The following is a 225,008-nucleotide window of genomic DNA, read 5'->3' as shown; positions in this document are numbered from 1 at the left end:
CCGTTGGCGCTCGCCGAAGCCCGGTTGCTGACCCATCTCGCCGACTGCCACGGCGACGCGGTGGAGCGGCTGACCCGGCTCGTCGACGCCGACAGCCTGCACGGCGCGGTTCGGGTGCGGCCCCTCGCCGTGGACCGGCACGGACTGACGCTGCGCATCGAGCGCGTCCGCGCCCACGGCGACGTGCGGCTGCCCTTCCACGCGCCGGCCGACGACATCGCCCAGCTCACGGAGCGGATGCACGTACTTCTGGCCCAGGCCGGCACGGCCTCCTGCCCCCGGACCCCGCAGCGCCGGCGCACCGACGGCTACGGCTGAGGCGGGCGGGGCCACCCGCCGCGGACGCGCCGGCCACGTGGGGAAACCCGACGCCCCGCGGCACGGCACCGCGAGCCGCGGCCCCCGCTGTTCCGGCGGCGTTACGGTCGTACGGCCGTCGTTCCTCCGGCGTTCTCAGGAAGAACGCCGCGCGGCGGCGCCGCGCTTCCGCTTCCGCAGCCGGGACCGCACCCGGTCGCGCAGTAAGGTCAGCCGCGGCCTGCGTTCGCGCTGCTCGCGCGTGTGCCGGTCCAGTTCCTCCAGGAGCCGGCGCGAACGGTGCTCGGTGTCCATCTCGTCGATGATGCGGTTGACCTCGGTCAGCACCGCGCCCTGCAACTGCCACTGCCGCTGGTCGCGCCGGACCTCCTCGAGAAGCAGCCCGGCCAGCCGGTCCCGGGTGACCGCGGCCTGCCGCAGCTGGGCGGACAGCCTCTCCTCGGCGGACTCGGCGTCATCGCTGACGCTGGTGGTGACCAGGACCGCGAAGCTGACCACGGCGTCGGCGATCTCGGACAGGAGCTGCTCGATGGTGGCGCCCGTCTCGGGCGGGAACAGCGGATCGGGTTCCCGTTCCTTGGCGAGGTCGGTGAAGGTGCGGGCGAGGACCCGCATCACCACGGTGCAGATCTCCAGCGTGTCCAGACCCGAGCGCAGCACCACCCGGTGGAGCAGCCCCTCACGCACACGGGGATTGAGCCGCAGGCTGTCCTCCGCCTGCCGGAGGTCCTCGTCCACCTCGCCGATCTCGTGGTCGAGGCGGCGGGCCTCGTGCAGCCGGGCCGCCGCCTCGAGGAACGCCGTGCTGCCCGAGGCCTCCTCGCCCATCCGCAGCATCAGCTGCCGCATCCGCCGGGCCAGCCCTTCGATCGACTCGCCCGCCTGCTCCACCCACACCGGCGGCGCCAGCACCAGGTTGAAGGCCAGGCCGACGATCGCGCCGATCAGCGTCTCAACCACCCGCGCCCAGGCCAGGGATCCGTGCGAGGTCACGCCCAGCACCAGCATCGCGCTGATCGCCACCTCGGCCACGAACTCGTGCGCCCGCACCAGATGTCCGACGCCCAGCGCCGCCACGATCACCAGGGCCAGACTCCACCAGCTCAGTCCGACCAGCTGACTGAAGGCGATGGCGACCAGGACGCCGGCCACCACGGCGTTCACCCGGCGGAAACTCATCTTGAGCGTGGCGTACAGGGTGACCTGGACGACCAGCAGCGCGGTGAGGGGCGCGGTGAGCGGCGCCGCCGACTTGTCGGGGGTCAGCCGCACGGCGATCACATAGGCGATCGACGCGGCGGTGGCCGAGCGCAGCGCCTGCACGACCATGGGGTCCCTGAGCCACTTCACCCGCCGCAGGGCCGACGCGGCTCTCTCACGTACATCGCGCATCCTCGGGCTGTTCCCTTCCCCAGGCGCCTCGAACGCATCCGGACAGGACGGTAACCGGACGAAGGGGGTGGGGAGGGATCTCACGCGCCGTGCGCCGCCGTGCTTCCGCGATCGTCAGGCGGTCACCTTGGCGAGGAAGGCGGACAGGTTGCCCAAGGTCCGGGCGACCTGTTCCTCCAGGGTCAGGCTCTCCTCGAAGCGGGCGCCGCCCTCCGGGGACTTCTTGCCGCGCAGATACAGGGAACAGGCGAGGTCGGTGCACATGTACAGACCGACCGAGTTGCCCTCCCGGCCAGCCGGGCCCGCCTTGCGCGCCGTCATCAGCGACACGCCGCCCCGCGGGTGCGTCGTCAGGCACAGCGCGCACAGGCTGCGCTGGAAGAAGCCGCTCCGGCCCGGTTGGAAGCGCAGGGCCACACCGGTGAGGCGCCCGTCCCGTTCGACGACCAGATAGCTGCGGTCGGGCGCCCCAGGATCACGCCAGCCCAGGAAATCAAGATCGTCCCAGGGGCGCTCGGCGAGGTCACGGGGGACGGCCATGCGCTTGGCCTCGCCTTTCGAGCAGTTGATGAAGGAGCCTCGGATGTCCTGCTCGGTGAGTGGTCGCATGATCTTCCCATGCCTTCTGCGTCGGGAGGGCGGAAACGGAAACCTAGGATCCCTAGGTTTCCGCCTAGCGTAGATAGCCGTGCGGGAGGTGTGCCAGCGAATTTGCCGGCGGGCGTCACCCCGACGTTTCGCAGGTCGGCGCGGGTGGTACCCGCAGGCGTTCGGACGGCCGGAACGACCGGATGCCGCAGCGACCGCAGAAAGGGAGTGCGCCGTGACCGACCACCGCCTCGAAGGACCGGGAGAGAACGGCGACCCCGTCCCGCGGGACATGCCGGACCAGCAGGCAGGGACCGGTGACGACCCTTGGGAGGCCGCCGCGCCCACACGGGACCAGTTGGAGCAGGGGCAGCGCCCCGAGGGAGCAGAGGAGGCCGACGACGACGCCGGTACCGGCGACGGCACCGACGTACCCGACACGGACGAGGCGGGGACGGGCCGTCAGGGTGCCCCGCACTCCGGCGCCGTGCACCCGGAGCACCCGGTGCCCGACGAGTCCTCCGGCTGAGGACGCTTACCCGGTTCCTCGCGGAGACGGGCGGCGCTCAGCCGACCTTGCGCCCGCGCAGCGGCTCGGTGGCCGCTCCCGCGCCCTCCTGGAAGCCCCGCAGGAACTCCTCCAGCACCTCCGTGGCCGTGAGGACCGGACGCCAGCCCAGTTCCGCCCGGGCGCGCGTGCAGTCCAGCAGCGGCAGCCGCAGCACCGCGTCGAACAGGTGCGGGGAGGCGGGCAGCAGGTGCAGCCCCCACGCGGCGGCGATCGCGGAGCGGGCCGCGGTGCGGGGCAGCCGCACCCGGCGCACGCCGGTCATCTCGCCCAGCAGTGCGGCGTCGACCGGAGGCTCGGCCGCGAGGTTGAAGGGGCCCCGGGCGGCCCCGGAGCGCACCGCGAGGCGGTACGCGTTCGCCGCGTCGTCGGTGTGCAGGGCCTGCATCCGCAGGCCGGGGACGTCCGGCAGGAACGGCAGGAGGTCCGGCCGCGCCAGCGGGCCCGGCAGGAACCTGCCGCCGAAGATCCGGCGCTGTTCGCTGGCCGACTCCCGCTTGAAGAGGAAGGCGGGCCGCATCCGCACCACCCGGATCCCCGGGTGGTCGCGCTCGAAGGTGTCCAGGGCCCGTTCCAGATAGGCCTTCTCCCGGCAGTACGCGGCGTCGGGCCAGCCGTGCGTCGGCCACGACTCGTCCACCGCGCGGTCCTTCGGTCCCGGTGAATAGGCGCCCACCGACGAGGCGTGCACCAGCGCCGGCACTCCGGCCGCGGCCACCGCCTCGAAGACCCGGATGGAGCCGAGTACGTTCGTGCGCCAGGTCGTCGCCGGGTCGTGCGTCGGCTGGAAGGCCCAGGCCAGATGCACCACGGCGTCGGCGCCGGCGAAGTGTCCGGTCAGGTCCGCCCGGTCCGAGGCCAGGTCGACCGCGGCCCATTCCGTCCTGGCGGGCGACCACTCGGGAATCCGCCGGGCCAGGCCCAGCACGGAGGCGACCTCCGGATCCTCCGAGAGCAGCCGTACGACGCTGGTGCCCACGTTGCCGGTGGCGCCCGTGACCACGACCCTCGTGCCCGTTGTGCTGCTCACCTTGCGCTCCTCTCGGCGACTTTGCCCGTGCGGACGTCACCGGGTACCCGCCCCGCGGCCCGGGCACGCAGGACGGCCGAAGGAGGAGCGGGCAAGAAGAAGCCCCGACCGCGACGGGGGAATCACGGTCGGGGCGGTTCGAGGTGGGTACGGATGGCGGTCGCCTCTCGGCGAAGGGCTCCACAGGGCTTCAGCCGAACGATCTTCCCTGTGGGCGATAGGTGAGGCCCGGGGACACTGTCCCATCCGTACCCACGCCCTTTTCAACGGGAGAGGGCCTTCCGGTGTTCCACCGTCTGTCGCGCTTTGGGGTGATGTGTGTCACTGCGATGGTGTGTCGGCACCACGGGGCGGGTCACCGCGACTGGGCTCGGGAACGACCTCGGCCCACAGGTTCTCGGCCTGGAGCAGCAGCGTGCCCAGTACCGCCGTCCGCGCCGCTCCCTGCCCGGCCTCTTCCCGCAGCCCGTCCTGAAGCCGCCGGTGCAGTTCCTCCATGGTCGCGTCCGTCGCCTCCTCGGGCCGGGGGTCGGCGGCCTCGCCCAGCAGGCGGTCGGCCTCCGCACGGCAGGAGTCGCCGATCAGCCGGAGCAGGCGTGCGTACAGGTCCAGCACCGGGCCCTGCGGCGGGGCCGGTGTCCGGTTCTCGTCGGCGGCCACGGCGAGCGTCCGGGTCAGTGCCGAGATGTTCCCGGTGACCCGGCTCCAGCGCTGGTCCTCCTCCTCGGGCGGGACGGCGGCGGTGGGCGCACGGCGCAGCGCACGCAGCGGACCGGAGGTCAGGCGCAGGCTCTCCCGGCTCCAGGACCGCGCCGACTCCAGCGCCTTCAGCCGCCGCTGCAGCCGCGCGGCGTCGTTCGACCAGCCGGCCGCGGTCTGCGCGTCCCACTCGGATTCCGGCAGGTCGGCCGCCACCGTGTGCAGGACGTCGCCCGCCTCCCGGGCCAGCCCCGCGAGGTTCTCCCGTACGTCGCGCAGGTGGATCGGCGGCAGCACGAAGGCGTTGACCGCGACGCCGATCACCGCGCCCAGCGCCGCCTGCCCCACCCGGTGCCCGACCGCCGACGCCGAGACAGCCGTGCCGGAGGCCAGCACGAACACCGCGGTGGTGGCCGTGTAGATGCCCTGTCCGCCGAAGCGGGACCAGTTCGAGATCAGCATCAGCACCGGCAGGGACAGGGCCAGTGCCCCCGTGGTGTCGTCCGTGATGGTTTGCGCCGCCGACGCCATCAGGGCCCCGGCGCAGATCGCGGTGAACTGCTGCCCGGCCTGCCGCACCGAGCTGTAGACCGTGGCCTGTACCAGGACCAGCGCCACCCAGGGCGCCATCAGCGCCATCGGATCGTCCAGCCAGACGCCCGCCACGGCCCAGGCGATCAGCGCGGCGCCGGCGGCCTTCAGGGACTGCACGACGAGGTCGCGTTCCCGGCCGGGCCCCCGCCAGGCGGCCCGGATCGCGCGCCCGACGGCACAGGCCTCCCACCACGCCGCAGCCAGTGGCCGCCGCCCCCGGAACACCTCGCGGACCGTACGTGTCACCGCGGTCATGCGCCGGGCATCCGCTCGACCGGCCTACCCGCCCCGGAGCGGGATACGACACGGTGGCTCATGCGAACGGGCTCTCCTTCAGCGAGGCCAGCAGGTCGGCCGGGTCGGCGTAGACCGCGTCCGCGCCGGCCTCCTCCAGGTCGGCGCGGGGCAGACCGCCGCACAGCACACCCACGCAGCGCACCCCGGCCCGACTGCCCCCGCGCATGTCCCAGACGGTGTCGCCGACGAACACGGCCCGCTCGACCGGTACCCCGGCCAGCTCCAGGGCGTGCTCCACCGGCTCGGGCGCCGGCTTCCCGGCCGCCACGTCGTCGGCGCTCGCGGTCGCGTCGATGGCGTCGTCCGCGTCGATCGCCCGCCGCAGCGCACTCAGCTCCGCGCCGCCCGCCGAAGTGGCGAGGACCACCTTCCAGCCGTCGCCGGCCAGGCGGCGCAGCAGCTCCCCGGCGTCCGGCAGCGCCGGCAGGCGGTCGAAGTACTGCCCGTACAGCGCCTTGTGCGCGGCGCTGAGCTGCGCGTCCTGGTCCGTGTTCCGGTCCTCGCCCAGCAGATGCCCGATGAGGTCGGTCGAGGCCAGTCCCACGGCCCGGTGGACGGCGTGCATCGGCACCCGGTGACCCGCCTGCCGGAACGCCTCCCACCAGGTCGTCACATGCAGGTGATTGGTGTCGACGAGGGTCCCGTCGACGTCGAACACGGCTGCCCGTTCCATGCACCGTTCCTTTCCTGATCGTGGCTCGACCTGCGTGTACCACGTCAGCGGCCCGCCACTCCGGCCGGAATGCGGCCCTGACCGGTCCAGGCGAGCAGGTCGTCCAGCGGCCAGGTGGTGACCACCCGCTCCGGGGGCACCCCGCACTCCTCGGCCCGCGCGCACCCGTGGATCTGCCAGTCCAGCTGGCCGGGGGCGTGGGCGTCGGTGTCGACGGAGAACAGCACTCCGGCGTCCACGGCCCGGCGCAGCAGTCGGCGCGGCGGGTCGAGCCGCTCGGGCCGGCTGTTGATCTCCACGGCCGTGCCGGACTCCGCGCAGGCGGCGAACACCTCGTCGGCGTCGAACTGCGACTCCGGCCGCCCCCGACCGGTCAGCAGCCGCCCGGTGCAGTGCCCCAGGACGTCCGCGTGCGGATCGCGTACGGCCCGCACCATGCGGCGGGTCATCGCGCGGGCGTCCATCCGCAGCTTGGAGTGGACCGACACCACGACGACGTCCAGCCGCTCCAGCAGCTCCGGCTCCTGGTCCAGCGAGCCGTCGTCGAGGATGTCGCACTCGATACCGGTCAGCAGCCGGAACGGCGCCCAGGTCTCGTTGAGCTCCGCCACCACGTCCAGCTGCTCGCGCAGCCGCTCGGGCGACAGGCCGCGCGCGACCGTCAGCCGCGGCGAGTGGTCGGTCAGCGCCGCCCACTCGTGCCCCAGCGCCGCCGCGGCCCGGCCCATCTCCTCGATCGGGCTGCCGCCGTCAGACCAGTCGGAGTGCAGGTGGCAGTCGCCGCGCAGCAGCTCCCGCAGCCGCTCACCGCCCTCGGCGAGCGGTGCGTCCGCCTCGCCCTCCAGCTTCTCCAGGTATTCGGGCACCTGCCCGGCCAGCGCCTCGCGCGCCACCTGCGCCGTCCTGGGTCCCACGCCCTTCAGCGATTCCAGCGAGCCGACGCGCTCGCGCAGCTCGGCGGGCGGCAGTTCACCGAGCACCCGGGCCGCGGTGCGGAAGGCCCGGACGCGGTACGTCGGCGCCTGGGACCGCTCCAGAAGGAACGCGATGCGCTCCAGCGCCTCGACGGGCTCCATCGACACCTCCTCCTCCGGCACGTCCAGGGTTCCCCAGCGCCCCCGGAACCGCACCACGGGCCGGGCGGTTTGTCCGCGCCGTTCCCGGGTACTGCGACGCCCCGCGCCACCGCCGGCCGCCGCCGGGCGTGACGCGGGGCGCGGAGCCGAGCAGCGCCGAAGAGGAGGCCGTCATGTCCAGTCCCAGCCCGTCCGACGCCGAAGTGGCCGTCATCACCGGCGCCGACTCCGGCATCGGCCGCGCCACCGCCGTACGCCTGGCCGAGGCGGGGATGGACATCGGCATCACCTGGCACACCGACGAGGAGGGCGCGGAAGGGACCGCCGAAGAGGTCCGTGCGCTGGGCCGCCGGGCCGAGACCGCCCGGGTGGACCTGACCCGGCTGCCCGAGGCCGCGGACACCGTCGACGGGCTGTGCGAGCGGCTCGGCCGCGTCGACGTGCTGGTCAACAACGCCGGCACGGGCACCGCCACTCCTTTCCTCGACCTGGGCCTGGACGATCTGCGGCGCGTCCTCGACGTGGACCTCGCCGGCCCGTTCCTGTGCGGGCAGAAGGCGGCCCGGCGCATGATCGAACAGGGCGGGGGCGGCCGGATCGTCAACGTGACCTCCGTCCACGAGCACCAGCCCCGGGTGGGCGCGGCCCCGTACTGCGCGGCCAAGGGCGGCCTCGGCCTGCTCACCCAGGTCATGGCGATCGAGCTGGCCGAGCACGGCATCACCGTCAACGCGGTCGCGCCCGGCGAAATCGCCACGCCCATGACCGGTCAGGAGGACACCGACCCGCACACCGAGCGCCGCCCCGGCGTGCCGCTGGGCCGGCCCGGCGACGCCCGCGAGGTGGCCGCGGTGATCGCCTTCCTCGCCGGCCCCGACGCCTCGTACGTCACGGGCGCGTCCTGGAGCGTGGACGGCGGCATGCTCCGGATGGGCCCGATGGCCGGATCCCATCTGAGAGGCGACGACTGGCGTCGTCCCTGAAGGTCCGTCCCGCCCGGTGGTCCGCTCGCCCAGCCACTACCGCGGGTCGCGTCCTACCCTCGATGCATGACCGAAATCGACACCCCGCACATCGGCAGTCCGCGGATTCTCGTGCTCCGGGTGCAGCCGGGCACTCCGCCGTTCCGGATCGTGGAGATCGACGGCCAGGTGGTCGGCGAGGCCAGGGCGGTCACCGACGTACTGGAGGCCGCCGCCGCCTTCGGCATCACGGTCCACGACCTGGACGATCCGGACGTGGTCCGCTGGGTGGGCGGGGACAAGTTCACCTGGACGTTGCACTGACGCCGGTCCAGGGTCTCAGCCGACCGTCCACTTCTGGTTGGCGCCGCCCGTGCAGGTCCAGATCTGCAACCGGGTGCCGTTGGCCGAACTGTTGCCGGTGGCGTCGAGGCACTTGTCGGCCTGCGGATTGACGATGTCGCGCGCCCCGGTGACGACCCACTGCTGCGCCGCGCTGCCGTTGCAGTCCCACAGCTGCACGACCGTGCCGTCCGCCGTGCCGCCGGCGTCGACGTCCAGGCACTTGCCCAGCGCCCGGATCGTGCCGTCGGAACCCACCGTCCACCGCTGGGCCGCGGTGCCGTTGCAGTCGTAGAGCTGTACGGGGGTGCCGTTGGCGGCGTTCGCCGCGGCGACGTCCACGCACTTGCCGGCCAGGCCGCGGATGGGGCCGCCCGTTCCCGAGTCGCCCGTCGTCACCGAGACGTGGTCCACCACCAGCGTCTGCGGGAAGACCGTGGAGGCGTCCGGGTCGCCGGGCCAGTAGCCGCCGACCGCGAGGTTGAGGATCAGGAAGTACGGCTTGTTGAACACCCACTGCTTCCCGCCCAGGTCGGCCGGGGTGCGCCGCTGGTAGACGTTGCCGTCCATCGACCAGGTGATCGAGTCGGGCGCCCAGTCGACGGCGAAGGTGTGGAAGTCGTCCGCGAAGGCCTGGCCGTTCGGCAGGGTGTACCCGGCGCCGATGCCGCCCGAGCCGGAGTAGCCGGGACCGTGGATGGTGCCGTGCACGGTGGAGGGTTCGAAACCGACGTTCTCCATGATGTCGATCTCGCCGGAGTCCGGCCAGTTCACCGGGGTGCCGAGCATCCAGAACGCGGGCCACATGCCCTGCCCGCGCGGCACCTTCATCCGGGCCTCGACGTGCCCGTACTGCGCCGTGAACTTCCCGGAGGTGTTGAGCCGGGCGGAGGTGTACTGGCAGGTGCCGTACCAGCACCGGTAGTTCGCCGGATTCTCCTTGCGCGCGGTGATGACCAGGTGCCCCTGGCCGTCCAGCGCCGCGTTCTTGTTGCCGGAGGTGTAGTACTGCCGCTCGTGGTTGTTGACGTTGTCGCCGGTCTCGATCTGCCACTTCGACGAGTCGACGGCCGCGCCGGCCGGCCCGTCGAAGGTGTCGGAGAACGTCACCGCGGCGGCCGCGGCGTCGGCGGCCCCGGGTTCCGCCCGGGCGGGGCCGGTGACGAGGGAGGCGGCCAGCCCGGCGGAGAGGGCGGCGGCGAGGAGGCATCTGCGGAGCAGGCGTGGACGGGCCACGGCTCTCCCTTCCGTACGGCGTCCCGGGGACGGGAGCGCCGACCGAGGTGGGGGGTAAGGGTGCCGCCTCTTGGTTTAAGGGGTGAGATGAGGGGTGGTCAATACCTTGGTACGGACCACCTCTCGTCCTCTCAGTCGCGGGGTCGGCGCGCGTGCACCGCACGGCTCATCCGCCGGCCCAGGAGCAGGTAACCGGTCAACGCTCCCGTGGTGTTGAGGATGACGTCGTCGATGTCGAATGCCCGCCCGGTGACCAGGGCACCCTGCGCGAACTCCACCATCAGCATCACCACGGCCGTCAGCAGCAGCACCCTCAGCAGCCCCCGCGTGCGCGGGGCCACGAGCGGAACCAGCACGCCGAACGGCACGCCCAGCAGCAGGTTGCCGCCGATCTGCTTCACGGCGTCCCGCAGCGCCGGCTGGTCCAGATAGGCCCGCAGCGAGCTGCCGGGACGCATGTTGGTGTGGGTCAGCGCCTCGGAGGCGGGGGAGGGGTGCAGCGTCAGCCGCGCCAGCACCACCGCGAACGCCACCATGAAGACGAACGCGCACGCCGTCGCCAGCAGGCGCAACCCAAGAACGAGCGGGCGCCGTTCGCGCCGGTCGGCGTCCCCGGCCTCGGCGGCACGGGGGCGCAGCAGGGAACGCGGCCCTGAGGCGGCACGAGCCATTCGGTCCTCCAGTCGTCAACTTCCCCGTGTGGTGCAGCGGTTACCCGCTGACACGGCGAGGATGCGGGGTGGTTCCCGCCCGTCAGGACCCGTAGGTCACCCGTACCTTCTCGAAGCCGAGGGAGTGCAGCAGGCCCTTGAGCATCGCCGTGGTGTTGCTCTCCGCGCGCGCCTTCAGCTCGCTGTCCTTCGCGGCGTCGGCGATGTGCCGGGCCGCGAGCCTCTGCACGGCCTGTTCGCCGTTGGGGTTGTCGGAGAACAGGTCGCCGAAACGGTCGAGGAGCCCGCGCTGCTTGGACACGGCGTAGGAGCGCTCGGGGTCGAGGGCCGGCTCGCCGAGCGCGGCGTGCGGCAGCCGGAGCGTGGCCGCGGTGCGGTCGCCGTCGACCGTCACGTCCTCCTCGCCCACCTTCCCGAGGTCGACGTAGGCGTCGACGGTGCCCGCGCCGACGTACAGGGTGCGGGTGCCCCGGACCGCGTCCGGCAGGAACTTCGCGTCCTTCTCCAGGTCCACGACGACCTGGAAGGTGCCGGAGGCGGCCTCGTAACGGCTGAGGTCCTGGACCGACTCCAGCAGCGCGGGGCCCGAGCGGTCGTGGGTCTCGGTGCCGAACACGTCCTTCAGCCCCGGCACGAGGCTCAGCCGGAATCCCGCGAACAGCACGACGAGGACCAGCGAGAACGCACTCAGCACCTTCGCCCATCCGGGCACGCGCCGGGGGAGCTTCCTGACGGGAGTCGTCATGGCGACGGCCCTCCTTCCTGCCTTCCGGATGCCCCCCGTCTCCACTGACAGACAGGGAGGTTGGAGCCGGGCGAGGGGAATCGGGGGCGCGGGGGCGCGTTCGGCCGTTCAGTGGGACGGCTTCAGTGGCCGGTCCGCCGCCGGACGGGACGACCAGACCGCCTCCCCGCGGGTCAGCCCCGGCAGGCGCAGCTCGGCCTCCCGCACCCGCCGGGCCGGTGGCTCACCGGTGATCAGCCAGCCAGGGGCGCCGCCCGTCGTGCCGCTGAAGTCGGCGCCCAGCGCCGCCAGCTGGGCCGTCACCGGACCCAGCGCGTCCGCCGGGACCTCCGCCTCGAAGGAGTGGTACGGCCCGTAGAGCCGGGTCCCCGCCCGCCGCAGTGCCCGGCGCAGCACGATCGGGGTCAGTCCGCGGAAGTCGGCGGCCGTGCTGACCGGCGAGCTGAAACCGGAACGGGTCAGCGTGACCCGGTAGTCGGTGACCGCGGCGCCGTCCAGGCCGGTCAGCAGGGTGGCGTACACGGTCTCCTCGACCGCCTGGTGGAATGCCCGGGGAAGCGCCACCAGCTCCGTCTCGTAGGTGAACACGCCACCCGAGCCGCGCGGCCCCGGCGCCACGCGCAGCCCGATCGTCGCCCAGTACCGGGTGCGGTCGAGCCACGGCTTCTCCTCCACCGCCTCGCCGACCCCGGCCGGACGTTCCAGGAACCGCACGCGGCCCGGCGCGAACTCCGCCTCGATGCCGAAGTCCTCGGCCAGCGTCGCCGCGAGCACCTCCATCTGGACCTCGCCGTACAGGAGCAGGGCGGTGGCGCCGGACGCCTCCGGGCGGGCGTGCAGCAGCGGGTCCTGGTCGTCCAGCGTGAGCAGGGCGGAGCGCAGTGGGGCCGCCTGCTCGGGGCGCCGGGCCAAGACCAGTGTCTGCAGCGTCGGTGGGGCGAACTGCGGTGCGCGGTCGGTCAGGTCGCCGAGCCGGTCGCCGACGCGCGGACCGCCGGGGACGCCGAGGGCCGCGATGTTCCCGGCTGTGAGTATGCCCGCCCCGCCGACCACGTCCAGGCGCGTCACCCGGCCGGGGAGCTCGGTGGTCCGGCCGTCGGCCTCGCGACGCAGGAAACGTCAGTCGCTGACGCGGGCGCACCTCACCGTCGTACAGCCGCAGGTACGCCGTCCGCTCGCCGCCGGGTCCGGGGCGCACGGCGAACACCGTGCCCCGGGGAGTCGCGGCGCCGTCCGTCGGGGGCGGGGCGACCGGGACCAGCCGGCCCAGGTCCTCGACCAGCTCGGCGACGCCCTGACCGCCGAGCGCGGAGCCGTGGTACAGCGGGTGGAACGATCCGTCGGCGGTGCGGGCGGCGAGCGCGGCGGTCAGGTCCCCGGCGGTCGGCGCGGGACCGTCCACCAGTGATGTCGGGGTCTACCTCGGCGAGCGCCTCGGCGGTCCGCTCGTCCGGCGGACGGCGGGTGACCCGGGCGCGCGCGGTGCCGGCGCCCGTGACCTGGGTGAGCGGCGCGACGTGCGGGGTCAGCAGGCGCCGGATGTCGCCGAGCAGGTCGCCGGTGCGTGCGCCGGCCCGGTCGATCTCGTTGACGAAGACCAGCGTGGGCAGCCGCAGTCGCCTGAGGGTGCGCATCAGCAGCCGGGTGCGCGCCTGTACGCCCTCCACGGCGGACAGCAGCACCGCGCCGTCGAGGACCCCCAGGGCACGTTCGACCTCGGTGACGAAGTCGGAGTGCCCAGGCGTGTCGATCAGGTTGACCTGGGTGTCGCCGACGGTGAAGGCGGCGACGGCGGAGCGGACGCTGATGCCGCGGCGGCGCTCGATCGCGCCGTCGTCCGTACGGGTGTCGCCGGCATCGACGCTCCCGAGCCGGTCGACGGCGCCGTGGTCGAACAGCAGCCGTTCCGGTCTTACCGGCGTCGACATGGGCCAGGATGCCGATGTTCAGGGTGTGCGGGGTGTGCGAGTCGCGCGGGATCTGCATGCGGGGTGGAGTCCTCGAGAACCATGGGCCGGAAGGGGCACTGGGGGTTTCCGAGGAGTCGGCGCATGCGAGGGATCCTGACCTGAGGGAACACGGACGGCGCCATCATGACGCCGTACCCCGGGTTCGCCGCAACCGGATTTCCGTGAGCTGAGGCTCCCGACCGGACACGATCACGCGAGGAGCGGTCCGTGCGAGACATCGCCGTGTTCAGCGGTAGTGCCCACCCCGAGCTGTCCCAGGAGGTCTGCGCGCAGCTGGGCGTGCCGCTCAGCCCCACCCGGGTCAGCCGGTTCGCCAACGACTGCCTGCAGGTGCAGCTGCGGGCCAACTGCCGCGAGCGGGACGTCTTCCTGCTCCAGCCCCTGGTCAAGCCGGTCCAGGAGCACCTGGTGGAGCTGCTGCTGATGTGCGACGCGGCCCGCGGGGCGTCGGCCGGCCGCATCACCGTCGTCATGCCGCACTACTCCTACGCCCGCTCCGACAAGAAGGACGCGCCGCGCATCTCGCTCGGCGGGCGTCTGGTGGCGGACCTGCTGGTGGCGGCGGGCGCGAGCCGGGTCCTCGCCGTGACCCTGCACGCGCCGCAGGTGCACGGCTTCTTCTCGGTCCCGGTCGACCACCTGCACGCGCTGCGGGAGCTGGCCACGCACTTCAGGCAGTACGACCTCTCCCGTACGACGGTCGTCTCGCCGGACCTGGGCAACGCCAAGGAGGCCGCCGCGTTCGCCCGGATGCTCGGTGCACAGGTCGCGGCCGGCGCCAAGCAGCGGTTCGCCGACGACCGGGTGAGCATCAGCGCCGTGATCGGGGACGTCGCCGGCCGGGACGTCATCGTGCTCGACGACGAGATCGCGAAGGGCAGCACGGTGCTGGAGCTGCTCGACCGGCTGCGGGAGGCGGGTCCGCGCACGATCCGCCTGGCCTGCACGCACGGACTGTTCGCGGACGGCGCGCTGGGGCGGCTCAGCGAGCAGCCGGACGTGCTGGAGATCGTGTGCACCAACACCGTCCCGGTGCCGGTGGACGACCACACGGAGAAGCTGCGGATCCTGTCCATCGCCCCGGCGCTGGCCGAGGCCGTGCGCCGCATCCACAACGGGGAGTCGGTCAGTGCCCTGTTCGACGCCCCGTCTGCCGGCTGACGCCGAACACCTCGTCCAGGGTCGGCCGCGGCGGCAGCACCTCCGCCAGGCCGGTGATCCGCAGCATGCGCAGGGTCAGCGGGTGGGCGCACACCAGGTGCACCTCCCCGCCCCCGTCGAGTACCCGGTGCCGGGCCCGGTACAGGAGCCGCAACCCGGAGCAGTCGAAGAACTCGATGCCGCCCAGGTCCAGCACCACCAGGGCGCCGGGGCGGCCCGTCTCCCGGTCCAGGTGCGGGACGATCTCCGCGGCGGACGCGATGTCGATCTCTCCCAGGAACTCCAGCACGGTGTGTCCCCGGTCGTGGAGCACACGCAGGTGCCGGGTGGGCGACGCGGGTTCCTGCCGCACGACGACCTCGCCTCCAGCCTTCCGGGTATCAACCGTCTGTTCCGCTCGGGAAGTTACCCCGATCGAGCGAGTTTGAGCATGTTCGATTGACATATGTCATCGAAATCTCACACCGGGGCGACCGGTCGACCGGTTACCTCCCGGCTCGTCCGGTCGTGCGGTCGCCCCGCGCGCAGATCAATCCACGACGAGCACGAGCTTGCCCGTGGTGCGGCCCGTCTCACCCAGCGCGTGCGCCTGGGCCGCGTCGGCGAGCGGGAACGTCCGCTCCACCGCCGCCCGCAGCTTCCCGGACTCCACCAGGCCGGCGATCTCCCACATGTCGGCCCGGTCGGCGTCGACCAGCATCCGCACCGCGCGCACGCCGAGCCGCTCGGCCTCCTCGTAGAACTCGTCCGAACCGACCGGCAGGATCGACACCACCACTCCGCCCGGGCGCAGCACGCGCAGCGAACGCAGCGACGTGTCACCGCCGATCGTGTCCAGGACCACGTCGACGTCCTTCACGGCCTCGGCGAAGTCGGTCTCCCGGTAGTCCAGCGGCTCGTCCACGCCGAGGGAGCGCAGGAACTCGTGCTTGCCGGCGCTGGCGGTGCCGATCACATGGGCGCCGCGGGCCTTGGCGATCTGCACGGCCACGTGGCCCACGCCCCCGGCCGCCGCGTGGACCAGCACCCGCTGTCCCGGCCGGACGTCGGCGCGCTCCACCAGCGCCTGCCACGCCGTCAGCGAGACCAGCGGGAGGGCGCCGGCCTGGACGTGGTCGATCCCGGCCGGCTTGTGCGTGAAGGTGCGCGCGGGGGCGGCGACGTACTCCGCGTGCGACCCGTGGCCGAACGGATAGGACAGCATGCCGAAGACCTCGTCGCCCGGCCGGAAGGCGGCGACCCCGATCCCGACCGCCTCCACCACGCCCGAGACGTCCCATCCCAGGACGAACGGAGGCTCGCCGAGGAAGCCGCCGTTCGCCCGGTGCTTCCAGTCGGTCGGGTTGACGCCGGCGGCCCGCACCCGCACCAGCACCTCGTTCGGGCGCGGCTCGGGGCGGTCCTGGCGCACCTCCTTCAGGACCTCGGGGCCGCCGAGGGCGTCCTGGCTGATGGCGCGCATGGTGTTCATCAAGAACCTCGCAGATCGAGAGTGGTTCCAACGGCACGGTCTGCAACCTCCGACGCGATCGTGTCATTCCGCGGAGCGTCGGGCATCCGGAGGGAAGGGGCCTTGCCCGTTCGTCGGGGCGAGGGGCCATGCCCGGTCATCGGGCGAGCGGCCTCATCCGGTCGTCGCCATCCGCACACTCCGGCCGCGTCCACGCCCGTGCCCGCCGCCCCGGGCTCTCGTCCGCCAACCGGTCGCCCGCCCTGCTTCTGTCGCCCAACTTGCCTGTGGGGCATAGGATTTGTTGGCCTGACGACCCCTGGCGGAGCGTGACGGAATCCTCACTTCCACCGGACCTGGAATTTGATCTTTTCGGCTACACAACCGATAAGCTCCCGATCGGCGCTGTGAGTTGACGCGATCGCGACGGGTCGGCTCACGGTGCGTACTCATGAGTGCGGTCCCCTTGCACACCCCCCCCGTGTTCGATCGTTTTGTTCGAAGGATGCAGATGGAACTCGCCACTCCGCCACCGGCGGCGCGGGCCCCTGTCGCCTGGTACAGCTGGTGGCTGATGCCGCTGGGCCTGGGAGGCGGGACGGTAGCCGCCACGTTCATGAGCTCGGAGCGAATAACCGCGGCCGTCGCCGGTGTGGCGGCGACGGCGGCCGGCACCCTGTGCGTACGCCTGCTCCTGCGCACCCGGGCGCAGCTGCGCCGGGCCGAGGACGCGCACCGCGCGGCGCAGGCCGAGCACTCCCAGCAGTGGCAGCAGCACGTGGCCGGCCTCGAGCGGAAGTCCTCCGCCGAGCGTGCCGCCCTGGAAGCGCAGCTCACCGAGCAGGCGCAGACGTACGAGGCACAGTTGGCGGAGCACTCCCGGACCGCCGAGGGCCGGCTGGCCGAGCAGGTCACCGCTTACGAGGCCCGCCTCGCCGAGCAGACCGAGGCTTGGCAGGAGCGGCTGGACCACCAGCTCTCCGCGGTGGCCCGGCTCGCCGACGAGCAACTGCCCGAGGCGATGCGCAGGCTGCGGGCCGGCGACGCCATCGACGACATCCTGCCCACCGTCGAGCAGTGCGCGAAGGTCGGCGCCGACCTCCAGGCCGAGCTGCGCAAGGTCCTCAGGGCCGCGCTGATCGGTGTGGAGGCGGAGTTCGACCGGTCCACCTCCGCCGAGCAGGCGGTCATCGGCGTGGGCAACCGCATCCACGTCCTGACCAGCAAACTCCGTGGCCGCCTGCACGAGATGCAGGGCGAGCACGGGCGCCTGCCGGCCGTCGCCCGGGGGCTGATGGAACTCGACCAGGCCATCGGTCCCGCGGACTGCCTCGCCGCCAGCATCGGCGTGCTCGGCGGCTCCGACCGGCCCGGGCGGCAGTGGCAGGAGCCGCAGCGCCTGCTGAGCGTGATGCGCGGCGGCATCGGCCGGATCAAGGACTTCCACCGCGTCCAGCTGCATCATCTGCCCGAGCTCGGGGTCGACGGCGGTCTGGTGGACCACCTCACGCTGATCTTCGCGCACCTGCTGGACAACGCCGCGCGCTACTCGCCGCCCACCGAGCCGGTGGTCGTCTCCGGCAAGGAGGTGCCCAACGGCGTCGGCATCGAGATCCAGGACTCCGGAAAGGGCCTGAGCGAGGAGAAGAAGCGCGAGGCCGAACACGCCCTCGCGGGCACCTCGCCCGGCCCGGGGCTCGGCGGCATCTCGGAGGACGCCAACATCGGCCTCCGCGTCGTCGGTGCCCTCGCCCGGCGCTACGGCATCCGGGTCACCTTCGCCGACTCGCCGTGGCTGGGTACGTCTGTCGTTGTCGTTGTACCCCACAAGTACTTCAGCCCGCTGCCGGCGGCCGCCACCGCCGCACCTCAGGCTCCGCAGGCCACCGACGTCACCGGCGAGGCCTGGCCGGCCGCCCCCGCAGCTCCCGCCGCCGCGGCCCCGGCTCCCGGACCGGTCGGCGCCCCGGCCCCGACCGGAGGCGACACCGTGGAAACCACCCCGGGCGGCCTGCCCCGGCGCCGGAGCAGGCGCGGCGAGCCGACCCACGCCGAGGCGCACCCGCCTGTGCCCTCATCGGCTCCGGGCTCCGTCACGTACGACGCCCGGCCCGGCCCATACGAGCGGTCCGCCGTTCCGCCGGACGCGTCCTTCGCCGGCCTGGCGGCCTTCGCCACCGCCGGGCGCGACGCCGGCCCGGCGACCGAGGCCGCACCGCCGACCGGGGCCGCCGAGGCCCGTGACACGACCGCCGGTGGCGCGTCCACCGAGTACCGCACTGAAGAGAGCGACTAGTCCCCATGACGCACCAGGGAACCGACGTGAGCTGGGCGCTCCGCGACCTTGTGGAGAGCATCCAGGAGATCCGCTTCGCGCTTGTGGCCTCCAGCGACGGCAAGGCCATCACCTCCTACGGCGCCGAAGACCCCGACGACGTGGACCGTTTCGCCGCCGTGGTGGCCGGACTGCAGGCACTGGCCCAGCCGGTCGCCGAGCAGTTCCCGCAGCACGCGGGTCAACTACGCCTCGCGATGATCGAAGTGGACGGCGGGCACCTCTTCGTGGTCCGGGCGGGCCTGGAGACGTACCTCGGCGTCCTCGCGCGCGAAGGCCTCGACCAGGGCCTGCTCGGCCATCAGATGCGCGACCTGGCCCGCCGGATGGGTGAGCTCCTCGGCACCACTCCGCGCCAGGAGGAGCACTCTGGATGAGTGCTCCCCGCCGACCGACCGATCCGTCCGGCCTCGAGCGCTACTACGTCCTCACCGGCGGGCGCAGCGGGCCGGGCGGTTCGGCGTCGACCCTCGACGTGGCGACCCTCGTCGTCTCCCGGGCCGCCCCCTTACCGGGCATGCAGCACGAGCACGAGGAAATTCTCCGGCGCTGCCGCGAACCGCTGTCGGTGGCCGAGCTCGGCGCCCACCTCCACCTGCCGTTCAACATTCTCGCGGTGCTGCTGTCCGACCTGCTCCAGGCGGGCCGCGTCGAAGCCCGTGATCCCATCCCGGCGCACGACGCCGGCCGCGGGCCCGACCTCGCGCTCCTTGAGGAGGTACTCAGTGGACTTGAAAGGCTTTGACCGACCGGGGTCACCGACGCCGGGGGAGGGGGACACCCGCTCGGTGAAGGTGATGATCGCCGGCGGCTTCGGCACGGGCAAGACCACCATGGTCCGCTCCGTCAGCGACATCAAGCCGCTGACCACCGAGGAGACCCTCACCCAGGCCAGCGCCGACGTCGACCACCTCATCGGCGTCGCCGACAAGACGCAGACCACCGTCAGCCTGGACTTCGGCAAGATCAGCCTCAACGACACGCTGATGCTGTACCTGTTCGGCACCCCGGGCCAGGAGCGGTTCTGGTTCCTGTGGAACGGCCTGTTCAAGGGAGCGCTCGGGGCGGTCGTCCTGGTCGACACGCGGCGGCTGGCCTCCAGCTTCCGGGCGATCGAGGAGATGGAGCGGCAGAAGGTCCCCTTCGTCATCGCCCTCAACGTCTTCCCCGACTCCCGGGACTACCCGGTCGAGGAGATCCGCGACGCCCTCGACATCCCTCCGCACACCCCCGTCGTGACCTTCGACGCCCGCGACCGCACCGCCAGCCGCGACGTGCTCGTCACCCTGATACGGCACCTGAAGGACCGCTCGTCCGCAGCCCTGGAGCCCCGATGACCGACGACCAGACCCCGCCCGGCGCCACCGGCGGCGGCTGCCCCGTCGCCCACGGGGAGGGCGTCACCCGGCTCTACGGCCCCGACGCGGCGACCGACCCGCACCGGATATACGCCCGTCTGCGCAGGGAGCACGGCTCCGTCGCACCGGTGCTGCTGGAGGGCGACGTCCCCGCCTGGCTGGTGCTCGGCTACCGGGAGAACCGGCGGGTGCTGGACAACCCCCTCCAGTTCAGCCGGGACTCACGGATCTGGCGGGACTTCCGGGACGGCCGCATCGAGGCGGCGTCCCCGCTGATGCAGATGGTGGGCTGGCGCCCCGACTGCGTCTCCCAGGACGGCGAACCGCACCGCAGGCTGCGCACCGCCGTCACGGACAACCTGTACGCCGTCGCCGGCCGGGGCATCCGCCGCCATGCCACGCACTTCGCCAACAAGCAGATCGACGCGTTCGCCGACGCGGGCCGCGCCGACCTGGTGGCCGACTTCTCCGAGTATCTGCCGATGCTGGTCCTGACCCGCGTCTTCGGACTCGCCGAGCGGGAGGGGCGCAGCCTCGCCGAGTCCAGCAACCAGGTGATCAAGGGCGGCGCGGACGCCCTCACGCACAACGAGCACATCGTGGGCATCCTCGGTGAACTCGCCGAGCGCAAGCGCGCGGAACCCGGGTCCGACTTCACCTCCGGCCTGATCGAGCACCACGCCGGCCTGGACGAGGACGAGATCGTCAACCACTTGCGCCTCGTGCTGATCACCGCCCACACCACGACCAGCAACCTGCTGGCGCGGGTGCTCCAGCTCGTCCTCAGCGACACCACCTGGCTGTCCGGCCTGGTGAGCGGGCAGTTGAACATGTCCTCGGTCGTGGAGGAGGTGATGTGGAACTCCCCGCCGCTCGCCGTGCTGCCCGGCCGGTTCGCCACCGCCGACCTGGAACTCGGCGGCTGCCCGGTCAAGGAGGGCGACCTGCTGATACTGGGCCTCGCCGCGGGCAACCACGACCCCGAGATCCGCCCCGACTCCGCCGTCTCGGTCCAGGGCAACGCCTCGCACCTCGCCTTCAGCGCGGGCCCCCACGAATGTCCGGGGCAGAACATCGGCCAGGCCATCATCGAGACGGCCGTCGACGTCCTGCTGCACCGTCTGCCCGGGCTGCGCCTGGCCGTGCCGCCGGCCGAACTCACCTCCACCGCCTCCACCTGGGAGTCACGGCTGGACAGCCTGCCGGTCGAGTTCGCCGTCTGACCGTGCCACCGTGCGGCGGCCGTGGGACGCCGCCGCCCGGCCGGATCCCTCCGGCCGGGCGGCGCGCCCGCCTCACACCGTCAGCAGGTCGTCCACCGAGCCCCGCCCGGCCAGTTCGGCCGTGGCCACCGGGCCCTCCTTGGCCGCCGCATACCGGCCGGTGGTCAGTGCCCACTCGTAGTTGCCGTTGATCCAGTGCTGGATGGCCTCCACGCCCATCACCACCCGGGCCCGCTCCCGAGCGTCCAGACCCAGTTCGTCGCACATCCCGGGCACCCGGGCCTCCAGGGCCACGTACTCGTCGAGGCAGGCGGTCGTCATGCGGTACGCCTCGTCGGCCGCCTCCTGCCAGGAGCAGCCCCGTTCCCGGTGCAGGACGGCGATGAGGTTGTGGCCGTCCCCGCGGCGCCGCTCGCGCTCGAAGGAGTGGATGTCGTTCATGAAGCCGATGGTGTCCGCGGCCAGGTCCCGCAGCCGTTCCATCAGGGGATGCGCCATCGCCGCGGCCGGCACCTCGAAGCCGCGGCTGCGCTCGCCCGCGTCGATGCTGTGGTGGATGCCGACCGTACGGCGCCGGAAGGCGGTGTAGTCGGCGAGGCCGAGCGTCCCGGCCCGTCCGCCGGCCGCCAGGTCGACCTCCTCGCAGTGCGCCACCAGGAACCGGCCCCAGGAGGCGGCGAACCGGGATTTCCACGTCAGGGACATGCCATCCGAGAGGTGGTCCCAGACTTCCGCCCAGGCCAGGGTGATGGGGCACTCCACGCGTGGCGCGGTACCCGCCGGGCGAAGTGGTGTGGCGATGAGCTCACGCGCCACCTCCGCTATGCGCTCCGCTCGGTCCGGACGGCCGGCGTCGAACTGGTCGTCGAAGAGGAAGGCCAAGGAGAACCAGTTCATCAGGACGACCATGTCGTCCGCCGACGCGTACGGGTACGTCCGGGCCGCTGCCCCGGCGAGGTCCCAGGACTCGTACTCCTCGAAACCGGCCCGGCTGCGCACCAGCCCCCGCTCGCGCACCCAGCGCAGATGAAGGTCGCGGGCAGGGGCCAGGTGCGGGCTGACCGGGGTGTCGAAGGGGAGGTCGAACCGGACGTCCTGAGGCATGTGCTTCCTTTCGGGAGACGGAACGCAGAGTCCCCCCGCCCTGCGAGCGGACGGCCACCGGGTCGCCCGCACACTCGAACTGGACTTCCCGGTCCGAAAGTTGAACCGAGAAGCGATACGAGGCTGCCCCGACCCGGAATGATCTACACGACGCCCCGTCGTGATCTTCGTTACTGCCGGGACGCCCCGCCACGACCGGGGACCAGTCGATCGTGACGTCGCATCAGGAGGCCCCGCAGATGACCCCGCCGCCGGCCCGCAGCGCCGGTCAGCGCCGGCACGACACCCTGCACCGTCTGGAGCACGACGTGGACGCCTGGGTGGCCACGGCCGACGGCGCCTCGGGCAGGCCGTACCTGGTCCCCCTGTCCTTCCTCTGGAACGGCTCCTGCCTGCTGTTCTCCACTCCCGCCGCCAGCCCCACCCGGCCCGGTGCCGACCCGCGCCCGTCCGCTCGCGGCGAGGTTGCGGCCGGCCGCCAAGACCGGCTTCGACCCGAGGACGCTCGCCACGCCGTACCTGTACTTGCGCGTCCGCCCTCAACGCGTCCAGGCCTGGCCCGAGGGTGACGAGTTGGAGGGACGCGACGTGATGCGCGAGGGCCGGTGGCGGCCGGCCGACTGATCCGGCCGGACCGGGATATCCGCAAGGTACGGGACGCGAGGCACGAACGCCTCGCGCCCGCAATCCTCCGGAGGAGACATGGCACTGGTCAACGCGGGCGTCGTGGTGCTCGACTGCGCCGAGCCCGAGAAGCTCGCCGAGTTCTACAAGGGGCTGCTGGGCGCGCAAGAGAGCGAGGCGACCGCGAACCGGATCGAGATACAAGGGCCGGGCGATTTCCGCATGGCGTTCCGCCGGGACGTCAACGCCACCCCGCCGAGCTGGCCCCGCCCCGAGAACTCCCTCCAGGTCCACCTGGACTTCGTGGTCGCCGACCTGGACGAGGCGGAGCGTGTGATCGTGGGGCTCGGTGGGCGCCCCGTGGAGGCGAAGGACCCGGCGGGCCCGCACGAGGAACGCGGCTTCTCGGATCCGGCGGGCCACTCCTTCACCCTGCGCGGCACTCTCGCGCCGACGGCGCCCAAGCAGGGGTAGAACCTGCCGGGCGCCGACGGAAAGGGTCTGCCGCTCGGTTCAGTCCCGGCCGCCCTTGTCGCCGACCGGCCAGACGCCGGTCGAGCGCTCGATGGCCTTGGCGCCCGTGCGGTCCACGGCACTGCGCACCGCGGCGAAGATGGCGCCCTGGATCGCGGCGGCCAGCAGGATCTCCCCCCAGCTGCGGTCCGGGTCCAGCGCGTCTGGCGCGTCGTCCTCGTGCCGGAGCACCTTCCAGGTCTTCTGGAAGGCCATGCCGGCCAGCGCGCCGCCCGCCCAGCCCAGCACGAAACCGACGGGCTTGTAGGCGAAGGGCATCGACTTCTTCTTCCTGCCCACGTGCATCTCCTTGCGTTCGGTGAGTGACATCGGTTGCCTGGTCGGTCCCGCGGTCAGGGCCTGCCCCGCACCGGGACCGTCTCCTCGGCGCGGACCGGCTCCGGCGGAGTCCCGTCGCCGAACGGCCGGCCGCCCAGTTCCTGACGGTGATGGGGCGTGAGCCAACCGGACAGGTCCGGGCCCAGGGGCACGACGGCGGTCGGATTGATGCCGGTGTGCACCTGGTAGTAGTGACGTTTGATGTGGTCGAAGTCGACGGTGTCGCCGAAACCCGGCGTCTGGAACAGGTCGCGCACGTACCCCCACAGCACCGCGTTCTCGGTCAGCTTCCAGCGGTTGCACTTGAAGTGACCGTGGTAGACGGCGTCGAAGCGGACCAGCGTGGTGAACAGCCGGATGTCCGCCTCCGTGATCGTGTCACCGACCAGGTAGCGCTGCCGCTCCAGGCGCGGCGTCAGCTGCTCCAGCCGCCGGAACACGCCCGCACAGGCCTCCTCGTACTCCTCCTGGCCGGTGGCGAAGCCCGCCCGGTACACGCCGTTGTTGACGTCCTCGTAGACGCCCGCCATGACTTCGTCGATCTCGTCGCGCAGCGCCTCGGGATACAGGTCGGGCGCGCCCGGGCGGTGCAGGGACGTCCACTCGGTCGCCAGGTCCAGGGTGATCCGCTGGAAGTCGTTGGTGACCAGCTTCCCGCTGGGTACGTCCACGATCGCCGGCACGCTCACCCCGCCCGGGTAGCCGGTCTCCCGCCGGTCGTAGGCCTCGCTGAGGTAGCGGATGCCGAGGACCGGGTCGCGGCCGTCGGGGTCCAGCGTGAACCGCCAGCTGCGGTCGTCCTGGATCGGATCGGCGACCGCCAGGGACAGGGCGTCCTCCAGGCCGAGCAGCCGCCGTGACACCAGTGCCCGGCTCGCCCACGGACAGGCCCGGCTCACCACCAGCCGGTAGCGGCCGGGCGCCACCGGCCAGCCGTCCCGGCCGTCCGCGGTGATCCGGTCCGCGAAGTGGCTCCTGGACCGCTTGAACGCCTTCCTGCCGTAGCCGCTATTGCCGGGCGTCCCGCCGTCACCGCTCATGGCCCTGCCTTCCGGTCGTCCGTGTGCTCTGGTGGACACGTTCCCCGTTTTCGGCCGTCGGCACGGGCGGGCCACTGGTGGGCCACCCGCAAGGCGGGTGTGAGCCACGCGGGTGGGGGCAGTCGGCCCCTCGTGAGTGGGACAGCATCGAAGGAAACGCCGGAACGGGAGACCGACCGCGCGGGCCGCGGCCAGGACAGCGGTACGGCCGCGGGCCAGGAGCATCGCAAGGCCGACCGCGGGACACGCATCACCGTGCTGGTCGCCCTGGCGGCCAACCTGGTGATCGCCGCCGCCAAGGCGGTGGGCGGTTTCGTCGCGGGTTCACCCGCGCTGCTCTCGGAGGCCGCGCACTCGGTCGCCGACAGCATGAACGAGGTCTTCCTCCTCGCCGCACTGCGCCGCAGCCGTCGGCCCGCCGATCGCAGGCATCCCTTCGGCTACGGCAAGGAACGCTTCTTCTGGTCGCTGCTGGCCGCCGTCGGCATCTTCGTCATGGGCGGCTGCTTCTCCTTCTTCCAGGGCGTGGAGGCCCTGCGCACCGGCGCCCAGGAGGAACTCGGCGGCTACGTCGCCGGACTGATCGTGCTCGGTGTCGCCCTGTTCGCCGAGGGAGCCTCCCTGCTGCGGGCCCTGTACCAGGTGCGGCGCCAGGGCGGGGTGACCGCCGGCCTGCGCGACCCGGCCCTGCGCACGGTCGTCGCCGAGGACGGCACCGCGGTCCTCGGGGTGACTCTCGCCATGACCGGCATGATCCTGCACATGGTCACGGGACAGGTCGTGTGGGAGGCATGCGCCTCGCTCGCCATCGGCACGCTGCTCGTCTACGTGGCCTACCGGCTGGGTCGCGAGGCACGGGACCAGTTGATCGGCGAGGCCGCCGACCCGGAGGCCAGCGGCCGGATCCGCTCGCTGCTGCGGGCCCAGCCGGAGATCGACAGTGTCGAGGCGCTGTTCACGATGAAGACCGGGCTCGACTCCACCCTGGTGGCCGCCCGCGTCGACCTGATGCCGGGCCTGGACAGCGAGCGGGTGGAGGAGGTCGCCGTGCGCATCAAGCGGTCGATCGCGCACGCGGTGCCCGAGGCACAGCAGATCTTCCTGGACGTCACCGACCGACTCGCGCGGGAGGCAGCGGAAAGCCCCGCCGCGACGGGGGAACGCGGCGGGGCCTGATCCACGTGTGCCCGGCCGACGCCGGTCCATGCACACGGAACCGGGAATCACCGGCCGCCCGGCTCAGCTCCCGCCGGCCGGTTCCAGCACGAAGACCGGGATCTCCCGTTCCGTCTTCTCCTGGTAGTCGGCGTACGGCGGATACGCCGCCACCGCGCGCTCCCACCACACGGCCTTCTCCGCGCCGGTGACCTCACGGGCCGTCATGTCCTGCTTCACCGGCCCGTCCTGGAGTTCCACCCGGGGATCGGCCTTGACGTTGTGGTACCAGACCGGGTGCTTGGGCGCCCCGCCCAGGGAAGCGACCACGGCGTACCGGCCCTCGTGCTCGACGCGCATCAGCGGTGTCTTGCGGATCCTGCCGCTCCGCGCTCCGCGGGTCGTCAGCACGATCACGGGCATGCCCGTGTCCTTCAGGGTCGTGCCCTTCGTACCGCCCGAGCTCTCGTAGAGCTCGACCTGTTCGCGAACCCACCGCGTCGGGCTGGGTTCGTACTCGCCCTCCAGAGGCATGGCATCCGTCCCATCGTCACGTCGTACGGCTGACTGGCACCGTGCTTCAACACCGTCCGGTGCCCGATCCATCCGTACCCGCCGCGGCGCCGTCGGTCCACGACCCGTCGGCACGATCACCCTTGGCGGGATCCGGCGCACCTGCCGGCCGACGGGCGGCCCCATCGCGCCACCTCCGTCGTGCGAGGACGGCCCCGCGGTGGGCACAGGTGTTCACCGTCCGGCGGCACTACGGCGATCTTCGGCCAGTCCGTCCCCCCCACCGATCTGGCCGAACTTGACGTCGTCGCATGGATGCCCGGGGCATCTAATGAAGATCGGCACGACGCACTCTTCGTCTGCGAGGTCTTCCATGACGGACACCGACACGACGACGGACGCGAACGCGACACGACCCGTCGCCTTTCCCCAGGACCGGACCTGTCCCTACCACCCTCCCGCCGCCTACGACCCGCTGCGCGCCACCCGGCCGCTGGCCCGGATCACCCTCTTCGACGGCCGCCCGGCCTGGCTGGTGACCGGACACGCCACCGCCCGCCGGCTGCTGGCCGACCCGCGGCTGTCCACCGACCGCACCCGCGACGGCTTCCCGGCCACATCCGCCCGCCTCGCCGCCGTACGCTCGCGCAGGACCGCCCTCCTGGGCGTCGACGACCCCGAGCACCGCGCCCAGCGCAAGCTGGTGCTGCCCGAGTTCACCCTCAAACGCGCCGCCGCCCTGCGCCCGCGCATCCAGCGGATCGTCGACGAACGGCTCGACGCGATGATCGAGCAGGGACCGCCCGCCGAACTCGTGTCGGCCTTCGCCCTGCCCGTGCCCTCGATGGTGATCTGCGCGCTGCTCGGAATCCCCTACGCCGACCACGACTTCTTCGAGGAACAGTCCCGCAGGCTGCTGCGCGGCCCCCGGCCGGCCGACACCCAGGACGCCCGCGACCGACTGGAGGCCTACCTGGGGGAGTTGATCGACCGCAAGCGGCACTCGCCAGGTGAGGGTCTGCTGGACGACCTGGTCCGCAAGCAGGTGGCCGAAGGGGAGTTCGATCGCGACCAGCTCATCGCCTTCGCGGTCATCCTGCTGGTCGCCGGGCACGAGACGACCGCCAACATGATCTCGCTGGGCACCTTCACCCTCCTCGGCCACCCCCGGCGACTGGCCGAACTGCGCGCGGACCCCTCGCTGCTGCCCGACGCGGTCGAGGAACTGATGCGCGTGCTGTCGATCGCGGACGGGCTGCTGCGGCTGGCCACCGAGGACATCGACGTGGACGGCACGACCGTCCGGGCCGGTGAAGGCGTCGTCTTCTCGACCTCCGTCATCAACCGCGACGAGACCGTCTATCCCGACCCGGACGCCCTCGACTGGCACCGTCCGGCCCGCCACCACGTGGCCTTCGGCTTCGGCATCCACCAGTGCCTCGGCCAGAACCTGGCCCGCGCCGAACTGGAGATCGCCCTGCGCACCCTCTTCGACCGGCTGCCCACGCTGCGCCTGGCCGCTCCACCTCAGGAAATCCCCTTCAAGCCCGGTGACACGATCCAGGGGATGCTCGAACTCCCCGTGGCCTGGTAGGAGGTTCCGGACATGCACATCGACATCGACAAGGACAGCTGCATGGGCGCGGGCCAGTGCGCGCTGACCGCCCCGGACGTGTTCGCCCAGGACGACGACGGATACAGCACCGTGCTGCCGGGGCGGGAGGACGGTGGCGGCAGCGCCCTGGTGCGGGAGGCGGCCCGGGCGTGCCCGGTCGGCGCCATCAGTGTGTCGGAGCGGGCGGGCTGACACCGGCCTGCGTCGCCCGCCGCCCGTTCAGTAAGGTTCCCGGGTGAGCGAACAGGGCCGGAACATCCAGGAAGTCGACGATCCGGCAACGAACGAGGTTCTCGGGAAGCCGTTCCTCTACGTCGTCGTCTGCGCCGCCGGCGTGGCTTCCGGCGTCGGCGGACTGATCGCCGCCGCGCGGGAACGCGGTTGGGAGGTCGGCGTCTTCGCGACGCCGGTCGCCCTGAACGGTTTCTTCGACACCGCCGCCGTCGAGGCGCAGACCGGCCGGCCGATCCGGTCGGCCTGGCGCCGTCCCGGCGAGCCGCGCCCCTTCCCGGCGCCGGACGCCGTGGTGGTCGCGCCCGCCACCTTCAACACGGTCAACAAGTGGGCCGCCGGCCTGGCCGACAACCTCGCCCTGGCCACCCTGTGCGAGGTGTGCGGCCTCGATGTCCCCGTCGCCGTCCTGCCGTGCGTCGCCGACGCGCTGGCTTCCCATCCCGCGTACCGGGAGAGCCTGACCCGGCTGCGCGGGATGGGCGTGCGCTTCGCCGACCCCTGCGCGGGCGAGGGGGAGGACGGCGCCCGCGCCGATCTCGCCTGGGAGCGGGCGCTGGACCTGCTCGAACGGCGCTGACCCGCCCCGCTCGGAGCCCGCACGAAGACGTACGCTCCCCTTTGATACTGACGATCCCGAAGACAGGAGCAGCAACGATGCAGTACGTGAAGCTCGGTTCGACGGGCCTGGACGTGTCGCGGATCTGCCTGGGCTGCATGACGTACGGCCTTCCAGGCCGGGGCACCCACGAGTGGACCCTCGACGAGGAGGCCTCGCGTCCGCTGATCCGGCAGGCGCTGGAAGCGGGCATCACCTTCTTCGACACGGCCAACGTCTACTCCGACGGCACCAGCGAGGAGATCGTCGGCAAGGCCCTCGGCGACTTCGCCCGCCGGGACGACATCGTGCTGGCGACCAAGGTTCACGGCCGGATGCGTCCCGGGCCCAACGGCGCGGGACTGTCCCGCAAGGCGATCATGACCGAGATCGACCACAGCCTCAGGCGCCTGGGCACCGATTACGTCGACCTGTACCAGATCCACCGCTTCGACCCGAACACGCCCGTCGAGGAGACGATGGAGGCCCTGCACGACCTGGTCAAGTCGGGCAAGGTCCGTTACATCGGGGCCAGTTCGATGTACGCCTGGCAGTTCTCCAAGCTGCAGTACACCGCCGAGCGGCACGGCTGGACGAAGTTCGTCTCCATGCAGAACCACTACAACCTCCTCTACCGCGAGGAGGAGCGCGAGATGCTGCCCTTCTGCGCCGACCAGGGCGTCGGTGTGCTGCCGTGGAGCCCGCTCGCCCGCGGCCGGCTCACCCGCGACTGGGACACCGCCACCGAACGCAGCGCCACCGACAACTTCGGCAGCACGCTCTACCAGGAGGGCGACCGCGCCGTGGTCGAGGCGGTCACCCGCATCGCCGGCGACCGCGGGGTGCCGCGCGCACGGGTCGCCCTGGCCTGGTTGCTGCACCGGGACACGGTGACCGCGCCGATCGTCGGGGCGTCGAAGCCGGGACACCTCGAGGACGCCGTGGCGGCGGTCGAACTGGCGCTCACCGCGGAGGAGATCGAGGAGCTGGAGCGTCCGTACGCGCCGCACCCGATCGCCGGTCACTGATCACGGCGCGCCCCTGGGCGTCTCCCCGGACGCCTCAGGGGCCCGTTCCGGCCTCCAGGGCGGAGAGCGACACCGACGACTCGTCGCCGCCGACCGGGACCTCGCCGGCCGTCCACTTCACCTCGATCGGGTCGTGCTCGTCCGGCGGCGTCACGAGCAGCGCCGCCGGCGTGGCGGTGCGGGCGCCGCTGATCTGCGGACTGGAGAACGACAGTCCGGCCCACGCGCTCTTGCCCGGCGTCAGTGTGACGGTCTCCGGAGAGGCGGGTGCGCGCTCCGGGTCCGGGCCCAGGTGCTCACCGGACGCGTCGACGAAGGCGGCGCCCGGGTAGCCGTACAGGGTGCACGTGCGGTCGGAGGTGTTGGTCAGCACGATCGGGAAGTTCCGCTGTCCGGCTCCCGGGTCCACACGGCCGACCGCGGCGCGCAGTTCGGAGGTGTGGCAGCGGCCGTCGGTGCGGGCGGAGGCGGAGGCGGAACCGGCGGTGTCACTGGGTGCCGCGGTCGCCGCCGGGGCGGTACCGGACGCGGTACCGGTGCCGGAGTCGGGGGCCGTCGTGCGGGGGGCCCGGCTGGGTTGCGGGGCACTCGACGTACTGCTTTCGTCGCCGCAGGCGCCCACCAGTCCGAGGAGCGCGACCGCGCTCGCGAGCAGGGCGGTGCGGCCTACGGGCCGTGACGTGTTGGCCATCGCTGTTCCACACTCCCGTCGGGTTCTCGCTCAGGGTCGGCGCGCGGGGCGGCACCGTTCGCCCTGTGGGTTCGAGTGTCCCGCCGCACCGGCCGGGAAACGAGGGCGCGCACTCCCCGGGGGGAACCGGCCGACGCCGCTCCCCGGGCGCGCGCATCAGGCCGCTTTCTCCGGGCGCACCCCCTGGATGTGTGCGCGCCCTGGGTCACTCCTCGTCGAGCAGCCCCAACTCCGCCCAGATGGTCTTGCCCTCGGTCGTGTGCCGGCTGCCCCAGCGCTGGGTCAGCTGGGCGACCAGCAGCAGCCCGCGACCGCCTTCGTCCCAGGTCTTGGCCCGGCGCAGATGGGGCGCCGTGTGGCTGGTGTCGGACACTTCGCAGATCAGCGTGGCCGTGTCGTGGATCAGCCGCAGCCGGATGGGCGGGGAGCCGTACCGGATGGCGTTGGTGACCAGCTCGCTCACCACCAGCTCGGCGGTGAAGGACGCCTCCAGCAGGGCCCAGGCGGACAGTTGTTCGATGACCTGCTTGCGTACGGGGGCGACCAGTGACGGGTCGGCCGGGATGTCCCAGGTGGCGACCTGGCCTGGGGGCAGCCCCCGGGTGCGGGCCAGCAGCAGCGCCACGTCGTCCGCGGCGCCGCCCGGCGGCAGCAGGGCGTGCAGGACCCGGTCGCAGGTCCCGTCCAGCGACTCGGCGGGCGCGGTCAGTGCCTCGCGCAGCAGTGTCTGACCGGCGTCGGCGTTCCGGTCCCGGCTCACGATCAGCCCGTCGGTGCAGAACGCCAGCACGCTGCCCTCGCGCAGCTCCAGCTCGGCCGACTCGAACGGCAGTCCGCCTACGCCCAGCGGGGGTCCCGAGGGCAGTGCGATCTGCCGGGGCGGGCCGTCCGGCGGGACCAGGACGGGCGGCGGGTGCCCGGCGCGGGCCAGGGAGCAGCGTCGCGACACCGGGTCGTAGACCGCGTACAGGCAGGTGGCGCCGACCTCGCCGGCGCCGTTGTCACCGGATTCCTCGGACAGCCGGACGACCAGGTCGTCGAGGTGGGTGAGGAGCTCGTCGGGCGGCAGGTCGATGTCGGCGAGGGTGCGCACGGCGGTGCGCAGCCGGCCCATGGTGGCCGAGGCCTGGATGCCGTGGCCGACGACGTCCCCGACGACCATGGCGACCCGCATCCCGGACAGCGGGATCACGTCGAACCAGTCGCCGCCGACCCCGGAGCGCGCTGCCGGGAGGTAGCGGGAGGCGGCCTCCACCGCGGCGGTGGGCGGCAGCCAGCGGGGGAGCAGGCTGCGCTGCAGCGTCAGCGTCGTCTCGCGCTCGCGGGAGTAGCGGCGGGCGTTGTCGATGCAGACGGCGGCGCGGGCGGTGACCTCCTCGGCCAGCAGCCGGTCGTCGTCGGTGAAGGGGTACGGCCGCCGGTACCGGGTGAACACCGCGACGCCGAGGGTAGTGCCGCGGGCCTGCAGCGGCACGGACATCGTGGAGTGAATACCGTACTCCTCGACCCGCCGGACCCGGACGGGGTCCCACTCCCGCCACCGCTCCAGATCCCCGGAGGGCACCGCGGCCACGACCGCGCGTCCCGCGACCAGACACTCGGCCTGGGGCGAGCCGGCCGGGTAGACGTCCAGCCGGCCGGGCTCGGCCACCGCCTCCGGGCAGCCCGGGGTGACGGACTGGTGGGCCGCGCGGCGCAGGCCCACCGGAGGGGCGGGCACGGCGGGGGGATCGTCCCCGTGCTCCTGCGGGTCCAGCAGGTCGACGCTCACGAAGTCGGCCAGCGTGGGCACGCACACGTCGGCCAGTTCCTGTGCCGTGCGGGTGACGTCGAGTGTGCTGCCGATGCGCACGCTGGCCTCGTTGACCAGCTGCAGCCGCTCCCGGGCGAGGTGCTGCTCGGTGAAGTCGTGTGCGCTGACGCAGACGCCGCGCACCTGGCCGCCGGCGTCGGTGAGGGGCGCGATGCGGGCGTGCCACGCGTGGGCGCGGCTCTCGCCGGTGGCCTTGAGGTGGGCGTACATGTCGTGCCCGAGGCCGGTGGCGAGCACCTGCCGCATGTGCCGTTCGAGCTCCGCGTGCCGCGGCTTGCTGCCGATGTCGGTGGGCCGCAGCCCGCGCAGGCGGTCGGCCGGCAGGCCGAGCAGACGCGCCATGATGTCGTTGACACCGCGCAGCCGCAGCCGGTCGTCGAAGATCATCGTGGCGCAGGGCGACTGGGTGAGAGCGGCCCTGACCAGCGGGTCGTCGGCATGATCGGGGTCGTGGCGCAGCGGGGTCACGGCGAGCCAGGTACCGGGACCGCCGCCGTCCGGCAACCTGCGGTGGGCGAGCACCCACACGGACACGGTCCGTCCGTCGCGGTGCCGCAGCGCCAGAGTGCCGCTCCACCGCTCGTCACCGGGGCCGGGCACCGTGCCGTCCGGACGGTCGGCCAGCAGCCCGGCGGCGGGGCGCCCGACGACGTCGGCGGCCGAGTGGCCCAGCAGCAAGCGGGCGCCCTCGTTCCACTCCCGCAGGGTGCCGGAGTCGTCGACGACTGCGCGGGCCGTGGCGGCATCGTCGGACGGGTTGACCGGACTCATCGTCGCCACTCCATTGCGCACACCCACAGTGAACAGCGCGTCACCTGAGCCCAAGCGTAGTGCGTCCGGGGCCGGTACGGACCGGAACCAACGGTCTCGCACATCCCCGGCGGCCCACGGGCCACCGGGCGGGCCGGGCCGCACGGGACAGAAAGTGCTTTCCGTGCCCTTGACGGGCGCGTGTGGCAGGACGTCAGAATCTGTTTGTTCACGATCAGTTGTGAGTACTTCTGAGCCCTGCTGGGCCTGATGAGGGAGATCCGCCATGACGGTCACGCGCAGATCGGTCCTGATCGCCTCCGCCGCCGCACCGGCGGCCGGGGCGCTGCTGGGTGCCCCCTCGGCATGGGCCGCGGACGCGACGGGAAGCGGTGCGGGACGCGCCGCCGTCCCCCTGCGCGACGGCTGGCGCTTCCTGCTGGTCGCCCCCGACGGAGCCGCCGAGGACACCACCGGCGCCGCCGACCCGGCGTACGACGACTCGGCGTGGCGCGAGGTCGCCGTGCCGCACGACTGGAGCATCGAGCAGACGCCCACCACCGAGCACGGAACCACCAGCGGCACCGGCTTCCTGCCGGGCGGACTCGGCTGGTACCGCCTCACCTTCACGCTGCCGCCCGCCCTCGCCGGGAAGCGGATCTCGGTCGAGTTCGACGGCGTGTACATGGACTCCCGCGTCCACTGCAACGGTCGCGAGGTCGGTCGCCACCCCTACGGCTACACGGGCTTCGCCCTCGACCTCACCGACCTGGTGCACACCGACGGCCGCACCGACAACGTCCTCGCGGTCCAGGTGCGCAACCGGCTGCCGAGCAGCCGCTGGTACTCCGGCAGCGGCATCTACCGCGAGGCCCGCCTCGTCGTCACCGAGCCGGTGCACGTACGGCGCTGGGGCACGTACGTCACCACGCCGCGGGTCGACGAGGAGCGCGCCACGGTCCGGGTGAAGACCGACGTCGTCAACGCGTCGGGCACCGCGCGCGAGGTCGAGGTCCGGTCGAGGGTCGAGGACGCCGACGGGCGCACGGTCGCCCGCGCCGCCTCCACGACCGCCGTCACCGGCGAGGTGAGCGAGGTCCACGAACTCACCGTCGCCCGCCCCCGCCGGTGGGACTTCGCGGACCCGCACCGCTACACCCTGCACACCGAACTGCGCGTCGGCGGGCGGACCGTCGACACCTACCGCACCCCGTTCGGCATCCGCACCTTCCACGTCGACCCCGACGAGGGCTTCCACCTCAACGGCGCGTACGCCAAGATCAAGGGCGTCGACCTGCACCACGACCTCGGCGCGCTCGGCGCCGCCGTCAGCATCGACGCGATCCGCCGCCAGATGACCATCATGAAGTCGATGGGCGTCAACGCCTTCCGCACCTCCCACAACCCGCCCGCGCCCGAGATGATCGAGGTCTGCGAGGAACTGGGCATCATCATGCTGGTGGAGGCCTTCGACTGCTGGCGCACCGGCAAGAACCGCTACGACTACGGCCGGTTCTTCGACGAGTGGTGCGAGAAGGACGCCACCGAGATGGTGCTCGCGGCCCGCAACTCGCCCGCCGTCGTCATGTGGTCCATCGGCAACGAGGTTCCCGACTCCACCTCCACCGCCGGGCTCGCCATGGCCGACCGGATCATCGACGCCATCCGCGCCGCCGACGACACCCGCCCGCTGGTCATCGGCTCCGACAAGTACCGCCGGATGCCCGTCAAGGGCTCCGCCGCCGACCTGATGCTGGCCAAACTCGACGGACTCGGCCTCAACTACAACACCGCCAGGTCGGTGGACGACCTGCACGCGGCCTACCCGCACCTGTTCCTCTTCGAGTCCGAGTCGTCGTCCGAGACCTCCACCCGCGGCACCTACCAGGAGCCCGAACACCTCAACACCGGCGAGAACCACACGCCCGGGAAGCGCGCCACCTCCTCCTACGACAACAACCTCGCCTCCTGGACCATGAGCGGCGAGTACGGCCACAAGAAGGACCGGGACCGGAAGTGGTTCGCCGGCCAGTTCCTGTGGTCCGGCATCGACTACATCGGGGAACCGACGCCGTACGACGTCTTCCCGGTCAAGGCGTCCTTCTTCGGCGCGGTCGACACCGCCGGTTTCCCCAAGGACATGTACCACCTGTTTCGCAGCCAGTGGACGGATGAGCCGATGGTCCACCTGCTGCCGACGACCTGGAACCACCGCGAGGGCGAGACCGTCGAGGTCTGGGCGTACGCCAACGTCGACACCGTCGAACTGTTCCTGAACGGCAGGTCCCTGGGCACCCGTACCTTCGACACCAAGAAGACCGTCGACGGCCGCACGTACCTGGAGACCACCGAGGCCACCGGCGACGACAAGACCTTCACCGACGGCCCCTACCCCGGCAGTTACACCAGCCCCAACGGCAGTGCGGGCAAGCTCCACCTGACCTGGAAGGTGCCCTTCGAGCCGGGTGAACTGAAGGCCGTCGCCCGGCGGGACGGGCGCAGGGTCGCCACCGACGTGCTGCGCACCGCCGGTGCCCCGCACGCGGTGCGCCTCACCCCGGACCGCGAGAGCGTCGCCGCGGACGGCCGCTCCCTGGTCTTCGTGACCGCCGAGGTGGTCGACCGGCGCGGCGTGGTGGTGCCCGGCGCCGAGCACCTGATCGCCTTCGACGTCGCGGGCGGGTCTCTCGCCGGACTGGACAACGGGCGCCAGGAGAGCGCCGAGCGCTACCAGGCCAGTACCCGAACCGCCTTCCACGGCAAGGCCCTCGCCATCGTGCGCTCCGGCAGCCGTCCGGGCACGCTGCGGGTGACCGCCCGCGCGGACGGGCTGCGCACCGGCACGGTGAGCGTGCGCGCCCGGCGCTCCGACGACCCGGCGACCACACCGGCCCCTCAGTTCCGGCCGGACCACCCGGCGCCCGTGGACCCCCCGCACGCCGACGCGAGCTACTCCGGCCGGCCCGACACCCTGCCCGCCGCGATGCTGGACGGCGATCCGGCCACCGGCTGGTCCAACGGCTTCCACAAGGCGGCCACCGCCCTGCTGCCCGCGTTCGACGGGGCCCGCGCCGAGGACTGGGTGTCGGTCGACCACGGCCGCGGGCGCACCTACGAACGGGTCGAGGTCTCCTTCACCGTCGACGCCGCGCACAGCCTGCCCGCGACGGTGGAGGTCGCCGTCCGGGACGGCCGTGCCTGGCGCGTGGCCGAGGACGTACGGATCGACTGGGCCACCGCGTCCGACGCGCCGACCGTCATCACCTTCGGCGCGGTACGCGGCTCCGAGATCCGCCTCACGCTGACCAGCCGCCACCCCGGCGAGCCGAGGGGAGCGATCCGCATCAGCCGCCTGGAGGCGCCGGCCGCCTGAGCCGTCGTGCGGGGTCCGGACGGGAACCAGTCCCGTCCGGACCGTTGACGGGGTGTCATGTCTGCCACAAGCATGTCTGCGACCGGGCGTTGGGAGCGCTCCCATTCGGTGCACGCTCCCTCGACGTGAGCACCACTCGTACCTCCCCCGAGGAGCCCAGACGTGAAAAGACGCAGAACCGCGCTCGTCTCCCTGACCGCCCTGCTGGCGGCGGCCGTCACCGCGCTGCCCGCCGCGCCGGCCGGCGCGGAGGAGACCGAGCAGGTCAAGAACGGCACCTTCGACAACGGCACCGAGTCCTGGTGGGCCAGCAGCAACGTCACCGCGGCCGTGACCGACGGCCGGCTGTGCGCCGACGCCCCGGGCGGCACCGCCAACCGCTGGGACGCGGCCGTCGGCCAGAACGACATCACCCTGGTCGCGGGGGAGTCGTACAAGTTCTCCTTCACGGCGACCGGCACGCCCGCCGACCACGTGGTCCGGGCGATCGTGGGCCTGTCGGTGTCCCCGTACGACACGTACCACGAGGTCAGTCCGCAGCTCAGCGTCTCCGGCAACACCTACTCGTACACCTTCACCTCACCCGTCGACACCACCCAGGGCCAGGTCGGCTTCCAGCTCGGCGGGACGCCGGAGGCCTGGCGGTTCTGCGTGGACGACGTGTCCCTGCTGGGCGGGGTGGCGCCCGAGCCGTACGTGCCCGACACCGGGCCGCGCGTGCGGGTCAACCAGGTCGGCTACCTGCCGTCCGGCCCCAAGAACGCCACCGTCGTCACCGACGCGACCTCGCGCCTGCCCTGGCAGCTGAAGAACGACCGCGGACGGGTCGTCGCCCACGGCTGGAGCAAGCCGCGCGGCGTGGACGCCTCCTCCGGGCAGAACGTCCACTCGATCGACTTCGGCCGCTACAAGAAGCGCGGCGAGGGCTACACGCTGGTCGCCGACGGGGAGACCAGCCGCCCCTTCGACATCGGCAGCGCCGCCTACGAGAAGCTGCGCACCGACTCCGCGAAGTACTACTACACGCAGCGCAGCGGCACCCCCATCAGCGACGAGCTGCGCCCGGGTTACGCCCGGCCCGCCGGACACGTGGGCGTGGCACCCAACCAGGGCGACACCGACGTGCCCTGCCAGCCCGGCGTCTGCGACTACACCCTCGACGTCTCCGGCGGCTGGTACGACGCCGGCGACCACGGCAAGTACGTCGTCAACGGCGGCATCTCCACCTGGGAGCTGCTCAGCACCTACGAGCGCTCGCTGCACGCCCGCACCGGTGAACCGTCGAAGCTCGGGGACGGCACCCTCGACATCCCCGAGAGCGGCAACAAGGTGCCGGACATCCTCGACGAGGTGCGCTGGGAGCTGGACTTCCTGCTGAAGATGCAGGTGCCGGACGGTCAGCCGCTGGCCGGCATGGCCCACCACAAGATCCACGACGCGGCGTGGACCGGACTGCCGCTGCTGCCGAGCGACGACCCCCAGAAGCGCGAACTGCACCCGCCGACCACCGCGGCGACCCTGAACCTGGCGGCGACGGCCGCGCAGGCCGCCCGCCTCTACCGCCCCTACGACCGCCGGTTCGCCGCGAAGGCGCTCGACGCGGCCCGCACGGCCTGGGCGGCGGCCCTGGCCCATCCGCACGTGCTCGCCGACGAGACGGACGGCATCGGCGGCGGGGCTTACCCCGACAACAGCGTCGCCGACGAGTTCTACTGGGCGGCGGCCGAGCTGTACCTGACGACGGGGGAGCGGGACTTCGAGGAGTACGTGCTGGACTCCCCGGTCCACACCGCAGACATCTTCGGCCCGCTCGGCTTCGACTGGGCGCGGACCGCGGCGGCGGCCCGCCTGGACCTGGCGACCGTGCCCAATCGGCTCCCCGGCCGCGACCAGGTCCGCCGCTCCGTCGTCCAGGGCGCCGACACGTACCTCGCGACGCTGAAGGCGCACCCGTACGGCATGCCCTACGCCCCCGAGGACAACGTGTACGACTGGGGCTCCAGCCACCAGATCCTGAACAACGCGGTCGTCCTCGCGACCGCCTACGACATCACCGGCGCCTCGAAGTACCGTGACGGCGCGCTCCAGAGCATGGACTACATCCTGGGCCGCAACGCCCTGAACATGTCGTACGTCACCGGCTACGGCGAGGTCAACGCGCACAACCAGCACAGCCGCTGGTACGCCAAGCAGCTCGACCCGTCGCTGCCCGCCCCGCCGGACGGCACCCTGTCCGGCGGACCGAACTCGAACATCCAGGACCCCTACGCGCAGAGCAAACTCCAGGGCTGTGTCGCCCAGTTCTGCTTCATCGACGACATCCAGTCCTGGTCGACCAACGAGCACACCATCAACTGGAACGCCGCACTGGCCCGGATGGCCTCCTTCGTGGCGGACCAGAGCTGACCGCACCACCGCCCCGCCCGCCTCCCGCGGTACCGCCATACCATCGATCTGACCTGCGGTTATTTACTGGTCAGTACCCGCGCGGTACCGTGGGAGGCATGCCAGCTCTGAACGTGGAGTTCAGCGACCGCGAGCTCGAGGACCTGCGGCAGATCGCCAAGGAACGCGGTACGTCGATGAAGGCGCTCGTGCGGGAGGCCGCCGCCGCCGACATAGCCCGGCACCGGGCGCTGCAGGAGGGGGCGGAGGCCTTCCGCCGGTTCTTCTCGGCCCACGCCGACGAGTTCGCGGCCGCCTTTCCCGACGACGAACCACCGCCCGTCACGGGCGAGGGGCGGGCCGCCTGACCCATGGCAGCGGTCCTGCACATAGACGTGCCCTGGCTGCTCCAGCGCCACGAGGAAGTACTGCCGGAGCAGCCCGTCATCAACGACTTCTCCGCGCTGGTCGCCGCCGTCGCCCGGCACCGCGTCGACCCGCCCCGCCTCGGTGTCGACTCCGATGCGGCCTGGCGGGCCGCCGCCCTGCTGCACACCCTCGCCGTGCTCAAGCCGCTGCCCGCGGCCAACGCCCGCTTCGCCTGCGCCACTGCCGTCGCCTACATGTACGCCAGCGATGTCGGGATGGACCCGCCCTACGGCGCCCTCGTCGACCTCGCGCGCGACCTGATGTCCGGCAAGGCCGATGTCTACTCGGCGGCGGACCGGTTGCGCTCCTGGCAGATCTGAAGCCGTCGGCGGCCACGGCAGTCCTCGGAACCGGCCCTCTCGGGGCCACCGGCCGAGGGCGGGAGGAACGGGGGCGGCGGCCCTCCCGCGCAGGAGAGCAGCCGTCCCGCGCGGGGCCTTCCGAGAAGGGCCGCAGCCAATCCACAACGCCGGGCGTGCGCCGGGGAGCGTCCGCGGCGCACAGGTGAGTGCGCGGGTTCCACACGTGGCGCACGGAGAATTCCGAAAGCGGGCGCGAGCCGTAAGAGTCGCCGTGGAATCTGACCTTGTTGCAAAGCGGGCCGATGTGTCCGGTCGCCTTGTTGGCCATCAGTGGTTTGTGCCAGAGTGAAGCACCCGTGCGGGGGGTAAAGGCCGGGTCTCGCACGCGCGTTGATTACCCAGTCGAATTTCGCCGCGGCGAATTCACGCTCCCCACACCGCGCCAAAAGGTATACACCAATCAGGGATCTTTTTCGGCGACCGGAACTTCTGAGTCACACGCGCGTGGGAAGGAACGACCTCAGTGCCCACCCCCCACCCCCCTCGACCCGCCCATCCGCCCTCGGGCGGGGACCCCGGGGAGTCCGACGAACTGCTGGCCGCGCGGCTGCGGGACGGTCCGGAGAATGAGGCCTCCCGGGCCGCCGCACTCCTCATGGCGCGGCACTGGCAGCCCGCCCATGACTACGCGACCATCTGCCTCGCCACCTCGGCCCAGGTCACGGACATGGTCACCGGTGCCGCCTGGCACCGGGTCCTGGACCGGCTTGCCCAGGGCGAGCAGGCCACGGCACTGCGGCCGCGGCTGATGGTGGCCGTGCGGGACACGGTCCGCCAGTGGTCCGCGGACGACGGGATATCCGCCGCTCTCCCGCAGTTGCTCAAACCCGCCGGCGGACGTGGCATGCGGGCGGCGAAGTCCATGACTCCGGAAAACCGCACGCTGGCCGCCCGGGCATTCGCGTCACTTCCCGGACCGGCCCGTTGTTTGCTCTGGCACACGGAGGTCGAAGCCGAACACATAAGTGTCCCGGCCGGTCTACTCGGCATGGATACCGACAGCGCGTCGGTCACTCTCGAACAAGCGCGGGCGAAATTCCGCGAGGGTTGCCTGGAGGCCCACCGGCAACTCGCGCCCTCACAGGACTGCCGCTTCCACGGCCGGCTCCTCGACGTACCGATCCGCCGGGGCGGCGCCCTGCTGCCGGACGTCCGCAAGCATCTGGCCGACTGCCGCCACTGCCGGCACGCGGCCGAACAACTCGGTCACTTCGAGCGCGGGCTGGGCACGCTGATCGCCGAAGCGGTGCTCGGCTGGGGCGCCCGGCGCTATCTGGACTCCCGCCCGGGACGGGCGACGCTGAGCGACCTCGCCAAGGGGAACGCACGGCACCGCGGCGGACGCCCGGGCCTGCTGACCCGCATCCCCGTCCCGGTCCGCCGGCCGCCGGGCCGAACGCGCTCCGGCCGGGCCGTGCTCGGACAGTTAGGTGCCGCGTCGGCGGGAGTGCTGGCCATCGTGCTCGTGGTGAGCGTGTGGTCGTACGACGGCGGCGCCGATCCGGCCGCCTCCACCAGCGCCGTGGGGGAGGACGGCACGGCGTCCGCGACCAGCCGGCCCGAGCCGCCCGGTGCGGCCGGGCTGCCCACGGCGGCGGACCGGACGCGGCTGCGCAACGCCGCCGCGGACCTCTGCCTCGACGTCCGGGGCGAACCGAGGGCCGGCGCGGGCGCCCGTCTGGCGGAGTGCTCCGAGGCGTGGACCCAGCAGTGGACCCACGAGGACGACGGGCTGCTGCGCAGCGTCGCCGACCCGGGGCTGTGTCTGGACTCGCAGGCGGACGCCGGAGTCGTCATTCTCGGTACCTGCGCCGACGAGGGCACCGAGCGGGGCGACCACGTGCGCTACGACCTCACCGGGCAGGGCGAGCTGGTGCCACGCTGGCAGCGGCAGCTCGCCCTCGCCGCCGCCACCACCGCCCCCGGCACCGACGTCGTCGTCAAGGTGCACGACGGCTCCGACGCCCAGCGCTGGCGGACCGCCCCGGTACCGGCGGAGGGCTCCCTGTCCATCGCCCGCACCGACACCCCGGCCGCGCGGGCCGTGGAGTTGCCGGGCGACTGAGGGGGACCGGACGAGGCCCGGTGCGTCGCGGGCACTCCGCCGGGGCGCCGGGCCGCCCCGGGTGCGCGGCTGCCCGCGACGCGGGGGTGACCAGCCACCACGGGACTCAGTGGACGACGGCACCGGGCCTTGCCGGGCGCGGGGCGTGGTGGGCGTGTCCCGCAAGGGCGGCCCGGCCGCCGTTCGAGGGGCCGGGCCGATGTGCGGGGGCGGCGTCGGCCCCGTGAGCGGGCGGGGCGACCGGGGGACCCTCACGGGTCACACAGGGCCCTCGACGAGGTCGGCAGACCTTGGCGTGGCCGGCGAGGCGTGTCCCGACAGGGCCAGGGTGAGGTCGAGTTCGGCGAGCAGGCAGCGGATCACGTGCTCCACGCCGGCCTGTCCGTCGAGGCCCAGACCGTAGACGTAGGGGCGGCCGAGCAGTACCGACCGGGCACCGAGCGCCAGTGCCTTGAAGACGTCGTCGCCGGTGCGCACGCCGCTGTCGAACAGCACGGTGAGCCGGTCGCCGACCGCGTCCACCACCCGTGGCAGGGCGTCCGCCGCAGCGACGGAACCGGCCACCTGACGGCCGCCGTGGTTGGAGACCACCACGCCGTCCATCCCGGCGTCGGCGGCCAGCCGGGCGTCGTCCGGGTGCAGGATGCCCTTGAGGACGATCGGGCCGTCCCAGTTCTCCCGCAGGAACGTCAGATCCGGCCAGGACTTCGCGGGGTCGGAGAACATGCCGACGAAATGCATCACCGCCGCGTTCGGATCCTCGTGGACCGGCTTCGCGAGGCCCGCCCGGAACGCAGGGTCGGAGAAGTAGTTCGCGGTGCCCACCCCGTGCAGGAACGGCAGGTACGCCTGGTCGAGATCGCGGGGGCGCCACGACAGCAGCGGGGTGTCCAGTGTGACGAACAGCGCGCGGTACCCGGCCGCCTTCGCCCGCCCCAGGAAGCTGCGGGCCACCTCGCGGTCCTTGGGCCAGTACAGCTGGAACCAGCGCTCGCCGTCGCCCATCGCCTCGGCCACCTGCTCCATGGGCGTGCTGGAGGCGGAGGAGAGGATGTAGGGCACGCCCTGTGCGGCGGCGGCCCGGGCGGCGGCCGGCTCCGCGTCCGGATGCATGATCGACAGAACGCCGACCGGCGCGAGCGCCAGCGGGGCGGGCAGCGGGCGGCCCAGCACCTCGACCGCGAGATCACGCCGGTGCACGTCCCGCAGCATGCGCGGGACGATCCGACGCCGGTCGAGAGCCGCCCGGTTGGCGCGCGCGGTGCTGCCGTCCCCCGCGCTGCCGGCGACGTACCCGACGGGACCTGGGCCCAGGCGCCGCTCGGTGAGCTCCTCCAAGCGGGTCAGATCCGTCGGCAGGCGCGGAACGGTCCCCGTCATCCCGTTGAGGTAGATCTCGTACTGGAAGTCCGCCCAGTGCTTCGCCATCCCAGGTCCCGCCTCTCGTCGTCGAGTTCGCGCCGCCAGCACCATACCGACGAGTATGTCGGGCCCCGCCGCCAGGGGTGACGGGCATGTTCCGGGGGTGTTTCCGGCCTATTGACGAACGTACGGATCACGCCATCCGGCCAGTTCATGCCTCAAGAACCGATCAAGAACCGGCCCCTTCCGGACTTGGAACGTTCGAATTCCGTGACTTCGCGCCACTGATTCAATACGCAATGTTACCGAAATCCATGGGGTCGAGGTGAGTTTCGGTGCCGGACTCGGCAGACTCGCGCTCGCCGTTCCGGCACCCACCGGGTCGGGCCGGCCACACCCTCATCCCGAGCGGAAGGATGCACACAATGCGGAACACCGCGCGCTGGGCAGCGACTCTGGGCCTGACGGCCACCGCCGTCTGCGGGCCCCTCGCCGGGGCATCCCTCGCCTCCCCGGCCACCGCCCCCGCGTCGCTCTACGCCCCCTCGGTCCTCGTGCTGACCGTGGGGTACGGAGAGAGCGCTGCCATCACCGCACCGGTACGCGCGGTCACCCTGACCTGCGCCCCGAAGGCATCCGGAACCCACCCCGCGGCCGAGGCGGCCTGCGCCGAACTGCGCGGCACGCGCGGCGACTTCGACGCCCTGGGAGGAGACCCCGGCGTCTTCTGCACCCGCGAGTACGCCCCCGTCGTCGTCACCGTCGACGGCGTGTGGCAGGGCCGGCACGTCTCCTACGAGCGCACCTTCGCCAACGAGTGCGTGAAGAACGCGGGCAGCGACAGCGTCTTCACCTTCTAGGACCGGGACCGGCCGCCCGTGCGGCGTGACCGGCGGTTCGCTACTGGGGAGTGCGAGCCGTCACCGCACGGGAGGACGCGGTCCCGCACCGGGGGCGGCGGGCGGAGTGGGGCCGTCCGCCGTTCTCCCCGGAGGGCCGGGAGACCCGGGCTCCTGCTAGGAATCAGGGCTTCGTCGCCGTCGGCCCGTCACCGGATCCGGACGACCTCGCGCGGTGGCTGGTGTCGCACCAGGGGTAGCGCCTGCTGCGCCGGCACGTGCACAGGGCGACCCGGAAGCGGTCGGAGGACACAGTCGTCCCGTCCTCCAACTCCACCTCCACCGGTCCCTCCACCAGCAGCGGCCCCCGGCGCTGGACCTTCACCCGGCGCGGAACGTCAGACGAGGAGTTCGGCACGGACGACCACCAGCTCCTCCTCGTCGTCGGCCAGGGACAGCAGCCCGCGCTGCCGCAGCCAGTGTTCCCGGCCGCGCACCACGGGACCGAAGGCGATCCGCTGCCGCCGGGACACCGCCGCCTTGAGGCCGGCCTCGCGCAGATTCCCGACGGTCCGCTCCGGATCGCTGAGGGCGGACTGCACCAGCAGCAGCACACCGCCGGGACGCAGCAGGCCGGGAACCTCCCGGCAGATCCGGTCCAGGACGAGCCGGCCGTCGTGGCCCGCGTCCCAGGCCCGCGCCGCACCGCGCGGCCGACGGCCGGCGCCGGGCGTCGGCACGTACGGCGGATTGGCCAGCACCAGGTCGAACGTCTCGCCGCGTACGGGCGTGAAGAGGTTGCCGTGCCGGACGCGGACGCGCACCCCGGCCCGCGCGGCGTTCACGCGGGCGGCGCACACCGCGCGCCACGACACGTCCACCGCGGTCACCCGGCCGCCCCGCCGGGCCGCCGCCAGGGCCAGGGCGCCCGTGCCGGTCCCCACGTCGAGTACGGCCGCGCCCGGCGGGAGCGACTCGTCGGACAGGGCCCCGGCCAGCAGGGCGGTGTCCTCCTGAGGGGCGTAGACGCCCGGTAGCACCATGAAATTCACGGAACCCAGGTACCCCGACCGTCACGAAATATGGGACATGCCGGAAGGCGCGCGAGACGGCTCGGGCAGCGGCGTGCGCAGGGACGACCGGCCGGCCCGCCAGTCGGCGAGCAGCCGGGAGCCGAAGCGGTCCTCCAGATACCCGGTGGCGTCGATGCCGAAGGCGACGTCCCCCGCGAGGTGCGGCTCCTGCTCCAGCAGGCCGTCGATCACCTCGTGCCGGACGATCTGCTCGTGCACCGCGTCGGCCTCGACGTGCTCGTCGTAGAAGTGCTCGGCCGCGGGCCCGGCCCCGGTGCGGCGCATCGCCTCGGCCAGTCGCCGCGAGCCGGGCGACGAGGTGATCTCGACCGCCGCGAAATGGCCCACCAGGGCGCCGCGCAGGGACCGGTGCAGCCCGAACAGTGACATCATGTTCACCGTGGCCAGGCACTCGGCCGAGGCCGCGTCGAGATGCCGCCCGTACGTCGTGTCCAGGCCCAGGTCCGTCATCAGGTCCGCGAACAGCCGGGCGTGCACCCGCTCGGCACGGCCGCCGCCGTACTCGTCGAACTCCACCGCCGCCATCGCCGCCTTCGCCCTGCCCCACAGCCGCGGCAGCACCCAGGCGTGCGGATCGGCCTCCTTGAGGTGGTACAGGGACCGCTGGGCCGCGTACTCGCGCAGCTGCCACCACTCGCCCTCGTCCCGCAGGAAGTGGCTGACGCCCTTCCCGTCGACGGGTTCGACGAGCAGCGCCCCGACCGCCTCCTCCACACTGTCGTGCACCGGGGTGTCGGCCCGCAGCGCGGACAGGAAGCGGTCCTCCAGAGCGGCCCGGACACGCAACAGGTCGGGGTCCCACTCCAGGCCGGGGGACACGCCGGCGAAGCCCCGGTAGTGCAGCTCGTAGCACTGGTACAGGGTCAGTTGCAGGTCGTCGCCGTACGGCGACGCGCCGGCCACGGCCTTCGTGGCCGGCAGTGGGCCCGTGCCCAGCAGATACGCGCCGACGGCCGCGGAGAGCGGGCCCCGGGCCGTCGGCGGCAGTGGTCCTTCGCGGTCGATCTCCATGGCGTCGCGAGTACCCGCGGGGCGCCGTGGCACCCCTGCTCGTGCCGGGTGGCGCGTCACTCTCCCTCGGCGTCCTTCTGGGCGCCGGTGTTCGGTGACGTGGCGTCCCCGGCCTCGCCCCGGCGCGGGCCCTCTTCGGCCTCGGCGTCACGGGGCCTGGCCTCCTCGATCTCGCGCAGGACCTCCTCGATGGCGGTCTCGGGCTGCTTGTGGTCGGAATCGCCGTTGCGGGACACGGGTGTCTCCTCTCCTCGTACGGTCGGGTCTCCTCGTACGGTGCGGTCGCTCCGTACGGTGCGGTGCGTGGCCGGCGTGGTCCGCCCGCGCGGTCAGCTCGACGTGCCCGCGATGCGCAGGGGCACCGGGGCGGCCGGGGCGGTCGCCTCGTCGTTGTGGCGGATGACCTCAGCCCACCAGGACGGGCCGTCCTCGATGTGACGGAGCAGGACGCCCTCGCGGATCGCCCAGGGGCAGAGCGTGACCGACTCCAGGCCGGTCAGCTTCATCGCGGTGTGCCCGACCACCGCCCCGGCCAGGCTCTGCGCCGCGCGCGGCGCAGAGATGCCCGGCAGCCGGGTCCGCTCGTCGGCGGTCAGCGCGGCGAGGCGGTCGGCCGCCTCACCCAGGTCCGAGCAGAGCATCCGCCGCTCCACGAACGGACCGTGCCGCCCCGGCGGCGCCCCGCACAGCCGGCCCAACTGCTGGAAGGTCCGCGAGGTCGCCACCGCGGTGCGCGGTCCCTCCCAGCGGATCCGCGCCGCGACGTCCCGCAGCTGATGACGGACCTTGCGGCGCAGCGCCCTGACCTGCTCAGGGGCCGGCGCGTCCGCGCCGCCCGCGAGGAACTCGTGGGTCAGCCGGGCCGCGCCGAGCGGCAACGAGGCGACGAAGTCGGGCAGCCGGCCGCGGCCGAAGGCGATCTCCAGCGAGCCGCCGCCTATGTCGAGCAGCGCGAGGGGCCCGGACCGCCAGCCCATCCAGCGCCGGGCCCCCAGGAACGTCAGCTCCGCCTCCACCTCGCCCGGCAGGGTGCACAAAGCGACGCCCGTACGGTCGCGGACGGTGCACAGCACCTCCCGGCGGTTGGGTGCCGCACGCACCACGGCCGTCGCGAAGGCCAGCGGGCCGGCGGCTCCCCACCGGGCCGCGGTCCTGCTCGCGCCCTCGACCGCCCCGACAAGCCGCTCCACGGCCTCCTCGGGGACCGGATCACCGGGCTTGACCTGCTCGGACAGCCGCAGCCGCCACTTCGCGGTGTGGACCGGCAGCGGCACCCCGCCCTCCGCGTCCGCCACCATGAGCCGGACCGTGTTCGACCCCACATCCACCACGCTGATACGCATGAAGTCGCAGGTACCCATTTCCGGCCGTTCCAAGGGCCGACCCGGCCGGTACGGCCGGAAACTCACGCCCCGGTCAGGCCAGCTGCCGCCGTACCAGCTCGTGCAGCCGGCCGCCCGTGTCGGCGAGCAGCTCGGCCGGCGGGCCCTGCTGGGCGACCTTGCCGTCCTCCATCACGATCACGCGGTCGGCGTCCAGCACCGTGGACAGGCGGTGCGCGATCACCACGCGGGTGGCGTTGAGCGCCTTGGTCGACTCGATCACCCGGCGCTGCGTCTCGTTGTCCAGGGCGCTGGTCGCCTCGTCGAAGAAGAGGACGCGCGGCCGGCGGATCAGCGCCTGCGCGATCATCAGCCGCTGCCGCTGGCCCCCGGAGACCGCGCCGCTGCCCGAGACGATGGTGTGCAGGCCCATCGGCATCCGCTTGATGTCCTCGGCGAGGCCCGCCATCTCCGCCGCCGCCATCGCCTCCTCCGGCGTGTACGGCTCGGTCCCGCAGATGACGTCCAGGATCGAACCGGTGAACGGCTGCGCGTGCTGGAGCACCACCCCGCACTGCCGGCGCACCGCCGACTGGTCGAGCGCGGCCAGGTCCTGGCCGTCGTACAGGACGCTGCCCGACAGCGGCCGGTCGAAGCCGATCAGCAGCCGCAGCAGCGTCGACTTGCCGCAGCCGCTGGGGCCGACGACCGCGACGAACTCGCCCGGCCGCACGTCGAAGGAGACGTCGTCCAGCACCAGCGGACCGTCGTCGGTGTAACGGAACGACAGCCGCCGCGCCTCGATCGCCCCCGACAGCGGCCCCGGCCGGGTGCTGGCCGTGCGCACCTCGGGGGTGGCGTCCAGGACCGGCCTGATCTCCTCGAACAGCGGCAGCGCGGCCACCGCCGACACGAACGCGCCGGTCAGCTGGGTGACCGAGGTCAGCAGCATCGTCACCGACGCGTTGAACGTCAGGAATTCGGCCGCCGACATCGAACCGCGCGCGGGACCGGCCAGCAGCATGAACATCAGCAGGGTGCACAGCGGCAGGTACACCGCGCCCAGCACCGCGTTCAAGTTCTTGACCCGCCCCGCCCGCTGCTGGAGCTCACGGCTGCGCGCGAACTGCTCCGCCCACGCCGCGTACGCGTAGTTCTCGGCCGCGGCCACCCGCAGCTTGGGCAGTCCGCGCAGCGTCTGGAACGCCTGGTTGTTCAGCTTGTTGGTCAGCCGGACCAGCCGCCGCTGCCAGCGCACCTGCCACAGCCCGAGCCCCAGGAACACCGCGGCCACGACCACCAGCATGCCGATCGCGGCGAGCGCCATCGGCACGCTGTACCAGAGCAGCAGCCCCAGGTTCATCGCCCCGACGGTCACCGACTGGGCCACCGTCGGCCCGACACCCGCCAGCAGCCTGCGGATCGCGCTGATGCCCATCGCCGCGCTCGCCAGTTCACCGGTGGAGCGCTCGGTGAAGAACTTCGTCGGCAGCCGCAGCAGCCGGTCCCAGACGGCTGGCTGGAGGGTCGCCTCGATCCGGCCCTCGAGCCGCAGGATGGTGAGGTTCTGCATCAGCATGAAGGCCGCCGCGACGACACTGCTCAGCATCACCGCGAGACACACCTGAACGATCAGTTCCGTCTGGGCCTTCGGCACGAACTCGCCGAGCACCCTGCCCGTCGCGACCGGCACCAGCGCGCCGAGCGCCACCGTCACCAGCCCGGCGAGCAGCAGCCCGGCCAGGTCACGGCGCGTGCCCTGGAGGCAGAACCGCAGCAGCCGCAACGGGCTGAGCCGCCGTTCGGGCAGCGGCCGGTAGAACATCACCGCACGGGGCTCGAACTCCTCGGCGTTCGCCTTCTCCACCGGCGTCTCCCGGCCGGTCGCCGGATGGACGGCCACGTAGCCGCCGCGCCGCCACAGCAGCGCCACCGGCGCCCCCGACAGGGCCCGGTGACCGACCAGCGGTCCGACGTCGTCCCGCCACCAGCGGCCGTCCAGCCGCACGGTCCGGGTGCGCACGCGGGAGGTGACGGCGATCCGTTCCACCGGATCGACCCGGTCGCTCTCGGTGCCGTTCTGGGCGGGCTCGGCGAGCGGGATTCCGGCCGCCCGGGCGACCAGCTTGCAGGCCGCGTACGTGGCGTCGGCGTCGGCGGCCGTACTCCGCCGTCCCGACCGCTTGCCGATGGAGGCCAGCAGCGTCCGGTCGGCCTGGGCGCGCACCGCCTCACCGGCCTTGATGCCGGCCGCCGTGCGGGTCTCGTGCGTCCGCTCCAGCTGCTCGATCCAGCGGTCCAGCGTGGTCAGCAGCCGGTACTGCTGGTCGACCATGCTCTGCCACAGCGCGGGGTCCATCAGCAGGTCGGCGGCCGCCTCGGCGCCGTACGCCGCCCCGTACTGCACGCTGCCCGGCGGCACCTGCATCCAGAACACGTCGTCGTCCGTGGGTGCCGCGGCCCGCTCGGTGGCCATCGGAGCCTGGAACAGGACGGTCAGACTGCGGCCGACCCCCAGGGCGAGGGCGTACTCCAAGGGGCTCGTCTGCGGCGGTACGTACTGCGGGTGGCCGTACTCGTCGTACGACCAGGTCTGGGTGCTCGCGGGCTGGTACAGCTCGCGCAGCCCGATGCGGTGCACCACGCAGTCCCGCAACGGACGGGCGACCAGCGTGTGCTGGGGCCCGGTGACCGGCCCGAGCAGCACCGAGCCCGCCTCCAGCCGGCCCAGGTGGTGCCACTGGCCCTGCTCCTCGGCATCCACCGCGAACAGGTCCACCGCGCCGGACGCCACCAGCCACAGCACCTGCGGCCCCTCCAGGTCCAGGCGGCCGAACCCGGCGCAGTCGAGGCGGGTGCCCAGCGAGCCGAGCGCCCCGAGGACGAGATCGCCCTGGCCTTCGTACACGGTCGTCATCTCAACGCTCCCTGACCAGGGCCGCGTAGGCGCCACCGTGCGCCACCAGCTCCTCGTGCCGGCCCCGCTCCACGACCGTGCCGTGCTGGAGCACGACGATCTCGTCGCTGTCCCGGACGGTGCTGAGCCGGTGCGCGATCACCACACAGGCGCAGCCTCGCCGGCGCAGGTTGTCCATGACCACCAGCTCGGTCTCCGCGTCCAGGGCGCTGGTCACCTCGTCGAGGACGAGGATGCTCGGCCGGCGCACCAGGGCCCGCGCGATCTCCAGGCGCTGGCGCTGCCCGCCGGAGAAGTTGCGGCCGTCCTGCTCGACCCGGCTGTGGATGCCGCCCGGCCGGCGCATCACCACGTCGTGGAGGGCCGCGTCCTTGAGCGCCTCCACCACTGCGTCGTCGGGGACCGACGGGTCCCACAGCGCCACGTTGTCACGCACGGTGCCCTCGAAGAGGAACACGTCCTGGTCGACGAAGGACACGGAGGACGCCAGCGCTCCGCGCGGGATGTCCTCCAGCCGCTGACCGTCGATGCGGATGACGCCGTCCCACGGGGCGTACAGGCCGGAGATCAGCCGGGACACCGTGGACTTGCCGCTGCCCGACCCGCCGACCAGCGCCATCTGCTGCCCGGGTCCGACGGTCAGGTCGAAGCCGGTGAGCAGGGGCTTGTCGAGGGGGTTGTAGCCGAAGGAGACGTTCTGCAGCTCGACGTGGCCGTGCAGCCGCCGGGTGGAGTCGGTGCCGCCCGGCCGGTCGTACAGCGGGTCGGTGCGGAAGTTCTCCACGTCCTTGAGCCGGGCCACGTCGGCCGCGAAGTCCTGGATGCGGCCCGCGACTCCGTTCAGCCGGGTCAGCGGAGCCGTGAAGCGGACCACCAGCGCCTGGAAGGCGACCAGCAGACCGACCGAGATGTGGCCCTCGACGGCCCGCATGCCGCCGATCCACAGGATCAGCCCGCTGTTGAGCGTCGCCAGCGTCGGCGCGACCACGCCCAGCCAGGCGCTCGGCACCCCGAGCCGCTGCTGCTCCTCCAGGGTGGTGGCGTGCTGCCCCGCCCACTTGCGGAAGTAGCCGTCCTCACCGCCGGTCGCCTTCATCGTCTCGATCAGCTGGAGGCCGGTGTACGCGGTGTTGGTCAGCCGCGCGGTGTCCGCCCGCAGCTTCGCCGTACGGGTCGCGCGCAGCCGGATGACGACCCGCATCGCGAGGATGTTCAGCAGCGCCACGCCGATCCCGACGAAGGTGAGCTGGGGGTCGTACGTGTACAGCAGCACGGCGTACAGGACGACCACGATCGCGTCCACGCCCGCCGCCGCGAGGTCGCGGGCCAGGGTCTCGGCGACGGCGTCGTTCGACTGGAGGCGCTGCACCAGGTCGGCCGGGCTGCGCTGGGAGAAGAACGTCACCGGCAGCCGCAGCAGGTGGCGCAGGAAGCGGGCGCTGGAGAGGGTGGAGGAGATGATGCGGCCGTGCAGCAGGTTCGCCTGCTGGAGCCAGGTCAGCACGACGGTGAGCAGTACGCAGGCGCCCATCGACGCGAACAGCACGCCGAGCAGCGAGGTCTGCCCGCCGATGAGGAACATGTCGATGTAGGTGCGGCTCAGCGCGGGCACCGCCGCGCCGACGGCCACCAGCAGCAGGCTCGCCAGCAGGGCGGCGGGGAGCGTGCCCGCGGTGCCGCGCAGCCGGGCCGGCATCGCGCCGAGCACGCCCGGCTTGCGGCCGCCCCGGGTGAAGTCCTCGCCGGGCTCCATGGTCAGTACGACGCCGGTGAAGGAGCCGTCGAACTCCTCCAGGGCCACGAAACGGCGGCCCTTGCCGGGGTCGTTGATGAACACTCCGCGGCGGCCGAAGCGGCGCCCCATGCCGTCGTAGACGACGTAGTGGTTGAACTCCCAGAACAGGATGGCCGGTGCCGTCACCTCGGCGAGCGCGGCCAGGTCCATCTGCATGCCCTTGGCGGTGAAGCCGTAACCGCGGGCCGCCTTCAGCAGATTGCTGGCGCGTGATCCGTCGCGGGAGACGCCGCAGGCGATGCGCAGCTCCTCCAGCGGGACGTGCCGGCCGTAGTGGGCGAGGACCATCGCGAGCGAGGCGGCACCGCACTCCACGGCCTCCATCTGGAGCACGGTCGGCGTGCGCACCGTCTTCGTCCGCGCGCTGGGCGTTGTGCGCTTCGGCGGGGCGGCGCGGCGTCTGCCCCGGGTCTCCTGTGCGGTGCTCACGGCAGCAGCCAATCGACGGGGCGCTCGTCGGCCAGCCGGATCGAACCGGTGGCCATGGTCATGGAGGTGAGTTCGAACGGGGGACCGTCCGCGGACGACCACTCGTAGCCGCTCTTCGTGGACTTCGAGGTGTCCAACCGGACCGTCACGGCCACCGGCCTGCCCTCCTTGGTGAACTGCTCGCCGAGCTGGCTGTCGCCGAGGAACGCGGCGATGGACTGCGCCGACTGCGCCGAGCGGTCCACCGACTTCACCTCTCCGTGCAGCACGCCGTACTGCTGGGCCGGCACCGACTGGACGGTCAGGTCGACGGAGGCGTGCGCGGGGATGGCGGCGGCGTTCTCGGCGGGGACGTAGACGGTGGCGTAAAGGGGGTCGTCGGCGTGGGCGACCTTCTCGACGGCGGCGACGTTCGCGCCGGTCTGGATGATCTGCCCGACCGTGGCGGCGAGCGCGCTGACCCGCCCCGCGTCGATCGTGCGGACCACGGTCTCACCCTCGCTCGTACGCACCTTCAGTACGGGGGCGTCGGCGGGCAGCCGCTGCCCCTGGCGGGCGAGGACCGCGGTGACCTGGCCGGAGACGGGGCTCTGCAGGAGGTAACTGCCCTGGCCGTGGGTGAGGACGGCGGGCGCGCTCACCGTGGAGGCCACCGAGCCGCCCACCGCCCACACGGACGCGGCGGTCATGGCGACCACGGTCACGGAGAGCACCAGCCAGCCCTGCGGGCGGGCGAAACGCACCGGCAGGTCGAGCTCCTCCGGCGACTGGAGTTTGGCGAGGGCCTGTTGGCGGAACTGCACGTCGGACGTATCCCAGTGTGTTGCGAGGAGTCGCTGGCGAACCGCACGAAAAGCCCCGGAGCCTGGATGGCTCCGGGACTCAGCGGCACGGGGGCGCGATCAGAGACCGGCGACCAGGCTGGTGACCGGGGCCGTGTTCAGGCCGGTGACGCCCTCGACGGTGCCGACGGCGGTGTTGACCAGGCCGGAGACCGGGGCGATGCCGTCCACCAGGCCGGTGACGGTACCGACGGCGTTCACGTTCAGGCCGCCGGAGACGTTGTCGAGGTCGGCGTCGGAGATCTCGACGGTCTCAACCTGGGGGGTGGAGTTCATGATGGAACTTCCCTTCATATAGCCATTTTCACAAGGGGGGAGCGGCCCCCTCTGGGGACAGATGACGGCCGCGACCGCGGGCGCCGGGTGCCCGTTTCCGGAGCCTTCCGCGGCCCCCGCGGTGCGTGGATCAAAGCACGCGGCCGGTCCGCCCTTCCAATCAATCACCCCCTCTCACCAGGGAACTTGCAACGCCGGGAGACCCAAGCGTGCAGGCGTGCGCACGCCTTCGCGGCGACTTCTTCACACGGGCCGCGACATCGACCCGTGCGACCCCCTTGCCCGTAGGGAGGCGAATCCGGCACTCCCGCCCCAAAGACGTGCGGTGCGCCGCGGGATTGTGCAGATCCGCCAACGGGGGTGACCGGGTTGGGTATTCGATGTGCAGATTCACTGAAACAGGGATTCCGCTCCGCGATCGGAACAGAGTGTCGCCGACCGAGTGCGGAGGGTGCTGATCCGTGGTGATTGCCCGGCCACGCTGAACGCCTCGTCCGGTCCGTGCGTACCAACAGCCGTCCAGGTGCCCCGGACGGCTGCCGGACCGGCGGTACGGACCCCGTCCCAGGAGGTCGAGAAGGTTGAGTCACAAGCGAATTCCGAAGCGAGGATCGCGATCGCGGCGGGTGGCGCGGTGGCGCTCGGCGCGGCCGCCGTCCTGCTGCCCCACGCCAACGCCTCCCAGGACGGCGAGTCCTCCGGCGACACGGCGGCGGCGCGGAGGACCCTCAAGGCCGCGGACGCGTCGGATCTCGCCTCGCAGCTCGCCGGCCTGCTCGGCGACGCCTTCGCCGGCTCCTACTACGACGCCGACGAGCAGCAGCTCGTCGGCAACGTAGTGCCCGGCGAAGACAACCAGGTCATCGTGCAGGCGAAGAAGGTCGGCGCCGACGTCCGCGAGGTCGACAACAGCATGGGCGAGCTGCGGACCGGCGCGCGGACCCTGAAGTCCGAGGCGACCATCCCGGGCACCTCGTGGGCGATCGACCCGCGTACCAACAAGATCCTGGTCACCGCCGACAGCACGGTTGCCGGCGCGGACTGCGGCTTCTCCCTCGCCGCCCTGCCGGTGCGCGGCGACGGTGGCGGCTGCCTCCTCGCCCTGACCGAGCGCCCGGAGGGCTTCGAAACCGAGGACCGCGCGTGCCTCGAGCTGATCGCGGACGCCGTCGCCTGCCCCGCCCCGGCCGTGGCCGTCGAGGGCGAGGACCTGCGACCGGGGGCCTTCTCCCTGGCCATGGACACTGGCCGGGTCGAGATCGGTGACGACATCCTGCGCCTGTTCGGCCTCGCGCCCGGCGAGTTCGACGGCAAGGTCGAGACGCTGCTCGGCCTCACCGTGCCCGAGGACCTGCCCTCGCTCATGTCGGTGACGGAGGCCGACCACATGTCCATCGGCGACCGCGAACTGGAGTTCCGCGTGCTCCAGCCGACCGGTTCGCCCAAGTGGCTGCGGCTCAGCGGGCGCCTGCTGCCCGGCGGCGAGGGCCGGCCCGCCCGCCTCGTCGGCACCGTCGCCGACGCCTCCACCCTGCGCCCCGACGTGACCGACGTGGCCCGGGTCCAGCGGCTGGCCGCCGCGCTGGCCACCGCCGGCACCGTGCGCGACGTCAGCCAGGCCGTGGTCGCAGCCCTGCGCAGGCCGCTGCGGGCCGACCGGATCGCGCTGGCCGAGCTGGAGAGCGACCGCCTCGTCGTCACCGTCCTCGACCCGCCCGAGCCCGAGTCCTGGCCCGAGCTGTGGCGGACGGAGTGGCGCACCGAATGGCCCGACGCGCCGGTGCGGGCCATGCCCACCCTCGCCGCCGCGCTGCGTGAGGGCCGTGCCCGGATCTGGCCGGCCGGCACCGGCGACCCTGGAACCCGCCCTCGCCGAGGTAGGCCCCGGCGGCCTCGCCGTACTGCCGCTGCCCGCCGGCGGCCGCATGGCCGGCGCGTGCCTCATCGGCTGGGACACCGCGCACGACTTCGGTCCCGACGAGCGCGCCCTGCTCACCGCCTCCGCCGGCCTCGCCGGTCAGGCCCTGATGCGCGCCCACGCCTTCGACGCCGAGCACGAGCTCGTCGGCATGCTCCAGCGCCAGCTGCTCCCGCGCCGCCTGCCGAAGCTGCCCGGCGCGGTCGCCGTCGCCCGCTACCTGCCCAGCACGGCCGGACTGGAGCTGGGCGGCGACTGGTACGACGTGATCCCGCTGCCCGACCACCACGTCGCCCTCGTCATCGGCGACGTCCAGGGGCACAGCGCCGGTGCCGCCACCCTGATGGGACAGATGCGCACCGCCCTGCGCGCCTACGCCGCCGAGGGCCACCCGCCCGACGTGGTGATCTCCCACGCCAACCGGCTGCTGATGGACATGGAGACCGACCTCTTCGCCGCGTCCTCCTGATCGTCTCCGAACTGGTCACCAACGCCCTCGTGCACACCGACGGCCGGGTCCGCCTCGACCTCGCCCTGATCAACGGCCGGCTGCGCGTCGCGGTCGCCGACGTCTCGCCCCGTACGCCCGTCAAGCCGACCAGCATCGGCTGGGAGGCCACGGGCGGGCGCGGCATCCTCCTCGTCGAGGCGATGTCGGCCACCTGGGGGACCCTGCCGGTCAGCGGCGGCAAACAGGTCTGGAGCGAGATTCCGGTGGGCCGCGGCCCGAACTGAGGTGCCGGAACCGCCCGTCCGGGTACCCGCCCCGCACACCCGACCGGCGAGCAGGAGAACGAGGGATCACATCATGACCCAGTACGTCCGCGACATCATGACCGGCCACCCGGTGACCGTGGAGCCGCAGACCTCCGTCACGGCGGTGGCCCGCATCATGCGCGACCGGGACCTCGGCGCCGTCCTGGTCACGGACGGCGACGAACTGCGTGGGCTGGTCACCGACCGTGACCTGGTGATCCGGTCCGTCGCGGAAGGCGGCGACCCGGAGCGGACCACCGTGGCCGGCGCGTGCAGCGACGACCTGGTGACCGTACGGTCCGACGAGGAGCTGAACCACGCCGTCGAGCTCATGCGCGACCACGCCGTGCGCCGGGTGCCGGTCGTCGACGACGGCCGCCCCGTCGGCATCGTCTCCCTCGGCGACCTGGCCATGGAGCGCGACCCGGAGTCGGCGCTGGGCGACATCAGCGTTGCCCGGCCCAACCCGTAGGCCCCGTGCGCCCGGAGTTTCACGACATCGCGCGCGGGGACCCGGTGGGCGATGGTGCCGGAAACAGAAGGAAGATGATGCTCCGTGACCACGGACACCAGTGAGAAACCCGTCGTCCGTCGCCTGGAGACGGGCTGGTCCGAGGCCCGCCGCCTGCGCGGCCGGGGCGTGTTGCGCACCTGGGTACCGGCCGTCGAGGACGGCAGCGTCGCACGCGCACCGCAGACGGGTCGGGAGTCGAACATCGTCCGGGGCGAAGACTGAACCGAACGGTCCCCCGGGACGGTGGAGACGACCCAGCGCGCCGGCCGTGTGCCGGCGCGGTGCACGTCCGGGCCGCGGGCCGCCGACAGCGCGGGACACGCGGGTAACGTCGGCCAAGCCCTCCCCGGCCCGTACCGCCCGCCCCCGTCCGACTCCAGCAAGGCGCACACCGTCCATGAACCTCCTGGTCACCGGCGCAGCCGGATTCATAGGCTCCCGATACGTCCGTGCGCTGCTGGCGTCCGACACGCCCGAGCAGACGCGGATCACGGTCCTGGACAGCCTCACCTACGCCGGCACCCTCGACAATCTCGAACTCGGCCGTCCCGGACTGGAGTTCCTGCACGGCGACATCCGCGACGCCGCGCTGGTCGACCAGCTGATGGCCGACACCGACCAGGTGGTGCACTTCGCCGCCGAGTCCCACGTGGACCGTTCGATCGACGCCGCCGCAGACTTCGTGCTCACCAACGTCGTCGGCACCCAGACCCTTCTGGACGCGGCCCTGCGGTACGGCGTGCAACCCTTCGTGCACGTCTCCACCGACGAGGTCTACGGCCCGGTCGAGTCCGGCTCCGCGACGGAGGAGCACCCGCTGCGGCCCAGTTCCCCGTACGCCGCCTCCAAGGCCTCGGCCGACCTGCTCGCCCTCTCCTGCCACCGCACCCACGGCCTGGACGTCCGGGTGACCCGCAGCTCCAACAACTACGGCCCGCACCAGTTCCCCGAGAAGCTCGTGCCGCTGTTCGTCACCCACCTCCTCGACGGCCGACGGGTCCCGCTGTACGGGGACGGGCGCAACGTCCGGGCCTGGCTGCACGTGGACGACCACTGCCGGGGCGTCGACCTGGTCCGGACCCGGGGCCGGGCCGGGCAGGTCTACAACATCGGCGGCGGCACCGAGCTGACCAACCGAGAGCTCACCGGCCTGCTGCTCGACGTCTGCGGGGCCGGCTGGGACCGGGTCGCGTACGTCGCGGACCGCAAGGGCCACGACCTGCGCTACTCGGTCGACTGGAGCAAGGCCCGTGACGAACTCGGCTACCGCCCCCGCCGCGACTTCCCGGCCGGGCTGGCCGACACCGTCGCCTGGTACCGGGACAACCGGGCCTGGTGGGAGCCGCTCAAGCGCCGAATCGCCGGGGAGTGAAGAACCGAGGGCCCGGCGTCTACGCTGAGTCCGTGCGACTGCTGCTCATGTCCGACACCCACCTGCCGAAGCGGGCGAGGCAACTGCCGGCGCCGCTGCTGGCGGAGATCCCCCGCGCCGATGTCGTCGTCCACGCGGGGGACTGGGTCGACACGGCCACCCTCGACCTGCTGGAGAGCCGCAGCCGCAGGCTCGTCGGCGTGTACGGCAACAACGACGGGCCCGGCCTGCGTGCCCGGCTCCCCGAGGTGGCGTACGCCGACCTCGGCGGCCTGCGCCTCGGCGTCGTCCACGAGACGGGGGCCGCGCAGGGGCGCGAGCGCCGCTGTGCCATCCGTTTCCCGGACCTCGACGTCCTGGTCTTCGGGCACAGCCACATCCCCTGGGACACCACCGCCGACACCGGCCTGCGCCTGCTCAACCCCGGCTCGCCGACCGACCGCCGTCGCCAGCCGTACTGCACCTACATGACGGCCACGGTCGCCGAGGGCCGGCTGCGGGACGTCGAACTGCACCGGCTGCCGCGGCGGTAGGACGCCCTTGAGCGAGCCGGTGGAAGGCGGACCGGGGAAACGGAAGGGGCGGCGCCCACGAGGGCACCGCCCGGTGCGGACCGGGCCGCTCCGTGTCGGGGGGAAGCGGCCCGGGCGCTTCTGGAGTGCGCTGTCACGGACCTCCTTCCGAAGGCGGTGATGCCGAGGACTGCATGCCTCATCCGTTGTCGGCCGACTACCCGTCCCGGGCGTCCCCACACACGTGTGTTCCTGACTTCCCGGCCCTCGGCCGCGCGCCCGCTTCAGCCGGCGGAGGGCCCCGTCCAGCCCGTCGCCACATGCCCGATCCGGACCCGCTGAGGGTGGTCGCCCACCGGGACGGACACCGACTTCTCGCCGGTGGCGAAGTCGATGGCGGTCACCTGGTCGGCGCCGCTCTCGGAGACCACGCAGTGGGTGCCGTCGCCGCTGACCGTGGCCCAGTACGGCTTGGCGGCGGCGACGAGCGGGCCCTCCCGCAGGGACGCGCGGTCGACGACCGTCGCGTAGTCGTCCATGGTGCCCGCCACGCACAGCTTGGTGCCGTCCGGGCTCATGGAGATGCCGTGGTGCCGCGAGTCGTTGACCCAGGTGGTGCGGTCCTCGCTGGTGGCCGGGTTCTTCGGCAGGGTCTTCGTGCGGGCGATCCGGTCGGTGGCGATGTCGTACTCGAAGAAGCCGTTGAAGAACGAGACCTGGAAGTACAGTTTGGACTCGTCGGGCGAGAACGCGGCGGGCCGTACGGCGTCGGAGTGGTCGCCGAGACCGATCGCGTCCAGGCGCTCGCGCATGTCGATCACCTTGACCTGCTCGTACGTCGCCGCGTCCACGACGGTGATGCGCCGGTCGCCCTTCGTCCAGTCCAGCCAGGGGGCGTCGAGCGCGGTGTTCACCTCGCCGATGGACATGTTCCAGATGTACTTGCCGTCGCGGGTGAAGATGTTCTCGTGCGGCTTGTCGCCCGTGCCGAACGAACCGAGCTCCTCACCTGTCTCGATGTCCAGCACGTGCACGGTGTCGGACGTGGAGGCCGACACCGCGACCCGGGTGCCGTCGGGGGAGACCGCCATGTGGTCGGAGCGGTAACCCGACACGGGGAAGCGCCAGTTGATCTCACCGGTGGCGAGATCGACGGAGACGACGTCCGCGAAGCTCGGCCGGGAGACCACCACCGACGCGCCGTCGGGCGTCGAGTACATGTCGTCGACGAGTTGGTCGTGTCCCTCGCCGACGCTGTTGCGGACGGCCTGGAAGTAGATCCACTTGATCGGGTCGGCGTTGATCTCCGCCATCCGCTCCGTCTTGTCCGGGACGACGTCGATCCGGCCGATCCTCGCGAAGTCGCCGGTGGACCGGATGACGTCCGCGGTGCCCTCCCAGTTGTTGCCGACGAACATCACCTCGCGCAGGCCGGCGGGGGTGTCCGGGGAGGACGCGGCGGTGGTCGCCGGGGCGGCGAGGGTGAGTGCGAGGGCGGCGACGGCGTGAAGGTGCCTGGTTCCGAAGGCAGGCATGCTGCTCTCCTCGGGCAGTGGGCGTGGTGGGGGCGATGGCGCGCGAAATCTGGACACAGCAGCTTTCACAGTGAACTTACTGCAAAGTAAGGAAGGGGGGCCTTTCCCACAAGAGCGCGTACACGACAACGCCCGACTGCTTCCCGACGCCGCGCTCCAGCTTTTCGGCGACGTCTCCGGGCACCTTGCCGCGACTGTGGCCGGACCCCTCAGTGAGGCCGCAGGGTCCGGCTACTCGCCACCGGCCCGGGGGCACGCATCACCCGGGCGCGGTGGGCCGCCCCGGCGGGCATCGGTCAGCAGTCGGTATCGCAGCGCGCACCCGCTCCGTACTCGCCGCGCGGCCCCTGCCGACACGCCCCGGCTACTCGTCCCAGGCCTGGATGGTGGTCTGCTCGACGATCTTGCCGTCCCGCAGCGACAGCATCGACTCGGCGAGCACCCGCACGCCGTCGGGATACGTGCACTCCTCGGTGAACGCGACGTTGTCGCCCTGCACGACGCAGCGTTCCAGCCGGTGTGTCATGTCGCGGCTGTACACGTCGTCGAGCATCTCGGCGATCTCCTGCCGGCCGTGCAGGACCTTGGGACGGCTGGGCTGGTCGTACCGGTCGACGACGCGCACCTCCGCGTCCTGTGCGTAGAGCGACACAAGGGGTGCCGCCGTCTCTCCCTCGATGCCCCGGCGCAGCGCTTCGATGTCGAAGCCGGAGCCTGCCGTGGTGCCCATGACGACCTCCTTCGAAGGCCGCGGCCAGGGGGACGGGCGACCGTGGCCCTCACCTTCGAGCTTCCTCCGTCCGGGCGTCCGAGGCAATCGTGGCCGGGCCACCGCTCAGTCGCGGCCGGCCAGGAACTGGGTCGCCGCCAGCTCCGCGTACAGCGGATCCGCGGTCACCAGCTCCCGGTGCGTACCCACCGCGCGGACACGACCCGCGTCCATCACCACGATCCGCTCGGCCGTCGTCACCGTGGACAGCCGGTGCGCGACGACCAGCACCGTGGTCGTGCGGGCCACGTCGGCCACCGTGTCGCGCAGCGCCGCCTCGTTGACCGCGTCCAGCTGCGACGTGGCCTCGTCGAGCAGCAGCAGCCGAGGACGGCGCAGCAGGGCCCGGGCGATGGCCACCCGCTGCCGTTCACCGCCCGACAACTTGGTGCCGCGGTGCCCGACCAGCGTGTCGAGTCCGCTCGGCAGCCGGGCGACCAGACCGTCGAGGCGGGTGGTCTTCACCACCGCCGCGAGGGCGGCGTCGTCCGCCTCCGGATTGCCCAGCAGCAGGTTGTCCCGCAGCGACCCGGACAGCACCGGGGCGTCCTGCTCCACGTAACCGATCGCGGCCCGCAGCGCGGTTAGATCCCAGTCCGCGAGGCTCCGGCCGTCCAGCATGATGTCCCCGGAGACGGGGTCGTAGAACCGCTCGACGAGGGAGAAGACGGTGGTCTTGCCCGCGCCGGACGGGCCGACGAACGCCGTCATCCCCCGGGCCGGCACCTCGAAGGTCACCCCGTGGTGGATGTACGGCAGGTCGTCGGCGTAGCGGAAGCGGACGTCCCGGAAGGCGACCGACGCCGGCTGCGCGGCCGGCGACGGCAGGGACGCGGGCCGGGCCGGCGGCTCGGCGGGCAGGCACAGCGCGTCCTGGATGCGGGCGAGCGCCGCCTTGCCCGTCTGGTACTGCGTGATCGCGCCGACGACCTGCTGTATCGGCGACATCAGATAGAACACGAACAGCAGGAAGGCGACCAGCGTGCCGACGTCGATCGCCCCCGTCGCCACCCGCGCGCCGCCCACCGCGAGCACTGTGATGAACGCGATCTGCATCGCCAGCCCGGCCGTGTTGCCCGCCGCTGCCGACCACTTGGCGGCACGCACGCTCTGCCGCCACGACTCCTCGGCGGCCTCGTGCAGCGCCCGCTCCTCCCGGGGCTCGGCGCCGGACGCCTTCACCGTGCGCAGCGCGCCGAGTATCCGCTCCAGCGCGGCGCCCATCACGCCCACCGCGTCCTGCGCCTGCCGGCTCGCCCGGTTGATGCGCGGCACGATCAGGCCCAGCACCGTCCCCGCCCCCGCGACCACCGCCGCGGTGACGCCTAGGAGCACCGGATCGACCAGGCCCATCATCACCAGGGTCGCCACCAGGGTGAGCCCGCCGGTGCCGAGACCCACCAGGGAGTCGGTGGTGACCTCCCGCAGCAGGGTCGTGTCAGAGGTGATCCGGGCCATCAGGTCACCGGGCTCGATGCGGTCCACGGCCGCGATCCGCAGCCGCAGCAGGTACGAGGACAGGGCGCGCCGCGCACCGAGCACCACGGACTCGGCGGTGCGCCGCAGCACGTACGAACCCAGTGCACCCAGCGCCGCGTTGGCGACCACCAGCCCCGACATGGCCAGCAACGCGCCGGTGATGGCCCGGTCGTGCGTCAGGTCGTCGATCAGCTCCCGCGCCACCAGCGGCAGCAGCAGCCCCGTGGCTCCCGTGACGAGGGAGAGCAGGGCGCCCGCGAACAGTGTTCTGCGGTGCGGCCGTACGTACGTCAGGAGCAGGCGCCAGGCGGGCTTACCGGTCTCCGTCTCAGCGGTGCTCACGGCACTCCTTCGGCAGGTGGGGCGGACGACTCAGGCTACGTGGGCCCGGTACGCCGTCGTGGCGCGCCTTACCGATCAGTTGCGCGTAGGGTCGGGGGGAACGTTGAACGGCCGAAGAAGGAGTCCAGACCATGGCGCAGGAAGTACGCGGCGTGATCGCACCGGGCAAGGACGAACCGGTGCGGATCGAGACGATCGTCGTGCCCGATCCGGGACCGGGGGAGGCCGTGGTCAGTATCCAGGCCTGCGGGGTGTGCCACACCGACCTGCACTACAAGCAGGGCGGCATCAGCGACGACTACCCCTTCCTGCTCGGCCACGAGGCCGCGGGCGTGGTCGAGTCGGTCGGCGCCGGCGTCACCGACGTGGCCCCCGGTGACTTCGTGATCCTCAACTGGCGCGCGGTGTGCGGCAAGTGCCGGGCCTGTCTGCGCGGGCGGCCCTGGTACTGCTTCGACACCCACAACGCCGAGCAGAAGATGACCCTCGCCTCGACCGGTCAGGAGCTCTCCCCGGCCCTCGGTATCGGTGCCTTCGCCGAGAAGACGCTGGTCGCCGCCGGGCAGTGCACCAAGGTCGACCCCGGGGTCTCCGCTCAGGTGGCCGGCCTGCTGGGCTGCGGCGTGATGGCCGGCATCGGCGCCGCCATCAACACCGGCAACGTCGGCCGCGGCGACACCGTCGCCGTCATCGGCTGCGGCGGCGTCGGCGACGCGGCCATCGCCGGCGCCCACCTCGCCGGAGCCGCGAAGGTCATCGCCGTCGACATCGACGACCGCAAGCTGGAGACCGCCCGCTCCATGGGCGCCACCCACACTGTCAACTCCCGCGGCACCGACCCCGTCGAGGCGGTCCGCGAACTGACCGGCGGCTTCGGCGCCGACGTCGTCATCGAGGCCGTCGGCCGCCCGGAGACCTATCGGCAGGCCTTCTACGCCCGCGACCTGGCCGGCACCGTCGTCCTCGTCGGTGTACCGACCCCCGAGATGAAGCTGGAGCTCCCGCTCCTCGACGTCTTCGGCCGCGGCGGCTCCCTGAAGTCCTCCTGGTACGGCGACTGCCTGCCCTCCCGCGACTTCCCGATGCTGGTCGACCTCCACCTCCAGGGCCGCCTGGACCTGGACAAGTTCGTCACGGAGACCATCGGGCTCGACGAGGTCGAGAAGGCCTTCGAGCGGATGCACACCGGTGACGTGCTGCGTTCGGTGGTGGTGCTGTGATGACCGCCCGCATCGAACGCCTGGTCACTTCGGGCCGGTTCAGCCTCGACGGCGGCACCTGGGACGTCGACAACAACGTCTGGCTCGTCGGCGACGACCACGAGGTGGTGGTCATCGACGCCGCCCACGACGCCGACGCCATCGCCGAGGCTGTCGGCGACCGCAGGCTGACCGCCATCGTGTGCACCCACGCCCACAACGACCACGTGAACGCCGCGCCCGCCCTCGCCGAGCGCACCGGAGCCACCATCTGGCTGCACCGTGACGACATGCCCCTGTGGCAGCAGACCCACCCCGACCGCGACCCCGACGCCTGGCTGACCGACGGCCAGGTCATCGAGGCCGCCGGCGCCGACCTGACCGTCCTGCACACCCCCGGGCACGCGCCCGGCGCGGTCTGCCTCTACGACCCGGGCCTCGGCACCGTCTTCACCGGCGACACCCTCTTCCGGGGCGGCCCCGGCGCCACCGGACGCTCCTACTCCCACTTCCCGACCATCATCGACTCGATCCGCGACCGACTGCTGGTGCTCCCGCCCGAGACGGAGGTCCGCACCGGCCACGGCGACCCGACCACCATCGGGGCCGAGGCTCCGCACCTGGAGGAGTGGATCAAGCGCGGACACTGAGCCGGGGCACGGCGACACCCGCGAGGGACACGCGTAAAAGGTGACAGAAGATGTCCGGCTTCCCGGGCACTCTCGATCACGACATCACTCGTGCGTGAGAGGAACGGGAGCCGGACATGGCAGAGTCACCGAAGAAGCCGTTGGCGGGCAGGGTCGCGCTGGTCGCCGGAGCGACCCGCGGCGCCGGACGCGGCATCGCCGTCGAACTGGGCGCGGCCGGCGCCACCGTCTACGTCACCGGCCGCAGCACCCGCGCCCGGCGCTCGGAGTACGACCGCCCCGAGACCGTCGAGGACACCGCCGACCTCGTCACCGAGGCCGGCGGCCACGGCATCGCCGTACCCACCGACCACCTCGACCCGGCGCAGGTGGCCGCGCTCGTCGACCGCGTCGCCCGCGAACAAGGCCGCCTCGACGTCCTGGTCAACGACATCTGGGGCGGCGAGAACCTCTTCGAGTGGGAGAGCCCCGTCTGGGAGCACGACCTCGACAAGGGACTCAGACTGCTGCGGCTCGCCGTGGAGACCCACGCCGTCACCAGCCACCACGCCCTGCCGCTCCTGCTGCGCCGCCCCGGCGGACTGGTCGTCGAGGTCACCGACGGCACCGATGACTACAACCGCGACCACTACCGCAACTCGTTCTTCTACGACCTCGCCAAGTCGTCGGTCCTGCGCATGGCCTTCGCCCTCGGCCACGAACTCGGCCCGCGCGGCGCCACCGCCGTCGCGCTGACCCCGGGCTGGCTGCGCTCGGAGATCATGCTCGACCACTTCGGCGTACGCGAGGAGAACTGGCGCGACGCCCTCGACCGCGTCCCGCACTTCGCCATCTCCGAGACGCCCCGCTACGTCGGCCGCGCCGTCACCGCCCTCGCCGCCGACCCGGACGTGGCGCGCTTCAACGGCCGGTCCCTCTCCAGCGGCGGCCTCGCGCGGGAGTACGGCTTCACGGACCTCGACGGCAGCCGTCCCGACGCCTGGCGCTACCTCGTCGAGGTCCAGGACGCGGGCAAGCCGGCCGAGGTCACCGGTTACCGCTGACGGGCGACAGCGGCCACCGCGCCGCGTGACCCGGCGGCAGGGCCAGGTCCTCCCGCACGGCCGTGTAGTAGCCCTCGCGGCCGGCGCGCTGCCGTTCCAGCAGAGCCTGCCAGGCTTCCGGGTCCCGCGTCTCCTCGCGCAGGAAGCGTTCCATGTCCAGTACCGCCACGACCCAGACCCGCGCCTTCTCCACGACCTCCTTGCTGCCCAGCAGGAGCAGTGCCTCCCCGGCCGGGTCCCGGGCGAGGGTGGCCTCGGTCTGGGCCGCGGCGGCCTCCCGCGGGGTGAGCGGGTGCGGGTGCGGGTCGTTGCCGAGGTGGGCGGCGATCCGGTACGTCAGCGTGACGGAGGTCTTCAGGGTCCGCGCGTAGTCCGCGTACACCGCGAGCCGCCGCTCCTCCCAGCGCGCCGCCGTCTCCCGGCGGAACCGGGCCTGGTCACTGCGGACCACGGCGAGGTACGAACCGAGAGCGCCGATCACGACGCCGATGAGCGCGGGGAGTTGCTGCAAGAACGCGGACATGCGCGCACGCTATCTGCCTTCGTGATCCTTTCGGCGGTACGGTCGGTCCCCATGACGGACTCAGGGCGTTTCACGGACCACGGGGTACTGGTCACGGGCGCGGCCCGCGGCATCGGCGCGGCCACCGCCCGCCGGCTGGCCGAGGAGGGAGCGCGGGTACTGCTGACCGACGTGGACCTTCCGGCCGCGCGGCGCACGGCGGGGGAGCTGACGGAACAGGGCCTCGAAGCCGAGGCGTTTCCCTGCGACGTCACCGACCGGGCGTCCGTCGAGGCGGCCGTCGCCCACGCCGTGGACACCTTCGGCACCCTCGACGTGCTGGTCAACAACGCGTACGCCTGCACGCCCGACGCCGCGCTCTTCGAGGACGAACCCGACGAGGTCTGGGCCCGCGACCTCGACGTCACCCTCACCGGTGCCTACCGCTGCTGCCGGGCCGCCCTGCCCCACCTGGCCGCCTCCGGACGCGGCGCGATCGTGAGCGTCGGCTCGGTCAACGGCTCCCAGGACTTCGGCAACCACGCCTACAGCGCCGCCAAGGCCGGCCTCGCCTCCCTCACCCGTACCCTCGCCGGGCACGCCGCGTCGCGCGGCGTCCGGGTCAACCTGGTGACACCGGGCACCGTGCGCACCACGGCCTGGGAGGGGCGGGACGAGGACCTGGCGGCGGTCCGGGGGCTGTACCCGCTGGGGCGGGTCGGCGAACCCGAGGACATCGCGGCGGCCGTCGCCTTCCTCGCCTCCCGGGACGCCGCCTGGATCACCGGGACGACACTGGTCGTCGACGGCGGCCTGACCGCCGTCGACACCGGCTTCCGGCAGGCTGTGCGGGAGCGGGACGAAGCGGGCTGACGGGATGCCGCCCAGGGGCCGCGACCGTGAGCGGGCTGACGGGCCCACGCCCAGCGTCCGCGACCGCGAGCCGGGCCCGGCGGACGACGCGCGGGAGCCCGGCCCACGGGACGGCGTCACATCTCCGGCGCGTCCCCGAAGTCAGGGATCTCCAGCCTGACCCCGCCCTGCCGGGCGGACTCGTGCGCGACGATGCCCGGCAGGGTGTAACGAGCCGCCACCCACGCGTTGACGGGCGGCAGGGTCCGGGAGTTGACCGCGACGACGAAGTCGTCCGCCAGGAAGTGGTGGCTGCCCTCGTGCCCGTTGCGCATCCGGTCGAACACCCGCGGCAGCCGAGCCCGGTCGTGCACCGGCGCCGACCCCGAGGTGAAGGCGGCCCGCAGCTCCGGCGCGACGTGCTGGAGGGACGGGTCGTCGGGGGACGTGGTGGGCTTGGGCTCCAGCAGCTCGCTGATGTCCTCCACCCCGTTCTTGTCCTGCCACAGCGCCACCGTCGCGAGCTGTTCCATGCTCGCCTCGGTGCCGAAGAAGCGGAAACGGGACTCCCGGATGTGCGAGGGGTAGCCGACCCGTCGGAACTCGTTCGTACGGAACGAGCCGCCGCCTGCCACCTCGAACAGCGCCGTCGCGTTGGAGACGTCGTTGTCGAACCGGCTGACCGACCGGTCGAAGACCCCGTCCCCGCGGTCGTCCACGACCCCGATCGCCGAGACGCTGACCGCGTGCGTCCGCCAGGCACCCAGCACCCCGCCCACCGAGTGCGTCGGGTAGAGCAGCGGTGGATAACTGGCGGTTTCCTTCCACCGCTCGCCCCCGCTGTACCGGTACGCCTCGTAGAAGCCCAGGTCCATGTCGTGGACGTAGTCGCCCTCGGCGTAGAAGAGGCGCCCGAAGGCGCCCTCGGCGATCTTGTCGCGGGCGTGCACGGTCGCCGGGTGGTACTCGCTGGTCTCGCCCATCATGTACGTCAGACCGGTCGCCTTCACCGCGTCGATGATCTCCGCGATCTCCTGTGTGCTGATCGCCATGGGGACCGCCGAGTACACGTGCTTGCCCGCGCCCAGCCCCTGGAGCACCAGCGGGCCGTGGGTCCAGCGCTGGGTGAAGATCGCGACGGCGTCGACGTCCCTGGACTCCAGCATCGCCTCGTAGGTGGGAAAGGTGCCGGCGAGGCCTTCGGCGGCGACGAGCCGTTCGGCCCGGTCCGGCAGCAGGTCGGTGACGTACACGGCGCGCACGCCCGGGTGGGCGTGGAACAGCTTGGCGAACTGGCCGGAGAACTGGCCGGCACCGACGATGCCGATGGAGAACGTCATGGAAGCTGTGCCCTTCACTGGTCGAGGATCAGGTTGATCTGGTCGTTGGTCTCGTCGAGGCTGCTCACCGGTTCTCCACCGCCGTAGATGTCCTGCATGGCGGGGCGCATGAGCGCCTGCACGTCCGCCGCGTAGTTGGTGATCGGGTAGGAGAAGAGCCGGAAGCCCTTCTCCTCGTCGACCGGCCGGGTGAAGGCCGAGACGTCGATGCCCCGCTTCCCGTACGCCGCGACGGCCGCCTCGGTGCCCTCGGGCGTGGCCGGGAAGACGATGCCGAGGCCGCCCACGGTGCGCTGGCACTCCTCGGACGCCAGGTACTTCACCCACTTCAGGGCGCCGGGCTTGTTGCGGGCGTTCTTGGTGACGGAGTCCGCGAGGCCGTTCATCATCGTGGCCCGCTCGCCGGTCGGGCCGGCGGGAGTCACGGCGGTGCCGAAGTCCACGCCCTCGAAGCCGTCGTACGTCGACAGCATCCACGCTCCGTCGAAGGCGGTGGCCGCCGTGCCCGCGCCCACTTGGGCGTTGGCCTGGTTGGACACGGAGTAGTCGGTGAGGGGTGCCATGTAGCCCTTGTCCGCCAGCCCGAAGTACCAATCGATGACCGACTGGAAGGTGTCGTCGTCGTACCGGTACTCGGTGCCCCACCGCTCCTTGTCCGTGTAGGTCCAGCCGGCGGAGGCGGCGAAGTGGCTCCAGGTGGTCTGGCCGTCACCGTCGCCGCCGCCGTTGGTGGCCAGGCCGTAGACCTCGACGTTGTCCTTGTCGAAGCCCGGTTCGTCGCCCCGCCTGCCCTTGTCGTCCACGGTCAGGCGCGCGATCGCCTTCTCGAACGTGCCGCCGTCCTCGGGGTTCCAGGACAGGCCGTTCAGCTCCTCGGCGCTCAGCCCGGCGTCCTTCGTCATCTTCTCGTTGTAGAAGAGGGCGATGGTGTCCCAGTCCTTCGGGACGCCGTAGCGGTGGCCGTCCGCACCCAGCCAGGTCGCGGCGAGCCCGGGCTGGTAGGCGGAGACCTCGATGCCCAGGTCGTCCAGCGGCTCCAGCACCTTCAGGTCGGCGAACTGGCCGAACTTCTGGATGTGGTCGGTGAACACGTCGGGCTGGGTGCCGGCGATGAAGCTCGCGGTGAGTTTGGTCCAGTAGTCGTCCCAGCCCATCTGTGTGATCTTCACGTCGAGCCCGGGGTTCCGCTGCTCGAAGTCCTTCGCGCACGCCTGGTACGCGGGCAGTTGGTTGGTGTCCCAGAGCCAGTAAGTCACCGTGTCCGCGGACGAGCCGGTGCCCTGGGCGCAGCCGGTCACCAGGGACAGGGCCAGCGCCCCGGTCGCGGCGGCGGTGGTACGAAAGCGCATGTCCGTCCCCTCACTTGATGCCGGTGAAGCCGATCGTGCCCACGATGCGGCGCGCGAAGACCACGAAGAGCAACAGCATCGGCAGCGCCGCGATGAGCGTGGCCGCCATCAGGCCGGACCAGTCGGTACCGGTCGTCGGGGTCTGCGCGCGGAAGACGGCCAGTGCCACGGTCAGCACGCGCGAGCTGTCGCTGTAGGACACCATCAGCGGCCAGAAGTAGTCGTTCCAGGCCGTGATGTACGTCAGCACGGCCAGCGTCAGGACGGGTGTGGCGGCCATCGGCAGCAGCATCCGGAAGAAGATCCGCACCTTCCCGGCGCCGTCCAGGAGCGCCGCCTCCTCCACCTCCCGGGGGACGCCCATGAAGAACTGCCGCAGGAAGAACACCGCGAACGGGGTCATGAACATCGTCGGCAGGGCGATGCCCAGCAGGGAGTCGACCAGGCCGAGTTCCTTGATGAGCACGAAGTTCGGCAGCAGGGTGAAGACGGCCGGCACCATCAGCCCGGCCAGGAACATGGCGAACACCGTGTCCCGGCCCCGCCAGCGCAGCCTGGCGAAGGCGTACGCCGCCATGGCGGAGAAGAGGATCTGGCAGACGGTGATCAGCGTCGAGACGAGCACCGAGTTCAGCAGGTACCGCCAGAACCTCAGTCCGCCGCCCGAGCCGCCCTGGGCGATCGCCTCCTCGGCCGACTGCAGGCCGAGCGCCCGCTCGAAGCCGCTGGTGGTCGGATCGACCGGCAAGGGGCCGGCCGGGTGGGCGGCCAGCCCGGTGTTGGTGGACAGTGCGGTGCGCAGGATCCAGTAGAAGGGCAGCAGGGTGACGAGCACGATGGCGGCCATCACCGCCCAGGCCACGATCCGTCCCGGGGAGAGCCCGCGCCGGCCGCCACCGTCACCGCGTGCCGTGACGGGGCCGGCCACGGCGGTCGTGTCGGTCATCTCGTTCTCCTCTCCGTCAGCCGAGGTCGGTCCGGCCGGCCCGGGTGAGCCGGTACTGGACGAAGGTGATGGCGCTCAGCACGACGAGCAGGGCAACCGACATCGCCGAGGCGTACCCGAACTGGAAGCGGCCGAAGGCGGCACCGTAGATGTAGAACTGGAGGACGTTGGTGGCGCCCGCCGGTCCGCCGGCGGTGGTCACGGCGACCGTGTCGAACACCTGGAACGATCCGATCACCGTCATGATCAGGACGACCGCGAGGACCGGCCGCAGCAGCGGCAGCGTGATCCGGCGGAACATCCGCCACTCGCTCGCCCCGTCCACCCTCGCGGCCTCGTACATGTCGCCCGGGATCGCCTGGAGCCCCGCGAACAGCAGGAGCGCGGTGTAGCCGACGTGCCGCCACACGTTGATCAGCGCGATGGTCGGCACGGCCCAGGTCTCGTCGGTGAGGAACGGGACGCGGTCGAGGCCGAGCGCGGCGATGATCTCGTTGCCGATGCCGAGCTGGGTGTCCAGGATCCACAGCCAGACGATGCCGGCCACCACGTTGGACATCAGGTACGGCGTGAGCACGATGCCGCGCAGCCAGGGTGATCGGGTCAGCCGTTGGAGCAGCACCGCGATGGCCAGGGCCGAGACGGTCTGCACGCCGATGTTGAGGACCACGTAGACGACCGTGACCCGCAGTGACTCCCAGAAGATGGGGTCGTTGACCATCCGCACGTAGTTGTCGAGCCCCACCCATCGGGCTGGGGTCAGCAGGTTGAAGCGGGTGAAGCTCAGGTAGACGCCGCGCAGCGTCGGCCACAGGAGGAAGACCGCGAAGCCGAGGAACGCCGGCGCGATGAACACCGCGGCGAGACGTCCGTCACCCCGGTTCCCGGCACGGCTGCTGGAAGCGATGGACATCGGCAGACCCCCTCGCGTGCGACGGCTCGTCCCGCTTTACTTTTGGGGCGGAATAATCATGGCGTCAAGAGGCGTGCTTTGATCCTTTGGGGCGAGGCCGCGGACCTAGACTGGCAGTGTTGTTTTTGTGATGGAAGAAATGCTGGACGAAGAGGGCGGTCGATCGTCATGCGTGGACAGGCCGAAAGCTGGCTTCCGCTGAGCCCCGGCGAACGCTCCGTCGCGATCGAGGTGCTGGTGCACGGTCCGCTGTCCCGGACGGAGATCGCCCGGCGGCTGGACCTCTCGCCGGGCAGCCTGACCCGGCTGACCAAGCCGCTCATCCGGGCGGGGCTGCTGGTCGAGGTTCCGGAGGCGGGCGCCGCGGCGGTGCGGCAGGGGCGTCCGTCGCAGCCGCTCGACGTGGTCGCGGACTCCCGGTACTTCCTCGGCTTCAAGATCACCGGTGACATGGTGTACGGCGTCGTGACCACGCTGCGCAGCGAGATCGTCGCCCGCCTGGACCGAACGCTGACCACCCACGACCCCGGCGAGGTCGCCGACCTGCTGGCGGCTATGGCCCGGGAACTGTCCCGCGGGCGCCCCCGGGTGGCCGGTGTCGGGATCGGCGTGGGCGGCCTCGTCGAGGACCGTTCGGTGGTCGGCGAGTCCCCCTTCCTGGGCTGGCGGGGCGTCCCGCTGGCCGCGCTCGTCGAGGAGCGCACCGGGCTGCCGGTCGTCGTGGAGAACGACACCGCGGCCTTCGTGGAGGCCGAGACATGGTTCGGCGCGGGGCGCGGCGTGGACCGGTTCGTCGTCCTCACCATCGGCGCGGGCGTCGGTTACGGGCTGGTGCTCGGCGGCAAGCGGGTGCCGTACTCCGGGGACGAGGATCGCGGCTTCGGCCGGCACTGGATCCTCGACCGCTACGGTCCGCTCACCCCGGACGGCCGGCGCGGCAGCGCCGTCTCGCTGCTGACCATCCCCAATATCCGTTACCAGGTCCGGGCCGCCCTCGGCCGGGACCTGGACTACGAGGAGATCCTGGCGTCCGCCGCCGAGGGGGAGCCGGTGCCGGCCCGGGTCGTCGAGGAGGCCGGGCGGGCCCTGGGCACCCTGGTGGCGCAGATCGCCAATTTCGTGATGCCGCAGAAGATCCTGCTCGCCGGTGAGGGGGTCGGTCTGATGGACGTGGCCGGCGACGTGGTGGAGAACACCATCCGGGACAACCGGCATCCGCGGGCCGCACCGGTCGGCCTGGAGGTCAGGGTGTCCGACTTCCACGACTGGGCGCGCGGTGCCGCCGTGCTGGCCATCCAGGTACTGGTGTTGGGGGCGGCGCACGTGTGAACGGGCGGGTCATGTGCGGCAGAACACACCGGCGGGGAACGAACTCGCCCGTGGGCCTTGACAGATGAGAAGATCGACGTGACCAGTAACACGGTCCGTTATGTCCGTTTGGCTGGCGAATACTCACATCGCCTTCACGCCCATCGCCGTATGCTTCACAACATGTCCACCACTGTTGAACCCTCCTCCGAGCGATCGGCTGCCGAGGTCAACGAGGAGATCCGGGCCCTGTGGCTCCGGTCGGGCGGGACACTGAGCGTCGAGCAGCGCGAGGAGTACCAGCGGCTTGTCTTGGAGTGGGCCGCCGCGGACCCGGAGCACGCCGCCTGACCGGCGCCCGGGTCCCCTCGGCGCCTCGCGGCAACGGCCCCGGGCACCCCGCGCGGGTGCCCTCCTCGTACTGACCCGGGATCATCCCCATGTCGCGGAGCAGTGCCGTCGATACGCCTTGCGGTCCTGCTCCGCGCGGATCCAGCGGGTGGCCACCAGAGCCACCATGCTGCCCGCGGCGACGAGCATGCCCGGGCCGACGTTTCGGCGGTCGGTGAGGCGGGACAGGAGCGTCGAACCGTCGACACCCGTCACGGGGGCCGTGGCCCCCGGTGCTGCGGCGCCCGGAGCGGTGCCACCGCCGGTGGCGCTCGGCGCGGAAGGCGCGGCTCCGGGCGCCGTCCCCTCCTCCGGTGCGGAGACGAGCAGCCGGACACCGAGCGAGGCCATGGCCTCCGGCAGCGGTTGGAAGAACGTCGTGCCCCCCTTGTCGCAGTCGCCGTTGCCCCCCGAGGTCACGCCGAGCGCTATGCCCTCGGAGAACATCGGGCCCCCGCTGTCGCCGGGTTCCGCGCAGACGTCGGTCTCGATCAGGCCGGTGACCGTGCCCTCCGGGTAGTTGACCGTTGCCTCGAGCGCGGTCACCCGGCCGTCGCGCAACCCGGTGGTGCTGCCGCTGCGGAACACCCGCTGACCCACGGCCGGTTCACCCGCGCCCGTGATCCGCACCCCCTTGCCGGCGCCGACGGCCACCACGTCGGCGCCGTCGCCCGCCTCGCCGTTCGCGTACTCCACCAGGGAGAAGTCGTCCCCGGGGAAGCTCCCGGCCACAGTCTTGCCGACCCTCCGGTCGCCCGATCCGTCACCGAACCACACCGACCCCGTCGGCCCGCAGTGCCCCGCGGTGAGGATGAAGTCGCCGCGCCCGTCGGTCACGTTGTAGCCCGTCGAGCAGCGCCCCGCCGTGGAAACGATCGGCTCGGCACCGTTCAGGCGCGTGGTGAAGGTGCCCTCGGTGCGTTCCATGCGGACGAAGCCGCCGATGTCCTCGGCGACGTCCGTCAGCCGGGACCAGTCGGACCGGGGGACCGTGCTGTCCCCGCGCACGACCACCTCGTTCGACCGGTAGTCGAGGGCCCACGCCGTGCCGGGCACCCGCGGTGCCGAACGCAGCGTCGAGGTCGCCGACTTCAGCTCGGACAAGCTGTGCCGCACGACCTTCGCCCCGGCACCGGCCCGGCGCACCTCCCGCGCCGTGCGCTCGTCGGTGACCGCCACGACCGGCCGCCCGTCGGAGCCGACCCAGTGGCCCGCCGTACGGTCGGCGCCCAGCCGGGACACGAGGCCGGCGCCGGCGTCGGAAGCGCTGCGCGCGAGCGTGTGCGGCACGGCCGGGGCGCCGGGAGGCTCGCTCGCCACGGCCCGGGTGACCATGGTTCCTCCGAGCAGCAGTCCGCCGACGGCGGCCAGCCGTGCCACTCGCCGGACGATGCGTCGTCGTGCGTGCCTCATGCATGAGCTCCCGAACCCGGACTCACGGCGTCACCGCCGCGGGGCCCCGCGGACATCGAGCGCCCTCCTCCCGTACGGGGGCGGGCCGGCCCGCGTTCACCGGGCAACCGGTCCCGTCCGGTCCGCGGTGTCCCTCCCGTTCCGTTTCCGGGGTGCACCGTCGCCGCCTATCTTGTGCCCCATGACCAGCAACGAGCAGCACCCTTCCGACGAGGCGAACCCCCTTCGGTCGCTCACGCTCGACCAGTTGCGCCGCCGTACGAGCATGAAGTGGCGCACGTACCCCGAGGACGTGCTGCCGCTGTGGGTGGCCGAAATGGACGTCCCGCTCGCCGCCCCCGTCGTGCGCGCCGTCACCGAAGCCATGGAACTCGGCGACACCGGCTACCCCGTCGGCACCGCCTACGCCGAGGCCCTGGCCGCCTTCGCGGGCAAGCGCTGGGGCTGGGACGACCTCGCCGTGGAACGCACCGCGATCGTGCCCGACGTGATGCTGGGCGTCGTCGAAATGCTCAAGCTGGTCACCGGGCCCGGCGACCCGGTGATCGTCAACCCGCCTGTGTACCCGCCCTTCTACGAGTTCGTGACGCACCTGGACCGGCGCGTCGTCGAAGCGCCGGTCGGCGCCGACCTGCGGATCGACCTCGGCGTGCTGGAGGAGGCGTTCCGGCGGGCCGCCGCCGGCGGAGGGCGCGCCGCCTACCTGCTGTGCAGCCCGCACAACCCCACCGGCACCGTGCACACCGCCGACGAGCTGGGCGCCGTCGCCGCCCTCGCCGAGCGGTACGGCGTCCGGGTCGTCGCCGACGAGATCCACGCGCCGGTCGTTCCCGTCGGCGCGCGCTTCGTGCCGTACCTGAGCGTGCCCGGCGCCGAGCGCGGCCTCGCCCTGATGTCCGCATCCAAGGGGTGGAACCTGGCCGGGCTCAAGGCGGCGCTCGCCCTCGCCGGGCCCGGTGCCGCCGCCGACCTGGCGCGGATGCCCGAGGAGGTCGGCCACGGACCGAGCCACGTCGGCGTCCTCGCCCACACGGCGGCCCTGCGCGACGGGACCGCCTGGCTGGACTCCGTGCTGGCCGGGATCGACGAGAACCGGCGGTTGCTCACCCGGCTGCTGGCCGAGCACCTGCCCGGCGTGGTCCACCGCCCCGGCGAGGCGACGTACCTGGCCTGGCTCGACTGCCGCCCGCTGGACCTCGGCGACGACCCGGCGGACGTCTTCCTCCGGCGCGGCCGGGTCGCCCTCAGCTCCGGCATCCCCTTCGGTACCGGCGGCGCGGGACACCTGCGGCTCAACCTCGCGACCTCGCCGGAGGTGATCACGCAGGCGGTGCGGAGGATGGCGGCGGCCGTGGGGTGAGGCGGGACGAGAGCCGCGGCCCGTGCCGGGCGCCTAGACTTCCCGACCATGGACGACGCCTCATCGGCCCGGCTCGGCGCCGGCAAGTACCTGCTGGTCACCACGTACAGGAAGAACGGCACCCCGGTCGCCACCCCGGTGTGGGTCGTACGGGACGGGGACGCCCTCGGCGTGTGGACCGTCGCCGACTCGGGGAAGGTCAAGCGCGTCCGCAACCGCGCCGACGTGCTGGTCGGCCCCTGCGACGTGCGCGGCCGGCCGACCGGCGACCAGGTCCCGGCGACGGCGGAGATCTGCGCCCCGGTCACCACCGGACGCTACCGTCGGCTGATCGCCCGCAAGTACGGCGTCGTCGGCCGGCTCACCCTCCTCGGCAGCCGGCTGCGCCGCGGGTCGGCCGGCACCGTGGGCATCCGGATCACGCTCACCTCCTGAGCGGACCGGCCCGCGTCGCCCGCGACGGGAGTGGCACGGCGGCCCGCTCCCCTGACGAGCGGCACGGCGGCGTGATCGATGAAGAGTGACGCCGCAGCCGATTGGAAAGGGCTTTCTGCATGAGTCCGAATCCCTGCCTGCGCGCCGCCGTCGTCGGCACCGGCCACCGCGCCCAGACCTTCACGAGGGGCCTCGCCGAACGCCCCGGTCACCGCGTCGCCGCCCTGTGCGACCCGAGCCCGACCCGGATGGCCTTCCACAACCGGCTGCTCACGGCGGCCGGTGAACCTCCCGCGGCCCAGTGGGACCCCGAGCGCTTCGCCGACCTGCTCGGTGAGGAGGGCATCGACGAGGTGATCGTCACCACCGTCGACGCCGAGCACGACCGGTACGTCGTCCCGGCGCTGCGCGCGGGCTGCCGCGTCGTCACCGAGAAGCCGATGACCGTCGACGCCGACCGTTGCGCCCGCATCCTGGAGACCGTCCGCGAGACCGGCAACTCCCTCACCGTCGCCTTCAACTACCGCTTCAACCCCGTCCACGAGAAGGTGCGGGCGCTGCTGGCCGGGGGCGCGGTCGGGGAGGTGCTGTCCGTCCACTTCGAGTGGCTGCTGGACGTGCGGCACGGTGCGGACTACTTCCGCCGCTGGCACCGGGACAAGCGCCGCAGCGGCGGGCTGATGGTGCACAAGTCCTCGCACCACTTCGACCTCGTCAACTGGTGGCTGGCCGACGAGCCGCAGGAGGTCTTCGGTTACGGACGTCTCGGCTTCTACGGCCGCGAGGCGGGCGAACGCCACGGGCTGCGCCGGGACTACGTCCGAGCCCACGGCGCCGGGCCGGCCGCCGACGACCCCTTCGCCCTCGATCTCGCCGCCAACGACACGCTGCGCGCCCTCTACCTGGACGCCGAGCGGGACGACGGGTACCTGCGCGACCGCAACGTCTTCGACGGGCCGGTCACCATCGAGGACGACATGGCGGTCCTGGTCCGGTACGCCCGTGGTGCCACGATGACGTACCACCTGACGGCCTACTCCCCGTGGGAGGGCTACCGGGTGATGGTCAACGGCAGCGCCGGACGCCTGGAGTTGGAGGTGGAGGAGAGCCGCTGGGCGAGGCCCTCGACCCGGGCGGCCTCGGAACGGGGAGCGGTGCACGGGGACACGGCCGCCGAGCACGCCGGCGGCGCCCGCCTCACCCTGCGCCCGCTGTGGAAGCCCCCGGTCGACATACCGCTCGACGTCGCCCACGAGGCACACGGCGGCGGTGACCCGCGCATGCTGGACGCGCTGTTCGGCCCGGTGGACGCGGCCCTACCGGGCGCGGACCCGAGCGCCGCCGCGCACTCGACGGCCACCGAACGCGACGGCGCGCTCGCGCTGGTCGTCGGTCTCGCCGCCAACCGGAGCTTCGGGACGGGGGCACCGGTGCGCACCGGCACGCTGCTGCCCGGTACGCCGGCCCCGTGCGGGGAGGGTCGGCCGTGAACTGACCGTCACTCAGGTCCAGGCCCGGTACGGTTCGTCGACCAGTTGGAAGACCGGCTCGCCCCGCACCGGGTCCTCGGCCGTGGACAGTCGTACCCGGTCGCCGCTGTGGATGCCGATGAGCGGGCCCATCACCCGGCCGCGCAGCACGAAGCCCTCGGCCATCTCGATCAGGGACACGTTGCGCGCCGCCGGGGTGTTGCGGTGCACCACCGTGGAGTGCCGTACCGTCCCCGTGCCGTCGCTGCGTTCGGTCCGCAGGTCGCTGCCGCGACAGACCGGGCACAGCACCCGGTGGTACATGGCCGTGCCGCACCAGGTGCAGCGCTGGAAGAGGATCGCCTCGGTGTCCGGGGCCTTGGGGTCGAGGACGCCCGTCGCGGAGCCGGCTGTCTGCTGAGCGACGTTTCCTGAGTGGTAGTACACGCTGGTCAACTCCCTGCATTCGAGCCGGAATCGGGGTGCGCGGTCACCCGGGCACGCGTGTGCGGGTGACCGCGCCACCGTGCACGTTCTCAGGTTATGGCACTGCGTGCCACGCGTAAAGGCACTGCGTACCCTTGATTGCTTGCGGTGCGGTCCTCTCGCCGAGGGTCGGTCAGTCGTCGGCGAACGCCGCCTCGACCTCCCGCACGACCTGCCACAGGGGCGCTCCGCGCCGCGCGAGGACCACGACCACGTCCCCCCGCTCCCCGGCCGGGGGCGGTACGGGAACGCTCCCGAAGGCGGACTGCGCGTACTCGAGCGCGTGGTCCACCGCGGCGGCCGCGTCGTCCCGGCCGTCCGAACGCAGCCAGGACCGCAGCGCGTTGTTGTGCGCTGCGACCACCGCGGCCGCGATCAGGTCCGCCCTCAGGGCCCCGTCCGGCCGTCCGCCGAGGCGTCCGCGCAGGTACTCGGCGAGGGCGCGTTCGTAGCGCCACACCACCGACAGCTCGTACGCGCGCAGCCCGGGCACCTTCTTGGTGAGGTGGTAGCGCTGCACCGAGAAGTCCGGGTTCTCGGCGTACATGCGCAGCACCAGCCGGGCCGCGTCGCAGACCCGGGCCACCGGGTCGGTGTCCTCGGGTGAGGCGGCCAGGAAGGCCGTCATGTCCGCCAGGCACCGCTCGTGGTCGGGGAAGACCACGTCCTCCTTGGAGGGGAAGTAGCGGAAGAAGGACCGCCGTCCGACGCCGGCCAGCGTGACGATGTCGTCGACGGTCGTCTGTTCGTAGCCCCGTTCCAGGAACAGCCGGAACGCCGCCGCGACCAGTGCCTCCCGCATCGGCGGCCGGCCGCCCGCCGCATCAGTGGCACCCGCCGCGCCGGTGCCGTCGCCGCGGCCGGGCGCCGCACTGCTGGAGCTCATGAGGGGGAACGTAGCAGTTCACCGGCTATCTGGCACTCAGTGCAGCCCCGAGAGGGAACTGAGTGCACTCGAGCCACCGGTGGGCCGAATCGCATACGATCACACCCGGTCAGACCGGAGGAGTTCCGGCCCCGACCATGGCATCCAGCGCGTGGACGCCTGCCGTGCTCCGGGCGGCGGACTGCTCCCGGTCGAGTTGGAGGACCTCAACCCCTACCTGTCGCTGGACGCCCTCGACGAGGCGCGCAGGGACTCCTTCGTCACCGCCCTGCGGGCGGCCCTTCGGCGTTTTCTCGCGGCCTGAGCCCCTCTACCATGGCCGGCATGGACGCGTTTGTCGGCCGGCTCGACCCGGACATGTGCGTGGTGACGGCCGCGGCGGGCGGGAAGCGGTCGGGGTGTCTGGCCGGGTTCTCCTCGCAGTGCTCGCTCGACCCGGTGCGCTACGCCGTCTGGCTCTCCGAGGTCAACCGGACTTTCCGGGTAGCGCGGTCCGCCGACTTCCTGGCCGTTCATCTCCTCGCCCGCGACCAGCACGCGACGGCCGAACTCTTCGGCGGGCGGACCGGCGACGAGGTGGACAAGTTCGGGCGGGTCCGCTGGCGCGAGGGCCACGGCGGGGCGGTGCTGCTGGAGGATGCCGAGGCGTGGTTCGTCGGGCGCGTCGTGGAGCGCGTCGCCGGGGGCGACCACGTCGGGTTCGTCCTCGATCCCGTCGAGTGGGGCGGGCGGGACCGGGCCGGCGGGCCACTGCTGAGGCTGTCCGACGCCGCGGACATCGTGGCGGGCCATCCGGTGGACTGACGCCCGCTCACGGTGGACGGGCCGGTTCAGCGCCCGGCGCCGCGCTCCACCAGCGCCTCGGTGACCGCCCGCACGCTGCGCGCGATGTGCTGCAACTGCAGGAGCTCCGCCGCGTACAGCTTGATGGTGTGTTCGATGACCGACTCGGGCATTCCGAGCCGGGGCAGATCGGCCCGGGCGGTCTGCAGGGCGGTGCGCGCCACCCGGATCTCGTGCTGCACCTGGATCTGCGCATGGCGGGCGAGCAGCACGGGGTGGCGGATGAGCGCCGGATAGCCGGCGTAGCGGGCCGGCACCAGCTCGCGCAGCCACTTGGCCGCCGAGCGTTCCCAGTCGTAACTACCGGGCGCCTTCACCTGGCAGGGCCAGTCCGGGCTGGTGCGCGTGGTCGTCAGGGGCATGATCATCGCTTCCGGTGTGGCGGCGTCGGCGGGGTGGGCGACGGTGGGAGGCGGTCCCGGTCCAGGGGACGACCGGGACCGCCGCGGGCGCTCGCGCAGGCGGTGCCCGACGGAACATCCGGGCACGCCGGAGCGGGTAGGAGCCGGCGGTCAGGATGTTCACGCAGGTGCGGACGCGTCCCGGGGCGGCCGGGTCGCGATCCGTGAGCAGTATTTATATATGCCATCTGCTTTGCAAGGCGTATGAAAACATTCATGCCTGCTTTTGACTTGATTCCGGATGAACCCCGTGGTCCCCGTCCGCGCCGACCGATCGCCGGGCGTGCTCCCGGCCGGGGTGGACGGATCAGTCCCGGAGGAAGAACTGGTGCTGGTCCGCGACCTGCTCGTACTCCTCCAACCGGGCCTGGGTCCGCTCGGGATCGGCGTCGGTCATGGCCTGGAGCAGGGCCGCGCACATCACCCCGGGCGCCGCGTAGGAGTCGAAGACCAGCCGTGACCCCGTCCCCGTGGCGAAGGTGACGTCGGCCTCGTCGACGACGGGGCCGAGGGCCAGGTCGGTGATCAGCGCCACCTTCAGTCCGGCCCCGCGCGCCACCCGGACCGCGTTCAGGGTCTCCTGGGCGTGCCGGGGCATGGAGAAGGCCAGCACCCAGGTACCGCCCGCCTCGCGCGACTGCAGCAGGGCGTCGTAGGCGACGCTGCCGCCGTGGGTCACCAGACGCACGTCCGGGTGGACCCGGCGGGCCGCGTAGGCGAAGTACTCGGCGAGCGAGACGGAGATGCGCAGTCCGAGAACGGTCAGCGGCGCCGAGGCGGCCAGCTTGCGGCCGACGTCGATCACCCGGTCGGCGTCGGCGAAGTCGCGCCGCAGGTTCTCCAGATTCTCGATCTCGGCGTCGACGGCGGCCTGGAGCTCGTTGCCCCGGTTCTCCTCGGCCGGGACGCCGCCCCGGCCGCCCAGCGCGATCGACTGGAGCCGCTCCCGCAGTGCCGGGTATCCGCTGAAGCCCACCGCCGAGGCGAACCGCGTCACCGAGGGCTGGCTGACGCCCGCCCGGTCGGCGAGGTCGGTGATCGACAGGAACGCCGCCTCGGTGAGGTGCTCGATCAGGTACTGCGCGATGCGCCGCTGCCCCGGGGACAGGCGGGGCCGGTCGAACAGTGTCCTGAGCCGGGACGTGGCGGAGACCTCCGTCTCCTCGGCCGCACGTCCCGAGGTGATCGCCGATGCCTGTGCGCGGGCCTGCTGCGGCGATGGCACGGGTGCGCCTCCTTTGTCTCCCACGGAGGTCAACATAGCTCACCCCTCGTGACCGGCAGGGCGGTGTACAGGGCCGTTCCGCCGCCCCGCGACGCCGGATCCCGCCCCGCGCGACCGGCATCGCACCGGGCGGGGATAGCCCCGCGCCGACCGGGAACCCGCCGTTGCGGAAGCGACCGCAGAGCAGCACGAAAGGCACCGTCATGACCGTCCCGGAAGAGAACCGGCCGAAGACCGACACCACCGACGACGTCCTCGACCGGCGCGAGGACGAGGAGACGCCCCGCCCGCCGGGAGGCACCGGCCGGACCATGCGCGAGGCCCTTGAGGAGGCGCACGTCCAACCCGACGACTACGACGAGCGATGACCGCCCGGTGACCGCGCCACGAACGCACGCCACCCGGGCGACCGGCCACGCCACCCGGGCGGCCGGTCCCGCGCACACCCCCGGCAGGTGAACCGTATGGGCGCCATCAGCGCGCTGGAGAAGACACTCGAGAACCGCATGGGAGCACTGTGGGCGCGCGCCTTCGGCAAGGAACCCGTCGAACTCCTCGACGCCCTGCGCACCGAATGCGACAGCAAAGCCGTGGTCTCCCCGGCGGGACGGGTCATGGTCCCCAACGCCTACGACGTCGTGCTCGCCGACGTCGTCCACGACGAACTGACGCGCCGCGACGGCCGGGTGGGCCAGGTGCTCACCGACAGCCTGGCCCGGCACGCCGAACGGCGCGGCTACGAGTGGGCCGGCCCGCTGGCCGTGCACATCGCCAGGTCGGACGACGTGCCGAACGGGCGCTACCGCGTGGCGAGCGGCGTCCTGCCGCACGTGAGCGCCGACGGCTTCCCGCACGCGGAGCGGCCGCGCCTCCCGGGCGGTGGTTCATGACCGGGTGACCGGCATCGCGCCTTCGGGCACCACGAGGTCGGCGCGGGCCCGGGTGGCCGCGACCAGGTCGGCGTTTCGTTGGTCGCTGCCCAGGACCCAGGCAACCGCGTCCGCGTGGGACTTGCCGAACCGCTCGTGACGGGCCACCAGGCGCCGGATCCGTTCCGGCTCCGGGAGTTCGCAGAACCACACCTCGTCGAGCCCGGAACGCACCCGCTCCCAGGCGCCGCAGCCCAGCAGCAGGTAGTTGCCCTCCGTCACGACCAGCCGCGCCGACGGCGGTACCGGCACGGCCCCGGCGATCGGCTGCTCCAGCACGCGCTCGAAGCCGGGCGCATACACGGTGTCGCCGACGGCCTCCCCGCCGCCCGGCGCCTCCTCGCGCAGGCGGCGCAGCAGCGCCGCGTACCCGGCCGCGTCGAAGGTGTCGGGCGCGCCCTTGCGGTCCCGGCGGCCCAGCCGGTCCAGTTCGGCGTCGGCGAGGTGGAAGCCGTCCATGGGGACGTGCGCGACCCACGGTTCGCCGGTCCCGTTCAACTCCCGCACCAGGCATTCGGCGAGCGTGGTCTTGCCGGCCCCGGGGCTGCCGGCGATACCGAGGATCGCGCGCCGTCCGCCCCGGGGCAGCGAGCGGGCACGGGCGAGGAGGTCGTCGAAAGTCAGCGGCACACCGCAGAGTGTGTCACCTGATCGGACCCGCCCCGGCGGGGAACTGTGTCGGGTATGACGACGCAGCTGGGACTTCCCGACGCCATCCAGGCCTGCCTCTTCGACCTCGACGGGGTCGTCACCAAAACGGCGGTGGTGCACGCCGCCGCGTGGAAGGAGACCTTCGACGCCTTCCTGCGCGAGCGGGACGGCGCGGATTTCCGGCCCTTCACCGACTCCGACTACGACGAGTACGTCGACGGCCGCCCCCGTGCCGACGGGGTGCGCACCTTCCTCGCCTCCCGCGGTATCGACCTGCCCGAGGGCGGCCCGGACGACCCACCGGACGCCCTGACCGTGGGCGGCGTCGGCAACCGCAAGAACGAACTGGTCCTGGAGAAGATCCGCAACGACGGCGTGCAGCCCTACGAGGGCACGCTGCGCTACATCGACGCGGTCCGCGCCGCCGGCCTCGCCACCGCGATCGTCTCCTCCAGCGCCAACACCCTGGACGTCCTGCGCTCCATCGACGCCGAGCGCCTGTTCGACGTACGCGTCGACGGCGTGGTGGCCCGCGAACGGGGGCTGCCGGGCAAACCGCGCCCCGACACCTTCCTCGCCGCCGCCCGCGACCTCGGCGTCGAACCGTCCCGCGCCGCCGTCTTCGAGGACGCGCTGGCAGGCATGGAGGCGGGCCGCTCCGGACACTTCGGGTACGTCGTCGGCGTGGACCGCGTCGGCCAGACCGACGCCCTCTACGCCCACGGCGCGGACCACGTCGTCAAGGACCTCGCCGAACTGGGGGGCGACGCGTGATCACCAACCGGACGTACGCCGTCGAACCCTGGTCCGTGCGCGAGACGGCCCTCAACCTCGACCTCCTGGCCCAGAGCGAATCCGTCTTCGCCCTGTCCAACGGGCACATCGGCTGGCGCGGCAACCTCGACGAGGGCGAACCGCACGGCCTGCCCGGCAGCTACCTCAACGGCGTCTACGAACTCCACCCGCTCCCCTACGCCGAAGCGGGCTACGGCTACCCGGAGTCCGGCCAGACCGTCATCAACGTCACCAACGGCAAGCTGCTGCGCCTGCTGGTCGACGACGAACCCTTCGACCTGCGCTACGGCCGGCTCGTCGAGCACGAACGGACCCTGGACCTCAGGCGCGGCGTCCTCGAGCGGACCTGCGAGTGGACCTCCCCGGCCGGCACCACCGTCCGAGTGCGCTCCACCCGGCTGGTCTCCCTCACCCAGCGGGCCATCGCCGCCGTCTCCTACGAGGTGGAGCCCGTCGACAGCCGGACCAGGGTCGTGATCCAGTCCGAGCTGGTCGCCAACGAGAGCCTGCCCGACCCCGACGGCGACCCCCGTGCGTCCAGAGCCCTGCGGTCACCCCTGGAGCCCGAGGAGGACATGGCCGTCGGCTCCCGGCTGCGCCTGCTCCACCGGACCCGCCGCAGCGGCCTGCGGGTCGCCGTGGCCTCCGACCACGTCGTCGACACCTCGGGCGAGATCACCACCAGCAGCGAGAGCAACGAGGACGTGGCCCGCCTGACCATCACCTCCGTGCTGGAACCGGGACAGCGGCTGCGGGTGCGCAAGACCGTCGCCCACGGCTGGTCGGGCGCCCGCTCCCGGCCCGCCATGAGCGATCAGGTCGAGGCCGCGCTGGCCGCCGCCGCGCACAGCGGCTGGGACGGCCTGGTGGCCGAACAGCGCGCCTACCTCGACGACTTCTGGGCGCGGGCGGACGTCGAGGTGCACGGCGACGAGGAGATCCAGCAGGCCGTGCGGTTCGCCCTGTTCCACGTCCTGCAGGCCGGCGCCCGCGCCGAACAGCGGGCCGTTCCGGCCAAGGGACTGACCGGCTCCGGTTACGACGGGCACGCGTTCTGGGACACCGAGATGTTCGTGTTGCCCGTGCTGACCTACACCGAGCCCAGGGCCGTCGCCGAGGCGCTGCGCTGGCGCCGGGACACCCTGCCCGCCGCCCGGGACCGCGCCACCCAGCTCGGCCTGCGCGGCGCCGCGTTCCCGTGGCGGACCATCGACGGCTCGGAGGGCTCCGCCTACTGGCCGGCCGGCACGGCCGCCTTCCACGTGGCCGCCGACATCGCGCACGCCGCGGTGCGCTACACGGCGGCGACCGGCGACACCGACTTCGAACGCGACACCGCCCTCGAACTCCTGGTGGAGACGGCCCGGCTCTGGCGCTCGCTGGGCCACCACGACCACCACGGCGTCTTCCACATCGACGGCGTCACAGGTCCGGACGAGTACAGCGCCATCGTCGACGACAACACGTACACCAACCTCATGGCGCGCTCGAACCTCCTCGCCGCGGCCGACGCCTGCGAACGCCACCCCGACGACGCGGCCCGGCTCGGCGTGGACGACGAGGAGAGCGCCGCCTGGCGCGACGCCGCCGAGTCCGTGCACATCCCCTACAACGAGGAGATCGGCGTCCACGAGCAGCACGCGGGCTTCACCCGCCACCAGCGCTGGGACTTCGCCCGCACCGCCGCCGACCAGTACCCGCTGATGCTGCACTTCCCCTACTTCGACCTCTACCGCAAACAGGTGATCAAGCAGTCCGACCTCGTGCTGGCGATGTACACCTGCGGCAGCTGGTTCGACGCCCACTGCGACGAGGACCAGATCGCCCGCAACTTCGCCTACTACGAACCGCTCACGGTGCGGGACTCCTCCCTGTCCGCCTGCTGCCAGGCCGTCGTCGCCGCCCAGACCGGACACCTGCGCCTGGCCTACGACTACGCCGCCGAGGCCGCGCTGATGGACCTCGCGGACCTGGAGCACAACACCCGCGACGGACTCCACATCGCCTCGCTCGCCGGTACGTGGTTGGCGCTGGTCGCCGGCTTCGGCGGCACCCGCCGGGAGGGCGACAGCCTCCGGTTCACGCCGCGGCTGCCCGAGAAGTTCAGCCGTCTCGCCTTCCGGCTCCAGTTCCGCGGCCGGTGCCTGCGCGTGGAGGTCCGCGCCGACAGGGCGACGTACATCCTGCTGGCGGGCGAGCCCCTCACCATCCACCACCACGGGACGCCGCTGGCCGTGAGCGGGGACGGGCCCGTCACCCGCACGATCCCCGCGCCCGAACGGCGTCCCACCCCCGAACAACCCCCGCACCGACGCCCCAACGCCCGTTGACGGGACCCGCGGACCGGAACCGACCCAATCGCGCGACTGGCCGAGTTCCACCCTGCGCGGCCGTACCCCGCGCACTAGTTTGACCATGTGATCCGACTTCCGGGTTCCCGCTCAGCGGCGGCAGGAGGTGAGGACCGGACGACCCCGCGACGAGCGGGCGTGAGGGGTGCACGATGACCGACGGCGCGAACGCCATGCTCGCCGGCAGACGACGGGGCGAGCCGGCCGCGCCGCCCGGCACCCCGCGACGCCTGCGCGGCGACGCCCTGCTCGCCGCGGTGGCCGCCGTGTTCACCCTCGCCCAGCTGGCCTTCGTCCACCCGTGGATGGGCCTCGGCTGGGACGAGATCGTGTACACCAGCCAGGTCACCACCCACCACCCCGCCGCCTTCTTCAGCGCACCGCGCGCCCGCGGCGTCTCCCTGCTGGTGGCGCCCGTAGCGTCCTGGTCGTCCTCCACCGAACTGCTGCGCGTCTACCTCGCCCTGCTCTCCGGCGCCGGTCTGTACCTCGCCCTGCGCGCCTGGAAAGGACTGTTCCCGGCCCGCGTCCTGGCCACCGCCGGCGCGTTCTTCGCCACCCTGTGGGTGACGCTGTTCTACGGCCCCCAGGCCATGCCCAATTACTGGGTCGCGATCGGCGCCCTGATCTGCGTGGGGTGCTTCCTGCGGTCCTGGCAGGGGCACTCCGGCCGGACCGCGCTGTGGGGTGTGGTGGCCGGCGCCGCGCTGATGGCGTGGATGCGGCCCACCGACGCCGTCTGGGTGGCTCTGCCGCTGCTGGTCCTGGTCCTCGTACGCCGCCGCCGGCTCCTGCTGCTCGCCCTCGTGGGCGGTCTGGCGGCCGGGGGAGTGGAGTGGGTGATCGAGGCGTACGGCTGGTACGGCGGCCTCGGGGAGCGGCTGTCGAGGGCCTCGGAGATCCAGGGCGGCCTCGGCTGGAACATCGCCGTCGACGACCAGATGCGCAGCCTGGGCGGCCGGGGTTTGTGCCGGCCCTGCACCGGGTCGATGCCGCACCCGGTGGTCACCGCTTGGTGGATCGTCCTGCCGTTCGTCGCCGTCCTGGGCGTCGTCGTCGCGGCCCGGGTGCGGCGCACCGCCCGCACGCTGATCCCGTTCGTCTGCGCCGTCACGGCCGCGGCACCCTACCTGTTCATGATCGGCTACGCGGCGCCGCGCTTCCTCCAGCCCGCCTACGCCCTGCTGGCGATCCCGGTGGCCGACGGGCTGTGGCACTTGGTCCGGACGCGGCAGGGGCGGTGGCGGCCGGTGGCCGCGCCCATGGTCGCGCTCGCGCTGGCCGGTCACCTCGCGGTGCAGTTCGCCGTCCTCGAGGGCACCGTGGACCGCAACGTCGCCAGCCGCGAGGACTGGGCCCGCGTCGCGGACGAACTGCACCGGCTCGGGGTCCGCCCGCCCTGCCTGATCACCGGGCACGAGTCCATCCCGATCGGCTACTACACCGGCTGCTCCTCCGGCTCGACCACCGGGAACAACGAGAACACCACCGCCGCCGAGATCGTGGACACCGCCCGGCGTCTCCCGGTCGCCGCCGTCACCGGCCCGGGCGGCGGCGCGCCCGGCTACGCCCGCGACTGGACCCCGCACCGCATCACCGATCTGACCGTTCGCGTCGCGCCCCGTGGGTGAAGATCATCCCGCCGGAACGGGTTAGAGATCGCTTATCGGGAAACGCGAACCGCACACCGAGACCACCGAGCCGACGCAGCGCGAGAGGGAGGCAGCGATGGGCACGGACCCGATGGCCGACGACGTCTACCAGCCCACCGGGAACAACGAGGAGCAGGAGGACGCCACGCCCCTCGACCTCCAGGACGCCGTCGACGAGCGGACCTACGACGACACGCTGGACGAGGGCTACTCCCCGCCGGAGAAGCCCCTCGGCGTGACCAAGCACGGCACCACGGCCGCGGAGCAGCACGACGGCGAGACCTTGGACGAACGGCTCTCCCAGGAGGTGCCGGACGTGACCGGGCCCACCGGGGACGGCGTGGGCGACCAGCCCGACGGCGAGGGCGAGCCGGTCGACCCCGAGGCGGGCAGCGATCGTGCCGGCCGGCTGGTCGCCCCGGACGAGGGCGCACGGACCGACACGACCAAGGAGACGGTCGCCGAGGACGTGGGGATCGACGGCGGGGCCGCGGGCGCCGAGGAGGCAGCAGTGCACGTCGTGGAGGACGAGACGGCGCTTCCGGACCGCGAGGACGACCGCGGCCGGACCGCCTGACCGATCGCTCGGACATCCCGGGCAGCCGGGACAGCCCTGTCAGCCCGTCCAGCCCGGGCCGGTGCGTCGCGCACCGGCCCGGGCCGCGTGCGGCCGGGGAACGAGGGCGGCCGCCCGGTCAGGGCAGAAGCTTGTCGAGAGCGGCGGGGCCCTCCTCGGCCAGCTTGCGCCGGGCCCATTCGAGGTTCTTCGGAGTGATGTCCCGGCCGGCCGCGAGGACCACGTCCTCCGGGGACACGTCGGTGCCGGTGCGGGCGTGGAGCAGGTCGTCCGGTGTGGCGCGGTCGTCCCCCGCGCGAGCTTCGGACGGCTGGGAGGCGTCGGGCTGTGACGTCGACATGATCAGTGCTCCTCGGATCCGGATCGCTGCTTCGGTGCCGTGCTGTTGTCGGTCCCGAATATCCCGATAACACCATTCAATGCGGAAGCGGCCCGCGCATCCGGAAGGCGGGACGCGTCTCGGGCCGTCACGGGGGCGCGGGAGTCAGGACGAGCATCGTGACGTCGTCCTCCACGTCCGGGCAGAAGCGCACGAGGTCGGCCCAGACGCGCTCCGGGAGTGTGGCGGGGTCCCCGCCGCCCCCACCGTCCCCGGTGCCTTCGGCGTCCTGGGCGGCGAGGGCGGTCAGCCGGTCGGCCAGCGGGTAGAAGGCTCCGCTGTCGTCCCTGGCCTCGACCACCCCGTCGGAGGCGAGGAAGAGCCGGTCGCCGGGGCGCAGCGCCACCGTGCACGCCTCGATCGCGCCGGCATCCGCCAGCCCGAGCCCCAGCGGCGTCCACGGGGAGACGTCCAGCTCCGTGGCGAGCGCACCGCGCAGCAGGAACGGCGGCGGGTTGCCGCAGACCACGACCCGTACCCGCAGGGCGTCGGCGGAGAACTCCAGCAGCGCGGCCGTCGCGAACAGCTCGCCGTGCCGCGCGCCCGCGGAGTCCACGAGCAGTCTGCGGTCCAGCCGTCCCGCCACCGACGTGAGGTCCGGCTGGTCGAGCACCGCCTCCCGGAACGCCCCCAGCAGCGACGCGACCGTCGACACCGCCGACAGGCCGTGTCCCTGGACGTCACCCGTAACGGCCCGGACACCGTAGGGCCCGTCCCGCACGTCGAAGAAGTCGCCCCCGACCAGGGTGCCGCGCTGGGCCGCCCGGTAGAGCCCCGCGCAGCGCACCGCCCCGACCCGCTCGGGCAGCGGCGGAGCCAGGGCCCGCTGAGCCGCCTCGGCGACCGTGCGCTCCAGATCCAGCTGGGCGTCGCGGCGGCTGCGCACGAAGGACACGAAGACGCTCAGGGCCGCGACGAACACGACGGTCAGCAGGTCGGCGTCGCCCGGGCGGTCGAGCTGGAAGGCGGGGACGGTCAGCAGCGCTATCACGGCACCGCACAGCAGGGCCGTCGCCAGCGGCCCGTACGAAAGGACGGCCAGCGGCGGGATGGCGCCGAGCAGGAAGCCGATGTCGATCCGGTCGTCGCTGACCAGCGTCGCCACGCAGATCGCCCCGGTCAGGACCGGCGGCAGCACCCGCACCCAGCGGGGCGGCGGAGCACCGCTCAGCCAGCTCCGCCGGTCCTCGCCCCGGCGCGGTGGCGCGGCCGACACCTTTCGCACACCCACCACGCTCCTACGCCGCCCCGCCTCCCGCACGCCGAGCCGGGGCGGCCGTGGGGGAGGGGCTAGAACGACGGCGCCGCCGAGGGCGACGAGAAGCTCGCGGAGGCCGAGCGGACGCTGGTGACGGGAGTCATGTGAGGGCTTCCAACATGTTCGGGACATGACAGAGTGTGGGCGGAATCCAGGGCCTGGTTCAGGTGGAGCGACGAACCGTTCCGGGAAGAAGGGGCAGGCGGCTGACCCCCGGTCACCTGCGTTCGGCCAGCAGGGACTCCGCCTCGGCGAGGATCTCGGTGACGCGCAGGCCGAACGAGGCGTCGCACGGGTGCGGGCCCGCGTCCCCGGCGGAGGCGAGGAGCGCGTCCACGGCCCGCAGCAGCGCAGACACCGGGCCCTCCGTCGCCTCGGGAAGCAGCGTCACCCCCCTCGGCCCACGCAGCTCCACCGTCGCGCCCGCCGCCGCGGGCGGTGCCGACAGGCTGAGGGTGAGCGTGCTGGACGCACCGCCGGTGTGGTCGAGGACCAGATGGACCGTGTCCCCGGACCCGGGCGCCGCGGCCGACACGCGTCGCGCGTCGCCCAGGACCGGCAGCAGCACGGACAGCGCATGCGGTCCGACGTCCCACAGGGCGCCCTTCTCCCGCCGCCACGGCGACGCGGCGAACGGGCTGTCCCCGCTGAACACCGCGCCGAGCCACTGCGCCCGCGCCGTGAACCAGTCGCCCCCGGAGCCCTGTTCGGTGATCCACGCCTCGGTCTCGGGCTGGAACCGGGCGGTGAGGAAGACCACCGAGGCGACGCCCGCCCCACCGGCCGCCTCGACCACCGCCCGCCCCTGCGCCACCGTCGCCGCGAGCGGCTTGTCGAGCAGCAGATGGCAACCGGCCCGCGCCGCACGCACCGCCATGTCGGCCTGCACCGCCGGGGGCATCGCGAACGCGACGGCCTCCACGTCCGCGAGCAGGGCGTCGGGATCGTCGTAGGCGCGCGTGCCGTGCCGTTTCGCCAGCTCCTCGGCGGCGTCGGGACGGCGCCCCCACACCCCGACGAAGTCCAGGCCGTCGTGCAGACGCAGGGCGGGGGCGTGCGCCATGTCCGCCCAGGGGCCGGTGCCGAGCAGTCCGATCCGCATACCGTCGCCTCTCCTCCGTGCCGGACCCGGCGCCGGGCCGGCCGACGTTCCGCGCGCCGACCGGCGCGCAACCGCCCGGCCGACGTCGAGCGTGCCACACCGACCGGGTGCCCGGGCAAGACCACGGACGTCCGTAGACGGCGCAACCGTGGTTCGATCCCGCTCTCGGCTCCCGACGCCGGCCTCCGGACCTCCGTGCTCGGCCCTCGGCGCGGTCTCCCGGCACCCCGGCCACCGTCCCTTCCCGTCCCGCCCCACGATCGCGTCGCACGAGACCGGTGATATTGCCGATCCCCCCGGCCGTACCGCGCCCCGACAGTGGCACGACCAGCTCATCGGTGACGCCGGCCGGTGGATGGTCCGGGACGCGACCCCACGCTCCCGGGCCGTGTGCGATCACCGGCCGACCACTCGCCACGACAGAGAGGACGACTCCCCGTGCCCCAGCACCCCCACACCCACGCCGCGCGTCCGGCGTTCCGCGGAGCGCGTCGCCGGCTCGCCGGTGTCACCGCGGCCGTGGCCGCCGCCGTGGCGCTCACCACCCTCACCGGCCCCGGCGCCCAGGCCGCCGACAACCCGTACGAGCGCGGCCCGGCGCCCACCGAGTCCAGCATCGAGGCACTGCGCGGCCCGTACTCCGTGGCGGACACCACCGTCTCCTCGCTCGCGGTCACCGGCTTCGGCGGCGGCACCGTCTACTACCCGACCAGCACCAGCGACGGCACCTTCGGCGCCGTCGTCATCTCGCCCGGCTTCTCGGCGTACCAGTCGTCCGTCGCCTGGCTTGGCCCGCGGCTGGCCTCCCAGGGCTTCGTGGTCTTCACCATCGACACCAACACCACGGTGGACCAGCCAGGCTCCCGCGGCCGGCAGCTGCTGGCCGCCCTCGACTACCTCACCGAGCGCAGTTCCGTGCGCGGGCGGATCGACAGCAGCCGGCTCGGCGTCATGGGCCACTCCATGGGCGGCGGCGGCTCACTGGAGGCCGCCAAATCCCGTCCCTCGCTCCAGGCGGCGATCCCGCTCACCCCCTGGAACCTGGACAAGAGCTGGCCGGAGGTCAGCACCCCGACCCTGATCGTGGGGGCCGACGGCGACTCGATCGCGCCCGTGTCCTCGCACTCCGAACCGTTCTACTCCAGCCTGCCGTCCCGAACGGACCGCGCGTACCTGGAGCTGAACAACGCGAGCCACTTCTCGCCGAACACGTCCAACACGACGATCGCGAAGTACAGCATTTCCTGGCTCAAGCGGTTCATCGACAACGACACCCGCTACGAGCAGTTCCTGTGCCCGCTGCCCCGGCCGAGCCTGACCATCGAGGAGTACCGGGGCAACTGCCCGCACGGCTCCTGACGGGCTTTCGGCACCGACCGGCGGCGGTCGCGGGGATCTCGCGGCCGCCGCCGGCCCGCTGTGCGGTCGCACGGCCCCCGGCCCGGGCGGCTGGGCGGCGGCACAACGTGCGTTGCCTCCGTGAGGCGCACATGCGCAGGTGACACGGCCGACACCCGGCGGGCGGCGGCGGAGCGACGGCTTCCACGTCAGGTTACGCACGCGTAACCTGACGTGGATGACCGGAGAGACGACCGTTCGTACGGCCGTGCGGATCCACGGCCGAAGCGCACAACGAGAGACGGTGCGGGCCCTGCTGGACGGGCTGCGCGCCCACAGCGGCCACCTCGTCGTGACCGGCGAACCCGGGTTCGGCCGGACCGCCCTCCTCCAGTGGGCCGCCCGCTCCTTCCGGGCCGGCTCCGTACTGCACCTCGGGCCCGCTCCGGACCGGCGCGTCCGCGCCACCGCCGAGGAACTGCTCGGCACCCTGCGGGCGGCGGCCGGCGAGGCTCCCCTCCTCGTGTGCGTCGACGACGCGCATCTGTGGGACGCCCCGGCCCGGGCCGCCCTGGGCCGCGCGGCCGAAAGCCTGCACACCGGCGGCCGCATCGGACTGCTCCTCTCCGTCGCCGGGCACCGCGCCGTCGACCCGGAGTACGCCCGCCTCCCCGTCGTCCGCCTCGACCCGCTCGCAGCGTCGCACGCCGACGCCCTGCTCGACGACGTGACCGACGGCGCCACCGCCCCGGCCGTCCGTGAGCAGTTGCTGGCCGAGGCGGAGGGAAATCCGGCGCTGCTCCTCGCCCTCGTCCGTCGGCTCTCGCCCGCCGAACTGCGCGGCCTGCGGCCCCTGCCCACGCCGCTGGCCGACGCCGGGACCCTGGCGGCGGTGGCCGGCCGGGCGCTGTCCGGTCCGTCCCCGGACGCCCAGGACCTGCTGCTGACGGTGGCGGCCGCCGTCCGGGCGTCGGACGGACCGGACGTCGACACCGGCCTGGTGCTGGACGCCCTGCGGCACCTGCGCCCCGAGTCCGCGCCCGCTCCCGCCGCGGACCCCCTCCCCGAAGCCCTCGCCGGGGCCGGCGACCGGCTGCGCTTCCACAGCTCATTGCTGCGCCGGACGGTCCACGCCACCGCCGCGCCGGACCGGTGCCGGGCCGCGCACCGCGCGCTGGCCGACGTACTGGAGGCCGGCGGCCGGCGGCTGCCGGCGCTGCTGCACCGCTCCTGGTCGCTGTCCGGCCAGGAACCCGTGACGGGGCTCGCGGACCGGCTGGCGGCGCTCGCCGCCGACGGCACGGTGCCCGCCTCCCCCCAGCTGCGCACCAAGGCGTACGCCCGGGCCGCCGAGCTGACGGCCGACGGGCCGGCCCGGGCGGAGCGGTACACGGCCGCGGCCGAGCAGGCCCTGCTCGCGGGCCGTCCCGACCGGGCACGTCCCCTGCTCGCGGCGGCCCGCGGCTGCGCCGCCCCGGCCGCGGTACGAGGACGGGCCGAACTGGTGCGCGGTCTGGCGGAACTCCGGGACGGCCCCGTCGGCGACGCCCACCAGTCCCTGCTGCTGGCCGCGTCCCTGCTGGCCGCGGACGCCCCCGCCGACGCCGCGACCGCCACCCTCGCCGCCGCCGTCGCGGCCTGGGCCGCGGGGGACCTGCCGGCCTGCCTGGCCACACTGTCGCCGGGGGTGCCGGGTCCGGTGGGTGCGCCGGGGACGTCGGGGTCGCCGGGACCGGTGGGGCGGCCGCAGGCGCCCGGCCGGTGTCCTGACCCCGTGCGCGAGCACCGCGTCGGCATGCGGGCGCTGCTCGAAGGACGGCTCGACCGGGCCGCCCCGTCGCTCGAGCAGGTGGTGGAGCGGGGTTGGACCGACGACCGGCCCGAAGGGCTGCTGCGATCGGCCTCCGCCGCCCTGCTGCTCGGGAACGTGGACGCCGCCCGCCGGGCGGGCGCGCGGGCGCTGGCGGCGGCCCGGCAGCTCGGCTCGGACGCGTTGGTGCCGCAGGCACTGGAGTACCTCGCCTACGCCGAACTGCGCGCGGGCAGGCACTCCCAGGCGCGCGTCCACGCGGAGGAGGGACTGTGCACCGCGCTGCGCGCCGGGCAGCGCAACACTGCGGCCCACCACCGGGCCGTACTGGCGCTGGCGGCGTCGATCGAGGAGGAGCCACAGGCGGTGACCCGGCACGTGGCGGCCGCGTTGACCACGGCCCGGCGCCACGGACTGGCCCAGGCGGCCACCCTCGCGGAGTGGGCGGCGGGCCGCGCCGACCTCGGCCGGGGCCGCCCCCACGACGCGGCCGACCGGCTCGGGCTCCTCGTCCTGCCCGGTCCCGGACGCGGACACTTCGCGGTGTGGCGGCTCGCCGTGCCGTGCTTCGTGGAGGCCGCCGTCCTCGCGGGACGTCCCGAGGACACTCACGAGGTCCTCACGGACTTCGCCGGCTGGGCGGCGTTCGGCGCCGACCCGCAGGCCGCCGCGCAGCTGGCCCGCTGCCATGCTCTCCTGGCCCCCCAGGACCGCGCCGACGACCTCTACCAGCGGGCGCTCGCCCGGCACGACGAGGCCGGCGGCGACTTCGAACGGGCCCGCACCGCACTGCTGTACGGCAAGTGGCTGCGCCGGCGGCGCAGACCCCGCGAGGCCCGCGCCCGCCTCGGCACCGCGCTGGCCGGCTTCGACCGGTGCGGCGCGGGCGTCTGGGCGGCGCAGGCCCGCGCGGAACTGCGGGCGCTCGGCGCCGCGCCGCAGGCCCGGGGAGCCGGAACGCTGACCCGCCTGACGCCGCAGCAACTGCGCATCGCGCGGCACGTCGCCGAGGGCGCCACCAATCGCGAGGTCGCGCTCACCCTCGCGGTCAGCACCCGCACCGTCGACTACCACCTCCGCAAGGTCTTCGCCGCGCTCGGCGTCCGGTCCCGCCTGGAACTGGCCCGCATGGTGGAGCAGGCCGAGCAGGACCAAGGGGCCGGAAGGTCGGAAAAGACCGGTGCACAACCCTAGGGACCGACCGGACGGTATGCCATCCTTCGGGGCAGGACGAGTCAGGGGGCATGCCCGGCACGGGCGGACGGCCCGCCGCGGGGCACCTCCGCAAGCCCTGGCCTGGGGAGGACCGCGATGCAGCACGCCGTACGGTCACGAGCAGCGATCCGCACCGGACTGACGCCCGTTCCACGCCCGCGGACACCGAGCGTCGCGTCCTTGATGGACGCCGACGCGCTGCGCGTCCTGCACCGGGCAGCCCGCGCCCTGCTCGACGACCTGCCCGACCTGACCGACCGGCTGGTCGCCCTGCTGCGGGAGCAGGAACCGGCGTACCGCACGGCCCTGACGATGGACCCCACGGCCACCTGGCAGGAGGCCCACCGCTCGCTGCGGCACAGCGTGACCTCGCTGCTGGATCCCAGCGGCGCCCGGGACGCGGCCCGCCGCTGCTCGTGGCGGATCGGCGCCGCCCGCGCCGCACAGGGGCTCCCGCTGGACGCCCTGCTGCACGCCTTCCGCCTCGGCGGCTCGCTGGTGTGGCAGCGGCTGGTCGAGGAGACCTCCCGTGTCGCGCCCGAGGACGTACGCCTCCTCGTCCACGTCGCGGCCGACGTGTGGAACTTCGTCGACGAGCACTGCACCCTCGTCGCCGACGCCTACCGGCAGACCGAGTGGCAGATCGGCCGGCGCCGAGAGAACCGGGCCCGGCTGCTGGCGGCCGGCCTCCTCGACGGCACCAGCCGCATCGCCGACCTTCCCGAGGCCGCCCAGGCGCTGGAGCTGCCCGAGCACGGCCGGTACCTCGTCGTCGCCGTAGCCGGCCAGAACCCGGCGCGGTCCGACGCCGCCCGCGCCGCCGTACCGCCGGGTGTCCGCGTCCACTGGCACGCCGGGGCGGACGTCGACTACGGCATCGTCCTGGCCGACGCGAGCGACGACGGGTTTCCGCGGCCGCCGGTGCCCGGGCGCGGACCGGGTGCCCAGGTCCCCGGCGTCCGGATCGGCATCGGCAGCGCGGTCGACGGACTGGCCTCGGTCGGCGACGCCCGCAAGTTCGCCGACACGGCCCTGGAGATATGCCCGCAGGCCGGCGGCACGGTGAGACTGGCCGACCACCTCCCCGCCGCCCTCGTCGCCTCCAACCCGGAACTCGGCGGTGCCCTCGCGGAACGGGTGCTCGGCCCCCTGCTGCGGCTGGAACCCGCCGATCGCGAGGTGCTGCTGGAGACCCTCACCACGTGGCTCGACTGCGACGGCTCCGCGCAACGGGCGGGCGAGCGCCTCTACTGCCACCGCAACACGGTCCTCAACCGCCTCCGCCGCTGCGAGCAACTCACCGGCCGCTCGCTGGCCCGCCCGGCCGACGTGGTCGAGATGAGCCTGGCCCTGACCGCCCGACGGGTACTGCGCGACTGAGCGACGGGTCTGGCGCCTGAGGGGGCTCCTGCCGCTACGCGGGCGACCCGAGTATCGGCACGGCATCGCGGCGGGCGCCCGCCGTTCGGCGCGCGGACGTGACGGCACTGCCCCCAGCATTCCCTCCGGAGAGGGCCCGCGCCGATTTACGACGCTGCGGATCACGACGTACCGGCGACCGGCCCGCGTCCCCGTCATGTCCCCGGCATCCCCACGGCCTCCCCGGGCTCCCACGGGCACCGCCGGCCCCCGCACGGGCCCGCGCCGCTACCGGCCCTGGGCATCCGCACAGACTCTCCGCCCCCGGACTGGGACGCCGCAGCGACCCGGCCCGCAACCCCTGTACGGGCACCTGTGCCCGTGCTGTCGTGAGCTCCCCCTCCACCCGTCACCGTGCCTGCCCCGGCACGGTCCCAAGGAGCCGCGATGCCCGCAGCACCACCGGACGGCGAGCCCGCGCTGCACGTCGAGAACCTCGACGTGGCGTACGGGCGCGCGCTGTCCGCCCTCCGTTCCGTGTCCTTGACCGTCCCGCACGGCGGCGTCGTCGCTCTGCTCGGTGCCAACGGCGCCGGCAAGACCACGCTGCTGCGGGCCGTGTCGGGCACCCTGCGCCTGCACCGCGGCGCGATCACGGCCGGCCGCGTCCGCTACGGCGACACGGCCCTGGACGGACGCGACCCCGTCGCCGCCGTACGCGCCGGAGTCGTACAGGTACCCGAGGGCAGGCGGGTGTTCGCCGGACTCACCGTCGACGAGAACCTGCGGGCCGGGGGACTCGGCCTGAACCGGCGGGCCCCGGCCCAGGTCCGCGAGGCACGGGACCGCGTCTTCACCCTCTTCCCGCGGCTCGCCGAGCGCACCCGACAGGCCGCCGGTCTGCTCTCCGGCGGGGAGCAGCAGATGCTGGCCATCGGCCGGGCCCTGATGGCCGCGCCCCGCCTGCTCCTCCTCGACGAGCCCTCCCTCGGACTCGCCCCGCTGATGGTGGACCGCATCGCCGAGGTGGTCCGAGAGATCAACGCCCAGGGCACCGCCGTGCTCCTCGTCGAACAGAACGCCGGCATGGCGCTCTCCCTCGCCGAGCACGCCTACGTCCTCGAGGTCGGTGAGGTCCGGCTGTCCGGCGCCGCCGGCGAACTCGCCCGGACGGACGCCGTACGCCGCCTCTATCTGGGCGAGATGCCCGAGACCGGCGAGGAAACCGAAGGCAAGGGGGCCGCGTGACCACCCGCACCACCGCACCCCCGGCTCTCGAGGTCCGGAACGTGACTGTGCGTTTCGCCGGCCTCGTCGCCCTCGACGACGTCTCCTTCACCGTCGCCCCGGGCACCGTGCACGCCGTCATCGGCCCCAACGGCGCGGGCAAGTCCACCTGCTTCAACGTCCTGTCGGGCCTGTACCGGCCGGCCGTCGGCACCGTACGGCTCGGCGACACCGAACTGACCCGGCTCGCCCCGCACAAGATCGCCGCCCTCGGGGTGGCCCGCACCTTCCAGAACATCGTCACCACCCAGGGCACCGTCGCCGACAACCTGATGCTCGGCCGCCACGCCCTGTCCCGCGCCGGCTTCGCCGCCAGCGCCCTGCGCCTGCCGCACGCCGTGCGGGAACAGCGCGCCCACCTCGCCAAGGCCCGGCAGATCGCCGAACTCACCGGCCTCGGCGGCCACTTCGAATCACCCGTCGCCCTGCTGTCGTACGGCGACCGCAAGCGGGTCGAACTCGCCCGTGCCCTCTGTCTGGAGCCCCGTGTACTGCTGCTCGACGAACCGGTGGCCGGCATGAACGCCGCCGAACGCGTCCGGATGACCGAGGTCGTCCGGGAGATCCGCGCCGAACTCGGCCTGTCCCTCGTGCTGGTCGAGCACGACATGGGCCTGGTCATGCGCCTCGCCGACGAGGTCACCGTCCTCGACTTCGGCAAGGCCATCGCCCACGGCACCCCCGACGAGGTCCGGCGCGACCCCGAGGTACTGCGCGCCTACCTCGGTACCGGCACCACCGGGGAGGAGGCGGCATGACCGGCTTCCTCGACGCCCTCCTCAACGGTCTGGCCCTGGGCTCCGTCTACGCCCTGATCGCCCTCGGATTCGTCACCATCTTCAAGGCCTCCGGTGTCCTGAGCTTCACCCACGGCTCGCTCCTGCTGCTCGGCGGCTACCTCGTCGCCGTCCTCCACGACGACCTCGGCTTCGCCGGGGCGCTGGCCCTCGCCGTCGTCGTGACGGCGGCCGTGGCCGGAGCGCTGGACCGGCTGGTGCTGCAGCGGGTCGGGGGCACCGATCCGCACGCCGCCCACGCGCAGACCATCGTCACCATCGGCATCGACATCATCCTGGTGACCGACCTGGCCAGGCGGATCGGCGGCGACCTGCTGCCGCTCGGCGACCCCTGGGGCAACGCGGTGACCGACCTCGGCCCGGTGACCGTCGCCGACAGCCGCATCGCCGCGATCCTGGTGTCCGCCGCGGCCATCGGCGGCGCCTTCGCGCTGTTCCGGTTCACGCCCTGGGGCCTGTCGCTGCGCGCGGCGGCCGAGGACGGCGAGGCCGCCGCCCTGATGGGCGTAAGGCTGACCCGCGTACGGACCGTCGCCTGGTGCCTGGCCGGCGGACTCGCCGCGCTCGCCGCGGTCTTCCTGGTCGCCTTCCCGGCGCCGGGGCTGGAGCGCACCACCGGGCAGATCGCCCTCAAGGCGTTCCCGGCGGCCATCCTCGGCGGCATGGCCTCCCCGGTCGGCGCCCTGGTCGGCAGCATGCTGATCGGCCTGACCGAGGCCTTCGTCGCCGGCTACCAGTCCGACCTGCACGTCCTCGGCGAGGGCTTCGGTGACGTCGCCCCGTACGCCGTGATGGTGCTGGTCCTCCTGGTGCGACCCGCCGGACTCTTCTCGGCGAAGGGGGCGGCCCGTGTCTGACCTCCTGAAGAGCGCCCGCCTGCGCAGGTCCGGCACGTTCCTGCTGCCCGCCCTCCTCCTGTGCGCCCTGCCCTTCTACCTCGACGCCTTCTGGTTGCGCATCGGCCTGTTCTCCATGGCCGCGGCCATCGGCGCCGTCGGGCTGGGCCTGCTCAGCGGCACCGCGGGTCAGCTCTCCCTCGGCCACGCCTTCTTCCTCGCCGTCGGCGCCTACGGCTACGTATGGCTGGCGGGCGAGCCCGGCCCGGGACTGCCGCCGGCCCTCGCCGCCGGCCTCGCCGTACTGCTCGCCGGGGCCGCCGGCGGCCTGTTCAGTCCCGTCGCGGGCCGGGTCAAGGGCATCTACCTGGGTGTGGCCACCCTCGCCCTGGTCTTCCTCGGCCACCACGTCCTGCTCACCGCGGAGTCCGTCACCGGCGGCTTCAACGGCCGCTCGGTGCCGCCGCTGGAGCTCGGCGGCTTCACCTTTGCCGAGTCCGACCCGGAGCTGACGGTCCTGGGCGTGCCGTTCGGCGCCGAGGAACGGCTCTGGTACCTCGGCCTCGCCCTGTTCGCCCTCACCTGGTTCACCGCGCGCGGCGTGCTGCGCGGGCGCCCCGGCCGCGCCCTGGCCGCGCTGCGCGACAGCGAGACCGCGGCGTCCGTGATGGGCGTGCCCGTGGCGAGGTACCGGTCGGCGGCGTTCGTCGTCTCCTCGATGTACGCGGGCCTCGCCGGCGTCCTGCTCGCGCTCTCCTTCCGCCGCGTGGTGCCCGACTACTTCTCCCTCCTCCTTTCCGTCGACTACCTCGCCATGATCGTCATCGGCGGCCTCGGCTCCGTGGCCGGAGCCACCGCCGGAGCCGTCTTCGTCACCGCGCTGCCACTGCTGATGACGCGCTACGCCGACCAGTTGCCGTTGGTGGCGACACCGGGCTCGGGCGACGGCTCGCTCGGCCCGACCGAGGCCTCCCGCTACCTGTACGGCGCCGCGATCGTCGTCATCCTGCTCTACGCCCCCGACGGCCTGCACGGACTGGCCCGCCGGATCCGCGCCCGCCTGCGGGGCCGGCCGTCCGCCACCGGCCTGCCCGGCCCCGCGCCCTCGTCCGCCACCACGGAAACCACCGCGACCACCGCACGAGCCAAGGAGCACACCCCGTGAACGTCACGCACCCAAGGCCCCGCACCACCCGGACCGCCGCCCTGGCCGCGGCACTGGCCGCCGTGCTGCTCGCGGGCACCGCCTGCAGCTCCAAGGCGGAGGGCGGGAGCACCGACGACGCCGCCGACGGCGTCGAGGCCGGTCCCGGAGTCAGCGAGAAGGCCATCAAGCTGGGCGCGCTGACCGATCTCACCGGCCCCTACGCCACCCTCGGCAAGTCCATCGTGCAGGCCCAGCAGATGTGGGCCGACGAGACCAACGCGGCGGGCGGCATCTGCGGACGCAAGGTCGACATCGTCGTGAAGGACCACGGCTACGACGTGCAGAAGGCGGTGACCGCCTATGCCGACATCTCCCCGGACGTCGTGGCCCTGCCCCAGGTCATCGGCTCGCCGGTGGTCGCGGCACTGCTCGACGACATCGAACGGGACAGCATGCTGACCTTCCCGCAGGCCTGGGCCGCCTCCCTGCTGGGCAAGGACGCCGTCCAGGTCCTCGGCACCACCTACGACCTCGACATGATCGCGGCCGTCGACTTCCTGACCCGTACCGGGAAGGTCGCCGAGGGTGACACGATCGGCCACGTGTACTTCGAGGGCGATTACGGCGCCAACGCGCTCGAGGGTTCCGAGTGGGCCGCCGAGCAGGCCGGGATGAAGGTGGTCGGCCAGAAGATCAAGGCGACGGACACCGATCTGACCGCGCAGGTCTCCGCGCTGAGCAACGCCGGGGTGAAGGCCGTCCTGATCAGCGCGGGCCCCGCCCAGACGGCGTCCCTCGCCGGAGTGGCCGCCTCCCGGGGCCTCAAGGTGCCGATCGTCTCCAGCGCTCCCGGATACTCCCCGCAGCTGATGAAGACGCCCGCGGCGCCGGCGCTGGAGGCGATGGTCCATGTCGTCAGTGCGGCACCGGCGGTCAGCTCCGACCTGCCGGGCGTCAAGAAGATGGTCGCCTCCTACGGCAAGAAGTACCCCGGGGAGCCGGTCGACACCGGCGTGCTCTCCGGGTACGACGCCGCCCAGCTGATCGGCGCCGACCTGAAGAAGGCCTGTGAGGGCGGCAGCCTCACCCGGGAGGCCGTGGTGAAGGCGCACCGTTCGCAGAAGAACGCCGACACCGGCCTCGGCACCCCGCAGAACTTCACCTTCGTGACCGAGCCGGCCAGCCGGTCCACCTACGTGCTCAAGCCAGACGCAAAGGCGGTCGGCGGCCTGGTCGGCGTGGAGGACGCCCGCAAGGCGCCCGGGGTCGACGCGTACCTGGCCGCACGCGGCTGACCCAGGTGAGTGGCCGTCAACTCGCATGTGCCCCATACGTTTTGGCGGCCACTTGCCCCACCCCCTGGTTCTCGCCTGACCCTCAGGTCCCTAGGATGTACTCTCTGCCATGCCAGTTCAGTTGGCGCCCGTACGGAGCTGGGGGAACGATGCAAGCCGACAAGCAGCTGTCCACGGAGATCGACGCCAACGTGCCGACAGCCGCACGCATGTACGACTACTACCTGGGCGGCAAGGACAACTACGCGGCCGACCGGGCGGCGGTCGGTGAGCTCGACAAGGTCGTCCCCAGCACCCGTCGGCTGGCGCTGAACAACCGGCGCTTCCTGCAGCGGGTCGTCAGGACCCTCGCGGAGGACTACGGCATCCGCCAGTTCCTGGACCACGGATCCGGCCTGCCCACGCAGGACAACGTGCACCAGATCGCCCAGCGCGTCGCCCCCGAGTCCCGCGTCGTCTACGTCGACAACGACCCGATGGTGCTGGTCCACGGCCGCGCGCTGCTGGACCAGAACGACCGGACCGCCGTCATACACGCCGACATGCGCTCGACGGAGATGATTTTCTCCCACCCGGACACCCAGCGCCTGATCGACTTCTCGCAGCCGGTCGCCGTGCTGTTCAACTCGGTCTTCCACTGCATCCCGGACAGTGACACCGACGGCCCGATGGCGGTCGTCCGCCGTGTCACCGAGCGGCTCGTGCCCGGGAGTTACGCGGTGATGTGCCAGCTGGTCAGCGAGGACCCCGGAGTACGGAAGTTCGTCACGGAGTTCATGGACCAGGCCACGCAGGGGCACTGGGGCAGGGTCCGCGAGCCGAAAGACGTCGAAGCCCTCTTCGAAGGCATGGACATCCTGGAGCCGGGTCTGGTGGAGGTCTCCACCTGGCGTCCGGACACCGATGTGGCGCCCCGCCAGCTCACCGACGAGTGGATCGAGTTCGGCGGACTGGGCCGCATCCGTTAGCCGAGGACGCCGGTGAGGCCGCGCGCGGGCGTGCGGCCCAGCTCCCCTGCCGCGTTGGCCACTTCCCGGGCAGCTGCCGCGTTGGCTACTCGGCGGGATAGCGCTGTGTCATCGTCCCGCGCAGCAGCTCGAGTGACTCGCGCGGAGTCAGCGCCTCGTCGGCCAGCCGGTCCAGCGCGACCCGGTACTCCTCGGTCTCGTCGCGGTCCTCGAGGAAGTTGGCACTCCTGATGTGCTCCAGATACACCACGTCGGGCAGGTCGGTGCCGCCGAAGCGCAGGTAGGTGACCGGGATCGCGGGCGCGGAAGCGTTCGTCACGTCCAGTGGCACGATCTGCAGCGTCACATGGGGCTTCGCCGCCATCTCGACGAGGTGTTCCAACTGCTCACGCATGACCTCGCGGCTGCCCAGCACACGCAGCAGCACGGACTCGTCGATGATGGCCCACAGCTGCGGCGCGTCGGCGCGAAGCAGCAGTTCCGCGCGGCGCATGCGCAGCTCGACCCGTCGCCGGACCTCGCTCGCGGGCGCGTTGGGCAGGCCCCGCTCGACCACGGCCTGGGTGTAGGCCGCCGTCTGGAGCAGTCCGGGGACGTACTGGATCTCGAAGGTCCGGATGGTGGCCGCGGCCTCCTGGAGGCCGACCAGACGGTCGAACCACTCGGGCATCAGGCGCTTGTCGTACCGCTGCCACCAGCCCGGCTCACCCGCGCGCCGGAGCAGTTTGAGCAGGACCGAGGCCTCGTAGGCGTCGGTGCCGTACCGGTCCAGCAGCGCCCGGACGTCCTTCTCCGCAGGGGGCCTGCGGCCCTTGCCCGACTCGATCCGCGAGAGCTTCGCCGCGCTGAATCCCAGCTCGCGCGCCGCCTGGTCCTGAGAGAGGCCGGCGTCCTCGCGGAAGCCCGCCAGCTGGACGCCGACGAGCATCTTCAACAGAGTGGGCGCCGGCTCGGCCCGGTCCAGATAGGGTTCGAGGCGGGAGATGCGAGGCGACGCGGCGGCGGACATCCTGACTCCCAGCAGACCGGCAGACTTGAGAAACCACACTATCGCATCCCGCCCGTGTCTACCGCATCCGCCCGTGGAAAACGGCTAGTTGGCCTCCGGTTGGGTGAATGCCCCCGTCGGCCGCCAGGGCGGAACTCCCGTCGGCGGCACTCCGCGGCGACCGCCGCCCGCCTCAAAGCAGGTGGTCGAACTCACCGTCCTTCGCCCCGGCCAGGAAGGCGGCCACCTCGGCGGGCGTGTAGACGAGCGCCGGGCCGTCCGGATCACGGGAATTGCGCATCGCGATGCCGCCGTCCACCAAGGCGACCTCGACGCAGTTGCCTTCGGCGTTGCTGTGCCGACTCTTCTTCCAGCGAGCCTCCAACGAACTCGCCCGCACTCCGTTGCGCACTGGTGGCACCGCGGTCTCCTTGCCGTTCGGGGAAGCGGACCGGGGCCCGTCGGTCCCCGTGCGCTCCCGTCCGATCTTTTCCGCGCAATTTCCCGTGCAATTGCACGCGAGCGCTGTCAGCGTGGATAATAGCCGTGGCGTCAACCCCTCGGTCGACGCCCTGTTCTGACGTTGCATCAGGGAGATGCCGTGTCGTCACCTGCGCATTTAAGGCTCCGGTCACCCGGCGAACCAGTGTCGGAGGCTGGCGTGGCGAGTCGGTGCGACGTGCTCCCGCACGCGGCGCGACCGGCCGTCGGTCGCAGCCCATGGCCGTCGGCCGCTCCGGACGTGAAGTCACCCGTGCCGGAGGGGCGCCCGGACTCCGCGGTGCTGCGGATCGCGTGCAGCGCGGAGGGCTTCGCCCGGGCCCGGGTCTTCACCCGGAAGACGCTGAGCGGCTGGTCCCTGGACCGGCACGCCGACGACGCCGTCCTCGTGATATCGGAGCTCGCCTCCAACGCCGTGGCCCACGCGGTGCCGTCCGCCGCGGCCGGTGCGCCGGAGGTCAGACTGGGCCTCACCCTGTGCCCCGGCCACCTGATGCTGACCGTCTCCGACCCCGGGGACAACGAACCCGTACGCGCCCCGTCCGACGGCTCCGCACTGCGGGAGCACGGGCGCGGCCTGTGCATCGTCGACGCACTCGCCGACGACTGGGGCTGGACCCCGAGACCGCCGGCGGGTAAGACCGTCTGGGCCGCGTTGACGACCCGTCCCCTCACCTGACCCGACTGCCGCGGAGGGCCCCACACCATGCGCAGCGCTCCGACACCCGAGCCGAGCCCCCGGCGCACCGACCGCCAGACGCAGCCGCCCGGCCCGCCCCGGGCCGCCGCCCCTCTCGCAGGGCTGGACGGAGTGCCCTGGAGCGACATCCAGGACTCCAGCGGTTCGGCCGCGGCCATTCCGCGCCTGCTGCGCAAGGTCGCGGGTGGTGACCCGGAGACCGCCCGAGCAGCCCTCGCCGATCTGCGGAAACGCATCTGCCAGTACGGCTTCGTCGTCGAGCAGGCGACCGCGGCGACCGTTCCCTTCCTCTGGGAACTCGCCCAGCGGCCCCAGGTGAACTGCCGGGCCCAGATCATCCAGCTGCTGAAGAACATCGCCGACGCACGGCAGTGGGAGACCACCGCCACCGTCTATCCCAAGCTGCTCAACCACCGGGAGAACCCGGTCGCATGGGAGCGCGCGGCGCGACAGGCCGTCCGTGCCCGGCGGGACGAACTGCAGCGGCTGCTCGCCGACGACGACAGCGAGATCACCAGGGCCACCACCGAACTCGCCCGCACGCTCAAAGACTGAGGCCCGCGCCCTCCACGGGGGAGAAGGCGCGGGCCTCCCTCCGGCACGCGACGCCACGGCGTGCCGGCGTACCGACCCGCGGGACGAGGTGGCGTACTCCTTGCCGACGGGGCGGGAAAGCGCGCGGGAGAAAGTGCTTGTTCCCCTCGGTCACCAGGTCGCTTTTCGATCGAACAGCTGCCTTAATCCGACCAAGGTCGGACAGGGAGCGACTGGTTTTCGTCAATTGCGTGTGGCGGCTCGCATGGTGTGAATGTTTCGTCCGGGTTCGGGCATACGGAGCGCACATCGAGAGAGGGGCGCTACGTGCTCGAACCCGACCCGAAAGTCATCAGGGAGTTGCTGACCCGGTACGCGTCACTGCGGATCGCTCAGGCGGAGAGGGAGAGCCCGGCGGCGGCGCGCGAGCTGGCGGACGTCAGTTACACGCTCTGCGTGATGATGGCGACGACCGGCATCCACGACGCGGTGGCCAAGGCCGACGCGCTGCTGCTCGCCAAGGGGCGGACGGCGGACGCGGCCCGTGCGGCGGAGCCGGACGGGGAGAGCGGCCTGTCGCTGGCCGTGTGAGACCGCCGTACCCTGGGGCTCGTCTTGGGGGTCAGGCCGTGAGGACCGGGCTGAACCGCAAGACGGGCCCTACGCACGCGGTGCCGCGTCGGCGGACCTACCGTGGAACGCGGCGCGATTCGACCGGCTGCGGGCCACCGTGACCTGCTCGTGATCGTCCGGCCGCATTCTCCCCGACCGGCGCCTGAGCGGCCGTCACCTTCGGACGAATGCGCACCGCCGGGTGGACGGACGCCTAGACTGCTCAGTCGCGCCTCCGTGCGGGGGCGGACGACACGAAAGGCACGTTGACGGGTGTTCCAGGATTCCCCCATCTACGACCGACTCGTCGCCGAACGCGGTGACGTTCCCGAGCAGGTGCGACGGGATGCCGAGCGCGTGAGCAGGGAGCTGGAGGTTGTCATGCGCCCGTTGGGCGGACCCGGCCACCTGCCCGGCGCCGAAAGGCAGCCGTCCCCGGGTGCCGGCTGGCAGCGCACTGCCCTGCTGCCCGGCCCCCGCCAGCACTGAGGGACGGCCGCGCGCCGGGACCTCACCCGACGGCGGCCGTGCCCGGACCGCCCGCGTCCACCGGCTCCCCAAAAGCGGGACGGGCCAGCCACTCGGCGATGGTGCGGGCGATCGGCTGACCCGTGTCCACCTCGACGAAGCCGAACTGCCCCGACTGGTTGCACTCCAGGAACCACCAGGTGCCGTCGCCGTCCTCGGCGAAGTCGAAGGCGCCGTAGGCGAGGTGCGCCGCGCGGAGGTAGGCGCGAACGGACTCGGCGACGCGCGGCGGCACCTCGGCCGGTCGCCACGGCTCGGGGGACGCCGTGAAGCGGACGTCGACCTCCTCCGGGTCCGGGCACGCGAGGGTCGTCTTCCGCGCGGCCAGCAACTCCGCGCCGACGGCGGTGAGACGGATGTCGGCGCGCTTGGCGACCCGGCGTTGCAGCAGCGTCGGGCCGTGGGCGACGGCGGAGAAGTCGGCCTCGGGCGGAACCCTGCTGGTCGGCACCGCCAGCGGCGGGTCCTGCGGGTGCGCGCCCGAGACGGGCTTGACGACCAGGTCCGGGTAGCGCGCGGCGAACTCGCGCGCGGCCCGGGGGAACGTCGTGATGAGGGTCGCCGGCACCGGCAGCCCGCACCGCTGGGCCAGGCGCAGCTGCCAGGGTTTGTACCGGGCCCGGTGCGCGGCGTCGGGCTCGTTCATCCAGCGTGCCCCGCAGTCGCGGAGCATGCCGTACAGCGCCTGCCCGGACTCCTCGGTCAGCCACGCGGAGGGCTCCGCGGCGCGTGCTGCCGCCTCGCCCGGCCTGCGTACCCAGACGGACCGGATCCCTCCGATGCTCACCAGACGGCCCCCCGACGACAGATGGCCCCGGAAGGAGCCGTGCACGAACTCACCCGAGAGGGCGGCGTCACCGGTCAGATCGGCGGGGTCCAGGCGGACCACCGGTACTCCCGACGCGTTGAGGTGCACGACCACCATGTCCGCGGTGACGTCCTCTTCACAGGTCAGGATCAGTACGGTCATTGTCGACGGCCCGTGTTCAGTCGTCGAAGTGAGTCTTCGAGCCCGCGGTGGACGTCGTGGTGCCCAGCTCTCTCAGCAGCGCGTGGTCACCGGCGGCCACCCGCCCGTCCAGGAGCACGTTCAACTGCAGCCCGGAGTCGTAGACGTAGGGAGTGGTGGCCTCCAACTCCACTGCGGGCCGTGCGTAGTTGAGCGCGAACGGTTGCATCGTCTCTCCCTAGTCGGTGCTGCGCCGATCAGACGACGGCTCGTTTCGCGCCGTCGCCCGGTCCGCCGACTTCCTTCGGCTTCCAGAGACTTATACGAATCGAACGGGTGAATGGTTTCCTTACGCAGCGTAGTCACGGTGCGGACCGGCGTCCCGCCGCCGGACCCGGGCGTCCCGCCGCCCGCCGAGAGGGCCGCGCGCGGAGCGCAGCGCGAGGAGCAGCACACCGACGTCGTCCAGGTAGACCGGGTCGGGGACGAGGTCCGCCGGCAGTACCAAGTAGAGGACGGCGCCCCAGAAGACCCACCGCGCACCGGTGGGCAGCCCGGCCCGCCTGAGATCCCGTCGGGTGCGGACCAGCCGTACCAGAACGGCCACCGCGGTCGCCAGGACGGCCACCGCGAGCGTCACCGCCCCGATGATCACCACTGTGGTCGTGTCCACCCCGCCCCTCCTCATGGTGTGCGGCGCGCGCCTTGCCTTCCGGATGCCCGTCCGGGGCTGCGGCAAGTCCCCGGGAACCGGTCTCTCATCCCTGTGGCCCACTCCGGTGGCACGCCTCGGTGGACGTGCTTAGTAATGGTCAGCACACAGCGCGTGTCGCATGTCGGGGACGCAGGGCGGCCGCACCCCCACCACACGGAGAGATCATGACCACCGGCTCTTCATCACCCCGTTCGCCCGAGTACGCCATATCCGCCGTGGACCTGCCCACCGGGGAGACGACCGCGGCCACCGGTACGCACCCGGTGCGTCCGCCGGGCACGCGACCCGACGGGGCACCGGCCGCGCGCGCCTCGGCCGCCCGCTCGCCCGCCCCCGAGGAACCGGCCCACCGGGAGCCCGACTTCGTTCCTCACGAACCCGTCCCGCAACCCTCTCCCCGAAATCCCGTGCGCGAGGAAGCCGTCGACCCCTTCGAGGAGATCTCCACCGAGGAGACCTCCACCGAGGGGACCTTCACCGAGGACACGTTCACAGAAGACTTCTCCTCCGAGGGGGCGGTGCGCGAGTACGGCGACCCCGTCGGCGACCTGGTGCGCGCCGCCGTGGCCGACCGGCCGCTGGAAGAGGTCGTCGACCTCATCACGATGCTGGAGGGGTCCCCCCACTACGCGCAGGCCACGATCGACGCGCTCCGCGCGGTCGGCGTGAACCGGTCGGTGGAGGACGTCACCCGGCTGGTCGGCCTGCTGACGCGGCCCCCGCGCAACTCGGACAGCGCGGACGAGGCGATCCGGGCAGCGGCGGAGTGCCGCTCGGTGGAGGACGTGACCCACCTGATGGAACTGCTGCACCGCACCCCCCTGGAACCGCACTGCGGCCAGGAGGCCGTACGGGCCGCCGCTACCGGCCGGCCCGTCGAGGAACTGGTGCAGCTGATCGGCCGCCTGGCGGAGGACGGACGGGTACGCCCGGACCGTCCCGACGCGCGGCACCTGCGGGCGGCACTGGACGGCAACGGCGAGGAGGAGGAGCCGGAGCCGGCTGCCCGCCCGGCCGGACTGGCCGGTGTGTTCGCGGCGGGGGACCGCCGGGGCCGGGAAAGCCGCCGTACCGCCCGCCCGGCCCGCCGGGGACGCGGCCGTGCGGAGGCACACGCCTCACGCGACCGCGACCACGAGGGGGAACGCGCGCAGCGGGACCGTACCGCTCGCAGGTCCGCCCGGGGCCCCGTCTGGCCCGTGTGGATCACCGTCGCCGTTCTCGCCGGGTGCGGCGTGGCCTACTTCCCGCTGCACCAGAACGACGCCTCGGCACGCGCCTACGGAGTCGCCCTCGGCCTGTCCGCGCTCTGCCTGCTGCTGGCGCTGCTGGTGACCGTGCGGCCCGCCGTACCGCTGCTCGCCGCGGCGGTCGTCGCACCGGCGGCGCTGGCCGCGGCCAAGCTCTACGGCAGCGTCACTCCTTCGTCGCGACTGACCCGGGCCGTGGACCTCACACTGGCCCCCACCTGGATCGCCGTCGCGATCGCGGTGCTGGCGTCACTGGCCGCGCTGACCGCTCTGTGCGTACGGGTGGCCTCGCAGATGCCCGCCAGGCGCTGGTCGGCCGGCCCGATGCCCCGGGCGAGCCGCGCCACGGACTGACCGGGCGGGCGCATCCACCGCGCGACGATCGCGGGTACACGAACACGGCCCGTGGTCCGCGCCGGCACCCCGGCGCGGACCACGGGCCGTGCGCTCACGCGCCCAGCATGCCGGCGGGGTGCTCGTGCTCCAGCAGGGCGGTGAGCACCCGGTGCGGAGTGAGCGGAAGTTCCCGGAAGCGGATGCCGGTGGCGTGGTGGACGGCGTTGCCGACGGCCGCCGCCGAGCCGACGATGCCGATCTCACCGATTCCCTTGCTGCCCATCGGGTTGAGGTGGGCGTCCTCCTCGTCGACCCAGTGGGCCTCCACGTCCGCGACGTCGGCGTGCGCGGGTACGTGGTAGGAGGCCAGGTCGCACTCGGTGAAGTCGCCGAACGCCGGGTCCACCGTGCTGTCCTCGGTCAGCGCCATGCCCAGCCCCATCGTCATGCCGCCGACGAACTGGGAGCGCGCGGTACGGGCGTTGAGGATGCGCCCCGCCGCGAACACGCCCAGCAGCCGCGTCACCCGCACCTCACCGGTGACCGTGTCCACGGTGACCTCGGCGAAGTGCGCGCCGAACGCGTGCCGCGCGAAAGGACTGTCGGCGTCCGCGGTCCCGGAGGTGTCCGCGTCGGCGACGATGCCCTCGCCGGGCAGCGGCCCCGAGTGCCCGGCCAGCCGGCCGCCGAGCCGGACGCACGCCTCGTGCACGGACCATCCCCAGGAAGCGGTACCGGAGGAGCCGCCCGCCATCGGCGCGAACCCGATCCCGCTGTCGGCGACTTCGATGCGGACCCGGTCCAGGGGGACACCGAGGGCGTCGGCCGCGATCTGCGCGCAGACCGTCCGGGCGCCCGTACCGATGTCGGTGGCGTTGACCCGTACCAGGAAGTCCCCGTCGGGCAGGGCCCGCGCCGAGGCGGCGCACGGCGACACCAGGACCGGATACGTGGCGGCGGCCACCCCGCTGCCGACGAGCAGGGGACCCGCGCGGCGGGACCCCGGGCGCGGATCGCGGTCCGCCCAGCCGAAACGGCGGACGCCCTCGCGCAGGCACTGCACCAGGTTCCGGCTGCTGAAGGGCTTGCCGCTGTCCGGCTCCGTCTCCGGCTCGTTGCGGATCCGCAGCTCCACCGGGTCGATGCCGAGGTCGGTGGCCAGTTCGTCCATCGCGGACTCGAGCGCGTACATGCCGGGGCACTCGCCGGGGGCGCGCATCCAGGACGGTGTGGGCACGTCCAGCGGTGCGACGCGGTGCGAGGTGCGCAGGGCGTCAGCGGCGTACATGACGCGGGCGGGGACGGCCGCCTGCTCCACGAACTCCTTGACCCGGGAGGTGTGCGTCGTCACCTCGTGGTCGAGGGAGGTGATCCGTCCGCCCGCGTCGGCGCCGAGCCGCAGCCGGTGCAGGGTCGGCGCGCGGTGGCCGACGACCGCGGGCAGGTAGCGGCGCGGCAGCGCCACGGTGACCGGCCTGCCGGTCGTCCGCGCCGCCAGCGCGGCCAGCACCACGTCGGCGCGGGGCGTGCCCTTGGACCCGAAACCGCCGCCCACGTGCTCGGCGAGGACTGTGATCCGGTCCTCGGGCAGCTCGAACATGCTGGCCAGCTCCGTGCGCACGGCGGTGGTGCCCTGGCTGGACGAGTGCACCGTCAGCCGGTCGCCGTCCCACCGCGCCGTGCTGGTGTGCGGCTCCATGGGGTGGTTGTGCAGGGGCGGCACCCGGTACTCGACGTCCAGCCGGGTCGCCGAGGACGCGAAGGCGGCGTCCGGGTCGCCGTGTTCGGTGACGGCCGGGAAACCGCCGTTGGCCATATCCGGGACGTACGCCTCCGGATGGTCGGCGGTGAGCGTCACGTCGTGGTCCTCCGCCTCGTACGTGACCCGCACGGCCGCGGCGCCGGCCCGCGCCGCCTCCAGCGTCTCGCCGACCACCAGGCCCACGAACCAGCCCCGGTGCGGCACGTGCGGGCTCTGCAGCACGGCCAGCGTGGGGTCCTGCGGATCGGCGAGCCGGGGCGCGTTCTCGTGCGTGAGCACCGCGAGTACGCCGGGCAGGGTGAGCGCGGGCGACGGGTCGACGCCGGTCACCCGGCCCCGCGCGACGGCCGCCGGCACGGGCCAGGCCTGCGCACGGCCGACGGCGTCGTACTCGGCGGCGTACCGGGCGGTGCCGGTGACCTTCTCCCGCCCCTCCCGGCGCTCGACCGGAGCGCCCAGGACGGTTTCGGTGCCGGTCATGGAGTCCTCCTCGTGGACGCCGGGTTCAGGTCGTGGCCGGCGGGGCGAGCCGGCCCAGTACGTCCAGGGCCAGCCTGCGGGCCAGCGGCACCTTGTAGGCGTTGTCCCGCAGCGGTTCGGCGGCGGCGAGCTCCAGGTCGACGGCGTGCTCGAACGCCGCCGTGGTGGGCGCCGCGCCCACCAGCGCGTCCTCGGCCCGCCGCGCCCGCCAGGGCCGGTGCGCCAGCGCCCCGAAGGCTATCCCGGCGCGGTCCACCACCCCGTCCTTCAAGTGCAGGACGGCGGCGACGGAGGCCAGGGCGAAGGCGTACGACGCCCGGTCGCGGGCCTTGCGGTACGCCGAGGGCAGCCCGGCGGTGGCGGCCGGCAGGACCACTCCGGTGATCAGCTCACCGGGGTGGATCTCCGTGTCCCGCTCCGGGTGCATGCCGGGCAGGCGGTGGAAGTCGGCGACGGGCACGCTCCGGGCGCCCTCGGGGCCGTGCAGTTCCACGCGCGCGTCGAGGGCGGCGAGCGCCACCGCCATGTCCGAGGGATGGGTGGCGACGCACTGCTCGGAGTGGCCGAGCACCGCGTGGTCGCGGTGCACGCCCTCCAGGGCGCCGCAACCCGTACCGGGCTCCCGCTTGTTGCAGGGCTTGGAGAGGTCCTGGAAGTACGGGCAGCGGGTGCGCTGCAGCAGGTTGCCGCCCGTGGTGGCGGCGTTGCGCAACTGGCCCGAGGCACCCGCCAGCAGGGCCTGGGAGAGCGCGGGGTAACGGTCGCGGACGGCGGGGTGGGCCGCCAGGTCGCTGTTGCGGACCGTCGCGCCCACCCGCAGCGCCCCGTCGGGCAGCTCCTCCACCACGTCCAGCGGCAGACGGGTGACATCGACGAGCGCGGTGGGCGTCTCCACGCCGAGCTTCATCAGGTCGACGAGGTTGGTGCCGCCGCCGAGGTAGCGGGCGCCGGGGTGGGCGGCGAACGCGTCGGTGGCCTCCTCGACGCTGTCGGCCCGTACGTAGGCGAAGGGCTTCACGAAATCACGTCCTCGACCGCGTCGGCGATGCGCGGATACGCCCCGCACCGGCAGATGTTGCCGCTGAGCCGCTCCCGGATCTCCTCACGGTCCAGCGGGACGGGTTCGCCGGAGGGGGTCCGCGGGTCGGTGACATGGGACGGGTGCCCGGCCGCCGCCTCGGCGAGCGCACCGATCGCGGAGCAGATCTGGCCCGGGGTGCAGTACCCGCACTGGAAGGCGTCGCGCTCCAGGAACGCCCGCTGCACCGGGTGCAGTTCCTCACCGTCCCCGGCGAGACCCTCGACTGTGGTGATCTCGCAGCCGTCCAGGGCGACGGCGAACAGCAGGCAGCTGTTGGCGCGCCGCCCGTCCACCAGGACCGTGCAGGCGCCGCACTGCCCGTGGTCGCAGCCCTTCTTGGCGCCCGCCAGCCCGAGATCCTCCCGCAGGAGGTCCAGCAGTACGCGGCGGTGGTCGACGGTGAGGGTGTGCGGCTTGCCGTTGACACGGAGCGTGGTGTCGGACCGGGGCGGGGAGGCGGGGGCGGTGCCCTCGTGCTGGCTGTCCATGGCGTCGATGACCTTCCGGGACGGGCCGTGCGGCTGTGCGGACCGCGTATCCACCTCGCGCCGCCTGACACGTGAGGATGCCCTCAGTACACGGCGGCCAGCGCACCGGCCCGGCGGGGATGTCCGCGCGACCACAGTCGTGAGAAGAGAGGGGGGAACGGTGGCGTGAGGCCGGGCGGAGACGGCCTCCATGGCCGGACGTGTCCCGGGGGCTGACACTCCGGGGCGTCAGTCCCCGGGGGCGCCCGAGGCGCCCCTTTCGGTGTCCCGGCCGGGTGCGGGACGGGGTGTCCGGCCGACGCCCCGCAGCCGCACCAGTGTGCGGGTCAGCCCCCGGAACGGGGACGCCGACGACTCGGACGGCGCCGGCCCGGCCGGGGCCGCGCCGGCGGACTCCCGGTACGCGGCCAGGGCCTCGGCCGCGCTCTCGGCCGCCTCCCGGTAGAGGTCCCGGGACTGCGTCATGGCCTCCAGCGCCTCGGCGTACATGGCCACCAGCTTGCGTTCGCGCTCCAGTTCCTCGGCCAGGGTCAGCAGCCGCCAGTCCTCCCGCAGCGCGGTGAGGGCCTCCTCCGCGTCCGCCGTCAGCGGTCGTGCCAGCGCGGCGAACGACGTCACCGCGGCGATGAGGCCGGCCGGCTCGGAGCCGTCCAGGAAGACGGTGCGCACGGAGAAGTCCCGGGCCTCGTAGCCGTCCGGGGCCGGCGTGCCGGGCAGCACCACGGCACCGCCGCGCGGTACCTGGACGCCGAAGTCCTCCAGCGCCCAGTTCGCCACCCGCAGCTGCTGCGGCGCGGCGCGGTGCTCGACCACGCGGTGCCGCAGCCCGGGCGGCAGCCGGTCCGCCAGCGGCACCCGGCCCCGGTGGTCCGGGGTCATCGCCTCGTGCACGACGACGTGGATGTTCCACGGACTGCGCCCGGCCTCCTTCAGCAGTCGGCGTACTGCCTTGTCGTCGTCCGGCAGGGTGTTGATGCCCCGCAGGCGCAGCCCCGTGGCGATGTCCCGGTCCCAGGTGACGTCCGGGTCGTCGGGCCAGAACACGGTGGCGGGGGAGGGCCAGGCGGTGTCCCAGGCCTCCTCGGCCTCAGCCAGCAGCGTCCACTCCTGCCCGCCGGCCGACGCAGGCGCCAGCGTCAGCCTGGCGCGCACGGTGACGGGACCCGGGGCCTTCCAGCGGGCCTCGAAGACCCGGACACCGGCGGTCCCCTCCGGCTGCTCGTCGGGCAGCTCCAGGAAGTCGTCGACGACGTGGCCGTCCTTCAGCCGCTGGAGGTGGTCCCGGACGGTGCCCTGCGCCGCGGAGCCGACGTGGCGCCCGCGGGCGGACCACAGCGTGGGGGGAGTCGAGGAGCGGGCGGCGGAAGAGGTCGGCATGAGTCCATCGGGAAGCAGGAGTACGGACATGGACAAGTATCGGCGCCGCAGGTCGGCGGAGAGCACTCGGGGTCCGCCGACCGGGCGGGGCGCGGGGCGGTGCGCGGTGCCGTCGGCGGGGCCCCGGGTGAGCCGTGGGCGAGGGTGGGCAGGAGCACGACGACCGACCGTACGGCACGACGAGGAACTGCCCGTTGAACCTGGACCTCGGCGGGCGGACCGCACTGGTGACGGGCTCCCCGCAGGGCATCGGAGCGGCGATCGCCGCCGGTCTGGCCAGGGCCGGCGCCACGGTGGGCGTCAACGGACGCGACGCCGGCCGCCTGCGCGAGAGCGTCGGGAAACTGCGGGCCGAGGTGCCGCACGGCACGTTCGTGCCGGTGGCGGCCGATCTCGGCACCGAGGAGGGCGCGGAGCGGGCCCTGGACGTGCTGCCCGACGTCGACGTCCTCGTGAACAACCTCGGCATCTTCGGGGCCGCACCCGCGCTGGAGATCAGTGACGACGAGTGGTGCCGCTACTTCGAGATCAACGTCCTCGCGGGCGTCAGGCTGACGCGCGCCCATCTCCCCCGGATGAGGGAACGGGGCTGGGGCCGGGTGCTGTACGTCGGGAGTGACTCGGCCGTGGTGATCCCGGCCGAGATGATCCACTACGGGGTCCCCAAGACGGCGCTGCTCGCGGTGAGCCGCGGCTTCGCCAAGGAGGCGGCCGGCAGCGGCGTCACGGTGAACTCCGTCATCGCCGGACCGACTCACACCGAGGGCGTCGAGGACTTCGTGTACCAACTGGTCGACCGCGACCTCCCCTGGGACGAGGCACAGCGCGCCTTCATGCGCCAGCACCGCCCGCAGTCGCTGCTCCAGCGGCTGATCGAGCCGGAGGAGATCGCCAACCTGGTGGTGTACCTGAGCTCGCCCCAGGCGTCCGCCACCACGGGAGCGGCAGTGCGCGTAGACAGCGGATACGTCGACTCGATCCTGCCGTGGGGACGAGCACGAGGGACGTCCCCGCGCTCGTCGCCTTCCGGTCCGTCAGTCGTCCGGAGACGCGCGCCGCCGGTCGGCCTCGTCCCAGGCACGCGTGTCGCGCGGCTCGACGTACGGCTCAGCGTCCGGCGGATGGCCGCCGTCGATCACCCGCTGCCGGGCCAGCTCGGCGTCGAACTCCAGGCCGAAGAGGATGGCCAGGTTCGTCACCCACAGCCACACCAGGAAGATGATGACGCCGGCCAGCGTGCCGTACGTCTTGTTGTACGAGCCGAAGTTCGCCACGTAGAAGGCGAAGCCCACGGAGGCGAGCAGCCAGACCAGCAGGGCGAGCACGCTGCCCGGCGAGATCCACTTGAAGCCCCTGACCCGGGCGTTCGGGGTGGCCCAGTACAGGATCGCGATCATCAGGGTGACGAGCACGACCAGCACCGGCCACTTGGCGATCGACCACACGGTCATCGCGGTGTCGCCGACACCGAGCGCGGTGCCCGCCTGCTGGGCCAGACTGCCGGTGAAGACGACGATGAGCGCGCTGATCACGGCGAGCAGCAGCAGCACCACGGTCAGCGCCACCCGCAGCGGCAACACCTTCCACACCGGGCGCCCCTCGGGCACGTCGTAGACCGCGTTCGCCGCGCGGATGAACGCGGCCACGTAGCCGGACGCCGACCAGACGGCACCCACCAGGCCGACCACCGCCAGCACGGAGCCCAGGCCGGCCTTGGCCTGCAACTGCTCCACCGCGTTGGTGATGACGTCCCGCGCGGCGCCGGGCGCGAACTTCTGGATGTTGTCCAGGACCTCCTGGGTGGCTGACTGCCCGGCGATCCCGAGCAGGGAGACCAGCACCAGCAGGGCCGGGAAGAGCGAAAGGATCCCGTAGTAGGTCAGGGCGGCGGCGCGGTCGGACAGCTCGTCGTCCTTGAACTCGGACAGCACGCGCCGCAGCAGCGCGGACCACGAGCGTTTCGGCAACTCGGTGGGGGAATCGGGCGCGGCACGCTCGGTGGCGGCGTCCGGACCGTAGTCGTCGGACCCCGTCCGGTCCGGCGCGCGGTCCGCCGTGTCGTCCTCGGAGTTTTTCCCGCGGTGGGGAAGGTGCGGTCGGTCCATGGCCCCCGGGTAGCCCGTCGCGACGCACCCAAGCCACCCGTGCGAGGGATACGCGCCCGGCGCGCGGACGCCACCCGAAGCGGCCCCGGTTCCACCCGTGGTCCGGCGGAGCGCGCCGTCCCCGCAATGGTCGGCGCGGGCAGGCCCGCCCACCATCCGCACCGGGGCGGGCCTGCCCGCGCCACTCCCGTCAGCCAGGCCGCCGTATGGCCGAAATACCGCAGTATGCCGCACCGCGCGCACGTTCCTCTGGAAAATGCCAAAGCGCTCACCGGATGCGTGCACTTTCCGTAGTCTCGGCGTCTCGTTCGCGGTACAGCCGTGCAGGGGAGGGGATCCGGCTTGCCCGGAATCGACGAGAGTCTGGTGGACGCCATGCGGTTGCCCGGTGCCCGGGGCGCGTCGCTGGTCGACTGGATCAGCGGGCTCGCACTGGGTGCCGTCGGCGACGCACCGGCCGGTGACTGGGAGGCGACCGCGGCGGAGACCGCCGAACTCGCCCGGCACGTCGCGGAGAACGGTTCGCTCGGCGCCGGCGGCACCGCACCGTCGGACAGGGAACCGGCGGTCGAGGACCTGATCGCCACCACCGCCGACGCCTACCACCTGTTCCGGTTCGTCAGCACCCCCTTCGACAGCACCGTCTTCCTCCACCTGTGGCTGGACCGGAACGACGGAAACCTCGCCCTGGCCCGCATCCGGCTGGCAGAGATGGCGGATCGCCTGGTGCTCGGGTGACCAGGGTGACGACCACGTGGACCACGCAGGGGACGACATCGGCGGCGCTCGGCACGCTCGCGGCCGAGGGGGCGAGCGGGGCCCTGTCGGGGGAGCGGGGCATCGTCTACCTTTCGGCGGGCCGTGTCGTGCACGTGGAGTCCGCCTTCACCCCGGACCTCGGGGCACTGCTCACCCCCAGCGGCGCCGTCCCGCCGGACGGCTGGTGGGACGCGGTCGACCGGGGCGGGACGCAGCACCGGGTCGGACACCGGCTGGTGGACAGCGGCCGGCTCGCCGCCGGTGCGCTGGAGGTCTGCCACCTGGGCGCGCTGTTCGACGCCGCGTACTTCCTCCTCGCCCACGACACGCGCGCACACCGCTTCCGGCCCGGCGCATCGCACTGGCTGGGCGCGGTCCGGTCCGTGCCGGTGGACGCCGTGGTCCGCGAGACCGGACGCCGCCGCGCCCTGCTGGACCGCATCTGGCCGGACCCCGCCATCGACACCGCCCCCCTCACTCGGGTGCCCGACGCCCGGGCCGCCGGTCTGCCGGTGCGGCGTGGCCGGACCCTGACGCAGGTAGACGGCGTCCGCACCGCCGCCGAGATCGCCTCGGCGCTCGCCTGTCGCACGTACCGCACCCTCGTCGAACTGCGCCGCCTGGCCGCCGCCGGCCTCGTCGCCCCCGCGCCGCCCGCACCAGCACCGTCCGTCCCGACGGCCGACCCGGCCGGGGGCGTGTGGGACGACCCGGACACCGCCCTGCTGCGACGGCTCCGAGACGCCCTGGAGGCCCTGTGATCCGCGCGCGCCGTCAGCGTGCCGAAAGGAGACTGCTCATGGCCGTCGAGAGCGACGTCCTGGACGAACTGCACCGCATACGCAACCGCGTGCCCCAACTGACCGGATCGCTCGCGGCCACCGTCGACGGACTCGTCCTGGCCCATGACGCGCCGGGCACCGAACCCGAGGGTCTCGCCGCGCTCACCGCCGCCGCCCTCGGCGTCGCGCACCGCACGGCCGAGGCCACCGCGCGCGGCGGCTTCCGCGAACTGCTGCTGCGCGGGGCGGACGGCTACGTCGCCACCTACGCCGCCGGTCCGGCCGCCGTGCTCACCCTGCTCGCCGACGGCCGGGTCAACGTGGGCCGGCTGCACCTGGAGGGCCGGCGCAGCGGCGCGCGGATCGGGGAACTGGTCGCCGACCGCATCGGCCAGGGCCGCGGCCGCGCCCCGGCCGCCGAGCACGTCACGTCACCCGCCGCCGGCGCCCGTCCCATCGACACCCTGCCGGTGCGCACCCCGCAGCGGCCCGCACACCGACCCAGCCCGCAGGCCGGCGCCCACCGCCGGCCGACCTGATCAAACCGATCGCGTACTGATCACGTACCGATCACGTCCGGAAAGGAACCCACGCATGGCCAACCTGGAGACCTCGCTCAAGGAATGCCTCAGCTCCATCGACGGAGCGTCGGCCGCCGCGCTGGTCGACTACACCAGCGGCATGGCCCTCGGCACGCTGGGCGGCGGCAAGGAGTTCAACCTCGAGGTGGCCGCCGCCGGCAACACCGACGTCGTGCGGGCCAAGCTGCGCACGATGGAGCTCCTCGGCCTGAAGGAGGAGATCGAGGACATCCTGATCACTCTGAACAGCCAGTACCACATGATCCGCCTGCTCAAGGGCCGGGGCGGCAACGGGCTGTTCCTCTACCTCGTGCTCGACGCGAGCCGCGCCAACCTGGCGATGGCCCGTCACCAGCTGCGCCGGATCGAGAGCGAACTGGAGGTCTGAGCCCGAACGCACGGACTGACGGGCGCGGGCCCGGGACGGGAGAGACTCTCCCGTCCCGGGCCCGCGCCCGCGCGCTCCGGACCGGCTCAGGCGCCGCTCTCCCGGAGCATGTCCTCGCGCTCGACGAGCTTCACCCGCTCGCGCCCCTGCGGCTCGCCCAGAGCCTTCTCCGCGGCGTCCAGCTTGTACCAGCCCTCCCAGGTGGTGAAGCGGACGTTCCGCTCCGCCAGGAAGGCGTCCACGGCCTCGGGTTCCGGCGACGCGGGCGTCTGCAGCCGGCCGCCCGCGTAGTCCTCCAGCAGGTTGGCGACCGTCTCGTTGGCGTCACCCTTGGTGTGGCCGATCAGGCCGACCGGACCGCGCCGGATCCAGCCGGTGACGTACGTCGACTGCAGGTGCTCGCCGGACTCCTGGATGACGCGTCCGCCCTCGTCCGGGACCGTGCCCGAGTCGATGTCCCAGGGCAGCTTGGGCAGCTGGTCGGAGAGGTAACCGACGGCCCGGTAGACCGCCTGGACGTCCCAGTCCTTGAACTCACCGGTGCCCTTGACGTTGCCGGTGCCGTCCAGCGCGGTACGCTCGGTGCGCAGGCCGACGACCTTGCCGTCCTCGCCGAGGATCTCGGTGGGCGACTCGAAGAAGTGCAGGAACAGCTTGTGCGGGCGGTCGCCGACGTCGCGGATCGCCCAGTTCTCCAGTGTCTTGGCGACCATGTCGGCCTGCTTGTTGCCGCGCCGGGTGGCGATCGAGCCGTCGTCGTAGTCGATGTCCTCGGGGTCGACGATGACCTCGATGTTGGGGGAGTGGTCCAGCTCCCGCAGTTCCATCGGACTGAACTTCGCCTGGGCCGGGCCGCGGCGGCCGAAGACGTGGACCTCCAGCGCCTTGTTGGCCTTGAGGCCCTCGTAGACGTTCGGCGGGATCTCGGTGGGCAGCAGCTCGTCTGCCGTCTTGGCGAGGACGCGCGCTATGTCGAGGGCGACGTTGCCGACACCGAGGACGGCGACCTTCTCCGCGTCCAGCGGCCAGGTGCGCGGGAAGTCGGGGTGGCCGTCGTACCAAGCGACGAACTCGGCGGCGCCGTAGGAGCCGTCCAGGTCGATGCCGGGGATCGGCAGCGCCCGGTCGGCCGTGGCGCCCGTGGCGAAGATCACGCCGTCGTAGAAGGCGCGCAGGTCGTCCAGGCTGATGTCGGTGGGGTAGCCGACGTTGCCGAAGAGACGGATCTGCGGCTTGTCGAGCACCTGGTGCAGGGCCGTGATGATGCCCTTGATCCGCGGGTGGTCGGGGGCGACGCCGTACCGGATCAGTCCGAACGGGGCGGGCATGCGCTCGAAGATGTCGATGGACACACCGGGGTCGGCGGCCACCTCGGACTTGAGCAGGGCGTCGGCGGCGTAGATCCCGGCCGGGCCGGATCCGACGATGGCTACCCGCAGAGGGCGGGGCATGTTCAGGTTCCCTTCGAGCGGTGACAGATCGACTCTTGGGGAAGCCTAAGCTGAGGCAAGCCTAAGTCGGTACGCGGGTCCGGTCTATGAGCCCATAAGTCGATCTTATGGGATGTCATGGCCTGACTTTGCCCCGGTTGCCGGGAGGGGTTTACGGGGTTTGAATCCCCGGTCACTGGGTGACGCAGGCGCGCGACAGGCGATCGCGCCCACCCACGAGGGGAGCCCCGGTGCACCGTCCGGACGACCACCCGGATCCGAACCGGTGGCTGGCCCTGTGGGTGACGCCGGTCGCCGGTTTCATGACCCTGCTGGACGTCACGATCGTCGTCGCGGTCGCCCTGCCCTCCATGCAACGGGACCTGCACGCCTCGACGGCGTCGGTGCAGTGGGTCGTGTCCGGCTACGCCCTCGCGTTCGCCCTGACGCTGGTCGCCGCCGGCCGGACCGGGGACACGTCCGGCAGGCGCCGCGTCTTCCTGGTCGCCCCTGGCCGCGTTCGTCGTCTTCAGCGCCGCGGCCGGGGCCGCACCCGGCGCCACCCGCGACGACTTCCGTGAGGCGGTGGCCCTGCCGGTCGGCTCCGGTGTCGCCGCCATGCTGCGCGCGCTGACCGTCGCGGTCCTCGACCTGCGGCGGGCACCGCACGGGCTGCGCTGGGCGGTGCCCGCCCGAGAGGTCCCGCAGCCGCGCCCACGCGGGTCAGGGCTGAGGGGGCGCCGGCGCGGCCCGGCCGCTCAGCGCCGCTTGCCGAACTTCCGCAGCATCTGCTGGGCCTGCGCCCGCCGACGCGGGTCCGCGGCGGCCCGGCGCACCTGCTCCGTCGCCCGGCGGCCTTGCGGGCTGCGCGCGAACCGCTTGATCCGGTCCAGTACTCCGGCCATGACGTTCCTCCGAGTCGACTACGGGTCCTACGGTTCCTTCGGGTCTTCCCTGCCGACCGCCTACCCCGCCATCGCCCGGTCACCCCGCGCGCCGCCGCCGGGTTTCACTCCGCCGTGCCGGGCGACCCGCAGGGCAGGACATCGCAAGCGAACGCCGAGAGGTGAGCCACAATGGCCGGCAACCAGAAGTCCAAGGCCAAGGCGGAGCAGGCCAAGGGGAAGGCCGAGGAAGCCGTCGGCCGTGCCGTCGGCGACGAGCGCAGGACGGCCGAGGGCCGCGCCGAGCAGACCAAGGGCGATGCCCGGCAGGCCAAGGAGAAGGGCAAGGACGTGTTCCGGCACTGACACCGGAACCGCGCGGGCCGCGGCACCCGGCACCGGCCGGTTCCGCGGCCCGTGTCGTGCCCGGCGGCGGGGTCAGCCGATGCGTCCCCGTAGTGTGCCGATGCAGGGCGGGTTCGGGTCCAGGTTTCCCTCGTTCAGGAAGACGCGTTGCGCCGTGCCTACCCGGCCGGTGTCACCGTGCGCCTCCTGCTGCCTCGTTGGCCGCACCCTCGCGTCCGAGAAGGCATGACCGCCGCGGCGCCCCCTCAGGTCGCCGGCTGCTCCGCCCAGATGACCTTGCCGGCCGGTGTGTACCGGGTCCCCCAGCGCTCGGCGAGCTGCGCGACGAGGAAGAGGCCGCGGCCGCCCTCGTCCGTCATGGCCGCGTAGCGCAGGTGCGGCGAGGTGCTGCTGCTGTCGAACACCTCGCAGATCAGGGTGCGGTCCCGCACCACCCGGACCTGGACGGTCTCACCGCCGTACCGGATCGCGTTGGTGACCAGCTCGCTGAGGATCAGCTCGGTCGTGAACGCCAGCTCGTCCAGCCCCCACTCGGCCAGCCGCCGGCTGACCTGGGAGCGGATCTCGCCGACCGCCGCCGGGTCGTTCGGGACCTGCCATTCGGCCACCCGGTCGGGACCGAGCGCGTGGGTGCGGGCCACGAGCAGGGCGATGTCGTCGCCCGGCCGGTCCGGGAGGCGGGCGTCGAGGACGGTCCGGCAGGTCTCCTCCGGTGACTCGCCGGCCGTCTCCAGCGCCTGGCGCAGATGTTCGAGGCCGACGTCGATGTCGTGTTCCCGGGTCTCGACCAGCCCGTCGGTGTACAGCACCAGCCGGCTGCCCTCCGCGAGGTGGAGCTCGGTCGTCTCGAACGGCAGGCCGCCCAGCCCCAGCGGCGGACCGGCGGGCACCTCCGGGAACTCCACCGTGCCGTCGGGCCGGATCAGTGCCGGCGGCGGATGACCGGCGCGTGCCGTCACGCAGACGCCGGCGACGGGATCGTAGATGGCGTAGAGGCAGGTCGCGCCGGTGACGGGGGCGCTGTCGTCGGCCGCCTCGTCCTGGTCGATGCGGCCGACCAGCTCGTCCAGCAGGCCGAGCAGCTCGTCGGGCGGCAGGTCGAGCGAGGTGAAGTTGTGCACCGCCGTCCGCAGCCGCCCCATGGTGGCCGCCGCGTGCAGCCCGTGGCCGACCACGTCACCCACCACCAGGGCCACCCGCGCCCCCGACAGCGGCAGCACGTCGAACCAGTCGCCGCCGACCCCCGCCTGCGCGGGCAGGTACCGGTAGGCGATGTCGAGGGCGTTCTGCTCGGGCATCCGCCGCGGGAGCAGGCTGCGCTGCAGGGTCACCGCCATGCTGTGCTCTCGGGTGTAGCGGCGTGCGTTGTCGATGGAGACCGCGGCCCGCGCGACCAGTTCCTCGGCGAGCGCCAGCTCGTCCTCGTCGAACGGCTCGGGCTTGACCGAACGCCAGAAACTGACCACCCCGAGCATCAGACTGCCCGCCCGCAGCGGCACGGTGATCAGTGAGTGGACGCCGTACTCCACCACCTGTGCGGAGCGTTCGGGGTCCTGTGCCTGCCAGCCCGGGGCCTCGTCCAGGCGGGGTTCGAGCACAGGCCGGCCCGTGTCCAGCGAGCGGCCCTGCGGGGAGGAGGCCACGAAGCGGATCTGCCGGCCCACCGGGTAGAGCGGGACCTCCTCGCGGATGCCGCTGAGCGCGGCGCGGCTCAGCGGGGCCGCGCTCCCCGGCTGGCCGCCGGCCAGCACGGCGTCGAACAGGTCCACGCTGACGTAGTCCGCGAACCGGGGCACGGCCAGCTCCGCCAGTTCCTCGGCGGTGCGGGTGACGTCCAGGCTGGTGCCGATGCCCACACCGGCGGCGTACAGGATGTCCAGGCGCTCCCGGGCGGTCTCGGCCCGTCCGGACAGGGCCCGCAGCTCGGTCGAGTCACGGAGTGTGGCGACGCTGCCCGCGGGTCCGCCGCGTACGTCCGTGGGCCGCTGGTTGACCGCCAGCAGCCGGTCCTTGACCAGGTGCACCTCGTCCGTGGCGACCCGGCCGGAGGCCAGCAGCGCCGCTGTGTCGTCCGGCAGCCCGAGGTCCAGGACGTACCGTCCCTCGGCGTCGGCGGGCAGGTCGAGCAGGCGCTGAGCCTCGTCGTTGGCGAGCAGCAGACGGCCGTCGGGACCGGCGATGAGCACGCCCTCCCGGACGCTGTGCAGCACGGCGTCGTGGTGTTCGTACATCCGGGTCATCTCGTGCGGCCCCAGGCCGTGCGTCTGCCGCAGCAGCCGCCGGCTGACCAGCGCGGTGCCGGCCGTCGCCAGGGCCAGTCCGACGCCCGCCACGATCAGCACCAGGGGCAGCTGCCGGTCGGCGGCGCCGCCCACGTTCTCCGTGGTGATGCCGGCCGACACCAGGCCCACCACCTCGCCGTCGGGCGTCTCGACGGGCACGACGGCCTGGACCAGCGGGCCGATGGTCCCCTCGATCTCCTCGGTCACCGTCTCTCCGGCCAGGGCGGGAGCGATGTCCCCCACGAACTGCCTGCCGATGCGGTCGGGCACGGGGTGGGTGTACCGGATGCCGTCGGTGTTCATGACGACGACGAAGTCCACGCCCGTCGCCCTGCGCGCCGCCTCGGCCCGGGGCTGGAGCACGGCGGTGGGATCGGGGCTGCGCAGTGCCTCGCGGATGCCGGGGGAGTCGGCGAACGTCGCGGCCACGGCGACGGACCGGTTGCGGGCCTCCACCTCGCTGTCGTGCCGCACCTGGAGCACGAGCGCGACCGCCGCCGCCACCACGAGCAGCAGCACGATGAACACGTTCATGGCGAAGACCTGTCCGGCCACACTGCGCCCGGACAGGGCGGAGCGCAGCGCCGCCGCGCGTCCTCGCCGTCCCGCGCCCGCCCCTCGCCGTGACCGGTCCGCGTCTCTCCGGACCCGGGCGAGCGAACCTCTGGGACGACGGGGTGACCGCTCTCCCGATCGACCCATCAGTCGGACCATGCGCCCATGTCTACACTGCCGGGCCCGAGGAGGCGAGGGGTGCCTCCGGTGACGGAAGGGCCCGGCCCGGGCCGCGCGGGACCCCAGCTCACCGGGGACTCCGGTGCCGCGAGCGGCGGGTGGCGAGCAGCAGGGCGATGTCGTCGGGGCGGTCCCTGGCCTGGCGGGCGGTGCCGGTGAGCCGGTCGGCGACGTCCGCCAGCGACCGGGTGCCCGAACGTGCCCCGGACGCGTCGGTGCCGGCGAGGGCCAGACCGAGGGCGGCGATGCCGTCGTCGATGTCGGTGCCGGGCCGCTCCACCAGCCCGTCCGTGTACAGGGCGAGCACGGCGCCGGGCTCGACCCGGAACTCGGTCAGCGGATACGGCGTGCCGGGGTCCACGCCGAGCACCATGCCGCCGGGCAGGTCCAGCGTCTCGGTGCGTCCGTCCGGGTGGCGCAGCAGCGGCGGCGGGTGCCCCGCGCGGGCCGCGCGGGCCCGTCCGGTGGCCGGGTCGAGCCGGATGTAGCAGCAGCTCGCGAACAGGCCCGGGTCCAGATCGGCCAACAGGTGGTTGACGCCGCCGAGGACCTCGTCGGGCGGTCGGTCCCCGAGGGCGAAGGCGCGTACGGCGCTGCGTAGTTGGCCCATCGTGGCCGCCGCCGGCACGCCGTGCCCCTGCACGTCGCCGATGACCAGGGCCATGCCGTCGCCGGAGGCGACGACGTCGTACCAGTCCCCGCCCACGTCCATGCCCTGGGTGCCGGGCAGATAGCGCCCGGCGGTCTCCAGCAGCGGGTGCGCCGGGAGCCGGCGGGGGAGCAGTGCCCGCTGCAGCCCCCGGGCGAGCGCGGTCTCGGACTCGTACCGCCTGGCCTTCTCCATCGCCTGGGCGATCACCCCGGCGAGGGCAGTGAGCACCGCGCGCTCCTCGGTGCCGAAGCCGCGGGCCCGGTCGAAGCCGAGGATGCAGGAGCCGACCGGGCGGCCGGAGGCGATCAGCGGCAGGAAGGCGCGGGCGCCCTCCGTGGCGTCCAGCGGGATGCCGGGGTAGGCGGCGGCCAGCGCCTGCATGGAGTCGAAGAAGAGCGGACGGCCGCTGGTGAGCGTCTCCACCCCGGGCAGCCGGGCGTCCAGTGCCACCCCCTCGAAGGGCGCGAGGAAGCCGGGCGGGAAGCCCGTCTCCCACGCCAGGTACAGGTGCCGCTCCTGGAGCAGGTAGATGGCGAGCCGGCGGCCGCCGAACGCCGGCAGCAGTTCCCGTACGACCACGGCGGAGACCTGGCGGGCGGTGACCGCCTCGGTCAGGGCCAGGGCCAGGACGATGGGCCGGTACACGGGTGGCGTGGTGGCGACGCCGGCGGGTGCGGGTTCCTGGGTTCCGGGCACCGCTTCCGGCGTGCCGTGCTCGGCAGTGAGACCGGCGGACGCGTCGGCCACCCGGTTGGCCGGACGGACCGTTCCCGTCAGGAGGTCCCGGCCGGGATGCACGGAGACCGCGAGCCAGTCACCTTCGTAGGGCTGCGGGGTGGCCCGGCGGCTGTCGTCGGGCGGGCGCCGGACGTGGAAGTGGACCGGGTCCGGCGAGAGCAGGGCGCCGCGCAGGTGGTCCTCGTAGCCGGCCTGGTCCAGCCAGGGCACGGCTTCCCACAGGGAGTGGCCGAGCAGCCGGGACCGGGGCAGGCCCAGCAGCCGGGCGGCGCGCGGATTGGCGTAGACGATCGTGCCCGTCCGGTCCAGGCAGAACACGCCGTCCGGCAGCAGGTCGGCGGCGGCGTCCGCCACGGTGCCGTCCGAGGGCTCGCGTACGACACCCCGTACGGGGCCGCCGGCGAGGGGCGCCGCCGGCGGCCTCCACAGTTCCACGAGGCGCAGCGCGCCGTCGGCGGCGCGCACGTACAGGGGCAGCGGGGGCGGTCCGCCGTCGGCGGTCTGCCGCAGCGCCGCGGCGACCCGGTGCCCGTCGTCGTGAGCCAGCGCGCCGGTGAGCGCGTCGAGGGTGATGAGGGGGTCGTGGGCGTCCTCCGCCACGCCGAGCAGGTCGCACAGCGGCTGGTCGACGGTGACGGCGCCGGTGGCGGGGTCCCAGGCGAAACTTCCGGCGCGCTGCGGGTGCCGTGCGGACGGCGGCGGCCGCAGGCACAGCGGTTCTCCGTCCCAGACCGCGGGCGGCGCCCCCCGGTCCCCGGCCGACCGCTCGAGCCCCGCGCCGAGCTCCCGAGCCAGTTCTTCCATCCGGTCCACGCCCTCCAGCAACTCGGCGGTGTCGGAGACGGAGGGCCGCAGTACGGTCAGGACGCCGTACGTCCGCGCCGCACCGGCGACGGGCACGTACAGGGACCCGAAGGGGAACGGCAGGCCGGCCGCGAACTGCGGGTAACGGCGCATCGTCTCGACCGCGTTGGGCAGCACCACCCGCACGCCGAGCCGGTAGGCCTCGGCCATGGGGAACGCGCTGTCGTTGTGCAGCCGCCACCAGGGTCGGAAGAGCGGCCCGGGCAGTCCGGCGAGTACGGCCAGCCGCAACAGGCCGGGCGTGCGGGAGGGCAGGTAGACCCCGCCCGCGTAGCCACCGGCGGCGCCGATCGCCCGCGTGGAGGCGTCGACGAGCAGCGCCGTCAGCCTCCTGGGCGTCCGGCCTGCGTCCTCGGCGCCTGCACTCATCGGCCCCACCTCGTCCGTGCGCCGTCACGCGGGCGACACAGCAAGAATGCGCCACCCCACCTGGGTGCCGCACGCGGTCGGGCCGCACGGGTGACCGTGACGGGGCGTTGACCTCGCGGACGGGAGTCCGTAACCTCCTCCGCGACATTCGGAAATCGTTCCGAAACTTTCGGAGTGCGGCTTTCCCCGAGCGGCTCCGAACGGCTCCCACACCGATTCGAGGAACGGGATGGCATGCGCATGACTTTGCTACGTCTGTCGAGAGCGGCCACCGCCGCGCTCGTCGCCGGGGCGGCACTGACGGCCGCGGCGCACTCCGCCGAGGCCGCAGAGGCCGCCGACACGCTCGGCTCCGCGGCAGCGGCCCAGGGTCGCTACTTCGGCACCGCCGTCGCGGCGAGCCACCTCGGCGAGGCCGACTACGTCTCCACGCTGAACCGCGAGTTCAACTCCGCGACCCCCGAGAACGAGATGAAGTGGGACGCCACCGAGCCCACCCGCGGCACCTTCACCTTCTCGGCGGCCGACCAGGTGGTGGACCACGCACAGGCCCAGGGCATGGACGTCCGCGGCCACACCCTCGTCTGGCACTCCCAACTGCCGTCCTGGGTGGGCGGCCTGGGTGCGGCCGACCTGCGCAGCGCCATGAACAACCACATCAACCGCGTGATGGGCCACTACAAGGGCCAGATCCACAGCTGGGACGTCGTCAACGAGGCGTTCCAGGACGGCGGCAGCGGAGCGAGGCGCAGCTCGCCCTTCCAGGACAAGCTGGGCGACGGCTACATCGAGGAGGCGTTCCGCACCGCCCGCGCCGCGGACCCGGCCGCCAAGCTCTGCTACAACGACTACAACACCGACGGCGTCAACGCGAAGAGCACCGCCGTTTACACCATGGTCAAGGACTTCAAGTCGCGCGGTGTACCCATCGACTGCGTCGGCTTCCAGGGCCATTTCAACAGCAACTCCCCGGTCCCCTCCGACCTTCGGGCCAACCTCCAGCGCTTCGCCGACCTCGGCGTCGACGTGCAGATCACCGAGCTCGACATCGAGGGATCCGGCGCCGCCCAGGCCGACAGCTACGCCCGCGTGGTCGAGGCCTGCCTCGCCGTGGACCGCTGCACCGGCATCACCGTGTGGGGCGTCACCGACAAGTACTCGTGGCGCAGCAGCGGCACCCCGCTGCTGTTCGACGGGAACTACGCCGCCAAGCCCGCTTACCACGCCGTCCTGTCCGCACTCGGCGGTTCGGGCGGCGGCGGGAACCCGGGCGGGGGTACGGCGACCTGCACCGCCACCTACACCAGGACCGCGGACTGGAGCAGCGGCTACAACGGCCAGGTCACCATCACCGCGGGCAGCGAGCCGATCGGCTCCTGGGCGGCGACCGTCACCTTCGCCTCGCCGCAGCGGGTCCAGGCCACCTGGAACACCACGCCGACCTGGAGCGGCAACGTGATGACGGCGCGCCCGAGTTGGAACGGCACCCTGGCGGCCGGCGCGTCGACCAGCTTCGGGTTCACGGTGGCGAAGAACGGCAGCGACGCCGCGCCCGTCGTGGGCGGCTGCACCGTTTCCTGACCCGCCCGGCGCACCGGGCCGCCGTCACCCCGAGGTGTCGGAGGCGGCCCGGTGCGCCTCGTGGCGACCGCCGCCGTGCCCGCGAGCGACCGGGACGGCGTCCTTTCCGGCGCAGTCGGTCCAGGGCTGTCCGAAAAACGGCGCGTCCGGCGGAAGTTGGGGCAAAGGGGCTTTGACAGGTGCCCCGGTGCGTATCGTGAAGGGCCGGGGCCTGCGCTTTCCCTACCCGGCCCCGGACCGGACGGTGAAACTCTGTATGACTCCGGCGCACAGACCCGATGCCGCGGACGCCTCGGTCGTGTCCTCGGTGGTGGAGTTCAGGGGCGGATCGGCGATGATCCCGGCCTCAAGGGACGTCGTGCACGGCTTCGTGGACCGGCTCGGGGAGCGGGGTGTGGATCTGGCCGACAGCTTCCTGGACGCCGCCCGCCTGGTCGCCAGTGAACTGGTGACGAACGCGCTCCGGCACGCGCCCGGGCCCTGCCGGCTGGAGCTGACCCTGGTCGACGACGGCGTGGAGATCGCCGTGTCGGACACGGGGGAGGGGTACCCCACGTTCTTGCCCCGCGATCCCCTGCGGGTCGGCCGGCACGGGCTGGAGATCGTGACGCGCCTGTGCGACGAGGTCATCACCAAGCCGAACGCGACGGGCAAGACGGTCTACGCCCGCCTGCCGCTGCGCTGACGCCGGGACTCAGGCGGCCAGGGCCTGCTCGACGGTGGGGAAGCAGTCGATGAGGGTGTCGACCCCCACGAGCCGCAGTACGCGCTCGACGGCAGGCCGGGGTGCGGCGAGCCGGAACCAGACGCCGCGGGTCTCGGCGGCCTGGTGGGCGGAGATGAGCACGTTGATGCCGCTGGAGTCCAGGAAGGCCACCTCCCCGAAGTCGACCACCGTGCCCGGCGCCGTGCGCACGCAGGACAGCAGCACGTCGCGGAGCTGACTGCTGCCGTCGAGGTCGACCTCCCCGGCGATGCTGACGACGCTGACGCCGTCGCCCGTGGTGGTGCGGGTTATCAGCAGCCGCTCCGGTACCGCCGCTCCCTCGATGTCCGCCACGCTTTCCTCATCTCCCACATGTGCCCGGCCCGTCGTCGGTGGCTCGATGTTAGGCCCTGCGCGGCCGGCGCGGGCCGGTTGCGCACAGGCCGGGGCGCCGCGGGACCCGTGGCTTCGGGTTCGGCGCGCGAGAAGGCGTTCCTCTGACTACGGTCGAGGTGTGGTGGCTCACACATTCGAGGAGCTCGTGCACAAGCGTCGCGCGGCGGACCAGGCACGCCACCGGGTCGAGACGCTGCGGGACTCGTACGGGCCTCCCACACAGCATCAGTGGACCCCGCGGCAGTCGAACACCTACGAGACCGCCGTACGGGCCTGGCGCGACCTGGACCGGGACGCGCAGACCGCGATGACGGAGTACGTGAAGGAGGGTGGTCAGTCCCGGCACAAGATCGAGGCGAAGGTCCGCAAGGCCGTCCAGGACGGAGGTCAGGGCACCTGACCGACGGTGGCTGTCCGGCCCGTGAACGTGCCTTCGGGCCCGTCCGACTGTTCCGGAACGTCCGGCACGTCGGGGAGTCCCGCATCCGATCGGGTGCGGGACTCCCCCGCTGTTCGGGAGCGTGGTCACCCGCCTCAGGTCGAAGCCCGTCCGCCGGCCCGCCCGGACTCACGGGGTTACGAGCCTTGTGGCCGGGTCGGCTCGCCGGTCCTTCGCACCGGCTGGGGCGCCCGGGTCGGCCGGCGGTTCGGACCGCCCGGCCATCCGTGGTGCCGGCCCGGCCTGGCGTCGTGCGTGCCCGTCGGCGCCGGGCGAGCGCCGTGCGTGCCCGTCCGTGTCGGGCGTGTGTCACGCCCGCCCGGCCATCGCCTCGCCCACCAGAGCACGCGCCGCGTCCAGTGCCGCCGCCCGGTCCTCGTGAACCAGGCCGATGCGGGTGCGGCGGTCGAGGAGGTCGGACTCGTCGAGGGCTCCCTCGTGGCGCAGCGCCCAGACGAGTTCGGCGCCGGTGACCGGGTGGTCCGCGAGGACGCGCTCGCCGAGCCGGGGGTCGCGGGCGGCGAGGGCGTGGACGGCCGGTGCCTCGGTGCCGTAACGGTGGACCAGGCGGCGCGGCGCCCGCAGTGCGGACAGGGCGTGCGGTGCGGCGGCGCCGACCAGTGGCAGCGCGGCGGTGGGGGACGGGCCGGCGTCGAGGCGGCGGGCGGCGACGGCGGCGTCCACGGCGTCCTCGGCCATGCGCCGGTACGTGGTGAGCTTGCCGCCGACCACGGTGATCACGCCCTCCGACGAGGTGAGCACCGCGTGCCGGCGGGAGATGTCCGCCGTGCGGGGAGCACCGTCGGACCGGTCGGCGGACGTCGTGTCCAGCAGCGGACGCAGACCCGCGAAGGCCCCCACCACGTCCTCGCGGTGCACGGGCGCGTCCAGCACGGAACCGAGCACGTCCAGCAGGAAACCCACGTCGGTCTCGGGCACCTCGGGAACGTCCGGGACGTCCCCGTCCACGGGCTCGTCGGTCAGACCGACGTAGACCCGCCCGTCGCCCTGGGGCAGGACCAGGACGAAGCGGTTGGTCTCCCCGGGGACCGGCACGTGCAGGCCGGCGGGCAGCGGGCCGAGCCGGTCGGAGCGCAGGACCAGGTGGGTGCCGCGGGAGGGCCGGACACGGATGCCGTCGACGAGGGCACCGGCCCACACGCCGGAGGCGTTGATCACCGCGCGGGCGCGGATTTCGCCCTCCTCCCCGGTGAGTTCGTCGCGTATCCGGGCCCCGGCCGCGGTCAGTTCCAGTGCCCGCGTCCGGGTCAGTACCCGGGCTCCGCGCGCGGCGGCGGTCCGGGCGAGCGCGGTCACCAGGCGGGCGTCGTCCGTGAGCCGGCCGTCCCAGGACAGCAGCCCGCCGCGCAGCCGGTCGGAGCGCAGGGCGGGGGCCAGGTGACGGGTCTCCACGGCGGACAGCCGACGGGGCGCGGGCAGCGTGGCCCGCGCGGTGCGCGCCGCCAGCCGCAGGGTGTCGCCGGCCCGGAACCCGGCCCACGCCAGCGCGGCCTGCCCCCGGGAGACCAGCGGCGTCAGCGGCAGCACGAACGGCTGGGCGTGCACCAGGTGGGGCGCGGTGCGTTCCAGCAGCACCCCGCGCTCGACCGCGCTCTCGTGAGCCACGTCCAGCTGCGCGGAGGCGAGGTAGCGCAGGCCGCCGTGGATCAGCTTGGAGCTCCAGCGGGAGGTGCCGAAGGCCAGGTCGTGGGCGTCCACGGCGATCACTCTCAGACCCCGGGCCGCGGCGTCCAGGGCGGCCCCGGCGCCCGTCGCGCCGAGCCCGACGACCAGGACGTCCACGACGGGGCCCCCCACCGCCTCGGTGAGCTCGCGCGAGCGCCGCGCGGCGGACAGGGAGGCCCCGGCGGCGGGGCTGCTGCTGGTCGGGCTCATGGTGCGAGGGTCCTCTCCAGGATGGTGCGCAGTTCCCCGAGGAAGGCCGCGGGGGTCAGTTCGGCTTCCTCCTCGTCGGTCATGGTGCGGAGCGACAGGGCGAAGGACTGGACGATCAGCAGTACGGACCGTGCCTGCCGTCCGGTGTGGGCCGGGCGCACCGACCCGTCGGCGTGCCCCTCGGTCAGCGCGCCGGCCAGCAGCCCCAGCAGAGCCTCCTGGCTCGCACCGCGCCGGTCGAGGACGTAGGGCAGCAGGAGCTCGGGATCGACGTCGACGATCTTGCGGAAGAGCGGATGCGCGCGGAACGCCTCCACCCCGGTCACCAACCCCTCGACGATGCGCGGGCGGGTGTCCAGGTCCGGCCGCGGCTCGGGGATGGCCCCGGTGGCCACCGCGATCCACTCGCGGGTCATCAGGTCGCCGACCAGGGTCCGCACGTCGGGCCAGCGCCGGTACAGCGTCATCCGGGAGACGCCGGCGCGGCGGGCCACGTCGGTCATCGTCGTGCGGCGGACCCCGACGGCAAGCACGCAGTCGCGCACGGCGTCCAGCACCGTGTCGTTGTCCGAGGTGTTCTGCCGTCCCGAGTCGTTGTGACAATTAGGCGTCATGTGTAACAGTGTAACGCCCGTGAGGCCGCAAGAGACGGCATCCCCGAACCGACCGCGAGGACGACAGGCCATGGACATGCTGTGGAACGGCTGGGGCGACCCGGCCAGGGCGACGCCGCTGCCCGACACGGTGACCGGTGTGCTGCGCGAGCTGCTCGGCGTCAAGCCCCGCGACACCGCCCCCGTCCCGCTGGAGAAGATCGGCGTACCCGCGTCACCGCTGGACGACGCCGCCCGCCGCGCGCTGGAGACCGCCGTCGGTGACCGTCCGGAACGGGTGCGCACGGACGCCGAGACGCGGGTCCGCCACACCCGCGGCAAGTCCACCCCCGACCTGCTGCGGATGCGGACCGGCGACGCCGCCGACGCCCCGGCCGCCGTCGTCCTCCCGGACGGCCACGACGAGGTGCTCGCCGTGCTCGACGCCTGCGCCCGGCACGGCCTGGCCCTCGCCCCCTTCGGCGGCGGCACCTCCGTCGTCGGCGGCCTCGCCCCCGAGGGCCGGTCCGGACCCGCCCGCTTCGTCGCCCTCGACCTGCGGCACATGAACCGCCTGCTCGACCTCGACGAGGTCTCCCGCACCGCCACCCTGCAACCCGGCCTGCGCGCCCCCGAGGCCGAGGCGCTGCTCGCCGAACGGGGCTACACCCTCGGCCACTTCCCCCAGTCCTATGAGTGGGCCACCATCGGCGGTTTCGCCGCGACCCGCTCCAGCGGACAGGCCTCGGCCGGCTACGGACGCTTCGACGAGATGGTCCTCGGCCTCACCCTCGCCACCCCCGAGGGTGCCCTCGACACCGGCCGCGCCCCGCGCTCGGCCGCCGGGCCCGACCTGCGCCAGCTGGTCCTGGGCTCCGAGGGCGCCTTCGGCGTCATCACCTCGGTCACCGTGCGCGTGCGCCCCCTGCCGGAGGTCCGCCGCCACGAGGGCTGGCGCTTCGCCTCCTTCGACGCGGGCGCCGCCGCGCTGCGCCGCCTCGCCCAGGACGGTCCGCGCCCGACGGTGCTGCGGCTTTCAGACGAGACGGAGACGCTGATCGGCCTCGCCCGGCCCGACGCAATCGGCGCCTCCCTGGAGCGGCAGGACGCCGGCTGCCTCGCGGTCGTCGGCTTCGAGGGCACCGGGGAGGACACCACGCACCGCCGCGAGCGCGCGGCCGCCGTCCTGCGCGAGTGCGGCGGCACCTTCGCCGGGGACGAGCCGGGGGAGCGCTGGGCCCACGGCCGCTACTCGGCGCCGTACCTGCGCGACTCGCTGCTCGACGCCGGGGCGCTCGCCGAGACCCTGGAGACGGCGACCTACTGGTCCAAGATCCCCGCCCTGTACGCCGCCGTCCGCGACGCCCTCACCGGCACCCTCACCGAGGCCGGCACCCCGCCGCTGGTCATGTGCCACATCTCGCACGTCTACGAGAACGGCGCCTCCCTCTACTTCACCGTCGTCTCGGCCCAGGGCGAGGACCCCCTGGCGCACTGGAGCCGCGCCAAGCACGCCGCCAACGAGGCGATCCTCACCGCGGGCGGCACCATCACCCACCACCACGGCGTCGGCACCGACCACCGCGACTGGTACGTCCGGGAGGCGGGGCCCCTCGGCGTGGCGGCCCTGCGCGCCGTCAAGCGGAGCCTGGACCCGGCGGGACTGCTCAGTCCGGGGGTCCTGCTGCCCGGCGACCGACCCGCGCCCACGACGCACTCCCACCACCCGTGAGACGCACGACGCACCCCCACCCGTGAGACAACTGTCCGGCACCACTCGTCAGCCCGGAGGCACATCGATGCGACAGTTCACCGCCGTCGTCAACCCGACCGCGGGCGGCGCCACCTCGGCCGCCGCGCTGCTCGAAGTCGCCCGGCTGCTGCGGGCGGCGGGTGCCGGGCTGGAGACCGAGTACAGCCGCAGCCTCGACCACGCCCGGGAGATCGCCCGGCGGGCCGGGGAGCGGGACCGGGTGGTGCTCGCCGTCGGCGGGGACGGCATGGCCGGCGGAATAGGGGGCGCCCTCAGCGGCACCGGGGCACCGCTGGGTCTCGTCCCGGCCGGCCGCGGCAACGACTTCGCGCGCGCCCTGGGCCTGCCCACCGAGCCCGCCGCCCTCGCCGAGGTGCTGCTGCGGGGCGAGCCGCGACCCGTCGACACCATCGAGGTCACCTCGGCGCTCCACGACCGCACCGTCGTCCTCGGAAGCGTCTACGCCGGTGTCGACGCGCTCGCCAACCGCCACGCCAACCACGCCCGCCTGCTGCGCGGCACCGCCTCCTACTACTCGGGCGCGCTGCGCGCCGTCGCCGGCTGGCGCGCCACCCGCTACCGCGTCACCGTCGACGGTGAGGAACACACGTTCACCGGCTACACCACGGTGGCCGCCAATTCCGGTTACTACGGCTTCAACCGCCGCATCGCCCCCTCGGCCCGGGTGGACGACGGCCTGCTGGACGTCGTGATGATCCACCGGGCGCCCCGGCGGCTGTTCTTCGCCCTCATGAACGAGCTCGGGTCGGGCGCGCACGTCCGCCGCCCCCAGGTCCGCGTCCTGCGCGGCCGGGAGGTCCGCATCGAGGCCGACCGCGCCGTCCCCTACGGAGCCGACGGCGAGGTCGAGGCCGTCGTCCCGGTCACCGCCAGGGTGCTGCCCGGGGCGCTGCGCGTCCTGTGCTGAACCCGCCGCCGGGACGGCCACCGCCCTCGGTGACCGGCCCGGCGGACGCGGCACTCAGCCCCGGGGGGTGGTGAAGCGTTCCCAGACCCGGTGGGAGCCCAGCAGTTCGGTGACCTGCTCCAGCGCCGCCGTGCCGGAGTCGGCGACGACCACACCGGGAGCGTCGGCGGGCACGCCGGAAGCCTCCAGCGCGACCTCGCCGCCCGCCCAGACGCCGATCGCCTTGCCGTGCCGGAACGCCTCCGAGACCAGCAGGCTCACCCGCGGGTCGGTCGTCGTCCCCGGCGTCGCGGGCGCGGGCCCGGCCTTGTGATCCCGCGGGGTGTACGCGTCGCCGCCCATGTCCGGCGCCCCGGCGAGCAGAACGGCGTCGAACTCCACGGAGCGCGCGGTGACATAACTGCGCTGGACCGTCAGCGCCGCGTCGCCCGAGCCCAGGGTGCCGCCGGTCGGTGCCACCACCAGCGGCACCATCCCCGCGTTCAGCACCGCCTGCCGCACGGCGTTCACGCCCTCCAGGTCGGCGCCGCCGGTCACGATGCCGATCACCCTGCCGTCGGTGGGCCAGGTGCGGCCTACCTGCGACAGCGCCGGGCTGGGCTCGACGTCGGCCAGCGGCACGGTCGGCTGCGGGGCGGGCAGCCCGAGACCCTCGGCGACGCCCGCGCACAGCTCGGGGTCGATGTTGGCCAGGACCTGGAGGGTCCGCTCCCGGACGGCCTGCTCGTAGCACTTGCCCAGCTCGAAGGTGTACGCGCCGATGATGTGCTCGCGCTCCACCGAGCTCATGCTCAGCCAGAACCGCCGCGGCTGGCTGAAGTGGTCCGCGAACGACTCCGGCGCTTCCCTCACCTTCGTCGCCTCCGGGACCCGTACCGGCACCTCGACGTACGCGCCCTCGGCCGCACCGGCCGTGAACGGGCAGCCGCCGTCCAGGGAGTTGGGCCGGTAGGGCGCCACCCCCCGGTGCACGGCCGTCTGGTGCATGCCGTCGCGCAGCATGTCGTTGACCGGCGCCTGCGGGCGGTTGACGGGCAGCTGCGGGAAGTTAGGTCCGCCGAGACGGGTGATCTGCGTGTCCAGGTACGAGAACAGCCGGCCGGCGAGCAGCGGGTCGTCGGTGATGTCGATTCCCGGTACCAGGTGGCCCACGTGGAAGGCGACCTGCTCGGTCTCGGCGAAGAAGTTGGACGGGTTGCGGTTGAGGGTCAGCAACCCCACCGGCTGCACCGGCGCCAGTTCCTCGGGCACGAGATTGGTCGGGTCCAGCAGGTCGATGCCCTCGAAGGTCTGCTCCGGGTTGTCGGGGAAGGTCTGGATGCCCAGTTCCCACTGCGGGTACGCGCCCGCCTCGATGGCGTCGGCGAGGTCCCTGCGGTGGAAGTCCGGGTCGACGCCGTTGATGAGCTGCGCCTCGTCCCACACCAGGGAGTGCACGCCCAGCTTCGGCTTCCAGTGGAACTTCACCAGCGTCGTCTCACCCGCGGCGTTGACCAGCCGGAAGGTGTGGACGCCGAAGCCCTCCATCATCCGGTAGGAGCGCGGGATGCCGCGGTCGCCCATGAAGAAGATGGTGTGGTGGGTCGCCTCGGTGTGCAGCGAGACGAAGTCCCAGAAGGTGTCGTGCGCGCTCTGCGCCTGCGGGATCTCCCGGTCGGGATGCGGCTTGGCGGCGTGCACCACGTCCGGGAACTTGATGGCGTCCTGGATGAAGAAGACGGGGATGTTGTTGCCGACCAGGTCGAAGACGCCCTCGCTGGTGTAGAACTTCGTCGCGAACCCGCGGGTGTCCCGCACGGTGTCCGACGACCCCCGGGAGCCGACCACCGTGGAGAACCGCGTGAACACCGGCGTCTCCACGTCCGCCGCGAGGAATCCGGCCTTGGTCACGGAGGCCGCCGTGCCGTAGCTCTGGAAGACGCCGTGCGCGCCCGCGCCACGGGCGTGCACCACACGCTCCGGGATGCGCTCGTGGTCGAAGTGCATGACCTTCTCGCGCAGGTGGTGGTCCTGCAGGAGCACGGGACCGCGCGGCCCCGCCTTCAGCGAGTGGTCGGTGTCGTACAGCCGCGTGCCCTGAGCGTTCGTCAAGTAGGCGCCGGACTGCGCCACCCGGGCCTGGTCGGCGCCCGTGGGCTGGCCGGTCGGCGAGACGGTGTCCGGGCCGCTCTGGTCCGGCTTCGGTGGCAGCGGCTCGCGGGGCTCGACGGGTTCGGCGACGGGCGGCGACTCGGCCCCGGGCTTGCCGGGGATGCCGTCCGCCGGACCGCCACCCTCGCCCTGCAGGCTCTCGGTGACCTTGTGGGCTACCCGCTTGAGGGGGTTGGCCTCGCTCATCAGCCTCTTCTCCGTTCTGGGCGGGCCGCTGCACGCGGCCGGTCGTGTTCGGGTACCCGACTGCCGTGGTGGGCCGTGACCGCGTACCCAGCGAGCGGGACTCAAGGCATGGGCGCGAGGGAACGGACGCGGTCGTCTCAGGTGACGGACTCCCCGTCGTGCACGCCGCCCTGACAGCGTTTCGTGAAGGAGCCCGTCCCCGACTGGTCGACCGAGATGATGATCACTCCGCCGCCCTGGATGCACTCGGTCGCCGTCACGTCGGCCGGAAGGTGCGCGGTACGGGGCACGGAGGCCCCGGCGGGAGCCGCGCACAGCACCGGCACGGTCAGGGCCGCGACCACGGCCCACGTGGACTTGCGCATGAGTGGGGCTCCTTCTCGCCGGTCCCGTTCCAGCGTCACCGGGCACGATGCGGTCCGCCACTTCAGACGCGCGCACGAGGGAGGGCCCCGACCTGTGGTGCCGGTCGGGGCCCTCACTCGTACGCCTGCCTGGAGCGCAGGACGACGTCAGTCCGCCGTGTGCGTCACCCGCACCGGTTCGAACGAGACTCGGGTGCGCCCGCCACCGTCCGCCCATACGACCTCCACCTTCCGGTCGCCGGGCACGACCTCCGTGACGGTGTCCGCCAGGGGGCCGGGTCCCGGCTCGCCGGTGAGCGCGGCCAGGCAGACGTGCAGGGAGCTGCCGCCCGCGTCCCCGGTCAGCCGGGGCAGCTCGGCCCACGGCGTGTACGCGGTGCCCTGCGGGGCGCGGACGGTTTCGGGCTCGGGGCTCCAGCCGTGCAGCCCGTGCAGCGCCGAGACCAGGGGTTCCTCGGGGCCGGTGGCCCATCCGGTGTGAGTGAGGCGTGCACCGGGCGGTGCCCCGGTCACGCGGTGCACCCGCAGCTCGTACGGTCCCTTCGCCACGGTCACGCTCTCCACCCGCAGCCCCGGCACCATCGGGGGGCCGTCGGTGAACACCGGCCGGTGCCAGGACGCCGCCCAGCCCCAGCCGTCCCCCTGTCCCGCGCCGAGCGGGTGGATGCGACGCCGCACACTGCCGCGGCCGTTCACCTCCACCGAGAGGTGGTTGTCCGCGACGTTCGTGCCGGCGGTGGGGCCGGTCCGGGTCGAGTAGGCATGCCGGCCGTAGTGCGGGTCGTCCGCCGCGGCCGACTCGCCCTCGTGCGGCCGGACGTGGTCGCTGCCGTGGTTGTGCAGCCGTACGATCCCGTCGGCGCGCGTCGCCTGGACCAGCAGCCCGGGCGCGGACAGGGCGAGCACGCGGTCCGCCTCCTCCACCGGGGCCGCCTCCTCGGTGGCCGTCCACAGGGGGTGGCCGGCGGGCGCCAGGAGCGACACGAACGCCTTCGACGCCCAGTACGGGGAGGCCGGGCCCGAGTACGACTGGAGGGTGGCCTCGTGCGGCCCGTGCCAGCCCAGGCTGAGCAGCCCGTCGTCGGTCAGGGCCCCGCGCTCCAGGAAGTACCGCAGGTTCCCGCTCACCAGCCGCCGCGAGACGCCCGGCGACAGCGGTGTGTACCCGGTGACCGCGCCCAGACCCACCGCGGCGGAGGCCGCGAAGCGGTAGGCGAGCGAACGGCCGTAGTGCAGCGGCGCCCCGTCTGCGCCGAACATCAGCGCGTAGCCGTCGAGGTGCGTGCGCAGCCGCTCCCCGTACCGGGCGGCGACCGGTCCGGTGTCCCCGGCCAGGTGGGCGTCCAGCACCGGGTACAGGTGCAGCGCCCAGCCGTTGTAGTGGTCGAAGGCACGACCGTCGCCGTCCGCGTACCAGCCCTCGCCCCGGTACCAGCCCTCCAGCAGTTCCAGCGCCCGGCCACGGGCCGCCGCCGTCTCCGCGTCCCCGCGGCCGACCGACTCCAGGAACCCGGCGACCGTGTACGGGAACAGGTACCAGTTGTTCGGCGCCGGCACGTGCCTGAGCGCCCCACGCAGCCATGCCTCGACCCGGTCCTGCACCCCGGCGTCGAGGTTCTTCCACAGCCAGGGCGCGGTCAGCCGCAGCCCGAGCGCGACCGACGCCGACTCGACCATCGGCTGGCCCTGCACGTCGTGATCGAGGATCAGCGGCCAGGACTCGGTGTCCTCGCGGCCGGGCGTCCGGGTGCCCGAGTCGAGGCCGCGCGCATACCGGTCCAGCCAGCCGTGCGGGTCGTCGCCGTCCGCGCCCGCGACCCGGAAGGCGGCCGCCAGGAAGGTCCGCGCGAAGCCCTCCAGACCGTCGGAGCGCACGCCCGAGCGCGAGGGGCGTCCCGGCAGGTCGAGCAGGGCACAGCCCGGGGTGCCCCAGCGCCACGCGGCCCACAGCAGCCCGTCCGCGACGGCTTCCCAGTGGGCCCGGGTGCAACCGGTGTACGGGCTCGGCGCACGGTCCTCGGTGGGCAGTTCGAAGGGGATGCTCATGCCAGGAACGCCAGCCTTTCGCGTCGTACGGGATGGAGGAAACCGGCGCCGGACGCCCAGCGGGTCGTCTCGGCGAGCGCAAGGTCGGCCAGGCGCCGCCACTCGTTGCCCTCGGAGCCGGCGAGGTGCGGGGTGATCAGCGCGTTCTCGCAGTCCCACAGGGGGTGGTCCGGCGGCAGGACCTCGGGGTCGGTGACGTCCAGCACCGCCCGGACGCGGCCCGCCCGGACGGCGTCCGTGAGCGCCTCCTGGTCGACGACCGCACCCCGGGAGGTGTTGATGAGCACCGCGTCGGTCCGCATCGCGTCGATAAGCGCCCGGCCGACCAGGCCGTGGGTCGAGGGCAGCAGCGGGGTGTGCACGCTGACCGTGTCGCAGCGGGCGAACAGATCGGGCAGCCCCACGAGTTCGACACCGAGTTCGGCGGCGTCCGCGTCGCTCACGTAGGGGTCGTGCAGGAGGACGTCGACATCGTGCGGACGGAGCAGTTCGACGACCCGGCGGCCGATCAGCGACGCCGACAGGATGCCGACCGTACGGCGGTAGTTGCCCACGCCGCGCGGGGTGCGCAGCCAGTTGCCGCGCTGCCGGGTCGCCCGGTAGTCGCGGGCCCGCTCCAGCACCCGCTTGCCGGTGAGCAGGATCATGGAGAGCGTGTACTCGGCCACCGGCAGCGCGTTGGCCGCGGCGGCCGAGGAGACCTCGATCCCCCGCTCCCAGCACGCCTCGGTGACGTGCCCGCGGACGCTTCCCGCCGTGTGCACCACGGCCCGCAGCCGCGGCGCGGCCCGCAGCACGTCCTCGTCCAGCACCGGGCAGCCCCAGCCGGTGATCAGCAGGTCCACGTCGGACAGCACGGATCCGGCCCGCGGCGTGGACAGGTCGTCCAGCACCGGGAAGGGTGCGAGATCGCAGATCCGGCGGAACGCGGCGAGGGACTGCGGGTCGAGGACGGCCGAGGCGGCGTCCCGGGACATGGCCACGGCGGCGCGCGGCCGGGAACCGGGAACGGGGGCGTGCGAAGTCACTTGACGGCTCCGGCGGTCAGCCCGCTCCGCCAGAAGCGCTGGAGCAGGACGAAGGCGAGGATGAGGGGCAGTACGGCGAGCAGCGAACCCATGATCACCACGGGGTAGTACTCCGGCGAGACGGACGCCGCGCTGTTCCACTGGTACAGGCCGAGACTGACGGGATACAGATCCTGGTCGGACAGCATCACCATGGGCAGGAAGAAGTTGTTCCAGATCGCGGTCAGCTGGAAGAGGAAGACGGTGATCAGGCCGGGACCCAGCATCCTGAGCGCCACCCGGGCGTACGTGGTCAGCTCGCCCGCTCCGTCCACGCGCGCCGCCTCCAGCACCTCGTCGGGCACGTATCCCCGCGCGAAGATGCGTCCGAGGTAGACGCCGAACGGGTTGAACAGCACCGGGATGAACACCGCCCAGAAGGTGTTGACCAGGCCGGCCTCGGACGCCATCAGGTAGAGCGGCAGCGCGAGCACCGTCTGCGGCACCATGACCGCCGCCAGGACCAGGCCGAACAGCTTCTCCCTGTGCCGGAAGCGGTACTTGTCGAAGGCGTAGCCGCAGGCGACGCTCACCAGCGCGCCGACGGCCGCGCCCACCACGGCGTACAGCAGGCTGTTGACGTACCAGCGGCCGTACAGCCCGCCGTCCATGGCGAACAGGTCCTGGAGGTTCTGGACGAAGGAGAAGTCGCTCAGCGACAGCAGGTCGCTGCTGAAGAGCGCGTCCCGGGTCTTGGCGGAGGCGAGCACCAGCCACAGCACCGGCAGCAGGGTGTACAGCACGGAGATCGCGACGACCGCGTTGACCGTCGCCCGGCCCAGCAGCTTCGGGCGGAGCGGGGAGCTGTCGGGGGTGCTCATCGGGCCTCCTCGGCGACGTCGGCGCGGCTGGTGAGGCGGGTGACGCCGTAGGAAAGGGCGATCGTGCAGACGAGCAGGACGACCGAGGCGGCCGCCGCGAGACTGTAGTTGTTGCGGGTGAAGGCCGCGTCGTAGATGTACATGCTCGGCGAGAACCGGGAGCTGATCATCGGGGACGACTGGCTGAGCAGCATCGGCTCGGTGAAGAGCTGGAGCGCCCAGATCAGCGTGAAGATCGAGACCATCACGATGGAGGCCCGCACCAGGGGCGTCTTCACCTGGAGCGCGGTGCGCACCGGCCCCGCGCCGTCGACCACGGACGCCTCGATCACCTCGCGCGGCACGGCCTGCAGCGCGGCGTAGAAGACCACCATGTTGTAGCCGAGGTTGCTCCACAGCGCGATGTTCACGATGGACGGGATCACCGTGTGCACGCCCAGGAAGTCGATCGTGATGTCACCCTTGGCGAACAGCTCGATGACCGGGCTGATGCCGGGCGTGTACAGGTACAGCCAGATCAGCGCCGCGATGATGCCGGGCACCGCGTGCGGCAGGAACAGGCCGAGCTGGGCGAAGGCCCGCAGCCGGACCACGCCGGAGTCCAGCAGCAGGGCGAGGGCGAGCGCGCCGACGACCATGAGCGGGATGTAGATCAGGCAGTACAGGGCGACCGTGCCGAGCCCGCCGAGGAAGGTCGGGTCGGTGAGCACGGCCGCGTAGGAGCGCAGCCCGACGAAGATCCTGCGTTCCGGGCCGAAGCCGAGGCCGGGCTGGTCGTCGCTGAAGAAGCTCAGGTGGACCGCCGTGCCGACGGGGATCAGGAAGACGGTGACCAGCAGGGCGAAGAACGGCGTCATCAGGACGCCGGCGGCGGTCAGTTGCCGACGTTTGGCGGCTCTGCGGGCGCGTAGGCCCGACGCGGAGGGCGACGGGGCGGTGGCGTGGGAGGCGCCGGCCGGCACCCGGGTGCGGGTGGTCGCGGTCACGGGGGTGTCACCTGCCTTTCGTCGGCTCAGGTGCTGTGCTGGGTGGTGGACAGGCCGAGGGCCTTGAGGTCGGGCATCGTGCCCTCCTGGGCGGTGCGCAGCGACTCGACGAGAGAGCCCTGACCGCCGCTGACGCGGGCGAAGGAGTCCTGCATGACCTTCTGGGTGGCGCTCATCCGCGGCCCCCACAGCCACTGCTCGCCGATGTTCTCGGCCTCCCGCTCGAACAGGGTGTAGATGTCCTGACCGCCGTAGTACGACCGGTCGAAGGCCTCGCGGCCCACGGAGACCAGCCCGGGCGCGGCCGGGTACTGGCTGCTGGTGCCGCTGGACAGCCGGGCCCGCAGGGCGTCGGGGTGGGACACCTGCCACTCGATGAACTCCATGGCGGCCTCGGGGTGCCGGCTGTCGGCGGTGACGGCGAACGTGGAGCCGCCGTGCGTGCCCGCGGCCGGGTTCCCGGGGTCCCACTGCGGCAGCGGCGCGATCCGCCACTGGCCCTTCTGCCCCGGCCGCGCGTTCATCTGCGCACCCGCGTCCCAGGCGCCGCTGAGCCGGGTGAGGACGAGTCCGTTGCCGATCTGCGCGTCGGACTGACGGCTCTCCACGGCGTTCATGAAGACGTCGTCCCGGTCGATCAGCCCCTGCCAGTAGTCCGCCACCCGCCGGGACGGCGCGTCGGCGAGGGAGACGTTCCAGGCGCCCTTCGACGTGTCGAACCACTGGGCGCCCGCCTGCCAGGCGTAGCAGGCGAACTGCGTCATCCCGTCGGTGGGGAACAGCACCAGCCGGCGGTCGGGGGCCCTGCGGCGCACGGTCGCGGCCTGCTCGGCGAACTCGTCCCAGGTGCGGGCCGGCCGGAGCCCGTGCTCGTCGAAGAGGTCGGCGCGGTAGTGCATGACCATGGGCTCGACGTCCAGCGGCACGCTGAACACCCGGCCCTCGAAGGTGGTCAGCCCGAGCGCCTGCGGCAGCAGCTTGCGGCGCAGGCCGTCGCCGACCAGGTCGGTGATGTCACGGGCGACGCCGTCGATGGCGTACCCGGGCACCTGCGGATACTCGATGGTGGCGACGTCGGGCGCGTTGCCGGCCCGGGCGGCGTTGCTGAGCTTGGCGTAGCCGCCCTGCCCGCCGGAGGGGATCTGCTGGAAATCGACCTGGACGGTGCGGTGCGTCCGGTTGAAGGCGTCGACCACCTCCTGGCTGCCGCGCAGGGCGGACCAGAAGGTGATGCGCGTGGTGGTGCCCGTGCGGGCCGACGATGCGCCGTTCCCCCCGCTGCAGGCGCTCACGGCTCCTGCCAGGGGTGCGGCGGCCATCGCGGCGAGCACGGAGCGACGGCTGGGTCGTCCGGGCATGGCGCCTCCCGCGGCTCCTGCGGGCCCGCGTGCGTGCGGACTCGACTGTTCGGGACACGGGAATCCTGAAGGCTCCGGCACAAACGGTCAATAGATCGATCAGAAGAAAATGAAGCGTTCAAACGCTCATTCATTGGAGGGGATCGTGCCGGGCTCCGCGCCCGTGTCGCCCACGTCCCCGTCCGCGGTGTCCACTCGCCGGGTCGAGCCGCGCACCATCAGCCGCGGCAGCAGCTCGACGCGGCGCGTGGGCCCGGGTGCGCTCTCCCGCAGACGCCGGAGCAGCAGCTCGGCGGCGATCCGTCCGACCTCCGCCCTCGGCGGCGAGACGGCGGTCAGCGGGGGAGTGGCGAGACCGGCCACCACGTCGTCGTACGCCACGACCGAGCAGTCCCGGGGCACCCGCCCCCCCTCGGCCGCCAGCCGCTGCACGATCATCAGCGCGTCCACGTCGCCGTGCAGCACGACCGCGCTCGCCCCCGTCTTGTGCAGCAGCACCGGCAGCTCGGCCGTCTCGTCCGCCGAGTAGGGTCCCTCCGGCCCCGACTCGGGAGTGCTCAGCGCCCAAGCCCACTCCTCCACCAGTGGATGCGCGCCCGCGATCTCGGCCAGCGCGGACCGCAGCGTGCGGGCGGTCGGGCTGTCGTCCCGGGTGGCGAACACGATGCGCCGGTGCCCGAGCTCCACCAGGTGCTCCACTGCCAGGTGCGCGCCGTACCAGTGGTCCGAGCACACCGAGTCCAGCAGGTGCGGCGCGCTGCCGCGCCGCGGCCGGCGCTCCATGAGGACCGTCGGTACCTGAAGCCCGGACAGCCAGGCGTGGTCAGCCTCCTCGACGGCCAGGCTGTTCCACCGGGGAGCGAGCAGCAGGCCCCGGGCACCGTCCGCGAGGGCCCGCTCGACCAGCGGGCGTTCGGCGCCCGCCGCCTGGGGCGCGATGTGCAGCGCCAGGCGCACGCCGGCCTCCTCCAGCACCGTGCGGGCCCCGTGCAGCGTCTCGGTCAGGTACGAGTGCCGTTCCGGCACCACCACCGCCACCCGGTCCCCGTCGGCGGCCTCCCTGGCGGGTGCCTCCTGGGCGGGCAGCGTCGACCGCACGACGCCGTGCCCGCGGCGCAGCCTGCCCTCGCGCGTCAGCTCCTCCACGTCGCGGCGCACCGTCACCACGGAGACCTGCAACTCGTCGGCGAGATCGCGCACCCGCGCGGTACCGCGCGCCTGGACCGCCGCCAGGATCCGCTGCCGCCTGAGATCGACCGGCTCCCGCATCAGGCCTCTCACCCCCGGAATGTTCGTTTGAGCGATTCCGCGTCATCATAGCGATCGCTCATGCCGGGTGCCCGCGCCTCTCCGCCCCGGACGACCGCGCCGGTCGAGAAGAAGCGGCCGCCCTACGGCTCGGGGTCCGCGGGAGCGGCCCCAGCGGCCCCGGATCCAGATCCAGGTCGCCGCGGTTGAGGCCGTGCTGCGCGCACAGGTCGTCCATCCGCTCGTCGAGCAGCATCAGCGCCGTGCCGAGCCGCTCCTCCTGCTCCGCGCTCGGCGTCCCCCGGCGAAGCGGCGCACCGCCTGGCGCTCCATGAGCTGGCGCGACAGCTCCACCACGGGGTCGGGGTGCGCGCCACCTCCAGCACGTCCACGTTGACGATCCAGCCGTCGTCCTCGCTCCGGCGCACCGCAGAGACTCCCTCGACGCGGTGCCGGATCAGCTCGGACAGGGCGTCCGCGGCGCGTTCGGCGGCGTCCCGGGCGCCCCGCACGGACGGCTCGCGTGTGGTCGTGGAAGTCGTGCCGCGCCGTCGCCCGCCAGGTTCCGTCATGCAGCGCACTTGGGCCGCGGGCCCCGGTCCGGGCGTGGGCAGTTACCCCATGCGTGGCGGTGAGGGGTGGGCGGGAGCGGCAGCGCCCGTGGCGGTCAGGCGCCCCGGCGCGCGCCGGCAGTGCAGGAAGAGGTGGGGTTCCGGCCGGGCCTGAGGGTGGGCAGGGGTGAACATCGTCGCCTCCTGCGCCAGCACCTCCAGGCCGGCCTCCTCGGCCACGGCGGTGAGGGCCTGCGCGGTGAAGCTGGTCACCCGCACCGGCTGGCCCATGAAGGTGGCGTCGACCCCCTCGACGTCCAGCGGCACCGTGGCCAGGACCAGGTAACCCTCCGGCTTCAATGACCGCACCAGGCGCCGGACCAGCTCCGTCTGCTCCCGCCGGTCCAGCTGGAGCAGTGAGAAGTACACGCAGACCGCGTCGAACGAGGCGTCCGGGAGCCGTACTCCGCGGATGTCCGCGCACTGGAAGGTGGCCGACGGCACCTGCCGCGTCGCCAACTCCACCATGACGGGGGAGACGTCGACGCCCAGGACGTCGTGCCCGGCGTCGGCCAGGGTCTCGGCGGTGGGCCGGCCCGTGCCACTGCCCACGTCCAGCACCCGGCTGCCCGGCGCGAGGCGACCGAGCAGCCACTCCAGGGAGCGCCGGTGCGTCTTCGACCCGGCGAAGGCCTTCTCGTAGTCTGCGCCCAGCGCGTCGAACGCGGCGGCGGCCTGAGGCCGTTGCTGCTCCTCGCTCACGACGTTCCCTCCCTCGGGCGAGCCGGTGCCGCGGGCATCGTTCCACCGGAAGCGGGCCGCCGACAAGGCCCCTCCGGGTGATCCGCGGCGAACCTCCCCGGGCCTTCCAGCGCCCACCCCCGACCCGCCGACCGAACCGAACGCGCCACCGCTCTACAGGAAGTGGCGCGATTCAACTATTGCCATTCCGATTGTCCGGGCGCAGCCTAATTTCCGAGCCGCACTGGGAGCGCTCCCAAGGGGCGCTCTCGGTCCGGAACCCCCATGTTGTCCCCCCACGCGAGAGAAGGACGTCATGACTTGTCATGATCACGCCAGGCCCACACCGGGTAACACCACGCGAGCCCGGCGAGCGTCGACCCTCGTCCTCGGCGCCCTCACCGCCGCCCTGCTCGCCCTCGTCCCCTGGAGCGGCACCGCCGTCGCCCACGGCTCGGTCGTCGACCCCGCCTCCCGCAACTACGGCTGCTGGCTGCGCTGGGGCGACGACTTCCAGAACCCCGCCATGGCCCAGGAAGACCCCATGTGCTGGCAGGCGTGGCAGGACAACCCCAACGCCATGTGGAACTGGAACGGCCTGTACCGCAACGGCTCCGCGGGCAACTTCGAGGCCGTGGTCCCCGACGGCCAGCTGTGCAGCGGCGGCCGTACCGAGGGCGGGCGCTACAACTCCCTGGACGCCGTCGGAGCCTGGAAGACCACGGCGGTCGCGGACGACTTCACCGTCAAGCTGTACGACCAGGCCAGCCACGGCGCCGACTACTTCAAGGTCTACGTCTCCCGGCAGGGCTTCGACCCCACCACGCAGCCCCTCGGCTGGGACGACCTCCAACTGCTCACCACCACGGGCAGCTACGCACCCAGCCAGAACTACGAGATCCCGGTGAGCACCTCGGGCCTGAGCGGCCGGCACGTCGTCTACACGATCTGGCAGGCGTCGCACATGGACCAGACGTACTTCCTGTGCAGCGACGTCGACTTCGGTTGATCCGCGTCACCCCGTCCCCCCACCCCCGCCGGGCGCACCGCGTCCGGCGGGGACACCGGTCGGTGTGACAGCCCCGGTGAACCACCACGTGGCCGCTTCGTGCTGCGGTATACGTCCAGGCATGGAACCGATGGACTACTACGACCTCGGCACCCACGGCCGTCCCGTCACGACCTCCTCGCCCGAGGCGCAGCGATGGTTCGACCGCGGTTTGGTGTGGACGTACGCCTTCCACCACGAGGAGGCCGTCTCCTGCTTCGAGGCCGCCGCCGCGGCCGATCCGGACTGCGCCATGGCCTACTGGGGCATCGCCTACGCCCTCGGCCCGAACTACAACAAACCGTGGGAGGCCTTCGAGACCGAGGAGCTGACCCGGACCGTCGACCGCACCCACGCCGCCGTCGAACGCGCCCACGAGAAGGCGGTCAGGTCCGCCACCCCGGTCGAACGCGCCCTGATCGGTGCCCTGCGCGCCCGTTACCCGCAGGGCCGGGCCGTCGAGGACTGCTCGGTGTGGAACCCGCCGTACGCCGAGAGCATGCGCGCCGTCCACCGACTGGCCCCGGACGACCTGGACGTGACCACCCTGTACGCCGACGCGCTGATGAACCTGACCCCCTGGCAGCTGTGGGACCTGCGTACGGGGCGTCCGGCCGAGGGAGCCCGCACCCTGGAGGCGAAGGAGGTCCTCGAGCGGGCCCTGGCCGCGGACGGCGGACGCGAGCATCCCGGCGTCCTGCACCTCTACATCCACCTGATGGAGATGTCCGCCACTCCTCAGGCGGCGCTCACCGTGGCCGACCGGCTGCGCGGACTGGTCCCCGACGCCGGGCACCTCAACCACATGCCGTCGCACCTGGAGGTGCTGTGCGGCGACTACCGGCGCGTGGTGTCGGACAACACCGCCGCGATCGCCGCCGACGAGAAGTACCGAGCACGGGCCGGCGCGATGAATTTCTACACCCTCTACCGCTCGCACAACTACCACTTCAAGATCTACGGCGCGATGTTCCTCGGCCAGTACGAGACCGCCATGGACACCGTCGCGCAGTTGGAGGCGTCCGTCCCCGAGGAACTGCTGCGAGTCGAGAGCCCCCCGATGGCCGACTGGCTGGAGGGCTTCCTCGCCATGCGGGTGCACGTCCTGATCCGCTTCGGCCGCTGGACGGACATCCTCCGGCTGCCGCTGCCCGCCGACCCGCGCCTGTACTGCGTGACGACCGCGATGATCCACTACGCCCGCGGGGTCGCCCTCTCGGCCACCGGCAGGGTCGACGAGGCCGAGGCCGAACGCGTGCTGTTCCGCGAGGCGGTCGCCCGGGTGCCCGGGACACGCACACTGTTCAACAACACCTGCGCAGACATCCTCGCCATCGCCTCCGCCATGCTCGACGGCGAACTGGAGTACCGCAAGGGCGACCACGCCGCCGCGTTCGCGGCCCTGGAACGGTCGGTCGAACTGGACGACAACCTCCCCTACGACGAGCCGTGGGGCTGGATGCAGCCCACCCGGCACGCCTACGGCGCCCTGCTCCTGGAGCAGGGCCGCGTCGAAGAGGCCGAGGCGGTCTACCGTGCCGACCTCGGCCTGGACGACACCCTGCCGCGCGCCCTGCAGCACCCCGGCAACGTATGGTCCCTGCACGGACTCCACGAGTGCCTGGTGCGCCTGGGCAGGGAGGCGGAGGCACGAATCGTGGCGCAGCAGCTCGGGCTGGCCACGGCACTGGCGGACGTACCGGTCGACGCCTCCTGCTTCTGCCGCCTCGGCACGGTCCCGGAGGCCGGCGCCACGGGCGGCTGCTGCGCCACGGAGGGCTGACCGGCCCAGGGCGGCGGAGACCGGCCTCAGCGTGGAGGACTGGCTCAGCGGGGGGCGGACCGGTCCAGGGCGGCCGATGGGACTGGCGCAGGGGGGGCGGGGCGCCAGGAGAAGCCGGCCGGCAAGGACGGAGAGGGAGACGGCGGCCAGTGCCCCTCGGGTGGTCTATACGATGTCGCCTCGGAACAGGGACTGCGGCGGAAGGAGGCGGGCCGTGACGGATCACCGGCGCCCGCGGCGGCGAGGCCAGGGCGAGCTGGAGGCACTGGTGCTGTCGGCGCTGCGCGAGGCGGACGGCCCCGCGACGGCCGGCTGGGTGCAGGAGCACCTGGGCGGCGACCTCGCCTACACCACGGTGATCACGATCCTGACCCGCCTGCTGGAGAAGGGCGCGGTCGACCGTGAGCGCGTGGGCCGGTCCTTCGCCTGGACACCCGCCTCGGACCAGGCGGGTCTGGCCGCCCGGAAGATGCGCAAGGTCCTGGACGCGGAGAGCGACCGGGGAGCGGTGCTGGCCAGCTTCGTGACCGGCCTCGACGCGGACGACGAGCGGCTGCTGCGAGAGCTGCTGGGGCACCTGCCCGACGCGGGGGACGGCTGACGTCGCATGGGGGTCTTCGTCTTCCTGCCGCTGGTCCTGCCGCTGACGGCGTGGCCGATCGCCCGGCTGGCCGAACAGCATCTGCACCCGCGGACCGCCACCAGGCTCCTGACCGCGGTGGCCGCGGTGATGGCCCTGTGCAGCACGGTGTGCCTGGCCCTGGTGATGGTGGTCGGTACCGCTCAGCTGCCGGGCAACCCCCTGCCAGACGGCTGGTCCGACCCCGAGGTGCGGGCGGCGGTGCCGTACGACGAGGTCGTCGGCAAGGCGGCGATCCCCGCGCTGTGCGCCGTGGTCGCTGCCTCGGCCCGGGCCCTGTGGCGGCACGGCAGGGTGCGCCGCCGCGCCCACCGTGCCCTGGCCGGCCTGCCGGGCACGGGGGTGGCCGTGCTGCCGGACGACGTGCCCTACGCGTACGCGCTGCCCGGCGGGCGCCGGGACCGGGTGGTGGTGAGCACGGCCCTGCTCGACCGCCTCGAACCGGCCGAGCGCCGCGCGTTGTTCGCCCACGAACGGGCTCACCTGGCCGCCCGTCACCACCGCTTCCTGCTCGCCGTCCGGCTCGCCGCACTGGCCAATCCGTTCCTGCGGCCCCTGCGGACCGCCGTGGCCTACACGGCGGAGCGGTGGGCGGACGAGGCGGCCGCGCGGGCGGTCGGCAACCGCCGCGCGGTGGCGACGGCCATCGGCAAGGCGGCCCTCGTCTCCCGGGGCACCCCGGTCGCCACGCTCGCCGGGCTCGCGGCACCCGGCCCGGTGCCGCGTCGGGTGGCGGCGCTGCTGGGCCCCGCTCCCGCGGTCCGCACCTGGCCCTCGCTGTTCACCTCGGTGGGCCTGGCGGCGTGGGCCGCGGCCGCCGGGACCGCCGTGTCGGCGATGTCGTCGGCGAACGCCGCCGTCACGATGTTCCTCATCCTCGGCGCCGCGACGCCCCTCTGAGCGGCTCTCAGCTCCCGGAACAGAAGCAGGTCGCAGGCTCAGCAGCGCAACGTCTTCAGTCGATCGGCCAACCCGGGGCCGGGCCGGCTCCGGATTCCCCGTGCCGACCTGGACAGGGTGCTCGCCGACTAGGAGATGCTCACCGGCATCCTGACCTACCACGTCGTGGGCCGGAGGGTCGCGCCGAAGACCTGGAGAACGGCTCCTTCGAGACGCTGCAGAAGTCGAAGCCGACCACGTCCGGCTCGGAGGAGGCCGGCCAGCGCCGACGTGTACGTCATCGACACCGTCCTCGTGCCCGAGAGCTGACGCACGGACGGACAGTGCCGGGGGCGGTCGGGCGGACGGCCGCCCCCGGCCGCCCGTTGGCCCTGTGGTAGCTTGCGGGAGCCAGTCGAACCCACCTGGTGGGTCAGGGAATCCGGTGCGAATCCGGAACTGACGCGCAGCGGTGAGGGGGACGGGCGGGACACGGGCCACTGGCGGCACAAGCCGTCCGGGAAGGCGTCCCGTCCGGTCGAACCCGAGTCCGAAGACCTGCTGGCACCCGCGCCGCGTACGGCGCGGGCCGCACCGTACGAACGGGCTTCGCGCATGAGCCCTCGACGCCAGAGGATCTTCCTTGTCCGCAGCGTGCCCCGTCGGCTCCGACCGTCCCACCGGCCCTCGCCGTCCCCTCCGCTCCCTCGTCCCGTGGCTGCTGTCCGGCGCCCTGCTCGCGTCCGGCTGCGGGGCCGGCGCGGCCCACCACGACGCCGCCGCACCAGCCGCGGCCAGCGGATACCCACGCACGGTCGACGACTGCGGACACGAGGTGAAGGTCACCTCGCCACCCCGACGGGCGGTCTCCCTGAACCAGGGAACCACCGAGATCCTGCTCTCGCTCGGCCTCGCCGACCGCATGGCGGGCACCGCCACCTGGACCGACCCGGTCATGAAGGGCCTGCAGAAGGCGAACGCCGGCGTGCCCAGGCTCGCCGACGACATGCCGTCCTTCGAGACCGTCCTGGACGCCGACCCCGACTTCGTCGCCGCCTCCTTCGCCTCCACGCTCGGCCCCGGCGGCGTCGCCACCCGCGAGCGGTTCGCCCAGCTCGGCGTACCGGCCTACCTGTCCCCGTCCGACTGCGCCGGCAAGGACAACAGCGGCGACGGCGACGGCGTCCGCGACGAGCCCCTGACCATGGACGCGGTCTACACCGAAGTCCGCGACCTGGCCCGGATCTTCGACGTGGAGGAGCGCGGGGAGAAGCTGGTCGCCGGCCTGAAGGCCCGGATCGACAGCGCCACGAAGGGCATCGACGCCTCCGGCGTCACCGTCATGTACTGGTTCGCCAACTCCACCTCGCCGTACCTGGCGGGCTGCTGCGGCGCCCCCGGCGTGATGACCCGCGCGGTCGGCGCGGAGAACGTCATGGACGACACCCGCCAGGAGTGGCCGCAGGTCGGCTGGGAGACCGTCGCCGACCGCGATCCCGACGTCCTCGTCCTCGGAGACCTCACCCGCAGGTCCCAGACTGCGGAGACCGCCGCGAAGAAGATCGAGTTCCTGGAGTCCGACCCCGTCACCAGGAACATGACCGCGGTCAGGAAGAAGCGGTACGTGCTGCTCAGCGGGCAGGCCATGAACCCCACCGTCCGCACCGTCGAGGGCGTCGAGAAGCTCGCGGCCGCGCTGCGCGCCTACGGCCTCACCAAGTGACGGCCGTCGGCCGGGTGGCCCCCGGCACCCCCGGCACACGTGCGGCCGGCCGCCGGCACCCGGCGTGGGCGGCGGCCGGAATCGTCGCCCTGTGCGCCTCCGTCGCCGTCGCCGTCACCATCGGCCCGGCCGACATCGGCGTCGGCGACGTGTGGTCCGTGGTCGTCGCCCACCTCGGCGGTGGCACCACCGACGTCACCCCGATCCGGGACGGCATCGTCTGGGACCTGCGGCTGCCCCGCACCCTCCTGGCGGCGGTGTGCGGCGCCGGACTCGCCGTGTGCGGGGCCGTGCTCCAGTCCCTGCTGCGCAACCCGCTCGCCGACCCCTTCGTGCTGGGCGTCTCCTCCGGCGCCTCGACCGGCGCGGTGCTGGTCGTCGTACTCGGCGTCGGAGGCGGCGCGCTGTCCGTGTCCGGCGGGGCGTTCGCCGGGGCGGTATGCTCCTTCGCGCTCGTGATGCTGCTCAGCCACAGCCTCGGCGGCACCACGGACCGGGTCATCCTCGCCGGCGTGGCGGCGATGCAGTTGTTCTCCGCGCTCACCTCGTTCGTCGTGATGACCGCGGCCGACGCCGAGACCACCCGCGGCGTGCTGTTCTGGCTGCTCGGCTCGCTCGGCGGCGCCGGCTGGACGGACGTGTGGACCGGTGCCGGAGTACTGGTGCTGGTACTGGCCGTCTGCCTCGGGTACGCCCGGACGCTGGACGCCTTCGCCTTCGGCCAGGACGCGGCTGCCACGCTCGGCGTCCGGGTTACCCGGACCAGGCTGGTGCTGCTGTGCGCCACCGCGCTGCTCACCGCCACGCTGGTGGCCTCTGTGGGCGCCATCGGCTTCGTCGGCCTGGTGCTGCCGCACGCGGTGCGGGCGCTGACCGGCCCGGGGCACGCCGGGCTGCTGCCGGTGTGCGCGCTGGCCGGGGCGGTCTTCCTGGTGTGGGTCGACACCCTGGCCCGTACCGTCCTCGAACCGCAGGAGGTTCCCGTGGGCGTGGTCACCTCGCTGATCGGCGTGCCCGCCTTCGTCCTCGTGCTGTACCGCACCAGGAGGGCACGGTGACCCTGAGGGCGGAACGGGTCTCCCGCGCCGCCGGCGGACGGCTGATCCTGGACGGCGTGAACCTGAGCCCCCGGCCCGGCGCCATGACCGGACTGCTGGGCCCCAACGGCTCGGGCAAGTCCACCCTGCTGCGGCTTCTGGCGGGCGTGCTCGCCCCCGCTTCCGGTGCCGTCACGCTGGACGGGCGGCCGTTGGACCGGATGGGCCGCCGGGACGTCGCCCGACGGGTCGCGGTGGTCGAGCAACAGGCCGACACTCAGGTCGAACTGACCGTGCTGGACGTCGTACGCCTGGGCCGCATCCCGCACCGGCGCGCCTGGGCGCCGGCGTCCGCCGTCGACGAGGAAGCGGTTGCCGAAGCCCTGGCACGCACCCACCTGACGGGACAGGCGGACCGGCTCTGGCACACCCTCTCCGGCGGTGAACGCCAGCGCGTCCAGATCGCCCGCGCCCTCGCCCAGCGGCCGCGCGAACTCCTGCTGGACGAACCGACCAACCACCTCGACATCCAGCATCAGCTCGACGTACTGGCCCTGGTCGCCGCCCTGCCCACGACCAGCGTCGTCGCGCTGCACGACCTCAACCTCGCGGCGATGTACTGCGACCACCTCGTGGTGCTGTCCGAGGGACGGGTCGTGGCCTCGGGCGGCCCCGCCGAGGTCCTGACCGTGGACTTGGTCGCCGAGGTGTACGGGGTGCGCGCCGAGGTGGCCGGCACCGGACCCGGCGGACGCCCGCACGTCCGGTTCCTCGGCACGCTCACGGGCGGGCCGACGGGAGGATGACCGGCCTCGCGGTCCACTGGCCGCCGACGTGAACGCCGCCCGTCGCACCCGCGGGTGACCCGTGACGCGGTGGGGAGGCGGAACCCTCACCCCTGCGTTCGGTCAGTCCATCAACCCGGCGGCGAGCGCGGCCCCCAGCTCCCAGCAGGCCTCCAGATCGGCCTTGCCGGGCTCGCCGGCCACGGTCACCGCCGGCGCCCCGCGCTGCCAGCCGAGGCCCGTGGTGACCGCCTCGATGCCGCGCACTGCCCCGGTGGTGTCGCTGCCGCCGTGCACGTAGTAGCCGAACGGTCGGCCCCGCGTCCCGTCCAGGCAGGGGTAGTAGACCTGGTCGAAGAAGTGCTTCAGCGCTCCGGACATGTAACCCAGGTTGGCCGGCGTGCCCAGCACGTACCCGTCGGCTTGCAGCACGTCGACCGCGGTCGCCGCCAGCGCCGCGCGCCGGACCACCCGTACGCCCTCGATCTCCGGGGCGGTCGCCCCGGACACGACGGACTCCAGCATCGCCTGACAGTTCGGCGACGGCGTGTGATGCACGATCAGCAAAGTGGCCACACCCGAAGCCTGCCGTCCGATGCCCCGCGGGTGCAAGGAACGCCACCCGGCGCAGCGGCGGCCGGCCTCGGCGGCCACGACCCTGCCGGCTCGTCCCCTCCCTCGGCTCACACCTCGGGAGCCCCCGTCTCCGTCAGCTCCCCGTCGGCCGGCCGCAGCCACCGGTCGACGCCGATCTCGTGCAGGAACCGCTGGTCGTGACTGACCACCACGAAGGCGCGACACCAGCCCCACGCCGGCGGGTGATGACGCCGGTGCCGCACGGGTGGACTGGCGGCCGTTCGCGTTCGACGATGAATCGGGAGGACAGGGAGGTGAGGTCGATGACCGTGTCCGAAGCCGCGCTTCGCGGCGCCCGGGTCTCCCTCACGTCCCGGGCCACGGCCTGACCCAGACGAGCGCAACCCAGGAACGGATCCTCATCCCCGTCATGTCGCACACCTGGAACACCCGCGCCGAGACCGGCGCCGACATCCCCGCCATCCGTGACATCGTCCGCGCCGCCTTCCCCACGCCCGAGGAGGCCGCCCTCGTCGACGCGCTGCGCGCCGACCCCGGGGCCTGGATCGACGGCCTGTCCCTCGTGGCGGTGGACGACGACGACCGCCCCGCGGGTCACGCCCTGCTGACCCGGTGCCACATCGGCGACAGCCCTTCTCTCTGCCTGGCACCCGTCGCCGTGCTCCCCGACCACCAGGGCACCGGCGCCGGCTCCGCGGCCGTCCGCGCGGCACTCGCCGCGGCCGGCCGCATGGGCGAACACCACGTCGTCGTGCTCGGACACACCGAGTACTACCCCCGGTTCGGCTTCGGCCGTGCCTCCGCCCACGGCATCGGCATCGGCATCGACGTCCCCGACGAGGCCCTCATGGCCCTCACCCTGGACGCCGGCCACCCGCTGCCGGCCGGCACCGTCCGTTACGCGGCTCCCTTCGGCATCTGACCGCAGGACCGCCTTTCCGTCCGGCGAGCCGCGGTGTCCCCGCACATGATCCACGGGGCGGGGGAGGGGTGGGCCGGTTCGGTCGTGGTGGCCCGCGGCCGACGCCGTACACGGCAGCGGGGCCGCTCGTCCGGACCGGACGAGCGGCCCCGCTGTGCGGGGTGTCGGGAGCCTCAGGCGACGGGGGCCGCCGGGTCCTTGTCGGCCGGGGCGGCAGCGGCCTCGCCGGCCTCTTCGGCGAGGCGCTCCATGCCGCTGGTGGTCTTCAGCGGCTTCTCCTTGATGAAGACCACGGCGACCAGCGCCAGCAGCGCGAACGGGGTGGCCACGAGGAACAGGTCGGCGGTGGCGACGCCGTAGGCGTGCTGCACGATCTCCCGCATCGGGGCGGGCAGCGCCTTCATGTCCGGGACGGCCCCGTGGCCGCCGCCCGAGCCGCCCTCGGCGGCACCGGTGGCGCCCGCCTTCTCCAGGCCCTTGGTCATCTCGCTCGCGACCCGGTTGGCGAGGATCGCGCCCAGGACGCTGGTGCCGATCGTGCCGCCCATGCTGCGGAAGAAGGACAGCACGGAGGTCGCGGCACCCAGCTCGGCCGCGGGGACGTCGTTCTGCGCGGCGAGCACCAGGTTCTGCATCAGCATGCCGACGCCGATACCGAGGACGGCCATGTAGACGCTGAGCAGACCGAAGTGGGTGTCGGCGTCGATGAGGGAGAGCATCGCGAGGCCGGAGGTCATGATGACCGCGCCCGCCACCAAGTAGCCCTTCCACTTGCCGGTCCGGCTGATGAGCTGCCCGGCGACGGTGGACGACACCAGCAGACCCAGGATCATCGGCAGGCTCATCAGACCGGCGACGGTAGGCGACTTGCCCAGGGACACCTGGAAGTACTGCGAGAGGAAGACGGTCCCGCCGAACATGGCGACACCGACCAGGAGGCTGGCGACCGTGGTCAGGGTGACCGTGCGGTTCTTGAAGATGCCGAGAGGGATCACCGGCTCGGTGGTACGGGCCTCGACGAGGACCGCCAGGCCCAGTAGCACCACACCGCCGACGACGAGCGCGGCGGTCTGCCAGGACGCCCAGTCGAACCGGTTGCCCGCCAGGGAGACCCAGATGAGCAGCGCGCAGACACCGGCGACGATCAGGAAGGCGCCGAGCCAGTCGATCCTCACCTCGCGCTTCACGGTAGGCAGCTTCAGAGTCCGCTGCAGCAGGAAGATCGCCAGCAGCGCGAACGGCACGCCGATGAAGAAACACCAGCGCCAGCCCAGCCAGTCGGTGTCGACCAGCACGCCGCCGATCAGCGGCCCGGCCACGGTGCCGACGGCGAAGACGGCACCGAAGATGCCGGAGTACTTGCCCAGTTCGCGCGGCGGGATGATGGCGGCCATGACGACCTGCGCGAGCGCGGTCAGGCCGCCCGCGCCGATGCCCTGGACGACCCGGCTGAAGATCAGCAGCGTTGTGTCGTGCGAGAAGCCCGCCAGCAGCGAACCGATCACGAACATCAGCAGCGAGAGCTGGAGCAGCAGCTTCTTGTTGAAGAGGTCGGACAGCTTGCCCCACAGGGGCACGGTGGCGGTCATCGCCAGCAGTTCGGCGGTGACGACCCAGGTGTAGGAGGACTGGCTGGCACCCAGGTCGGCGATGATCGTCGGCAGCGCGTTGGAGACGACGGTGCCCGCCAGGATGGCGACGAACATGCCGGCCATCAGGCCGGACATGGCCTGGAGTATCTGGCGTTGGTTCATGGAGGTCGGCGGCGCGTCGGCGGGCGCCTGAGCTGCGGTCACGGCATCTCTTTCGGTGGTGGACTGACGATTCGCGCCGGCGCCCGGCGCGCTGGAGGTGGTGCGGAGGCTGTGCTGCGGGCGGTTACGCGGGAGGGGCCGGGAGACCGGCGGCCAGGAGGGAGAACACCTCGTGGAAGACGTCGAGGAACGCGGCTTCCTCCTGGTGGGCCGACCAGTGGTCCACGCTGGTGCGCACCGCGGTACCGGCCACCGCGGCCAGCAGCCGCGGGTAGATGCCGCCGCCCGCGTCGCCGAGGCGCTCGGCGATCGCTTCGGCCAGCTCCGCCTCGGCCGCCATGTGCGCCCCGACGCCCCGGGCCAGCAGGTGCGGTGAGGCGTGCAGCACCTCGGCGTGCAGCCGCCACAGCTCGTGCTGCTGCTCCGCCTCGGCGAGCTCAGCCGCCAGGGCCCCGCGCAGGACCTCCAGCGGGGAGAGGCCCGCCGGTGCGTCGAGCACGGCACGCCGCATGCGGGCGCCCGCGTCCGCGTCGATGACGACGAAGGCGTCGTCCCGCGTGTCGAAGTAGTTGAAGAAGGTGCGCACCGAGACTCCGGCCGCGGCGCTGATCGCCTCCACGGTGACCTTCTCCGCCCCGTGCTCGGCGGCGAGCCGTACCGCGGCCTCGGCGAGAGCGGCACGCGTGGCCCGCTTCTTCCGCTCCCGCAGGCCGCCCCCCGCGGCACCCTTCTCCCTCATAAGTTGCATGGTATGCAAAGATGCACGACATGCAAAATGGCGGCGGGCGCCGGACCTCGAAGGGGTCGGCGCCCACCGTCGTGAGGTGGTTCGGCTCAGCCGGCCAGCCGCGTCAGTGTCTCCTCGAACGGGACGGCGCTCCCGGCGGCTCGGTTGTGCGGCAGCCGGGCCAGCGCCGCCGCCATGCCGCAGGTGCCGCCCCGGAGAACACCAGGCCCGCGCCGACCGCGCCGGACAGCCAGTGGGCGGGACGCCAGGCGCGGCCGGCCAGGAACCCCAGGGCGACGAGCGAGCCGGCGGCGAGGCGCACCTGCCGGTCCATCGGCCACGGCGTACGGGCGGCGGCCGGCCGCTCCACGGAGTGGCCCGCCGCCGCCCAGGCGCTCGTGCCGCCTTCGAGGGTGGCCGCTTCGACGCCTCGCGCCGCCAGCCGGGCGCAACCCCGCGCGGACCGGTTCCCGGAGGCGCACACGAGCAGCAGCGACCCGCGCGCGGTGGCCGCCGTCAGTGCGTCGGAGGCCTCGTCCAGTCGGTCCAGCGGTACGTTGTGCGCCCCTGGCAGGTGGCCGCCGGCGTACTCGCCGGGGGAGCGGACGTCGACGACGGTGAACTCGTCCAGGCGATGCGCCGCCTGCTCCGGGGTCAGGGCGGTGGCCGGTGCGGTACGGGTGGTCATGGCTGAACCTTTCTCGTTGGTGCGACCCGCGGGTAAGATACCCGTGGGGGTATATGGGCCCGGTGGAGGAGGAAGCGTGGAACTCGACATGTCGGCCGACGAGCTGAAGTCGGCACTCAACCGGCTGCGGCGCGCCCAGGGGCAGCTCGCGGGAGTCATCCGGATGATCGAGGAGGGGCGCGACTGCGAGGACGTGGTCACCCAGCTCGCCGCCGTCTCCCGGGCCCTGGACCGGGCCGGATTCTCGATCATCGCCACGGGGCTGCAGCAGTGCATGACCGGTGACGACCCCGAGATGCGGGACTCGGCCCAGATGCGGGCCCGCCTGGAGAAGCTGTTCCTCTCCCTGGCCTGACCGGTCAGGCCCGCCGGGCCGGTCACGGCACCGCGGCGACGCACATCGCCAGGGCGACGGCGAGCAGCACGGCGCCGAACACGCGCCGCAGCGTCCCCTTGGACACCTTGGCGGCCAGCCGTCTCCCGTCCCACGCGCCCAGGACGGCCGTCGCGAGGAACGGCAGGAGCAGCGTGAGATCCAGGTGTACGCCCGAGTACGCCCGGGCCGCCAAGGCCACCAGCGCGTTGGCCGTCACGACCAGCAGGCCCGTGCCCACCGCCGCGCCCATCGGCACGGCCAGCACCGTCACCAGCGCGGGTACCGCCAGGAAACCGCCGCCGACCCCGAGGAACCCGGTCACCGCTCCCAGCCCGGCCCCGGCCACCGCCGCCCGGACGCCCGGCACGGAGCCGCCCTCGCGGGGTTCGCGGCGGCGCAGCATGCGCAGTCCGGCCAGTGCGGCCAGCGTCGCGAAGGCCAGCGTCAGTACCGTCCCGCAGATCCGCGCGGACAGCGCGCCGGCCCCCGCGGCGGGCAGCAGTCCCGCCGCGGCGAACGCCAGCCCGGCCCGCCAGCGCACCGCACCGGCCCGTGCGTGGGCGACCAGTGCGGTGACCGACGAGACGATCACGACGACCAGGCTCGCGGTGGTCGCCGCGGCCGGGGTGAAGCCCAGCAGGTAGATCAGCGCGGGGACGGTGAGGATGCTCCCGCCCGCCCCCAGCGCGCCCAGGGACAGGCCGGCCACGGCACCGGCCGCCAGGGCGAGGACGAGCACGGTCATGCGGCGCGGCCGTCCGACGGCGTGGCCAGCGGCAGTCCGGCGTCCGCCGCCGCCGCGAAGCCGTCGTCGACCGCGACCACCTCGCGGCCCGCGGCGTCCAGGACGGACGCGGCGACGGCCGCGCGCATGCCGCCGGCGCAGTGCACCCACACCGTGCCCGGCGGGACCTCGGCCAGGCGCCGGTGCATCTCGTGGACGGGAATGTGCACGCTGCCCTCGACCCAGCCGTTCGCCCGCTCGCTGTCCCGGCGCACGTCGACCACCACCACGTCGGCTCGATCGTGCCGTGCCGCGGCCAGTTCGGCGAACGTGGCCCGCCGGAACGAGGCCGGCCGGGCGCCGTCCACGACCCAGTCGGCCGGGGAGCCGACCGCCGCCGCGGCCGGCCGGTCGATGCCCACCCGGGCCAGCTCCCGCTGCGCGCGGGCGACGTCCGCGGCACTCCCCGCGAGCAGTGTCACCGGCTTGCCCCACGGGATCATCCACGCCAGATAGGTCGCGAGCCGTCCGTCGACCTCGAAGTTGAACGACCCGGCCACGTGCCCGGCGGCGAAGGCCACCCGGTCGCGCAGGTCCACGACCCACTCACCGGCGGCCAGTCGCCGGGCGATCTCGTCGGCATCGGCACGGCGGGGCTCGGTCAGGTCCACGGGGGCGGGTCCGTCCGCGTTCGCCGGAGCCATGTGCGCGTAGTAGGCGGGCACGTCGTCCAGTCCCGCCAGCAACTTTGCCACGAAGGTCTCCACGTCCTGCGCGAGTGCCGGGTTGGCCGCCTTCTCGGCGCCGATGGTGCTGTGCTCGCCGCCGTCCCGGGAGGAGGAGCAGAAACTGCCGAATCCGTGCGTCGGCAACACGGCCACCTCGTCGTCCAGCCGGTCCGCGAGGCGGTGCGCGGAGGCGTGCTGCGCGCGGGCCAGTTCCTCGGTCAGCCGGGGCTCGACCAGGTCCGGTCGGCCCACGCCGCCGATCAGCAGCGAGCCACCGGTGAAGGCGGCCACCGCCCGGCCCGACTCCTCGAGGACGTACGAGGTGTGGTGCGGGGTGTGACCGGGTGTGGCCACCGCGCGCAGCTCCAGGTCCTCGTCGACCGGCTCCGCGTCCCCGTCGGCCACCGCCGCCCGCGCGTACGCCACCTCCGCCCCGGCCGGCACCAGGTAGCGCGCGCCGGTGAGGCGGGCGAGCTCCAGGCCGCCGGTGACGTAGTCGTTGTGGACGTGGGTCTCGGCGACGGCGGCGATCCGCACCCCGCGCCGCGCGGCCTCGGCGATGACCCGGTCGATGTCCCGCGGCGGGTCCACGACCACGGCCGCGCGGGCACCGCCCGCCAGGTAGCTGCGGTTGCCCAGGCCCTCGGTCTCCAGGGCGTCGACAAAGAACACGGCACACTCTCCTTTCCGATTACCCCCTGGGGTATCCATCGCCACGGTAACAGATATACCCAGGGGGGTATCGAGTGGGGAGTGTCGGTGTCGGCCCCGCTCGCGCCCCCTCCGTGGCGGCGGCCACAACCGGTGCAGGCTTGTGCAACGACTGCGTGTCCGACGGAAGTTGGGGTACACGGTGCCTCAGCACGGTCGGCACCGGGGTCGGCGCCGGTGGCGGCCGTGCCATTCCGCAGTCGGCCCCGTCCGGTGACCGACGTGACCCGAACGGTCCTGCCGGGTACCCGACCGCTCTGCGCAGGGTTGGGATGTGCACGGGCACCTCCGTGCCCGCGTGGCCCGATCGCTGTCCCGACGCGGAAAGGACCCCCGATGTCCGTCGACACGCAGCAGGCGCCCTCCGGGCTCACGGACGAGGAGCTGGCCGGCCTGGACGCCCACTGGCGCGCCGCGAACTACCTCTCCGTCGGTCAGATCTACCTCATGGCCAATCCCCTGCTCACCGAGCCACTGCGTCCCGAACACGTCAAACCGCGCCTGCTCGGTCACTGGGGGACCTCACCCGGCCTCAACCTGGTCCACACCCACCTCAACCGGGTGATCAAGGCCCGTGACCTCGACGCGCTCTGCGTCTGGGGACCCGGGCACGGCGGTCCCGCCGTCCTGGCCAACTCGTGGCTGGAGGGCTCCTACACCGAGACCTACCCGGACATCACCCGGGACGCCACCGGCATGGCCCGGCTGTTCGAGCAGTTCTCGTTCCCCGGCGGCGTGCCCAGCCACGTCGCACCCGAGACGCCGGGCTCCATCCACGAGGGCGGCGAGCTCGGCTACGCGCTCTCGCACGCCTACGGTGCCGCCTTCGACCACCCCGGACTCGTGGTCGCCTGCGTGATCGGCGACGGCGAGGCGGAGACGGGGCCGCTGGCGACGTCCTGGCACTCCAACAAGTTCCTCGACCCGGTCAACGACGGCGCGGTCCTGCCGATCCTGCACCTGAACGGCTACAAGATCGCCAACCCCACGGTGCTCGCCCGTCTTCCGGAGGCCGAGCTGGACGACCTCCTGCGCGGTTACGGCCACGACCCGATCCACGTAACCGGCGACGACCCGGCCGCCGTCCACCGCGCGATGGCCCACGCCATGGACACCGCCCTCGACCGCATCGCCGCGATCCAGTGCGCCGCCCGTGAGGACGGCGCGACGAGCCGCCCGCGCTGGCCGGTGATCGTGCTGCGCACCCCCAAGGGCTGGACCGGCCCGGCCGAGGTCGACGGCCTGCCCGTGAAGAACACCTGGCGCGCCCACCAGGTCCCCCTGTCCGCGGTACGCACCAACCCCGACCACCTGCGTCAGTTGGAGCGGTGGCTGCGCTCCTACCGGCCCGACGAACTCTTCGACGACACCGGAGCGCCACGCCCCGCAGTCCTGGCCGCCGTCCCCGAGGGCCACCGCCGCCTCGGCGCCACCCCCTTCGCCAACGGCGGTCTCCTCCTGCGCGAGCTGCCGATGCCCCCGCTGGAGAAGTACGCCGTCCCCGTCGACGAACCCGGTGCGACCACGCACGAGCCCACCCGGGTCCTCGGCGACCTGCTGCGGGACGTCATGGCCGCCACCGCCGACCGGCGCGACTTCCGCCTCGTCGGCCCCGACGAAACCGCTTCCAACCGTCTCCAGGCCGTCTACGGCGCCAGCGGCAAGGCCTGGCAGGAACGGACCCTGCCCGTCGACGAGGACCTCGACCGGCACGGCCGCGTCATGGAGATCCTGTCCGAACACATCTGCCAGGGCTGGCTGGAGGGCTACCTCCTCACCGGCCGGCACGGACTGTTCTCCTGCTACGAAGCCTTCGTCCACATCGTCGACTCGATGGTCAACCAGCACGTCAAATGGCTGCGTGTGACCCGCCGCCTGCCCTGGCGCGCCCCCGTCGCCTCCCTCAACTACCTGCTCACGTCTCACGTCTGGCGCCAGGACCACAACGGCTTCTCCCACCAGGACCCCGGCTTCGTCGACCACATCCTGAACAAGAGCCCCGAGGCCGTACGGGTCTACCTGCCGCCGGACGCCAACACCCTGCTCTCCGTCGCCGACCACGCCCTGCGCAGCCGCGACTACGTCAACGTGATCGTCGCCGGCAAGCAGCCCTGCTTCGACTGGCTGTCCATGGAAGAGGCCCGGGTGCACTGCTCGCGCGGCGCCGGCATCTGGGACTGGGCCGGCACCGAGGACGGCAGCCGCGAACCCGACGTGGTGCTCGCCTGCGCGGGCGACGTCCCCACCCAGGAGGTGCTGGCCGCCGCGCAGCTCCTGAGGCAGCACCTGCCCGAACTCGTCGTGCGCGTGGTCAACGTCGTGGACATCGCCCGGCTGCTGCCAAGCGGTGAACACCCGCACGGCATGAGCGACTTCGAGTACGACGGCCTGTTCACCGCCGACAAGCCGGTCATCTTCGCCTACCACGGGTATCCCTGGCTGATCCACCGGCTTGCCTACCGGCGCACCGGCCACGCCCACCTGCACGTGCGCGGCTACAAGGAGATCGGGACCACCACCACGCCCTTCGACATGGTGGTCGGCAACGACCTGGACCGCTACCGCCTCGTCATGGACGTCATCGACCGCGTTCCCGGCCTGGCGGTACGCGCGGCGGCCGTACGGCAGCGGATGGAGGACACCAGGCTGCGCCACCACGACTGGATCCGCGAGCACGGAGTGGACATGCCCGAGGTCGCCGACTGGACCTGGGACGGCTCACAGTGACCGCGACGCCCTCGACCTGGGACTACGACCACTACGACCCGGCCGAGGAGCGGCTGCGGGAGTCGCTGTGCACGCTCGGCAACGGCTACTTCGCCACCCGCGGCGCGCTGCCCGAGTGCGTCGCGGACGACGTGCACTACCCGGGCACCTACGTGGCCGGCTGCTACAACCGGCTCACCTCCGCCGTCTCGGGACGCGAGGTCGAGAACGAGGACATGGTCAACCTCCCCAACTGGCTGCCGCTGCGCTTCCGGACCGCCGGAGGGGACTGGCTCACGCCGGACACCGCCGAGGTGCTCGACCACCGGCAGACCGTGCACCTGGACTCGGGCGTGCTGGAGCGCCTCACCCACTTCGGCATCGGCGAAGGGCGCGTGCTGACCGTGCGCCAGCTGCGCCTGGTGCACATGGCCGACCCTCACCTGGGCGCGCTGCGCACGGAGTTCACCGTGGACGCCGGTGCGGTGGACCTGGAGGTGGAGTCGGCCCTCGACGGCGGTGTCACCAACGCCGGGGTGCCGCGCTACCGGGACCTGGACGGCCGGCACCTGACCCACGTGCACACCGGCGTCACCGACGACACCTCGGTGTGGCTGCGCTGCCGCACCCGCACCTCGGACATCCGCGTCGGACTGGCGGCCCGTACGACGGCCGGCGCGACCGTCACCCCGGCCCGGGAGCACCTGCGGGTCACCCAGCACACGACCCTGCGCGCCCGGCCGGGCCGCACCGTCACCGTTGACAAGGTCGTCGCCCTGCACACCTCACGCGACCCGGCGATCAGCGATCCCCTCCAGGCCGCCATCGACCGGGTGGCCGCCGCCCCCGGCTTCGACGACCTGCTGACGTCCCATCGGACCGCCTGGGGCCAGCTGTGGCGCCGGGCCGAGCTCGACGTCCCCGGCGAGGCGGGCAGCATCCTGCGCCTGCACCTTTTCCACGTGCTGCAGACCCTCTCCCCGCACACCGCCGACCTGGACGTCGGCGTACCGGCGCGCGGGCTGCACGGGGAGTCCTACCGCGGACACGTCTTCTGGGACGAACTGTTCGTCCTGCCCTACCTCAACCTGCACTTCCCGGAGGTGTCCCGGGCCCTGCTGCACTACCGGCACCGCCGCCTGGAACGGGCCCGCGCCGCGGCCCGCGCGATCGGGCGGCGCGGCGCGCTGTACCCGTGGCAGAGCGGCAGTGACGGCCGCGAGGAAACCCAGCAGCTCCACCTGAACCCGCACTCGGGCCGCTGGCTGCCGGACCACTCGCACCTGCAGCACCACGTGGGCTCGGCGATCGCGTACAACGTCTGGCAGTACTGCGAGGCCAGCGGCGACGCCGAGTTCCTGCACACCAAGGGCGCCGAGATGCTGCTCCAGATCGCGCGCTTCTGGGCCGACTCCGCCACCTGGGACGAGCAGACGGGACGGCACCGCATCCGGGGTGTCGTCGGCCCCGACGAGTACCACGAGGCGTACCCGGGCGCCGACCGGCCGGGCCTCGACGACAACGCGTACACCAACGTCACCGCGGCCTGGGTCCTCGCCCGCACCCTGGAGGTGCTGCGCGACCTGCCCGAACCCCGCCGCCGCGAACTCGTCGAGCGCACCGCCCTGGACGACGGCGAACTCGAACAGTGGGAGAGCGTCTCCCGCACCCTCCACGTCCCCTTCCACGGGGGTGTCGTCAGCCAGTTCGAGGGGTACGGCGGCCTCGCCGAACTCGACTGGGCGGGATACCGGGAGCGGTACGGCGACATCCGGCGCCTCGACCGCGTCCTGGAGGCCGAGGGCGACAGCGTCAACAACTACCAGGCGTCCAAACAGGCCGACGTCCTGATGCTGGGCTACCTGTTCTCCCCGGCCGAACTCCGCTCGCTCTTCGAACGGCTGGGGTACCGCTTGGACGACGGGACCTGGCAGCGCACCGTCGACTACTACCTGGCCCGCACCAGCCACGGCTCCACCCTCAGCGGCCTGGTGCACGGCTGGATCCTCGCCCGGGCCCGCCGCGCCGAGGCCTGGACCTACTGCCAGGAGGCACTGAAGGGCGACGTCGCCGACCTCCAGGGCGGCACCACCGGTGAGGGCATCCACCTCGGCGCGATGGCGGGCACCCTCGACCTGGTCCAGCGGGGCCTGACCGGACTGGAGACCCGCTCGGGCGCCCTGTGGCTGGACCCGGTCCCGCTGCCGGCGCTGTCCTCGTACGGGTTTTCCGTCCGCTACCAGGGCCACTGGGGCGTGCGGTTCCGGCTGGAGCACGGCCGGCTGGAGATCGCCGTGCCCGCCTCCGGACCGCTGCCCATCGACGTCCGGCTGCCGGACCGCGAGGTGCGGCTCGAGCCCGGCGACACCTGCCGGCTGGCGCTCCCGGACTGACCGGCGGGGCGGCGGGCCCCGTCAGCCGGACAGGGGGTAGCTCACCGTGCGCGGGAACCCGTCCGGCCTGCCGTCGGTGTAGGTGAGGGTCATCCGGGTGTAGTGCCGCTCACCCGGACCGTCCTCCGATGCCCGCGGCTGGTCGAGGCGGACGGTCACCGGGTAGGAGCGGAACGTGCCCGCGGCGCAGTAGGGGTCGCAGTCGTTGACGGCGTTGGTGCCCCGGCCCACCGCGGCGTTCGCGTCCCAGCGCAGCCAGTGCACGGAGACCAGTCGGCTGTTGCCGTCACCGCAGGCGAGGACGAACGCCTCGGGCCGTACCTGGGGCTGGGAGGCGCAGTCGATCAGCACCGGGTCCTGCGTCTGCCGGCTGTGCGCGGCCCGGTCGGTGGCCGTGTGCTGCGCCGACGATGCCGCGTAGGCCGTGCCCATGGGTACTGCGAGCGCGACGGCGGCACAGAGCGTGATCGCTGCCCTCATAGGGTTCCTGCCCATGTCTGCTCCCGGCCGTCTCGGGGTCACTTTCTCCGCCCGGTTCCCCGTACTCGACCGTACGACCGCCTCCACGAACGCACCACTCGTACGGAGCAGCGCCCCGGACCGCGGCGCGTCGGCCGGTGTCAGCCGGACGCGTCCAGCAGTCCGGCCACCAGACGGCGCGCGTACCCGGCGTCGAGCCCGTCGGGACGGAACAGGATGCGGTACATGACGGGCGCGACGACGCGGTCCATCACCGCCTCCGTGTCGGGCACCGCCTCCCCGCGGCCGGCCGCGCGGGCGAGGACCACGTCGATCTGTTCGGCGGCGTAGGCCGAGCACTGGCCCGCGTTGGTGCCGTCCGGGTCACCCAGCAGGGCGTCACGGATGTAGGCGCGGCCCGGGGGAGAGGCCATCTCGTCGAAGAACTGCTCGGCCCAGGCCGTCAGGTCGGCGCGCAGGCCGCCGTGGTCCTCGGGGGCGGTGTCGGGGCGCAGCCGTTCGACGGCCACGTCCGACAGCAGCTCCTGGAGGTCGCCCCAACGGCGGTAGACCGTCGACGGGGTGACCCCGGCGCGGGCGGCGACCAGCGGCACTGTCAGCGCGTCGCGGCCCACCTCGGCGGTGAGTTCGCGTACGGCGGTGTGCACCGACTCCTGGACCCGGGCACTGCGCCCGCCGGGGCGGGCCATAGGTCGGGGACTCATGCCCACACCTTAAAGCAAACACCTTGCGTCAAGCGGTGCTCCGTTCGTAGGCGTGGCCGACCCGCACCACGGTGGCCTCGTCGAACGGGCGCCCGATCACCTGCATGCCGATCGGCAGTCCTGCCCGGTCGGCGCCCACCGGCACGGTCAGCGCGGGGACGCCGGTGATGTTGGCCGGCGCGGAGAGCCGGACATACGCGTCCGAGACGGCCTCCACGGTGCCGTCGGGCCAGGGCACGGACGCCTGTCCGGCCGGTACCGCGGTGAGCGGCACGGTCGGTGCGACGACGACGTCGACCTGCCGGAGCATGCGCGCCCACTCCCGCCGCATCAGCGTCCGCGCCCGCTGGGCCCGCAGGTGGTCCCCGGCGGACATCAGCTCCCCGGCCTCCAGCAGTACGCGGACGTCGTCCTCGTACCGGTCGGCGGCGGTGCGCAGGGTCCGCTCGTGGTAGGCGCTGGCCTCGGGCACCATCAGGCCCCACTGGATCGCCTGCACGTAGCGTGCCATCGGGATCTCCACGTCGACGAGACGGGCGCCGAGCTCCGCCAGCCGCCGGACCGCGCGCCGGACGGCGGTCTCGACCTCCGGGTCGACGTGGTCGAAGTAGTAGGTGCTCGGCACGCCGACGCGCAACCCGGTCAGGTCGCCGTCCCGCGCGGGCCGGCGGTGGCCGGTCACGGGGGCGGGCGTCGAGGCGGGATCGCGCGGATCGTGGCCCGCCACGGCGGCCAGCACCAGCGCGGCGTCCTCGACGGTGCGGGTGATCGGGCCCACTTGGTCCAGCGACCACGACAGGGACGTCACTCCGTGGCGGGGGACGAGGCCGTAGGTCGGCTTGAGGCCGACGACGCCGTTCAGCGCGGCGGGCACACGGATCGATCCGCCGGTGTCGGTGCCGAGGGCGAAGGTGGCCGCGCCCGCCGCCACGGCGACGGCGGAACCGCCGCTGGAGCCGCCCGCGATCCGGGCCCGGTCCCGGGCGTTGCGCGTCTGGGGCGTGGTCAGCCCGTAGGCGAACTCGTGGGTGTGGGTCTTGCCGACCAGCACGGCACCGGCCTCCGCCAGTCGGGCGGCGACCGTGCTGTCGGCCTGCGCGCGGTGGCCGGCGCGGACCCGGGAACTCGCGGTGGTCGCCGTACCGGCCACGTCGATCAGGTCCTTCAGGCCCATGGGGACACCGTGCAGCGGCCCGCGGACACGGCCGCTCGCCACCTCCCGCTCGGCCGCGCGCGCCGCGGCGCCGGCCCGGTCCGCCGTGATCGTCACGTACGCGCCCAGCCCCGGCTGCACCTCCCGGGCGCGTTCCAGCACCGAGTTCACCAGGTCGACCGGGGAGAGCCGCCGGCCGCGGATCGCGTCGGCGGCCGCGGTCAGGGACAGCTCATACGGCCGCACGGCGCACCCCTTCCTCGTCGGCGTGGAAGGCCGCGGCGGGGGGCGTGTCGCCGAGGTCCAGCTCCCGCAGCACCGAGACGACGGTGTGGATGTGCCGGGCGGTCGCCGCGACAACGGCTCCGCGGTCCTCTTCAGGGCTGGGCACGGGGATCCCTTCCTTCTGGCACTCACTCGCTTAACGCTAATGGTTTGCGTTAGAAGACCCTAGGCCCTACGGTGTCCAAACGCAAATCAATAGCTTTTAGCTGCCTCGACGAAAGACGGCACCGACATGCAGACCCCCTCCTGGACCGTGGGCGACACCGCCGTCCACCGCATCGACGAAACCCTCCTGCCGCCCGCCACCGGACCCTGGCTGCTGCCCGGCGCCACCCCGGACGTGGTCACCCGCGAGCGATGGCTGCACCCCGACTTCGCCGACGAGGACGGCGTCCTGCGGCTCGGCAGCCACAGCTTCGCCCTGACCACCGGCGGGCTGCGCGTCCTCGTCGACACCGGCATCGGCAACGGCAAGACGCGCGCGAACCCCGCCTGGCACAACCTGCGCACGGACTACCTGGAGCGGCTCACCGGGGCGGGCTTCCACCCGGACACCGTCGATCTGGTGATCCTGACCCACCTGCACACCGACCACGTCGGCTGGAACACGAGGCGGACGGACGCCGGCTGGGTCCCCACCTTCCCCAACGCCCGCTACGTCGTCTCCCGCGCCGAGCGCGAATTCTGGGCCGGGTACGCCATGGACGAACCGCGGCGCCAGATGTTCCGGGACTCTGTCGACCCGGTCGAGGACGCCGGGCTCCTCGACGCCGTGGAGGTCCCCGCCGAGGGAACCGACCTCGCACCCGGCCTGCGACTCCTGCCGACCCCAGGACACACACCGGGCCACGTCACCGTGCGGGTGGGCGAACCCGGCGCCGGCGCGATCGTCACCGGGGACTGCGTCCACCATCCCGTGCAACTCGCCCACCCCGCACTGGGCAGTTGCGTGGACATCGACCCGGCGCGCGCCGAGTCGTCCCGGCGCTCCCTGCTGGCCTCGCTGGCCGGTACGGACACGCTGGTGCTGGGCACCCACTTCCCGCCCCCCACCGCGGGCCGGGTCGTCCGCCAGAAGGACGCGTACCGACTCAAGCCCGTGCCCGGCCGATTCGTGCGATAAGGCGCCGATTGCATCCACCGTGTGGTCCGGCGTCCGGTCCGCAACCGCCGTCGCCGCGCCGGTGTCTCTTCCCGTCGAGAACGGCGACCCACCAAGTGGAGGACCGCGGTATGCACACCATGACTGCCCCGACCGCCGCCGACCCGGCGCGCTCCCGCGACACCGGCGGCGACTTCCTGCTCCAGCCGCCCAACCCCGCCGGACGCGTCCCCAGCCGCATCGACCCCGTCGACCTGCGCCGACTGGACCTGCTCGCCCTGCTGACCGCGGCCGGCATCGCGCCCTCCGCCGGGGACCGGGCCGCCATCGAACGGCTCAGCGAGCTCCCCGGCAGTGTGCACACGGCGCTGCACCGGTGGCTGGAGCAGGCGTACGGGTTCTGCCGGTGACGGGCGGCCGGGGCGCTCCGGGGACGGTCAGAAGTCGACGGGGTCCCGTACCAGCGGGCAGGTCATGCAGTGCCCGCCACCGCGGCCCCGGCCCAGTTCCGCGCCCACGATGGTGACGACCTCGACGCGGGCCTCGCGCAGCAGGGCGTTGGTGAGGGTGTTGCGGTCGTAGGTGAACACCACGCCCGGTTCGATCGCGACGGCGTTGTTGCCGCTGTCCCACTGCTGGCGTTCGGAGGCGTGGGCGTCGCCGCCCGTCTCCACCACCCGCAGCGAGGACAGTCCGAGCGCCTTGGCGACGACGTCGACGAACGGCGCCGTGCCCTCGTCGACGACGTCGAAGCCGGGGGCCCGGTCGCCGGGGCGCAGCGAGAAGGTGTGCACCGCGTCCACGATGCGCGGGTAGAGGGTCACCACGTCGCGGTCGGCGAAGGTGAACACCGTGTCCAGGTGCATCGCGGACCGCAGCTTCGGCATCACGGCCACGACGACGTGCTCGGCCGCGCCGCTGCGGAACAGTGACGCGGCGACCTGGGTGATGGCCTGGCGGGAGGTGCGCTCGCCCATGCCCATGAGGACGACACCGTTGCCCACCGGCATGATGTCGCCGCCCTCGAAGGTGGCCTGGCCCCAGTCGAGTTCGGGATCGCCCCACCACACCTTCGAACCCCGGAAGTCGGGGTGGAAGGTGTAGATCGCCTTCATCAGCAGGGTCTCGTCGTGCCGTGCGGGCCAGTACAAGGGGTTGAGTGTGACCCCGCCGTACAGCCAGCAGGTGGTGTCGCGGGTGTACAGGGTGTTGGGCAGCGGCGGCATCAGGTATTCGCGGGCGCCGGTGGACTCGCGGGCGAGGGCGAGGTACGGGGAGCGGGAGTCCTCGGGCAGGTCGCCGACGGCGAGTCCGCCGACCAGGTACTCGGCCAGCTCCCTGGTCGACAGGGTCTCCAGGTAGGCGCGGGTGGCGTCGATGAGTCCGACGCCGACCTGGTTGGCGACGATCTTGCGGTCCAGGACCCACGCCTTCGCCTGGGGGATCGCCATGATCTGCGCCAGCAGGTCGTGCAGCTCCACCACCTCCACCCCGCGCCGGCGCAGTTCGCCGACGAACGCGGCATGGTCGCGCTGGGCGTTCTCCACCCACATCACGTCGTCGAAGAGCAGGTCGTCGGAGTTGGTCGGCGTCAGCCGCCGGTGCGCGAGGCCGGGCGAACACACCAGGACCTTGCGCAGCCGGCCGACCTCGGAGTGGACGCCGAGCGCGGGCTGCACGGCGCTTTCGTTGCTGGTCACACGGCCTCCCTGAGAGGTGCGGGACGGGGGACGGAGGGAAGGGGCTCACAGGCTGATCCATCCGGCGGCCAGCGCGACGACGCCCAGGACCGCGCCGGCCGCGGAGACGCGAGGACCACGAGTTCCACCGGGGAGAACAGCCGCCTGCCCCGCGCGACCAGCGCTCCCGCCACGCCGGTCTCCTCGGCGAACCGCCCCGGCAGCGAGAACACCCCGGCACCCACCATCGACCCGACGACCATGGTCGTCAGGGTGAACAGCGGTAGCTTGGCGGCCGGCGGGGCCTCCCCGTCGGTGCCGGAAGCAGTGGCCTGCGACATGCCGTTCCTCGTGGTCGCCCAGCGATCTGCGACCACTGTGCCTCAGCCGGTGGCTTCGGGCATCCTGTTCGTTTCGCGCAGATCCGCGCCTCGCCGGGCGAGCGTCCGGACCCCCGCGACGATGAGGGCGACCCCGAGCAACTGCGGCAGGACCCACCAGCCGGCCCGTACCTCCTCGCGGTAGAGGACCACGCCGAGCATGAGACTCACCGCGACGTCCCCCAAAGTGAGGGCGGGCTGGGAAGCGACCAGGGGGCCGCCCTGCATGGCGTGCTCCAGCAGGAGCACCGCGGCCACACCGGCCGCGGCGAAGCCGTACGTCTGCCACGTGGTCAGAAAGCCGGTCAGGCCGTCGGCGTCCAGGACGTGCATGGAGTCCTTCATCAGAGCCGCCGTCAGCGCGTAGCACACCGCGGTGGCCGCACCGAGGCAACCGGCGCGGACCTTGCCGACGGGGCGCCTGAGACCGGCCGCCGCCAGCAGCACCGCCGCTCCGGCACAGGCCACCAGCGTCGGCAGCCACCGGTCAAGAGGCACGTCGTCCCGGCCGGCGTCCGGCGCGGCCGACGCCAGCGCGACTCCCAGTCCGACGACCACCCCGCCCACGGCCAGCCACAGGGAGGGGGCCAGATGGCGGCCGGTCATCAGCGAGGCCAGCAACATCGCCAGCGGAAGCTCCAGCACGAACAGCGGCTGTACGAGTGACAGCGGCCCCGTCGCCAGGGCCACCGCCTGCCCCGCACCGGCGACGACCACGGCCAGCATGCCGCCGAGCCAGACCGGCCGCCGCAACAGGTCGACGACGAGCCCCGGGCGGAAACCCTGGGACTGGGGCACGGTCAACGCCGCCCGGCGCTGGAGCACGGTGGCCAGCGCGTTGCTGAACGCGGCGAGGAGCGCGAAGAGCACCGGCAGTACAACACCCATCCACCGATACTCGCCCCGTTCTCCTCCGGCCGCGCGCGGCCGCACGGCGAGGGAGGACGGGGTCACCACCCGGCGGTGCCGGGTGCCGCGGCCGTCAGTCCCGGTCCTGTGCGGCCGGCGTCTTCGCCCCGGCGTCCGGCTGCTTCGCCGCCTCGGGCACGTCGGTGGCGGTGTAGTAGACCGAGGTGCCCTGCTTGGTGCGCTGCGCCTGGTTCCTGGCGACGAGCCCCTCGAGAGTGGTGCGCACGACCGTGGTCTTGATGGTGCGTTCCGAGTTCGCCCGACCGAGTGCTGTGGCGACCTCGGCGGCGGAGCGCGGCTCACTCTGTTCGGTGAGGTGGGTGCGCACCAGCTCGACCAGTGTGGGCTGGGCGGCGGCCTGCTTGGCGGGCGCGGTCCCCGACGACGGCTTCTTCGCCGCGGGCTTCCCGGCGGCCTTAGTGGACGACTTCGCGGCCCGCTCGGGGGCGGACTTCGCGGCCGACCTCGACCTGGTCGCGGACTTCGCGGCCGGCTTGGCACCCGGCTTCGGGGCGGCGGCGCGCTTGGGGGCGGCGGCGGCCTTGCGGCCCCGCGTCCGCTTGCCGGCGGCCGGCTCCGCGGCGGCGCCGTCACGGGGTGCGGGCACGCCGGCCGAGTCGGTCGCGGCGGCGGGCTCCGGCGCGGTCGCCGGCTGGGACTGCGCCGAGGTGATGCCGAGCGCCTGCTGCATGTTCACCAGCAGGGCGTGGTCGTGCTGCAGCGCGGCAAGCTGCTGCTGGAGGGCGGTGATCTCCGCGCCGATGCGTTCCTGCTCCTTGATGTTGCGCTCCAGGTCGTCGGTCACCTGGACGCTGTACTGCGAGGCCAGTTCGGTGGCGGGCTGCGTCGTACTCTCGGACATGCTGTTGACTCTCCTCGATTCGCGGCCGTGAAGGCTCGGGAGGAACGTTGGGACATCGGGCGCGGGACATGGGGACCATGTCCGATCGGCGCCCGGCCGGTATACCACGTATGGCCGTCACCGTGGTATGTCCCGCCTCATTTCCTCGTGTGTGCGTTCGGATCGCGAACACCCCCCGCTCACTGACCCTCGGGCACCTCCACGATGTTCCCGTCCTTGTCTACGGTGTGCGTCTGCCAGTAGGTGTCCCACTCGTCGCCGACGTGCTCGGGCACCTTGCCCTTTGGGTAACGGGTGTAACCCTCGGGCGGTTCCTCGCCGTTGGGGACGCACGCGCTGCCGGTGCCGCCGACGGCGAGGACCGGGTACTCGCCACCGCCGCAGGTCGCCTCCTCCGTGGAGCAGCCGGTCAGCACCGCGGCGGCCGCCGCGCAGGCCAGTGCGAGCCCCACGACGGGCCATGTGGCGTTTCGCTCTCCGCGTACGGCTGACGGACTGTGAACTCGGCCGACGACGTGCACGTTGGGCTCCCTCTGGACGGCTGACACGGCAAGCCTCCCCCGACGGGAGGGGCGTCTCATGAGTACGGGTACTCAGACGCGCGGGCGTACTACTCGACCCGGCCGGACTTGACCCGGCCGGCCAGACGATCCACCTTCTGTGCCGCCGCATGCGCCTCCCGTTCGGCCCGGTCCAGGGCATGAGCCGCCACGCGTTCCCGTTCTTCGGACTCCCGCTGTTCCCGTTCGGCCCGCTCCAGTTCCTGTCGCGCCTGCCGCAGCCGCTGCTCGGCCCCGGACATCTCCTCGCGTGCCCGGTGGAGTTCGTCGCCGGTCCGTCGCAGCGAGGCGTCGGCGTCCGCGTGTTCCGCCCGTCGGTCACGCGCCTGCCGCGCGGCCCGTTCCGCGGCCTGCTCGGCACGGGTGAGCTCTTCCTGCCGTTTGCGGCGCCGTTCGGCGAGTTCGTCTTTCGCGCGGCCCGGGGGAGGCGCTTTCGGCCGGGAAGGCCGCTCGCGTGGCGCGGGTTCGGCCGGGACGGTGCCGGAGGGGAACTCCGACGGCGGGGTGAGGGCGCCCTCCAGGTGCCCGCCGGCCCATCGCGCGGCCGCGTCCGAGTCCGCGAGGACGGCTTGCAGGGTCGACTCGACCTCCCGCCGCGCCGCTTCGGACAGTCGGTGCCCCGCCTCGTCGGCGAGTTCGGCGGCCTGCCGGGACAGCGCGGAGACGACGGTCCGACGCTGCGCGGAGAGCTCCTTGAGACCGTCGGCGTCCAGGGTGCGGTACGCCTCGCGCAGCGCCTGCCCCAGGTCCAGGAACCGCCGGCTCTCCTCCGGCCGGAAACGTGTCAGCAGGTTCGCCGCCCAGGCCGCGAGCGTGGGCCGGCGGGCCGCGCGGATGCGGCGGGCGTCCTCCCCGCGGCCCGCCGCCCTGGCGGCCGCCGCGTGTTCCGTGCGGCGCGGGACGAAGTCGGACGGCGGCGTCGTGTAGAGCTCGTCGAGCACCGACTCGACCGACTCCGCGTCGCGGTCGTCGTCCGCCCCGCGGTGTCCGTCCTCGCGCCGCATGGTCCTCCGCCTCCTTTCTACGTGTGTGTGCTCCGGCCGCTACGACCGCGCGTGTCTCGCCGCCGTCTCCTCGTCGTCGTACACGAGGAGTCCGTCCGTCCGCAGCCGCGCCCCCGGGGTGGGGGAGTGGGCCGTCAGGCGGCCGTCGTGCATGAGGTGCTCCACGGGGGTGTCGCGGGCCAGCACGGCGAAGTCGGCGATGAGACGCCGGTGGCACCGCCACCACACCGCTTCGCCGCACATCACCGCGGTGCGTTCCCGCGCCGCCCGGTCCAGCAACTCGTCCATGGCGGTGACGAACTCCGGAGAGCGGGTGTGGCCGGCGTACCCGCGGAACGACACGTTGCGCCACACCACGTCGGGCGAGTCCGGCGCCGGCCTCCGGAAACCGCCCAGCCGCTGCTCCCACCGGTAGGCGAACCCCTCCTCGGGCAGCCACCGGGCGAGCCGTTCCCGCAGCAGGTCGGCATCGCGGCGGCTGCCCGGCGCCGTCCTGACATCCACCACGGCCGAGACACCGGCACCCCGCAGCAGCTCGGCCAGTGCGGCGCGGCCCGCGGTGCCGTGCCCGAACGTGACCAGGTGAGGACGGGACATGTGGTCGGAGTCCCCTCGCCGCGCGCGCTCAAGCCCCCTCGGCGCGGACGCGCGCCGACGCCGCAGAAAACGGGGCCAGGCCACAGGTTGCCTAAAGGATTTAGGTAAATGCATAATAGATTCAGGTAAACGGAGGGATGGTTATGGTTCGGGTGGGGCTGACCACGGAACGCCTGGTGCGGGCGGGCGCGGAGCTGGCCGACGAGGTCGGCTTCGACCAGGTGACGGTCTCCGCGCTGGCCAGGCGGTTCGACGTCAAGGTCGCGAGTCTCTACTCGCACGTGCGCAATTCCCAGGACCTCAAGACCCGCATCGCCCTGCTCGCCCTGGAGGAACTCGCCGACCGGGCCGCCACGGCCCTGGCCGGAAGGGCCGGGAAGGACGCCCTCGCCGCCTTCGCGGACGTCTACCGCGACTACGCCCGGGAGCACCCCGGCCGCTACGCCGCGGCCCAGCTGCGGCTGGACCCCGAGACGGCCGCGGCGAGCGCGGGCGTCCGCCACGCGCGCATGACCCGCGCCGTGCTGCGCGGCTACGACCTGACGGAACCCGACCAGACCCACGCGGTGCGGCTGCTGGGCAGCGTCTTCCACGGCTACGTCAGCCTCGAGACGGGCGGCGGCTTCAGCCACAGCGCCCCCGACACCCAGGAGACCTGGACCCGGATCGTGGACGCCCTCGACGCCCTGCTGCGCAACTGGCCCACATCCTGAACCCCGTACCGAGACGCCACCCCGGCCGGAGACGACATGCACAGCCAAGACGACTGGATCACCACCCCGATCACCCCGGACCTGGTCCGCGGCGCCCTCGACCTGGAGCGCACCGAGCACGGTCTGCTGCCGCACCGGCTGCCCGCCCGGGCCCGCGCCCAGAACACCGACGGACAGCTGGCCATGGCCGAGTCCCAGCCCTCGGGCGTACGTCTGGCCCTGCGCACCCGGGCCACCGTCCTCGAACTGGACACCCTGCCCACCAAGCGCGTCTACGCGGGCGTTGCGCCGCGCCCGGACGGCGTGTACGACCTGCTGGTCGACGGACGTCCGGCGGGTAGCGGCAGTGTCGCGGGCGGCAGCACCCTGACCATCGACATGACCACCGGAACGGCGTCCGTCGAGCCCGGCCCGGTCGGCACCCTCCGCTTCGCGGACCTGCCCGGGGGCGACAAGGACATCGAGATCTGGCTGCCGCACAACGAGACCACCGAGCTCGTCGCCCTGCGCGCCGACGCCCCCGTCGAACCGGCCCCGGACGCGGGCCGCCGGGTGTGGCTGCACCACGGCAGCTCGATCAGCCACGGCTCCAACGCCGCGAGCCCCACCACCACCTGGCCCGCGCTGGCCGCCTCCCTCGGCGGCGTCGAGCTGATCAACCTGGGCCTGGGCGGCGGCGCCCTGCTCGACCCGTTCACCGCGCGGGCCATGCGTGACACCCCCGCCGACCTGATCAGCGTCAAGGTCGGTATCAACGTGGTCAACGCCGACCTCATGCGTCTGCGCGCCTTCGGCCCCGCCGTGCACGGCTTCCTCGACACCGTCCGCGAGGGCCACCCCACGGCCCCGCTGCTGGTCGTCTCACCCGTCCTGTGCCCCGTCCACGAGGACACCCCCGGACCGCTCGCCCCCGACTTCAGCGGGGTCGCCGATGGGCGACTGCGCTTCGTGGCCACCGGCGACCCGGCGGAACGCGCGAGCGGGAAGCTGACCCTGAACGTCATCCGGGACGAGTTGGCCCGGATCGTGGCCCAGCGGGCGGCCGACGACCCGAACCTGCACTACCTCGACGGCCGTGAGCTGTACGGCGAGGCCGACGCGGCCGAACTGCCCCTGCCCGACAACATCCACCCGGACCCCGCCACCCACCGCCGCATGGGCGAACGCTTCGCCGAGCTGGCCTTCACCGGCCACGGCGCCTTCACCGGCTGATCGTCAGCTCCGTACGACGCCGGCGAAGCGCCGGGCCACCTCGCGCCAGACGGCCTCGGCGGCAGGCTCGTCGCGCTCCGCCCGGCGGCACAGCTCCGCCGGGTCGAGCCCCCGGGCCCGAATGCGCTCCGGGTCCCACGACCGCATCCGGTCCGCACCCGCCTCCGGGTGGAACTGCACGCCCCAGGCCCGGTCACCCATCCGGAAGGCCTGGTGGGCGCAACGCTCGCTCTCCATCAGCCAGACGGCGCCCGGTGGCAGGGCGGTGATCGCGTCGACATGGTGCTCGATGGCCGTCACCCGCTCCGGCAGCCCCGCCAGGAGCGCGTCGTCGCCGGCCCCGGACCGCAGGGTGAGCGGGGTGCTGCCGAACTCCGGTGCGCCGTGCTCGCCCCGGACCGTGCCGCCCGCGACATGGGCGAGGAGCTGCCCGCCGAGGCAGATCCCGAAAACGGGGGCACCCCGCTCCAACGCCTCGGCGACCAGCGAACGGGTGGGCGCCAGCCAAGGCGCGCGGGCGTCGTCGTCGGGCAGGTAGCCGCCCCCGAGCACCATGACGCCGTCGTGCGCCAGGTGCCGGGGGAGCGGCGCACCGGCGTACGCGTGCACCACGTCCAGGGACAGCCCGTCCGCGTCCAGCCAGTCACCGAACCGGCCCGGCCCGCCACCGGGACCGTTCTGCACCACCAGCAGCCGCGACATCGCCCACCCCCGCCTCATGCGCTCGGACAGAACCTGACTGCCCGGCGCATGGTGGTCCGCAACCCTCCGATCGCGTCACAGACTCGCGGCACGGTGCGTGGGGTCGCCGTCGAGGAGCGTCGACAGCACCGGAACGCCGGCCGGTTCGGTGGCCGGCACGGTGAGCGGGTCGGCGGCGAGCACGGTCAGGTCGGCGCGGTGACCGACGGCGATCCGTCCGGTTTCGTGCTCCTCGCCGGCCGCGTAGGCCGCGTTGACGGTCATGCCGCGCAGCGCCTCCAGCGACGTGAGGGCCTGCTCCGGGCCGTGCGGCGCCCGGCTGAGGTCACGGGTCGGGCGGCGGTGGCGGGCGTCGGCCATGACACCCAGCGGCGGGTACGGAGCGATGGGCCAGTCGGAGTCGAGGGCCACGACGGCGCCGGAGTCGTGCAGGTCGCGGCAGCGCCAGGCCCGCGAGGCGCGCGGTTCGCCCAGGCGCCGCTTCACACGGCGCCGATCGCGGGCCCTGGGCGGCGTGGACCTCGCCCTGCCGGCCGGCCTCGCCGTCGCCTAGTCGCTCCACGCTCTCCTGGCGCGCGGTGGGAAATACCGGGCGCGGGCGGCCTGACACGGAGTACGGCCCCTCGGATGCCCGATGGGAAAAGCGTCTTCGGCGGAATCGTCACCGAGCACCGCGCCGGGGAGTCCCGGCCGCTCCCGGAGGTTCAGCGCCGCGACAGGTAAAGGCCCAGCGCCTTGTGCAGCACCTTGTTGAGCGGGTAGTCCCACTCGCCGAGGTACTCGACGGCCCGACCGCCGGCGCCGACCTTGAAGCGCAGCAGCCCGAGCAGGTGGTCGTCCTCGTCGAGGGTGTCGGTGATGCCGCGGAAGTCGTAGACGGACGCGCCGAGTTCCAGGGCGTCGCACATCATCCGCCACTGGATCGCGTTGTTGGGCTGCACCTCGCGCCGACGGCTGGTCGAGGCACCGTAGGAGTACCAGGCGTGCTCGCCGACGGTCAGCATCGTGGCCGCCGCGAGCACCTCACCGTCGTGGTGGGCGAGGTAGAGCCGCATGCGGTCCGGGTCCTCGGCCGTCAGCGCCGTCCACATCCGTTCGAAGTAGTCGAGCGGTCGCGGGACGAATCGGTCCCGTTCGGCGGTCTCGACGTACAGCTCGTAGAACGCCTTGAGGTCCTCGCGGTCGCCCCGGACCACCTTGACGCCCGCCTTCTCGGCCTTCTTGACGTTCCGGCGCCACTGCTGGTTGAAGCCGTTCTGCACCTGCTCCTGCGACCGTCCGGCGAGCGGCACCTGGCACACGTAGCGGGGCTGCCCGGCGGCGAAACCGTCCTTGCCGCCCGGTTCGCTGCGCCGCCAGCCCATCCGGCGCAGCCGCTCGGCGACGGCCTCCGCCCCGGGCTCCCGCTCGGTGGGCTCCACGTCTCCCAGCCGCCGGGCCGCCGGGTCGGCGATCGCCGTCTTGACCGCCTCGGCGCTCCAGCGCCGGGCCACCACCGGTGGCCCCATCTTCACCGAGAAGGCACCCCGCCGCTTCAGGTGCGCGAGCATCGGCTCGAGCCACCGTTCGAGGTCGGGCGCGTCCCAGTCGATGACCGGGCCCTCGGGCAGATAGGCCAGACACCGCTTCGACTTCGGCAGCGGCCGCAGCAGCACCAGTCCGGCCCCCACCAGGTCGCCGCGCTCGTCGAACCAGCCCAGGCTCTCCGCCCGCCAGTCCGGCTTCACGTCACCCCACGCGGGGGTCTGCAAGTGGCTCACGGACGGCCGGGCCGCGACGAAGCGCAGATGCTCCTCGCGGGTGATCGGCTTCAGGTGACAGCTCATGGGTGGTGTCCCTCTGTTCGGCTTCGGCATCGGCAGCGTGAGGTGGGGGAGACGGCCGAGGGCGCAGGCGCGGTCGGCCTCCCGCACATCACAGGGAACCCCGACGGTGGCCGATCCGCGCGCTGTCGCCCCGCCGCCCACCCGTGTGCTGCGCCCGGCGCGCGGGAGAGAGTGCCCGGTGTCAGCCTGGAGGGCCAGGGTGGTGCGGGCGGGACGGACGGGAGCGGACAGCCATGGCACGCGCGATCTGGACAGGCGTGATCACGTTCGGGCTGGTCTCGGTGCCCGTCGGCCTCTTCACGGCGACCGAGGACCACACCGTCCACTTCCACCAGTTGCAGCGCGGTACCTCCGACCGCGTCCGCAACCGGCGGGTCAACGAGCGCACCGGCGAGGAGGTCGCCACCGGCGACATCGTCAAGGGCTACGAGGTGGGCGATGGCGAGTACGTCGTCGTCGAGCCTGACGAACTGGACGAGATCGCACCGGGCCGCTCACGCGCCCTGGAGATCACCAACTTCGTCGACCTGGACCGGATCCCACCGGTCTACTTCGACCGCACCTACTACGTGGCCCCGCGCGGCAAGGAGTACCTCAAGGTCTACGGGTTGCTGCGCACCGCCCTCGCCGAGGCCGGGAAGGTCGGCATCGCCACCTTCGTCATGCGCAACCGCCAGTACCTGACCGCGCTGCGTGCCGAGGACGAGGTCCTCGTGCTCCAGACCCTCCACTGGGCCGACGAGGTCCGCGACCCGGTCCGGGAACTGCCCGAGCTGCCCACGGGCAGGGCCGGCCGGGGCAAGGAACTCGACATGGCGCTGCGCCTCGTGGACGCCCTCAGCGGCCCGTGGGACCCCGCCCGCTACCAGGACACGTATCAGGAGAAGGTCCGCGAACTGGTCCGGGCCAAGGCGGAGGGCAAGGAGGTCGCCGTCGCGGAGGAGGCGCCGCGGGCCACCGACGTCGTAGACCTGATGGAGGTGCTCCAGGGCAGCCTGGAGCGGGCGAAGGGCACGGGCGGCGAGCAGTCGGCCGGCAAGGCGAAGGGCGCCGGGGACGGGCGGGCCGGCAAGGCGAAGGGCGCCGAGGGCGGGCGGGCCGGGAGGAGAAAGGGATCCGGGGGCGAACGGCCCGCCGGCGGATCGAAGGCCACCGGCCCCTCCCGCGGGAAGCCGCCGAAGCGCGGTGAACTGCGGGAGCTGAGCAAGGCCGAGCTCTATCAGCGGGCCACCGAGCAGGACATCGCGGGACGGTCGAGGATGAGCCGCGACGAGCTCATCGACGCCCTCACCGGAGCCGGCGGCGGCCGTCGGCGCAGAACGGCCGCCGCCTGAGCCTCGACCGGCTCAGTGGCTGTCGCCGGACTTCCCGCCGAGCCTGCCGTGGAGGTCGGCGCGTGGTTCGTCCGACCGGTGATCTCAAGGGCTGCCCGTCGTGCTCGGGTGCACCCCTGCGGCAGGACGGGGCGCGTGGAAAGGACGCGTGAGCGCCGCACGACCACAACTCTACCCTGACGTTAGAGTTGAGATGGGCGGGCCGCCGGGAGGCGGCACCGTCAGGAACGAGCAGCGTCAGGAGCGCCGGCGTGAACGGCAAGCACATGCAGATAGGCGAGGTCGCCACCCGCACCGAGTTGTCCCTGCGCACCATCCGGCACTACGAGGAGACCGGCCTCGTCGTCCCCTCGGCCCGTTCCCAGGGCGGCTTCCGCCTGTACACCGACGCCGACGTCTCCCGGCTGATGGTGATCCGCCGGATGAAGCCGATGGGCTTCACCCTGGACGAGATGCGGGAACTGCTGGCGGCCACCGACCGGCTCGACACCGGCGACCTGACCGACGCCGAGCGCGAGGAGTGCCTCGCACGGGTGCGGGGCTTCGAGGAAGCGGCCCGGCAGCGGGTGGCCGATCTGCGCACCCAGCTGGCCCGGGCCGAGGAGTTCGCGGGCGCGCTGCGCGAGCGCCTCGCGCACAGCGACGCGCCGGCCGGAACGCCGTAGGGCGTACACGGGCCGACGCGTGAGGGGGCCGTCCGGGCTCAAGCGGTGCTGAGCATGCCCTCCCGCAGGCGGGCCAGCAGGCGGGAGATCAGCCGGGACACGTGCATCTGCGAGACGCCGAGGCGTTCTCCGATGTCCTTCTGGGTCAGCTCCTCGACGAACCGCCAATGGATGATCTGCCGGTCACGCTCGTCCAGCTCGGCGATCATCGGGGCGAGCGAATGGAAGTCGTCCACGAGCGCGAGCGTGGCGTCGTCGGCGCCGATGAAGTCCGCCAGGGCCGACTCCCCGTCCTCGCTGCCGCCGATGGCCGCGTCCAGCGAGGCGGAATTGTAGCCGTTGGCCGCGAGGCGGGCCTCGACGACCTCGTCCTCGGGCAGGCTCATCAGCTCGGACAGTTCCTTGGTGGTGGGGTTGCGGCCCAGCCTGCTGCGCAGTTCCTCGGTGGCGCGGGCCAGCTGCACCCGGGCCTCCTGGAGCCGCCGCGGCACGTGCACCGCCCAGGAGGTGTCGCGGAAGAAGCGCTTGATCTCGCCGACGATGTACGGCACGGCGAACGAGGTGAACTCGACCTCACGGGTCAGCTCGAACCGGTCGATGGCCTTGATCAGGCCGATCATGCCGACCTGGACGATGTCCTCCATCTCCTCCGGGCCGCGGCTGCGGAAGCGGCCGGCCGCGAAGCGGACCAGTGACATGTTCATCTCGATCAGCGTGTTGCGCGTGTACTGGTACTCGGGCGTGCCCTCCTCCAGTACCGTCAGCTGCTCGAAGAACAGCTTCGACAACTCCCGCGCGTCCTTGGGCGCCACCTTGGACGGGTCCGCGACCTCCGGCATGCCCGTGGTGGTGTGCGCGATGGTCTGTGCGGTCGTCGTCGCCATTATGTGCCCTCCCAGTCGATCGGCCCCCGTCACCGTCGGCTCACCCGCCGACGACAGTCCGCCTACCCCGGGCCATGGCTCTCATGCCTGCCCGACACCGACCGGATCGACGAGACGTCACAGACCCGCACAGAAGGGGATATGAGGGTCACAGGCGCACATAGAAACGGACAGTGGTGCCTTCTTCCGCCGTATGTGTCCGGACCAGATCGGCGACGTGATGCACGAGCAGCAGTCCACGGCCGCCGATCTGCCCCGGCTGCGGGGGCCGGCGCCCGGCGAGCGGATCGGTCAGCCGGCCCGCGTCGCGGACCTCGCACACCACCTGTCCGGCCTCGGCCCACACCGCGAGCGTCCCCTGACCACCACCGTGGACCACGCTGTTGGTGGTCAGCTCCGCCACCGCCAGTTCGACGTCCTGCAACCGCTCGGACAGCCCGAGGGACCTGGCCCGGTCGACGGCGAAGCGGCGCGCCTCGGGCAACTCCCCGGTACCGAAGCCGAGGACGGCGGCGCCCGGCGCGGGCCCGAGCGGCTCGTTGTACCGGGCGACCACCGCACGCCAGTCGTAGGACCCGCTGGCCCGCTCGCGTCCCCGGTCGATGACCGTCGGGTGGGTGACCAGGGCGTCGGCCAGGACGTCCGCGTCCAGCCGGGTCGCGTCGTACGGGCACAGGATCGTCGCCGCACGGCCCGCGAACGCCTCGTTGATCAGCGCCTCGTGCTGCGCGCACGCCGGGTACTCCGCCGCGCTCCGCCCGGCCCAGACCGGCTCGCCGATGATGCGCACCCGTCCCCGGGGGTGCCTGTCGGCGAACGCCCGGAGCACACCGGGGATGATCCGCCCCGGGTTCCGCCCGGCCTCCGTCATGTCGAGGAAGGAGATGTCCCGCGCGTCCGCGCCCAGCCCCGTCCGGATCAGCTCGAGGTTGCGGCCGGGCACCGCCACCGCCACCGGCTCGCCGGCGGCCAGCCCCTCCCGCACGAACGTCACCGTCCGGTCGGCGTACTCGTCCTCGGAGCCGTAGAACAGCGCCGGGTGCGAGAAGGTCTCCTCGATCACCACTGTGCTCATCGCGGTGCCACCTCGATCCGCTGCAGCGACGGCCAGAACAGCCGCAGCACCCGGGGCAGTTGTGGCGGCGGCTGCTCCACGACGACCCGCCCGCCGGGCAGGTTCATGGCGGTGACGGCGAGCGCCGCCACGCCGGCCACGTCGACGAACCGCACGCCGGACAGTTCCACGTAGGACACGTCGGCGTGCCGCCGGGACAGTTCGGTGAGAGCGTTCTCCCAGGACCGGCGGGTGGTCACGCCGATCTCTCCGCTGGCACGGATGCCGGGGCGGCCGGACAACGGACCCACCTCCAGCACGGCCCCGCCCCGCTCCCGGGACGGTCCGCCCGTGGGGCCTGTGGCATCCACACTCGGTCTCCTTCGGAAATCCGCCGGGTGTCCGTCCGCGTCCCGGGTGCCTTCTCCGGCCAGGCAGCCTATCGCGAGGTGGGCGCCGTACGCCGGACTGGGGACAACACATGCGACGGGGGAGCGAATCGGGGAACAAGACAGTGAGCGCGTCCTCGGAAGGGAAGGCGAACCATGTTCGAAGCCGACAACATCCGTGACTGGCGGGGCCAGGACGTCGTCGACAGCGGCGGCCGAAAGATCGGCACCCTCGAGTCCATCTACTTCGACACCACCACCGACCGGCCCGCGTTCGCGGCGGTCACCATCGGGCTGCCGACCCGCCGGCGTCTGGTGTTCGTTCCGGTCGACAAGGCCACGGTCGGCCCGGGCTACCTGAAGGTCACCTACGACAAGAGCGTGGTCAAGGACGCGCCCGGGATCGACCCCGACGGCGAACTCGCGGCCGAGGGGGAGGGCGCGGTCTTCGCCCACTACGACCTGCCGTACGAGCAGGGCAGCCGGGGAGAGCGCAGGCTCGGCCGGCGCTGAACCGTCCGAGGAGCCTTCCCGAGGGGAGACGACGACCATGAGCCTGATCCTGCTGCTGTTGCTGGTGGCGCTGGTCCTCGGGGTGATCGGACTGGCCGCCGGAGGGCTGTTCTACCTGTTCGTCATCGGCGTCGCGGTGCTGGTCGCCGACCTGATCCTCGTCGGGGTGCTCATCGGGCGCCGCGGACGGCCCGGGCGCTGAGCACGTACCCGGGCGCGCATGCGGGGGCCGACCGTCGGAGCCGGTGCGGCGCGGTCGGCCCCGTGCGGGGCCCGGTGTCCTAGCCGAGTTCCGCCCCGCGCTCCGCCGCCTCGGTCTCGGAGGTCGCGGTGCCCGTGGCCAGGGTGCCTCCGGCGCTCTCCAGGTGGGCCCGCACGAACCACTGGAACTGCTCCAGATCCCTGAGCTGACCGATCAGGAGGTCCTCAGTGGCGGGGTCGATCTTCCCGGCCTCCTCGGCCGCCGCGCGCATCCCCTCGACCACTCCGGTGTAGACGATGTCGAGCGCGCCGAGATGGGCGATGGCGTCGGCCCGTCCGATGGAGTAGTCGTCCCACTTCCGTTCGGAGACCAGGGCCCCGGGCGTGCCCTGCGCCACCCCGCCGAGCGCGGCGATGCGCTCGGCGACGTCGTCGGCCATCTCGCGCACCTGGTCGACCTGAGGGTCGATCATCTCGTGCACCGCGATGAACTGCGGTCCCACGACGTTCCAGTGCACGTGCTTGAGGGTCAGGTGGAGATCGTTGAGGGCGTGCAGACGCATGCGCAGCACGCCGATCAGCCGCCCGGCGGCCTCGCGCTCGATGCCGGGGACCGTGTACTTCGGGGTCAGGTCGTGCGTCATGGCGGACTTCAGCTCCTCATGCGGTTCGTACGTCGTTGCACGTGCACGAATGCCCCGCATCGGCGACGGCAGACGTGCACGGCCGTGGAGGACGGGTATCCCACGCGGGGCGGGCCAATCTTCCGCGCCCCCCGCCGTGCCTTCCGGGGCGGGCGGCGACGAGGGCACCGTCAGGACGGCGGGGCCGGCAGCGGCATCGCTGCCAGCGCGCGGGCCGCGTGGACCAGATTGGACGCCATCGCCCGGCCGGTGGAGGCGGACCAGTCGTGTCCCCGGTCGTCGTCCAGGTAGTCGGGGCCGGGGCCGGGGCCGAGGTGCCAGTAGGTCCACGCCTGGCCCGGGACGGTGTAGCCGATGTCCGTGAGCGCCCCGCTGATCTCGCTGATCACATGGTGGGCGCCGTCCTCGTTCCCGGTGACCAGTACACCGGCGACGCGGTTGTAGGCGACGGGACGCTCCTCGTCGTCGGTCTCGGACAGCATGGCGTCCATGCGTTCCAGGACCCGCTGGGCGACCGAGGACGGGCGGCCGAGCCAGGTCGGCGACGCGATGACCAGGATCTGCGACGACAGCAGCTTCTGGTGCACGCCGGGCCAGTCGTCGCCCTCGCCCATGTCGGTCTCGACCCCGGGTTTGAGATCGAGGTCGACGGCTCGTACGACGTCCACCTCGATGCCGTGGCCCTTGAGCGCAGCGATGACCGTGCCCGCGAGGGCCTCGGTGTTCGAGGGCCGGGGGGAGGGTTTGAGGGTGCAGTTGATGACGAGTGCGCGCATGCCAGTCCCTGTTCCCCGCGAGGCGGCTCGCGACCGTCGTACGGCGACAGCGTTCACCCGCCCGGCCGCACGGCGGTGGCGGGCGGGTGCGATGCGGTGCGGCGGGGGCGCTCAGGGCGCCGCGATGCCGTCCAGCCTGCCCCGCTTCGCGTCGTCGACCAGTGACGAGAACTGGTCGACGCTCATCTGCACGCGCTGGCCGAAGTCGTCGGTCAGGACGATCCGTTGCTCGGCGGGGGCGTCCGGATCGACGAACAGCTGGGGGCAGCCGCAGTCGCAGTTGCCGCAGAACGTCGCGACGGGCTCCAGCCCGTGAGGTTCGGTCATGCTCCTTCGCCTTCCGTGGGGAACGAGTGACCGCACCGGCGGTCGTGGGGACTGCCGGTGAGATACCCGGTACGGCGGACGCGGACGCCCACCCTGCGCCCGACGCGGGAGCACGGCGGACGGCCACCGTGCGCCGGTGCACCCCGCTCCGCCTCCGCCGCCTCGACTTCCACGGGGACATGCCGGGAACCGGACGGGCCCGCCGTCCGACCGTACGTGCGTCGCGACACGGCGTGGTCGCAACGACGGGGTGACGGGGTATGGCGCGGGTCACGCCCATCGGATTGAGTGGGAAGCCGGACCGGAATCCGTACTCACCGGTGATCACGGAAGCCCGGATGCGAGGATGAGGCCGCCATGAGAGCAGGGTGGTGCTGTCGCACGGTGCGGGCCGCGGTGTTCGCGGCCGTCTGTGTGCTGCTCGCCGCCCTGGGCCACCTCCTGATGTCCGGTGCGGCGGTGCCCTGGTGGGCCGTGGTGGCGGGCGCGTCGGCGTCGGGCGGAGCCGCCTGGTGGCTAGCCGGCCGGGAACGCGGCCCCTTCGCCGTCGTAGGGCTCGCGGTGGCAGCCCAGGCCGTCCTGCACGCCTCCTTCTCGCTCGCCCAGGCGGGGGCGCACCTCGGTGCCTACGGCGACACGTCCCTCGTAGGCCGGTGGCTGGACGTCCTGCTGTGCCGGATGCCGTCGGGGCCGGGCGCTGCGCCGATGCCCACGGGCGCCGCCGTCCACGGCGGCCACGCCGTGCACCCCCCGCACGATGTGAACGGCGCGGACGCCGTCGGTCACGCCATGGGGAGCATGTCCCCGTCGGGGATGCTCGCCGCCCACCTGGTGGCCGCGCTGCTGTGCGGACTGTGGCTGGCCCACGGCGAGCGCGCCGCCTTCCGCATCGTGCGGTCCCTCGCCGCCCGGCTCGTCGCTCCGCTGCGCCTGCCGCTGCGGCCGGCCGCGCCGCCGCACCGGCCCCGGGCCGGTCACCGCCGGGCAGCCTCGGACCGGGCACCGCGCCGTCTCTCCACCGCCCATGCGATCACCTCCAGAGGGCCGCCCGCCGGGGCCGCTGTCGCCTGACGACAGCAGGCTCCCCGAGGCCGCCGGCGAACCGCCGAGCCGTCGAGTCGACGGCGCCGCGCCCCGGGCCCCGGCCGCGCGCTCCGACGCCCGGCCGTAACCCCGTCACCGGTCCTTCCGTGCCGCCTGCCCGTCCCGCACGGGCGAGCCCGCCCGGAGGCCGGACTCCCGATCCCGACAAGGACGGACACAGGTGATCACTCCTGCCCTGCCCCCTTCACGCCGGCAGCCGGACACGGACGCCGAGGAGGCGTCCATCACGGCCTGGGCGCTCGCCGCGGGCGCCGGCGACCCCGACGCGGTCGAGCACTTCGTGCGCGCACTGCACCGGGACGTCCACCACTACGTGACGTTCCTCGGCGCCGACCCGCAGAGCGCCGACGACCTCACCCAGGACACGTTCCTGCGGGCCCTCGCCAGCCTGCACCGCTTCGAGGGACGGTCCTCGGCCCGCACCTGGCTGCTCTCCATCGCCCGCCGCGCGGTGGTCGACAACATCCGCTACAACTCCTCCCGGCCGCGGCCGGCGGCCACGGACGACTGGGAGTCGGCCGCCGAACGCACCCAGCCGCGCGGTCTGCCCGGCTTCGAGGACGGCATCGCCCTCGCCGACCTGCTGGCCACACTCCCCGACGAGCGGCGCGAGGCGTTCGTCCTCACCCAGCTGCTCGGGCTGCCGTACGCGGAGGCGGCCGATGTCAGCGCGTGCCCGATAGGGACGGTGCGCTCACGGGTCGCCCGCGCCCGTACCTCCCTCATCGAGTGGCTGAACGACGCGGAGCGCCCCGTGCCGGTGACCACCGCCGCGTGACGGACCGAGGCGGGGACGGGCCGGGTGACCCGGTGCGCCGCGCCCGTCCCCGCCGGGCCGCACTTCGGCTACCGTCGGCCGCATGGCTGACGAGTGCTTCCGGCATCCGCGGCTCGCGGCGATCCACGACGCCCTCGACCCCGATCGCGGCGACCTGCTCCCGTACCTGCGCATGGCGGAGGAGTTCGGGGCGCGGCGGGTGCTGGACATCGGCTGTGGCACAGGGGTGTTCGCCCTGCTGCTGGCCGACCGCGGCATGGAGGTCGTCGGCGTCGACCCCGCGGGCGCGTCCCTCGCGGTGGCGCGCAAGGCGGGCGGTGACCGGGTGCGGTGGATCGAGGGCGACGCGACCTCGCTCCCGGGGCTGCGGGCCGACCTCGCGACCATGACGGCGAACGTCGCGCAGGCCATCACCGGGACGCGGGCGTGGCACGGAACGCTGCGCGGTGCCCACGAGGCACTGCGGCCCGGAGGACACCTGGTGTTCGAGACCCGGGACCCGGCCCGGCGCGCCTGGGAGGAGTGGAACCGCGAGCGGACGTGGCGAGTCACGGAGATCCCCGGCGTCGGCGCGGTGGAGAGCTGGTGCGCGCTGACGGAGGTGCGGTGGCCGCTGGTGAGCTTCCGCTGGACGTACGTCTTCGCCTCGGACGGCGAAGTGCTGACCTCCGACTCGACGTTGCGCTTCCGCGAGCGGCACGAGGTCGAGGCCGACCTCGACGCCCGGGGATTCGTGCTGGAGGAGGTGCGGGACGCCCCCGACCGCCCGGGCAGGGAGTTCGTCTTCGTCGCACGACGCCCCGGGACCGGCCGGGACACGGGGCACGCCGCGCGCGTCGGTCCCGGCTGACGCGGCACCCGGCCGAGCCATGGGCGGTCGGTGTTCCGTCGGGGCCGGCACCGGAAGGGCGAGCCGGAAGCCCCGCGGGCACCCCGCCGCGCCACGGGCCGCCACCGCCCCGTCGGAAACCGGCAGCCGGCCCGGGCCTCTCCCTGCCCGGTGGAGCCCGTGACCCGGCGCTCCCGGGCGGCCATCCTGACCGCATGGCCCGCTTCCAGCACACCGTGACGCTCGCCCCCGTGCCCCGCCGCTGGCTGGAGTCGTGCCTCGGCATGCTCCACGACCTCGCCGAAGGCACTGAGGCCGACGGAGCGCTGCTGCGGCTGCCCGACGGACGCCTGCTGCCCGATCTGGTCCTGGACCAGGGGCGCCATCTGCGACCGGGCGCTCGCTACCGGGCCACCGGCGCGGAGGACGGCCGGCCGGAGACCGACCCGACGGTCACGGTGCTCGCCTGGGACCGCCGCCGCGAGACGGCATTCGAGATCGTCACGCAGGACGACGATCCGGCCCACCGCGCCCGGCTGGTCTGCGTGCTCGGCATCAGGAGCGTGGCCCGGCCGCGCGAGGCGTGGCTGGCGGCAACGCTGCGGACGAGCGGGGGCAAGGGGCCGAGGTACCTCGGCGGCACCGGACGCCTGCACCTGGACCTCGGCGACTGGTGGCCGTCGGCGTCCGGACGCGGCCGCCCGTCCCGCGCGCCGCTGAGCGGGACCGGGACGCACGCACTCGCCCGCGCCACCGTGACGGCCGTGCCGCGACCGGCTCCGGACGGGCGCTGGCGGGTGACCGTGAAGGCGCGCCTCAGGGGCCGTTCCTTCGCGCGTCCCCTCCTTCCCGTCGTGATGGCCGTGGTGGGACGCCGCGCGCACCGGGCCTTCGCCGAGGCATTGGACGGTGCCGCCGAACAGTGGAACGCACAGGTACCCGGGCTGGTCCACAAGGAAGGGGAACTGCTGCGGGCGGAGTTGGCCCGCGCACTGCTCGCCCCTTGAGACGTCCCCACGCGCCGGCCCCCTGCCGGTCGCGCCCGCGAATAGAGTGCCTGGAATGAACTCCACAGCCGTGCGCGGCGCCACGATCGAGTACGACGACTTCGGCCCCTCGACGGGGCTACCGCTCCTGCTGATCCACGGGCATCCCTTCGACCGCACCCTGTGGGCGCCCCAGGTGATGCCCCTGACGGCGGCCGGATACCGGGTGGTCACCCCGGACCTGCGCGGCTACGGCCGCAGCAGTGTGACCCCCGGCAAGGTACTGCTCGCCGACTTCGCCGACGACCTCGCCGCGCTCCTCGACCACTTGGGCATCGAGCACGCGGTGGTCGGCGGCGTATCCATGGGCGGCCAGATCACCATGGAGTTCCAGCTGCGCCACCCGGAGCGGGTACGGGCGCTCGTCCTGTCCGACACCTCGGCACCCGCGGAGACCCCGGAGGGCAGGTCGTTCCGCAACCGGCTTGCCGACCGGCTCCTCGCCGAGGGCATGGACGGTTACGCGCACGAGGTCATCGACAAGATGCTCGCCGCCTACAACGTCACCGCCATGCCGGACGTGGCCGCCCGCGTCCTGAAGGCGATGTGCGCCACCGACCCCGAGGGTGCCGCCGCGGCGCTGCGCGGCCGGGCCGAACGCCCCGACTACCGGGACGTCCTGGCCTCCGTGGAGGCACCGGTCCTGATCGTGGTCGGCGCGGACGACGTCTACACCCCCGTGCCGGAGGCCGAGGCCATCCAGCGTCTCGTCCCGCACTCCACCCTGGTCGTGATCGACCGGGCAGGCCACCTCCCCGGTGTCGAACAACCCGAGCGCTTCAACGCCGCGCTGCTGCACTTCCTGGCCACGCGGCTGTGACCGCCGGCGTCGGGCGGTCCGGCCGGACCGCGACGTCCGGGACTCGTCGTGCATGCCCGGCGCCCCCGTGGTGCTCCGGGGCGCAGAGGGCGCACATAGCCGGTGAGTGAGCCCTGTACGCGCCCCCGCGGCGGTACGGACAATGCGCAGTGGCCGTGATCACGCGGCGGGGACGCGGCGTCGTCGTACCGCCGCCCGCCGGGGAAAGCAGGTCGATCGCCATGCTGTTGCATCTGCCCACAACCGTGTCCGAAGTGCAGGAGTGCATGGCGGAGGGAGCGGTGCCCATCGGCGGGGCCACCCTCGTGTGGGCCGACTGGCAACGGGACGGCTTCCCCGCGCTGGCCATGTCGCTGCGCGACCTGCCGGAGGCGACCGTGATCGAGCCCGAGGCGCTGGGGGCCGCCGTGGTTCTGCACCGCATCGACGACCGCGTGCCCGAGGTGTTGCGCCGGGCAGCCGGCACGGTGGGCACCGGAGCCGTACGCCGGACCGCCACGGTCGGCGGCAACATCGTCGGCAGCAGCCTGCGCTGCCTGCTGCCCGCCGCCCTGGTGCTGGACGCCCGACCCACGGTCCTGGGGCCGGACCGGGCCTACGAGACCGACCTGGCGGAGGTCGTGGCCAAGCGTCACCTGCTGCTCGGTCTGCGCTGGCGCACGCCGGCGACCAGCGGCTACCGGAAGGTGCCCGCCGAGGCCGGCGGCCCGCCGCCCCTGGTGGTCGCCACCGCCGTGCACGCCGACGACGAGGGCCGGCACCACCTCCGGGTGGCCGTCCGCGACGGCTACGAAGTGCTCAGCGAGTCCGCTTCGTGCGACGAGGGCGCCGATCAGGTGCTCGGCGCACTGGAGCGCACGGACATCGGCGCACTGCGTTCCGCGGCCCGGGACGTGGTGCGGGAGCAGGTCGCCGACATCCTGGACTCCCTCTCCGACCGCTGAGCCGAGCCGGCCGCCGGCCGCCGGTCGCCGGCCGGCGGGACCGGCGGCCGGCGTACGACGTCAGCCGTTGGCCAGTGCCTTGACGCGGTCGAGCGCCCCGTTGAACTTGTTGTGGTCCCCGACGGTCGGCCCCGACGAGGTGTACTGCCACATCGTGTGGAAGTCCCACCCGGCCGGGAGCTCGCCCACGCTCGAGGCGTACCGGGCGACCCACAGCGGGTTGGTGTCGCCGAAACCGCTGTAGTTCCCGGTGCACTGCTTCCACCAGTTGGTGGAGGTGTAGATGGCGGCGTGACGGCCGGTGCGCTGCTTGTAGCGGTCGAGGAAGTCGCCGATCCAGTCGACCATCTGACTCGCCGTCCTGCCGTAGCAGGTGGCGCCGTACGGGTTGTACTCGATGTCCAGCACGCCAGGCAGCGTGCGGCCGTCCTTGGACCAGCCGCCGCCGTGGTCGACGAAGTAGTCCGCCTGTGCGGCACCGCCGGCGCCGTCGGGGATCCCGAAGTGGTACGCGCCGCGGATCATGCCGGTGTCGTACGAACCGCCGTACTGCTGGGAGTAGTAGGGGTTCCGGTAGGACGTGCCCTCGGTGGCCTTCACATAGGCCCACTTCACCCCGCTGTTCCAGAGGGTGGACCAGGCGACGTTGCCCTGATGGCTGGAGACGTCGACGCCCTCGGTCTGGGCGGCCCGCGTACCGGCGGGCACGCCTTGGACGCCCTCGTGGGCCAGGACGCCCATGCCCATGTGGGCGGTGCCGCGGACGGGTGTCACGCCCGTCCCGTCGGCCGACGCGGGGACAGCGGACAGGGTCAGGAGGAGTGACTGGGAAGCGAGGAGGACGCCCGACGCGAGCAGGCGGCGTGAGTGGCGGGACGCCACGGCTATGGGTTTGCGCATGGCACCCATCCGATCCGCTGTCCCGCCCGGCCGCATCCCACAGTCACCCAGACGGTGTTGGCAGGCCGGGTGCCGAGCCCCAGCGGCTCGTCACGTCGGTTGGTCAGCGCCCGACGCTCATGCCCGAGGCGACAGCGGGGCCCCACGAAACATGCGCCCCCCGCTGCCCCGGAGCGGCGGCCGGAACGACGGCCTGACGCTCCGGCCCGCCGCGCCGCGGCCCCCCGCACCCCGCGCACCACGACGACCAGCGCGCCCCCGCGGCCACGACCAGGGCGAGCACACCCAGCAGCGCACGGTCGGAGACCCCGTCCCCGAGCCCTGACATGCGCTGCTCCCAGGCGAACTCGGTCTCCACACCCGGCAGCTACTCGATCATCACGACGGGCGCGTCCGGCTTCCCCGCGGCGTACGGGGCGCCGGCGCCCCGGCGGGCGAGCGAAAGCAGCGCGGGATCGGCGGGCGGGGCGGCGGACGGCGCGTCCGAGGCCGAAGTGGTGGCGGGGCGGTCGGCGGACTTCCCGCCACCGCCCAGCGCGACGGCGGCGACGACGGCGGCCCCGAGGACGAGGGCGGCCAGGACCACCCGCAGCCGGCGGCGCGGCGCCGGGCCGCTGCCGGTGGCGGAACTCGGCCGGGGCTCCTTGGGCAGGCGTATGCGGCCCTTTGCCGGCAGCGGCCGGGAGCTCATGCGGGACCACGCCCACGCCCTGCCGATGCGTGCCGCCGTGCGCATGTGCGGCATGCCGCACAGCGGCGACGGCACCCGGCAGCTCGTCGAGGACCTGCGCGTCTCCCTCGACGCGGCGGAGGGCGACGACCCGGTCGCGGCCTGCGCGAGGGTGGGCGAGCGCATCCACCGGCTGGTGCGCCGGACGCGGGAGCGGCCCGGACCCGACGTCACCTCGCGGATACTGACCCACCCGGCGGGCTGACCGACGAGGAGACGGTCCAGGACCTGATCTCCGTCGTCGCCGCCCAGCAGCCCACCGCCAACTGGATCGGCAACACCTTCAGCCTGCTGCTCACCGACGAACGCTTCGCCCTCAACGTCTCGGGCGGCCGGCTCAGCGTCGGCGAGGCGCCGGACGAGGTGCTGTGGCTGGAGACGCCCACGCAGAACTCCATCGGCCGCTGGGCCGTGAACGACACCCAGCTCGGCGGCCGGCCGATCCGGGCCGGCGACTGCCTCGTCCTGGGCCTGGCCGTGGCCAACACCGACCCGCAGTTGTGGCCCCGAGGCGCACGTCGGCGCCGAGGACTCCGCGCACCTGTCGTTTCAGCGACGGTGAGCACCGGTGCCCGTACCCGGCACCGCTGCTCGCCGACGTCATGGCCCGCACGGCGGTCGAATCCCTGTTGGGACGCCTCCCCGACCTGGTATTCGCGGTGGACCCCGACGAGCTGACCTGGCGGTCCTCCATCTGGATGCGTGGACTGACGTCCCAGCCGGCGCTCTTCACGCCCGTGGTCCCCCGACGGCCGGGCGACGCTCGCTCAGGCCGCGGCGGGCGTGAACCGCACCGGCAGCGACTGCGGACCCCGGGTGAAGACCCCCCGCTCCACCAGGTCGAACCCGTCGGCCGGCCGCAGGTCGGGCATGGCGTCCAGCAACTGACCGACGCCGGTGACGACCTCGGCCTTCGCCAGCAGTGCCCCCACGCAGAAGTGCCGCCCGAGGGCGAACGCGAGGTGGTCGGCGGCGGCCGAGAACGCGGTCGTGGTGGTCAGGTCGTCGCGGAGGATGTCGAAACGGTCCGGATCGCGGTAGCGGTTCTCGTCCCGGTTGGCCGCGCCTATCAGACAGGTGACGGTGGCGCCCGCCGGTACGGTCCCGCCGCTCAGCTCCACCTCGGTCGCCGTCTGCCGCATGATCATGTGGACGGGCGGCGTGTAGCGCAGCGTCTCGGCGAAGGCACGGGGGATCAGGCTGCGGTCCTCGCGCACGGCCGCCAACTGCTCCGGATGGGCCAGCAGGTTGGCGAAGATGCTCGCTATGGCCTTGTCGGTGGTCTCGCCGCCCGCCGCGAGCAGCAGACTGCAGAACGCCTTGATGTCCTCGTCACTCATCCGCACGCCGTCGACCTCGGCGGCGCACAAGGTGGACAGCAGGTCGTCACCGGGGTTCTCCCGGCGCTCCCGGATGATCGGGAACATGTACTCGGCGAACTCCACCCGGGTGCGCGCCCCCGCCGCCGCCACCTCGGGGTCGCCGGAGAGGTTGCCGAGGAAGGCGATGACCGTCGTGTACCAGCCATGGAAGCGGTCGTGGTCGGCCTTGTCCAGGCCCAGCATGTCCGCGATGACGTTGACGGGCAACCGGGTCGCGTAGTCGGTGACCAGGTCGGCGCGGCCGGTGTGCCGGAAGGCGTCGATGAGTTCACGGGAGTTGCGCTCGATGACCGGCAGGAACTTCTCCTGCAGCTCGGCGCCGCGGAAGGCCGGGGCGACCAGTGCCCGCCGGACCGCGTGCTCGCGCCCGCTCAGCTGGAGGATCGTCCTGCCGTGCACCGGCTCGATCTGCCAGTCGTAGTTCTCCGTGGTGAACTGCCCGGCGAGGTCCTTGAAGACGCGCTCCACGTCCTCGTAGCGCGACACGATCCAGCTCTGGGTGGCCTCGTGCAGGATGAGCGGCGCGCTCTCGCGCATCACCCGGTAGGCGGGGTAGGGATCCGCCGCGAACTCGGGGGAGAGGATGTCGGGGACCTGCTGGGCGGTGGACATGGGGCTCCTCGGTCGACAACTGCCTTACGGACTCAGGCTATTGGCGACCCGCCGGGCCCGACAGGCCGCGCGGGCCGCTCGGTGCGTCCCGCGCGGGCGAGTCGTCTCCCGCCCCGGACGCCGGTGTCAGTCGAACGGGGTGAGGAAGTCCCGGGTCCGCAGCGGCCGGTCGACGATGCGGGTGTCGCCGATCCAGCCGTAGAAGCCCTGGCCGAACTCCCCGTCGAACTGGGTGGCACCCAGGACGAAGGGCTTGCCGAGGGTGGCGATGCCGGTAGAGGGCGCCGTCGGATTGCGGGCGATCTTCGAGCCGTCCACGTACACGACGGTGCGGCGGCCGTCGTTCACGACGGCGACGTGCATCCAGCGGCCCACCGGCACGGCGTGGCTCCAGGACGTGGGGTCCGCGTCCTGGCGGTGCGGGTAGACGACGAACTGGAGGAACCTCTCCGGTGACAGGTTGAGGCTGCACGTCGGTTCCAGCGGGGACCAGCCGGTGGTCTTGCCCGCGTCTCCGTTGCGTCCCTCCCAGCTGAGGATGCCCATCCAGCTGTGATCACCCTCGAACGGCGCGGGGAGCCGTACGAACGTCTCGATGGTGTACCCGCGCAGGAACTTCTCGCTGTTCAGCGGAGCTCGTCGGCCGGTACGGAGGACGGCGCCCCGATCCGGACCCTTGCCGCCGTCGAACCGGAGGCTGGCGTGCGAGGGCTGGCCTGGATGGTGGTCCGGTGACCAGGTGAGGGCCTCGGGGCCGCTGGAGTGCAGACGGCCGACGGTGAGGTCGTTGCCGTGACCGGAGAGGTCGCGCACGACGGAACCGTCCGCGACCGGGCCGCCGTCCGGGGCGGTCGTCATGCCGGAGGCGTCGAACCGCCAGTAGGCGACGGTGCCGCGCGGCATCACGGCCGAGGCGGGCCGCGGCTTCGGCGGCACGACGGGGGAGAAGCCGCGGAAGCGGTCGTCGAAGTCGATGCTCAGGCTGAACCGGTCAGCGGCGCCGGTCAGTTCGACCGTCTCGGCCTCCAGCGGGGTCCGCCGGGCGGGATCGCGGGACAGGAACCAGGGTGCGAACGTCTCCACGTCGATCACCCCGCGCACGACGTCGAACCCGTAGGTGCGGATCATGCCGGCGCCGCCGTAGTAGCGGTCCTGGTAGTTGGTGATGTGGATGTGGACATCGTTGTCGGCGTCGTTGCGCAGGACCGTACGGCCGGGCGGCCAGTAGTGTCCGCCGAGCGCCAGGAAGATCTGGTCGTTGCCGCGGATCAGACCGTCCCACAGCCGCTGTCCGTTGCCGGAGAGCCGGGCCGAGCCCTCGTCGTCCGCGAAGGCGAGGTCGTGCGTGGTGAGCACGGCGGGCAGGGTCGGGTGCGCGTCGAGCACGCCCTGCGCCCATACCGTGCCCTTGTCGCTGATCCTCCAGTCCAGCGCGAGGACCAGCCAGTCGCGGCCCGCGGCACGCACGACGTGGTAGCTGTTGTAGCCGTCGGGCGAGGCACCCTTGAAGGTCGGCATCGAGGCGTAGCGCCCGGGCCCGAACTCCCGCAGGTAGGCGGAGTCGCCGCGCTGGTCGTCCGTCGACGACGGGATGTCGTGGTTGCCCGCCAGAACGCTGTAGGGCACCTTGCCGTGCAGTGTGCGGAAGGTCTGGGCGGCGCGGCGGATCTCGTCCTCGGTGCCGTGCTCGGTGACGTCGCCGAGGTGGGTCATGAAGGCGATGTTGGCCTCGGACCGGTCGGCCACCAGGTAGCGGAAGGTCTCCCGCAAGGGAGCGGGGTCGGTGCTGTCCGCGTCGAACAGGTACTGCGTGTCCGGCAGGACGGCCAGCGTGAAGCGCGGGCTGTCGGTGTCGAAGCGCCGTCCGCCGGACACCTCCGCGGCCTGCGCGGGTACCGCTGCCACGGTTCCGGTCGCCGCCGCGGCCACCGAGCCGGCCACGGCCGCTCTCAGCACCGTGCGTCTGCCCGGGTTCTCGTGCTGTTCCGTCGTGCTCATCTGCCCTCCAGGAGCGGGAAGTTCACCGTGCGCGGCTCACGGTGCTCACGGGCGTTGACCGTGTGCTGACGGTGAGCTGAACGCCGCATGGTGGGCGGCGGGCCACTGGAGGGGCCGGTGGGGCGGACGGGTCAGGCGTCGCCGGTCACGGAGGCGCGCAGCCGGGCGCTGGCCATCCGCATGTGCTCGGCCATCGCGCGGTCCGCGGCCTCCGGGTCACGTGCGCGGATCGCCTGGAGCACCGCGTCGTGCTCGCACAGCGTGCCGCTGACGGTGCCCTCGATGTCGCTCACGCGCTCCATCCACACCTGGAGCAGCGCCCGGATGCTGTGCAGGATGTCGCTGAGGACGCTGTTGCCCGCGATGCGGGCCGTCTCCAGGTGGAAGGCGATGTCGGCGTCGATGAAGGCCGGGACGTCACCGCCCGCGTCGCGCATGTGCTGGAGGTGCTCCTCCAGCCGCACCACGTCCTGGTCGGTCGCCCGCTCCGCCGCGAGCCGCGCCGAGACCCCCTCCATGTACGTGCGTACCTCGACGAGGTCCTGGGTGCGCCGCTGGCCCAACATCAGCCCCCAGTTGATCGCCCGGGGCAGGAACTCCGAGGTGCCCTCGCGCACGTAGGAGCCGGAGCCCGGCCGGATCTCGATGATGCCCAGGACGTCCAGCGCGGAGAGCGCGCCGCGCACACTGGAGCGTGCGACGCCCAGCGCCTCGGCCAGCTGCCGCTCGGCGGGCAGCCGCGTACCGGGCCGGATGTCTCCGGCCGAGAGGTGGTCGAGAAGCCGCTTGGCGACCTCGCTGACGGACGACTCGCGCACCACGGGGCGCAGCAGCTGCGCGAGGTCGGGCGCTGCGGCGGAGCTCTGCTGATCAGGCTGACTGGTCACGGTCACCAGTCAACCAGATGCCCTACTCACCTGGCTGAGCAGGCAGTTCACCCCTGGCTCGGCCGTGGTTTGTCAAGAGGCCGGCTGTCGGTGAATCTATGATCGTCGCCACACTGGTAAATTGGTGACCAATTTGAATCCGAGGCATAGCGTGAGGGCGAACCGGCCGGCCGTCCCCTTTGTGACGGAACGCCGGGCACGACCCACCCCGGACAGAGCTGTCCGGGCGAGCCGAGGAGTCGCCCATGGGTGCCCAAGCGCCATCCGCGGCAGTCGAGAGAACTGCCGTCAAGAAGGTCTCAGTCCGCCTCGTCCCGTTCGTGGCGCTGATGTTCTTCGTGAACTACCTGGACCGCACCGCCGTCTCGTTCGCCGAACCGAACGGCATGGGCCAGGACCTCGCCCTCACCGCCGCCCAGTTCGGCTTCGCGTCCGGGATCTTCTTCCTCGGCTACATCGTGCTCGAGGTCCCCAGCAACATGGCCCTGCACCGCTTCGGGGCCCGCCGCTGGCTGGCCCGGATCATGGTGACCTGGGGCATCGTCTCCCTGTTGTTCACGTGGGTCAGCAGCAGCGGCCAGCTCTACACCCTGCGCTTCCTGCTCGGCGTCGCGGAGGCCGGCTTCTTCCCCGGCGCGATCCTGTTCCTCAGCCAGTGGGTGCCCTCCCGCCACCGCACCAAAATCCTCGGCCTGTTCTACCTCGCCCAGCCGCTGACCACCGTGTTCGGCGCCCCGCTGGCGGGCTGGCTGATCGGCCGCCACGGCCTGTTCGGTCTCGAGGGCTGGCGCGTGATGTTCCTGTTCGTCTCGCTGCCCGCGATCGTTCTGGGCGTCGTCGCCTGGTTCTACCTGATCGACAAGCCCGGCGACGCCAAGTGGCTCACCCCGGCCGAACGCGACTGGCTGACCGCCGAGCTTGCCGCCGAGAACGCCCAGAAGACGGGCCACGAGAGCAAGCACGCCAAGGGCGACCTGAAGAAGGCCTTCGGCAGCGGCCGGGTGTGGACCCTCGCCGCGGTCTACTTCGGCTTCGTCTACGGGCTGTACGCACTCGCCTTCTTCCTGCCGACCATCATCAACGGCTTCCAAGAGCAGTACGACACCACGTTCAGCGTGATGGACAAGGCCTGGATCACGGCCATCCCGTACCTGCCCGCCGCCGTCGTCCTCTTCTTCTGGACCCGGCACGCGACCCGCCACGGCACGCGCACCTGGCACGTCGCCGGCCCGGCCGTGGTCGGCGGTGTGTCCATCCCCCTCGCCCTCTACATGGGTTCGCCGACCGCCACGGTCGCCGTGATCACCGTGACCGCGTGCGCCGTCTTCGCCGCCCTGCCGGTCTTCTGGTCCGTGCCCTCCCGGTTCCTGACCGGAGCCGCCGCCGCGGCGGGCATCGCCCTGATCAACACCGCCGGGAACATCGCCGGATTCGCCTCCAGCTACATCACCGGCTGGCTCAAGGACTGGACGGGCGGCTACTACGTACCGCTCTACCTCGTCGGCTTCTTCATGCTGCTGTCCGCAGCCCTGATGATCCGGCTCGCCGCCCGCGACCGCACCGACGCACCGGCCCCCGACCCCGAGCACCAGGCCATGGAGGCCCTTCGATGACCCGCCTGTTCAACGATCCCGCCGCCTTCGCCGACGAGGCGCTGGAAGGCTTCGCCGCTGCGCACCGGCGCTGGGTACGGCCCGTCACGGGTGGCGTGGTGCGGGCGACGGCCACCCCGGCCGGGCAGGTCGCCGTGGTGATCGGCGGCGGCTCGGGACACTACCCGGCATTCTCCGGACTGGTCGGCCGGGGCCTGGCGCACGGGGCCGCGGTGGGCAACGTCTTCGCCTCGCCCTCCGCCGAGCAGATCCGCTCGGTCGCCAGGGCCGCCCACGGCGGCGCCGGGGTGCTGCTGATGTACGGCAACTACGCCGGAGACGTCCTGCACTTCGGCCAGGCCGCCGAGCGGCTCGCCGCCGACGGGATCGAGACCCGGACCTTCGCCGTCGCCGACGACATCTCCAGCGCCGCCCCCCACGAGTCCGCCGAGCGGCGCGGCATCGCCGGTGACCTCCCCGTCTTCAAGGCGGCGGCCGCCGCGGCCGAGCAGGGCCTCGCCCTGGACGACGTACTGCGCGTCGCCGAACGGGCGGGCGCCCGCACCCGCTCCTTCGGCATCGCCTTCTCCGGCTGCACCCTGCCCGGCGCCGACCACCCCCTGTTCACGGTCCCCGAGGCCCGCATGGCCGTCGGCCTCGGCATCCACGGGGAGCCCGGCATCGGTGAGGAGCCCCTGCCGACCGCCGACGGGGCGGCCCTGCTGCTGGTCGACACGCTGCTCGAGGAACTGCCCGAGGACGTCGACGAACCCGCGGGACAGCGCGCCGCCGTCATCCTCAACGGCCTCGGCTCGGTCAAGTACGAGGAACTCTTCGTCGTCTACCGCAAGGTCGCCGCCCTCCTCGACGAGGCCGGCGTGGAGATCGTCGACCCGGAGGTCGGCGAACTCGTCACCAGCTTCGACATGGCCGGAGTCTCCCTCACCCTCACCTGGCTGGACGAGGACCTGGCGGAGCTGTGGCGTGCCCCGGCCGACACGCCCGCCTTCCGCAAGGGCGCCCTCGACGCACCCGTTCCGGATGCCCGGGAGCCCTTGGACGATCACGCCGCGGACACCGCCGTGCCCGCCGCATCCGAGCCCTCCCGGCACGCCGCCGTCACCGTCCTGGCCGCCCTTGAGGCGGTGGCCGCGATCGTCGGCACGCACGTCGACGAACTGGGCCGCATCGACGCTGTGGCCGGCGACGGCGACCACGGCATCGGCATGCAGCGGGGCTCCGCCGCCGCCCGCACGGCCGCCGCCCGGGCACAGGCGCTCGGCGCGGGCGCCGGCACCGTCCTGGCCCACGCTGCCGACGCCTGGGCCGACCGGGCCGGCGGCACCTCGGGCGCCCTGTGGGGCACCGTCCTGCGCTCCCTCGGCACCGCCCTCGGCGACCAGGACGCGCCGGACGCGTCCCGCGTGGCCGCCGGGGTGACGGAGGCCTCCGCCGCGGTACGCCGGCTCGGCGGGGCCGAGGTCGGCGACAAGACCATGGTCGACGTCCTCGTGCCCTTCGCCGACACGCTGGCCGACGCCGTGGCCGGCGGGCTGGCCCTCACCGAGGCCTGGGACCGTGCCGCCACCGCCGCCACCGAGGCGGCCGCCGCCACTGCCGGGCTGCTGCCCCGCAAGGGCCGGGCCCGCCCGCACGCCGAGAAGTCCCTCGGCACGCCCGACGCGGGCGCCCACTCCCTCGCCCTGATCACCCGCGCGGTCTACGGCGCCCTGCTGGACGGCCCCCACGACGACCACGCACTCGACGACCGCCCGCACGAAGACCACCTCCACGACCACCACTGAGGAAGACCGAGATGACCGACAAGCTCCGCATCGTCGTCGGGTCCGACGACGCCGGTTACCAGTACAAGGAAGCCCTCAAGCAGGACCTGGCGAACAGTGCTCTGGTCGCCGAGGTCACCGACGTCGGCGTCGACGCCGACGGGCACACCGCCTACCCGAAGGTCGCCATCGCCGCCGCCGAGATGGTCGCCCGCGGCGAGGCCGACCGCGCCCTGCTGGTGTGCGGCACCGGGCTCGGCGTGGCCATCGCCGCCAACAAGGTCAAGGGCATCCGCGCGGTCACCGCCCACGACTCCTTCTCCGTGGAGCGGGCGATCCTCTCCAACAACGCGCAGATCCTCACCTTCGGCCAGCGCGTCGTCGGCCTCGAACTGGCCCGCCGCCTGGCCGCCGAATGGCTCACCTACCGCTTCGACGAGAGTTCGGCGTCGGCGGCCAAGGTCCAGCTGATGTGCGACTACGAGTCCGCCGCGGGCGACGGGGCAGCCGCCTGATGTCCACCCCGGCACCCTCGTCACCCGTCCTGCTGGGGGTGAGCCTGAAGATGTACTTCGGCCACCACCAGACCCTCAACTGGGCCCGCAAGATCGCCGCCCTGGCCGACCGTCACCCCGCCGTCACCTCCGGCGCCGCCCGCCTGTTCGTCCTCCCGGCCTTCCCGACCCTGGTCCCGGCCGCCGGCATCCTCGCCCCGTACGGCGTCGCCCTCGGCGCCCAGGACATCGCCACGGAGGACACCGGCCCCTACACCGGCGAGGTCGGCGGCCCCCTCCTCAAGGAGATCGGCTGCCACTACGCCGAGGTCGGCCACGCCGAGCGCCGCCGCCTGTACGGCGAGGGCGACACCGTCATCGCGGCCAAGACCGCCGCCACCTTGCGCAACGGCCTCACCCCGGTCCTGTGCGTCGGCGAACGGGACCGGGCCGATGCGGCCGAGGCCGCCACCCGCACGGTCGCGGAGGCCGAACGCCTGCTGCACGGCCTGGACGGCGCCGTCGTCCTCGCCTACGAACCCCAGTGGGCCATCGGAGCCCCCGAGCCCGCCTCCGCCGAACACATCGCGACCGTGTGCACCGCCCTGCGCGACTGGCTGGACACCCGCCCGCGGCACGCCGGCTCCACCGTCATCTACGGCGGCAGCGCGGGCCCCGGCCTCCTCACCCGACTGAACGGAACCGCCGAAGGGCTGTTCCTCGGCCGGTTCGCCCACGACCCGGCGGGCGTCGAGGCGATACTCGACGAGATCCGCACCCCGGCCCCGGCGGCGGTGGCGTGATGGCGTACGGCATCAGCACCTACGCGTACTTCTGGCGGATCTCCGACCGGGCGCCCGAGCCGATGCCCCTGCCCGCGATGCTCCGGGACACGGCGGCACTCGGCGGCGAGGTCTTCCAGATCTGCGACTACGCCCCGGTCGAGTCCTACGACCGCGCGCGGCTCGCCGACGTCCGCGCCACCGCCGACGACCTCGGCCTGACCCTGGAACTCGGCACCCGCGGCATCCGCCCCGAGCACCTGCTGCAGTACCTCGACACGGCTGGCGAACTGGGTGTCACCCTGGTCCGCTCCATGCTCAACACGGCCGACCACCGGCCCGACACCGCCGAGGCGGTCGCCCTTCTCAAGGAGGCGGTGCCGCGCTACGCCGACGCCGGCGTCACCCTCGGCCTGGAGACCTACGAGCAGGTCGCCACCGACGACCTGGTGAGCGTCGTGCGCGCCGTGGACGACCCGCACCTCGGCATCGTCCTGGACCCGGGCAACAGCGTCGCCCGGCTGGAGCGCCCCGTGGACGTGGTGGCCGCCACCGCGCCGTACGTGGTCAACATCCACGTCAAGGACTTCGCCTTCAGCCGCCGCGACGGCTGGGTCGGTTTCACCTACACCGGCTGCCCGCTCGGCGAGGGCCTCCTCGACCACGACGGCATGATCGCCGCCGTCCGTCCGGCCGAGCGCGGCATCAACCAGATCGTGGAGCACTGGCTCCCGTGGCAGGAGGAGGGCTACGACGCCACCGCCCGGCTCGAACACCAGTGGACGCAGCACAGCATCAACACCCTCCTGAGGAGCAAGTAATGGCCACCGAGATCCAGATCCAGGCCGACGTGAAGACCGTCGCCGTCATCGGGGCCGCCGGCAAGATGGGCCAGCGCGTCTCCAACAACCTGGTCGGCAGCGACTTCCGGGTCCTCTTCAGCGAGGCGTCGCCCAAGGGCCAGGAGCTGATCCGCGACCTCGGCCGCGAACTGACCGAGTCGAAGGACGCCGCCGCCGAGGCCGACGTCGTCATCCTCGCCGTGCCGGACGTCGTCCTCGGCAAGGTCTCCGAGGAACTGGTGCCGCTGATGAAGCCCGGCACCGTCGTCCTCACCCTCGACCCGGCCGCCGCGTACGCGGGCCTGCTCTTCGCCCGCGAGGACATCCACTACGCCTGCGCCCACCCCTGCCACCCCTCGGTGTTCCTGGAGCGCACCACCAAGGAGGAGTGGCAGGACACCTTCGGCGGCATCGCCGCCCCGCAGGAGGTCGTCGCCGCCTACGAGGGCGGGGACGACGCCAAGCAGGAGCTGGCCGAGTCCGTCATCCGCGTGATGTACGCGCCGGTCGTCGACGTCCACTGGGTCACCGTCAAGCAGCTCGCCGTGCTGGAGCCCACCCTCGTCGAGACCATCGCCTGCATGGTCGGCGCCCTGCTGACCGAGGCCCTGCACGAGACGGTCCACACCGTCGGCGTCCCCGAGAAGGCCGCCCGCGCGATGCTGCTCGGCCACACACAGGTCGCCTTGGCCAACACCCTCAAGGGCTCGAACCCGTTCTCGGACGCCTGCCTGATCGCCATGGACTACGGCCGTGAGTCGATCGTGCGCGAGGACTGGAAGAAGGTCTTCGAGGACGAGGAGCTGGACAAGGTCATCACGCGCATGCTGAAGATCAAGGAGATCAAGCGCTGACGCACCCGACGGGTGCGACGCCGGAGGCCGCCGAGCGGTTCTCCGGCGTCGGCGTGCCAACGCCCGCGTGCCGAACGCGGCCGTCACCCGCAGCAGTTCGGCCGAACCGACCGCGATCTCGCGGGTCTCCGCGCCCCGCCCGAACAGCCGGGCGTCCCGCTCGCCCCCGATCACGGCGCGGTCGCCGTCCACCCGCAGCCAGGAACCCTCACGCAGCCCGAGCACGGGCACGTCGTTCTCCTCCAGGAACTCCGTCAGCCGTTCCTCGCGGGTCTCGCCCTTGTGCGTCGAGGCGGGGTCCGGGTCGAGGTAGTGCGGGTCGATCTGGAGGGGACCAATCCCAGTGCCTTGAAGGACTGGGGCTCGACGATCGGCATGTCGTTCGTGGTGTGCAGCGAGGGCGCCGCCATGTTCGTACCGGCGCTGCCCCCATGTAGGGCAGCCCGCCGCCGACCGCCTTGATCAGCGCCTCCCGCCGGCCCGTCCGGTTCAGGGCGCTCAGCAGCCGGAAGGAGTTGCCGCCGCCGACGAACACGGCGTCCGCCTCGCCGAGCCGGGCCCGCGGGTCGCCGCCCTCGTGCACGCCCCGCACGTCGATGCCCGCGCCGGCGAGCGCGCCGCGCACCTTGGCGGTGTAGGAGTCGTGGTCGGCGAGGGCGTACGGCACGAACGCCAGCCGCGCAGCGCGGGGCAGGAAGCCGTCACGGTGTCGAGTGCGTGTTCCAGGTAACCGCGGCCGTACTGGGTGGAGTCGGACAGGAGCAGCAGAATCACGGGGTTGTCCTCGTCGACGGGGGGTGGATCGGTCAAGGGGTACGCGGCGAGTGCGGACGGCGCTGGTGCTGCGGTGGATGCGTCAGGCGCCGTTCCAGCAGCCGGGCGGCGCAGCGCAGCACCTCCAGGCGGTCCTCGGGCCCCTGTAAGCGCTCCTTGGCGGCACCGAGGCTGAGGCTGCCGAAGGCCGCGCAGCCGAGGAAACACCGGCACGGCGACCGTGCCGATGCCGACGTCGTACTCGCCGACGGTTCAGGCGTACCCCTGGGCCCGCACCCGGCGGAAGTCCTGCTCCAGCTGGTCGGGGTCGGTGACCGTGCGCTCGGTGAAGCGGGCCATGGGGCGCCCGCTCGTGGGCGAGGAAGTCATAGTCGAACTGGGCGGTGTGGGCGACCAGCACCCGGCCCTCCAGCAGGGCGCCGATGCGCTCGGCCACCTGCTCGAAGGCGGTGCCTCGCGCAGCCGCTCGGCCGTCAATAGGTGTTTTTGATCCGCCGGCTGGTCATCCCGTGAGCGCGGCGAAGGCACCCACGGGATGTGCTCACCTGGTGAACCGGGAGGCTGGATGCCGTTGCGTGGTCCAGGTGCCGGTCATGGTGCCGGGATCAGACGCCAGAGCGACGTGGTCTCAGCCCTTCGCGCTGTGTGGAGTGGGTCCGCAGCGTCCTTGGAGCGTGGGTGCCGAGGTTTGGTGTCGACCTTGTCGACAACGCGAAGTTGTGCTGCCTGGATACCGTCGAGCAGCTGCTGACGTGTCCGCAGGCCCAGGTGCTCTGCCAGGTCGGACAGGATGAGCCAGCCCTCCCCGCCTGGTCGGAGGTGGGCGGGCAGTCCGGCGAGGAAGCTGTGGAGCATGGTGCTGTCCAGGTCGTAGACGCCTTGTTCGATGGGGCCGGTCGGACGGGCGGGGAGCCAGGGTGGGTTGCAGACGATGAGGTCGGCGCGGCCTTCGGGGAACAGGCCGGGGCCCGACACCTGGATACGGTCGGTCAACGTTAGCCGGTGGACGTTCTCCTTGGCGCAGACCAGGGCACGTGGGCTGATGTCGGTGGCCACGACGTGCTGGATGCCGCGGTGGGCCAGGACCGCAGCGAGGACGCCCGTTCCGGTGCCGAGGTCGAATGCCGTACTGCTGGCGGGACTGTGCCGGGTCGCCGGCGGCAGTGGCGTGTGGGCGACCAGGTCAACGTACTCACCTCTCACGGGTGCGAACACGCCGTAGTGGGGGTGGATGCGAGTCCCGAGCGCTGGCACCTCGATCCCTTTCAGGCGCCACTGGTGAGCGCCGATCACTCCCAACAGTTCCCGCAGAGAGACCGCCATGGGACCCTTTGAGGGGCCATAAGCTTCCAGACACGCCTGGCGTACATCGGGCGCCCGGCGCAGCGTCAAGGTGTAGTCGTCGTCCAACAGCACCAGGAGCTTTCCGAGGACACGGGCGCGGTGACTGCTACTGCGTCGGTGCAGGTGGAAGTTCTCGCTCGGGGACGTGCTGGATCTGGGCGGCTTGCGGTCGATGCGGCGGCCCATTGCCTGCAGGAGTTGCCGGGCGTTGTGGTAGTTGCCTCGCCAGAGCAGGGCCGTTCCTTCGCACGCCTGTCGGTAGGCGTCGTTGGCCTTCAGCCGGTCGTCGGCGACGACGGTTCGCTGGGGAAGAGGGGCGGCGTTCTCGGAATGCCAGCGGGCGGACTGGTGGGTGTGGTTTTCGATCCAGTGGATGGTGGACACCACGTACTCCTCGTGGTCGAACATGCAGGGGCACGGAGAGCACTTCGACGAGGAGCAGGCTGAACACACGCCTGTCTATGGGACAGGCGTGTGCGTTGAGGCAGGCGGCCGTTACCGCTCGCGCGTCGAAGCGCGAGAGCGGACGTCCCAGACAACCATGCCGAGCATCAGAGTCAGCCCTTCCGGAGGAGTGGCAGAAGGCTCGCACAGGTGCTGTTCGGCTGCCAAAAGCACCAGTCAGGCCAGGTCAACGGTCACCAGCCGATCATGCGCTCGACTTTCCAGCGGCGGCGCAGGACGACGAAGCCCTTGGTGCCCTTGGGCCGGGTGACGATCCGCAGGGTGAGCCAGAGGCGGTCGCGGGCCCAGTCCACGAGGTCGCCGGCGTAGCCGCGGTCGGCCCAGACCTGGGTGATCTGCGGCTGGGTGAGACGCAGACGCCAGAACACATCTCGTGCGGCGTCGCGGCGGCGGCGACGGGAGGCAGCGGGCATGGCGGGCTCGGCAGAGGTGATCGGCGGCGAGGGCTATGTGGAGAGTTGGGCGAGGGTGGCGCGGACGCCGGTGAGCTGGGCGGTGGCGAGCTTGGCCCGTTCGTCGTCGGGGTAGCGGGCCAGGTGCGGGTCGAGCGTGCCCGTGATCACCCGGGTGAGTCGGCCGAGGATCGGGCGGAACTGGCGCTTGTCGTATTCGATCCAGTCGGCGGGTCGTCGGAGAACATGTAGCCGTCCGGGCGGGTCCATGTGAGCGGGTCAGGTTCTCCGCGGCGACGACGTCGCGGACGTGCCGGATGCCGCGGCCGACCTGCGAGCGGGTCAGGCGAGTGGCGGCCATGAGCTGGTAGGTGTGCAGGCCGGCGGGGCGTGCTTCCATCAGGGCGACGCGGACCAGGTCGCCGTAGTGCTCGGCCAGCGGCCGGGCCTCCCGGCGCCGGGACACGGCCACTCCTCGCCTTCGAGGAGCTGCACGAGCTGCTCGTCCAGGGTGACTCGCCGTTGTCGAGGACTCCTTCGAGCCAGTCCGCCGCCGCACGAACCCGGCCGATCTGCCGCCGGGTTGGTCCAGGTGGGCGTCGACGTGTTCTAGGCTGCAGCTGAGGGTGTACCAGGGTGCGTACGGTGACGCCGGCGTCCTCAGCCGCCTCCTCCACGGTCTTTCGCGAGCGGAGCATGCTGAGGAACGTGTCGCGATCCGTCTCGGGGAGTCCTCGGCGGCGGGTGGTGTCGTTGTTGTGGGCCAGACGGCGTCGCACACAGCGGCCGCCGGCCCGCCACCCTGCGAAAGTTCCGCAGGTGGTGGCGGGCGCCTTGCTTGAGGCGAAGGTCACTTGCTGTTCTCCCGGCCGGCGAGGATCTGACGGCCCCGGTCGGCGATGCCCTTCACCGTGGGCGCGGACAGTCCGACCTTGTTGGCCAGGACTGTCTGACCGCCGCGGCCCATGGTGTCGATGGCCCGAGCGAAAGCGACCTGTATGACTCATGGTGTCCCCTGGCCCAACGGGGAGGAAGTCCAGGGGGACCGCCTGCCACGACAGCGCGAACCCTGAAATGCGGGCTGGCATTCAACGCCAGAAGGGGGCCGGGGCCACAGCCCAGTGCACGCGAGTGTTGTCCGACATAACGGCCTTCCCCGCACGCGGTTACGGCCAGTCAGTGCCGGACGACCGTCATGGACCACGCTCTGCACGGCGGGGACCGGTTGCTCGCGCCGATGTGCCGTCCGGCCCGTTATGATCCTAGCCACGCTCGGTCAGCGGATGCTGGGGTTCAGCGTCGATGAGCAGCACGCCACGCCCCTCAGTGCGGGATGGGACCGGTGTCTGTGCTGTCGAGTCGTCGGACAGGGCGATGCGGACGGTGATGCGCCTGCCGACCAGATCCCGGCGGGCTTCGAAGCTCTGGGCCAGCGCCATCACGATCTCCAGCGAGAGGGCGTACGAGGTGCGGCCGGCGGCCGCGGGAAGACGAGCGTGACGTCCAAGGCGTCGCGGTTGCCAGCCCGGCGGTGAACGTGCGCCCGGTCGCGGGTGCCCGTGGCGCCGGCCCTCCCGTTCGCGGACGCGGACGATGTGGCGCGGCGAGCGGGGCCGTGCGGCCGAACGCAGCGACGTGCCCCACGCCCTGGTCCCGACGCGGTAGCGCTCCGCCAGCCCTGGAGCACGGGCCCTCCGGGTCGGCGGACGTGCAGGTCAGCCAGCCCCGTGCGGTGGCCGGGTCTGTGGTCGACGGGCACAGCGTGAGCGGGGCAACAGGCGTGATGCCGCAAGAAGGGCTTCCCGAGCGGTCCCGCACATTGGGCATAGGACCAGGCCGGTGAGGTCGCTGCATCTCCGGAGCCTTGCTGACGCCTTTCATGCCGTCTGCTGGTGAGGGGTACGGGTGACTTCGACGCTGGTACGGGTGCCCCAGCGGTTGACGCGGTGGCAGGTGGCCATCGCGTAGAAGTACATCGGGCGCAGGACCAGGGCCCGCCAGGCGGAGGCGAGCGGGGCGAGGGCGAAGAGCAGCAGGAGTTGGCGCAGGCGCATGTCGGTGCGGTGGACGGTGAACAGGCGCAGGGTCATCAGATAGCTCATCGCGGTACCGATGACGACGCCGGCGAGCAGGAGGGTACCGGTGTGGGCGCGCAGGCCGGGGTCGGCGAGGACGGAGGCGGGGATGGCGAGGCCGAGGACGATGTGAACGTACTCCGCGACGGTGGACCAGAAGACGACGCCGTTTATGGGCATGTAGCGCAGCCACCATAGATGGCGCAGGGTCGTACCGCGCATCCAGCGCATCTGCTGGCGCTGATAGTGCGACCAGCGTTCGGGGGCGAGGGTGAAGACGAGTGAGGAGGGCTGATGGACGGTGTCGCCGGCCAGCAGTCCGTAGAAGGTGAGCATGGAGTCGTCGTTCATCTGCATCGGTCGGCCCCTGAACGTCTCGTGCTCGTAGACGCCGGCCGCGTCACGCACGATGTGCGCCCGGTAGAAGGCGAGGGTGCCGGAGTTGATGGTGACGCGACCGAGCACGGACTGAGCGGAGCGCAGGCCTCGGGTGAAGGGCAGGTAAAGCAGGTTGATCATCCGGGTCAGCACGTTGGCGTCGTGGTTGAGGACAATCACCTGGCCCGCGACCGAGGAGACCTTCGGATTGGCGAAGGATTTCAGGCCCTCGGCGATCGCTTCGGGGTCGAGGAGGGAGTCGCTGTCGAGGGTGACGAAGATGTCGGCGTCGTCGGTGGCCAGGACGTGCATCTGTGCGTGCCGCTTGCCCCGGTTGGGGGTACGGTCCCAGGTGACCTTGACCCCGCGGGCCGCGGCCCGCTCGAAGAGTTCGGCGCGCACGTCGTCGTACGTCATAGGCGAGCCGTCGTCGTGGACCGAGCCGTCATCGACGACCCGGATGCGGTCCACCGGCCGGGTCTGGACGAGCAGGGAGTGCAGGCAGCCGCGCAATGCGACGGGGTCCTCGTTGTAGACCGGGATCTGCACGGTGACCTTCAGCAGGCCGAGCGCCGTCTCCTCATCCGGCGGGATGGTGCGGGGCCGCTCCAGCCAAGACAGCGGCACCCACCACAACAGCAGGAACGACACCAGCCACGGCAGTACCATCCCCTCGTGCCCACCCATGAGCGTGACGACCGTGCTGTAGACATGGGCCACCCCCCAGGCCAGGAAGGCCGTCAGCGGGACCGCGCCTAGCACGATCACTGCCGGGGACGAGGCGTGCCAGGCCCGCGGCAGCGGCGCCACACCCGGCCACCGTTTCGGCACAGAGCTGATGGGCGCCGGTTCGCGGACAGCCGAGGACCGCCCCCGCACACGGGCGAAGGTGCACGGTGTCACTGCTCTACCGGCCCCTTGCCACGCCGAAAAGACGCCCGGACCATGATCGCGCCCACCAGTACCGCGGTCGCACTGGCCATCACCAGCCAGATCTGTCCGGTCGCCAGCCCTGTGGCCGCCAGCGTGCTGCCGGGACCCACGATCGACCCGTACGGCATACCGCCTCCTCGAGAGGAAACATCCAGTACGTCCTATATAAGCCCTTTCTGCTTTCTGGGCTTCCTGGCTCCTCCTACGGAGGTACCACTTCCCGACTTGTCTGCGAGTCGTCGTGGGGCGCCGGTGTTCGCGATGCGCCGGCGACGGGATGGGAAAGCTCGTCCCCGGCGCGTGTGCCGGTCAATCGACGGGCCTCGTCACGTTCGCGCCGCGACACCGGTACGTTTCGTAGCACTTGGCGTCGGGGCAGTTCGGCGGGTTGGCGGCGTTGCTGAAGGCGTTCAGTGGCGGCTTGATCCTGTCTCGCTGTCCGGGGTTGTTCCACCAGGCGGGCCGGAAGCCGGCGGAGTCGTAGCCTGACTCGCCAGGCCAGTCGAGGGCTTCCCGCTCGGCGCGAAGATCGTCTTCTACCGGCAACTCGCCAAGGGCGCTGCACGGGGTGAGTTACAGGGTCGAGAACTCCCCGGTCCGCTGGCCGTCCGGGCCCAGGTCACCACGGCCACACACAGCACGCGGTAGGTCTTGCGGCTGCCTCGCCCCGCGCGCTCGACGCCCCGGGCCTCCTGACACACTGCTGGGCGCGCCACCCGCTCAGGCCCCAGGAGGACTTCGTATGACCGAGCAGCCGCTGGACCGTGCCGCCCGGATCGGGCGCCGGTTCGACACGCTTTTCGCGGAGTACTTCGACACGCTCGGCACGACCCTGGACGCCCCCTCCTTCAGCCGCTTCACCCCGGACTGCGTCGGCCTGCTGCGCGACCTGTCGCTGCGCGGCGGCAAACGGATGCGGGTCGTGCTGCTGCACGAGGCCGCTCGCCTGGTGCGGGACGACGCGCCGTCCGAGGCACTGGACGCCGCCGCGCTGAGCGTCGAACTCCTCCAGACCCACGGCCTGGTGCACGACGACCTCATCGACGACAGTGCCACCCGTCGGGGCGGGCTCACCACCTACTACGCCTACCGGGAGCGGTTCCCCGAAGATCCGCGGGCGGCGCTCGGCCTCACCGTGCTCGCGGGTGACCTGGCGCTCGCCCTGAGTCTGCGGGTGCTGCTGGACTCCGGGCTGCCGATCGGGGTGCGGCAGGCCATGGTCGAGATCCAGACCCGGGCCGCGGCCGACACCTTCGTAGGTCAGATCGCCGACCTTGAGCGGGACTTCGCCGACCCGGTGCCCGACGTGGAAGTGCTGCACGACGTCGCCGACCACAAGTCCGCCCGCTACTCGGTGCTCGCGCCGATGCGCCTGGGCCTCCTGGCGGCGGGCGTCGAACCGGGTGCCCACGAGGACGAGCTGCGCCGGTACGCGCGACTGGTCGGTATCTGCGGGCAGATGCGCGACGACTGGCTGGACCTGTTCGGCACCGAGGAGACCACGGGCAAGCCGACCGGGGGCGACATCCGTGAGGGCAGGCGCAGTTACGCCGTCACGCGCCTGCTGGCCACCGTGGCCGGCCCGGAACGAGCCACGGTCGAGGCTGCCCTCGGGAACCGCTCCTGCCCGCCGGACACCATCGCCGAGATCCGGGACATCGGCGAACGACACGGCGTGGCATCCCTGTTGGAGGCCGACATGCGGCTCCACGCCGACCGGGCCCGCCTGGTGGCCGAGGGCTGGCGCGGCCGGTGGCGGGCGGAGGCCGTCGACTTCTTCGAGCGGGTGCCGATGTGGAGCGTCGAGCGGGCCGGTTGACGCGACGTGTCACGGTGCGCGGCGGTGGGTGGAGCGACCCGCCCGTTGTCAGTGGCTGCCCCTACGGTTCAGACAGTGGGGCCCGCGGACACGCCGCGGGACCGACCGGGGAGAGGTCTGCCATGTCGAGGACGTACCTGGAGCTGTCGCAGGACGACGGGAGCGCGCACAAGTTCTACGAAGTCACCGTCCAGGGACAGGTCGTGACGGTGCGCTACGGCCGGATCGGCGCCGCGGGACAGACCCAGGCGTCGACCTTCCCCACCGTCCGGAAGGCCGAGGCCGCGGCGGCCAAGAAGATAGGCGAGAAGGTGCGCAAGGGCTACGAGGCCGCCGTGCAGGGACAGCGCGCCCCCCGCGCGGTCACCCGTCGGCAGGTGTCCTCCGCGCCGTCCACGGCCCGCGCGGTCGCACCGGTCCTGTGGCGGTTCCGCACCGGCTCCGCGGCGTTCGGCATCCACATCGACGAGGACAAGTGCTGGGTGGGCAACCAGGCGGGCGACGTCTACACCCTCGCCCACGACGGGGAGGTCCTCGCCCGCTTCCGGCTGCCGGACGGTGTCAAGTGCCTGGTCGCCGACGACTTCTGGATCTACGCCGGCTGCGACGACGGCCGGGTCTACGACCTGTCGTCCAAACTGCCCTTCGCCGCCTACGACATCGCGGCCGACGTGGACATCTTCTGGCTCGACATCCACGAGGGCGTGCTGAACGTCGCGGACCGTGCCGGACGGCTCACCGTGATCGATCACGAGGACGAACACCAGTGGGCGCGCGGCGGACGCGGTGAGCACGCCTGGATGGTGCGCGCCGACGACCGGGCCGTCTACCACGGGCACACCCGCGGCGTGACCGCCCACTCCCCGGACGGCGGCACCGAGCTGTGGCACACACCCACCCAGGGCGCCGTGCTCTTCGGCTGGCAGGAGGACCACGCGGTCTACGCGGGCACCGCGCGGCACACGGTGCAGCGGCTGTCCAAAGCCACCGGCACCATCGAGGCGACGTACCGGTGCGACAGCCCCGTCTACTCGTGCGCCACTTCGCCCGGTGGCCGCTTCGTCTTCGCGGGGGACTCGGCGTCCTCGGTGTACTGCTTCGACCGGGACGGCACACGGCTGTGGAAGCTGGGCACGGGCGGCGGCTCCGCCCTGTCCATGCAGTACCGCGACGAGCGGCTCTTCCTCGTCACCACCGACGGTTCCCTGGTGTGCGTGGACGCGAGCGAGGCGGCGGTCACGGCCGCTCAGCAGGGTTCGGTGCCCTTCGCCCGCGACGTGAAGCTCGCCGCCACCCTGCCGACGTACGCGCCCGCCACCACCGCCACCGCCGTGACGACCGTGACCGCGGCGCCCGCGGGCTCCGTCGTCGTCGAATGCGTGCAGGAGAACGGCCGAACCCGGATCCACGTGGTGTCGGAAGGGTACGACCGGTCGTGGAACGTCCAGTTCCCGAGGGCGATCCGGGAGCCGGGTGCGCGCTATGCGGTCGACGCGCTGCATGCCGCGTCGGGCGGCTTCTACCGGGTGCGCGGGGACATCAGGCGCCTTCAGTGAGGGGCGCGGCGTCAGGCGATGGAGGCCGATATGACCGCCGACACGGCGAGGTTGCAGGACGCCGTGACCCACACGGCCGGGTGCGGCTCCGGTTCCACCAGCGTCGCGCCCAGCCGCCCCGGCGTGATCAGGTCGACCACCAGGAAGGCCACCGCCATCATCACGAGCCCGAGCAGCCCGAAGGCCGCGGTCGACACCAGACCCTTGCCGAAGTCCTCGTACGTCGTCCAGATCGAGGTGAAGACGATGCCGCCGATGCCGAGCAGCGCTGAGCTGAGGACCATGGCCGCGTTGCGGTTGCGCTGCTCCCAGATCTGCCGGCCGAGCTTTCCGGGCGTCAGCACGTCGACCAGGACGATGCCGAGCACCAGGAGGACCAGACCCAGACCGCCGTAGGCGGTGGCGCGGCCGAGTCCGTTGAGAATGTCGCTCATGGGATTGCCGGCTCCGTGGTGTGAGAGATCGTGAGTGATCGTGGGCAAGGCGCTGCAAAATGTAGCGCACCCGTTCGGCCGCTCGACCCCTGCGGTGGGGCTGTCCGACGATCCGTCCGGGCCCCGGGTCAGGAAGCCGCGGCCAGCGCCCGGTTGCGGCGTACGGACGACCAGAACGACGAGCCGATCAGGACGACGCCGATGAGGCCCGTGATGATCTCGTTGATCTCGTACTGGATGGTGACCAGGAGGATGACGGAGAGGGCGCCGATGGCGTAGTGGGCGCCGTGCTCCAGGTAGACGTAGTCGTCGAGGGTGCCCTGACGGACCAGGTAGACGGTCAGGGACCGGACGTACATGGCGCCGATGCCGAGGCCGAGGGCCATCAGGACGATGTCGTTGGTGATGGCGAAGGCGCCGATGACGCCGTCGAAGGAGAACGACGCGTCCAGGACCTCCAGGTAGAGGAACATGAAGAACGCCGCCTTGCCGGTGAGGGCCACGGCCGCACGGGGCCCGCCACCGCGCGCGGCCTCCTCCTCGACCGCGCGCTCGCGCTCCTCCTCCCGCTCGAGCCGCTCCTCGAAGAAGCCGGAGAGACCGCCGACGACCATGTAGGTGATCAGCCCGCCGATACCGGCGAGCAGCACCGTCTCCGCCTTGTCGGCGTGAATGCCGCCGTGCTGGTGGGCGTGGGCGCCGAAGGTGATCGCCGAGACCAGCAGCACGATCAGGGCGATGCAGACCGACAGCATGTCGACCCTGCCGAGCTTGGCCAGCGGACGCTCCAGCCGGCCCAGCCACTTGATGTCCCGGTCCTCGAAGACGAAGTCGAGGAAGATCATGAGGAGGAACATGCCACCGAAGGCGGCGATGGACGGATGGGCGTCCGTCACCAGCTCCTGATAGCGCTGCTTGTCCGTGAGCGCCAGATGGACCGCGGACCACGGACTCAACCGGGCGCTGACCGCGACGATCACCACCGGGAAGACCAGGCGCATGCCGAAGACGGCGATCAGGATGCCGACGGTGAGGAAGATCCTCTGCCAGAAGGCACTCATCTTCTTCAGGATCCCGGCATTGATCACCGCGTTGTCGAAGGACAGCGAGATCTCCAGTACGGCGAGGATGGCCACGAGACCTAAGGCGGTCCACCCGTCGTACAGCACTCCCAGAACCAGTCCGAGGGCGGTGACGGCGAAGGCCCAGCGGAACGTCTTCAACAGCACGGGCTGATCACTCACTCCTGTTGTCGAGCTGCGCGTCGTCGAGCCGCCGGAAGGCGGCGTTCCTTGCCAGTGCCCACCACCCACGTTGTCTACCACGATCGTTCGCCGTCACCGGGGCAGGCCGGGCACGGCGGCGGCCCCGGCACCCGGCGGTCACCGAAATGGATCGGTTCGTTTCCTTGAGAGGTTCGTGTTTACGGGAGTAGGTTCACCGCCATGACCGCATCCCGGGATCCGGCCGTCGCCTCGGAACTGCGCGGGGCCGGCCTGCGAGTGACCGCCGCCCGCGTCGCGTTGCTCGAGACCGTCCGGCGGGGCGATCACCTCGAAGCCGAGACGATCGCCACCGGGGTGCGCCGGCGCGTGGGCCACATATCCCTCCAAGCCGTGTACGAGGCGCTGCACGCGCTCACCGCGGCGGGGCTCGTGCGCCGCATCCAGCCGCCCGGCAGCCCGGCGCGGTTCGAAGGACGGGTGGGCGACAACCACCACCACGCCCTGTGCCGGTCCTGCGGTGCCCTTGCCGACGTCGACTGCGCCGTCGGTGACGCGCCCTGCCTGACCGCCTCGGACGACCACGGCTTCTCGATAGACGAGGCCGAGGTCATCTACCGGGGCCTGTGCCCCGACTGCTCCACCACCGGCAGTTCCCCAGCGCTTTGACCCGCCCCGTTCGGAAGGATTTTCATGTCCGAGAACCACGACGCCATCGTTACCGACGCGAAGACGGAGGAGACGGGCGGCTGCCCGGTCGCCCATGAACGTGCCCTGCACCCCACACAGGGCGGCGGCAACCGTCAGTGGTGGCCGGAGCGGCTGAACCTGAAGATCCTCGCCAAGAACCCCGCCGTGGCCAACCCGCTGGGCGACGACTTCGACTACGCGGCTGCGTTCGAGTCGCTCGACCTCCAGGCCGTCAAACGCGACATCGCCGAGGTGCTGACCACCTCCCAGGACTGGTGGCCCGCCGACTTCGGCAACTACGGCCCCCTGATGATCCGTATGGCCTGGCACAGTGCGGGCACCTACCGCATCAGCGACGGCCGCGGCGGCGCGGGCGCCGGCCAGCAGCGCTTCGCCCCCCTCAACAGCTGGCCGGACAACGGCAACCTCGACAAGGCCCGCCGCCTGCTGTGGCCGGTCAAGAAGAAGTACGGCCAGAGCCTGTCCTGGGCCGACCTGCTGATCCTCACCGGCAACGTCGCCCTGGAGACGATGGGCTTCCAGACCTTCGGCTTCGCCGGCGGCCGCGCCGACGTGTGGGAGGCGGAGGAGGACGTCTACTGGGGCCCCGAGACCACCTGGCTCGACGACCGGCGCTACACCGGCGACCGCGAGCTGGAGAACCCGCTCGGCGCCGTCCAGATGGGCCTGATCTACGTCAACCCGGAGGGCCCCAACGGCAACCCGGACCCGATCGCCGCCGCCCGTGACATCCGCGAGACGTTCCGCCGCATGGCCATGAACGACGAGGAGACCGTCGCCCTGATCGCCGGTGGCCACACTTTCGGCAAGACCCACGGCGCCGGCCCGGCCGACCACGTCGGTGACGACCCCGAAGCCGCCTCCATGGAGGAGATGGGCCTGGGCTGGAGGAGCACCTACGGCACCGGCAAGGGCGGGGACGCCATCACCTCCGGCCTGGAGGTCACCTGGACCAGCACTCCGACCCGGTGGAGCAACGGGTTCTTCAAGAACCTCTTCGAGTTCGAGTACGAGCTCGAGCAGAGCCCGGCCGGCGCCCACCAGTGGGTCGCCAAGGACGCCCCGGAGATCGTCCCCGACGCGCACGACCCGTCGAAGAAGCACCGCCCGAAGATGCTCACCACCGACCTGTCGCTGCGCTACGACCCGATCTACGAGCCGATCTCCCGCCGGTTCTACGAGAACCCGGAGGAATTCGCGGACGCCTTCGCCCGCGCCTGGTACAAGCTGACCCACCGTGACATGGGGCCCAAGTCCCTGTACCTCGGCCCGGAGGTCCCGGAGGAGACCCTGCTGTGGCAGGACCCGCTGCCGGAGCCCGAGGGCCAGACCATCGACGCCGAGGACATCGCGGTCCTCAAGACCAAGCTCCTCGAGTCCGGTCTGTCCGTCTCGCAGCTGGTGTCCACCGCATGGGCCTCCGCGTCCACCTTCCGCGGCAGCGACAAGCGCGGCGGTGCCAACGGGGCCCGCATCCGCCTGCAGCCGCAGCGCGGCTGGGAGGTCAACGAGCCCGACGAGCTGGCCCAGGTGCTGCGTGTCCTGGAGGGCGTCCAGCGGGAGTTCAACTCGGGCGCCGGTGCCAAGAAGGTGTCGCTGGCCGACCTGATCGTCCTCGGTGGATCCGCCGCCGTCGAGAAGGCGGCCAAGGAAGCCGGGTTCCAGGTGGAGGTCCCCTTCGCCGCGGGCCGCGTGGACGCGACGGAGGAGCACACCGACGCCGAGTCCTTCGAGGCCCTGGAGCCGACCGCCGACGGGTTCCGCAACTACCACGGCAAGGGCAACCGCCTGCCGGCCGAGTTCCTGCTGCTCGACCGGGCGAACCTGCTCACCCTGAGCGCCCCCGAGATGACCGTCCTGGTCGGTGGTCTGCGCGTCCTGGGCGCCAACTACCAGCAGTCCCAGCTCGGCGCGTTCACCCGGACGCCCGGCTCGCTGACCAACGACTTCTTCGTCAACCTGCTCGACCTGGGCATCACCTGGAAGTCGACGACCGAGGACCAGGCCACGTTCGAGGGCCGCGACGCCGCCACCGGCGAGGTCAAGTGGGCCGGCTCCCGCGCCGACTTGGTCTTCGGCTCCAACTCGGAGCTGCGGGCGCTCGCCGAGGTCTACGCGAGCGACGACGCGAAGGAGAAGTTCGTCCACGACTTCGTCGCCGCCTGGGTCAAGGTCATGAACCTCGACCGGTTCGACCTGGCCTGATCCGCGGGCGTCCGGGCCGGCCGAGACCGCCGGCCCGGACGCCCGCGGCCCTACGCGCTGCCGTAGGAGGTGTCGCGGTACGCCCGCGGTGACACCCCGAGCACGTCCCGCGTGTGCCGGCGCGTCGCCGCCCCGGAGCCGACGCCTGTGTGGGCGGCGACGCGGTCGACCGGTTCGTCGCCCGCGCCGGCGGCCGCCGCGCGCGGTCGAGACGCCGTCGGCCGAGCCACTGCGTGGGTGTCACCCCCGTCTCCTGCCGGAACCTTCGGTTCACGGTCGGCACGCTCATCGCCGCCTGTCGCGCCAAGTCCTCCATGGGAGGCTCGTCCGGCCGCTCCAGTCCAGCTGCTCGAGCGCGCCGCTGCGGCCCTCCTCACCCTCACCGTCCGTCGTGGACCGGGCCCGCCCGGTGCGGCGGCGCCCTCGCCGCTCCGAAAACGCGGTGGACGCCCGCGGGGCTCGATGCTGGAATTGCGTGATGCGTGGTGGTGCCTCAGTGATCGTGGACCGGGGACGGTTCCAGGACGCGATGACGCCCTGGGACGACGAGGACTGGCGGGCCGCGGCACTCGACTGGGTGGCGGACGGCCTGGGCGCGTGCGGCCTGCGGCCGACGGGGGAGTGGCGGCTGCGGCTGCGGCCGTGGTCCGTCCTGGCGCGGCTTTCCGTAGCGGGGCGCGACGCGGTCTGGTTCAAGGCGAATCCGCCCGCCAGTGCCTTCGAGGGCGCGCTCACCGCGGTGCTGGCCCGCTGGGCGCCCGGGCACACCCTGGAGCCGCTGGCGGTGGACGCCGACCGCGGCTGGTCGCTGCTGCCCGACGGGGGACCGCTCTTCAAGGACGTACTCGACCGTCGGGCGGCCGGTCCCGAAGCATGGGAGCAACTGCTGCGCCGGTACGCGGCACTGCAGCACGACCTGACGCCGCGCGCACGGGAGATCGAACGGCTCGGCGTCCCCGGCGTGCCCGTCACCGCCCTGCCCGGCGTCTTGGACCGGTTCGACGACACGCCGCTGGAGCCGGCAGAACGGCGCGGACTTCGCAGCCTCCGTCCCCGCCTCGCGGACTGGTGCGCGGAACTCGACGCCGTGGGCATCCCGGACTCCCTCGACCACGCGGACCTGCACGACGGCCAGCTCTTCCACCCAGTGCCGGGCGCCTTCACGGTTGTCGACTGGGGCGACGCCGTCGTCTCCCACCCCTTCCGCAGCCTGACGGTCCCCGTCCGCAGGGCCTGCGAGCGGCACGGTCCGCAGGTACTGCCACGTCTGCGGGACGCCTACCTGGAACCGTGGACGGGAGCCGGCCGCACCACCCGGGAGCTGCGGCGTGCGGTGAGCCTCGCCTGGCGGCTGAGCGCCCTGAACCGGGCCGGCGCGTACGGCAGGGTCTTCCCCGAGTCCGGCGCCGCCGGTGCCGCGGTGGCCGAGGAGGGGGCCCGCGCCCTGCTGGAGCTGTGCGAGGACCCGCCCCTCTAAGCGACCGGCTGCTCCCCGAAGACCCCGCCGCTCCCGGCGCGTGCCGACCGGGGCCATCGCCGTTGTCAGTGGCGGATGCGAGGCTGCGAGGCATGGATGAGGTGGAGTTCATGCGGGGACGGGTCTACGGCGCCGAACACGACGACCCCGGGCCCAGGGCCGGACGCGTCTACGCGCAGCTGGTGGGTGGCCCTCTGGACGGCCTGCTGTTGGACATCACGGACCTGACGGAGCAGGAGCGCGTACGCGGAGTGTCCCTGCCGACCGAGATAGGCCGCTACGGACCGGGCGGCCGCTCCTCGTACGCACCGAGGCCGGACGAACCGCGCCGTTTCGACTGGCGGGGCGACGCGCTCTGACGTCACACCGCCACGAGCGGCGGCGCCTCCGTCTGCGCGAACAGGGCCGCGAGCAGCCAGTCGTGTGCGGAACCGGGCGTCGGTTCCGGTCGCCGCCCCGGCACCGTGATCACCTCGGCCACCAGGTCCCAGTAGTGGTCGAGCCGCGGGTCGGCCGCGAGCTGCCCGGCCAACCGGCGGCGGAACTCAGGGCTGTCCCGGACTCCGTACGCGCTCGTGTACGCGTCGACGAAGCCGTCCAGCGCCTCGCCGGGCCGCGGCTGTCGGCCCCGCCGCATGTGGACACCGGCCAGCTCGTACGCCTCCGCCAGCCCGGCGTACAGCACGGCGGACCCCTGGGCGCCGGCGGCCCGGTGCGCCTCGGGCTGGGGCTGTGCGGTGCCCGGGCACGGCGCGAGCGTGAGGGCGTTGAGGCGAGCGAAGGCGAGGATCTGGGCCGGGGCCGGGTCATCGGGCGGGTGCGGCACCGCGACCTCCAGGAAGGCGCGGACGGACCGGGCAGGCATCCGCGGTGGCAGCCAGCCGCGCCAGAACCGGACCAGCGGGGCCGTGCTGGGCGGGACGGTGACGGCACCGATCACCCGCAGCCGGTCGGCGCGCTCCTCGGGAGCTGACTCCTGCACCAGACGCAGCGCCGCCTCCCGCCAGCGCAACGCCCGCATCTCCGTGCCGAGTTCGCGCAGCCGCCCGGCGACGGCGTCCTCCAGGGCGCCGCCCTCCGCCCCGCCCTCGCCGCCCGCGGCGTCCTCCTCGTCGAGGATCCGGCGCACCTCGGGAACCGACAGTCCGAGCGCACGCAGGGAGCGGATCAACCGCAGCCGGCCGAGCGCCTCGGGGCCGTAACGCCGGTGCCCGCCGGCGCTGCGCGAGTCCTCCGGCAGCAGGCCGCGGTCGGAGTAGAACCGGACGGTCTTCACGGTGGCGCCCGCCCGCTCGGCCAGTTCCCCGATACCGCACAGACCGTCGTACGACGTGAGCACTTGAACCTCCCTCAGGGGGAGTTCCTACCGTACCGGCGAGCGCGGGCCGGTGAGCGGCCGGTCCGCCGAGGCACGGAGGAGAGACCATGACCGCTTTCGTCCTGGTGTCCGGCATGTTCACCGGC

218 protein-coding genes, 15 pseudogenes and 1 riboswitch (2 of these 234 running past the window's edge) are annotated in these 225,008 nt (G+C 72.8%); of the genes and pseudogenes, 113 read left to right on the top strand and 120 right to left on the bottom strand.

The features are described 5' to 3' along the window. Nucleotides 1-318, top strand: the final stretch of a protein-coding gene (locus IE142_RS10080; RefSeq protein WP_191885365.1) for a DUF2470 domain-containing protein. It extends 408 nt beyond the left edge of the window; only the last 318 of its 726 coding nucleotides appear in the window; the start codon falls outside the window, past its left edge; its stop codon occupies nt 316-318. Between the two features lie 135 nt (nt 319-453). Here the strand turns inward: IE142_RS10080 and IE142_RS10075 are convergent, their stop codons facing one another. Then, nucleotides 454-1,710: an FUSC family protein gene (locus IE142_RS10075; RefSeq protein WP_191885363.1), complete on the bottom strand. Its 1,257-nt coding sequence runs from the start codon at nt 1,708-1,710 to the stop codon at nt 454-456. Nucleotides 1,711-1,824: 114 nt separating this feature from the next. Next, nucleotides 1,825-2,319, bottom strand: coding sequence for an FBP domain-containing protein (locus tag IE142_RS10070; RefSeq protein WP_191885362.1), 495 nt, complete (start codon nt 2,317-2,319; stop codon nt 1,825-1,827). 214 nt (nt 2,320-2,533) lie between these two features. On the opposite strand from IE142_RS10070, the gene IE142_RS10065 reads away from it, so the two are divergent. Next, nucleotides 2,534-2,827, top strand: coding sequence for a hypothetical protein (locus tag IE142_RS10065; RefSeq protein ID WP_043384403.1), 294 nt, complete (start codon nt 2,534-2,536; stop codon nt 2,825-2,827). Nucleotides 2,828-2,864: 37 nt separating this feature from the next. Here IE142_RS10065 and IE142_RS10060 read toward each other — a convergent pair whose 3' ends face one another. The 4 genes from IE142_RS10060 to IE142_RS10045 all read right to left on the bottom strand — a co-directional run bounded on the left by IE142_RS10060 (nt 2,865) and on the right by IE142_RS10045 (nt 7,235). Then, the gene (locus IE142_RS10060) at nt 2,865-3,896 is read right to left on the bottom strand and encodes an SDR family oxidoreductase (RefSeq protein ID WP_191885360.1); all 1,032 of its coding nucleotides are present in this window, start codon (nt 3,894-3,896) and stop codon (nt 2,865-2,867) included. Between the two features lie 321 nt (nt 3,897-4,217). Continuing rightward, entirely contained in the window at nt 4,218-5,444 is a 1,227-nt protein-coding gene (locus IE142_RS10055; protein ID WP_191885359.1) for an FUSC family protein, read from the bottom strand. Between the two features lie 58 nt (nt 5,445-5,502). Then, nucleotides 5,503-6,159, bottom strand: a complete 657-nt coding sequence (locus tag IE142_RS10050) for an HAD family hydrolase (RefSeq protein WP_191885358.1) — start codon at nt 6,157-6,159, stop codon at nt 5,503-5,505. A 44-nt stretch (nt 6,160-6,203) separates the two neighbouring features. Continuing rightward, a complete protein-coding gene (locus tag IE142_RS10045; protein WP_191885514.1) occupies nt 6,204-7,235 on the bottom strand; it encodes a PHP domain-containing protein in 1,032 nt (343 codons plus the stop codon). Nucleotides 7,236-7,408: 173 nt separating this feature from the next. On the opposite strand from IE142_RS10045, the gene IE142_RS10040 reads away from it, so the two are divergent. Continuing rightward, nucleotides 7,409-8,218 (top strand): SDR family oxidoreductase, encoded by an 810-nt coding sequence (locus IE142_RS10040; protein ID WP_191885357.1) that lies wholly within the window; start codon nt 7,409-7,411, stop codon nt 8,216-8,218. 66 nt (nt 8,219-8,284) lie between these two features. Continuing rightward, nucleotides 8,285-8,521 carry a hypothetical protein gene (locus IE142_RS10035; RefSeq protein ID WP_043384393.1) on the top strand — a complete coding sequence of 79 codons (237 nt, stop codon included), beginning with the start codon at nt 8,285-8,287 and terminating at the stop codon, nt 8,519-8,521. Nucleotides 8,522-8,536: 15 nt separating this feature from the next. Here the strand turns inward: IE142_RS10035 and IE142_RS10030 are convergent, their stop codons facing one another. The 4 genes and pseudogenes from IE142_RS10030 to otr(A) all read right to left on the bottom strand — a co-directional run bounded on the left by IE142_RS10030 (nt 8,537) and on the right by otr(A) (nt 13,177). After that, a complete protein-coding gene (locus IE142_RS10030; RefSeq protein ID WP_191885356.1) occupies nt 8,537-9,775 on the bottom strand; it encodes a glycoside hydrolase family 16 protein in 1,239 nt (412 codons plus the stop codon). Between the two features lie 131 nt (nt 9,776-9,906). Next, complete coding sequence (locus IE142_RS10025; protein WP_191885355.1) at nt 9,907-10,446, bottom strand: VanZ family protein; 540 nt, start codon at nt 10,444-10,446, stop codon at nt 9,907-9,909. A gap of 82 nt (nt 10,447-10,528) precedes the next feature. After that, nucleotides 10,529-11,191, bottom strand: coding sequence for a DUF4230 domain-containing protein (locus tag IE142_RS10020; RefSeq protein ID WP_191885354.1), 663 nt, complete (start codon nt 11,189-11,191; stop codon nt 10,529-10,531). Nucleotides 11,192-11,299: 108 nt separating this feature from the next. Beyond that, a pseudogene (gene otr(A) / locus IE142_RS10015) lies at nt 11,300-13,177 on the bottom strand (tetracycline resistance ribosomal protection protein Otr(A)). Between the two features lie 191 nt (nt 13,178-13,368). Here otr(A) and IE142_RS10010 point away from each other — a divergent pair. Next, nucleotides 13,369-14,322 (top strand): ribose-phosphate diphosphokinase, encoded by a 954-nt coding sequence (locus tag IE142_RS10010; RefSeq protein WP_191885353.1) that lies wholly within the window; start codon nt 13,369-13,371, stop codon nt 14,320-14,322. Here the strand turns inward: IE142_RS10010 and IE142_RS10005 are convergent. After that, nucleotides 14,288-14,674 (bottom strand): anti-sigma factor antagonist, encoded by a 387-nt coding sequence (locus IE142_RS10005; RefSeq protein WP_191885352.1) that lies wholly within the window; start codon nt 14,672-14,674, stop codon nt 14,288-14,290. The genes IE142_RS10010 and IE142_RS10005 overlap by 35 nt on opposite strands. 177 nt (nt 14,675-14,851) lie before the next feature. Continuing rightward, nucleotides 14,852-15,793, bottom strand: coding sequence for an NADP-dependent oxidoreductase (locus IE142_RS10000; protein ID WP_191885351.1), 942 nt, complete (start codon nt 15,791-15,793; stop codon nt 14,852-14,854). Between the two features lie 490 nt (nt 15,794-16,283). On the opposite strand from IE142_RS10000, the gene IE142_RS09995 reads away from it, so the two are divergent. Genes IE142_RS09995 through IE142_RS09975 form a run of 5 tightly spaced genes read left to right on the top strand, consistent with a single transcriptional unit; the run spans nt 16,284 to nt 20,688 of the window. Next, nucleotides 16,284-18,068: an ATP-binding protein gene (locus IE142_RS09995; RefSeq protein WP_191885350.1), complete on the top strand. Its 1,785-nt coding sequence runs from the start codon at nt 16,284-16,286 to the stop codon at nt 18,066-18,068. A gap of 5 nt (nt 18,069-18,073) precedes the next feature. Beyond that, nucleotides 18,074-18,484, top strand: coding sequence for a roadblock/LC7 domain-containing protein (locus IE142_RS09990; RefSeq protein WP_019327713.1), 411 nt, complete (start codon nt 18,074-18,076; stop codon nt 18,482-18,484). After that, nucleotides 18,481-18,852, top strand: coding sequence for a DUF742 domain-containing protein (locus IE142_RS09985; protein WP_043384375.1), 372 nt, complete (start codon nt 18,481-18,483; stop codon nt 18,850-18,852). The genes IE142_RS09990 and IE142_RS09985 overlap by 4 nt, the downstream gene beginning before the upstream one ends. Further along, entirely contained in the window at nt 18,833-19,444 is a 612-nt protein-coding gene (locus tag IE142_RS09980; RefSeq protein WP_191885349.1) for a GTP-binding protein, read from the top strand. Before IE142_RS09985 ends, IE142_RS09980 begins: the two co-directional genes overlap by 20 nt. Next, entirely contained in the window at nt 19,441-20,688 is a 1,248-nt protein-coding gene (locus tag IE142_RS09975; RefSeq protein ID WP_043384369.1) for a cytochrome P450, read from the top strand. Before IE142_RS09980 ends, IE142_RS09975 begins: the two co-directional genes overlap by 4 nt. A gap of 72 nt (nt 20,689-20,760) precedes the next feature. On the opposite strand, the gene IE142_RS09970 is transcribed toward IE142_RS09975, so the two are convergent. Continuing rightward, complete coding sequence (locus tag IE142_RS09970; protein WP_191885348.1) at nt 20,761-21,792, bottom strand: 7-epi-alpha-eudesmol synthase; 1,032 nt, start codon at nt 21,790-21,792, stop codon at nt 20,761-20,763. Nucleotides 21,793-22,004: 212 nt separating this feature from the next. Here IE142_RS09970 and IE142_RS09965 point away from each other — a divergent pair, with 212 nt between their 5' ends. Both IE142_RS09965 and IE142_RS09960 read left to right on the top strand, forming a co-directional pair. Beyond that, on the top strand, nt 22,005-22,361 hold the full coding sequence (locus tag IE142_RS09965; protein WP_306432534.1) for a hypothetical protein: 357 nt from the start codon (nt 22,005-22,007) through the stop codon (nt 22,359-22,361). A 133-nt stretch (nt 22,362-22,494) separates the two neighbouring features. Further along, complete coding sequence (locus IE142_RS09960; protein WP_191885347.1) at nt 22,495-22,890, top strand: VOC family protein; 396 nt, start codon at nt 22,495-22,497, stop codon at nt 22,888-22,890. Nucleotides 22,891-22,929: 39 nt separating this feature from the next. Here the strand turns inward: IE142_RS09960 and IE142_RS09955 are convergent, their stop codons facing one another. Then, nucleotides 22,930-23,259 carry a DUF4235 domain-containing protein gene (locus tag IE142_RS09955; RefSeq protein WP_052412395.1) on the bottom strand — a complete coding sequence of 110 codons (330 nt, stop codon included), beginning with the start codon at nt 23,257-23,259 and terminating at the stop codon, nt 22,930-22,932. 23 nt (nt 23,260-23,282) lie between these two features. Further along, nucleotides 23,283-24,308 carry a glutathione S-transferase family protein gene (locus tag IE142_RS09950; protein WP_191885346.1) on the bottom strand — a complete coding sequence of 342 codons (1,026 nt, stop codon included), beginning with the start codon at nt 24,306-24,308 and terminating at the stop codon, nt 23,283-23,285. A gap of 255 nt (nt 24,309-24,563) precedes the next feature. Between IE142_RS09950 and IE142_RS09945 the strand changes: the two genes are divergently transcribed. Then, nucleotides 24,564-25,484: a cation diffusion facilitator family transporter gene (locus tag IE142_RS09945; RefSeq protein WP_191885513.1), complete on the top strand. Its 921-nt coding sequence runs from the start codon at nt 24,564-24,566 to the stop codon at nt 25,482-25,484. A 63-nt stretch (nt 25,485-25,547) separates the two neighbouring features. Here IE142_RS09945 and IE142_RS09940 read toward each other — a convergent pair whose 3' ends face one another. Then, nucleotides 25,548-25,997, bottom strand: coding sequence for a nitroreductase family deazaflavin-dependent oxidoreductase (locus tag IE142_RS09940; protein ID WP_191885345.1), 450 nt, complete (start codon nt 25,995-25,997; stop codon nt 25,548-25,550). Nucleotides 25,998-26,349: 352 nt separating this feature from the next. Between IE142_RS09940 and IE142_RS09935 the strand changes: the two genes are divergently transcribed. The 4 genes from IE142_RS09935 to IE142_RS09920 all read left to right on the top strand — a co-directional run bounded on the left by IE142_RS09935 (nt 26,350) and on the right by IE142_RS09920 (nt 29,448). Further along, complete coding sequence (locus tag IE142_RS09935; RefSeq protein WP_191885344.1) at nt 26,350-27,570, top strand: cytochrome P450; 1,221 nt, start codon at nt 26,350-26,352, stop codon at nt 27,568-27,570. A 12-nt stretch (nt 27,571-27,582) separates the two neighbouring features. Then, nucleotides 27,583-27,783 carry a ferredoxin gene (locus IE142_RS09930; RefSeq protein WP_191885343.1) on the top strand — a complete coding sequence of 67 codons (201 nt, stop codon included), beginning with the start codon at nt 27,583-27,585 and terminating at the stop codon, nt 27,781-27,783. A 64-nt stretch (nt 27,784-27,847) separates the two neighbouring features. After that, a complete protein-coding gene (locus tag IE142_RS09925; RefSeq protein ID WP_191885512.1) occupies nt 27,848-28,402 on the top strand; it encodes a flavoprotein in 555 nt (184 codons plus the stop codon). A gap of 77 nt (nt 28,403-28,479) precedes the next feature. Next, on the top strand, nt 28,480-29,448 hold the full coding sequence (locus tag IE142_RS09920) for an aldo/keto reductase (protein ID WP_191885342.1): 969 nt from the start codon (nt 28,480-28,482) through the stop codon (nt 29,446-29,448). Between the two features lie 34 nt (nt 29,449-29,482). On the opposite strand, the gene IE142_RS09915 is transcribed toward IE142_RS09920, so the two are convergent. Together IE142_RS09915 and IE142_RS09910 are read right to left on the bottom strand one after the other, a co-directional pair. Then, nucleotides 29,483-30,139, bottom strand: coding sequence for a DUF4232 domain-containing protein (locus IE142_RS09915; RefSeq protein WP_191885341.1), 657 nt, complete (start codon nt 30,137-30,139; stop codon nt 29,483-29,485). Nucleotides 30,140-30,344: 205 nt separating this feature from the next. Beyond that, a complete protein-coding gene (locus IE142_RS09910) occupies nt 30,345-32,723 on the bottom strand; it encodes a SpoIIE family protein phosphatase (RefSeq protein ID WP_191885340.1) in 2,379 nt (792 codons plus the stop codon). A gap of 265 nt (nt 32,724-32,988) precedes the next feature. On the opposite strand from IE142_RS09910, the gene IE142_RS09905 reads away from it, so the two are divergent. From IE142_RS09905 to IE142_RS09885, 5 genes are all read left to right on the top strand, one after another. Next, a complete protein-coding gene (locus IE142_RS09905; RefSeq protein WP_191885339.1) occupies nt 32,989-36,075 on the top strand; it encodes a glycoside hydrolase family 2 TIM barrel-domain containing protein in 3,087 nt (1,028 codons plus the stop codon). 162 nt (nt 36,076-36,237) lie between these two features. Then, nucleotides 36,238-38,481, top strand: coding sequence for a glycoside hydrolase family 9 protein (locus tag IE142_RS09900; protein WP_191885338.1), 2,244 nt, complete (start codon nt 36,238-36,240; stop codon nt 38,479-38,481). Between the two features lie 98 nt (nt 38,482-38,579). After that, the gene (locus tag IE142_RS09895; RefSeq protein WP_043384331.1) at nt 38,580-38,828 is read left to right on the top strand and encodes a hypothetical protein; all 249 of its coding nucleotides are present in this window, start codon (nt 38,580-38,582) and stop codon (nt 38,826-38,828) included. 3 nt (nt 38,829-38,831) lie between these two features. Then, the gene (locus tag IE142_RS09890; RefSeq protein WP_043384327.1) at nt 38,832-39,209 is read left to right on the top strand and encodes a hypothetical protein; all 378 of its coding nucleotides are present in this window, start codon (nt 38,832-38,834) and stop codon (nt 39,207-39,209) included. Between the two features lie 505 nt (nt 39,210-39,714). Further along, on the top strand, nt 39,715-41,316 hold the full coding sequence (locus IE142_RS09885; protein WP_191885337.1) for an RICIN domain-containing protein: 1,602 nt from the start codon (nt 39,715-39,717) through the stop codon (nt 41,314-41,316). A gap of 258 nt (nt 41,317-41,574) precedes the next feature. On the opposite strand, the gene IE142_RS09880 is transcribed toward IE142_RS09885, so the two are convergent. Then, nucleotides 41,575-42,744 carry a lactate 2-monooxygenase gene (locus IE142_RS09880; RefSeq protein WP_191885336.1) on the bottom strand — a complete coding sequence of 390 codons (1,170 nt, stop codon included), beginning with the start codon at nt 42,742-42,744 and terminating at the stop codon, nt 41,575-41,577. 359 nt (nt 42,745-43,103) lie between these two features. Between IE142_RS09880 and IE142_RS09875 the strand changes: the two genes are divergently transcribed. After that, nucleotides 43,104-43,538, top strand: coding sequence for a protease inhibitor (locus IE142_RS09875; protein WP_191885335.1), 435 nt, complete (start codon nt 43,104-43,106; stop codon nt 43,536-43,538). A 163-nt stretch (nt 43,539-43,701) separates the two neighbouring features. Here IE142_RS09875 and IE142_RS09870 read toward each other — a convergent pair whose 3' ends face one another. From IE142_RS09870 to IE142_RS09830, 9 genes are all read right to left on the bottom strand, one after another. Continuing rightward, on the bottom strand, nt 43,702-43,935 hold the full coding sequence (locus tag IE142_RS09870) for a CDGSH iron-sulfur domain-containing protein (RefSeq protein WP_043384321.1): 234 nt from the start codon (nt 43,933-43,935) through the stop codon (nt 43,702-43,704). Continuing rightward, nucleotides 43,916-44,560, bottom strand: a complete 645-nt coding sequence (locus tag IE142_RS09865) for a HemK2/MTQ2 family protein methyltransferase (protein WP_191885334.1) — start codon at nt 44,558-44,560, stop codon at nt 43,916-43,918. Before IE142_RS09865 ends, IE142_RS09870 begins: the two co-directional genes overlap by 20 nt. 30 nt (nt 44,561-44,590) lie before the next feature. Next, entirely contained in the window at nt 44,591-45,622 is a 1,032-nt protein-coding gene (locus IE142_RS09860) for an iron-containing redox enzyme family protein (RefSeq protein ID WP_191885333.1), read from the bottom strand. Nucleotides 45,623-45,678: 56 nt separating this feature from the next. After that, nucleotides 45,679-45,858, bottom strand: a complete 180-nt coding sequence (locus tag IE142_RS09855; protein ID WP_100045502.1) for a hypothetical protein — start codon at nt 45,856-45,858, stop codon at nt 45,679-45,681. A gap of 93 nt (nt 45,859-45,951) precedes the next feature. After that, nucleotides 45,952-46,965 (bottom strand): Ppx/GppA family phosphatase, encoded by a 1,014-nt coding sequence (locus tag IE142_RS09850; protein ID WP_191885332.1) that lies wholly within the window; start codon nt 46,963-46,965, stop codon nt 45,952-45,954. Nucleotides 46,966-47,038: 73 nt separating this feature from the next. Beyond that, nucleotides 47,039-49,861 (bottom strand): NHLP bacteriocin export ABC transporter permease/ATPase subunit, encoded by a 2,823-nt coding sequence (locus IE142_RS09845; RefSeq protein ID WP_191885331.1) that lies wholly within the window; start codon nt 49,859-49,861, stop codon nt 47,039-47,041. Nucleotide 49,862: 1 nt separating this feature from the next. Beyond that, nucleotides 49,863-52,085 (bottom strand): NHLP family bacteriocin export ABC transporter peptidase/permease/ATPase subunit, encoded by a 2,223-nt coding sequence (locus IE142_RS09840; protein ID WP_191885330.1) that lies wholly within the window; start codon nt 52,083-52,085, stop codon nt 49,863-49,865. Further along, nucleotides 52,082-52,888, bottom strand: coding sequence for an HlyD family efflux transporter periplasmic adaptor subunit (locus IE142_RS09835; protein WP_191885329.1), 807 nt, complete (start codon nt 52,886-52,888; stop codon nt 52,082-52,084). The genes IE142_RS09840 and IE142_RS09835 overlap by 4 nt, the downstream gene beginning before the upstream one ends. A gap of 99 nt (nt 52,889-52,987) precedes the next feature. Next, nucleotides 52,988-53,203 (bottom strand): hypothetical protein, encoded by a 216-nt coding sequence (locus IE142_RS09830; RefSeq protein ID WP_043384311.1) that lies wholly within the window; start codon nt 53,201-53,203, stop codon nt 52,988-52,990. A 442-nt stretch (nt 53,204-53,645) separates the two neighbouring features. On the opposite strand from IE142_RS09830, the pseudogene IE142_RS39425 reads away from it, so the two are divergent. The 7 genes and pseudogenes from IE142_RS39425 to IE142_RS09805 form a co-directional block, all read left to right on the top strand. Beyond that, a pseudogene (locus IE142_RS39425) lies at nt 53,646-53,981 on the top strand (hypothetical protein); the annotation flags it as partial. Nucleotides 53,982-55,026: 1,045 nt separating this feature from the next. After that, the gene (locus IE142_RS39420) at nt 55,027-55,590 is read left to right on the top strand and encodes a PP2C family protein-serine/threonine phosphatase (protein WP_502266897.1); all 564 of its coding nucleotides are present in this window, start codon (nt 55,027-55,029) and stop codon (nt 55,588-55,590) included. A gap of 29 nt (nt 55,591-55,619) precedes the next feature. Next, nucleotides 55,620-55,856: an ATP-binding protein gene (locus tag IE142_RS39335; protein WP_440862267.1), complete on the top strand. Its 237-nt coding sequence runs from the start codon at nt 55,620-55,622 to the stop codon at nt 55,854-55,856. Between the two features lie 73 nt (nt 55,857-55,929). Further along, nucleotides 55,930-56,349 carry a CBS domain-containing protein gene (locus IE142_RS09820; RefSeq protein ID WP_191885328.1) on the top strand — a complete coding sequence of 140 codons (420 nt, stop codon included), beginning with the start codon at nt 55,930-55,932 and terminating at the stop codon, nt 56,347-56,349. Nucleotides 56,350-56,433: 84 nt separating this feature from the next. Next, the gene (locus IE142_RS09815; protein WP_191885327.1) at nt 56,434-56,613 is read left to right on the top strand and encodes a hypothetical protein; all 180 of its coding nucleotides are present in this window, start codon (nt 56,434-56,436) and stop codon (nt 56,611-56,613) included. A 175-nt stretch (nt 56,614-56,788) separates the two neighbouring features. Beyond that, the gene (gene rfbB / locus IE142_RS09810) at nt 56,789-57,763 is read left to right on the top strand and encodes a dTDP-glucose 4,6-dehydratase (protein ID WP_191885326.1); all 975 of its coding nucleotides are present in this window, start codon (nt 56,789-56,791) and stop codon (nt 57,761-57,763) included. Nucleotides 57,764-57,795: 32 nt separating this feature from the next. Further along, the gene (locus IE142_RS09805) at nt 57,796-58,296 is read left to right on the top strand and encodes a metallophosphoesterase family protein (RefSeq protein ID WP_191885325.1); all 501 of its coding nucleotides are present in this window, start codon (nt 57,796-57,798) and stop codon (nt 58,294-58,296) included. Nucleotides 58,297-58,559: 263 nt separating this feature from the next. On the opposite strand, the gene IE142_RS09800 is transcribed toward IE142_RS09805, so the two are convergent. The 3 genes from IE142_RS09800 to IE142_RS09790 all read right to left on the bottom strand — a co-directional run bounded on the left by IE142_RS09800 (nt 58,560) and on the right by IE142_RS09790 (nt 62,400). Beyond that, nucleotides 58,560-59,810 carry a YncE family protein gene (locus IE142_RS09800; protein ID WP_191885324.1) on the bottom strand — a complete coding sequence of 417 codons (1,251 nt, stop codon included), beginning with the start codon at nt 59,808-59,810 and terminating at the stop codon, nt 58,560-58,562. Nucleotides 59,811-60,174: 364 nt separating this feature from the next. Next, a complete protein-coding gene (locus IE142_RS09795; RefSeq protein WP_191885323.1) occupies nt 60,175-60,540 on the bottom strand; it encodes a nuclear transport factor 2 family protein in 366 nt (121 codons plus the stop codon). Between the two features lie 105 nt (nt 60,541-60,645). Further along, nucleotides 60,646-62,400 (bottom strand): ABC transporter ATP-binding protein, encoded by a 1,755-nt coding sequence (locus IE142_RS09790; RefSeq protein WP_191885322.1) that lies wholly within the window; start codon nt 62,398-62,400, stop codon nt 60,646-60,648. 131 nt (nt 62,401-62,531) lie between these two features. Between IE142_RS09790 and IE142_RS09785 the strand changes: the two genes are divergently transcribed. The 3 genes from IE142_RS09785 to IE142_RS09775 all read left to right on the top strand — a co-directional run bounded on the left by IE142_RS09785 (nt 62,532) and on the right by IE142_RS09775 (nt 65,292). Next, complete coding sequence (locus IE142_RS09785) at nt 62,532-63,620, top strand: S-(hydroxymethyl)mycothiol dehydrogenase (protein WP_191885321.1); 1,089 nt, start codon at nt 62,532-62,534, stop codon at nt 63,618-63,620. Beyond that, entirely contained in the window at nt 63,620-64,249 is a 630-nt protein-coding gene (locus tag IE142_RS09780) for an MBL fold metallo-hydrolase (protein WP_191885320.1), read from the top strand. The genes IE142_RS09785 and IE142_RS09780 overlap by 1 nt, the downstream gene beginning before the upstream one ends. Before the next feature lie 116 nt (nt 64,250-64,365). Further along, the gene (locus IE142_RS09775) at nt 64,366-65,292 is read left to right on the top strand and encodes an SDR family oxidoreductase (protein WP_191885319.1); all 927 of its coding nucleotides are present in this window, start codon (nt 64,366-64,368) and stop codon (nt 65,290-65,292) included. Here the strand turns inward: IE142_RS09775 and IE142_RS09770 are convergent. Next, a complete protein-coding gene (locus IE142_RS09770; protein ID WP_191885318.1) occupies nt 65,276-65,815 on the bottom strand; it encodes a hypothetical protein in 540 nt (179 codons plus the stop codon). The genes IE142_RS09775 and IE142_RS09770 overlap by 17 nt on opposite strands. Before the next feature lie 51 nt (nt 65,816-65,866). On the opposite strand from IE142_RS09770, the gene IE142_RS09765 reads away from it, so the two are divergent. Further along, nucleotides 65,867-66,667, top strand: a complete 801-nt coding sequence (locus tag IE142_RS09765; protein WP_191885317.1) for an SDR family NAD(P)-dependent oxidoreductase — start codon at nt 65,867-65,869, stop codon at nt 66,665-66,667. A gap of 116 nt (nt 66,668-66,783) precedes the next feature. Here the strand turns inward: IE142_RS09765 and IE142_RS09760 are convergent, their stop codons facing one another. Genes IE142_RS09760 through IE142_RS09745 form a run of 4 tightly spaced genes read right to left on the bottom strand, consistent with a single transcriptional unit; the run spans nt 66,784 to nt 71,194 of the window. Continuing rightward, the gene (locus tag IE142_RS09760; protein ID WP_191885316.1) at nt 66,784-67,986 is read right to left on the bottom strand and encodes a Gfo/Idh/MocA family protein; all 1,203 of its coding nucleotides are present in this window, start codon (nt 67,984-67,986) and stop codon (nt 66,784-66,786) included. Between the two features lie 14 nt (nt 67,987-68,000). Continuing rightward, on the bottom strand, nt 68,001-69,335 hold the full coding sequence (locus IE142_RS09755) for an ABC transporter substrate-binding protein (RefSeq protein ID WP_191885315.1): 1,335 nt from the start codon (nt 69,333-69,335) through the stop codon (nt 68,001-68,003). A gap of 10 nt (nt 69,336-69,345) precedes the next feature. After that, entirely contained in the window at nt 69,346-70,281 is a 936-nt protein-coding gene (locus IE142_RS09750; protein ID WP_191885314.1) for a carbohydrate ABC transporter permease, read from the bottom strand. Between the two features lie 16 nt (nt 70,282-70,297). Continuing rightward, entirely contained in the window at nt 70,298-71,194 is an 897-nt protein-coding gene (locus tag IE142_RS09745) for a carbohydrate ABC transporter permease (RefSeq protein ID WP_191885313.1), read from the bottom strand. A 168-nt stretch (nt 71,195-71,362) separates the two neighbouring features. Here IE142_RS09745 and IE142_RS09740 point away from each other — a divergent pair, with 168 nt between their 5' ends. Both IE142_RS09740 and IE142_RS09735 read left to right on the top strand, forming a co-directional pair. Next, nucleotides 71,363-72,523, top strand: a complete 1,161-nt coding sequence (locus tag IE142_RS09740; protein ID WP_191885312.1) for an ROK family transcriptional regulator — start codon at nt 71,363-71,365, stop codon at nt 72,521-72,523. A gap of 150 nt (nt 72,524-72,673) precedes the next feature. After that, nucleotides 72,674-72,853: a hypothetical protein gene (locus tag IE142_RS09735; protein ID WP_043384275.1), complete on the top strand. Its 180-nt coding sequence runs from the start codon at nt 72,674-72,676 to the stop codon at nt 72,851-72,853. 81 nt (nt 72,854-72,934) lie between these two features. On the opposite strand, the gene IE142_RS09730 is transcribed toward IE142_RS09735, so the two are convergent. Next, complete coding sequence (locus IE142_RS09730; RefSeq protein WP_191885311.1) at nt 72,935-74,305, bottom strand: S1 family peptidase; 1,371 nt, start codon at nt 74,303-74,305, stop codon at nt 72,935-72,937. Between the two features lie 181 nt (nt 74,306-74,486). Here IE142_RS09730 and IE142_RS09725 point away from each other — a divergent pair, with 181 nt between their 5' ends. The 3 genes from IE142_RS09725 (at nt 74,487) to IE142_RS09715 (ending at nt 77,590) form a co-directional block, all read left to right on the top strand. Continuing rightward, on the top strand, nt 74,487-75,665 hold the full coding sequence (locus tag IE142_RS09725) for a MalY/PatB family protein (protein WP_191885310.1): 1,179 nt from the start codon (nt 74,487-74,489) through the stop codon (nt 75,663-75,665). Nucleotides 75,666-75,713: 48 nt separating this feature from the next. Then, complete coding sequence (locus IE142_RS09720) at nt 75,714-76,100, top strand: PPOX class F420-dependent oxidoreductase (protein WP_191885309.1); 387 nt, start codon at nt 75,714-75,716, stop codon at nt 76,098-76,100. A gap of 119 nt (nt 76,101-76,219) precedes the next feature. After that, nucleotides 76,220-77,590 (top strand): Gfo/Idh/MocA family protein, encoded by a 1,371-nt coding sequence (locus IE142_RS09715; protein WP_191885308.1) that lies wholly within the window; start codon nt 76,220-76,222, stop codon nt 77,588-77,590. Nucleotides 77,591-77,602: 12 nt separating this feature from the next. On the opposite strand, the gene IE142_RS09710 is transcribed toward IE142_RS09715, so the two are convergent. Together IE142_RS09710 and IE142_RS09705 are read right to left on the bottom strand one after the other, a co-directional pair. After that, a complete protein-coding gene (locus IE142_RS09710) occupies nt 77,603-78,016 on the bottom strand; it encodes a Zn-ribbon domain-containing OB-fold protein (protein WP_191885307.1) in 414 nt (137 codons plus the stop codon). A gap of 172 nt (nt 78,017-78,188) precedes the next feature. Further along, nucleotides 78,189-78,941 (bottom strand): TetR family transcriptional regulator, encoded by a 753-nt coding sequence (locus IE142_RS09705; RefSeq protein WP_229830326.1) that lies wholly within the window; start codon nt 78,939-78,941, stop codon nt 78,189-78,191. Between the two features lie 151 nt (nt 78,942-79,092). Here IE142_RS09705 and IE142_RS09700 point away from each other — a divergent pair, with 151 nt between their 5' ends. Together IE142_RS09700 and IE142_RS09695 are read left to right on the top strand one after the other, a co-directional pair. After that, complete coding sequence (locus tag IE142_RS09700; RefSeq protein WP_191885524.1) at nt 79,093-79,245, top strand: hypothetical protein; 153 nt, start codon at nt 79,093-79,095, stop codon at nt 79,243-79,245. A gap of 11 nt (nt 79,246-79,256) precedes the next feature. Further along, on the top strand, nt 79,257-79,745 hold the full coding sequence (locus IE142_RS09695; protein WP_191885306.1) for a flavin reductase family protein: 489 nt from the start codon (nt 79,257-79,259) through the stop codon (nt 79,743-79,745). A gap of 26 nt (nt 79,746-79,771) precedes the next feature. On the opposite strand, the gene IE142_RS09690 is transcribed toward IE142_RS09695, so the two are convergent. Then, nucleotides 79,772-80,152 carry a hypothetical protein gene (locus IE142_RS09690; protein WP_191885305.1) on the bottom strand — a complete coding sequence of 127 codons (381 nt, stop codon included), beginning with the start codon at nt 80,150-80,152 and terminating at the stop codon, nt 79,772-79,774. 340 nt (nt 80,153-80,492) lie between these two features. Next, nucleotides 80,493-81,410, bottom strand: coding sequence for a MurR/RpiR family transcriptional regulator (locus IE142_RS09685; RefSeq protein ID WP_191885304.1), 918 nt, complete (start codon nt 81,408-81,410; stop codon nt 80,493-80,495). Between the two features lie 203 nt (nt 81,411-81,613). On the opposite strand from IE142_RS09685, the gene IE142_RS09680 reads away from it, so the two are divergent. Together IE142_RS09680 and IE142_RS09675 are read left to right on the top strand one after the other, a co-directional pair. Beyond that, nucleotides 81,614-81,778: a hypothetical protein gene (locus IE142_RS09680; protein ID WP_191885303.1), complete on the top strand. Its 165-nt coding sequence runs from the start codon at nt 81,614-81,616 to the stop codon at nt 81,776-81,778. 96 nt (nt 81,779-81,874) lie between these two features. Further along, on the top strand, nt 81,875-82,300 hold the full coding sequence (locus tag IE142_RS09675; protein ID WP_191885302.1) for a DUF3662 domain-containing protein: 426 nt from the start codon (nt 81,875-81,877) through the stop codon (nt 82,298-82,300). On the opposite strand, the gene IE142_RS09670 is transcribed toward IE142_RS09675, so the two are convergent. After that, nucleotides 82,295-82,969 (bottom strand): nucleoside/nucleotide kinase family protein, encoded by a 675-nt coding sequence (locus tag IE142_RS09670; protein WP_191885301.1) that lies wholly within the window; start codon nt 82,967-82,969, stop codon nt 82,295-82,297. The two genes, IE142_RS09675 and IE142_RS09670, sit on opposite strands and share 6 nt — an antisense overlap. A gap of 54 nt (nt 82,970-83,023) precedes the next feature. Between IE142_RS09670 and IE142_RS09665 the strand changes: the two genes are divergently transcribed. The 4 genes from IE142_RS09665 (at nt 83,024) to IE142_RS09650 (ending at nt 88,365) form a co-directional block, all read left to right on the top strand. Beyond that, on the top strand, nt 83,024-83,764 hold the full coding sequence (locus IE142_RS09665; RefSeq protein ID WP_191885300.1) for a beta-phosphoglucomutase family hydrolase: 741 nt from the start codon (nt 83,024-83,026) through the stop codon (nt 83,762-83,764). Next, nucleotides 83,761-86,115, top strand: coding sequence for a glycoside hydrolase family 65 protein (locus tag IE142_RS09660; protein ID WP_191885299.1), 2,355 nt, complete (start codon nt 83,761-83,763; stop codon nt 86,113-86,115). The genes IE142_RS09665 and IE142_RS09660 overlap by 4 nt, the downstream gene beginning before the upstream one ends. Before the next feature lie 173 nt (nt 86,116-86,288). Further along, nucleotides 86,289-87,767: a hypothetical protein gene (locus IE142_RS09655; protein ID WP_191885298.1), complete on the top strand. Its 1,479-nt coding sequence runs from the start codon at nt 86,289-86,291 to the stop codon at nt 87,765-87,767. Between the two features lie 97 nt (nt 87,768-87,864). Beyond that, nucleotides 87,865-88,365: a DUF5709 domain-containing protein gene (locus tag IE142_RS09650; protein WP_191885297.1), complete on the top strand. Its 501-nt coding sequence runs from the start codon at nt 87,865-87,867 to the stop codon at nt 88,363-88,365. Nucleotides 88,366-88,483: 118 nt separating this feature from the next. On the opposite strand, the gene IE142_RS09645 is transcribed toward IE142_RS09650, so the two are convergent. The 3 genes from IE142_RS09645 to IE142_RS09635 form a co-directional block, all read right to left on the bottom strand. Continuing rightward, nucleotides 88,484-88,705 (bottom strand): hypothetical protein, encoded by a 222-nt coding sequence (locus tag IE142_RS09645; protein ID WP_043384240.1) that lies wholly within the window; start codon nt 88,703-88,705, stop codon nt 88,484-88,486. Nucleotides 88,706-88,832: 127 nt separating this feature from the next. Beyond that, complete coding sequence (locus tag IE142_RS09640) at nt 88,833-89,969, bottom strand: PP2C family protein-serine/threonine phosphatase (protein WP_191885296.1); 1,137 nt, start codon at nt 89,967-89,969, stop codon at nt 88,833-88,835. Between the two features lie 250 nt (nt 89,970-90,219). Further along, the gene (locus IE142_RS09635; protein ID WP_191885295.1) at nt 90,220-91,104 is read right to left on the bottom strand and encodes a Gfo/Idh/MocA family protein; all 885 of its coding nucleotides are present in this window, start codon (nt 91,102-91,104) and stop codon (nt 90,220-90,222) included. A 438-nt stretch (nt 91,105-91,542) separates the two neighbouring features. Between IE142_RS09635 and bdeA the strand changes: the two genes are divergently transcribed. From bdeA to IE142_RS09590, 9 genes are all read left to right on the top strand, one after another. Further along, nucleotides 91,543-92,463 (top strand): bis(hydroxyethyl) terephthalate hydrolase, encoded by a 921-nt coding sequence (gene bdeA / locus IE142_RS09630; RefSeq protein WP_191885294.1) that lies wholly within the window; start codon nt 91,543-91,545, stop codon nt 92,461-92,463. A 217-nt stretch (nt 92,464-92,680) separates the two neighbouring features. Beyond that, nucleotides 92,681-95,446 carry a LuxR family transcriptional regulator gene (locus tag IE142_RS09625; protein ID WP_191885293.1) on the top strand — a complete coding sequence of 922 codons (2,766 nt, stop codon included), beginning with the start codon at nt 92,681-92,683 and terminating at the stop codon, nt 95,444-95,446. Between the two features lie 117 nt (nt 95,447-95,563). Further along, a complete protein-coding gene (locus IE142_RS09620; protein WP_043384226.1) occupies nt 95,564-96,847 on the top strand; it encodes a PucR family transcriptional regulator in 1,284 nt (427 codons plus the stop codon). Nucleotides 96,848-97,273: 426 nt separating this feature from the next. Further along, on the top strand, nt 97,274-98,074 hold the full coding sequence (locus IE142_RS09615) for an ABC transporter ATP-binding protein (RefSeq protein WP_191885292.1): 801 nt from the start codon (nt 97,274-97,276) through the stop codon (nt 98,072-98,074). Next, nucleotides 98,071-98,871: an ABC transporter ATP-binding protein gene (locus tag IE142_RS09610; protein WP_191885291.1), complete on the top strand. Its 801-nt coding sequence runs from the start codon at nt 98,071-98,073 to the stop codon at nt 98,869-98,871. The genes IE142_RS09615 and IE142_RS09610 overlap by 4 nt, the downstream gene beginning before the upstream one ends. Next, nucleotides 98,868-99,767 (top strand): branched-chain amino acid ABC transporter permease, encoded by a 900-nt coding sequence (locus IE142_RS09605; RefSeq protein WP_191885290.1) that lies wholly within the window; start codon nt 98,868-98,870, stop codon nt 99,765-99,767. The genes IE142_RS09610 and IE142_RS09605 overlap by 4 nt, the downstream gene beginning before the upstream one ends. Then, complete coding sequence (locus IE142_RS09600) at nt 99,760-100,911, top strand: branched-chain amino acid ABC transporter permease (protein WP_191885289.1); 1,152 nt, start codon at nt 99,760-99,762, stop codon at nt 100,909-100,911. The genes IE142_RS09605 and IE142_RS09600 overlap by 8 nt, the downstream gene beginning before the upstream one ends. After that, nucleotides 100,908-102,188 (top strand): ABC transporter substrate-binding protein, encoded by a 1,281-nt coding sequence (locus tag IE142_RS09595; protein WP_191885288.1) that lies wholly within the window; start codon nt 100,908-100,910, stop codon nt 102,186-102,188. Before IE142_RS09600 ends, IE142_RS09595 begins: the two co-directional genes overlap by 4 nt. Nucleotides 102,189-102,337: 149 nt before the next feature. Continuing rightward, nucleotides 102,338-103,156, top strand: a complete 819-nt coding sequence (locus IE142_RS09590; protein ID WP_191885287.1) for an SAM-dependent methyltransferase — start codon at nt 102,338-102,340, stop codon at nt 103,154-103,156. A gap of 85 nt (nt 103,157-103,241) precedes the next feature. On the opposite strand, the gene IE142_RS09585 is transcribed toward IE142_RS09590, so the two are convergent. Beyond that, nucleotides 103,242-104,165, bottom strand: a complete 924-nt coding sequence (locus tag IE142_RS09585; protein WP_191885286.1) for a helix-turn-helix domain-containing protein — start codon at nt 104,163-104,165, stop codon at nt 103,242-103,244. Nucleotides 104,166-104,337: 172 nt separating this feature from the next. Then, entirely contained in the window at nt 104,338-104,565 is a 228-nt protein-coding gene (locus tag IE142_RS09580) for a DUF397 domain-containing protein (protein ID WP_191885285.1), read from the bottom strand. A gap of 321 nt (nt 104,566-104,886) precedes the next feature. On the opposite strand from IE142_RS09580, the gene IE142_RS09575 reads away from it, so the two are divergent. From IE142_RS09575 to IE142_RS09560, 4 genes are all read left to right on the top strand, one after another. Continuing rightward, nucleotides 104,887-105,324 (top strand): ATP-binding protein, encoded by a 438-nt coding sequence (locus IE142_RS09575; protein WP_440862266.1) that lies wholly within the window; start codon nt 104,887-104,889, stop codon nt 105,322-105,324. Nucleotides 105,325-105,351: 27 nt separating this feature from the next. Then, nucleotides 105,352-105,900, top strand: a complete 549-nt coding sequence (locus tag IE142_RS09570) for a hypothetical protein (protein ID WP_191885283.1) — start codon at nt 105,352-105,354, stop codon at nt 105,898-105,900. Between the two features lie 306 nt (nt 105,901-106,206). Further along, nucleotides 106,207-106,470, top strand: coding sequence for a DUF5133 domain-containing protein (locus tag IE142_RS09565; protein WP_191885282.1), 264 nt, complete (start codon nt 106,207-106,209; stop codon nt 106,468-106,470). A gap of 294 nt (nt 106,471-106,764) precedes the next feature. Continuing rightward, complete coding sequence (locus IE142_RS09560; protein WP_043384195.1) at nt 106,765-106,980, top strand: hypothetical protein; 216 nt, start codon at nt 106,765-106,767, stop codon at nt 106,978-106,980. A 22-nt stretch (nt 106,981-107,002) separates the two neighbouring features. Here IE142_RS09560 and tgmB read toward each other — a convergent pair whose 3' ends face one another. The 3 genes from tgmB to IE142_RS09545 all read right to left on the bottom strand — a co-directional run bounded on the left by tgmB (nt 107,003) and on the right by IE142_RS09545 (nt 108,641). Then, entirely contained in the window at nt 107,003-107,989 is a 987-nt protein-coding gene (gene tgmB / locus IE142_RS09555; RefSeq protein ID WP_191885281.1) for an ATP-grasp ribosomal peptide maturase, read from the bottom strand. 16 nt (nt 107,990-108,005) lie between these two features. Further along, the gene (tgmA, locus tag IE142_RS09550; RefSeq protein WP_073728776.1) at nt 108,006-108,197 is read right to left on the bottom strand and encodes a putative ATP-grasp-modified RiPP; all 192 of its coding nucleotides are present in this window, start codon (nt 108,195-108,197) and stop codon (nt 108,006-108,008) included. Nucleotides 108,198-108,317: 120 nt separating this feature from the next. Continuing rightward, nucleotides 108,318-108,641: a YkvA family protein gene (locus tag IE142_RS09545; RefSeq protein WP_229830324.1), complete on the bottom strand. Its 324-nt coding sequence runs from the start codon at nt 108,639-108,641 to the stop codon at nt 108,318-108,320. 206 nt (nt 108,642-108,847) lie between these two features. Here IE142_RS09545 and IE142_RS09540 point away from each other — a divergent pair, with 206 nt between their 5' ends. Further along, nucleotides 108,848-110,287: a hypothetical protein gene (locus IE142_RS09540; RefSeq protein WP_191885279.1), complete on the top strand. Its 1,440-nt coding sequence runs from the start codon at nt 108,848-108,850 to the stop codon at nt 110,285-110,287. 94 nt (nt 110,288-110,381) lie between these two features. Here the strand turns inward: IE142_RS09540 and IE142_RS09535 are convergent, their stop codons facing one another. From IE142_RS09535 to IE142_RS09520, 4 genes are all read right to left on the bottom strand, one after another. After that, nucleotides 110,382-112,511, bottom strand: coding sequence for a xanthine dehydrogenase family protein molybdopterin-binding subunit (locus tag IE142_RS09535; RefSeq protein ID WP_191885278.1), 2,130 nt, complete (start codon nt 112,509-112,511; stop codon nt 110,382-110,384). A gap of 25 nt (nt 112,512-112,536) precedes the next feature. Beyond that, nucleotides 112,537-113,529, bottom strand: a complete 993-nt coding sequence (locus IE142_RS09530) for an FAD binding domain-containing protein (protein ID WP_191885277.1) — start codon at nt 113,527-113,529, stop codon at nt 112,537-112,539. After that, nucleotides 113,526-114,080, bottom strand: coding sequence for a (2Fe-2S)-binding protein (locus tag IE142_RS09525; protein ID WP_191885510.1), 555 nt, complete (start codon nt 114,078-114,080; stop codon nt 113,526-113,528). The genes IE142_RS09530 and IE142_RS09525 overlap by 4 nt, the downstream gene beginning before the upstream one ends. Nucleotides 114,081-114,308: 228 nt before the next feature. Next, nucleotides 114,309-115,457 (bottom strand): hypothetical protein, encoded by a 1,149-nt coding sequence (locus IE142_RS09520; RefSeq protein ID WP_191885276.1) that lies wholly within the window; start codon nt 115,455-115,457, stop codon nt 114,309-114,311. Nucleotides 115,458-115,651: 194 nt separating this feature from the next. Between IE142_RS09520 and IE142_RS09515 the strand changes: the two are divergent. Further along, nucleotides 115,652-116,443, top strand: a pseudogene (locus IE142_RS09515) (SDR family NAD(P)-dependent oxidoreductase); the annotation flags it as partial. Between the two features lie 48 nt (nt 116,444-116,491). Here the strand turns inward: IE142_RS09515 and IE142_RS09510 are convergent. After that, on the bottom strand, nt 116,492-117,562 hold the full coding sequence (locus tag IE142_RS09510; RefSeq protein WP_191885275.1) for a YihY/virulence factor BrkB family protein: 1,071 nt from the start codon (nt 117,560-117,562) through the stop codon (nt 116,492-116,494). Between the two features lie 342 nt (nt 117,563-117,904). On the opposite strand from IE142_RS09510, the gene IE142_RS09505 reads away from it, so the two are divergent. From IE142_RS09505 to IE142_RS09490, 4 genes are read left to right on the top strand one after another with little or no spacing between them, the layout of a single operon-like run. Next, entirely contained in the window at nt 117,905-118,300 is a 396-nt protein-coding gene (locus IE142_RS09505; RefSeq protein WP_191885274.1) for a hypothetical protein, read from the top strand. Next, entirely contained in the window at nt 118,297-119,082 is a 786-nt protein-coding gene (locus IE142_RS09500) for a hypothetical protein (RefSeq protein WP_191885273.1), read from the top strand. Before IE142_RS09505 ends, IE142_RS09500 begins: the two co-directional genes overlap by 4 nt. 38 nt (nt 119,083-119,120) lie before the next feature. After that, nucleotides 119,121-119,642 carry a roadblock/LC7 domain-containing protein gene (locus IE142_RS09495; protein WP_191885272.1) on the top strand — a complete coding sequence of 174 codons (522 nt, stop codon included), beginning with the start codon at nt 119,121-119,123 and terminating at the stop codon, nt 119,640-119,642. A gap of 55 nt (nt 119,643-119,697) precedes the next feature. Then, nucleotides 119,698-120,072 carry a roadblock/LC7 domain-containing protein gene (locus IE142_RS09490; RefSeq protein ID WP_107478431.1) on the top strand — a complete coding sequence of 125 codons (375 nt, stop codon included), beginning with the start codon at nt 119,698-119,700 and terminating at the stop codon, nt 120,070-120,072. A gap of 86 nt (nt 120,073-120,158) precedes the next feature. On the opposite strand, the gene IE142_RS09485 is transcribed toward IE142_RS09490, so the two are convergent. Next, the gene (locus IE142_RS09485; protein WP_191885271.1) at nt 120,159-121,523 is read right to left on the bottom strand and encodes an FAD-dependent oxidoreductase; all 1,365 of its coding nucleotides are present in this window, start codon (nt 121,521-121,523) and stop codon (nt 120,159-120,161) included. Nucleotides 121,524-121,753: 230 nt separating this feature from the next. Here IE142_RS09485 and IE142_RS09480 point away from each other — a divergent pair. Then, nucleotides 121,754-122,066, top strand: a pseudogene (locus IE142_RS09480) (MFS transporter); the annotation flags it as partial. Nucleotides 122,067-122,260: 194 nt separating this feature from the next. Here IE142_RS09480 and IE142_RS09475 read toward each other — a convergent pair. Beyond that, nucleotides 122,261-122,407, bottom strand: coding sequence for a hypothetical protein (locus IE142_RS09475; protein ID WP_107063994.1), 147 nt, complete (start codon nt 122,405-122,407; stop codon nt 122,261-122,263). A 171-nt stretch (nt 122,408-122,578) separates the two neighbouring features. Here IE142_RS09475 and IE142_RS09470 point away from each other — a divergent pair, with 171 nt between their 5' ends. Then, nucleotides 122,579-122,752, top strand: coding sequence for a CsbD family protein (locus tag IE142_RS09470; RefSeq protein ID WP_191885270.1), 174 nt, complete (start codon nt 122,579-122,581; stop codon nt 122,750-122,752). Nucleotides 122,753-122,824: 72 nt separating this feature from the next. On the opposite strand, the pseudogene IE142_RS09465 reads toward IE142_RS09470, so the two are convergent. From IE142_RS09465 to IE142_RS09455, 3 genes and pseudogenes are all read right to left on the bottom strand, one after another. After that, nucleotides 122,825-122,980 (bottom strand): annotated as a pseudogene (locus IE142_RS09465) (chitosanase); the annotation flags it as partial. A gap of 17 nt (nt 122,981-122,997) precedes the next feature. Beyond that, entirely contained in the window at nt 122,998-125,748 is a 2,751-nt protein-coding gene (locus IE142_RS09460; protein WP_191885269.1) for a SpoIIE family protein phosphatase, read from the bottom strand. Between the two features lie 88 nt (nt 125,749-125,836). Then, nucleotides 125,837-128,392, bottom strand: a complete 2,556-nt coding sequence (locus IE142_RS09455) for a SpoIIE family protein phosphatase (RefSeq protein WP_191885268.1) — start codon at nt 128,390-128,392, stop codon at nt 125,837-125,839. Nucleotides 128,393-128,626: 234 nt separating this feature from the next. On the opposite strand from IE142_RS09455, the gene IE142_RS09450 reads away from it, so the two are divergent. Continuing rightward, complete coding sequence (locus tag IE142_RS09450) at nt 128,627-129,973, top strand: glycoside hydrolase family 10 protein (protein ID WP_191885267.1); 1,347 nt, start codon at nt 128,627-128,629, stop codon at nt 129,971-129,973. A gap of 187 nt (nt 129,974-130,160) precedes the next feature. Then, nucleotides 130,161-130,658: an ATP-binding protein gene (locus tag IE142_RS09445; RefSeq protein WP_229830322.1), complete on the top strand. Its 498-nt coding sequence runs from the start codon at nt 130,161-130,163 to the stop codon at nt 130,656-130,658. 9 nt (nt 130,659-130,667) lie between these two features. On the opposite strand, the gene IE142_RS09440 is transcribed toward IE142_RS09445, so the two are convergent. Next, complete coding sequence (locus IE142_RS09440) at nt 130,668-131,033, bottom strand: STAS domain-containing protein (RefSeq protein WP_191885266.1); 366 nt, start codon at nt 131,031-131,033, stop codon at nt 130,668-130,670. A 163-nt stretch (nt 131,034-131,196) separates the two neighbouring features. On the opposite strand from IE142_RS09440, the gene IE142_RS09435 reads away from it, so the two are divergent. Next, nucleotides 131,197-131,475 (top strand): hypothetical protein, encoded by a 279-nt coding sequence (locus tag IE142_RS09435; protein WP_229830340.1) that lies wholly within the window; start codon nt 131,197-131,199, stop codon nt 131,473-131,475. A gap of 348 nt (nt 131,476-131,823) precedes the next feature. On the opposite strand, the gene IE142_RS09430 is transcribed toward IE142_RS09435, so the two are convergent. Both IE142_RS09430 and IE142_RS09425 read right to left on the bottom strand, forming a co-directional pair. Continuing rightward, the gene (locus IE142_RS09430) at nt 131,824-133,410 is read right to left on the bottom strand and encodes a glycerol-3-phosphate dehydrogenase/oxidase (RefSeq protein ID WP_191885265.1); all 1,587 of its coding nucleotides are present in this window, start codon (nt 133,408-133,410) and stop codon (nt 131,824-131,826) included. Continuing rightward, nucleotides 133,407-134,024 carry a TetR/AcrR family transcriptional regulator gene (locus tag IE142_RS09425; RefSeq protein ID WP_191885264.1) on the bottom strand — a complete coding sequence of 206 codons (618 nt, stop codon included), beginning with the start codon at nt 134,022-134,024 and terminating at the stop codon, nt 133,407-133,409. The genes IE142_RS09430 and IE142_RS09425 overlap by 4 nt, the downstream gene beginning before the upstream one ends. A gap of 70 nt (nt 134,025-134,094) precedes the next feature. Between IE142_RS09425 and IE142_RS09420 the strand changes: the two genes are divergently transcribed. After that, on the top strand, nt 134,095-135,735 hold the full coding sequence (locus IE142_RS09420; protein WP_191885263.1) for an FAD-binding oxidoreductase: 1,641 nt from the start codon (nt 134,095-134,097) through the stop codon (nt 135,733-135,735). A 67-nt stretch (nt 135,736-135,802) separates the two neighbouring features. Continuing rightward, a complete protein-coding gene (locus tag IE142_RS09415) occupies nt 135,803-136,684 on the top strand; it encodes a YegS/Rv2252/BmrU family lipid kinase (protein ID WP_191885262.1) in 882 nt (293 codons plus the stop codon). Between the two features lie 54 nt (nt 136,685-136,738). On the opposite strand, the gene IE142_RS09410 is transcribed toward IE142_RS09415, so the two are convergent. The 11 genes and pseudogenes from IE142_RS09410 to IE142_RS09360 all read right to left on the bottom strand — a co-directional run bounded on the left by IE142_RS09410 (nt 136,739) and on the right by IE142_RS09360 (nt 148,225). Further along, nucleotides 136,739-139,021 (bottom strand): catalase, encoded by a 2,283-nt coding sequence (locus tag IE142_RS09410; RefSeq protein ID WP_191885261.1) that lies wholly within the window; start codon nt 139,019-139,021, stop codon nt 136,739-136,741. A gap of 137 nt (nt 139,022-139,158) precedes the next feature. Next, a complete protein-coding gene (locus tag IE142_RS09405; RefSeq protein WP_191885260.1) occupies nt 139,159-139,386 on the bottom strand; it encodes a hypothetical protein in 228 nt (75 codons plus the stop codon). A 147-nt stretch (nt 139,387-139,533) separates the two neighbouring features. After that, complete coding sequence (locus IE142_RS09400) at nt 139,534-141,432, bottom strand: DUF2264 domain-containing protein (RefSeq protein ID WP_191885259.1); 1,899 nt, start codon at nt 141,430-141,432, stop codon at nt 139,534-139,536. After that, nucleotides 141,429-142,460, bottom strand: coding sequence for a hydroxyacid dehydrogenase (locus IE142_RS09395; protein ID WP_191885258.1), 1,032 nt, complete (start codon nt 142,458-142,460; stop codon nt 141,429-141,431). The genes IE142_RS09400 and IE142_RS09395 overlap by 4 nt, the downstream gene beginning before the upstream one ends. Then, a complete protein-coding gene (locus tag IE142_RS09390; protein ID WP_191885257.1) occupies nt 142,457-143,320 on the bottom strand; it encodes a carbohydrate ABC transporter permease in 864 nt (287 codons plus the stop codon). The genes IE142_RS09395 and IE142_RS09390 overlap by 4 nt, the downstream gene beginning before the upstream one ends. Beyond that, nucleotides 143,317-144,306 (bottom strand): carbohydrate ABC transporter permease, encoded by a 990-nt coding sequence (locus IE142_RS09385; protein WP_191885256.1) that lies wholly within the window; start codon nt 144,304-144,306, stop codon nt 143,317-143,319. Before IE142_RS09385 ends, IE142_RS09390 begins: the two co-directional genes overlap by 4 nt. Nucleotides 144,307-144,332: 26 nt before the next feature. Further along, nucleotides 144,333-145,664, bottom strand: coding sequence for an ABC transporter substrate-binding protein (locus tag IE142_RS09380; protein WP_191885255.1), 1,332 nt, complete (start codon nt 145,662-145,664; stop codon nt 144,333-144,335). 126 nt (nt 145,665-145,790) lie between these two features. Further along, a complete protein-coding gene (locus IE142_RS09375) occupies nt 145,791-146,933 on the bottom strand; it encodes a substrate-binding domain-containing protein (protein ID WP_191885507.1) in 1,143 nt (380 codons plus the stop codon). 122 nt (nt 146,934-147,055) lie between these two features. Then, a pseudogene (locus IE142_RS09370) lies at nt 147,056-147,317 on the bottom strand (gas vesicle protein K). After that, nucleotides 147,275-147,484: pseudogene (gvpO, locus tag IE142_RS09365) on the bottom strand (gas vesicle protein GvpO); the annotation flags it as partial. The pseudogenes IE142_RS09370 and gvpO, both read right to left, overlap by 43 nt. Before the next feature lie 42 nt (nt 147,485-147,526). Then, nucleotides 147,527-148,225 (bottom strand): class I SAM-dependent methyltransferase, encoded by a 699-nt coding sequence (locus IE142_RS09360; RefSeq protein WP_229830319.1) that lies wholly within the window; start codon nt 148,223-148,225, stop codon nt 147,527-147,529. Nucleotides 148,226-148,520: 295 nt separating this feature from the next. Here IE142_RS09360 and IE142_RS09355 point away from each other — a divergent pair, with 295 nt between their 5' ends. The 8 genes and pseudogenes from IE142_RS09355 (at nt 148,521) to IE142_RS09325 (ending at nt 156,120) form a co-directional block, all read left to right on the top strand. Further along, nucleotides 148,521-149,213 (top strand): lytic polysaccharide monooxygenase auxiliary activity family 9 protein, encoded by a 693-nt coding sequence (locus tag IE142_RS09355; protein WP_191885254.1) that lies wholly within the window; start codon nt 148,521-148,523, stop codon nt 149,211-149,213. Nucleotides 149,214-149,343: 130 nt separating this feature from the next. Next, complete coding sequence (locus IE142_RS09350) at nt 149,344-151,035, top strand: tetratricopeptide repeat protein (RefSeq protein ID WP_191885506.1); 1,692 nt, start codon at nt 149,344-149,346, stop codon at nt 151,033-151,035. Between the two features lie 214 nt (nt 151,036-151,249). Next, entirely contained in the window at nt 151,250-151,636 is a 387-nt protein-coding gene (locus IE142_RS09345; protein WP_179342699.1) for a BlaI/MecI/CopY family transcriptional regulator, read from the top strand. A 6-nt stretch (nt 151,637-151,642) separates the two neighbouring features. Next, the gene (locus tag IE142_RS09340) at nt 151,643-152,575 is read left to right on the top strand and encodes a M56 family metallopeptidase (RefSeq protein ID WP_191885253.1); all 933 of its coding nucleotides are present in this window, start codon (nt 151,643-151,645) and stop codon (nt 152,573-152,575) included. A 90-nt stretch (nt 152,576-152,665) separates the two neighbouring features. Then, nucleotides 152,666-152,884: pseudogene (locus IE142_RS36485) on the top strand (fasciclin domain-containing protein); the annotation flags it as partial. Between the two features lie 65 nt (nt 152,885-152,949). Then, a riboswitch (cobalamin riboswitch) is annotated at nt 152,950-153,134 on the top strand. Between the two features lie 138 nt (nt 153,135-153,272). Continuing rightward, a complete protein-coding gene (locus IE142_RS09335) occupies nt 153,273-154,277 on the top strand; it encodes an ABC transporter substrate-binding protein (RefSeq protein WP_502266896.1) in 1,005 nt (334 codons plus the stop codon). Nucleotides 154,278-154,291: 14 nt separating this feature from the next. Continuing rightward, on the top strand, nt 154,292-155,335 hold the full coding sequence (locus IE142_RS09330; RefSeq protein ID WP_370466334.1) for a FecCD family ABC transporter permease: 1,044 nt from the start codon (nt 154,292-154,294) through the stop codon (nt 155,333-155,335). Then, nucleotides 155,332-156,120 carry an ABC transporter ATP-binding protein gene (locus tag IE142_RS09325; protein ID WP_191885250.1) on the top strand — a complete coding sequence of 263 codons (789 nt, stop codon included), beginning with the start codon at nt 155,332-155,334 and terminating at the stop codon, nt 156,118-156,120. Before IE142_RS09330 ends, IE142_RS09325 begins: the two co-directional genes overlap by 4 nt. Nucleotides 156,121-156,222: 102 nt before the next feature. On the opposite strand, the gene IE142_RS09320 is transcribed toward IE142_RS09325, so the two are convergent. Continuing rightward, entirely contained in the window at nt 156,223-156,675 is a 453-nt protein-coding gene (locus IE142_RS09320; protein WP_191885249.1) for a flavodoxin family protein, read from the bottom strand. A gap of 430 nt (nt 156,676-157,105) precedes the next feature. On the opposite strand from IE142_RS09320, the gene IE142_RS09315 reads away from it, so the two are divergent. After that, a complete protein-coding gene (locus IE142_RS09315; RefSeq protein ID WP_191885248.1) occupies nt 157,106-157,618 on the top strand; it encodes a GNAT family N-acetyltransferase in 513 nt (170 codons plus the stop codon). 173 nt (nt 157,619-157,791) lie between these two features. Here IE142_RS09315 and IE142_RS09310 read toward each other — a convergent pair whose 3' ends face one another. The 3 genes and pseudogenes from IE142_RS09310 to IE142_RS09300 form a co-directional block, all read right to left on the bottom strand. Further along, nucleotides 157,792-159,372 carry an MDR family MFS transporter gene (locus tag IE142_RS09310; RefSeq protein ID WP_191885505.1) on the bottom strand — a complete coding sequence of 527 codons (1,581 nt, stop codon included), beginning with the start codon at nt 159,370-159,372 and terminating at the stop codon, nt 157,792-157,794. Between the two features lie 124 nt (nt 159,373-159,496). Beyond that, nucleotides 159,497-160,120 carry a TetR/AcrR family transcriptional regulator gene (locus IE142_RS09305; protein WP_191885247.1) on the bottom strand — a complete coding sequence of 208 codons (624 nt, stop codon included), beginning with the start codon at nt 160,118-160,120 and terminating at the stop codon, nt 159,497-159,499. A gap of 86 nt (nt 160,121-160,206) precedes the next feature. Further along, nucleotides 160,207-160,787 (bottom strand): annotated as a pseudogene (locus tag IE142_RS09300) (rhodanese-like domain-containing protein). Nucleotides 160,788-160,863: 76 nt separating this feature from the next. Between IE142_RS09300 and IE142_RS09295 the strand changes: the two are divergent. After that, nucleotides 160,864-161,142, top strand: a complete 279-nt coding sequence (locus IE142_RS09295) for a metal-sensitive transcriptional regulator (RefSeq protein WP_043384109.1) — start codon at nt 160,864-160,866, stop codon at nt 161,140-161,142. 22 nt (nt 161,143-161,164) lie between these two features. Here the strand turns inward: IE142_RS09295 and IE142_RS09290 are convergent, their stop codons facing one another. Both IE142_RS09290 and IE142_RS09285 read right to left on the bottom strand, forming a co-directional pair. Beyond that, a complete protein-coding gene (locus IE142_RS09290) occupies nt 161,165-161,908 on the bottom strand; it encodes a sulfite exporter TauE/SafE family protein (RefSeq protein ID WP_191885246.1) in 744 nt (247 codons plus the stop codon). Continuing rightward, nucleotides 161,905-163,287 carry an MBL fold metallo-hydrolase gene (locus tag IE142_RS09285; protein ID WP_191885245.1) on the bottom strand — a complete coding sequence of 461 codons (1,383 nt, stop codon included), beginning with the start codon at nt 163,285-163,287 and terminating at the stop codon, nt 161,905-161,907. The genes IE142_RS09290 and IE142_RS09285 overlap by 4 nt, the downstream gene beginning before the upstream one ends. Before the next feature lie 375 nt (nt 163,288-163,662). Between IE142_RS09285 and IE142_RS09280 the strand changes: the two genes are divergently transcribed. Together IE142_RS09280 and IE142_RS09275 are read left to right on the top strand one after the other, a co-directional pair. Beyond that, nucleotides 163,663-166,053: a phosphoketolase family protein gene (locus IE142_RS09280; protein ID WP_191885244.1), complete on the top strand. Its 2,391-nt coding sequence runs from the start codon at nt 163,663-163,665 to the stop codon at nt 166,051-166,053. Next, the gene (locus IE142_RS09275) at nt 166,050-168,425 is read left to right on the top strand and encodes a glycoside hydrolase family 65 protein (protein WP_191885243.1); all 2,376 of its coding nucleotides are present in this window, start codon (nt 166,050-166,052) and stop codon (nt 168,423-168,425) included. The genes IE142_RS09280 and IE142_RS09275 overlap by 4 nt, the downstream gene beginning before the upstream one ends. Before the next feature lie 21 nt (nt 168,426-168,446). Here the strand turns inward: IE142_RS09275 and IE142_RS09270 are convergent, their stop codons facing one another. From IE142_RS09270 to IE142_RS09255, 4 genes are all read right to left on the bottom strand, one after another. Beyond that, nucleotides 168,447-168,905, bottom strand: coding sequence for a hypothetical protein (locus tag IE142_RS09270; protein ID WP_370466324.1), 459 nt, complete (start codon nt 168,903-168,905; stop codon nt 168,447-168,449). A 140-nt stretch (nt 168,906-169,045) separates the two neighbouring features. After that, nucleotides 169,046-169,609 carry a TetR/AcrR family transcriptional regulator gene (locus IE142_RS09265; RefSeq protein WP_191885241.1) on the bottom strand — a complete coding sequence of 188 codons (564 nt, stop codon included), beginning with the start codon at nt 169,607-169,609 and terminating at the stop codon, nt 169,046-169,048. 28 nt (nt 169,610-169,637) lie between these two features. After that, nucleotides 169,638-171,008, bottom strand: a complete 1,371-nt coding sequence (locus tag IE142_RS09260) for an amidase (RefSeq protein ID WP_191885240.1) — start codon at nt 171,006-171,008, stop codon at nt 169,638-169,640. Continuing rightward, a complete protein-coding gene (locus tag IE142_RS09255) occupies nt 170,995-171,153 on the bottom strand; it encodes a hypothetical protein (protein WP_191885239.1) in 159 nt (52 codons plus the stop codon). Before IE142_RS09255 ends, IE142_RS09260 begins: the two co-directional genes overlap by 14 nt. A gap of 126 nt (nt 171,154-171,279) precedes the next feature. On the opposite strand from IE142_RS09255, the gene IE142_RS09250 reads away from it, so the two are divergent. Further along, nucleotides 171,280-172,170, top strand: a complete 891-nt coding sequence (locus IE142_RS09250) for an MBL fold metallo-hydrolase (RefSeq protein WP_191885238.1) — start codon at nt 171,280-171,282, stop codon at nt 172,168-172,170. 110 nt (nt 172,171-172,280) lie between these two features. After that, nucleotides 172,281-172,559, top strand: coding sequence for a hypothetical protein (locus IE142_RS09245; RefSeq protein WP_191885237.1), 279 nt, complete (start codon nt 172,281-172,283; stop codon nt 172,557-172,559). Between the two features lie 27 nt (nt 172,560-172,586). On the opposite strand, the gene IE142_RS09240 is transcribed toward IE142_RS09245, so the two are convergent. The 7 genes and pseudogenes from IE142_RS09240 to IE142_RS09210 all read right to left on the bottom strand — a co-directional run bounded on the left by IE142_RS09240 (nt 172,587) and on the right by IE142_RS09210 (nt 178,140). Beyond that, nucleotides 172,587-173,849, bottom strand: a complete 1,263-nt coding sequence (locus IE142_RS09240; protein ID WP_191885236.1) for an arginine deiminase — start codon at nt 173,847-173,849, stop codon at nt 172,587-172,589. Between the two features lie 152 nt (nt 173,850-174,001). Beyond that, a pseudogene (locus tag IE142_RS09235) lies at nt 174,002-174,169 on the bottom strand (arginine-ornithine antiporter); the annotation flags it as partial. A 42-nt stretch (nt 174,170-174,211) separates the two neighbouring features. Beyond that, nucleotides 174,212-175,096: a DMT family transporter gene (locus IE142_RS09230; RefSeq protein ID WP_191885235.1), complete on the bottom strand. Its 885-nt coding sequence runs from the start codon at nt 175,094-175,096 to the stop codon at nt 174,212-174,214. A 94-nt stretch (nt 175,097-175,190) separates the two neighbouring features. Beyond that, nucleotides 175,191-175,979, bottom strand: a complete 789-nt coding sequence (locus IE142_RS09225) for a hypothetical protein (protein ID WP_191885234.1) — start codon at nt 175,977-175,979, stop codon at nt 175,191-175,193. Nucleotides 175,980-176,158: 179 nt separating this feature from the next. Further along, nucleotides 176,159-176,431 (bottom strand): SCO0607 family lipoprotein, encoded by a 273-nt coding sequence (locus tag IE142_RS09220; RefSeq protein ID WP_191885233.1) that lies wholly within the window; start codon nt 176,429-176,431, stop codon nt 176,159-176,161. Between the two features lie 158 nt (nt 176,432-176,589). After that, nucleotides 176,590-177,543 (bottom strand): hypothetical protein, encoded by a 954-nt coding sequence (locus IE142_RS09215; protein WP_191885232.1) that lies wholly within the window; start codon nt 177,541-177,543, stop codon nt 176,590-176,592. Nucleotides 177,544-177,582: 39 nt separating this feature from the next. Continuing rightward, on the bottom strand, nt 177,583-178,140 hold the full coding sequence (locus tag IE142_RS09210) for a DUF488 domain-containing protein (protein WP_191885231.1): 558 nt from the start codon (nt 178,138-178,140) through the stop codon (nt 177,583-177,585). A 143-nt stretch (nt 178,141-178,283) separates the two neighbouring features. On the opposite strand from IE142_RS09210, the gene IE142_RS09205 reads away from it, so the two are divergent. Continuing rightward, nucleotides 178,284-178,853, top strand: coding sequence for a TetR/AcrR family transcriptional regulator (locus tag IE142_RS09205; protein WP_191885230.1), 570 nt, complete (start codon nt 178,284-178,286; stop codon nt 178,851-178,853). Nucleotides 178,854-178,889: 36 nt separating this feature from the next. Further along, the gene (locus tag IE142_RS09200; protein WP_191885229.1) at nt 178,890-180,065 is read left to right on the top strand and encodes a GDSL-type esterase/lipase family protein; all 1,176 of its coding nucleotides are present in this window, start codon (nt 178,890-178,892) and stop codon (nt 180,063-180,065) included. A 3-nt stretch (nt 180,066-180,068) separates the two neighbouring features. Here the strand turns inward: IE142_RS09200 and IE142_RS09195 are convergent, their stop codons facing one another. The 3 genes from IE142_RS09195 to IE142_RS09185 form a co-directional block, all read right to left on the bottom strand. Then, nucleotides 180,069-180,767 (bottom strand): type 1 glutamine amidotransferase, encoded by a 699-nt coding sequence (locus IE142_RS09195; protein ID WP_191885504.1) that lies wholly within the window; start codon nt 180,765-180,767, stop codon nt 180,069-180,071. 75 nt (nt 180,768-180,842) lie between these two features. Then, on the bottom strand, nt 180,843-181,253 hold the full coding sequence (locus IE142_RS09190) for an amidohydrolase family protein (RefSeq protein WP_368857224.1): 411 nt from the start codon (nt 181,251-181,253) through the stop codon (nt 180,843-180,845). Nucleotides 181,254-181,471: 218 nt separating this feature from the next. Continuing rightward, nucleotides 181,472-182,593 carry a lipid II:glycine glycyltransferase FemX gene (locus IE142_RS09185; protein WP_191885228.1) on the bottom strand — a complete coding sequence of 374 codons (1,122 nt, stop codon included), beginning with the start codon at nt 182,591-182,593 and terminating at the stop codon, nt 181,472-181,474. Between the two features lie 233 nt (nt 182,594-182,826). Between IE142_RS09185 and ku the strand changes: the two genes are divergently transcribed. Together ku and IE142_RS09175 are read left to right on the top strand one after the other, a co-directional pair. Continuing rightward, the gene (gene ku / locus IE142_RS09180) at nt 182,827-183,927 is read left to right on the top strand and encodes a non-homologous end joining protein Ku (protein ID WP_191885227.1); all 1,101 of its coding nucleotides are present in this window, start codon (nt 182,827-182,829) and stop codon (nt 183,925-183,927) included. Nucleotides 183,928-184,178: 251 nt separating this feature from the next. Next, the gene (locus tag IE142_RS09175; protein WP_191885226.1) at nt 184,179-184,592 is read left to right on the top strand and encodes a MerR family transcriptional regulator; all 414 of its coding nucleotides are present in this window, start codon (nt 184,179-184,181) and stop codon (nt 184,590-184,592) included. A 38-nt stretch (nt 184,593-184,630) separates the two neighbouring features. Here IE142_RS09175 and IE142_RS09170 read toward each other — a convergent pair whose 3' ends face one another. The 3 genes from IE142_RS09170 to IE142_RS09160 all read right to left on the bottom strand — a co-directional run bounded on the left by IE142_RS09170 (nt 184,631) and on the right by IE142_RS09160 (nt 186,901). Beyond that, nucleotides 184,631-185,476: an RNA polymerase sigma factor SigF gene (locus IE142_RS09170; RefSeq protein ID WP_191885225.1), complete on the bottom strand. Its 846-nt coding sequence runs from the start codon at nt 185,474-185,476 to the stop codon at nt 184,631-184,633. A gap of 148 nt (nt 185,477-185,624) precedes the next feature. Then, nucleotides 185,625-186,551, bottom strand: coding sequence for an anti-sigma factor RsbA family regulatory protein (locus tag IE142_RS09165; protein WP_191885224.1), 927 nt, complete (start codon nt 186,549-186,551; stop codon nt 185,625-185,627). Beyond that, complete coding sequence (locus tag IE142_RS09160; protein ID WP_191885223.1) at nt 186,548-186,901, bottom strand: STAS domain-containing protein; 354 nt, start codon at nt 186,899-186,901, stop codon at nt 186,548-186,550. The genes IE142_RS09165 and IE142_RS09160 overlap by 4 nt, the downstream gene beginning before the upstream one ends. Nucleotides 186,902-187,075: 174 nt before the next feature. On the opposite strand from IE142_RS09160, the gene IE142_RS09155 reads away from it, so the two are divergent. Beyond that, nucleotides 187,076-187,432 (top strand): PRC-barrel domain-containing protein, encoded by a 357-nt coding sequence (locus IE142_RS09155; RefSeq protein WP_191885222.1) that lies wholly within the window; start codon nt 187,076-187,078, stop codon nt 187,430-187,432. A 37-nt stretch (nt 187,433-187,469) separates the two neighbouring features. Then, nucleotides 187,470-187,634: a hypothetical protein gene (locus IE142_RS09150; protein ID WP_191885221.1), complete on the top strand. Its 165-nt coding sequence runs from the start codon at nt 187,470-187,472 to the stop codon at nt 187,632-187,634. Between the two features lie 79 nt (nt 187,635-187,713). Here the strand turns inward: IE142_RS09150 and IE142_RS09145 are convergent, their stop codons facing one another. The 3 genes from IE142_RS09145 to IE142_RS09135 form a co-directional block, all read right to left on the bottom strand. After that, nucleotides 187,714-188,277 carry a Dps family protein gene (locus IE142_RS09145; RefSeq protein ID WP_043384046.1) on the bottom strand — a complete coding sequence of 188 codons (564 nt, stop codon included), beginning with the start codon at nt 188,275-188,277 and terminating at the stop codon, nt 187,714-187,716. Nucleotides 188,278-188,447: 170 nt separating this feature from the next. Next, nucleotides 188,448-189,053: a flavodoxin family protein gene (locus tag IE142_RS09140; protein ID WP_191885220.1), complete on the bottom strand. Its 606-nt coding sequence runs from the start codon at nt 189,051-189,053 to the stop codon at nt 188,448-188,450. A 111-nt stretch (nt 189,054-189,164) separates the two neighbouring features. Further along, nucleotides 189,165-189,380 (bottom strand): hypothetical protein, encoded by a 216-nt coding sequence (locus tag IE142_RS09135; RefSeq protein WP_191885219.1) that lies wholly within the window; start codon nt 189,378-189,380, stop codon nt 189,165-189,167. 357 nt (nt 189,381-189,737) lie between these two features. On the opposite strand from IE142_RS09135, the gene IE142_RS09130 reads away from it, so the two are divergent. The 6 genes from IE142_RS09130 to IE142_RS09105 all read left to right on the top strand — a co-directional run bounded on the left by IE142_RS09130 (nt 189,738) and on the right by IE142_RS09105 (nt 194,901). Next, nucleotides 189,738-190,451, top strand: a complete 714-nt coding sequence (locus IE142_RS09130; RefSeq protein WP_191885218.1) for a hypothetical protein — start codon at nt 189,738-189,740, stop codon at nt 190,449-190,451. 193 nt (nt 190,452-190,644) lie between these two features. Further along, the gene (locus IE142_RS09125) at nt 190,645-191,262 is read left to right on the top strand and encodes a sigma-70 family RNA polymerase sigma factor (protein ID WP_191885217.1); all 618 of its coding nucleotides are present in this window, start codon (nt 190,645-190,647) and stop codon (nt 191,260-191,262) included. An 82-nt stretch (nt 191,263-191,344) separates the two neighbouring features. Further along, nucleotides 191,345-192,112, top strand: coding sequence for a class I SAM-dependent methyltransferase (locus IE142_RS09120; RefSeq protein ID WP_191885216.1), 768 nt, complete (start codon nt 191,345-191,347; stop codon nt 192,110-192,112). A gap of 194 nt (nt 192,113-192,306) precedes the next feature. Further along, nucleotides 192,307-193,098, top strand: coding sequence for a hypothetical protein (locus tag IE142_RS09115; protein WP_191885215.1), 792 nt, complete (start codon nt 192,307-192,309; stop codon nt 193,096-193,098). Nucleotides 193,099-193,153: 55 nt separating this feature from the next. Further along, nucleotides 193,154-193,957, top strand: coding sequence for an alpha/beta fold hydrolase (locus IE142_RS09110; RefSeq protein WP_191885214.1), 804 nt, complete (start codon nt 193,154-193,156; stop codon nt 193,955-193,957). Nucleotides 193,958-194,178: 221 nt separating this feature from the next. Next, nucleotides 194,179-194,901 (top strand): FAD binding domain-containing protein, encoded by a 723-nt coding sequence (locus tag IE142_RS09105; protein WP_191885503.1) that lies wholly within the window; start codon nt 194,179-194,181, stop codon nt 194,899-194,901. A 60-nt stretch (nt 194,902-194,961) separates the two neighbouring features. Here IE142_RS09105 and IE142_RS09100 read toward each other — a convergent pair whose 3' ends face one another. From IE142_RS09100 to IE142_RS09090, 3 genes are all read right to left on the bottom strand, one after another. Next, nucleotides 194,962-195,801, bottom strand: coding sequence for a lysozyme (locus IE142_RS09100; protein WP_191885213.1), 840 nt, complete (start codon nt 195,799-195,801; stop codon nt 194,962-194,964). A 103-nt stretch (nt 195,802-195,904) separates the two neighbouring features. Further along, entirely contained in the window at nt 195,905-196,159 is a 255-nt protein-coding gene (locus IE142_RS09095; RefSeq protein ID WP_191885212.1) for a hypothetical protein, read from the bottom strand. A 9-nt stretch (nt 196,160-196,168) separates the two neighbouring features. Next, the gene (locus IE142_RS09090; RefSeq protein ID WP_191885523.1) at nt 196,169-196,492 is read right to left on the bottom strand and encodes a hypothetical protein; all 324 of its coding nucleotides are present in this window, start codon (nt 196,490-196,492) and stop codon (nt 196,169-196,171) included. On the opposite strand from IE142_RS09090, the pseudogene IE142_RS09085 reads away from it, so the two are divergent. Continuing rightward, nucleotides 196,461-197,274, top strand: a pseudogene (locus tag IE142_RS09085) (cytochrome P450 family protein); the annotation flags it as partial. The gene IE142_RS09090 and the pseudogene IE142_RS09085 sit on opposite strands and share 32 nt — an antisense overlap. Before the next feature lie 24 nt (nt 197,275-197,298). Here the strand turns inward: IE142_RS09085 and IE142_RS09080 are convergent. The 3 genes from IE142_RS09080 to IE142_RS09070 all read right to left on the bottom strand — a co-directional run bounded on the left by IE142_RS09080 (nt 197,299) and on the right by IE142_RS09070 (nt 201,416). Further along, a complete protein-coding gene (locus IE142_RS09080) occupies nt 197,299-198,525 on the bottom strand; it encodes a cytochrome P450 (RefSeq protein ID WP_191885211.1) in 1,227 nt (408 codons plus the stop codon). Nucleotides 198,526-198,651: 126 nt separating this feature from the next. Further along, a complete protein-coding gene (locus IE142_RS09075) occupies nt 198,652-200,523 on the bottom strand; it encodes a LamG-like jellyroll fold domain-containing protein (RefSeq protein ID WP_191885210.1) in 1,872 nt (623 codons plus the stop codon). A 131-nt stretch (nt 200,524-200,654) separates the two neighbouring features. Beyond that, the gene (locus IE142_RS09070) at nt 200,655-201,416 is read right to left on the bottom strand and encodes a FadR/GntR family transcriptional regulator (protein ID WP_191885209.1); all 762 of its coding nucleotides are present in this window, start codon (nt 201,414-201,416) and stop codon (nt 200,655-200,657) included. 239 nt (nt 201,417-201,655) lie between these two features. Between IE142_RS09070 and IE142_RS09065 the strand changes: the two genes are divergently transcribed. The 6 genes from IE142_RS09065 to IE142_RS09040 are packed head-to-tail and all read left to right on the top strand — an operon-like array spanning nt 201,656 to nt 207,758. Next, on the top strand, nt 201,656-203,023 hold the full coding sequence (locus tag IE142_RS09065; protein WP_191885208.1) for an MFS transporter: 1,368 nt from the start codon (nt 201,656-201,658) through the stop codon (nt 203,021-203,023). Beyond that, entirely contained in the window at nt 203,020-204,807 is a 1,788-nt protein-coding gene (locus tag IE142_RS09060) for a dihydroxyacetone kinase family protein (RefSeq protein WP_191885207.1), read from the top strand. Before IE142_RS09065 ends, IE142_RS09060 begins: the two co-directional genes overlap by 4 nt. An 11-nt stretch (nt 204,808-204,818) precedes the next feature. Beyond that, a complete protein-coding gene (locus IE142_RS09055) occupies nt 204,819-205,301 on the top strand; it encodes a ribose-5-phosphate isomerase (protein ID WP_100048607.1) in 483 nt (160 codons plus the stop codon). After that, on the top strand, nt 205,301-206,083 hold the full coding sequence (locus IE142_RS09050) for a triose-phosphate isomerase (protein WP_191885206.1): 783 nt from the start codon (nt 205,301-205,303) through the stop codon (nt 206,081-206,083). Before IE142_RS09055 ends, IE142_RS09050 begins: the two co-directional genes overlap by 1 nt. Further along, on the top strand, nt 206,083-206,883 hold the full coding sequence (locus tag IE142_RS09045; RefSeq protein ID WP_191885205.1) for a sugar phosphate isomerase/epimerase family protein: 801 nt from the start codon (nt 206,083-206,085) through the stop codon (nt 206,881-206,883). The genes IE142_RS09050 and IE142_RS09045 overlap by 1 nt, the downstream gene beginning before the upstream one ends. Continuing rightward, on the top strand, nt 206,883-207,758 hold the full coding sequence (locus IE142_RS09040; protein ID WP_191885204.1) for a phosphogluconate dehydrogenase C-terminal domain-containing protein: 876 nt from the start codon (nt 206,883-206,885) through the stop codon (nt 207,756-207,758). Before IE142_RS09045 ends, IE142_RS09040 begins: the two co-directional genes overlap by 1 nt. 231 nt (nt 207,759-207,989) lie before the next feature. Here the strand turns inward: IE142_RS09040 and IE142_RS37630 are convergent. The 9 genes and pseudogenes from IE142_RS37630 to IE142_RS08995 form a co-directional block, all read right to left on the bottom strand. Continuing rightward, nucleotides 207,990-208,383, bottom strand: a pseudogene (locus IE142_RS37630) (Type 1 glutamine amidotransferase-like domain-containing protein); the annotation flags it as partial. 181 nt (nt 208,384-208,564) lie between these two features. Then, nucleotides 208,565-208,880 (bottom strand): annotated as a pseudogene (locus IE142_RS09030) (IclR family transcriptional regulator domain-containing protein); the annotation flags it as partial. Next, a pseudogene (locus IE142_RS38730) lies at nt 208,876-209,015 on the bottom strand (exonuclease domain-containing protein); the annotation flags it as partial. The pseudogenes IE142_RS09030 and IE142_RS38730, both read right to left, overlap by 5 nt. A 108-nt stretch (nt 209,016-209,123) precedes the next feature. Next, nucleotides 209,124-210,284, bottom strand: a complete 1,161-nt coding sequence (locus tag IE142_RS09020) for a methyltransferase (RefSeq protein ID WP_229830311.1) — start codon at nt 210,282-210,284, stop codon at nt 209,124-209,126. Nucleotides 210,285-210,514: 230 nt separating this feature from the next. Further along, entirely contained in the window at nt 210,515-210,754 is a 240-nt protein-coding gene (locus tag IE142_RS09015) for a transposase (protein ID WP_191885202.1), read from the bottom strand. A gap of 33 nt (nt 210,755-210,787) precedes the next feature. Next, complete coding sequence (locus IE142_RS09010; protein WP_229830309.1) at nt 210,788-211,003, bottom strand: hypothetical protein; 216 nt, start codon at nt 211,001-211,003, stop codon at nt 210,788-210,790. Between the two features lie 992 nt (nt 211,004-211,995). Next, on the bottom strand, nt 211,996-212,172 hold the full coding sequence (locus IE142_RS36480; RefSeq protein WP_229830307.1) for a hypothetical protein: 177 nt from the start codon (nt 212,170-212,172) through the stop codon (nt 211,996-211,998). 438 nt (nt 212,173-212,610) lie between these two features. Next, a complete protein-coding gene (locus IE142_RS09000; RefSeq protein ID WP_229830305.1) occupies nt 212,611-213,996 on the bottom strand; it encodes a glycosyltransferase family 2 protein in 1,386 nt (461 codons plus the stop codon). An 89-nt stretch (nt 213,997-214,085) separates the two neighbouring features. After that, the gene (locus IE142_RS08995) at nt 214,086-214,247 is read right to left on the bottom strand and encodes a hypothetical protein (protein ID WP_191885201.1); all 162 of its coding nucleotides are present in this window, start codon (nt 214,245-214,247) and stop codon (nt 214,086-214,088) included. Nucleotides 214,248-214,861: 614 nt separating this feature from the next. Here IE142_RS08995 and IE142_RS08990 point away from each other — a divergent pair. Together IE142_RS08990 and IE142_RS08985 are read left to right on the top strand one after the other, a co-directional pair. Beyond that, the gene (locus tag IE142_RS08990) at nt 214,862-215,938 is read left to right on the top strand and encodes a polyprenyl synthetase family protein (protein WP_191885200.1); all 1,077 of its coding nucleotides are present in this window, start codon (nt 214,862-214,864) and stop codon (nt 215,936-215,938) included. 122 nt (nt 215,939-216,060) lie between these two features. Next, entirely contained in the window at nt 216,061-217,494 is a 1,434-nt protein-coding gene (locus tag IE142_RS08985; RefSeq protein WP_191885199.1) for a WGR domain-containing protein, read from the top strand. An 11-nt stretch (nt 217,495-217,505) separates the two neighbouring features. On the opposite strand, the gene IE142_RS08980 is transcribed toward IE142_RS08985, so the two are convergent. After that, complete coding sequence (locus IE142_RS08980; RefSeq protein WP_043384009.1) at nt 217,506-217,928, bottom strand: DUF350 domain-containing protein; 423 nt, start codon at nt 217,926-217,928, stop codon at nt 217,506-217,508. A 128-nt stretch (nt 217,929-218,056) separates the two neighbouring features. Continuing rightward, nucleotides 218,057-219,157 (bottom strand): DUF475 domain-containing protein, encoded by a 1,101-nt coding sequence (locus IE142_RS08975; RefSeq protein ID WP_191885500.1) that lies wholly within the window; start codon nt 219,155-219,157, stop codon nt 218,057-218,059. Between the two features lie 216 nt (nt 219,158-219,373). Between IE142_RS08975 and IE142_RS08970 the strand changes: the two genes are divergently transcribed. Together IE142_RS08970 and katG are read left to right on the top strand one after the other, a co-directional pair. Beyond that, on the top strand, nt 219,374-219,820 hold the full coding sequence (locus tag IE142_RS08970; protein ID WP_191885198.1) for a Fur family transcriptional regulator: 447 nt from the start codon (nt 219,374-219,376) through the stop codon (nt 219,818-219,820). Between the two features lie 24 nt (nt 219,821-219,844). Then, the gene (gene katG, locus IE142_RS08965; RefSeq protein WP_191885197.1) at nt 219,845-222,067 is read left to right on the top strand and encodes a catalase/peroxidase HPI; all 2,223 of its coding nucleotides are present in this window, start codon (nt 219,845-219,847) and stop codon (nt 222,065-222,067) included. A gap of 50 nt (nt 222,068-222,117) precedes the next feature. On the opposite strand, the gene IE142_RS36475 is transcribed toward katG, so the two are convergent. Both IE142_RS36475 and IE142_RS39415 read right to left on the bottom strand, forming a co-directional pair. Then, on the bottom strand, nt 222,118-222,297 hold the full coding sequence (locus tag IE142_RS36475; protein WP_229830342.1) for a hypothetical protein: 180 nt from the start codon (nt 222,295-222,297) through the stop codon (nt 222,118-222,120). Nucleotides 222,298-222,311: 14 nt separating this feature from the next. Then, nucleotides 222,312-222,356 (bottom strand): annotated as a pseudogene (locus IE142_RS39415) (hypothetical protein); the annotation flags it as partial. Nucleotides 222,357-222,545: 189 nt separating this feature from the next. Between IE142_RS39415 and IE142_RS08955 the strand changes: the two are divergent. Together IE142_RS08955 and IE142_RS08950 are read left to right on the top strand one after the other, a co-directional pair. After that, nucleotides 222,546-223,544 (top strand): aminoglycoside phosphotransferase family protein, encoded by a 999-nt coding sequence (locus tag IE142_RS08955; RefSeq protein WP_191885195.1) that lies wholly within the window; start codon nt 222,546-222,548, stop codon nt 223,542-223,544. A gap of 92 nt (nt 223,545-223,636) precedes the next feature. Then, nucleotides 223,637-223,903 carry a hypothetical protein gene (locus tag IE142_RS08950; RefSeq protein WP_043383994.1) on the top strand — a complete coding sequence of 89 codons (267 nt, stop codon included), beginning with the start codon at nt 223,637-223,639 and terminating at the stop codon, nt 223,901-223,903. A 2-nt stretch (nt 223,904-223,905) separates the two neighbouring features. Here the strand turns inward: IE142_RS08950 and IE142_RS08945 are convergent, their stop codons facing one another. Continuing rightward, the gene (locus IE142_RS08945) at nt 223,906-224,883 is read right to left on the bottom strand and encodes a helix-turn-helix domain-containing protein (protein ID WP_191885194.1); all 978 of its coding nucleotides are present in this window, start codon (nt 224,881-224,883) and stop codon (nt 223,906-223,908) included. A gap of 86 nt (nt 224,884-224,969) precedes the next feature. Here IE142_RS08945 and IE142_RS08940 point away from each other — a divergent pair, with 86 nt between their 5' ends. Further along, nucleotides 224,970-225,008, top strand: the 5' end (the start) of a protein-coding gene (locus tag IE142_RS08940; RefSeq protein WP_191885193.1) for an alpha/beta fold hydrolase. The gene runs 1,494 nt beyond the window's last position; only the first 39 of its 1,533 coding nucleotides appear in the window; the start codon lies at nt 224,970-224,972; its stop codon lies beyond the right edge, outside the window.

Origin of the sequence: Streptomyces mutabilis (assembly GCF_014649815.1) — a bacterium.
GTDB lineage: Bacteria > Actinomycetota > Actinomycetes > Streptomycetales > Streptomycetaceae > Streptomyces > Streptomyces mutabilis.
Note: the sequence above shows the minus strand (reverse complement) of the source record. Positions and strands in the feature narration are given on the sequence as shown.

Coding starts and splice junctions, on each gene's coding strand:
- IE142_RS09960 (WP_191885347.1), top strand. CDS start 22,495: ATGGCACTGGTCAACGCGGGCGTCGTGGTGCTCGACTGCGCCGAGCCC.
- IE142_RS09745 (WP_191885313.1), bottom strand. CDS start 71,194: ATGTCCATCGCTTCCAGCAGCCGTGCCGGGAACCGGGGTGACGGACGT.
- IE142_RS09460 (WP_191885269.1), bottom strand. CDS start 125,748: ATGGTCCGACTGATGGGTCGATCGGGAGAGCGGTCACCCCGTCGTCCC.
- IE142_RS09400 (WP_191885259.1), bottom strand. CDS start 141,432: ATGAGCATCCCCTTCGAACTGCCCACCGAGGACCGTGCGCCGAGCCCG.
- IE142_RS09020 (WP_229830311.1), bottom strand. CDS start 210,284: ATGTTCGACCACGAGGAGTACGTGGTGTCCACCATCCACTGGATCGAA.
- IE142_RS09865 (WP_191885334.1), bottom strand. CDS start 44,560: ATGGTGCTACCGGGCGTCTACGCCCCTCAGGAGGACACCGCCCTGCTG.
- IE142_RS09015 (WP_191885202.1), bottom strand. CDS start 210,754: ATGCCCGCTGCCTCCCGTCGCCGCCGCCGCGACGCCGCACGAGATGTG.
- IE142_RS09075 (WP_191885210.1), bottom strand. CDS start 200,523: ATGAGCACGACGGAACAGCACGAGAACCCGGGCAGACGCACGGTGCTG.
- IE142_RS09665 (WP_191885300.1), top strand. CDS start 83,024: ATGACGACGCAGCTGGGACTTCCCGACGCCATCCAGGCCTGCCTCTTC.
- IE142_RS09635 (WP_191885295.1), bottom strand. CDS start 91,104: ATGCGGATCGGACTGCTCGGCACCGGCCCCTGGGCGGACATGGCGCAC.
- IE142_RS09675 (WP_191885302.1), top strand. CDS start 81,875: ATGGGCGCCATCAGCGCGCTGGAGAAGACACTCGAGAACCGCATGGGA.
- IE142_RS09525 (WP_191885510.1), bottom strand. CDS start 114,080: ATGGACAGCCAGCACGAGGGCACCGCCCCCGCCTCCCCGCCCCGGTCC.
- IE142_RS09150 (WP_191885221.1), top strand. CDS start 187,470: ATGAGCCTGATCCTGCTGCTGTTGCTGGTGGCGCTGGTCCTCGGGGTG.
- IE142_RS09170 (WP_191885225.1), bottom strand. CDS start 185,476: ATGGCGACGACGACCGCACAGACCATCGCGCACACCACCACGGGCATG.
- IE142_RS09655 (WP_191885298.1), top strand. CDS start 86,289: ATGACCGACGGCGCGAACGCCATGCTCGCCGGCAGACGACGGGGCGAG.
- ku (WP_191885227.1), top strand. CDS start 182,827: ATGGCACGCGCGATCTGGACAGGCGTGATCACGTTCGGGCTGGTCTCG.
- IE142_RS09975 (WP_043384369.1), top strand. CDS start 19,441: ATGACCGACGACCAGACCCCGCCCGGCGCCACCGGCGGCGGCTGCCCC.
- IE142_RS09315 (WP_191885248.1), top strand. CDS start 157,106: ATGTCGCACACCTGGAACACCCGCGCCGAGACCGGCGCCGACATCCCC.
- IE142_RS09355 (WP_191885254.1), top strand. CDS start 148,521: ATGACTTGTCATGATCACGCCAGGCCCACACCGGGTAACACCACGCGA.
- IE142_RS09720 (WP_191885309.1), top strand. CDS start 75,714: ATGGACGACGCCTCATCGGCCCGGCTCGGCGCCGGCAAGTACCTGCTG.
- IE142_RS09650 (WP_191885297.1), top strand. CDS start 87,865: ATGGGCACGGACCCGATGGCCGACGACGTCTACCAGCCCACCGGGAAC.
- IE142_RS10025 (WP_191885355.1), bottom strand. CDS start 10,446: ATGGCTCGTGCCGCCTCAGGGCCGCGTTCCCTGCTGCGCCCCCGTGCC.
- IE142_RS09145 (WP_043384046.1), bottom strand. CDS start 188,277: ATGACGCACGACCTGACCCCGAAGTACACGGTCCCCGGCATCGAGCGC.
- IE142_RS09245 (WP_191885237.1), top strand. CDS start 172,281: ATGCACACCATGACTGCCCCGACCGCCGCCGACCCGGCGCGCTCCCGC.
- IE142_RS09830 (WP_043384311.1), bottom strand. CDS start 53,203: ATGAACTCCACCCCCCAGGTTGAGACCGTCGAGATCTCCGACGCCGAC.
- IE142_RS09750 (WP_191885314.1), bottom strand. CDS start 70,281: ATGACCGACACGACCGCCGTGGCCGGCCCCGTCACGGCACGCGGTGAC.
- katG (WP_191885197.1), top strand. CDS start 219,845: ATGTCCGAGAACCACGACGCCATCGTTACCGACGCGAAGACGGAGGAG.
- IE142_RS10075 (WP_191885363.1), bottom strand. CDS start 1,710: ATGCGCGATGTACGTGAGAGAGCCGCGTCGGCCCTGCGGCGGGTGAAG.
- IE142_RS09880 (WP_191885336.1), bottom strand. CDS start 42,744: ATGGCGAAGCACTGGGCGGACTTCCAGTACGAGATCTACCTCAACGGG.
- IE142_RS09905 (WP_191885339.1), top strand. CDS start 32,989: ATGACGGTCACGCGCAGATCGGTCCTGATCGCCTCCGCCGCCGCACCG.
- IE142_RS09570 (WP_191885283.1), top strand. CDS start 105,352: ATGCGCAGCGCTCCGACACCCGAGCCGAGCCCCCGGCGCACCGACCGC.
- IE142_RS09735 (WP_043384275.1), top strand. CDS start 72,674: ATGCTTCACAACATGTCCACCACTGTTGAACCCTCCTCCGAGCGATCG.
- IE142_RS09795 (WP_191885323.1), bottom strand. CDS start 60,540: ATGGGCACCACGGCAGGCTCCGGCTTCGACATCGAAGCGCTGCGCCGG.
- IE142_RS09410 (WP_191885261.1), bottom strand. CDS start 139,021: ATGAGCGAGGCCAACCCCCTCAAGCGGGTAGCCCACAAGGTCACCGAG.
- IE142_RS09940 (WP_191885345.1), bottom strand. CDS start 25,997: ATGCCTCTGGAGGGCGAGTACGAACCCAGCCCGACGCGGTGGGTTCGC.
- IE142_RS08950 (WP_043383994.1), top strand. CDS start 223,637: ATGGATGAGGTGGAGTTCATGCGGGGACGGGTCTACGGCGCCGAACAC.
- IE142_RS09110 (WP_191885214.1), top strand. CDS start 193,154: ATGAACTCCACAGCCGTGCGCGGCGCCACGATCGAGTACGACGACTTC.
- IE142_RS09930 (WP_191885343.1), top strand. CDS start 27,583: ATGCACATCGACATCGACAAGGACAGCTGCATGGGCGCGGGCCAGTGC.
- IE142_RS09510 (WP_191885275.1), bottom strand. CDS start 117,562: ATGGACCGACCGCACCTTCCCCACCGCGGGAAAAACTCCGAGGACGAC.
- IE142_RS08970 (WP_191885198.1), top strand. CDS start 219,374: ATGACCGCATCCCGGGATCCGGCCGTCGCCTCGGAACTGCGCGGGGCC.
- IE142_RS09985 (WP_043384375.1), top strand. CDS start 18,481: ATGAGTGCTCCCCGCCGACCGACCGATCCGTCCGGCCTCGAGCGCTAC.
- IE142_RS09215 (WP_191885232.1), bottom strand. CDS start 177,543: ATGCGGCGCGAGGACGGACACCGCGGGGCGGACGACGACCGCGACGCG.
- IE142_RS09100 (WP_191885213.1), bottom strand. CDS start 195,801: ATGCGCAAACCCATAGCCGTGGCGTCCCGCCACTCACGCCGCCTGCTC.
- IE142_RS09740 (WP_191885312.1), top strand. CDS start 71,363: ATGCGTGGACAGGCCGAAAGCTGGCTTCCGCTGAGCCCCGGCGAACGC.
- IE142_RS09850 (WP_191885332.1), bottom strand. CDS start 46,965: ATGCGTATCAGCGTGGTGGATGTGGGGTCGAACACGGTCCGGCTCATG.
- IE142_RS09990 (WP_019327713.1), top strand. CDS start 18,074: ATGACGCACCAGGGAACCGACGTGAGCTGGGCGCTCCGCGACCTTGTG.
- IE142_RS09165 (WP_191885224.1), bottom strand. CDS start 186,551: ATGAGCACAGTGGTGATCGAGGAGACCTTCTCGCACCCGGCGCTGTTC.
- IE142_RS09470 (WP_191885270.1), top strand. CDS start 122,579: ATGGCCGGCAACCAGAAGTCCAAGGCCAAGGCGGAGCAGGCCAAGGGG.
- IE142_RS09140 (WP_191885220.1), bottom strand. CDS start 189,053: ATGCGCGCACTCGTCATCAACTGCACCCTCAAACCCTCCCCCCGGCCC.
- IE142_RS09590 (WP_191885287.1), top strand. CDS start 102,338: ATGCAAGCCGACAAGCAGCTGTCCACGGAGATCGACGCCAACGTGCCG.
- IE142_RS09875 (WP_191885335.1), top strand. CDS start 43,104: ATGCGGAACACCGCGCGCTGGGCAGCGACTCTGGGCCTGACGGCCACC.
- IE142_RS09800 (WP_191885324.1), bottom strand. CDS start 59,810: ATGCCTGCCTTCGGAACCAGGCACCTTCACGCCGTCGCCGCCCTCGCA.
- IE142_RS36480 (WP_229830307.1), bottom strand. CDS start 212,172: ATGGCGCTGGCCCAGAGCTTCGAAGCCCGCCGGGATCTGGTCGGCAGG.
- IE142_RS09045 (WP_191885205.1), top strand. CDS start 206,083: ATGGCGTACGGCATCAGCACCTACGCGTACTTCTGGCGGATCTCCGAC.
- IE142_RS09270 (WP_370466324.1), bottom strand. CDS start 168,905: ATGAGGGCAGCGATCACGCTCTGTGCCGCCGTCGCGCTCGCAGTACCC.
- IE142_RS09955 (WP_052412395.1), bottom strand. CDS start 23,259: ATGTCACTCACCGAACGCAAGGAGATGCACGTGGGCAGGAAGAAGAAG.
- IE142_RS09995 (WP_191885350.1), top strand. CDS start 16,284: ATGGAACTCGCCACTCCGCCACCGGCGGCGCGGGCCCCTGTCGCCTGG.
- IE142_RS09050 (WP_191885206.1), top strand. CDS start 205,301: ATGTCCACCCCGGCACCCTCGTCACCCGTCCTGCTGGGGGTGAGCCTG.
- IE142_RS09725 (WP_191885310.1), top strand. CDS start 74,487: ATGACCAGCAACGAGCAGCACCCTTCCGACGAGGCGAACCCCCTTCGG.
- IE142_RS10035 (WP_043384393.1), top strand. CDS start 8,285: ATGACCGAAATCGACACCCCGCACATCGGCAGTCCGCGGATTCTCGTG.
- IE142_RS09310 (WP_191885505.1), bottom strand. CDS start 159,372: ATGAACCAACGCCAGATACTCCAGGCCATGTCCGGCCTGATGGCCGGC.
- IE142_RS10070 (WP_191885362.1), bottom strand. CDS start 2,319: ATGCGACCACTCACCGAGCAGGACATCCGAGGCTCCTTCATCAACTGC.
- IE142_RS09620 (WP_043384226.1), top strand. CDS start 95,564: ATGCAGCACGCCGTACGGTCACGAGCAGCGATCCGCACCGGACTGACG.
- IE142_RS09080 (WP_191885211.1), bottom strand. CDS start 198,525: ATGTCCACCGCCCAGCAGGTCCCCGACATCCTCTCCCCCGAGTTCGCG.
- IE142_RS09340 (WP_191885253.1), top strand. CDS start 151,643: ATGGGGGTCTTCGTCTTCCTGCCGCTGGTCCTGCCGCTGACGGCGTGG.
- IE142_RS09690 (WP_191885305.1), bottom strand. CDS start 80,152: ATGATCATGCCCCTGACGACCACGCGCACCAGCCCGGACTGGCCCTGC.
- IE142_RS10045 (WP_191885514.1), bottom strand. CDS start 7,235: ATGGAGCCCGTCGAGGCGCTGGAGCGCATCGCGTTCCTTCTGGAGCGG.
- rfbB (WP_191885326.1), top strand. CDS start 56,789: ATGAACCTCCTGGTCACCGGCGCAGCCGGATTCATAGGCTCCCGATAC.
- IE142_RS09185 (WP_191885228.1), bottom strand. CDS start 182,593: ATGAGCTGTCACCTGAAGCCGATCACCCGCGAGGAGCATCTGCGCTTC.
- IE142_RS09420 (WP_191885263.1), top strand. CDS start 134,095: ATGGACATGCTGTGGAACGGCTGGGGCGACCCGGCCAGGGCGACGCCG.
- IE142_RS09135 (WP_191885219.1), bottom strand. CDS start 189,380: ATGACCGAACCTCACGGGCTGGAGCCCGTCGCGACGTTCTGCGGCAAC.
- IE142_RS09250 (WP_191885238.1), top strand. CDS start 171,280: ATGCAGACCCCCTCCTGGACCGTGGGCGACACCGCCGTCCACCGCATC.
- IE142_RS09585 (WP_191885286.1), bottom strand. CDS start 104,165: ATGTCCGCCGCCGCGTCGCCTCGCATCTCCCGCCTCGAACCCTATCTG.
- IE142_RS09495 (WP_191885272.1), top strand. CDS start 119,121: ATGGCCGTCGAGAGCGACGTCCTGGACGAACTGCACCGCATACGCAAC.
- IE142_RS08990 (WP_191885200.1), top strand. CDS start 214,862: ATGACCGAGCAGCCGCTGGACCGTGCCGCCCGGATCGGGCGCCGGTTC.
- IE142_RS09475 (WP_107063994.1), bottom strand. CDS start 122,407: ATGGCCGGAGTACTGGACCGGATCAAGCGGTTCGCGCGCAGCCCGCAA.
- IE142_RS09705 (WP_229830326.1), bottom strand. CDS start 78,941: ATGAGCTCCAGCAGTGCGGCGCCCGGCCGCGGCGACGGCACCGGCGCG.
- IE142_RS08985 (WP_191885199.1), top strand. CDS start 216,061: ATGTCGAGGACGTACCTGGAGCTGTCGCAGGACGACGGGAGCGCGCAC.
- tgmB (WP_191885281.1), bottom strand. CDS start 107,989: ATGACCGTACTGATCCTGACCTGTGAAGAGGACGTCACCGCGGACATG.
- IE142_RS09430 (WP_191885265.1), bottom strand. CDS start 133,410: ATGAGCCCGACCAGCAGCAGCCCCGCCGCCGGGGCCTCCCTGTCCGCC.
- IE142_RS09755 (WP_191885315.1), bottom strand. CDS start 69,335: ATGCGCTTTCGTACCACCGCCGCCGCGACCGGGGCGCTGGCCCTGTCC.
- IE142_RS09780 (WP_191885320.1), top strand. CDS start 63,620: ATGACCGCCCGCATCGAACGCCTGGTCACTTCGGGCCGGTTCAGCCTC.
- IE142_RS09380 (WP_191885255.1), bottom strand. CDS start 145,664: ATGCCCGGACGACCCAGCCGTCGCTCCGTGCTCGCCGCGATGGCCGCC.
- IE142_RS09120 (WP_191885216.1), top strand. CDS start 191,345: ATGGCTGACGAGTGCTTCCGGCATCCGCGGCTCGCGGCGATCCACGAC.
- IE142_RS09950 (WP_191885346.1), bottom strand. CDS start 24,308: ATGAGCGGTGACGGCGGGACGCCCGGCAATAGCGGCTACGGCAGGAAG.
- IE142_RS09540 (WP_191885279.1), top strand. CDS start 108,848: ATGACCACCGGCTCTTCATCACCCCGTTCGCCCGAGTACGCCATATCC.
- IE142_RS10055 (WP_191885359.1), bottom strand. CDS start 5,444: ATGACCGCGGTGACACGTACGGTCCGCGAGGTGTTCCGGGGGCGGCGG.
- IE142_RS09490 (WP_107478431.1), top strand. CDS start 119,698: ATGGCCAACCTGGAGACCTCGCTCAAGGAATGCCTCAGCTCCATCGAC.
- IE142_RS09715 (WP_191885308.1), top strand. CDS start 76,220: ATGAGTCCGAATCCCTGCCTGCGCGCCGCCGTCGTCGGCACCGGCCAC.
- IE142_RS09130 (WP_191885218.1), top strand. CDS start 189,738: ATGAGAGCAGGGTGGTGCTGTCGCACGGTGCGGGCCGCGGTGTTCGCG.
- IE142_RS09680 (WP_191885303.1), top strand. CDS start 81,614: ATGACCGTCCCGGAAGAGAACCGGCCGAAGACCGACACCACCGACGAC.
- IE142_RS09065 (WP_191885208.1), top strand. CDS start 201,656: ATGGGTGCCCAAGCGCCATCCGCGGCAGTCGAGAGAACTGCCGTCAAG.
- IE142_RS09155 (WP_191885222.1), top strand. CDS start 187,076: ATGTTCGAAGCCGACAACATCCGTGACTGGCGGGGCCAGGACGTCGTC.
- IE142_RS09730 (WP_191885311.1), bottom strand. CDS start 74,305: ATGAGGCACGCACGACGACGCATCGTCCGGCGAGTGGCACGGCTGGCC.
- IE142_RS09970 (WP_191885348.1), bottom strand. CDS start 21,792: ATGCCTCAGGACGTCCGGTTCGACCTCCCCTTCGACACCCCGGTCAGC.
- IE142_RS09770 (WP_191885318.1), bottom strand. CDS start 65,815: ATGTCCGCGTTCTTGCAGCAACTCCCCGCGCTCATCGGCGTCGTGATC.
- IE142_RS09375 (WP_191885507.1), bottom strand. CDS start 146,933: ATGCGGGAGCCGGTCGATCTCAGGCGGCAGCGGATCCTGGCGGCGGTC.
- IE142_RS09455 (WP_191885268.1), bottom strand. CDS start 128,392: ATGAGTGCAGGCGCCGAGGACGCAGGCCGGACGCCCAGGAGGCTGACG.
- IE142_RS09225 (WP_191885234.1), bottom strand. CDS start 175,979: ATGTCCGAGAGTACGACGCAGCCCGCCACCGAACTGGCCTCGCAGTAC.
- IE142_RS09415 (WP_191885262.1), top strand. CDS start 135,803: ATGCGACAGTTCACCGCCGTCGTCAACCCGACCGCGGGCGGCGCCACC.
- IE142_RS09305 (WP_191885247.1), bottom strand. CDS start 160,120: ATGCAACTTATGAGGGAGAAGGGTGCCGCGGGGGGCGGCCTGCGGGAG.
- IE142_RS09485 (WP_191885271.1), bottom strand. CDS start 121,523: ATGCCCCGCCCTCTGCGGGTAGCCATCGTCGGATCCGGCCCGGCCGGG.
- IE142_RS09210 (WP_191885231.1), bottom strand. CDS start 178,140: ATGTCCCGTCCTCACCTGGTCACGTTCGGGCACGGCACCGCGGGCCGC.
- IE142_RS09775 (WP_191885319.1), top strand. CDS start 64,366: ATGGCAGAGTCACCGAAGAAGCCGTTGGCGGGCAGGGTCGCGCTGGTC.
- IE142_RS09200 (WP_191885229.1), top strand. CDS start 178,890: ATGCACAGCCAAGACGACTGGATCACCACCCCGATCACCCCGGACCTG.
- IE142_RS09425 (WP_191885264.1), bottom strand. CDS start 134,024: ATGACGCCTAATTGTCACAACGACTCGGGACGGCAGAACACCTCGGAC.
- IE142_RS09280 (WP_191885244.1), top strand. CDS start 163,663: ATGTCCGTCGACACGCAGCAGGCGCCCTCCGGGCTCACGGACGAGGAG.
- IE142_RS10050 (WP_191885358.1), bottom strand. CDS start 6,159: ATGGAACGGGCAGCCGTGTTCGACGTCGACGGGACCCTCGTCGACACC.
- IE142_RS09760 (WP_191885316.1), bottom strand. CDS start 67,986: ATGACGTTCTCCATCGGCATCGTCGGTGCCGGCCAGTTCTCCGGCCAG.
- IE142_RS10020 (WP_191885354.1), bottom strand. CDS start 11,191: ATGACGACTCCCGTCAGGAAGCTCCCCCGGCGCGTGCCCGGATGGGCG.
- IE142_RS09910 (WP_191885340.1), bottom strand. CDS start 32,723: ATGAGTCCGGTCAACCCGTCCGACGATGCCGCCACGGCCCGCGCAGTC.
- IE142_RS09605 (WP_191885290.1), top strand. CDS start 98,868: ATGACCGGCTTCCTCGACGCCCTCCTCAACGGTCTGGCCCTGGGCTCC.
- IE142_RS09920 (WP_191885342.1), top strand. CDS start 28,480: ATGCAGTACGTGAAGCTCGGTTCGACGGGCCTGGACGTGTCGCGGATC.
- IE142_RS08955 (WP_191885195.1), top strand. CDS start 222,546: ATGCGTGGTGGTGCCTCAGTGATCGTGGACCGGGGACGGTTCCAGGAC.
- IE142_RS09350 (WP_191885506.1), top strand. CDS start 149,344: ATGGACTACTACGACCTCGGCACCCACGGCCGTCCCGTCACGACCTCC.
- IE142_RS09390 (WP_191885257.1), bottom strand. CDS start 143,320: ATGAGCACCCCCGACAGCTCCCCGCTCCGCCCGAAGCTGCTGGGCCGG.
- IE142_RS10040 (WP_191885357.1), top strand. CDS start 7,409: ATGTCCAGTCCCAGCCCGTCCGACGCCGAAGTGGCCGTCATCACCGGC.
- IE142_RS09625 (WP_191885293.1), top strand. CDS start 92,681: ATGACCGGAGAGACGACCGTTCGTACGGCCGTGCGGATCCACGGCCGA.
- IE142_RS09645 (WP_043384240.1), bottom strand. CDS start 88,705: ATGTCGACGTCACAGCCCGACGCCTCCCAGCCGTCCGAAGCTCGCGCG.
- IE142_RS09055 (WP_100048607.1), top strand. CDS start 204,819: ATGACCGACAAGCTCCGCATCGTCGTCGGGTCCGACGACGCCGGTTAC.
- IE142_RS09450 (WP_191885267.1), top strand. CDS start 128,627: ATGCGCATGACTTTGCTACGTCTGTCGAGAGCGGCCACCGCCGCGCTC.
- IE142_RS09290 (WP_191885246.1), bottom strand. CDS start 161,908: ATGACCGTGCTCGTCCTCGCCCTGGCGGCCGGTGCCGTGGCCGGCCTG.
- IE142_RS09010 (WP_229830309.1), bottom strand. CDS start 211,003: ATGGACCCGCCCGGACGGCTACATGTTCTCCGACGACCCGCCGACTGG.
- IE142_RS09115 (WP_191885215.1), top strand. CDS start 192,307: ATGGCCCGCTTCCAGCACACCGTGACGCTCGCCCCCGTGCCCCGCCGC.
- IE142_RS09230 (WP_191885235.1), bottom strand. CDS start 175,096: ATGGGTGTTGTACTGCCGGTGCTCTTCGCGCTCCTCGCCGCGTTCAGC.
- IE142_RS08980 (WP_043384009.1), bottom strand. CDS start 217,928: ATGAGCGACATTCTCAACGGACTCGGCCGCGCCACCGCCTACGGCGGT.
- IE142_RS09895 (WP_043384331.1), top strand. CDS start 38,580: ATGCCAGCTCTGAACGTGGAGTTCAGCGACCGCGAGCTCGAGGACCTG.
- IE142_RS09205 (WP_191885230.1), top strand. CDS start 178,284: ATGGTTCGGGTGGGGCTGACCACGGAACGCCTGGTGCGGGCGGGCGCG.
- IE142_RS09860 (WP_191885333.1), bottom strand. CDS start 45,622: ATGGAGATCGACCGCGAAGGACCACTGCCGCCGACGGCCCGGGGCCCG.
- IE142_RS09915 (WP_191885341.1), bottom strand. CDS start 30,139: ATGGCCAACACGTCACGGCCCGTAGGCCGCACCGCCCTGCTCGCGAGC.
- IE142_RS10000 (WP_191885351.1), bottom strand. CDS start 15,793: ATGAACACCATGCGCGCCATCAGCCAGGACGCCCTCGGCGGCCCCGAG.
- IE142_RS09935 (WP_191885344.1), top strand. CDS start 26,350: ATGACGGACACCGACACGACGACGGACGCGAACGCGACACGACCCGTC.
- IE142_RS08995 (WP_191885201.1), bottom strand. CDS start 214,247: ATGCCGTACGGGTCGATCGTGGGTCCCGGCAGCACGCTGGCGGCCACA.
- IE142_RS09040 (WP_191885204.1), top strand. CDS start 206,883: ATGGCCACCGAGATCCAGATCCAGGCCGACGTGAAGACCGTCGCCGTC.
- IE142_RS09615 (WP_191885292.1), top strand. CDS start 97,274: ATGCCCGCAGCACCACCGGACGGCGAGCCCGCGCTGCACGTCGAGAAC.
- IE142_RS09820 (WP_191885328.1), top strand. CDS start 55,930: ATGACCCAGTACGTCCGCGACATCATGACCGGCCACCCGGTGACCGTG.
- IE142_RS09890 (WP_043384327.1), top strand. CDS start 38,832: ATGGCAGCGGTCCTGCACATAGACGTGCCCTGGCTGCTCCAGCGCCAC.
- IE142_RS09265 (WP_191885241.1), bottom strand. CDS start 169,609: ATGAGTCCCCGACCTATGGCCCGCCCCGGCGGGCGCAGTGCCCGGGTC.
- IE142_RS09105 (WP_191885503.1), top strand. CDS start 194,179: ATGCTGTTGCATCTGCCCACAACCGTGTCCGAAGTGCAGGAGTGCATG.
- IE142_RS09090 (WP_191885523.1), bottom strand. CDS start 196,492: ATGAGCTCCCGGCCGCTGCCGGCAAAGGGCCGCATACGCCTGCCCAAG.
- IE142_RS09535 (WP_191885278.1), bottom strand. CDS start 112,511: ATGACCGGCACCGAAACCGTCCTGGGCGCTCCGGTCGAGCGCCGGGAG.
- IE142_RS09520 (WP_191885276.1), bottom strand. CDS start 115,457: ATGCCGACCTCTTCCGCCGCCCGCTCCTCGACTCCCCCCACGCTGTGG.
- IE142_RS09785 (WP_191885321.1), top strand. CDS start 62,532: ATGGCGCAGGAAGTACGCGGCGTGATCGCACCGGGCAAGGACGAACCG.
- IE142_RS09845 (WP_191885331.1), bottom strand. CDS start 49,861: ATGACGACCGTGTACGAAGGCCAGGGCGATCTCGTCCTCGGGGCGCTC.
- IE142_RS09405 (WP_191885260.1), bottom strand. CDS start 139,386: ATGCGCAAGTCCACGTGGGCCGTGGTCGCGGCCCTGACCGTGCCGGTG.
- IE142_RS09060 (WP_191885207.1), top strand. CDS start 203,020: ATGACCCGCCTGTTCAACGATCCCGCCGCCTTCGCCGACGAGGCGCTG.
- IE142_RS09695 (WP_191885306.1), top strand. CDS start 79,257: ATGGCCGGCATGGACGCGTTTGTCGGCCGGCTCGACCCGGACATGTGC.
- tgmA (WP_073728776.1), bottom strand. CDS start 108,197: ATGCAACCGTTCGCGCTCAACTACGCACGGCCCGCAGTGGAGTTGGAG.
- IE142_RS09195 (WP_191885504.1), bottom strand. CDS start 180,767: ATGTCGCGGCTGCTGGTGGTGCAGAACGGTCCCGGTGGCGGGCCGGGC.
- IE142_RS09765 (WP_191885317.1), top strand. CDS start 65,867: ATGACGGACTCAGGGCGTTTCACGGACCACGGGGTACTGGTCACGGGC.